The sequence below is a fragment of the Thiohalobacter sp. COW1 genome (assembly GCF_016629505.1).
Classification (GTDB): Bacteria; Pseudomonadota; Gammaproteobacteria; order Thiohalobacterales; family Thiohalobacteraceae; genus Thiohalobacter; species Thiohalobacter thiocyanaticus_A.
On the sequence record NZ_AP024239.1, the window covers coordinates 859,572 to 1,090,257 of the forward strand.

Annotated in this window: 203 protein-coding genes, 2 tRNA genes, 1 other RNA gene and 2 pseudogenes (2 of these 208 only partly in view); 66 read left to right on the plus strand and 142 right to left on the minus strand. The window is 63.8% G+C overall.

The window, feature by feature from the left end; translation table 11 throughout:
- The 3 genes in view from COW1_RS04020 to COW1_RS04030 are tightly spaced (at most 6 nt apart) and all read left to right on the plus strand, a layout consistent with a single transcriptional unit that may run on beyond the window.
- Window positions 1–1,951: the 3' portion of a 3-hydroxyacyl-CoA dehydrogenase NAD-binding domain-containing protein gene (locus tag COW1_RS04020; RefSeq protein WP_201345504.1), read on the plus strand. It extends 80 nt beyond the left edge of the window; only the last 1,951 of its 2,031 coding nucleotides appear in the window; its start codon lies off the left edge, out of view; its stop codon occupies window positions 1,949–1,951.
- 5 nt (window positions 1,952–1,956) lie between these two features.
- On the plus strand, window positions 1,957–3,774 hold the full coding sequence (locus COW1_RS04025; protein ID WP_201345505.1) for a long-chain fatty acid--CoA ligase: 1,818 nt from the start codon (window positions 1,957–1,959) through the stop codon (window positions 3,772–3,774).
- A 6-nt stretch (window positions 3,775–3,780) separates the two neighbouring features.
- Window positions 3,781–4,164, plus strand: coding sequence for an acyl-CoA thioesterase (locus COW1_RS04030; protein ID WP_201345506.1), 384 nt, complete (start codon window positions 3,781–3,783; stop codon window positions 4,162–4,164).
- A gap of 142 nt (window positions 4,165–4,306) precedes the next feature.
- Here COW1_RS04030 and COW1_RS04035 read toward each other — a convergent pair whose 3' ends face one another.
- From COW1_RS04035 to COW1_RS04135, 21 genes are all read right to left on the minus strand, one after another.
- Complete coding sequence (locus tag COW1_RS04035) at window positions 4,307–4,666, minus strand: PilZ domain-containing protein (RefSeq protein ID WP_096366353.1); 360 nt, start codon at window positions 4,664–4,666, stop codon at window positions 4,307–4,309.
- 139 nt (window positions 4,667–4,805) lie between these two features.
- Window positions 4,806–5,609, minus strand: a complete 804-nt coding sequence (locus COW1_RS04040; RefSeq protein ID WP_096366352.1) for a TatD family hydrolase — start codon at window positions 5,607–5,609, stop codon at window positions 4,806–4,808.
- A gap of 312 nt (window positions 5,610–5,921) precedes the next feature.
- The gene (locus tag COW1_RS04045) at window positions 5,922–6,266 is read right to left on the minus strand and encodes a PilZ domain-containing protein (RefSeq protein WP_096366351.1); all 345 of its coding nucleotides are present in this window, start codon (window positions 6,264–6,266) and stop codon (window positions 5,922–5,924) included.
- The gene (locus COW1_RS04050) at window positions 6,263–7,258 is read right to left on the minus strand and encodes a DNA polymerase III subunit delta' (protein ID WP_201345507.1); all 996 of its coding nucleotides are present in this window, start codon (window positions 7,256–7,258) and stop codon (window positions 6,263–6,265) included. The genes COW1_RS04045 and COW1_RS04050 overlap by 4 nt, the downstream gene beginning before the upstream one ends.
- 99 nt (window positions 7,259–7,357) lie before the next feature.
- A complete protein-coding gene (gene tmk / locus COW1_RS04055) occupies window positions 7,358–7,984 on the minus strand; it encodes a dTMP kinase (RefSeq protein ID WP_201345508.1) in 627 nt (208 codons plus the stop codon).
- Entirely contained in the window at window positions 7,981–8,580 is a 600-nt protein-coding gene (locus COW1_RS04060) for a pseudouridine synthase (RefSeq protein ID WP_201345509.1), read from the minus strand. Before COW1_RS04060 ends, tmk begins: the two co-directional genes overlap by 4 nt.
- Window positions 8,581–8,889: 309 nt before the next feature.
- Complete coding sequence (locus COW1_RS04065; protein ID WP_096366347.1) at window positions 8,890–9,198, minus strand: cytochrome c5 family protein; 309 nt, start codon at window positions 9,196–9,198, stop codon at window positions 8,890–8,892.
- Between the two features lie 160 nt (window positions 9,199–9,358).
- The gene (locus COW1_RS04070) at window positions 9,359–9,583 is read right to left on the minus strand and encodes a hypothetical protein (protein ID WP_201345510.1); all 225 of its coding nucleotides are present in this window, start codon (window positions 9,581–9,583) and stop codon (window positions 9,359–9,361) included.
- A 96-nt stretch (window positions 9,584–9,679) separates the two neighbouring features.
- On the minus strand, window positions 9,680–10,987 hold the full coding sequence (locus tag COW1_RS04075) for a citrate synthase (protein WP_201345511.1): 1,308 nt from the start codon (window positions 10,985–10,987) through the stop codon (window positions 9,680–9,682).
- A 17-nt stretch (window positions 10,988–11,004) separates the two neighbouring features.
- The gene (locus tag COW1_RS04080) at window positions 11,005–11,763 is read right to left on the minus strand and encodes a hypothetical protein (protein WP_201345512.1); all 759 of its coding nucleotides are present in this window, start codon (window positions 11,761–11,763) and stop codon (window positions 11,005–11,007) included.
- A 32-nt stretch (window positions 11,764–11,795) separates the two neighbouring features.
- Window positions 11,796–12,833 carry an endolytic transglycosylase MltG gene (mltG, locus tag COW1_RS04085; protein ID WP_242466489.1) on the minus strand — a complete coding sequence of 346 codons (1,038 nt, stop codon included), beginning with the start codon at window positions 12,831–12,833 and terminating at the stop codon, window positions 11,796–11,798.
- Window positions 12,834–12,838: 5 nt separating this feature from the next.
- On the minus strand, window positions 12,839–13,666 hold the full coding sequence (pabC, locus tag COW1_RS04090; protein WP_096366343.1) for an aminodeoxychorismate lyase: 828 nt from the start codon (window positions 13,664–13,666) through the stop codon (window positions 12,839–12,841).
- Window positions 13,663–15,039 (minus strand): aminodeoxychorismate synthase component I, encoded by a 1,377-nt coding sequence (locus COW1_RS04095; RefSeq protein ID WP_096366342.1) that lies wholly within the window; start codon window positions 15,037–15,039, stop codon window positions 13,663–13,665. The genes pabC and COW1_RS04095 overlap by 4 nt, the downstream gene beginning before the upstream one ends.
- Window positions 15,040–15,064: 25 nt before the next feature.
- Window positions 15,065–16,309 (minus strand): beta-ketoacyl-ACP synthase II, encoded by a 1,245-nt coding sequence (fabF, locus tag COW1_RS04100; protein WP_096366341.1) that lies wholly within the window; start codon window positions 16,307–16,309, stop codon window positions 15,065–15,067.
- A 152-nt stretch (window positions 16,310–16,461) separates the two neighbouring features.
- A complete protein-coding gene (gene acpP, locus COW1_RS04105) occupies window positions 16,462–16,698 on the minus strand; it encodes an acyl carrier protein (protein ID WP_096366340.1) in 237 nt (78 codons plus the stop codon).
- Between the two features lie 181 nt (window positions 16,699–16,879).
- Window positions 16,880–17,623, minus strand: coding sequence for a 3-oxoacyl-ACP reductase FabG (gene fabG / locus COW1_RS04110; RefSeq protein ID WP_201345513.1), 744 nt, complete (start codon window positions 17,621–17,623; stop codon window positions 16,880–16,882).
- A 165-nt stretch (window positions 17,624–17,788) separates the two neighbouring features.
- Complete coding sequence (fabD, locus tag COW1_RS04115; protein WP_201345514.1) at window positions 17,789–18,733, minus strand: ACP S-malonyltransferase; 945 nt, start codon at window positions 18,731–18,733, stop codon at window positions 17,789–17,791.
- Between the two features lie 172 nt (window positions 18,734–18,905).
- Window positions 18,906–19,874, minus strand: a complete 969-nt coding sequence (locus tag COW1_RS04120) for a beta-ketoacyl-ACP synthase III (protein WP_096366337.1) — start codon at window positions 19,872–19,874, stop codon at window positions 18,906–18,908.
- On the minus strand, window positions 19,871–20,902 hold the full coding sequence (gene plsX / locus COW1_RS04125) for a phosphate acyltransferase PlsX (protein ID WP_096366336.1): 1,032 nt from the start codon (window positions 20,900–20,902) through the stop codon (window positions 19,871–19,873). Before plsX ends, COW1_RS04120 begins: the two co-directional genes overlap by 4 nt.
- A gap of 101 nt (window positions 20,903–21,003) precedes the next feature.
- The gene (gene rpmF, locus COW1_RS04130) at window positions 21,004–21,183 is read right to left on the minus strand and encodes a 50S ribosomal protein L32 (RefSeq protein WP_096366335.1); all 180 of its coding nucleotides are present in this window, start codon (window positions 21,181–21,183) and stop codon (window positions 21,004–21,006) included.
- A 23-nt stretch (window positions 21,184–21,206) separates the two neighbouring features.
- Window positions 21,207–21,728, minus strand: a complete 522-nt coding sequence (locus COW1_RS04135) for a DUF177 domain-containing protein (RefSeq protein ID WP_096366334.1) — start codon at window positions 21,726–21,728, stop codon at window positions 21,207–21,209.
- A gap of 181 nt (window positions 21,729–21,909) precedes the next feature.
- Between COW1_RS04135 and COW1_RS04140 the strand changes: the two genes are divergently transcribed.
- The 5 genes from COW1_RS04140 to COW1_RS04160 all read left to right on the plus strand — a co-directional run bounded on the left by COW1_RS04140 (window position 21,910) and on the right by COW1_RS04160 (window position 28,036).
- The gene (locus COW1_RS04140; protein ID WP_201345515.1) at window positions 21,910–23,328 is read left to right on the plus strand and encodes an acetyl-CoA carboxylase biotin carboxylase subunit; all 1,419 of its coding nucleotides are present in this window, start codon (window positions 21,910–21,912) and stop codon (window positions 23,326–23,328) included.
- 285 nt (window positions 23,329–23,613) lie between these two features.
- The gene (locus tag COW1_RS04145; protein WP_201345516.1) at window positions 23,614–25,047 is read left to right on the plus strand and encodes a cytochrome B6; all 1,434 of its coding nucleotides are present in this window, start codon (window positions 23,614–23,616) and stop codon (window positions 25,045–25,047) included.
- Between the two features lie 301 nt (window positions 25,048–25,348).
- The gene (gene oadA / locus COW1_RS04150; protein ID WP_201345517.1) at window positions 25,349–27,169 is read left to right on the plus strand and encodes a sodium-extruding oxaloacetate decarboxylase subunit alpha; all 1,821 of its coding nucleotides are present in this window, start codon (window positions 25,349–25,351) and stop codon (window positions 27,167–27,169) included.
- Complete coding sequence (locus COW1_RS04155; protein WP_201345518.1) at window positions 27,169–27,768, plus strand: nucleoside triphosphate pyrophosphatase; 600 nt, start codon at window positions 27,169–27,171, stop codon at window positions 27,766–27,768. The genes oadA and COW1_RS04155 overlap by 1 nt, the downstream gene beginning before the upstream one ends.
- A 124-nt stretch (window positions 27,769–27,892) precedes the next feature.
- Complete coding sequence (locus COW1_RS04160; RefSeq protein WP_096366330.1) at window positions 27,893–28,036, plus strand: DUF3096 domain-containing protein; 144 nt, start codon at window positions 27,893–27,895, stop codon at window positions 28,034–28,036.
- A 313-nt stretch (window positions 28,037–28,349) separates the two neighbouring features.
- Here the strand turns inward: COW1_RS04160 and COW1_RS04165 are convergent, their stop codons facing one another.
- From COW1_RS04165 to rluC, 3 genes are all read right to left on the minus strand, one after another.
- On the minus strand, window positions 28,350–29,363 hold the full coding sequence (locus tag COW1_RS04165) for a S49 family peptidase (protein ID WP_096366329.1): 1,014 nt from the start codon (window positions 29,361–29,363) through the stop codon (window positions 28,350–28,352).
- A 10-nt stretch (window positions 29,364–29,373) separates the two neighbouring features.
- Entirely contained in the window at window positions 29,374–30,075 is a 702-nt protein-coding gene (locus COW1_RS04170; protein WP_096366328.1) for an HAD-IA family hydrolase, read from the minus strand.
- Between the two features lie 117 nt (window positions 30,076–30,192).
- Entirely contained in the window at window positions 30,193–31,173 is a 981-nt protein-coding gene (rluC, locus tag COW1_RS04175; RefSeq protein WP_096366327.1) for a 23S rRNA pseudouridine(955/2504/2580) synthase RluC, read from the minus strand.
- Window positions 31,174–31,671: 498 nt separating this feature from the next.
- Between rluC and rne the strand changes: the two genes are divergently transcribed.
- Window positions 31,672–34,245 (plus strand): ribonuclease E, encoded by a 2,574-nt coding sequence (rne, locus tag COW1_RS04180; protein WP_201345519.1) that lies wholly within the window; start codon window positions 31,672–31,674, stop codon window positions 34,243–34,245.
- Between the two features lie 223 nt (window positions 34,246–34,468).
- On the opposite strand, the gene COW1_RS04185 is transcribed toward rne, so the two are convergent.
- On the minus strand, window positions 34,469–34,960 hold the full coding sequence (locus COW1_RS04185) for a low molecular weight protein-tyrosine-phosphatase (protein ID WP_201345520.1): 492 nt from the start codon (window positions 34,958–34,960) through the stop codon (window positions 34,469–34,471).
- Window positions 34,961–35,087: 127 nt separating this feature from the next.
- On the opposite strand from COW1_RS04185, the gene COW1_RS04190 reads away from it, so the two are divergent.
- Window positions 35,088–35,375, plus strand: coding sequence for a hypothetical protein (locus COW1_RS04190; RefSeq protein ID WP_201345521.1), 288 nt, complete (start codon window positions 35,088–35,090; stop codon window positions 35,373–35,375).
- A gap of 164 nt (window positions 35,376–35,539) precedes the next feature.
- Here the strand turns inward: COW1_RS04190 and COW1_RS04195 are convergent, their stop codons facing one another.
- From COW1_RS04195 to COW1_RS04260, 14 genes are all read right to left on the minus strand, one after another.
- Window positions 35,540–35,977 carry a secondary thiamine-phosphate synthase enzyme YjbQ gene (locus COW1_RS04195; RefSeq protein ID WP_201345522.1) on the minus strand — a complete coding sequence of 146 codons (438 nt, stop codon included), beginning with the start codon at window positions 35,975–35,977 and terminating at the stop codon, window positions 35,540–35,542.
- Window positions 35,978–36,004: 27 nt separating this feature from the next.
- Window positions 36,005–36,967 carry a sensor domain-containing diguanylate cyclase gene (locus COW1_RS04200; RefSeq protein ID WP_242466490.1) on the minus strand — a complete coding sequence of 321 codons (963 nt, stop codon included), beginning with the start codon at window positions 36,965–36,967 and terminating at the stop codon, window positions 36,005–36,007.
- Window positions 36,968–37,025: 58 nt separating this feature from the next.
- Window positions 37,026–37,418 carry a hypothetical protein gene (locus tag COW1_RS04205; RefSeq protein WP_201345524.1) on the minus strand — a complete coding sequence of 131 codons (393 nt, stop codon included), beginning with the start codon at window positions 37,416–37,418 and terminating at the stop codon, window positions 37,026–37,028.
- A 307-nt stretch (window positions 37,419–37,725) separates the two neighbouring features.
- Window positions 37,726–38,454, minus strand: a complete 729-nt coding sequence (locus COW1_RS04210; RefSeq protein WP_201345525.1) for a hypothetical protein — start codon at window positions 38,452–38,454, stop codon at window positions 37,726–37,728.
- A 473-nt stretch (window positions 38,455–38,927) separates the two neighbouring features.
- The gene (locus COW1_RS04215) at window positions 38,928–39,764 is read right to left on the minus strand and encodes a TerB family tellurite resistance protein (RefSeq protein WP_201345526.1); all 837 of its coding nucleotides are present in this window, start codon (window positions 39,762–39,764) and stop codon (window positions 38,928–38,930) included.
- A gap of 9 nt (window positions 39,765–39,773) precedes the next feature.
- Window positions 39,774–40,247 (minus strand): hypothetical protein, encoded by a 474-nt coding sequence (locus COW1_RS04220; RefSeq protein ID WP_201345527.1) that lies wholly within the window; start codon window positions 40,245–40,247, stop codon window positions 39,774–39,776.
- 127 nt (window positions 40,248–40,374) lie between these two features.
- Window positions 40,375–40,773, minus strand: a complete 399-nt coding sequence (locus COW1_RS04225; RefSeq protein WP_242466491.1) for a DUF2442 domain-containing protein — start codon at window positions 40,771–40,773, stop codon at window positions 40,375–40,377.
- Window positions 40,774–40,810: 37 nt separating this feature from the next.
- The gene (kdsB, locus tag COW1_RS04230) at window positions 40,811–41,572 is read right to left on the minus strand and encodes a 3-deoxy-manno-octulosonate cytidylyltransferase (protein WP_201345528.1); all 762 of its coding nucleotides are present in this window, start codon (window positions 41,570–41,572) and stop codon (window positions 40,811–40,813) included.
- A complete protein-coding gene (locus COW1_RS04235; protein WP_201345529.1) occupies window positions 41,569–41,769 on the minus strand; it encodes a Trm112 family protein in 201 nt (66 codons plus the stop codon). Before COW1_RS04235 ends, kdsB begins: the two co-directional genes overlap by 4 nt.
- 108 nt (window positions 41,770–41,877) lie before the next feature.
- Window positions 41,878–42,921, minus strand: a complete 1,044-nt coding sequence (gene lpxK / locus COW1_RS04240) for a tetraacyldisaccharide 4'-kinase (protein WP_201345530.1) — start codon at window positions 42,919–42,921, stop codon at window positions 41,878–41,880.
- Entirely contained in the window at window positions 42,918–44,672 is a 1,755-nt protein-coding gene (gene msbA, locus COW1_RS04245; RefSeq protein ID WP_201345531.1) for a lipid A export permease/ATP-binding protein MsbA, read from the minus strand. Before msbA ends, lpxK begins: the two co-directional genes overlap by 4 nt.
- Complete coding sequence (locus tag COW1_RS04250) at window positions 44,672–45,094, minus strand: biopolymer transporter ExbD (RefSeq protein ID WP_096366314.1); 423 nt, start codon at window positions 45,092–45,094, stop codon at window positions 44,672–44,674. Before COW1_RS04250 ends, msbA begins: the two co-directional genes overlap by 1 nt.
- On the minus strand, window positions 45,091–45,726 hold the full coding sequence (locus tag COW1_RS04255) for a MotA/TolQ/ExbB proton channel family protein (protein ID WP_172844281.1): 636 nt from the start codon (window positions 45,724–45,726) through the stop codon (window positions 45,091–45,093). The genes COW1_RS04250 and COW1_RS04255 overlap by 4 nt, the downstream gene beginning before the upstream one ends.
- Before the next feature lie 172 nt (window positions 45,727–45,898).
- Window positions 45,899–48,232, minus strand: coding sequence for a DNA internalization-related competence protein ComEC/Rec2 (locus COW1_RS04260; protein WP_201345532.1), 2,334 nt, complete (start codon window positions 48,230–48,232; stop codon window positions 45,899–45,901).
- A 70-nt stretch (window positions 48,233–48,302) separates the two neighbouring features.
- Between COW1_RS04260 and COW1_RS04265 the strand changes: the two genes are divergently transcribed.
- Window positions 48,303–48,827, plus strand: coding sequence for a DUF2062 domain-containing protein (locus tag COW1_RS04265; RefSeq protein ID WP_096366312.1), 525 nt, complete (start codon window positions 48,303–48,305; stop codon window positions 48,825–48,827).
- 75 nt (window positions 48,828–48,902) lie between these two features.
- On the opposite strand, the gene lolD is transcribed toward COW1_RS04265, so the two are convergent.
- The 3 genes from lolD to COW1_RS04280 form a co-directional block, all read right to left on the minus strand.
- Window positions 48,903–49,598: a lipoprotein-releasing ABC transporter ATP-binding protein LolD gene (gene lolD, locus COW1_RS04270; protein ID WP_201345533.1), complete on the minus strand. Its 696-nt coding sequence runs from the start codon at window positions 49,596–49,598 to the stop codon at window positions 48,903–48,905.
- Window positions 49,591–50,838 carry a lipoprotein-releasing ABC transporter permease subunit gene (locus COW1_RS04275; RefSeq protein ID WP_201345534.1) on the minus strand — a complete coding sequence of 416 codons (1,248 nt, stop codon included), beginning with the start codon at window positions 50,836–50,838 and terminating at the stop codon, window positions 49,591–49,593. The genes lolD and COW1_RS04275 overlap by 8 nt, the downstream gene beginning before the upstream one ends.
- 90 nt (window positions 50,839–50,928) lie before the next feature.
- Window positions 50,929–51,801, minus strand: coding sequence for an OmpA family protein (locus tag COW1_RS04280; protein WP_201345535.1), 873 nt, complete (start codon window positions 51,799–51,801; stop codon window positions 50,929–50,931).
- A gap of 127 nt (window positions 51,802–51,928) precedes the next feature.
- Between COW1_RS04280 and COW1_RS04285 the strand changes: the two genes are divergently transcribed.
- The 3 genes from COW1_RS04285 (at window position 51,929) to COW1_RS04295 (ending at window position 54,166) form a co-directional block, all read left to right on the plus strand.
- Entirely contained in the window at window positions 51,929–52,213 is a 285-nt protein-coding gene (locus COW1_RS04285; RefSeq protein ID WP_096366308.1) for a hypothetical protein, read from the plus strand.
- Between the two features lie 64 nt (window positions 52,214–52,277).
- Window positions 52,278–53,285 carry an agmatine/peptidylarginine deiminase gene (locus COW1_RS04290; protein ID WP_369801195.1) on the plus strand — a complete coding sequence of 336 codons (1,008 nt, stop codon included), beginning with the start codon at window positions 52,278–52,280 and terminating at the stop codon, window positions 53,283–53,285.
- Complete coding sequence (locus tag COW1_RS04295; RefSeq protein ID WP_096366306.1) at window positions 53,282–54,166, plus strand: carbon-nitrogen hydrolase; 885 nt, start codon at window positions 53,282–53,284, stop codon at window positions 54,164–54,166. Before COW1_RS04290 ends, COW1_RS04295 begins: the two co-directional genes overlap by 4 nt.
- 275 nt (window positions 54,167–54,441) lie before the next feature.
- Here the strand turns inward: COW1_RS04295 and bioA are convergent, their stop codons facing one another.
- On the minus strand, window positions 54,442–55,758 hold the full coding sequence (gene bioA, locus COW1_RS04300) for an adenosylmethionine--8-amino-7-oxononanoate transaminase (protein ID WP_201345536.1): 1,317 nt from the start codon (window positions 55,756–55,758) through the stop codon (window positions 54,442–54,444).
- A 200-nt stretch (window positions 55,759–55,958) separates the two neighbouring features.
- Here bioA and COW1_RS04305 point away from each other — a divergent pair, with 200 nt between their 5' ends.
- The 3 genes from COW1_RS04305 (at window position 55,959) to COW1_RS04310 (ending at window position 58,004) form a co-directional block, all read left to right on the plus strand.
- Window positions 55,959–57,080 (plus strand): 3-deoxy-7-phosphoheptulonate synthase, encoded by a 1,122-nt coding sequence (locus COW1_RS04305; protein WP_201345537.1) that lies wholly within the window; start codon window positions 55,959–55,961, stop codon window positions 57,078–57,080.
- 44 nt (window positions 57,081–57,124) lie between these two features.
- On the plus strand, window positions 57,125–57,256 hold the full coding sequence (locus COW1_RS17115) for a hypothetical protein (RefSeq protein ID WP_255405007.1): 132 nt from the start codon (window positions 57,125–57,127) through the stop codon (window positions 57,254–57,256).
- 82 nt (window positions 57,257–57,338) lie between these two features.
- Window positions 57,339–58,004: a rhodanese-like domain-containing protein gene (locus COW1_RS04310; RefSeq protein ID WP_096366303.1), complete on the plus strand. Its 666-nt coding sequence runs from the start codon at window positions 57,339–57,341 to the stop codon at window positions 58,002–58,004.
- A gap of 138 nt (window positions 58,005–58,142) precedes the next feature.
- Here COW1_RS04310 and COW1_RS04315 read toward each other — a convergent pair whose 3' ends face one another.
- From COW1_RS04315 to COW1_RS04330, 4 genes are all read right to left on the minus strand, one after another.
- Entirely contained in the window at window positions 58,143–59,486 is a 1,344-nt protein-coding gene (locus COW1_RS04315) for a sigma-54-dependent Fis family transcriptional regulator (protein ID WP_201345538.1), read from the minus strand.
- 139 nt (window positions 59,487–59,625) lie between these two features.
- Window positions 59,626–60,897 carry an NAD(P)/FAD-dependent oxidoreductase gene (locus tag COW1_RS04320; protein ID WP_201345539.1) on the minus strand — a complete coding sequence of 424 codons (1,272 nt, stop codon included), beginning with the start codon at window positions 60,895–60,897 and terminating at the stop codon, window positions 59,626–59,628.
- 179 nt (window positions 60,898–61,076) lie between these two features.
- Window positions 61,077–63,365, minus strand: coding sequence for an RND family transporter (locus tag COW1_RS04325; protein ID WP_201345540.1), 2,289 nt, complete (start codon window positions 63,363–63,365; stop codon window positions 61,077–61,079).
- Window positions 63,366–63,404: 39 nt separating this feature from the next.
- Entirely contained in the window at window positions 63,405–64,022 is a 618-nt protein-coding gene (locus tag COW1_RS04330) for a TetR/AcrR family transcriptional regulator (protein ID WP_172844280.1), read from the minus strand.
- Between the two features lie 184 nt (window positions 64,023–64,206).
- Between COW1_RS04330 and COW1_RS04335 the strand changes: the two genes are divergently transcribed.
- From COW1_RS04335 to COW1_RS04345, 3 genes are all read left to right on the plus strand, one after another.
- Window positions 64,207–64,638, plus strand: coding sequence for a hypothetical protein (locus tag COW1_RS04335; protein WP_201345541.1), 432 nt, complete (start codon window positions 64,207–64,209; stop codon window positions 64,636–64,638).
- Window positions 64,639–64,822: 184 nt separating this feature from the next.
- A complete protein-coding gene (locus COW1_RS04340; protein WP_197703029.1) occupies window positions 64,823–65,314 on the plus strand; it encodes a DsrE/DsrF/DrsH-like family protein in 492 nt (163 codons plus the stop codon).
- 150 nt (window positions 65,315–65,464) lie between these two features.
- Entirely contained in the window at window positions 65,465–66,070 is a 606-nt protein-coding gene (locus COW1_RS04345; protein WP_201345542.1) for a DUF4202 domain-containing protein, read from the plus strand.
- Between the two features lie 12 nt (window positions 66,071–66,082).
- Here the strand turns inward: COW1_RS04345 and COW1_RS04350 are convergent, their stop codons facing one another.
- The 10 genes from COW1_RS04350 to COW1_RS04395 form a co-directional block, all read right to left on the minus strand.
- Entirely contained in the window at window positions 66,083–66,439 is a 357-nt protein-coding gene (locus COW1_RS04350) for a hypothetical protein (protein ID WP_157745551.1), read from the minus strand.
- Between the two features lie 47 nt (window positions 66,440–66,486).
- Window positions 66,487–66,753 (minus strand): hypothetical protein, encoded by a 267-nt coding sequence (locus COW1_RS04355; RefSeq protein ID WP_096366294.1) that lies wholly within the window; start codon window positions 66,751–66,753, stop codon window positions 66,487–66,489.
- Window positions 66,754–66,796: 43 nt separating this feature from the next.
- Complete coding sequence (gene tsaB, locus COW1_RS04360) at window positions 66,797–67,492, minus strand: tRNA (adenosine(37)-N6)-threonylcarbamoyltransferase complex dimerization subunit type 1 TsaB (protein WP_201345543.1); 696 nt, start codon at window positions 67,490–67,492, stop codon at window positions 66,797–66,799.
- Entirely contained in the window at window positions 67,489–69,438 is a 1,950-nt protein-coding gene (locus tag COW1_RS04365; protein WP_242466492.1) for an ATP-dependent DNA helicase, read from the minus strand. The genes tsaB and COW1_RS04365 overlap by 4 nt, the downstream gene beginning before the upstream one ends.
- A 173-nt stretch (window positions 69,439–69,611) precedes the next feature.
- On the minus strand, window positions 69,612–70,148 hold the full coding sequence (locus COW1_RS04370; protein WP_201345544.1) for a hypothetical protein: 537 nt from the start codon (window positions 70,146–70,148) through the stop codon (window positions 69,612–69,614).
- A 182-nt stretch (window positions 70,149–70,330) separates the two neighbouring features.
- Window positions 70,331–70,867 carry a M48 family metallopeptidase gene (locus COW1_RS04375; RefSeq protein ID WP_201345545.1) on the minus strand — a complete coding sequence of 179 codons (537 nt, stop codon included), beginning with the start codon at window positions 70,865–70,867 and terminating at the stop codon, window positions 70,331–70,333.
- Complete coding sequence (gene mrcB, locus COW1_RS04380; RefSeq protein ID WP_201345546.1) at window positions 70,864–73,197, minus strand: penicillin-binding protein 1B; 2,334 nt, start codon at window positions 73,195–73,197, stop codon at window positions 70,864–70,866. Before mrcB ends, COW1_RS04375 begins: the two co-directional genes overlap by 4 nt.
- Before the next feature lie 81 nt (window positions 73,198–73,278).
- Window positions 73,279–74,841 carry a hypothetical protein gene (locus tag COW1_RS04385; protein ID WP_201345547.1) on the minus strand — a complete coding sequence of 521 codons (1,563 nt, stop codon included), beginning with the start codon at window positions 74,839–74,841 and terminating at the stop codon, window positions 73,279–73,281.
- Window positions 74,842–74,863: 22 nt separating this feature from the next.
- Window positions 74,864–76,582, minus strand: a complete 1,719-nt coding sequence (locus COW1_RS04390; protein ID WP_096366288.1) for a VWA domain-containing protein — start codon at window positions 76,580–76,582, stop codon at window positions 74,864–74,866.
- 193 nt (window positions 76,583–76,775) lie between these two features.
- Entirely contained in the window at window positions 76,776–77,432 is a 657-nt protein-coding gene (locus COW1_RS04395; RefSeq protein WP_201345548.1) for a thiopurine S-methyltransferase, read from the minus strand.
- A gap of 159 nt (window positions 77,433–77,591) precedes the next feature.
- On the opposite strand from COW1_RS04395, the gene COW1_RS04400 reads away from it, so the two are divergent.
- The 3 genes and pseudogenes from COW1_RS04400 to glcF all read left to right on the plus strand — a co-directional run.
- Window positions 77,592–79,073 carry an FAD-linked oxidase C-terminal domain-containing protein gene (locus COW1_RS04400; protein ID WP_096366286.1) on the plus strand — a complete coding sequence of 494 codons (1,482 nt, stop codon included), beginning with the start codon at window positions 77,592–77,594 and terminating at the stop codon, window positions 79,071–79,073.
- A complete protein-coding gene (gene glcE / locus COW1_RS04405; protein ID WP_096366285.1) occupies window positions 79,073–80,131 on the plus strand; it encodes a glycolate oxidase subunit GlcE in 1,059 nt (352 codons plus the stop codon). The genes COW1_RS04400 and glcE overlap by 1 nt, the downstream gene beginning before the upstream one ends.
- Window positions 80,131–80,877: pseudogene (gene glcF / locus COW1_RS04410) on the plus strand (glycolate oxidase subunit GlcF); the annotation flags it as partial. The gene glcE and the pseudogene glcF, both read left to right, overlap by 1 nt.
- Before the next feature lie 11 nt (window positions 80,878–80,888).
- On the opposite strand, the gene COW1_RS04415 reads toward glcF, so the two are convergent.
- The gene (locus COW1_RS04415) at window positions 80,889–82,148 is read right to left on the minus strand and encodes an IS256 family transposase (protein WP_201345550.1); all 1,260 of its coding nucleotides are present in this window, start codon (window positions 82,146–82,148) and stop codon (window positions 80,889–80,891) included.
- On the opposite strand from COW1_RS04415, the gene COW1_RS04420 reads away from it, so the two are divergent.
- The gene (locus COW1_RS04420) at window positions 82,147–82,752 is read left to right on the plus strand and encodes a heterodisulfide reductase-related iron-sulfur binding cluster (RefSeq protein WP_201345551.1); all 606 of its coding nucleotides are present in this window, start codon (window positions 82,147–82,149) and stop codon (window positions 82,750–82,752) included. The genes COW1_RS04415 and COW1_RS04420 overlap by 2 nt on opposite strands.
- Window positions 82,753–82,884: 132 nt before the next feature.
- Here the strand turns inward: COW1_RS04420 and COW1_RS04425 are convergent, their stop codons facing one another.
- The 7 genes from COW1_RS04425 to COW1_RS04455 form a co-directional block, all read right to left on the minus strand.
- Window positions 82,885–86,256, minus strand: coding sequence for a hypothetical protein (locus COW1_RS04425; protein ID WP_201345552.1), 3,372 nt, complete (start codon window positions 86,254–86,256; stop codon window positions 82,885–82,887).
- Window positions 86,198–86,833, minus strand: a complete 636-nt coding sequence (locus COW1_RS04430) for a carboxypeptidase-like regulatory domain-containing protein (RefSeq protein ID WP_201345553.1) — start codon at window positions 86,831–86,833, stop codon at window positions 86,198–86,200. Before COW1_RS04430 ends, COW1_RS04425 begins: the two co-directional genes overlap by 59 nt.
- Before the next feature lie 29 nt (window positions 86,834–86,862).
- On the minus strand, window positions 86,863–87,381 hold the full coding sequence (locus tag COW1_RS04435; RefSeq protein WP_201345554.1) for a hypothetical protein: 519 nt from the start codon (window positions 87,379–87,381) through the stop codon (window positions 86,863–86,865).
- Between the two features lie 323 nt (window positions 87,382–87,704).
- Complete coding sequence (locus COW1_RS04440; protein ID WP_201345555.1) at window positions 87,705–88,340, minus strand: hypothetical protein; 636 nt, start codon at window positions 88,338–88,340, stop codon at window positions 87,705–87,707.
- Window positions 88,341–88,350: 10 nt separating this feature from the next.
- Window positions 88,351–88,593: a hypothetical protein gene (locus COW1_RS04445; protein WP_201345556.1), complete on the minus strand. Its 243-nt coding sequence runs from the start codon at window positions 88,591–88,593 to the stop codon at window positions 88,351–88,353.
- Window positions 88,594–88,772: 179 nt separating this feature from the next.
- The gene (locus tag COW1_RS04450; RefSeq protein ID WP_201345557.1) at window positions 88,773–90,245 is read right to left on the minus strand and encodes a hypothetical protein; all 1,473 of its coding nucleotides are present in this window, start codon (window positions 90,243–90,245) and stop codon (window positions 88,773–88,775) included.
- Between the two features lie 50 nt (window positions 90,246–90,295).
- The gene (locus tag COW1_RS04455) at window positions 90,296–91,306 is read right to left on the minus strand and encodes a hypothetical protein (RefSeq protein WP_201345558.1); all 1,011 of its coding nucleotides are present in this window, start codon (window positions 91,304–91,306) and stop codon (window positions 90,296–90,298) included.
- 774 nt (window positions 91,307–92,080) lie between these two features.
- On the opposite strand from COW1_RS04455, the gene COW1_RS04460 reads away from it, so the two are divergent.
- The 3 genes from COW1_RS04460 (at window position 92,081) to COW1_RS04470 (ending at window position 94,349) form a co-directional block, all read left to right on the plus strand.
- Window positions 92,081–93,430 carry an FAD-dependent oxidoreductase gene (locus COW1_RS04460; protein ID WP_201345559.1) on the plus strand — a complete coding sequence of 450 codons (1,350 nt, stop codon included), beginning with the start codon at window positions 92,081–92,083 and terminating at the stop codon, window positions 93,428–93,430.
- Window positions 93,417–93,980 (plus strand): murein L,D-transpeptidase family protein, encoded by a 564-nt coding sequence (locus tag COW1_RS04465; RefSeq protein ID WP_201345560.1) that lies wholly within the window; start codon window positions 93,417–93,419, stop codon window positions 93,978–93,980. The genes COW1_RS04460 and COW1_RS04465 overlap by 14 nt, the downstream gene beginning before the upstream one ends.
- A gap of 87 nt (window positions 93,981–94,067) precedes the next feature.
- Entirely contained in the window at window positions 94,068–94,349 is a 282-nt protein-coding gene (locus COW1_RS04470) for an Lpp/OprI family alanine-zipper lipoprotein (RefSeq protein WP_201345561.1), read from the plus strand.
- A 39-nt stretch (window positions 94,350–94,388) separates the two neighbouring features.
- On the opposite strand, the gene COW1_RS04475 is transcribed toward COW1_RS04470, so the two are convergent.
- From COW1_RS04475 to smc, 6 genes are all read right to left on the minus strand, one after another.
- Window positions 94,389–95,306, minus strand: coding sequence for a L,D-transpeptidase family protein (locus COW1_RS04475; RefSeq protein ID WP_201345562.1), 918 nt, complete (start codon window positions 95,304–95,306; stop codon window positions 94,389–94,391).
- 44 nt (window positions 95,307–95,350) lie between these two features.
- Window positions 95,351–95,683 (minus strand): PilZ domain-containing protein, encoded by a 333-nt coding sequence (locus COW1_RS04480; RefSeq protein WP_096366279.1) that lies wholly within the window; start codon window positions 95,681–95,683, stop codon window positions 95,351–95,353.
- A 22-nt stretch (window positions 95,684–95,705) separates the two neighbouring features.
- On the minus strand, window positions 95,706–98,060 hold the full coding sequence (locus tag COW1_RS04485) for a DUF1631 family protein (RefSeq protein WP_201345563.1): 2,355 nt from the start codon (window positions 98,058–98,060) through the stop codon (window positions 95,706–95,708).
- 224 nt (window positions 98,061–98,284) lie between these two features.
- Window positions 98,285–100,318: an NAD-dependent DNA ligase LigA gene (ligA, locus tag COW1_RS04490; RefSeq protein ID WP_201345564.1), complete on the minus strand. Its 2,034-nt coding sequence runs from the start codon at window positions 100,316–100,318 to the stop codon at window positions 98,285–98,287.
- Window positions 100,315–101,070 (minus strand): cell division protein ZipA, encoded by a 756-nt coding sequence (zipA, locus tag COW1_RS04495; RefSeq protein WP_201345565.1) that lies wholly within the window; start codon window positions 101,068–101,070, stop codon window positions 100,315–100,317. The genes ligA and zipA overlap by 4 nt, the downstream gene beginning before the upstream one ends.
- An 18-nt stretch (window positions 101,071–101,088) precedes the next feature.
- Complete coding sequence (gene smc / locus COW1_RS04500; protein ID WP_201345566.1) at window positions 101,089–104,595, minus strand: chromosome segregation protein SMC; 3,507 nt, start codon at window positions 104,593–104,595, stop codon at window positions 101,089–101,091.
- Between the two features lie 232 nt (window positions 104,596–104,827).
- Here smc and queF point away from each other — a divergent pair, with 232 nt between their 5' ends.
- Genes queF through cysZ form a run of 3 tightly spaced genes read left to right on the plus strand, consistent with a single transcriptional unit; the run spans window position 104,828 to window position 107,244 of the window.
- Window positions 104,828–105,217 carry a preQ(1) synthase gene (gene queF, locus COW1_RS04505; RefSeq protein WP_096366274.1) on the plus strand — a complete coding sequence of 130 codons (390 nt, stop codon included), beginning with the start codon at window positions 104,828–104,830 and terminating at the stop codon, window positions 105,215–105,217.
- 4 nt (window positions 105,218–105,221) lie between these two features.
- On the plus strand, window positions 105,222–106,487 hold the full coding sequence (locus COW1_RS04510; protein WP_096366273.1) for an FGGY-family carbohydrate kinase: 1,266 nt from the start codon (window positions 105,222–105,224) through the stop codon (window positions 106,485–106,487).
- A 13-nt stretch (window positions 106,488–106,500) separates the two neighbouring features.
- A complete protein-coding gene (cysZ, locus tag COW1_RS04515) occupies window positions 106,501–107,244 on the plus strand; it encodes a sulfate transporter CysZ (RefSeq protein WP_096366272.1) in 744 nt (247 codons plus the stop codon).
- Between the two features lie 85 nt (window positions 107,245–107,329).
- Here cysZ and COW1_RS04520 read toward each other — a convergent pair whose 3' ends face one another.
- Both COW1_RS04520 and COW1_RS04525 read right to left on the minus strand, forming a co-directional pair.
- The gene (locus COW1_RS04520) at window positions 107,330–108,499 is read right to left on the minus strand and encodes a pyridoxal phosphate-dependent aminotransferase (protein WP_370590899.1); all 1,170 of its coding nucleotides are present in this window, start codon (window positions 108,497–108,499) and stop codon (window positions 107,330–107,332) included.
- Complete coding sequence (locus tag COW1_RS04525; protein ID WP_096366270.1) at window positions 108,496–109,290, minus strand: HAD-IA family hydrolase; 795 nt, start codon at window positions 109,288–109,290, stop codon at window positions 108,496–108,498. Before COW1_RS04525 ends, COW1_RS04520 begins: the two co-directional genes overlap by 4 nt.
- Before the next feature lie 217 nt (window positions 109,291–109,507).
- Between COW1_RS04525 and dksA the strand changes: the two genes are divergently transcribed.
- Entirely contained in the window at window positions 109,508–110,209 is a 702-nt protein-coding gene (dksA, locus tag COW1_RS04530; RefSeq protein ID WP_096366269.1) for an RNA polymerase-binding protein DksA, read from the plus strand.
- A 115-nt stretch (window positions 110,210–110,324) separates the two neighbouring features.
- Window positions 110,325–111,233, plus strand: a complete 909-nt coding sequence (gene gluQRS, locus COW1_RS04535) for a tRNA glutamyl-Q(34) synthetase GluQRS (protein WP_096366268.1) — start codon at window positions 110,325–110,327, stop codon at window positions 111,231–111,233.
- A 28-nt stretch (window positions 111,234–111,261) separates the two neighbouring features.
- On the opposite strand, the gene COW1_RS04540 is transcribed toward gluQRS, so the two are convergent.
- Complete coding sequence (locus tag COW1_RS04540) at window positions 111,262–111,735, minus strand: DsrE family protein (protein WP_096366267.1); 474 nt, start codon at window positions 111,733–111,735, stop codon at window positions 111,262–111,264.
- Between the two features lie 254 nt (window positions 111,736–111,989).
- Here COW1_RS04540 and acs point away from each other — a divergent pair, with 254 nt between their 5' ends.
- From acs to COW1_RS04555, 3 genes are all read left to right on the plus strand, one after another.
- On the plus strand, window positions 111,990–113,927 hold the full coding sequence (acs, locus tag COW1_RS04545) for an acetate--CoA ligase (RefSeq protein WP_096366266.1): 1,938 nt from the start codon (window positions 111,990–111,992) through the stop codon (window positions 113,925–113,927).
- A 33-nt stretch (window positions 113,928–113,960) separates the two neighbouring features.
- Window positions 113,961–114,746, plus strand: coding sequence for a response regulator (locus tag COW1_RS04550; RefSeq protein ID WP_096366265.1), 786 nt, complete (start codon window positions 113,961–113,963; stop codon window positions 114,744–114,746).
- A 406-nt stretch (window positions 114,747–115,152) separates the two neighbouring features.
- Window positions 115,153–116,520: a WD40 repeat domain-containing protein gene (locus tag COW1_RS04555; RefSeq protein ID WP_201345568.1), complete on the plus strand. Its 1,368-nt coding sequence runs from the start codon at window positions 115,153–115,155 to the stop codon at window positions 116,518–116,520.
- 72 nt (window positions 116,521–116,592) lie between these two features.
- On the opposite strand, the gene COW1_RS04560 is transcribed toward COW1_RS04555, so the two are convergent.
- The 8 genes from COW1_RS04560 to rimP all read right to left on the minus strand — a co-directional run bounded on the left by COW1_RS04560 (window position 116,593) and on the right by rimP (window position 126,077).
- Window positions 116,593–117,219: a hypothetical protein gene (locus COW1_RS04560; protein ID WP_201345569.1), complete on the minus strand. Its 627-nt coding sequence runs from the start codon at window positions 117,217–117,219 to the stop codon at window positions 116,593–116,595.
- Between the two features lie 176 nt (window positions 117,220–117,395).
- Window positions 117,396–119,483, minus strand: coding sequence for a polyribonucleotide nucleotidyltransferase (gene pnp, locus COW1_RS04565; protein ID WP_201345570.1), 2,088 nt, complete (start codon window positions 119,481–119,483; stop codon window positions 117,396–117,398).
- A gap of 58 nt (window positions 119,484–119,541) precedes the next feature.
- Entirely contained in the window at window positions 119,542–119,814 is a 273-nt protein-coding gene (rpsO, locus tag COW1_RS04570) for a 30S ribosomal protein S15 (RefSeq protein WP_096366261.1), read from the minus strand.
- Window positions 119,815–119,928: 114 nt separating this feature from the next.
- The gene (gene truB / locus COW1_RS04575; protein ID WP_096366260.1) at window positions 119,929–120,846 is read right to left on the minus strand and encodes a tRNA pseudouridine(55) synthase TruB; all 918 of its coding nucleotides are present in this window, start codon (window positions 120,844–120,846) and stop codon (window positions 119,929–119,931) included.
- A 163-nt stretch (window positions 120,847–121,009) separates the two neighbouring features.
- Window positions 121,010–121,381 carry a 30S ribosome-binding factor RbfA gene (rbfA, locus tag COW1_RS04580; protein ID WP_201345571.1) on the minus strand — a complete coding sequence of 124 codons (372 nt, stop codon included), beginning with the start codon at window positions 121,379–121,381 and terminating at the stop codon, window positions 121,010–121,012.
- Between the two features lie 37 nt (window positions 121,382–121,418).
- Complete coding sequence (gene infB / locus COW1_RS04585) at window positions 121,419–123,956, minus strand: translation initiation factor IF-2 (protein ID WP_201345572.1); 2,538 nt, start codon at window positions 123,954–123,956, stop codon at window positions 121,419–121,421.
- A 112-nt stretch (window positions 123,957–124,068) separates the two neighbouring features.
- The gene (gene nusA, locus COW1_RS04590; protein ID WP_201345573.1) at window positions 124,069–125,574 is read right to left on the minus strand and encodes a transcription termination factor NusA; all 1,506 of its coding nucleotides are present in this window, start codon (window positions 125,572–125,574) and stop codon (window positions 124,069–124,071) included.
- Window positions 125,575–125,612: 38 nt separating this feature from the next.
- The gene (rimP, locus tag COW1_RS04595; protein WP_201345574.1) at window positions 125,613–126,077 is read right to left on the minus strand and encodes a ribosome maturation factor RimP; all 465 of its coding nucleotides are present in this window, start codon (window positions 126,075–126,077) and stop codon (window positions 125,613–125,615) included.
- 611 nt (window positions 126,078–126,688) lie between these two features.
- Between rimP and COW1_RS04600 the strand changes: the two genes are divergently transcribed.
- Entirely contained in the window at window positions 126,689–127,276 is a 588-nt protein-coding gene (locus COW1_RS04600; RefSeq protein WP_096366255.1) for an AP2 domain-containing protein, read from the plus strand.
- A 164-nt stretch (window positions 127,277–127,440) separates the two neighbouring features.
- Here COW1_RS04600 and COW1_RS04605 read toward each other — a convergent pair whose 3' ends face one another.
- Window positions 127,441–130,539, minus strand: coding sequence for an efflux RND transporter permease subunit (locus COW1_RS04605; protein ID WP_201345575.1), 3,099 nt, complete (start codon window positions 130,537–130,539; stop codon window positions 127,441–127,443).
- Complete coding sequence (locus COW1_RS04610) at window positions 130,536–131,633, minus strand: efflux RND transporter periplasmic adaptor subunit (RefSeq protein WP_201345576.1); 1,098 nt, start codon at window positions 131,631–131,633, stop codon at window positions 130,536–130,538. The genes COW1_RS04605 and COW1_RS04610 overlap by 4 nt, the downstream gene beginning before the upstream one ends.
- Before the next feature lie 144 nt (window positions 131,634–131,777).
- On the opposite strand from COW1_RS04610, the gene COW1_RS04615 reads away from it, so the two are divergent.
- A complete protein-coding gene (locus tag COW1_RS04615) occupies window positions 131,778–132,410 on the plus strand; it encodes a TetR/AcrR family transcriptional regulator (RefSeq protein ID WP_096366252.1) in 633 nt (210 codons plus the stop codon).
- Between the two features lie 115 nt (window positions 132,411–132,525).
- The gene (locus COW1_RS04620) at window positions 132,526–134,490 is read left to right on the plus strand and encodes an SLC13 family permease (RefSeq protein WP_096367554.1); all 1,965 of its coding nucleotides are present in this window, start codon (window positions 132,526–132,528) and stop codon (window positions 134,488–134,490) included.
- 127 nt (window positions 134,491–134,617) lie between these two features.
- On the opposite strand, the gene COW1_RS04625 is transcribed toward COW1_RS04620, so the two are convergent.
- The 3 genes from COW1_RS04625 to COW1_RS04635 are packed head-to-tail and all read right to left on the minus strand — an operon-like array spanning window position 134,618 to window position 136,133.
- Window positions 134,618–134,917 carry a tetratricopeptide repeat protein gene (locus tag COW1_RS04625; protein WP_096366251.1) on the minus strand — a complete coding sequence of 100 codons (300 nt, stop codon included), beginning with the start codon at window positions 134,915–134,917 and terminating at the stop codon, window positions 134,618–134,620.
- A gap of 11 nt (window positions 134,918–134,928) precedes the next feature.
- Window positions 134,929–135,372: a nuclear transport factor 2 family protein gene (locus COW1_RS04630; protein WP_096366250.1), complete on the minus strand. Its 444-nt coding sequence runs from the start codon at window positions 135,370–135,372 to the stop codon at window positions 134,929–134,931.
- A 2-nt stretch (window positions 135,373–135,374) separates the two neighbouring features.
- Complete coding sequence (locus COW1_RS04635; RefSeq protein WP_096366249.1) at window positions 135,375–136,133, minus strand: SDR family oxidoreductase; 759 nt, start codon at window positions 136,131–136,133, stop codon at window positions 135,375–135,377.
- An 83-nt stretch (window positions 136,134–136,216) separates the two neighbouring features.
- On the opposite strand from COW1_RS04635, the gene COW1_RS04640 reads away from it, so the two are divergent.
- The 7 genes from COW1_RS04640 to COW1_RS04670 all read left to right on the plus strand — a co-directional run bounded on the left by COW1_RS04640 (window position 136,217) and on the right by COW1_RS04670 (window position 142,993).
- Complete coding sequence (locus tag COW1_RS04640; protein ID WP_096366248.1) at window positions 136,217–137,122, plus strand: MerR family transcriptional regulator; 906 nt, start codon at window positions 136,217–136,219, stop codon at window positions 137,120–137,122.
- Window positions 137,123–137,294: 172 nt separating this feature from the next.
- A complete protein-coding gene (locus tag COW1_RS04645) occupies window positions 137,295–138,587 on the plus strand; it encodes an NAD(P)/FAD-dependent oxidoreductase (protein ID WP_201345577.1) in 1,293 nt (430 codons plus the stop codon).
- 1 nt (window position 138,588) lies between these two features.
- Entirely contained in the window at window positions 138,589–139,359 is a 771-nt protein-coding gene (locus tag COW1_RS04650; protein ID WP_201345578.1) for a DUF1365 domain-containing protein, read from the plus strand.
- The gene (locus tag COW1_RS04655) at window positions 139,356–140,582 is read left to right on the plus strand and encodes a cyclopropane-fatty-acyl-phospholipid synthase family protein (protein WP_201345579.1); all 1,227 of its coding nucleotides are present in this window, start codon (window positions 139,356–139,358) and stop codon (window positions 140,580–140,582) included. The genes COW1_RS04650 and COW1_RS04655 overlap by 4 nt, the downstream gene beginning before the upstream one ends.
- Window positions 140,573–141,949 (plus strand): MFS transporter, encoded by a 1,377-nt coding sequence (locus COW1_RS04660; protein WP_242466494.1) that lies wholly within the window; start codon window positions 140,573–140,575, stop codon window positions 141,947–141,949. Before COW1_RS04655 ends, COW1_RS04660 begins: the two co-directional genes overlap by 10 nt.
- Window positions 141,888–142,442, plus strand: coding sequence for a DUF3833 domain-containing protein (locus tag COW1_RS04665; RefSeq protein ID WP_201345580.1), 555 nt, complete (start codon window positions 141,888–141,890; stop codon window positions 142,440–142,442). The genes COW1_RS04660 and COW1_RS04665 overlap by 62 nt, the downstream gene beginning before the upstream one ends.
- On the plus strand, window positions 142,439–142,993 hold the full coding sequence (locus COW1_RS04670) for a chalcone isomerase family protein (protein WP_157745542.1): 555 nt from the start codon (window positions 142,439–142,441) through the stop codon (window positions 142,991–142,993). The genes COW1_RS04665 and COW1_RS04670 overlap by 4 nt, the downstream gene beginning before the upstream one ends.
- A gap of 203 nt (window positions 142,994–143,196) precedes the next feature.
- Here the strand turns inward: COW1_RS04670 and COW1_RS04675 are convergent, their stop codons facing one another.
- From COW1_RS04675 to COW1_RS04685, 3 genes are all read right to left on the minus strand, one after another.
- Entirely contained in the window at window positions 143,197–146,943 is a 3,747-nt protein-coding gene (locus COW1_RS04675; RefSeq protein ID WP_201345581.1) for a translocation/assembly module TamB domain-containing protein, read from the minus strand.
- A 2-nt stretch (window positions 146,944–146,945) separates the two neighbouring features.
- Window positions 146,946–148,679: an autotransporter assembly complex family protein gene (locus tag COW1_RS04680; protein WP_172844279.1), complete on the minus strand. Its 1,734-nt coding sequence runs from the start codon at window positions 148,677–148,679 to the stop codon at window positions 146,946–146,948.
- A gap of 94 nt (window positions 148,680–148,773) precedes the next feature.
- Window positions 148,774–149,415: an adenylate kinase gene (locus COW1_RS04685; protein WP_201345582.1), complete on the minus strand. Its 642-nt coding sequence runs from the start codon at window positions 149,413–149,415 to the stop codon at window positions 148,774–148,776.
- A gap of 175 nt (window positions 149,416–149,590) precedes the next feature.
- Here COW1_RS04685 and COW1_RS04690 point away from each other — a divergent pair, with 175 nt between their 5' ends.
- The 3 genes from COW1_RS04690 (at window position 149,591) to COW1_RS04700 (ending at window position 154,213) form a co-directional block, all read left to right on the plus strand.
- Window positions 149,591–150,262 (plus strand): TVP38/TMEM64 family protein, encoded by a 672-nt coding sequence (locus COW1_RS04690; protein WP_096366239.1) that lies wholly within the window; start codon window positions 149,591–149,593, stop codon window positions 150,260–150,262.
- Window positions 150,263–150,380: 118 nt separating this feature from the next.
- Window positions 150,381–153,104: a cation-transporting P-type ATPase gene (locus tag COW1_RS04695; RefSeq protein WP_201345583.1), complete on the plus strand. Its 2,724-nt coding sequence runs from the start codon at window positions 150,381–150,383 to the stop codon at window positions 153,102–153,104.
- Window positions 153,101–154,213, plus strand: a complete 1,113-nt coding sequence (locus tag COW1_RS04700) for an acetate/propionate family kinase (RefSeq protein WP_201345584.1) — start codon at window positions 153,101–153,103, stop codon at window positions 154,211–154,213. The genes COW1_RS04695 and COW1_RS04700 overlap by 4 nt, the downstream gene beginning before the upstream one ends.
- 229 nt (window positions 154,214–154,442) lie before the next feature.
- Here COW1_RS04700 and COW1_RS04705 read toward each other — a convergent pair whose 3' ends face one another.
- Window positions 154,443–156,833: a phosphoketolase gene (locus tag COW1_RS04705; RefSeq protein ID WP_201345585.1), complete on the minus strand. Its 2,391-nt coding sequence runs from the start codon at window positions 156,831–156,833 to the stop codon at window positions 154,443–154,445.
- Between the two features lie 183 nt (window positions 156,834–157,016).
- On the opposite strand from COW1_RS04705, the gene COW1_RS04710 reads away from it, so the two are divergent.
- The gene (locus COW1_RS04710; protein WP_157745536.1) at window positions 157,017–157,667 is read left to right on the plus strand and encodes a phospholipid-binding protein MlaC; all 651 of its coding nucleotides are present in this window, start codon (window positions 157,017–157,019) and stop codon (window positions 157,665–157,667) included.
- Between the two features lie 17 nt (window positions 157,668–157,684).
- Entirely contained in the window at window positions 157,685–158,005 is a 321-nt protein-coding gene (locus COW1_RS04715; RefSeq protein WP_096366234.1) for a hypothetical protein, read from the plus strand.
- Window positions 158,006–158,063: 58 nt separating this feature from the next.
- Here the strand turns inward: COW1_RS04715 and COW1_RS04720 are convergent.
- From COW1_RS04720 to rlmE, 24 genes are all read right to left on the minus strand, one after another.
- A tRNA-Met gene (locus COW1_RS04720) sits at window positions 158,064–158,140 on the minus strand.
- 54 nt (window positions 158,141–158,194) lie between these two features.
- A complete protein-coding gene (locus COW1_RS04725; protein ID WP_096366233.1) occupies window positions 158,195–158,527 on the minus strand; it encodes a DUF2818 family protein in 333 nt (110 codons plus the stop codon).
- A 69-nt stretch (window positions 158,528–158,596) separates the two neighbouring features.
- Window positions 158,597–160,036 carry an NADH-quinone oxidoreductase subunit NuoN gene (nuoN, locus tag COW1_RS04730; protein WP_096366232.1) on the minus strand — a complete coding sequence of 480 codons (1,440 nt, stop codon included), beginning with the start codon at window positions 160,034–160,036 and terminating at the stop codon, window positions 158,597–158,599.
- Window positions 160,037–160,129: 93 nt separating this feature from the next.
- Window positions 160,130–161,644, minus strand: coding sequence for an NADH-quinone oxidoreductase subunit M (locus tag COW1_RS04735; RefSeq protein ID WP_201345586.1), 1,515 nt, complete (start codon window positions 161,642–161,644; stop codon window positions 160,130–160,132).
- Window positions 161,645–161,683: 39 nt separating this feature from the next.
- Entirely contained in the window at window positions 161,684–163,672 is a 1,989-nt protein-coding gene (nuoL, locus tag COW1_RS04740) for an NADH-quinone oxidoreductase subunit L (protein ID WP_201345587.1), read from the minus strand.
- A 3-nt stretch (window positions 163,673–163,675) separates the two neighbouring features.
- Window positions 163,676–163,981, minus strand: a complete 306-nt coding sequence (gene nuoK / locus COW1_RS04745) for an NADH-quinone oxidoreductase subunit NuoK (RefSeq protein ID WP_096366229.1) — start codon at window positions 163,979–163,981, stop codon at window positions 163,676–163,678.
- Between the two features lie 189 nt (window positions 163,982–164,170).
- Window positions 164,171–164,776: an NADH-quinone oxidoreductase subunit J gene (locus COW1_RS04750; RefSeq protein ID WP_096366228.1), complete on the minus strand. Its 606-nt coding sequence runs from the start codon at window positions 164,774–164,776 to the stop codon at window positions 164,171–164,173.
- Between the two features lie 63 nt (window positions 164,777–164,839).
- Window positions 164,840–165,328 (minus strand): NADH-quinone oxidoreductase subunit NuoI, encoded by a 489-nt coding sequence (nuoI, locus tag COW1_RS04755; protein WP_201345588.1) that lies wholly within the window; start codon window positions 165,326–165,328, stop codon window positions 164,840–164,842.
- An 18-nt stretch (window positions 165,329–165,346) separates the two neighbouring features.
- Window positions 165,347–166,357 (minus strand): NADH-quinone oxidoreductase subunit NuoH, encoded by a 1,011-nt coding sequence (gene nuoH, locus COW1_RS04760; RefSeq protein ID WP_096366226.1) that lies wholly within the window; start codon window positions 166,355–166,357, stop codon window positions 165,347–165,349.
- Between the two features lie 7 nt (window positions 166,358–166,364).
- Window positions 166,365–168,761, minus strand: coding sequence for an NADH-quinone oxidoreductase subunit NuoG (gene nuoG, locus COW1_RS04765; protein WP_201345589.1), 2,397 nt, complete (start codon window positions 168,759–168,761; stop codon window positions 166,365–166,367).
- Window positions 168,758–170,050 carry an NADH-quinone oxidoreductase subunit NuoF gene (gene nuoF, locus COW1_RS04770; RefSeq protein ID WP_201345590.1) on the minus strand — a complete coding sequence of 431 codons (1,293 nt, stop codon included), beginning with the start codon at window positions 170,048–170,050 and terminating at the stop codon, window positions 168,758–168,760. Before nuoF ends, nuoG begins: the two co-directional genes overlap by 4 nt.
- Before the next feature lie 106 nt (window positions 170,051–170,156).
- The gene (gene nuoE, locus COW1_RS04775; RefSeq protein ID WP_096366223.1) at window positions 170,157–170,663 is read right to left on the minus strand and encodes an NADH-quinone oxidoreductase subunit NuoE; all 507 of its coding nucleotides are present in this window, start codon (window positions 170,661–170,663) and stop codon (window positions 170,157–170,159) included.
- A 132-nt stretch (window positions 170,664–170,795) separates the two neighbouring features.
- Window positions 170,796–172,049, minus strand: coding sequence for an NADH-quinone oxidoreductase subunit D (locus COW1_RS04780; RefSeq protein ID WP_201345591.1), 1,254 nt, complete (start codon window positions 172,047–172,049; stop codon window positions 170,796–170,798).
- Window positions 172,042–172,287, minus strand: a complete 246-nt coding sequence (locus tag COW1_RS04785; RefSeq protein WP_201345592.1) for a hypothetical protein — start codon at window positions 172,285–172,287, stop codon at window positions 172,042–172,044. The genes COW1_RS04780 and COW1_RS04785 overlap by 8 nt, the downstream gene beginning before the upstream one ends.
- Window positions 172,284–173,030 (minus strand): NADH-quinone oxidoreductase subunit C, encoded by a 747-nt coding sequence (locus tag COW1_RS04790; RefSeq protein WP_201345593.1) that lies wholly within the window; start codon window positions 173,028–173,030, stop codon window positions 172,284–172,286. Before COW1_RS04790 ends, COW1_RS04785 begins: the two co-directional genes overlap by 4 nt.
- 25 nt (window positions 173,031–173,055) lie before the next feature.
- Entirely contained in the window at window positions 173,056–173,532 is a 477-nt protein-coding gene (locus COW1_RS04795; RefSeq protein ID WP_096366220.1) for an NADH-quinone oxidoreductase subunit B family protein, read from the minus strand.
- A gap of 40 nt (window positions 173,533–173,572) precedes the next feature.
- A complete protein-coding gene (locus COW1_RS04800) occupies window positions 173,573–173,929 on the minus strand; it encodes an NADH-quinone oxidoreductase subunit A (protein WP_096366219.1) in 357 nt (118 codons plus the stop codon).
- A gap of 365 nt (window positions 173,930–174,294) precedes the next feature.
- Window positions 174,295–174,379, minus strand: a tRNA-Leu gene (locus COW1_RS04805).
- Window positions 174,380–174,411: 32 nt separating this feature from the next.
- Window positions 174,412–174,825: a preprotein translocase subunit SecG gene (gene secG / locus COW1_RS04810; RefSeq protein ID WP_096366218.1), complete on the minus strand. Its 414-nt coding sequence runs from the start codon at window positions 174,823–174,825 to the stop codon at window positions 174,412–174,414.
- Window positions 174,826–174,835: 10 nt separating this feature from the next.
- The gene (gene tpiA, locus COW1_RS04815; RefSeq protein WP_201345594.1) at window positions 174,836–175,594 is read right to left on the minus strand and encodes a triose-phosphate isomerase; all 759 of its coding nucleotides are present in this window, start codon (window positions 175,592–175,594) and stop codon (window positions 174,836–174,838) included.
- A 136-nt stretch (window positions 175,595–175,730) separates the two neighbouring features.
- Complete coding sequence (gene glmM, locus COW1_RS04820) at window positions 175,731–177,083, minus strand: phosphoglucosamine mutase (RefSeq protein WP_096366216.1); 1,353 nt, start codon at window positions 177,081–177,083, stop codon at window positions 175,731–175,733.
- A 13-nt stretch (window positions 177,084–177,096) separates the two neighbouring features.
- Window positions 177,097–177,927: a dihydropteroate synthase gene (gene folP, locus COW1_RS04825; RefSeq protein ID WP_201345595.1), complete on the minus strand. Its 831-nt coding sequence runs from the start codon at window positions 177,925–177,927 to the stop codon at window positions 177,097–177,099.
- Between the two features lie 203 nt (window positions 177,928–178,130).
- Entirely contained in the window at window positions 178,131–180,053 is a 1,923-nt protein-coding gene (ftsH, locus tag COW1_RS04830; protein ID WP_096366214.1) for an ATP-dependent zinc metalloprotease FtsH, read from the minus strand.
- A gap of 102 nt (window positions 180,054–180,155) precedes the next feature.
- The gene (gene rlmE, locus COW1_RS04835) at window positions 180,156–180,776 is read right to left on the minus strand and encodes a 23S rRNA (uridine(2552)-2'-O)-methyltransferase RlmE (protein WP_096366213.1); all 621 of its coding nucleotides are present in this window, start codon (window positions 180,774–180,776) and stop codon (window positions 180,156–180,158) included.
- Window positions 180,777–180,928: 152 nt separating this feature from the next.
- Here rlmE and COW1_RS04840 point away from each other — a divergent pair, with 152 nt between their 5' ends.
- The gene (locus COW1_RS04840; RefSeq protein ID WP_096366212.1) at window positions 180,929–181,225 is read left to right on the plus strand and encodes a YhbY family RNA-binding protein; all 297 of its coding nucleotides are present in this window, start codon (window positions 180,929–180,931) and stop codon (window positions 181,223–181,225) included.
- Between the two features lie 4 nt (window positions 181,226–181,229).
- On the opposite strand, the gene COW1_RS04845 is transcribed toward COW1_RS04840, so the two are convergent.
- The 9 genes from COW1_RS04845 to hrcA form a co-directional block, all read right to left on the minus strand.
- The gene (locus tag COW1_RS04845; RefSeq protein ID WP_197702932.1) at window positions 181,230–181,697 is read right to left on the minus strand and encodes a DUF4149 domain-containing protein; all 468 of its coding nucleotides are present in this window, start codon (window positions 181,695–181,697) and stop codon (window positions 181,230–181,232) included.
- Window positions 181,698–181,722: 25 nt separating this feature from the next.
- Window positions 181,723–182,199 carry a transcription elongation factor GreA gene (greA, locus tag COW1_RS04850; protein ID WP_096366210.1) on the minus strand — a complete coding sequence of 159 codons (477 nt, stop codon included), beginning with the start codon at window positions 182,197–182,199 and terminating at the stop codon, window positions 181,723–181,725.
- Window positions 182,196–185,423 (minus strand): carbamoyl-phosphate synthase large subunit, encoded by a 3,228-nt coding sequence (carB, locus tag COW1_RS04855; protein ID WP_201345596.1) that lies wholly within the window; start codon window positions 185,421–185,423, stop codon window positions 182,196–182,198. Before carB ends, greA begins: the two co-directional genes overlap by 4 nt.
- Window positions 185,424–185,613: 190 nt before the next feature.
- Window positions 185,614–186,756, minus strand: a complete 1,143-nt coding sequence (carA, locus tag COW1_RS04860; protein WP_096366208.1) for a glutamine-hydrolyzing carbamoyl-phosphate synthase small subunit — start codon at window positions 186,754–186,756, stop codon at window positions 185,614–185,616.
- Between the two features lie 309 nt (window positions 186,757–187,065).
- Window positions 187,066–187,875, minus strand: coding sequence for a 4-hydroxy-tetrahydrodipicolinate reductase (gene dapB / locus COW1_RS04865; protein WP_201345597.1), 810 nt, complete (start codon window positions 187,873–187,875; stop codon window positions 187,066–187,068).
- A 162-nt stretch (window positions 187,876–188,037) separates the two neighbouring features.
- Window positions 188,038–189,189, minus strand: coding sequence for a molecular chaperone DnaJ (gene dnaJ / locus COW1_RS04870; RefSeq protein ID WP_096366206.1), 1,152 nt, complete (start codon window positions 189,187–189,189; stop codon window positions 188,038–188,040).
- 257 nt (window positions 189,190–189,446) lie between these two features.
- Window positions 189,447–191,384 carry a molecular chaperone DnaK gene (dnaK, locus tag COW1_RS04875; RefSeq protein ID WP_096366205.1) on the minus strand — a complete coding sequence of 646 codons (1,938 nt, stop codon included), beginning with the start codon at window positions 191,382–191,384 and terminating at the stop codon, window positions 189,447–189,449.
- An 89-nt stretch (window positions 191,385–191,473) separates the two neighbouring features.
- Complete coding sequence (gene grpE / locus COW1_RS04880) at window positions 191,474–192,076, minus strand: nucleotide exchange factor GrpE (RefSeq protein ID WP_096366204.1); 603 nt, start codon at window positions 192,074–192,076, stop codon at window positions 191,474–191,476.
- Between the two features lie 190 nt (window positions 192,077–192,266).
- Window positions 192,267–193,325: a heat-inducible transcriptional repressor HrcA gene (hrcA, locus tag COW1_RS04885; RefSeq protein WP_096366203.1), complete on the minus strand. Its 1,059-nt coding sequence runs from the start codon at window positions 193,323–193,325 to the stop codon at window positions 192,267–192,269.
- A gap of 207 nt (window positions 193,326–193,532) precedes the next feature.
- Here hrcA and COW1_RS04890 point away from each other — a divergent pair, with 207 nt between their 5' ends.
- Entirely contained in the window at window positions 193,533–194,408 is an 876-nt protein-coding gene (locus tag COW1_RS04890; RefSeq protein WP_096366202.1) for an NAD(+) kinase, read from the plus strand.
- A gap of 142 nt (window positions 194,409–194,550) precedes the next feature.
- On the plus strand, window positions 194,551–196,269 hold the full coding sequence (gene recN, locus COW1_RS04895; RefSeq protein WP_201345598.1) for a DNA repair protein RecN: 1,719 nt from the start codon (window positions 194,551–194,553) through the stop codon (window positions 196,267–196,269).
- A 108-nt stretch (window positions 196,270–196,377) separates the two neighbouring features.
- Here the strand turns inward: recN and fur are convergent, their stop codons facing one another.
- The gene (fur, locus tag COW1_RS04900) at window positions 196,378–196,794 is read right to left on the minus strand and encodes a ferric iron uptake transcriptional regulator (RefSeq protein ID WP_096366201.1); all 417 of its coding nucleotides are present in this window, start codon (window positions 196,792–196,794) and stop codon (window positions 196,378–196,380) included.
- 124 nt (window positions 196,795–196,918) lie between these two features.
- Here fur and COW1_RS04905 point away from each other — a divergent pair, with 124 nt between their 5' ends.
- Window positions 196,919–197,356 (plus strand): outer membrane protein assembly factor BamE, encoded by a 438-nt coding sequence (locus tag COW1_RS04905; RefSeq protein ID WP_157745530.1) that lies wholly within the window; start codon window positions 196,919–196,921, stop codon window positions 197,354–197,356.
- Window positions 197,357–197,619: 263 nt separating this feature from the next.
- Here COW1_RS04905 and COW1_RS04910 read toward each other — a convergent pair whose 3' ends face one another.
- The 3 genes from COW1_RS04910 to COW1_RS04920 are packed head-to-tail and all read right to left on the minus strand — an operon-like array spanning window position 197,620 to window position 199,780.
- Window positions 197,620–197,949, minus strand: coding sequence for an RnfH family protein (locus tag COW1_RS04910; RefSeq protein ID WP_096366199.1), 330 nt, complete (start codon window positions 197,947–197,949; stop codon window positions 197,620–197,622).
- Complete coding sequence (locus COW1_RS04915) at window positions 197,936–198,379, minus strand: type II toxin-antitoxin system RatA family toxin (RefSeq protein ID WP_096366198.1); 444 nt, start codon at window positions 198,377–198,379, stop codon at window positions 197,936–197,938. Before COW1_RS04915 ends, COW1_RS04910 begins: the two co-directional genes overlap by 14 nt.
- A 24-nt stretch (window positions 198,380–198,403) precedes the next feature.
- A complete protein-coding gene (locus COW1_RS04920) occupies window positions 198,404–199,780 on the minus strand; it encodes a sodium-dependent transporter (RefSeq protein WP_201345599.1) in 1,377 nt (458 codons plus the stop codon).
- Window positions 199,781–199,898: 118 nt separating this feature from the next.
- Here COW1_RS04920 and smpB point away from each other — a divergent pair, with 118 nt between their 5' ends.
- The 3 genes from smpB to COW1_RS04935 all read left to right on the plus strand — a co-directional run bounded on the left by smpB (window position 199,899) and on the right by COW1_RS04935 (window position 201,402).
- Window positions 199,899–200,387 (plus strand): SsrA-binding protein SmpB, encoded by a 489-nt coding sequence (gene smpB, locus COW1_RS04925; RefSeq protein WP_201345600.1) that lies wholly within the window; start codon window positions 199,899–199,901, stop codon window positions 200,385–200,387.
- Between the two features lie 103 nt (window positions 200,388–200,490).
- Window positions 200,491–200,882, plus strand: a transfer-messenger RNA (tmRNA) gene (ssrA, locus tag COW1_RS04930).
- 358 nt (window positions 200,883–201,240) lie between these two features.
- Window positions 201,241–201,402, plus strand: coding sequence for a hypothetical protein (locus tag COW1_RS04935; protein ID WP_201345601.1), 162 nt, complete (start codon window positions 201,241–201,243; stop codon window positions 201,400–201,402).
- Window positions 201,403–201,505: 103 nt separating this feature from the next.
- Here the strand turns inward: COW1_RS04935 and COW1_RS04940 are convergent, their stop codons facing one another.
- The 9 genes and pseudogenes from COW1_RS04940 to COW1_RS16975 all read right to left on the minus strand — a co-directional run.
- The gene (locus COW1_RS04940; protein WP_201345602.1) at window positions 201,506–202,030 is read right to left on the minus strand and encodes a peptidylprolyl isomerase; all 525 of its coding nucleotides are present in this window, start codon (window positions 202,028–202,030) and stop codon (window positions 201,506–201,508) included.
- A 27-nt stretch (window positions 202,031–202,057) separates the two neighbouring features.
- Complete coding sequence (locus COW1_RS04945; RefSeq protein WP_370590885.1) at window positions 202,058–202,450, minus strand: hypothetical protein; 393 nt, start codon at window positions 202,448–202,450, stop codon at window positions 202,058–202,060.
- 144 nt (window positions 202,451–202,594) lie between these two features.
- The gene (aprA, locus tag COW1_RS04950) at window positions 202,595–204,463 is read right to left on the minus strand and encodes an adenylyl-sulfate reductase subunit alpha (RefSeq protein WP_096366183.1); all 1,869 of its coding nucleotides are present in this window, start codon (window positions 204,461–204,463) and stop codon (window positions 202,595–202,597) included.
- Window positions 204,463–204,945, minus strand: coding sequence for an adenylyl-sulfate reductase subunit beta (aprB, locus tag COW1_RS04955; protein ID WP_096366182.1), 483 nt, complete (start codon window positions 204,943–204,945; stop codon window positions 204,463–204,465). The genes aprA and aprB overlap by 1 nt, the downstream gene beginning before the upstream one ends.
- Before the next feature lie 27 nt (window positions 204,946–204,972).
- On the minus strand, window positions 204,973–205,761 hold the full coding sequence (locus COW1_RS04960; protein ID WP_096366181.1) for an adenylyl-sulfate reductase: 789 nt from the start codon (window positions 205,759–205,761) through the stop codon (window positions 204,973–204,975).
- Window positions 205,762–206,319: 558 nt separating this feature from the next.
- Complete coding sequence (gene sbcB, locus COW1_RS04965; protein WP_096366180.1) at window positions 206,320–207,777, minus strand: exodeoxyribonuclease I; 1,458 nt, start codon at window positions 207,775–207,777, stop codon at window positions 206,320–206,322.
- Between the two features lie 307 nt (window positions 207,778–208,084).
- Window positions 208,085–210,577: a choice-of-anchor F family protein gene (locus tag COW1_RS04970; protein ID WP_201345604.1), complete on the minus strand. Its 2,493-nt coding sequence runs from the start codon at window positions 210,575–210,577 to the stop codon at window positions 208,085–208,087.
- A 231-nt stretch (window positions 210,578–210,808) separates the two neighbouring features.
- Window positions 210,809–211,471 (minus strand): hypothetical protein, encoded by a 663-nt coding sequence (locus tag COW1_RS04975; protein WP_201345605.1) that lies wholly within the window; start codon window positions 211,469–211,471, stop codon window positions 210,809–210,811.
- A 309-nt stretch (window positions 211,472–211,780) separates the two neighbouring features.
- Window positions 211,781–211,984 (minus strand): annotated as a pseudogene (locus COW1_RS16975) (exonuclease domain-containing protein); the annotation flags it as partial.
- Window positions 211,985–212,155: 171 nt separating this feature from the next.
- On the opposite strand from COW1_RS16975, the gene COW1_RS04985 reads away from it, so the two are divergent.
- Window positions 212,156–213,808, plus strand: coding sequence for a diguanylate cyclase (locus COW1_RS04985; protein ID WP_201345607.1), 1,653 nt, complete (start codon window positions 212,156–212,158; stop codon window positions 213,806–213,808).
- Window positions 213,809–214,027: 219 nt separating this feature from the next.
- Here the strand turns inward: COW1_RS04985 and COW1_RS04990 are convergent, their stop codons facing one another.
- A complete protein-coding gene (locus tag COW1_RS04990) occupies window positions 214,028–216,313 on the minus strand; it encodes a hypothetical protein (RefSeq protein WP_201345608.1) in 2,286 nt (761 codons plus the stop codon).
- 368 nt (window positions 216,314–216,681) lie between these two features.
- Here COW1_RS04990 and COW1_RS04995 point away from each other — a divergent pair, with 368 nt between their 5' ends.
- A complete protein-coding gene (locus tag COW1_RS04995) occupies window positions 216,682–218,889 on the plus strand; it encodes a choice-of-anchor O protein (protein ID WP_201345609.1) in 2,208 nt (735 codons plus the stop codon).
- An 88-nt stretch (window positions 218,890–218,977) separates the two neighbouring features.
- Here the strand turns inward: COW1_RS04995 and COW1_RS05000 are convergent, their stop codons facing one another.
- The gene (locus COW1_RS05000) at window positions 218,978–221,218 is read right to left on the minus strand and encodes an NADP-dependent isocitrate dehydrogenase (protein ID WP_370590886.1); all 2,241 of its coding nucleotides are present in this window, start codon (window positions 221,216–221,218) and stop codon (window positions 218,978–218,980) included.
- Window positions 221,219–221,439: 221 nt separating this feature from the next.
- Here COW1_RS05000 and COW1_RS05005 point away from each other — a divergent pair, with 221 nt between their 5' ends.
- The 6 genes from COW1_RS05005 (at window position 221,440) to COW1_RS05030 (ending at window position 226,105) form a co-directional block, all read left to right on the plus strand.
- Window positions 221,440–222,405, plus strand: a complete 966-nt coding sequence (locus COW1_RS05005) for a calcium/sodium antiporter (RefSeq protein ID WP_201345611.1) — start codon at window positions 221,440–221,442, stop codon at window positions 222,403–222,405.
- Window positions 222,406–222,627: 222 nt separating this feature from the next.
- Window positions 222,628–223,647, plus strand: a complete 1,020-nt coding sequence (locus COW1_RS05010; RefSeq protein WP_201345612.1) for a sodium:calcium antiporter — start codon at window positions 222,628–222,630, stop codon at window positions 223,645–223,647.
- A 134-nt stretch (window positions 223,648–223,781) separates the two neighbouring features.
- Window positions 223,782–223,985, plus strand: a complete 204-nt coding sequence (locus COW1_RS05015) for a DUF2892 domain-containing protein (RefSeq protein WP_096366175.1) — start codon at window positions 223,782–223,784, stop codon at window positions 223,983–223,985.
- 69 nt (window positions 223,986–224,054) lie between these two features.
- A complete protein-coding gene (locus COW1_RS05020) occupies window positions 224,055–224,552 on the plus strand; it encodes a DUF2202 domain-containing protein (RefSeq protein WP_201345613.1) in 498 nt (165 codons plus the stop codon).
- An 87-nt stretch (window positions 224,553–224,639) separates the two neighbouring features.
- The gene (locus tag COW1_RS05025) at window positions 224,640–225,293 is read left to right on the plus strand and encodes a peroxiredoxin (protein WP_096366173.1); all 654 of its coding nucleotides are present in this window, start codon (window positions 224,640–224,642) and stop codon (window positions 225,291–225,293) included.
- A gap of 77 nt (window positions 225,294–225,370) precedes the next feature.
- A complete protein-coding gene (locus COW1_RS05030) occupies window positions 225,371–226,105 on the plus strand; it encodes a ZIP family metal transporter (RefSeq protein WP_096366172.1) in 735 nt (244 codons plus the stop codon).
- 176 nt (window positions 226,106–226,281) lie between these two features.
- On the opposite strand, the gene COW1_RS05035 is transcribed toward COW1_RS05030, so the two are convergent.
- Window positions 226,282–226,851, minus strand: coding sequence for a MarR family winged helix-turn-helix transcriptional regulator (locus COW1_RS05035; protein ID WP_231971480.1), 570 nt, complete (start codon window positions 226,849–226,851; stop codon window positions 226,282–226,284).
- A 137-nt stretch (window positions 226,852–226,988) separates the two neighbouring features.
- Here COW1_RS05035 and COW1_RS05040 point away from each other — a divergent pair, with 137 nt between their 5' ends.
- Window positions 226,989–227,471: a cytochrome P460 family protein gene (locus COW1_RS05040; RefSeq protein ID WP_201345614.1), complete on the plus strand. Its 483-nt coding sequence runs from the start codon at window positions 226,989–226,991 to the stop codon at window positions 227,469–227,471.
- 51 nt (window positions 227,472–227,522) lie between these two features.
- Here the strand turns inward: COW1_RS05040 and COW1_RS05045 are convergent, their stop codons facing one another.
- Window positions 227,523–229,109 (minus strand): inorganic phosphate transporter, encoded by a 1,587-nt coding sequence (locus COW1_RS05045; RefSeq protein ID WP_242466495.1) that lies wholly within the window; start codon window positions 229,107–229,109, stop codon window positions 227,523–227,525.
- A gap of 84 nt (window positions 229,110–229,193) precedes the next feature.
- Window positions 229,194–230,686, minus strand: the final stretch of a protein-coding gene (locus COW1_RS05050) for an EAL domain-containing protein (protein WP_201345615.1). Its footprint extends 1,744 nt past the window's final position; the window shows 1,493 of its 3,237 coding nt (coding positions 1,745–3,237); its start codon lies off the right edge, out of view; its stop codon occupies window positions 229,194–229,196.

Sequence of the window (230,686 nt, forward strand, 5' to 3'; positions counted from 1 at the left end):
CAATGTACTCACTGAACAGGTGCTGGAGGAATTCAATCAGGCCCTGGAGCAGCTGGAACAGTCGCCGCCCGCCGGTCTGGTCATCCGCTCGGCCAAACCCAACGGCTTCATCGCCGGCGCCGATGTGCGCGCCTTCACCGATCTGGAATCCCGCGACCAGGCGCTGGAACTGATCCGCCGCGGCCAGGCCGCCTGCGACCGGCTGGAGGCCCTGCCCTGCCCCACGCTGGCATTGATGCGCGGTTTCTGCCTGGGCGGCGGGCTGGAGCTGGCGCTGGCCTGCCGTTACCGCATCGCGGTGGATGTGCCCAACACCCGGCTCGGTCTGCCCGAGGTGCGCCTCGGCATCCATCCCGGCTTCGGCGGCAGTGTGCGTTCCATCGCCGCCATCGGCGCCCCGGCCGCACTGGACCTGATGCTGACCGGGCGCGGTGTTTCCGCCCGTCAGGCCCGGCGGCTGGGGCTGGTGCAGCATGCCGTGCCCGAACGCCATGCCGAGACCGCCGCGCGCACCCTGCTGCAGGAGGCCCGCGCCCTGCCCCGCCTGGCCTGGTGGAAGCGCGCCGCCAATCACCGACTGACGCGCCCGCTGCTGGCGGCCTTCATGCGGCGCAAGGTGGCGGCGAAGGCCCGGCCCGAGCATTACCCGGCCCCCTATGCCCTGCTCGATCTGTGCGTGAAGCACGGCGACGACCGCCGGAGCATGTTCGCCGCCGAGGCCGAATCGGTCGCCGACCTGATCCGGGGCGACACGGCGCAGAACCTGGTGCGGGTCTTCTTCCTGCAGGAACGGCTCAAGGGACTGGCCAAGGGGAATAAATCGGATCCCACCCACGTGCATGTCATCGGCGCCGGGGTGATGGGCGGCGACATCGCCGCCTGGTGCGCCCTGCAGGGCTGGCGCGTGACCCTGCAGGACCAGTCCCCCGCGCGCATCGCCCCGGCCATCGGCCGCGCCGGGAAACTGTTCCGCAAGCGCCTGAAGATACAGCGCGAGATCACCGCCGCCCTGGACCGGTTGATCCCTGACCATCGGGGGCAGCATGTCGAGCATGCCGATGTGGTGATCGAGGCCATCTTCGAGGACCGCGAGGCCAAGCAGCAGCTCTATCAGGCGATCGAGCCGCGGATGAAGTCGGATGCGCTGCTCGCCACCAATACCTCCAGCATCCCGTTGGAGGAACTGGCGTCAGTGATGGCGCGGCCGCAGCGGCTGGTTGGTCTGCACTTCTTCAACCCGGTGGCGCGCATGCAGCTGGTCGAGGTGGTGCGCGGCGAGAAGACCGCGCCGGAGGTGATCGACCGCGCCCTGGCCTTCACCCGCGCCATCGACCGCCTGCCGCTGCCGGTGGCAAGCAAACCGGGCTTCCTGGTCAACCGCATCCTCATGCCCTATCTGCTGGAGGCGGTGGAACTGGTGGAGGAAGGCGTGCCGCCGGCGCGCATCGATGCCGCCGCCGAGGCCTTCGGCATGCCCATGGGACCCATCACCCTGGCCGACACGGTGGGCCTGGATATCTGCCTGCACGTGGCGCGCATTCTGGGCGAGGCCTTCGGCCTGGCCATGCCGGCGCGGCTGGAGCAACTGGTCGCGGACGGCCATCTGGGGAAGAAGTCGGGCCGCGGCTTCTACCGTTATCACAAGGGCAAACAGATCAAGACCCGGGACAGCGGCAGTGCTGCACCAACGGATATCGAATCGCGTCTGGTGCTGCGGCTGCTCAACGAGGCCGCCGCCTGTCTGCGCGAGGGTGTGGTCGAGGACGGCGATCTGCTCGATGCCGGCATGATCTTCGGCACCGGCTTCGCCCCCTTCCGCGGCGGCCCCATGCACTATGCCGACGATCGGAGCGCCGGGGCCATTCTGGTAGAGTTGCACGATCTGGAGGCCCGCCACGGCGGGCGCTTCGCCCCCGATCCCTGGTGGGAGCAGCGACAGGAGACGGATTGACTCAGATGAAAGAACGCGATGTCATCACGCCGGAGGAAGCCGGTACCCTGGCCGGCCTGTTCCGGGAGCGGGTGCGGCGTTCCGGCGACGCCGAGGCCTACCGCTACCATGACCCCGACAGCGGCAGCTGGAAAAGCCTGAGCTGGAACGCCATGGCGCGACGGATTGCGCGCTGGCAGGCGGCCCTGCGTCGCGAGGGCCTGGAGCCCGGCGACCGCGTCGCCCTGATGCTGCGCAACGCCCCCGAGTGGGTGCAGTTCGATATCGCCGCCTCGGGGCTGGGGCTGGTGATGGTGCCCCTCTATACCCAGGACCGGGCCGAGAACATCGCCTATATCCTGCAGAACGCCGGGGTGAAGCTGCTGCTGATCGGCGACGACGAGCACTGGGATCTGCTCAAGCCGGTGCGCGGTGAGCTGGGCTTTCTGCTGCGTATCCTCAGCGTGCGGCGCTGCCGCGACCCGGGCCATGAACCGCGGCTGCGGTGCCTGGAGGACTGGCTCGGACCGGAAACCGATGCCGACCCGGCCGAGGCGGTGCAGGTCGCGCCGCTCGATCCCGATACGCTTGCCACCATCGTCTACACCTCGGGTACCACCGGCCGGCCCAAGGGCGTGATGCTCAGCCATGTCAACATCCTGTGGAACGCCCATGCCTCGCAGCGCATGGCAGCGGTCTACCCCGACGATCTGTTCCTGTCCTTCCTGCCGCTGTCGCATACCTTCGAACGCACCGTGGGTTATTATTTGAGCATGATGTGCGGCGCGGCGGTGGCCTACAACCGCTCCATTCCCGAACTGGCCGAGGACCTGCTGGCGATCCGGCCCACGGTGCTGATCTCGGTGCCGCGCATCTTCGAGCGCGTGTACAACAGGATCCAGGCCCAGCTGGAGGAGAAGTCGCCGGTCGCGCGGGCGCTGTTCAACAGCGCGGTCACGGTGGGCTGGCGCCGGTTCGAATACCGCCAGGGCCGGACCGGCTGGTCCCCCGCCCTGCTGGCCTGGCCGCTGCTCGATGCGCTGGTGGCGCGCAAGGTGATGCAGAAACTGGGCGGGCGCATGCGCCTTGCCATCAGCGGCGGCGCGGCCCTGCCGCCGCGGGTCTCACGGCTGTTCGTCGGGCTGGGGCTGAATCTGCTGCAGGGCTACGGGTTGACCGAGACCAGCCCGGTGCTGTGTGCCAGCACCCTGGAGGACAACGTGCCCGACAGCGCCGGCCTGCCGCTGCCCGATGTCGAGGTGCGGCTGGGTGCAGGCGACGAACTGCTGGTGCGCAGTCCCGGCGTGATGTTGGGCTACTGGGACAACCCGGAGGCGACCGCGGCCATGATCGATGACGACGGCTGGCTGCACACCGGCGACAAGGTGCGCATGGACGCGCGCGACCGGGTCTGGATTACCGGCCGCTGCAAGGAGATCATCGTCCTGTCCAACGGCGAGAAGGTGCCGCCCGGGGACATGGAGATGGCCATCTCCATGGATCCGTTGTTCGATCAGGTCATGGTCCTGGGCGATGGCCATCCCTTCCTGACGGCGCTGATCGTGGTCAACCCGGATCAGGCTCAGCTGGAACTCAAACGCCTGAACGTGGACCCGGATACGCCCGGCGTGCTGAATACCGAGCCGTTCAAATCCCTCGCCGAGGCCCGCGTCAGGGAACAGATCAAGACCTTCCCCGGTTATGCCCAGATCCATGGCATCACCTGCTACCGGGAGGCCTGGACCATCGAGTCCGGCCTGCTGACACCGACGCTGAAGCTGCGCCGCGACAAGGTGGCGGCAGAGGCGGCCGGGGACATCGACCGCATGTACGCAGGACATTGAGCTTGTATGAACGATTCTGATGCCGATGACCGCCAGCCAGCCCTGCGGCTGGTGGCCTCTCCCCAGGACACCAATGCCGCCGGCGACATCTTCGGCGGCTGGATCATGGCCCAGGTGGACGTGGCCGGCAGCATCGCGGCCTACCGCCGGGCCGGCGGCCGCGTGGCCACGGTGGCGGTGGACTCGCTGCAGTTCCATCAGCCGGTGCTGGTCGGCGATCTGGTCAGCTGTTATGCCGAGGTGATGAAGGTGGGTACCACTTCCATTACGGTGCACGTGGAGGTGGTCGTGGAACGGGATTCCCGGGCAGGCATTGCCCGGCTGAAAGTCACCGAGGCCAATCTGGTCTATGTGGCGCTGGACGATGATGGGAAGCCGCGGCCGGTGTGAGCCTGGTTGCAGTTCATCCCGTCATCCCCGCGCAGGCGGGGATCCAGGCACCTCGGCGGTTATGGATTCCCGCCTGCGCGGGAATGACGGTGAGCGGCGCGCGTTATCAGCGGGCTTGACCTCTGCCCCGGTCTGCCATTTCTCAGGCCGCGTCGGTCGCCGTCAGCGGGCGATCCTGCCGCTGCGCCGTCTGCTGGTAGTAGAGGATCTCCTCGATCACGGCGCAGCTGATACCGTCACCGGTGTCGAAGCGGATGGCCACGCCCAGTTCGTCCCAACGGGCTACCTCGCCGCCGGCCTGGCGCGAGATCCGGCACCAACCGGTATCGATGCCGAAATTGAGCTGTACCAGCGAGCCGGTGGCGGGATAGTTGCCGCCCTCGATCTCCACGAACATGCTGCAGCCGCCGAGGTCGCGGATATGGCCGCGGCAGCAGCCGTGCAGATGCCGGATTTCCACGTCGATGCAGGTTGCGGTACGGTCGTGACTGCGTCGTTCCATTTCCGCCCTCTCTTGGTGTTGTTCTGCGTTCAGGGCGTCCGTGCAAGCAGGTACCCGCGCTCATGCGCAGGCGGTAAAGGCGTTAGCGGAAACGGCGGGGGAAACTTTAACAGGATGTGAGCCGCGGGAAGCTGTGGGATCAGGCGGTGATCCGGTACGACTCCCGGGTGGAGGGAAACAGCCGGAAGAAGTTCTCGGTGGAGGCCGCGATCAGTTCCTCGACCGGTTCACCGCGCGTCTCGGCCAGGGATTCGGCCACGAAGCGCACATAGGCCGGCTCGTTGGGCTTGCCGCGCTTGGGCACCGGGGCCAGGTAGGGGGAATCGGTCTCGATCAGGATGCGGTCGGACGGCACCTTGCGCGCCACCTCGCGCAGGGCCTCGGCGTTGCGGAAGGTGACGATGCCGGAAAAGGAGATGTAGAAGCCCAGGTCGAGGGCGGCACGGGCCATTTCCCAGGTTTCGGTGAAGCAGTGCAGGATGCCGCCGGGCTCCTCGGCATGGCCTTCGCGCAGCAGGGCGAGGGTGTCCTCGCGGGCATCCCGGGTGTGCACGATCAGCGGCTTGTGGCAGGCACGCGCGGCCTCGATGTGGGTGGCGAAGCGGCTGCGCTGGATCTCCTGTTCGGCCGTCTCCTTTACATAGTAATAGTCCAGGCCGGTCTCGCCGATGGCAACCACGCGCGGGTCGTCGGTATGGGCCAGGATAGCCTCCACGGTCGGCTCCTGCGGCACCTCGTCGGTCGGGTGCACGCCGACCGAGACGCTCACGTCCGGCTCGGGCTCGATCAGCTCGCGCATGGCCGGATAGGCCTCGAGACTGATGGAGATGCACAGGAAGCGCCCGACCTGATGGGCGCGGGCCTCGTCCAGGGCCTGGTGCAGGCCCCCGGGATAGCGGCTCAGGTCGAGGCGGTCGAGATGGCAGTGGGAGTCGATCAGCATGGTTCCAGTATCCGTCCGGCGGTATGTGACTGGGCGTGTAGTCTACGGATTTTGGGGGTGGTTGCTAAGTCCGAGATGCGGCAAAACCGCAATCGTAGTGAGGGTGCAGGATGGAGGCCGAAAACTGGCTGTCATTGCGAGGAACGAAGTGTCGCGGCACAAGCGAGCTTGTGAGCGCAGAACGCCCGCAGGGCGGCCCCGAAGGGGTGAGCACAGCGAATAATCTCCACCCGGCTAATCCCGCCGTATGAGATTGCCACGCTACGCTCGCAATGACGGGGATTCGGTCGGCCCGTTGCTGCTTGGCTCGGGCTACATGGTGTGGGTCGGGCGTTCGGCCTTGAGCGCGCCGGCGAGATAGGTCTCGATCTTGTTGCGGCAGCTGCCGCCGTCCTGGTCGCTGAACTGCACGCCGATGCCGGCCGCCCGGCTGCCCTGGGCGCCCTTGGGGGTGATCCAGATGATGCGTCCCGCCACCGGCAGCTTTTCGCCCTCGTCCATCAGGGTGAGCAGCATGAACACCTCGTCGCCGAGCTGGTAGCTTTTGTTGGTGGGGATGAACAGGCCGCCGTTCCTGACGAACGGCATGTAGGCTGCGTACAGCGCGCCCTTGTCCTTGATGCTCAGTGAAAGTATGCCTTGCCGTCCGGGTTTCATGCGTGTTTGCGTCTCCTGCGGGGTCTGCCCGCTGCCGTCCAGGCGATCAGCAGGTCCTCGAACAGCGACTGCCGGTTGACCGGGGTCGCCGTCATCTGCAGGGCCTGCCAGACCTGCTCCAGTAGATTGTGCAGGGTGACCGGGTCCATATCCTCGGCCATATCCTGCATGGGTTCAAGCAGGTCGAGATTGCGTATCGCGTGCTCGCCCTGCTGCAGGCGTATCAGATCCATCAGCCACTGACTCATCCATTCCAGCGGTGCGTTGTTGTCGGCACCGGACCAGTCGGCGGCCACCGCGACCGCATCCTCGCGGCCGTCGATCAGCGCCTGCCACTGATCGAACCAGGCCTGGCGCCGGGCCAGATGCTCGCCCTCGGTCAGGGCCAGCGCGGTCAGCGGGGCGCCGTTGGCCAGGGCCAGCAGCAGATCCGCATCATGGTCGCCGACGCGGGTTGCCAGCCAGCCGCGGGCCCCGGCCGCCGGAGGCGCAGCCAGCCGCAGTCCCTGACAGCGACTGCGGATGGTGGCCAGCAGCCGCGAGGGCTGATCCGTGATCAGCACCAGTACCGTGTTATCGGTCGGTTCCTCCAGGGTCTTGAGCAGGCTGTTGGCCGCGGACCTGTTGAGCCGGTGAGCACCCTCGATGCGTGCCACCTTGAAGCCGCCCTGGTGGCTTTTCAGCCCGAGCCGGGCGCAGAGCTCACGCACCGGGTCGATCTGGATCTGGGTCTTGCCCGGCTCCGGGACGAGGATCAGGTTGTCCGGATGCGTGCCGGCCTCGAACTGCTGGCAGGCGCTGCAGTGACCGCAGGCGCTCCCGTCGGCGGCCGGTTGCTGGCACAGCAGGCTGGCGGCGAAGGCCTCGGCCAGATCCTGCTTGCCGACTCCCGCCGGCCCGTGGAACAGGTAGGCGTGGGCCAGCCGGTTGGCCTGGCGTTGGGCCTGCAGTTGTTGCCACGCGGACAGATTCCAGGGGTATATTTCTTTCATTAATAAAGTGTTAAAGATAAATTGTGAAGTATTTTATACAATACGCTCAGCGGCGATTGCCTGTTCCCGTCATTCCGGCGCAGACCGGAATCCATTGCCTCAGTCAGCATCCAGCAACCGTTCCAGCGCCAGACGAATCCCGGCCTGAACGGTTTCCAGATCCTGTCCGGCGTCGATGACCGCAAAGCGTTCCGGCTCGGCTCGGGCCCGGTTCAGATAACCTTGGCGGATACGCTCGAAGAATTCCAGATTTTCCTGCTCAAACCGGTCCGGATCGCTGCGGTTACCGGCGCGTTCCATGCCAATCTCTACAGGAACGTCCAGCAGCAGGGTCAGATCGGGGCGCAACCCGCCCTGCACCAGCTGTTCCAGTTCGGCGATCCGTTCCAGTGAGAGTCCGCGGCCGTAGCCCTGATAGGCGTAGGTGGCGTCGGTAAAGCGGTCGCACAGGACCCAGTCGCCACGTTCCAGCGCCGGGCGGATCACCTTGTCCAGATGCTCGGCGCGGGCAGCGAACATCAGCAGCAACTCGCAGTCCGGATGCATGCCCTGGTGGGCGGGATCCAGCAACAGGCCGCGCACGGCCTCGGCCAGCGGTGTTCCACCGGGTTCGCGGGTGCTGACCAATACTTTATTCTTTGCATTAATTAAAGATTCTATATATCTGATATTGGTTGTTTTACCGACTCCCTCCCCGCCTTCCAATGTGATGAATCGACCCTTCATGACCGGCCTCGTTGTGCGGTTCCGGATGCGGCACGTGCCCGCCTGCCAGCCGTTCCGGTCGTGGGCTTGCCGACGCAGCGGTACTGGCCGGGCGCCAGTTCACCCAGGGTCCAGCGGCCGATGCGATAGCGGATCAGGCGCAGGGTGGGATGGCCGATATGGGCGGTCATGCGTCGCACCTGGCGATTGCGCCCCTCCTCGATCAGCAGGCGCAGCCAGCAGGTCGGAATCGACTTGCGCTGGCGGATGGGTGGGTCGCGGTCCCAGACCGCGGGGGAATCGATGCGTTCGACCCGGGCGGGCCGGGTCGGGCCGTCCTTGAGTTCCACGCCCTGGCGCAACTGTTCCAGCGCGGCTTCCTCCGGTATGCCTTCGACCTGCACCCAATAGCCCTTGGCCTTGCCGAACTTGGGATGGGAAAGCTGGTGCTGCAGCCGACCCTCGTCGGTCAGCAGCAGCAGGCCCTCGCTGTCGTAGTCGAGTCGACCGGCCGGGTAGACGCCCTTGACGGGGATGTAGTCCTGCAGGCTGGATTTCCCGCCCTCGCGGCGGAACTGGGACAGGACCCGGAAGGGCTTGTTGAACAGGACGATCATGCGCCTATTGTATGGAATCCGTGGGCGGGTTGCAGCGTGAAAAAATCTCAACGCAGAGGCGCAAAGCCGCAGAGAACGCAGAGTTCTGTAGGTTGGGTTAGGCGCGATGCGCCGTAACCCAACGAATACGGCCTGGATGTCGGGTTACGCCCTTCGGGCTAACCCGACCTGCGACGTAGATGGCGTCTTGCAAATATTGCTATATCTTTGCGTCCGCTGTGCCTCCGTGCCTCTGCGTTGAAAGGGGGTTAAAAAATACAAAACCGGGCACGAGGCCCGGTTCCGGATCCGTAAGACTGTGGATCGGTCTTACTGGGACTGCTCGATGATGTACTCCACAGCCGCTTGCATTTCGGCGTCGCTGCAGTCCATGCAGGTGCCCATGGGCGGCATGGCATTCAGGCCTTCCTTTGCGTGCTTCATCAGGGTGTCCATGCCCTGCTCGATGCGCGGGGCCCAGGCGGCGGCGTCGCCGACCTTGGGGGCACCGGCGGCACCGGTGCTGTGGCAGGCAAAGCACTTGCTGTCATAGATTTCCTTGCCGCCGCGCTCGGCCAGCGCCAGTCCGCTGCTTGCTGCCATTGCGCCCGCCAGGGCTGTGATGATCAGCTTCTTCATTTCGGTATTCTCCTGTAGTTTGGGGTCAAGACACCGGATGCGAATCCGTCAAATATACTCCGAATAGGCCGGGTTTCAAAGATAACTTATTGATACAACGATTTTATCCATGGATGAAATTAATTTCTGCCCGAGTTCCAGTGAGCCTAGCAGGGCCAGGTTAAACAGAACCTGAACGGCGCCCGTCGGTTGCCGTCGCGGGACGGCTGAAGATCTCGGCCAGCCAGAACAGGTAGCTGTAGAACAGGGCCGTTACCGCCAGGTTCAGGGGAGTGGCGCCGGCCATGCCGCCGAGGGCCTGGTACAGGGCCAGCCCGGCGAAGGCCAGCAGCCCGGCCAGGATGTTGAGGTGCAGAAAGGGCCGCAGCCAGCGACGCAGGTTCATGCGGAGATCTCCGGTAGTCTCTGAGTGTGAGCCAGAGATTAGCCCCGCCTACCGTCCTGTCACCTTGATTCGCATCAAGTTCCCCGCCCGGTCGATTCAATCCCCGCGTTGGTCGATGGGGGTGTAATCGCGCCGGGAATGCCCCACATAGAGTTGGCGCGGCCGGCCGATGCGCTGTTCCGGATCGTCCATCATCTCCATCCATTGGGCGATCCAGCCCACGGTGCGTGACATCACGAACATCACGGTGAACATGCTGAGCGGGATGCCCAGGGCGCGCAGGATGATGCCGGAATAGAAATCGACATTGGGATAGAGGTTGCGTTCCTTGAAGTAATCGTCCTCCAGCGCGATCCGCTCCAGTTCCAGGGCGATCTCGAACAGCGGCTGGTCGCGGGTCGAGCCCAGCTCATTCAGCAGGTCATGGCAGGACTGGCGGATGATCTTGGCGCGAGGGTCATACTGCTTGTAGATGCGGTGGCCGAAGCCCATCAGCCGGAAGCTGTCGGATTTGTCCTTGGCCCGGGCCACCAGTTCGGGGACCTGCTTCACCGACTCGATCGACTCCAGCATCTGCACCACCGCCTCGTTGGCGCCGCCATGGGCCGGTCCCCACAGCGAGGCGATGCCGGCGGCCACACTTGCGAAGGGGTTGGCGCCGGAACTGCTGGCCAGGCGCACGGTGGAGGCACTGGCGTTCTGCTCGTGATCGGCGTGCAGGATCATCATCAGGTCCAGCGCACGCGAGGCCACGGGATTGACCTCGTAGGGCTCGGAGGGCACGGCGAACATCATGCGCAGGAAGTTGTCGACATAGCCCAGGCTGTTGTCCGGATAGATGATCGGCTGGCCGACCGAGTGTTTGTAGCTGGCCGCGGCCAGGGTGGGCATCTTGGCGATCATCCGATGCGCGGAGATTTCGCGGTGGTAGGGGTCGGTCACGTCGGTGGAGTCGTGATAGAAGGCCGACAGCGCCCCAACCACTCCGACCATGATGGCCATGGGATGGGCGTCGTAGCGGAAACCGTCATAGAAGCGCAGCAGGCCCTCGTTGACCATGCTGTGGCGGTTGATGATCTCACGGAATTTATTCATCTCGGCCGGCTGCGGCAGCTCGCCGTAGAGCAGCAAGTAGCAGACCTCAAGGTAATCGCTGTGTTCGGCCAGCTGCTCGATGGGATAGCCGCGGTACAACAGGGTACCCTCGTCGCCGTCGATGTAGGTGATGCTGCTGCGGCAGCTGGCCGTGGCGGCATAGCCGGGGTCATAGGTGAACATGCCCAGGCCTTCGTGCAGGCCCTGGAGGCTGAAAACCTGTGCACCGTGGGTGCCCTTGCTCACCGGCAGCTCGACGGACTTTCCGGTGCGGTTATCGGTAATGGTAACGGTGTGTTCATCGCTCATGGTTTATCCCCTGGCGCTCATTGCAGTGAGTCGAGTTCGCGCTGCAGTTCCCGAATGCGCGCATTGCAGTCCTGTTCGATGGCATCGATCTGTTTGAGGATTTCCGTCTCGCGCGCCTGTCGTTCGCTCGCCTCGGCTTCGAGCTGCGCGATTTCCTCCTCCCGGGCGCGGCGCAACCGCTCCTGCTCCTCGCGCCAGGCCCGTTCCTGGCAATCCACCCAGGGGATATAAGGACACTTCTTGCAGTCGCGCTCGTCGTAGGGGTCGGGATCGAGGCAGGCACGCCCGCAGGTCATCAGCAGCCTGCCGTTGTCGTTGTTGTAGTAGTAGATGGGACCATCACCGTCCTTCACGCATTGCAGTTCGACCAGGTTCTCGCAGTAGCTGGGCGCGCTGCAGTGCTCCTGGCCGTAGCGCGATTCGAGGAAGGAACGGATCAGCGGGTGCAGTTCGGGGCGGACAGCGGGCTGTGCCGATTCACCCCTGGATTCCGCGGCCGGCGCCGTGTCCGTCTGCGCGGGTGCCGCATCCCGTGCCGCCGCGGCATCGGGGTCGGCGTGACGGCGGCCGGATTCGCGCTCGGCATCCAGGCGCGCCTTCTGTTGCGGCGTGATGACGTAGGGGTCGAGTGCCTCCTGCTCAATGCCGTTCGTTTCGTCGACCGGGGCCGCTTCGGTTGCCGCCTCACCTCCGGTTGCAGCGGATTCGGCGCGCAGCACGCCGGCGGGAGTCGCCAGGCACAACATCAGGCACAACTTGATCAGTATGGTCTGCATGCTCTCAATCAACTCTGAAGCTCGGGCGGCGCTCAGGGACGGTTCAGCTGATAGCGGCGTACCGCCCGGTTGTGTTCTTGCAACGTGGCGGAAAAGACATGACTGCCATCGCCGCGGGAAACAAAATACAAGGCCTCGCCTGCGGCCGGGTGCATCACGGCCGTGACCGCCTCGGCACTGGGCAGGGCGATGGGTGTGGGCGGCAGCCCCCCGCGGGTATAGGTATTGTACGGGGTGTCGGTGCGCAGATCACGGCGCCGGATGTTGCCGTCGAAGGCATCGCCCATGCCGTAGATCACCGTGGGGTCGGTCTGCAGCCGCATGCCCCGCTCCAGCCGTCGGACGAAAACGCCGGCGATGCGGGCCCGTTCCTCGGGGATACCGGTTTCCTTTTCCACGATCGAGGCCAGAATCAATGCCTCGTAGGGCGAATCCAGCGGCAGGTCCGGACGACGGCGCTCCCAATTCTGCTCCAGGTGCCGCTCCATGGCCTGGAGGGCGCGGCGCAGGACTACAATATCACGGGTACCGCGCGGGAAATGGTAGGTGTCGGGCAGAAACCAGCCCTCGGGGTGCTGTCCGGGCCGCTCCAGGCGCTGCATCAGTTCGGCATCATCAACGCCATCCAGGGTGTGGTCGAGAAACGGCTGCTCGGCCAGGTGGGCACGCAGCTGCTGGATGGTCCAGCCCGCGATCAGGGTAACCGGATACTGCACCACCCGCCCGCTGGTGAGTATCTGCAGCAGCTGGCCCGGTGTGGCCCCGGCGGGGATATGGAACTCCCCGGCCTGGATGCGCCCGGCCTCGCCGCTGATCCGTCCCAGCAGGGCGAGATAACGCGGATGCGCCAGCAGGCCCTCCTCGTGCAGCTGCCAGGCCAGGCCGGACAGGCTCTGGCCCGGCCTGACCTCCAGGTTCCGGCCCTCGCTGTCCAGTGCCAGCGGCGTGCGCAGGAACCGCTGGTAGTCCAGATACAGCCAGCCGATTGCCCCGGCGACGGCGATCGCGAGCGTCAGCAGCATCAGCACCAGCGGCCGATGGAGAACGGATTTTCCCGCGTTGACAGCCATGCGTGTTATGCAGATTCCGGATTCATCAGCGACAGCAGGCGCCGGGTTACGGGGCCGGTTTCATAACGCTGCCCGGCAAGCCGGGCGACCGGGCGCATTCCCATCAGGCTGTTGCACAGGAACAGTTCATCCGCGCCGGTCACGTCATTCTCGTCCATACAGCTTTCCATTACTTCGATGCCTGCCGCGCGCGCGCTTGCCATCAGATGCTCGCGCATCACGCCCGCCACGCCGCAGTTGTCCAGCCGTGGGGTGTGGAGCACGCCGTTGCGTACCAGGAACAGATTGCTGGCAACACCCTCGATGACGTGACCGTCCTGGTCACGCAACAGGCCCTCGTTGATCTCCGGGTCCTGCCACTCGGCGCGGGCGAGGACCTGGTCCAGCCGGTTGAGATGCTTGATGCCGGCGAGCCGCGGCTGGCTGGCCAGCCGGTGCCGGCACCAGATTATACGCAGGCCGGCGGGACTGTGCCTTTCCAGCCCCGCCGGCCAGGCCGAGCGCAGCAGGACACGCTGCGCTCGGATGTCGTCCGGGCGGGCATAGCCGCGCAGCGAACAACCGCAGGTGTACAGCAGTTTCAGCACCGCCCGCGGCTGGTCGGCGGCGGCCGTCTGCAGCTCCCGCTCGAGTTGTTCCCGGGGCGGTTCGGGCAGTCCCAGACGCTGGCAGCCGCGCATGAGCCGTGCCCGGTGGCGTTCCCAGTGCATGATGCGGCCATCGATGACGGCCAGGGTTTCGAACAGGCCGTCGCCGAACTGCAGTCCGCGGTCATGTACATCGATCCGCGTCTGCGCCTCGCCGTTGATCCAGGCCGACTCGATTCCGCTCATGCCGCGTCCTCGGGCGTGTTTTCCAGCGCCAGCACCAGGCCGCGGGCCTTGGCGCGGGTTTCCTCCAGTTCCTGCTGTGGCCTGGAATCCGAGACGATGCCGGCGCCGGCGCGCCAATACAGCCTGCGGTCCCGCTGCTCGATGGTACGGATGAGGATGTTCAGGTCCATGTCGCCATTGCGGTTCAGATAACCCATGGCGCCGGTATAGGCGCCGCGCCCCCCGGCCTCGAGTTCGGCGATGATCTGCATGCAGCGCACCTTGGGACAGCCGGTGATGGTGCCGCCGGGATAGACCGCCCGGATCACCTCGCCCGGCGTGATCTCCGGGCGCAGCTCGCCCTGGATGTTGGAGACGATATGATGCACATGGGCATAGGACTCCAGCTGCATCAACTCGTCGACCTCGATGCTGCCGGGCCGGCAGACCCGCCCCAGGTCATTGCGTTCCAGATCGATGAGCATGATGTGCTCGGCACGTTCCTTGGGGTGGCCGAGCAACTCGTCCGACAGTTCACGGTCCTGCTCCCCCTGTCCGCGCGGCCGGGTGCCGGCGATGGGCCGCGTGCTCACCCGGCGGCCGCGCACCTCCACCAGACGTTCCGGCGAGGAGCTGATCACGGCGTAGTCGGGGAATACCGCCAGGCCGTTGAAGGGGCCGGGATTGCGGTCGCGCAGACGTCGGTAGAGTGCGGCGGGGGTGACCGGCTGGCCGAGCTCCGCGGTCCACAGACGCGACAGGTTGACCTGGAATACATCGCCGTCACGAATGTAGCCGAGAGTGCGTTCCACCGCATCGAGATAATGCTGCGGGGCCTCCTCGGTCTGTCCCGACAGCGTCAGCGGCACGGCGGCCGGCGGCGGGCGGGCGGCGGCCTGTTCGATATCCTCGCGCATCACCCGTACCAGGCCGGGATCGGATTCGCTTACCAGCTGGAGGCTGCCGTCGCGCCGGTCGGCGATCACCGCCGCCGGGCAGCGCACGGCGGTGGCGATGAAGGGCATGTGCGGCGCTCGGCTGAGTTGCAGTACCGGCTCGACCTCCTGGGCCAGTTCGTAGCCCAGCAACAGGAACCAGCCGCCGTTGAAGGGCAGACCGGCCGTGTCGTCGCGGCCGCCCGCTTCCCGCCACCAGGCATCCAGTGCCGGGAGAAAGCCGCTGGCGGATTCGGCGGCCGGGCCCTGCAATTGCCCCGGGGCCTGCAGCGTCAGGGTCTCGCCCGGAAAGGCGAACAGGATGTCATAGCGCCCCTGCGTGCCGCTGAGGGCGCTTTCCAGCAGGAAGGGATAACGCTCGGGAAAGGCCTCGTGCAGCGCCAGCAGGTCGAAGCCGGCGGGCAGCGTGGCGGAAGAAAGCGATTGCGCAACCGTCATGGCGTCCGGCCCGCGGACCCGACTCTCAGTCGGTGAAGCGGCGCATCACGATGGTGCCGTTGGTTCCGCCGAATCCGAAGGAATTGGACAGGGCGATATCGATCTGCATCGCGCGCGCGGTGTTGGGTACATAGTCGAGATCGCACTCCGGATCCGGCGTGCTGTAGTTGATGGTGGGCGGTGCGATCTGGTCGCGCAGCGACAGCGCGGTGAACACCGCTTCAACACCCCCGGCCGCGCCCAGCAGGTGCCCGGTCATGGACTTGGTGGAGCTGACGGCCAGTCGGTGGGCATGCTCGCCGAAGGTGGTCTTGATGGCGTCGGTCTCGGCCTTGTCGCCGGCCGGGGTGGAGGTGCCGTGGGCGTTGATGTAGTCGATGGCGGCGGGCTCGATGCCGGCATCCTTGAGCGCGGCGCGCATGCAGCGTACGGCACCCTCCCCGCCCTCGGCGGGTTGGGTCATGTGATGGGCGTCGCCGCTCATGCCGTAGCCGATCAGCTCGGCGTAGATCTTCGCCCCGCGGCTGCGGGCATGCTCGAGCTCCTCCAGTACCAGCACCCCGGCGCCGTCGCCCAGTACGAAGCCGTCGCGGTCCTTGTCCCAGGGGCGGCTGGCCGTGGCCGGATCGTCATTGCGGGTGGACAGGGCGCGGGCGGCGGCAAACCCGCCCAGCCCCAGCGGGGTGCTCGCCATCTCGGCACCGCCGGCGACCATCACATCGGCCTCGCCGTACTGGATATAGCGCGCAGCCTGGCCGATGTTGTGGGTGCCGGTGGTGCAGGCGGTGACCATGGCGATGTTGGGGCCGCGGAAGCCGTGCAGGATGGACAGGTTGCCCGAAATCATGTTGATGATGCTGCTGGGTACGAAAAAGGGCGAGATCTTGCGCGGACCGCTCTCCAGCAGCAGGGCGTGATTCTTCTCGATGGTGCACAGGCCGCCGATGCCCGAGCCGATGGCCACGCCGAAGCGGCCCTCCTCGTCGGAGGCACCGTCCAGACCGGCGTCGCGGATCGCCTGGATGCCTGCCGCCATGCCGTAATGGATGAAGGGATCCATCTTGCGGGCTTCCTTGGACGGCAGGTAGTCCGTGATCTCGAAGCCCTCGACCGTTCCGCCGAAGCGCACCGAGAAGGCCGAGGTGTCGAAGCTGGTGATGGGGCGGATACCGCCCTGCCCTGCCTTGATGCTGGCCCAGGCCTCATCCACGGACAGGCCGACGGGTGCGATGGCACCCAGGCCGGTGATGACTACGCGACGACGTGACAAGATAGCGCCTCTTGGAGATGGGATCGGTCTACCCCGATGGTCCTTCGGCCGGATTCAGCCTCCGGGTATTCCCTGCGGGGTTTCGGGATTCGCAAATACTAAAAGGCCGCAGCCACCAGGGTGGCAGCGGCGCTGAATTGCAGCCTGAGCGCTCAGCCCAGGTTGGCGTTGATGTAGTCGATCGCCTGCTGCACGGTGGTGATCTTCTCGGCTTCCTCGTCGGGGATTTCGCATTCGAATTCCTCTTCCAGGGCCATCACCAGTTCGACGGTATCCAGGGAATCTGCGCCCAGATCGTCTACGAAGGAAGCACCCGTGGTGACTTCATCTTCCTTCACACCCAGCTGTTCGACAACAATCTTCTTAACCCGTTCTTCAATATTGCTCATGTGAATCTTTCCTCCGAGACTTCAGGCAGCAAACTGCGGGCGGTATTGTAGTGAAAAGCCTGGGGCTAATCCAGCGGAAATCCCGTCTGAACAGCCCGCGGACCCTCGCCGCAGCGCCCTGCCGGTTCAAGATACAACTTTCCAGATAACAGCGTAATACAAAAACTTTCTATAAAAACGGTCAGGCCATGTACATGCCGCCGTTGACATGCAGTGTCTCGCCCGTGATGTAGCCGGCTTCGTCGGAGGCGAGAAATGCGACGGCATTGGCAATGTCTTCCACCGCGCCGAGCCGGGCCAGCGGGATGTTGCTCAGCAGTGCCTGGCGCTGGTCCTCGGGCAGGGCCCGGGTCATGTCGGTGTCGATGAAGCCGGGCGCCACCGTATTGACGGTGATGCCGCGTGAACCGACCTCGCGGGCCAGGGACTTGGCAAAACCGATCATGCCGGCCTTGGCCGCGGCATAGTTGGCCTGGCCCGGGTTGCCGCTCACACCGACCACCGAGGCGATGTTGATGATCCGGCCCTGCCGGGCCTTCATCATGCCGCGCAGGCAGGCCCGGGACAGGCGGAAGACGGAATTGAGATTGGCGTCGATGACCGCATCCCACTCCTCCGGCTTCATGCGCATGAGCAGGTTGTCGCGGGTGATGCCGGCGTTGTTGACCAGAATGGTGGGGGTGCCGAACTCGTCTCCGATGGACTTGACCAGGGCATCCACGCCGCCGGCGTCGGTGACGTCCAGCACCCGGCCGGCGCCCTCGATGTTCTCTGCGGAGAAGGTCTGGCTGATGGCATCGGCGCCGCCCTCGCTGGTGGCGGTGCCGATCACGGTGGCGCCGCGCCGGCCCAGGGTCAGGGCGATGGCCTGGCCGATGCCGCGGCTGGCGCCGGTGACCAGGGCGATGTGTTTGTCCAGACTCATGTCAAATCACCTTGTTCCTGCATTGCATTCAAAAGCTGTGATGACCACCCCAAGCCGTAGGTCGGGTTAGCGCAGCGTAACCCGACACTCACGGCGGATACGTCGGGTTACGCCCTTCGGGCTAACCCGACCTACAACAGGATTGCATGCTTGCGTGGCCATACCTCAGATCTGTTCCAGCGCCGCTTCCAGGCTGGTCGGATCGTACACCGGCAGCGCCGTCATTTCCTTCGCGATGCGCTTGTTCAGTCCGGCCAGTACCTTGCCGGGCCCGCATTCGATCAGCCGGGTCACGCCTTCGGCCTGCATGTGCAGGACGGTCTCGACCCAGCGTACCGGGTTGTGCAGCTGGCGCGCGAGCAGTTCGCGGATCTCATTGACATCGCTGTGGGCGTGCACATCGACGTTATGGATGACGTCGATGCTGGGCGGGCGCAGGTCGGTGCGGGCCAGTTCGGCGGACAGGGCCTCGGCCGCCGGCTGCATCAGGCTGCAGTGCGAGGGCACGCTGACCGGCAGCGGCACGGCGCGCCTGGCCCCGGCCGCCTTGGCCTGGGTCACGGCCCGCTCGACGGCGGCCGCGCCACCGGCAATGACCACCTGGCCGGGGGCGTTGAAATTGACCGGTTCGACCACCTCACCCTCGGCGGCCTGCCGGCAGACCTCGCGCACGGCATCGTCATCCAGGCCGAGGATGGCCGCCATGGCGCCCGCTCCGGCCGGCACGGCCTCCTGCATGAACCGGGCACGGCTCTCGACCAGTTTCACCGCGGCGGCAAATTCCAGCACCCCGGCGCACACCAGGGCGCTGTATTCGCCCAGGCTGTGGCCGGCGAGCATGGCCGGGCGCTTGTCGGTGGCCTGCGCCAGCACCCGCCACACCGCCACCCCGGCGGCGAGCATGGCCGGCTGGGTCCGGTCGGTCTGGTTGAGCTGCTCCGCCGGGCCGTCCTGGCTGAGCTGCCACAGGTCATAGCCGAGCACATCGGAGGCCTCGGCGAAGGTCTCTCCCACCACGGGATGGGTGGCGGCCAGTTCGGCCAGCATGCCCACGCTCTGCGAGCCCTGGCCGGGGAAGACGTAGGCCAGTGTGTAATCGAAGTCAGTCATGCGTTATCCATTTACTTCAATGCCTGGTGTCTGTCGGGTTACGCCCTTCGGGCCAACCCGACCTACAAGCTGTAGGTTGGGTCAGGCGCGATAGCCCGTAACCCAACGAATACGGCCGGAGTGTCGTCGGGTTACGTTCTTACGGGCTGACCCGACCTACGTGGTTCACAATTCAAAATTTCAGCAGCGCCGAACCCCAGGTGAAGCCGCCGCCGAAGGCCTCCATCAGCAGCGTTTCGCCGCGCTGGATGCGGCCGTCGCGCACGGCCACGTCCAGCGCCATCGGCACCGAGGCGGCCGAGGTGTTGCCGTGCTGGTCGACCGTCACCACCACGCGTTCCGGCGGCATGTTCAGTTTGCGCGCGGTGGCGTTGATGATGCGGATGTTGGCCTGGTGCGGGATCAGCCAGTCGACGTCGGCCTGGGTCATCCGATTCGCTTCCAGCGTCTCGTCGACGATGCGACCGAGGGTGTTCACGGCCATGCGGAACACCTCGTTGCCCTTCATATGGATGTAGGCCTCGCCCTTTGCCACGGCATCGAAGTGGGTGGAGACGCCCACGTTGACCGTCAGCAGGCTCTCATAGTTGCCGTCGGCGTGCAGATGCGTGGACAGGATCCCCGGCGCTTCGCTCGCCTCGAGGATCACCGCCCCGGCGCCGTCGCCGAACAGCACGCAGGTGCTGCGGTCGGTCCAGTCGATGATGCGTGACAGCGTCTCGGCACCGATCACCAGGGCGCATTTCGCCGCCCCGGTGCGGATGAACTTGTCGGCCACGCCCAGGGCGTAGACGAAGCCGGTGCAAACGGCCTGGACGTCGAAGGCCGCGCAGCCGTGGATGTCCAGGCGCTGCTGCACCAGGCAGGCGGTGCTGGGAAAGACCCGGTCCGGCGTGGTGGTGGCGACGATGATGAGATCGATGTCGTCGGTGCTGCGTCCGGCGGCTTCCAGTGCCCGGCGGGCGGCCTGCTCGGCCAGATCGCAGGTGGTCTGGTTGTCGGCGGCGATGTGACGCTTCTCGATGCCGGTGCGTTCCCGGATCCACTGGTCGTTGGTCTCGACCATCTGCTCCAGGTCGTGATTGGTCAGCACCTTCTCGGGCAGATAGCTGCCGGTGCCTGTGATGCGTGCGTAGGTCACACCGCCTGCCTTTCAGTCAATTGGGCTTCCAGTTGATGGTCGATGCGGTCGGGGACCGCCTTGTCGACCTCCTTGACCGCCACCTCGATGGCGTGGGCAAAGGCCTGGGCATCGGCGCTGCCATGGCTCTTGATCACAATGCCGCGCAGGCCCAGCAGGCTGGCGCCGTTGTAGTTGCGCGGATCGACCCGGCGCCGGAAGGCGCGCAGCACCGGCAGCGCGACCAGCCCGGCCAGCCGGGTCAGCGGATTGCGTTTGAACTCCTCGCGCATGAACTGGGCGATCATCTTCGCCACGCCCTCGCTGGTCTTGAGCGCCACATTGCCGATGAAGCCGTCGCAGACCACTACATCCACATCGCCGGTATAGACGGCATCGCCCTCGACGAAGCCGATGTAGTTGAGCGAGCTGTCATGCAGCAGGCGCGCGGCTTCCTTGACCTGGTCGTTGCCCTTGATCTCCTCCTCGCCGATATTGAGCAGGCCGACGCGCGGCGCCTCGATGCCCTCCACGGCATGGGCGAGCACCGAACCCATGACGGCGAACTGGAACAGGTGTTCGGCGGTGCAGTCGACATTGGCGCCCAGGTCCAGCATCAGGGTGCGGCCCTGGATCGAGGGAATGGCAGTGAGGATGGCGGGCCGGTCGATGCCCGGCAGGGTCTTGAGCAGGTAACGCGCCGTGGCCATGAGCGCGCCGGTGTTGCCGGCGCTGACCGCGGCCTGGGCGGTGCCGTCCTTGACCAGGTTGATGGCCACGCGCATGGACGAATCCTTCTTGAAACGCAGCGCCCGCGAGGGCAACTCGTCCATGCCCACCACCTCGCTGGCGTGGTGGAGGCGCAGCCGGCCGGATTCCAGCAACTGGCGATGGGCCTGGAGATGGGTCTCGAGGACGGTCTGATCGCCGACCAGGATGAGTTCCAGCGCGGGACTGGACGACAGCGCCTGGACTGCTGCAGGCACCACGGCCCCGGGGCCGATGTCGCCTCCCATGGCATCCAGCGAGATGACTACCCTATCCGTCACGCGTGTCGTTGTCCGTTGCTGGGTCCCGGCCCGGGTGCAGAAACGCGCGCGGCGCGCGAGCCGACCGGCTGCCGCGCGCCGCGGGGTCGGGCCGATCGGTTTCAGTCGAGGTCGCGATCGATGACCTTGCGGCCGCGATAGTAGCCGTCGGGGCTGATGTGATGACGCAGATGCGTCTCGCCCGTGGTCGGCTCGATCGACAGGGCCTTGCCCTTCAGGGCGTCATGGGAACGGCGCATGCCGCGCTTGGAGGGGGTCTTGCGATTCTGTTGGACAGCCATGGTGTCGCTCCTGCAATAAGTGCCTAGTGTTTCTTCAAATCCGTCAATGCGGCGAAGGGGTTGTCGCCATGTTCCGTGTCAGCGATCTCCCGCTCCGCGGAATCCTGATCAGTCGCCTGCGTCCGGCATTCCGATTCCGCATGCTTGGGAAAATCGGCCACCGCCAGCAGCAGTTCATCCTCGATGAGTTCGGTCAGGGCCAGCCTGTCTTCCGTCGCCAGCAGGGGCTCGAAGCCCTCGGGCAGACGCTCGATCATGGCCTCCGATTCGACCAGGCCGAGCCTGATCTCCTGCTCCACCGGAAAGTCCATCCGCCCCAGGCAGCGCTGACAGGTCAGGTGCAACTCACCCGTGATACGCCCCTTGATGCCCTCGACACCGGCATCGAAGCGGCCGAAGTGCAATTCCACCCTGATCTCGCCGTCGCTGTCATGCAACTGATCGGCCAGCCGCGCGAAACGCGCTACGGGCAGCGTCCCTTCGAGAATACGACCCTGGCGAATCAGGGCCGCCGGGTCGATCCAGTCCGGCAGGCGCGGTTGCATAAGCGGCGCATCATAATGGCTCCAAGCGCCTGTGTCAAAACAAAAAAGGCGAACTGAAACACGGTTTCGCAGCGGCCTCTGGCATTGACAGCCCCGGGGCTTTTCCGTAGAAGTCGCTGACACAGTGCCCGGCCGATGCCGGGTTCAGCTCCACTCACAGGACAGACCCCGCGAAATCAACGTGATAAAAAAGGTACTCATCGCCAACCGGGGAGAGATCGCGGTGCGCATCGTGCGCGCCTGCCGGGAACTGGGCATCCGCTCGGCCGCCATCTTCACCGACGCCGACCGCCATGCCCTGCATGTAAAGAAGGCCGACGAGGCCTACAACATCGGCCCCGACTCCGTGGCCGGCTATCTGAACGCCCACCGGATCGTGAACCTTGCCCACGCCAGCGGCTGCGACGCCCTGCATCCCGGTTACGGCTTCCTGTCGGAAAACGCCGAACTGGCCGAGATCTGCGCCCGGCGCGGCATCCGCTTCATCGGCCCGGACGCCGGCGTGATCCGGCGCATGGGCGACAAGACCGAGGCGCGGCGCAGCATGCAGGCCGCCGGGGTGCCGGTGGTCCCCGGCAGCGAGGGCAATCTGGACAGTCTGGAGGCCGCCCTGGAACTGGCCGGCGAGATCGGTTACCCGGTGATGCTCAAGGCCACCTCCGGCGGCGGCGGCCGCGGCATCCGCCGCTGCGACAGCCCCGAAGCCCTCAGGCGCAACTACGACCGGGTGCTGTCCGAGGCGCAGAAGGCCTTCGGCAGCGCCGACGTGTTTCTGGAGAAGTGCGTGGTGAATCCGCGCCACATCGAGGTGCAGATCCTGGCCGACGGCCAGGGCAACGTCATCCACCTGTTCGAGCGCGACTGCTCCATCCAGCGCCGGCACCAGAAACTGATCGAGATCGCCCCTTCGCCCCAACTCACCCCGTCCCAGCGCGAGCGCATCGGCGAGTATGCCGTGAAGGCGGCCCGCGCGGTGGGCTACCAGAACGCCGGCACGGTGGAATTCCTGATGGAGGGCGAGGACAACTTCTACTTCATGGAAATGAACACCCGGCTGCAGGTCGAACACACGGTAACCGAGGAGATCACCGGGGTGGACATCGTGCAGGAGCAGATCCGCGTTGCCGCCGGTCTGCCGCTGCGCTATGGCCAGGCCGATATCCAGCGCCGCGGCTATGCCATGGAATTCCGTATCAACGCCGAGGACCCGCAGAACGACTTCCTGCCCAGCTTCGGCCGCATCACCCGTTACTTCGCCCCGGGCGGCCCGGGGGTGCGTACGGATGCCGCCATCTACACCGGCTACCACATCCCGCCCTATTACGATTCCATGTGCGCCAAGCTGACAGTCTGGGCCAGGGACTGGGAGGGGCTGCTGAACCGGGCCGAACGCGCGCTGCACGACATCGGGGTCTACGGGGTCAAGACCACCATCCCCTATTTCCTCGAGATCCTGCGCACCCCCGAATTCCGCGCCGGACGCTTCGACACCGGCTTCGTCGAGGCCCACCCCGAACTGACCCGCTACAGCGTCCACCGTCCCACCCGCGAAATGGCGGCCGTGATCGCCGCGGCCGTGGCCGCGCACGCCGGTTTCTGAATTCAGGCAACGTCACTGCAACGAGTTGGCGGCCTGCTGCCAAGCCAGGGAATCCGACCAGGCGGTATCCTGCCGCCGCGCCTGTGGCCACTGTCCTGTAACAGAAGTGATACAGCATCCGTCCTGGTTGCTGAAACCCGAAGGCATCTGTCCGGTTTCTCCCTCCTGAGCTTGCACCTCCCCCTCCACTATCTATTCTTACCCATGCAGTTTTATTCCGCTGGAACGGATTAAGATGCGGGGAACCATTGGCGGTTCCATCCAACCATCAAAGGGAGGTGCATCATGAGACTGGAGCGATTCATGGGTCGGTTCGGCTACGCTGCGGCGCTGGCGAGCCTGACCCTCGCCCCGGCATGGGCCGGGTATGAACCACATGAGAAAATGGGGCTTGCCGAGGGCGTGGACCCGATCGCCGAGACCTATATGCCGGTCGTTCCCGACAAAGGTTTCGAGGCGATGATGAAAGCCGACGTCGACGCGCGCCCGAAGTATGAAGAGCGGCATAACAAGCTTCTGGAGCGCCGTTATGATTTGAGCGACCGTCCCTCCGATGTGATGATGTCGGGCGGGCGCAAGCCGGTCCAGGAGGGGGCGCGGGTCAAGCTCCCCGAGGGGGTGAGTTGGGAGGATCTCGCCGCCATGTCGCCGGCGGAGATCCGCGAGAAGGGGCTGTTCCCCAAGGGTTTCCTGCCTTTGCCGCATTCCAAGCACGAAACCGGCGGCATGGTGTTTCCCGATGCCCAGATCGAACGCATCCGCGAACTGGAAGATCGCAACCTGGAGCGCTTCGACACCCGCTTCGATCTGCCCGATCATCTCACCCCCGAGTTCCCGCCGCCGATCTTTCTCACCACGCGGCCGGAATTGGGTGATGTGTCGCAGGGCAAGCTGCTGTCCATCGACAACTATTACGAGATCATGCACGGTATCCTCACTCCGGTGCAGATGGAAGGCCTGCGGCTGCTGCTGACCCCCTTTCCCCAGCAGCAGTTCAACCAGACCGAGGACCGCAAGGTCAAGCGTCCCAGTCTGGGCGTGTCCTGCCTGGACTGCCATGCCAACGGCCACACCAATGCCACCTTTCACCTGAATCCGGATACCCGCCCGCAGACCGCCCGCTTCCGCATCGACACCGTCAGTCTGCGCGGCATGTTCAACCAGCAGATCCATGGATCGAAACGCTCCCTGCGTTCGATAGAGGACTTCACCGAATTCGAGCAGCGCACCGCCTATTTTGACGGCGATCATGTGATCGGGGCCAAGAAGGGCGTGAATCTGCCCGATCGCAGCAGCCAGGTGGCGTTGATGGCGCAGATGCAGAACCTGTTCGACTTCCCGCCGGCTCCGAAGCTCGACGTCTTCGGGCGACTGGATAAGTCCAAGGCGACGGATCTCGAGATCAAGGGCGAACAGTTGTTCCATGGCAAGGCGCGCTGTGTGGAATGCCACCAACCGCCCTTCTATCTCGACAACAAAATGCATGACCTGAAGGTCGAGCGCTTTTATGACGCGAAGCTGATCAATGGTCAGTGGATCACTGCCGAAGGGCCGATCAAGAGCTTCACCCTGCGCGGCATCAAGGATTCCCCCCCTTATCTGCATGACGGGAGACTGATGACCCTGGAGGATACGGTGGAATTCTTCAATCTGGTCACGGGTGTGCAGCTCACCGGTGATGAGAAGAAGGCGCTCACCGCCTTCCTGCGGACTTTGTGAACCACCGCGTGAACTGGCGATGGCAGGGGCCAGATACCTCTGCCATCGCCCGCATCCCTGCGTCCCTGCCTACAACCGCTCCGATTCCGGATATCCCGGGCGTCGGGGGCTGAACCAGCGCCTCGAGCATTCGGCGGTGGAGAAGCCGTAGCCGTTTCAGTAAGATTCCGGGAAACAAATATCACAGACGACCGTCCGCTCGGACGACCGGCCCGGGAACAGGCATGCCCCGGGTTCCGGGAAACAGCCCTGCGGGCGCTTGCACCCATTCCCCGGCACGAGCAACAGGACCACGCAGAATATGCCCAGGACCCACATCACCGAACTCGTGCTGCGCGACGGCCACCAGTCGCTGATCGCCACGCGCATGCGTACCGCGGACATGCTGCCCATCTGCCCACAGCTGGATGCGGCCGGCTACTGGTCGCTGGAGGTCTGGGGCGGAGCCACCTTCGATGCCTGTCTGCGCTATCTCAAGGAGGATCCCTGGGCGCGCCTGCGCCAGCTGCGCGAGGCCCTGCCCAAGGCGCGGTTGCAGATGCTGCTGCGCGGGCAGAACCTGCTCGGCTACCGCCACTATTCGGACGACGTGGTCACGGCCTTCGTCGAGCGCGCCGCCGCGGGCGGCATCGACGTGTTCCGCATCTTCGACGCACTCAACGACACCCGCAACCTGGAAACCGCCATCCGCGCGGTGAAGGCCACCGGCAAACATGCCCAGGGAACGATCTCCTACACCACCAGCCCGGTGCACGGCATCGAGACCTTCACGGCGATGGCGCGCGAGCTCGAACAGCTGGGCTGCGACAGCATCGCCATCAAGGACATGGCCGGCCTGCTCACCCCGATGGTCGCCGGCGAACTGGTGCGCCGTCTCGAACAGGCCGTGGATATCCCGCTGCACCTGCACATGCACGCCACTGCCGGCGTGGCCGAGATGTGCCAACTCAAGGCGGTGGAGAACGGCTGCGAGCACATCGACACCGCCATCTCCGCGTTCGCCGGCGGGGCCAGCCATCCGCCCACCGAGAGCATGGTTGCCGCGTTCGCCGGCACCGAGTACGACACCGGGCTGGATCTCAACGCCCTGCAGGAAATCGGCTTCTATTTTCGTGAGGTGAGAAAGAAGTACCACCAGTTCGAGAGCGATTTCACCGGTCTGGACACCCGGGTGCAGATCTACCAGGTGCCGGGCGGCATGATCTCCAACCTCTACAGCCAGCTGCGCGAACAGGGCGAACTGGGGCGGATGAACGAGGTCCTTGCCGAGATCCCGCGGGTGCGCGAGGACCTGGGCTACCCGCCGCTGGTCACCCCGACTTCGCAGATCGTGGGCACCCAGGCGGTGATGAACGTGCTCACCGGCGCGCGCTACAAGAGCATCACCAACGAGGTGAAGCTGTATCTGCAGGGGCGCTACGGCCGCGCGCCCGGCGAGGTAAACGCCATGCTGCGTCAGCAGGCCATCGGCAATGAGGACGTGATCGATGTGCGTCCGGCCGACCTGCTGACTCCCGAGATGGACAACCTGCGCGGGGAGATCGGCGAACTGGCGCAGTCGGAAGAGGACGTCCTGACCTATGCCATGTTCCCCGAGATCGGCCGTGAGTTCCTGGAGCATCGCAACAACGGAACCCTTGTCCCCGAACCGCTGGAGCCGCCCCCGGGCAACGGTGATATGGGCCGGCCAACCGAATTCAACGTCACCCTGCACGGCGAGACCTACCATATCCGGGTGACCGGCGCCGGCCACAAGAGCCAGGAGAAGCGCCCCTTCTATCTCAGCGTGGACGGCGTGCCCGAGGAGATCCTGCTGGAATCGCTGGAGGAACTGGAATACGACGAGGGCGGTGCCCCGCGGCCGAAACAGCCCAGGGGCAGCAACCGGCCCCGCGCCACCCAGCCCGGCCATGTCACCACTTCCATGCCGGGCACCGTGATCGACGTGCTGGTCGAGGTCGGTGCCGCCGTCAATGCCGGCGATCCGCTGCTGGTGGCCGAGGCCATGAAGATGGAAACCGAGATCCAGGCCCCCATCGCCGGTAAGGTGAGTGTTATCCACATCGCCAAGGGCGACCGCGTCAATCCCGATGAAACCCTGCTGGAAATCGAGCCTGCCTGATGTCGAACCCTGCATCCCCTGAACACACGCTGGTGCTCGGCTCCAGCTCGCCGTTTCGCCGCGAACTGCTGGCCAGGCTGGGCCTGCCCTTCGAGTGTCACAGCCCGGACATCGATGAATCCGCCCGCCCCGGCGAGTCGCCGCGCGACCTGGTCGCCCGGCTGTCCGAGGCCAAGGCCCGCGCCGTGGCCGCAGTCTGGCCGCAGGCGCTGATCATCGGCTCGGACCAGGTCGCCGTGGTCGACGAGGAAATCCTCGGCAAGCCGGGCAGCCATGAACGCGCCCGCGAACAGCTGTCGCGTCTGTCCGGCCGCGAGGTGACCTTTCTTACCGGGCTGTGTCTGTATAACAGTGAATCGGACCGCGTTCAGCTCGACGTCGTGCCCTACTCCGTCGAATTCCGCGATCTCAGCGCTGAACAGATCGAGCGTTATCTGGAACAGGAGCAGCCCTACAACTGCGCCGGCAGTTTTCGTTCCGAGGCGCTTGGCGTCACCCTGTTCCGGCGCATGCAGGGCGATGATCCCAATGCCCTGGTCGGGCTGCCGTTGATCCGGCTGGTGGATATGCTGGCGGAGGAAGGAGTGGGGTTGCCTTGATAAAGATATCCGTCATTGCGAGCGAAGCGTGGCAATGACGGGGTTAATCTGTAACGCAGGTCGGGTTAGGCCTTTCAGATTGCCCCGGCCTGCTTCACCGAATATTCGAGCCAAGGAGGTACGCATGACCCTGCATATCGAACTCGCGCCGCTCATCGCCCTGGTGGCGGGCATCCTGATTCTGGTCCAGCCGCGCCTGCTGAACATAGTCGTGGCGATCTATCTGATCGCGGTCGGCGTGCTCGGCCTGCTGGGGCATCCGCTCTGAAACGCAACCCGACCTGCGTTACTGCAGTGGTTTCTGGATTACTCGCTGCGCTCGCCCTTCGGGCCGCCCTCCGGGCGTTCAACGCGCTGCGCGCTTTTGTCCGGCCTGCGCCGGGATGACGAAAGGGAAATTCCCAGCCTTCGGCGCCTTTGCGGTTTGATGCTTCGGCCAGCCGCAAATATTGTTGCGTCATCCCCGCGCAGGCGGGAATCCAGTGTTCGGCGATTTCGCCTGACACCGGGTTCCCGCCTGCGCGGGAACGACGTGGAGGGTCTGGGTAAGCGCGGTTCGGGGATGGGTCGGGACGGCGTTGCTATTCCAGCCGTGCCCCGTCCAGCCCGAGTGTGGTGCCCAGGGACTGGCCGAGGGAGGCGCCGATCTGGCGGGCGAAGCGCTCGAAGAAGTCCGGGCGCGGGGTGTAGTCGATGATCTCCTCGGCGCCGATCACGTCGCGCGCCACCTGGCCGGCGCTGCCGAAGCCGTCGGCCAGTCCGAGTTCGACGCCGCGGGCGCCGGTCCAGATCAGGCCGGAGAAGATGGCCGGATCATTCACCAGGCGATCACCGCGGCCTTTCCTGACGGTATCGATGAACTGCTGATGGACCTCGTCGAGCAGGGCCTCGACGTGCTCGACGTCCGCCTCGCGCGCGGGCAGGAAGGGATCGAGGAAGGCCTTGTTCTCGCCGGCGGTGAGCAGGCGGCGTTCGATGCCCAGCTTGTCGATGGCATCGACGAAGCCGAAGCTGTCCATGCGCACGCCGATGGAGCCGATGATGCTGGATTCGTTGACGAAGATCTTGTCGGTGGCGGCGGCGACGTAATAGCCGCCGGAGGCGCAGATGTCGCTCACCACGGCATAGATGGGCTTGTCCGGGTACTGCTCGCGCAGCCGGGCGATCTCGTTGTTGATGTAGGCCGCCTGCACCGGGCTGCCGCCGGGGCTGTTGATGCGCAGGATCACGCCGGCCGACTTCCTGGCCTCGAAGGCCCGGCGCAGCCCCCGGGCCAGGGTGTCGGCATTGGCCGGGCTGCCGGCGGCGATCACGCCGCTCAGATCCACCAGGGCTGTGTGCTGGTGCTGGGTGACGCTGGTGGCATCCCACTGATCGGTGCGGGCCAGGAACAGCAGGCCGAACAGATAGACGAAGATCAGGATCTTGAACAGGATGCCCCAGCGTCGGGCGCGGCGCTGCTCGGTGAGCGAGGCGAAGGCCAGACGGTTGAGCAGGTCGCGCTCCCAGTTCGCATCCGGGCCGCGCTCCCGCGACGGCTGATTCCGTTCAGACTTATCGCCGCCCGGCGGTTCCACCCAGTTGTCGTCGCTCATCTGCCCTGTCCTATGCCGTCTGGTTGGCGGTCAGGGGCGGCGGTTGCTGCCGCAGTTCGGCCAGCCAGTCGTTGATATCGGTGAACTGTTCCAGGCACACCACCGGGGCATGGCGCTGCAGCCGTTCCCATTCATGTACCCCGTACGATACCGCAACCGGATGGGCTTTGGCATTGCGGGCCATGGCCAGGTCGTACTCGGTGTCGCCGATCATGGCGGTCTGTACGCTGGTGGCCCCGAGTTCCTGCATGATTTCATGCAGCATCTGCGGATGCGGTTTGGAGCGGGTCTCGTCGGCACAGCGGGTGGTGTGAAAAACCGTGTCCAGGCCGGTCATGGCCAGGGACCGGTCCAGCCCGGCGCGGCCCTTGCCGGTGGCCACCGCCAGCAGGAAGCCCTCCTCCTTGAGCAGCTGCAGGGTCTCGACCACGCCCGGGAACAGGGTGCTGGTCTCGAGCTGGCCCAGCCAGTGCTGGCGATAGCGGTCGGACAGCGCCTCCACCAGGGTCTCGCCATCATCGGGGTAGAGGCGGGTCACGGCCTCCTTCAGGCCCAGACCGATGATGTCGCGGATTTCCTCCGGACGGCGTTCCGGCAGCGCGAGGTCGGCGGCGGCAGCCTGCATGCAGCTGACGATCTGGGCCTCGGAATCCATCAGGGTCCCATCCCAGTCGAATACCAGGAGCTTCAGCTCATTAAGACAATTATCCATGATTCCCTGTGCTTGCGATGTTTTTATAAAGCAGATTATTAATTATGAAAATGCGGATCAGATATCTGATTCCTTCCCGGGGCGCGCATTCTACCCGGATCGCATGACAAATGCGCGTCAGGCTGTCCCGCGGTTCCCGTCGGGGCTCTGTTCAATGGGGTCGCTGTGCAGCCTTTCCAATACCCCGCGCAGGTCAGCGTCCAGCGGCGCACTGACCTGAACCCGCTCGCCCGTGGCCGGGTGGTCGAAGGCGATGAAGTGGGCGTGCAGGAACAGCCGGTTCAGGCCGCGCGCCTTCAGTACCCGGTTGAAGTCCGGATCTCCGTACTTGTCGTCGCCGGCCAGGGGATGGCCGAGGTGGGCGGCATGCACCCGGATCTGATGGGTGCGGCCGGTGTGCAGTACCGCCTCGACCAGGCTGGCGCCGGGCCAGGCCTCCACCAGAGTGAAATCGGTGCGTGCCGGCTTGCCGTCCTCCGCGACCTGGACCATGCGCTCGCCGCCGCGCAGCTGGTTGCGGCGCAGCGGCGCCTCCACCCGCTGGCGTCCTGCCGCCAGCCGCCCCCGGAGCAGGGCGAAGTAGCGCTTGTCCATGCGGTTCTCGCGCAGCTGTTCGTGCAGGGCCCGCAGAGCGCTGCGGCGCTTGGCCAGGATCAGGCAGCCGGAGGTCTCGCGGTCCAGCCGGTGCACCAGTTCCAGGAACTTCGCCTCCGGCCGGCTGCCGCGCAGGGCCTCGATCACGCCGAAGCTCAGACCGCTGCCGCCGTGCACCGCCATGCCGGCGGGCTTGTCCACGACCAGCAGGCGATCATCCTCATAGAGGATGCGGTCGGTCAGCAGCCGGCCGGGGGCGGGTCCGGGACCGGGCTTCTCCGCCGCCGTGCTCACGGGCGGAATCCGGACCCGGTCTCCCGCCGCCAGCCGGTAATCCGCGCGGATCCGGCCTTTGTTGACCCGGACCTCGCCCTTGCGCAGCAGCCGGTAGATGCGACTCTTCGGTACGCCTTTCAGTATGCGCAGCAGATAGTTATCGATGCGCTGACCGGCCTCCTCGGGGCCGATTTCCCGCACCTGAACCTGTGATTTGCCGGTATTCATGGGCGGCTATCATAGCAGCCGCGGGCACCCGTGCAGAATGGAAATATTTACGCTAACCAATTGATTTGAGGGGAAGCCGTTGATATAGTTGGGAGGTCGATTTGCCCGGTTGGCCGGCGACATCACGTCACGGCGGACCGGATTTGCAGGCGACTGCGCAGCACGCGCCGACAAGTTGTCAACAGCAAACAGGTCGCACGCATGCCGCAACGCCACCCCGGGCGATACAGCCCCTGCGGTCAAGTCTGGCCGCCCGCCGTTGTATCTCCCGGTCGTTGATACGAGCAATACGGTTTTATTTCACAATGAATTTGATTGTTCCCTGTTTCATGTCAAGCACGACCGGCCTCACGGACCGGACCCGGGCAGCACTGCTGGTGCTGCTGGGCCTGACTCCCTGGCTGCAGCCGCTGCTGGACCGCACCTGGACGGCGGCACCTGTGCGCCGCGCCGCGCGGTCGGACCTGAAACGGGTCGAGCAACGGCGAGAACAGACCTATGAAAAGAATGCTAGTCAATGCAACTCAGCCCGAAGAGTTGCGCGTGGCCATGGTCGATGGCCAGAAACTCTACGATCTCGACATCGAGGTCCCCTCCCGCGAGCAGAAAAAATCCAATATCTACAAGGGTAAGATCACCCGTGTAGAGCCCAGTCTGGAAGCGGCCTTCGTCGATTACGGCGCCGACCGCCACGGCTTTCTGCCGCTCAAGGAAATCGCCCGCAGCTACTTCTCCGAACAAGCCCTGTCCGGCGACGGCCGCCCCAGCATCAAGGATGCGGTCAGGGAAGGTCAGGAGCTGGTGGTGCAGGTGGAGAAGGAGGAGCGCGGCCAGAAGGGTGCGGCGCTGACCACCTTCATCAGCCTGGCCGGGCGCTACCTGGTACTGATGCCGAACAACCCGCGCGCCGGGGGCGTGTCGCGCCGCATCGAGGGCGACGACCGCAGCCAGGTGCGCGACATCATGTCCGAGCTGAACATCCCCGACGGCATGGGCCTGATCGTGCGCACCGCCGGCGTGGGCCGCTCCACCGAGGAGTTGCAGTGGGACCTGGACTACCTGCTCCAGCTCTGGAGTGCGATCGAGGGCGCCGCCAACGAGGGCCAGGCCCCGTTCCTGATCTATCAGGAGAGCAACGTCATCATCCGGGCCCTGCGCGACTACCTGCGCTCGGACATCGGCGAGATCATGATCGACGACGCCCAGGTGTTTCAGCGGGCGCGCGAGTTCATGGAACTCGTCATGCCGCACAACCTGCACAAGCTCAAGCGCTACGACGATCCGGTGCCGCTGTTCTCGCGCTACCAGATCGAGAGCCAGATCGAGTCGGCCTTCCAGCGTGACGTCACCCTGCCCTCGGGCGGCTCCATCGTCATCGACCACACCGAGGCGCTGCTGTCCATCGACATCAACTCGGCGCGCGCCACCAAGGGCAGCGACATCGAGGAGACCGCGCTCAACACCAACCTGGAGGCGGCCGACGAGGTCGCCCGCCAGCTGCGCATCCGCGACCTGGGCGGGCTGATCGTCATCGACTTCATCGACATGTCCGCGGCCAAGCATCAGCGCGAGGTGGAGAACCGCCTCAAGGAAGCGCTGAAGATGGACCGCGCCCGGGTCCAGGTCGGACGCATCTCGCGCTTCGGCCTGCTGGAGATGTCGCGCCAGCGCCTGCGGCCCTCGCTGGGCGAGTCCAGCCAGATCGTCTGCCCGCGCTGCAACGGCCACGGCACGGTGCGCGGGGTGGAATCCCTGGCCCTGTCGGTGCTGCGCATCGTCGAGGAAAACGCCATGAAGGAGAAGACCGCGCGCGTGGTGGCGCTGGTGCCGGTCGAGGTGGCGACCTTCCTGCTCAACGAGAAGCGCAAGTCGCTGTACGAGATCGAGCAGCGCTACAAGGTCAACGTCATGCTCATCCCCACCCCGTCGCTGGAGACGCCGAACTACGAGGTCCGACGCGTGCGCACCGACGAGGTCAAGGGCGAGCAGGCCGTGTCCAGCTTCGAATTGATCCCGGAAGAAAGCCTGGAAGTTGCCGAGACCGGCGGCGAGACCGTGACCCGCCGGGCGGAAGAGCCGGCCGTGAAGATGCTGGTGCCCTCCTCCCCGGTGCCGCCGCCCGCTGCTGAGGCCCCGGCCCGCCCGGCGGCCGGCGGTGGTCAGCCCGGTCTGCTCAAGCGGTTGTGGTCGAACCTGTTCGGCACCCCGGAACCCGCCGAGGAGACCGAGGCGCAGGAGAAACCGCGCAAGGGCGCCGGTGACGGCGGCAAGGGACGTCAGGACAGCCGCGGCGGCCGCAACGGCGGCGGTCGCAGCCGAAGCGCCGGCGGCCGCAGTGGCGGTGGGCGTAACAAGCCCAAACGCCAGCCGCAGGAAGCCGGCGGCGAGAAGCCGGCCCAGGACAAGAGCAAGGGCAAGCCCAGGAGCGAAGAACCGCGGGCCGAAGCCAAGCCGGAAGCGAAGCCCGAAGCCAAAAGCGAGGCCAAACCCCAGGCCGAGGGCGGTGCCGAGTCGGGCCAGGCCCGGGAGTCCCGCGGCAGTCGTGGCGGCCGGCGCGGCCGGCGCGGCGGCAGCGGTCGACGCCGTTCGAGCAGCAACCGCCAGCGTGGTGAGAGCGGCCAGCAGCAGGCCCAGGGCGACGGCCAGTCCGAGGACAAGGACAACCGCGCATCAGCCCCGGCTGCTGGCGGCAAGGGCGGCGACGATCAGTCCAGGCAGGATGCCGGCGGCCAGAATCAGGGTCAGGGCGGCGGCGGTCAGGTCGTGGAGATGAAGTCATCCCAGGAGCGGCCGCCGGCGGAAAAGGCCGACAAGCCCGCCCGGGGTGAAGGCTCCGGCAGTGACACCGCAGCCCCGCCCGTCGCCCAGGACAAGCCCGCCCCGAAGCCGGAACAGCCTGCTGCAGCGAAGGCGGAACAACCGGTCCCGAAACCGGAACAGCCCGCAGCCAAGCCGGAGCAGCAGTCCGCGCCCAAGCCGGAGCAGCCGGCCCAGGCTCCGAAGGCCGACAGGCCCGCGGGCGATGCCCCGGCGTCGAACGACCCGGCCAAGGTGGTGGGCAACAAGGAATAGCAGTTGCAGAGTCGTAGGATGGGTGGAGCGAAGCGCAACCCATCATCGCCCGGTATGACACGATGATGGGTTACGGCGCCACGCGCCTTCACCCATCCTACAGCTTGTGCTCGATGCGGATGTGTTCGAGTACTGTAGGTCGGATTAGCGAAGCGTAACCCACAGGCCTGGCACGGCTCATATCGGGTTACGCCCTGACGGGCTAACCCGACCTACCTGATTGCTAGAGCTTGTGCTCGATGCGGATGTGTTCGAGCAGCCCCTGCGAGGCCGCCTCGATCAGGTCCAGCACCCGCTCGAAGCCCTGCCTGCCGCCATAGTAGGGATCCGGCACATCCGTGTCCTGCAGTTCCCGGGCAAATTCCAGAAACAGCTTCAGGCGCTGTTCGTAATCCGGCAGCACCAGTTCCTGCAGATCGGCATAGTTGCTGCGATCCATGGCCAGCACATAGTCGAATTCGATGAAGTCCTCGACCTGCACCTTGCGCGCACGCTGCGCGGACAGGTCATAACCGCGTTTGCTGGCGGCCTCCTGGGCGCGTGTATCCGGCGGTTCACCCACATGATAGGCATGGGTCCCGGCGGAATGGATCTCGATCCGGTGCCCCAGACCGGCCTCCTCGACCACCTTCTCGAATACGCCCTGCGCCGTGGGCGAGCGGCAGATGTTGCCCATGCACACGAACAACACCCGCACCTTGTTCTGATCACTCATACCTGTCGTCTCATTCCGTTACTGCTGTAAATCCAGATTCGCATATTCTAAAACAATAACTTACCCTCGGGAAGGCAGGCCGCACCGGGCAGTTGCATCGGCGGAAAGAATGGCTGAATATCCGGGAATGAACAGTGAATCCGAGCACGAATCGAACGACGACCTGCAGCGCCTGCGCAACGCCATTGGCCAGGTGGTGCAGGTGCAGGACCGCGCCTGCCGCATCATGGAAGTGCTGGAGGATGAAGCCTGTGTCGTGGTCGAATGCCTGGGCATGGACAAGACCATCCAGGCCAACCAGTTCGGCGACGCCACCCGCCGCGTCGCCCAGACCCGCACCATCCCCCTCTACGACCGCGAGCGCAACCCGAACCCGGACATCGAGTTGCTGTTCGAGGCGCTGCAGGAGAAGTAAGACACCCCGCCTACCCCGTCATTGCGTCCTTATATCCTTGTCATTGCGAGGAACGAAGTGACGCGGCAATCTCCAAACAGCTGAGTCTGCCGTGTGAGATTGCCACGCTCCGTTTATGCCCTCTGGGTACTCGCAATGACGGTAGAATTTTACCTGATGTCGCCTCACTCCCCCACCACCTGCACCGCCACCGTCCGCTCCCGCGGTCCATCCAGCTCTACCAGCAGCACAGACTGATACTGCCCCAGCACCAGCCGCCCCTCACTCACCGGCACCACCTCCGAACTGCCCAGCAGCATCGCCACCAGATGCGAATGCGCATTCTCCGGCTCGTCCGGCGGACAGTCCCGCAGCTGGATATCGTTATGCAGGTATTCATCCCCCGGCGGGACCAGGCGGGTGAAGAAGGCCTTCACATCCTCCAGCAGCCGCGCCTCGTTCTCGTTGATGGTCAGGGCGGTGGTGGTGTGCCGGGAGGTGACGGTGACAAAGCCGTTGCCGATGCCGCTGTCGGCCAGGCAGTCGCGGATCTGCGGTGTGACATCGTGCAGGGAGATTCCGGCGGAGGTGGACAGCTGCAGTTGGAAGTATTTGCTATGCAAACTTCACATCCGGTCGCGTTGATCGTTTCATTTGGCGCCGTCAATTACACCAAGCCTGGCGGCGGCCTCATCGCCGGGCGGAGCGCTGCATTCGACCCGGTTACGCCCGCGCTGTTTGGCAAGATAGAGCATCCTGTCCGCCGCCTCCAGAATCATCGACGGATCCGTGTCGGCCGCCGGCACCAGGGTGCTGACGCCCGCACTGATCGTCACAATGCCGTTCTCGACCGGGATCTGCTTGTCCTCAACGGCCTGCCGGCAGCGTTCCGCGATCGCCCGGGCCGCGTGCGCATCGGTATCGGGCAATAACAGCACGAACTCCTCACCGCCGTAACGGGCCAGCAGGTCCGTGGAGCGTGACGATACCCCCTCCAGAAGGCTTGCGACGGTCTTCAGGCAGTCATCGCCCGTGACATGACCGTGGCAGTCGTTGTATGCCTTGAAATGGTCGATATCCAGGACGATCAGCGACAGGGGCTCCTGATGCCGCTGCGCGCGGGCCCACTCCGCTGCCATGGTCTGATCGTACATCCGCCGGTTGGCGACGCCGGTCAGCGCATCATTGAACGAAAGCGACTCCAGCTGCTTGTTCAGCCTGACCAGCACGTCTTCCATCCGTTTGCGCTCGGAAATGTCGAAGATGAAGCCGACCAGGGCGGTGGTGACGCCGTTCTCGCGGATGACATGCACCACGTCGCGCACCCACACATAGCCGCCGTCGGCCGTCAGGGCGCGGTAATCGGCCTCATGATCGATGCCATGCTCGGACTGGGAGACGCACAGGTTCGCGGTCTCCTCGCGGTCTTCCGGATGAATCCGATCGATCCAGTCCTGCGCGGTGGCCCAGCTGTCCTGAGTCCAGCCCAGCAACTTCTCGATCTGGGGCCCGATGTACTCGAACTCCTTGGTCTGCCAGTTGATCTTCCAGGGGATGGCCTTGGTCGACTCCAATAAGGTCTTGTACAGGCTGTCAGGATCATTTCCGTTCATGGTCATCAAAATATCTTTTTTCAGGAATTCCGGGATATGAAGGGCGCTGCCCCATTATTCACTTAGATCGCGGGATTATGCCCGATTGAATAAACTTGCGATAGTTTGTGCAGTGCTTCTCGCGACCAGTCTGCGTGGTATATGAATTGTATTCCTCGTCCGCCCGCGTCCAATCGGTGCATGCTCTTTCCAGCTTCACCCCTGTAGCGCTCCGTTTTCTTTCTTCCTGCGTCTGGCGTTGATGACGAAGCTTGCGCTGGTGCCATTCTTGTGCTGCACCCTTCATTTCGTCATTGAGTGAAGACATTGCCTGCGCCGTTTGATATTCAACCCACTTCAGCTCGATCCAGTCCGATGCCAGGTTGCCAATGACTACTGCTATCAGAATGATCACAAATAGCAAAAGATAATTGACGCTACCGCCCTCCCTTCTAATCTGCTTCGGCACCATCTGTTTCCTGTTGTGTAAATATACAGACCTTGAAGAGGGGTTGGGTTTTAATGGGTGTTCACCATCTTCAGCATAAAATATGTATTACCCGTTAACAACGGGGTGAGGTCTTGCAATCAAGCATTCGCGTGTTGCAATACAAGACCTGACCCTGCTACGTGAAAAGGGTACTGATCCCATTATTTACCCCATTATTTCGCATTATTTATGGCTATAGGGTTAACGTATCGTATCGACCAGAACACCGGCAGTTAACGCAACATTCAGCTGCCATCGGATTTAGTTCGATGCATCTTGTATGATCGTTTTAGAAATTGTTGAGAAGAATGTACTCTATCTCTGTATTTGTTGCATTAATTACTTTCAAGCGAAGCCCTTTAAATCCAATTATGTTTGACTCATTTAAATCATATTGAACATCTTGGCTAAAAGCCGGCCTGATGGTGTCGTTTGAAAATTCTCTATATATAAATTTTAAATTATTACCGACCCTTCCATTATAAATGAGCTCTTGTATGAAATTATCTTGGTACTGCACAGCTTTCTCACCCTTATTTAAATATTGAAAATCTTGCTTTAATGGGAAGCTTGCCATTGAGTTTACTAAAATATAACTACCATCGTTGCGTGAGCATATATCCCCAACAAAGGTCCGGCCTTGACAGTTCCAGTTTGTAGTGCCATCTGCAAGAGTTACCTGGTAATTTACAGGCCCATAGCAATCAGCATTGCTATTGTCCTTATAATATATTCCCCTCTTAAAATAAGAGCCAGGCATAACTGTTAATGCGCAGGTCATAATGGATGATTCATTTTCTTCTTTATTAAATTGAATTGGCTGTGTCACTTGCAGAGCAGGGCCTGTAGTTTTTGTGCCTTTGGCAACAAGGCGATCACCCAAGCCTTTTATGACCGAGACACCTTTCTCTGGGTAATTTACTTTCTGACTATGTGTATAGTTCCCCATTTTGATTGGGCTTGATGCGCAACCGCCTAAAATTGATACAATTGCAATTAAAGCTAATAATCTTATCATGTCACTTCCTAAGTCTTTTGAAAGGGAATATGCAACGTTTAAGGAGTTAGTTCCCATTTCTGTATGAAAAGGGTGCCGACCCCTTTATTAAAGGCCATCCATCAGAGTTTAGAATAAAAGGGTACTGACCCCTTTATTTTTTTATTTTTGTAGTTACGCTACTGCTACTAACGCTACTAACGGGGTCAGGTCTTACTAACGGGGTCAGGTCTTGCAATCAAGCATTCGCGTGTTGCAATGCAAGACCTGACCCCGCCACGTTTGATTTCAGAAGAATTCATCGCGGCATATTATCTGGAAATGAGTATTGACCCGAATGGCGCTTACTTAAGCTTCTTTGGATGCCCATGTTTCCGACGGATTCCGGGGACAGTATACTCAATCCATACACTCTCATGATGGCCAGGGATGGCCTATGGCTATAAATAAATATACTGTCCCCGGATTCCCGGATTCTATGTACCCGTTAATATTTAATGATCCGGACGTGCTCGATGGAATTTTTTGGTGCCAAGCTTTTCGAGGATTGATTTTATCCTCGATTTAAATTTTAGTTTATTAACTTCCTTGAAGACTCGCTCAATACGCTCAATCGCCATATCCTCCCTTTCATCAAGCCTCCCATCTGCCTCGATCACTTCCCTGAGAAGATGCAAAATTTCTTTTGACATATCATCGTAACTGCAATCAGGATTTTCCTTCTTGTATTCCGCCAGACTGCTCGCGAGCTCTGCTATAGAAAATTCAGATATATTGGATTCAATGAATAAAAGCCCCTCATTGACAAACTCTTCGTTATACCCCCAATCATTAATAAAACTGTTAGTTATCGATATTTTCTCTGACTCGTCAATTTCACCATCAATGATTGCCACTCTCAGGGCCAAAGGCGCGATAAGGTCAAATAAGGCAAGCGCCAGAACGTCCATCGGTGTATTAATGAATTGAGGAATGACTGTGACGCGACTGCTGGTATTGTTCTTTACATACCGACTGATTCCCACCCAGGCGCCGCCTGTAAACAATCCCGCCGCAACAACCCATCCGATGGGAGTCGCCGCCGCTCCAACCCCTAAAGCAGAAAGAAACCAGCTTGGTGCAAAAAAAGTTGATGCCACGGCTGATGATTGCGCAATGGCTGCACCTGTAGATGCCGCACCAAGTGCATCCCAGATTTCTATCACCTTGTTCTTTACCCTGAGTGACGCGTAAGCGTTCTCACCGATAGAAAGCCTTGCCTTGAATTTTAGCGGTTCATCAATGATTGTATCTATACCATGGAACCATTGATTATTATCTTTTTGCTCCACGACGATTCCCTACGCACGCAGAGGAGTGAATTTGCCATTAATCTCCGAGATTTTTCTTGCTAATGCCTTGTCCTTCAAATCCTCCATCAATCCGCCAAACAGGCCGAACGCCATTAAAATCGGTGCCACTAAAGGCCCCAGCACAACACCGAGAAGCGGAATTGACGAGACCAGAAAGCCCGCAATAGCGCCAAATACCATGCCGAATGATGTGTTCGGAAATTCGTCCAATATCCTGCATACATAGTCTATGATTTTTCTTCCTATCTTAACGATGTACTCGCCAGCCTTTATCGTGGCGCTTGAAAATGCATAGAGCAACGATTTTGCATCTGCCGATATATCCAGGTTATCGATTTGTTTCTTAATATCAGTATCTGCTTTTCTAAATGTCGACATTGATTCAATATATTCACGGTCGATTTCGTCAGAATCTACTTTGTATGTCTCACCCGTTTCCTGATTTACTCCCACTGCTATCATCCCTTCCCCTCCTTTACTTCTTCTTTGGTATAAGTCATCAATTTAATTCATGCACTGATTTGATTACGCTTCATCAAGCCTGCGATATCCGGGATATCTGGGGTCAGAGTATATTTCTCGATTCGATTCATGTTTGGCCAAAGTTTTGTTTATGCTCTACTGGCTTCAATCCTGAAATCAGTGTCTCTGGCGCAATATCCTGCTCATGCGGCCAAGTGACCGCCCCTAGCACGATGCCGACTCTGGAAAAATACTCCTTATCCCTGAGTTCTCTGAACACTCCATGATCCAGATACGGCTTGAGGTCGAATATGTCCTTGCGACCGTCCTCCAACTCGACATAAATCTGGTAGTCGTCCAGTGGGCGTACTTTTGTGACATCCCAATGCATGATTACCTCACAATGGATCGATCTTGTAAGGCATCTCTCCTGTCGGAGATACTGGATCCCCGCCTGCGCGGGGATGACGGCGTTTTTGGTGTTGCAGCCAATAATCGCGACCGCGTGTAAAGGGGTTTCACTCACTCCAACTCGGTTTTCGCCACTGATTCAACGCCGGCGTTCACTCCGCTGCCAGCAGTCCCGCTACCCGTTCCAGATCAGCCTGCGTATCCACCCCATGCCCCGGCGTCTCCGGCGCATCAGCGACATGGATACGTACACCGTGCCACAGCGCCCGCAGCTGTTCCAGCATCTCGCTGTTCTCGATGGGCGCGGGTTCCAGCTGGCGGTAGTGCTGCAGGAAGCCGGCGCGGTAGGAGTACATGCCGATGTGGCGCAGGTGGGGCACGCCCTCGGGCAGGGTCCTGCTGCCGGTGGCGAACTCGTCGCGGTCCCAGGGGATGGGGGCGCGGCTGAAGTACAGGGCGTAGCCGCGGCGGTCGCGCACCACTTTCACGATATGGGGGTCGAAGAAGTCCTCGGCGCAGTCGATGGGGGCGCACAGGGTGGCGATGTCGGCGCCGGTGTGGGCCTCGAGATCGTCGGCGACGGTGCGGATCAGGATGGGGGGCATGAGCGGTTCGTCGCCCTGGAGATTGACGACGATGGTGTCGGCGGGCCAGTCGCGGACCTCGGCGACTTCGGCGATGCGGTCGGTGCCGGAAGGATGGTCGGCGGCGGTCATGGCGACGCCGGCGCCGAAGGCTTCGGCGGCTTCGCGGATGCGGTCGTCGTCGGTGGCGACGATGACCTCCCCTGCCCCGCTTTCGCAGGCGCGGCGGTAGACGTGTTCGAGCATGGGGCGCCCGGCGATCTCCAGCAGCGGCTTGCCCGGAAGGCGGCTGGAGGCGTAGCGCGCCGGGATGACGACCTTGAAGCTCATGCCGTCTTGGGGCCTTCGGGGACCTCTTCTTCCGGGCCGAGTTCGCGGGCCTCGTCGGCAAGCAGGACCGGGATGTCGTCGCGGATGGGATAGGCCAGGCGGTCTCCGCGGCAGATGAGTTCCTGTTCGGCCTTGAGGTAGACCAGGGGGGCCTTGCACAGGGGGCAGACGAGGATGTCGAGGAGTTTTTTGTCCATGGGTGTGTCCGGGGGTGGTTATTGCGTGGGGATAGTGTAACGCATTCAGGGGGTTCGTCTAAGGCGTTCTGATGGTTGTATAGAGCGCGGTTGTGTTGCCTCTCAACGTCATCCCGGCGTAGGCCGGGATCCAGATACCGCTGTGGTCACTGGATCCCCGCCTTCGCGGGGATGACGGGACTGAGGGAGCAGACGCTGCAGGCGGGTTTCCAGGCGCGGGTCGAGTTCGGCCTGGATGGGCAGGTACCAGAGGTTGTCCCGGGCCAGGCGTTCGCATTTGACGGCGTCCTTTTCGGTCATGACGACGGGGGTGTGGGCGTCGGCGAAGTCGAAGTCGGTCTCGCTGTAGGCGTGATGATCGCGGAAGCTGCGTTGTTTGCGGCAGTTCAGGCCCTGGCGTTCCAGCAGGCGGTAGAAGCGCTCGGGGTGGCCGATGCCGGCGACTGCATCTACTTGCCGGCCGCGGAGTTGGTCGGGATCGAGACGCTGCTCGTGGTCGTGCACATTGATCAGTTGCCCTGCGACATAGTGCATGCCGAACTCGCCGCGGCCGGGGGTGCCGTGGCAGACGATCAGATTCACTTCCTGCAGCCGCGAGCGGGGTTCGCGCAGCGGGCCGGCGGGCAGGCACAGGCCGTTGCCGTAGCGGCGGTCGCCGTCGACCACGGCGATCTCGATGTCGCGGGCCAGGGCATAGTGTTGCAGACCGTCGTCGCTGATCAGGATGTCGCAGTCGCTGTGCTGCAGCAGCGCGCGGGCGGCGGCGACGCGGTCCGGGCCGACGGCCATGGGACAGCCGGTGCGCCGGGCCAGCAGCACGGGTTCGTCACCGACCGTGCGCGGGTCGCTGTCGGGGCGCACCTGCTGCGGCCAGTGGCGGGCCCTGCCGCCGTAGCCGCGGGCGATGATGCCGGGCCGGTAGCCCTGCTCACGCAGCCGGGCGGCGAGCCAGGCGATCAGCGGGGTCTTGCCGGTGCCGCCGGCGGTGATATTGCCGACCACGATTACCGGCACGCCCATCCGGTGTACGCGCCGCAGGCCCAGGCGGTAGGCCTGGCGGCGCAGCCATACCGCCGCGCAGTACAGCAGCGCCAGCGGGGTCAGCGCCAGCGCCAGGGGATGGCCTTCGTACCAGAGGCGGTTCCAGATCATGCGGGGGGAATGCCGCGGTCACTGAACTGCAGCCGGTACAGGCTGGCGTAGTGCCCCTCGCGCGCCAGCAGTTCCGCGTGGCGGCCGGCCTCCACCACCCGCCCCTGGTCCAGCACCAGGATGCAGTCGGCCCGCTCCACCGTGGACAGGCGATGGGCGATGACCAGGGTGGTGCGGCCCTGCATCAGCCGTTCCAGCGCGGCCTGGATGGCGCGTTCGGATTCACTGTCCAGGGCCGAGGTGGCCTCGTCCAGGATCAGGATCGGCGCGTCCTTGAGCAGGGCGCGGGCGATGGCGATGCGCTGGCGCTGGCCGCCGGAGAGCAGCAGGCCGTGTTCGCCCACCGGGGTGTCCAGGCCCTGCGGCAGTTCGCGGATGAAGTCCATGGCGCTGGCCAGTTCGGCGGCGCGTTCAATGGCCGCGCGCGGCGCGTCCTGGCACTGGCCGTAGGCGATGTTGCGGGCGACGGTGTCGTTGAACAGCACCACCTCCTGGCCGACCAGGGCGATCTGGCGGCGCAGGTCGGCCAGGCGGTAGTCGTGCAGGTCCACGCCGTCGAGGCGGATGCGGCCGGACTCGGGTTCGTAGAAGCGCGGGATCAGATTGGCGAGCGTTGATTTGCCGCTGCCCGAGCGGCCGACCACGGCCACGGTCTGGCCGGGTTCGATGGTGAAGCTCACGCCGTCCAGCACCGGCGGCTGGTCGGCATCGTAGCGAAAGCGCACGTCCTCGAATGCCAGCCGCCCCTGCGCCCGGCGGCAGGCATGGGTGCCGGTGTCCGCCTCGGGTTCGGCATCGAGCAGGCCGAACAGGCTGGAGGCGGCGGCGATGCCGCGCTGCAGGCTGGCGTTGACGCTGGCCAGGCGCTTGAGCGGCGGCATCAGCAGCATCATGGCGGTGATGAAGGAGACGAAGTCGCCGGCGCTGATCGTACCCGCGGCCGGGTGCCGGGTGGCCAGCCAGATCACCAGGGCGAAGGTGATCGCGCCCAGCAGTTGCACCAGCTGCACGCTGAGCGTGCTGGTGGCGATCATCTTCATCTGCAGGGAGCGGTTCTTCCTGTTCACGGCATCGAAGGCGGCGATTTCCGTGGCCTCGCCGCCGAAGGCCTTGACCACCCGCTGGCCGGCCACGGCCTCCTCGGCCAGGTGGGTGACATCGCCCATGGAGTTCTGGATGCGGCGGTTCACCTCACGCAGGCGGCGGCTGACGCTGCGGATGAGCACGGCCATCACCGGGCCGATGATGACGAACAGCAGCGCCAGCCAGCCGTTGATGAGAAACATCCAGCCGAGCAGAAACAGCACGGTGAAGCTGTCGCGGATGAGGATGGTGACGGCGTTGGTGCTGGCCTGGGCGACCTGCTCGACGTGATAGATCAGCCGCGCGACCAGATCGCCGGTGGTGCTGCGGTCGTAGAAGGCCACGGGCAGGCGCACCAGCTTGCGGAACAGCTCGCCGCGCAAGGTCTCGATCACCCGGCGGCCGATCCAGTTCATGCCATAGTTGGCGGCGAAGCCGGTCAGACCGCGGAACACGAACAGCAGGATCAGCAGCAGCGGCACCAGCCGTATCATGTCCGGATCGCGGGCAACGAAGCCCTCGTCCAGCATGGGCTTCATCAGGGCGGCGAACATGGCGTCGGTGGAGCCGTAGACCGCCATCACCAGACTGGCGAGCAGGAACGGCTTCCAGTAGGGCCGGACATAGGCCAGCAGCCGCCGGTAGTCGGCCCAGGCCGAAGCCGCCATCACTGCCCGGCGTCGGTCTGCACGGTGGCCAGCGACACCTGCCTGATCTCGAGCTGGCGGGCGATGTCCATGAGCGTCACGGCGTACTGCAGGGCGCTGTCGCTGTCGGCGCGGATGATCATGGGCAGATCGCGCTTGTCGCCGAGCAGTTCCTCGATGGCGCGCTTGATGGTCTCGGGCTTGTTGTTCACCACCTGCTGATCGTTGATGTAGATATCGCCGCTGCCCTTGATGGTGACCTCCAGCCGCTCGGGCGGGGCCTCGGCCGCCTCGGTGCTGGCCTCGGGCAGATCCACCTTGAGCTGGGCCTCGCGCTCGAAGGTGGTCGAGATCATGAAGAAGATCAGCAGCAGGAAGACGACGTCGATCAGCGGCGTGAGATTGACATCGGGCTCGGCCCGCTCGCGGGTGCGCAGCTTCATGCCGCTTCCCCGCCTTCGATGTCGGCCTCGCGCTCGCCCTGCATCACCTCGACCAGCTTCATGGATTCCTCCTCCATGCGCACCACCAGCATGTCGACCTTGCCGCGGAAGTAGCGATAGAACATCAGGCTGGGGATGGCCACGGTCAGGCCGGCGGCGGTGGTGATCAACGCCTCGGAGATGCCGCCGGCGAGCACGCCGGGATCGCCCACACCCTGGGTGGTGATGACCGAGAACACCTTGATCATGCCGATCACGGTGCCGAGCAGGCCCAGCAGCGGGGTGATGGCGGCGATGGTGCCCAGGCTGTTGAGGTAGCGCTCCAGTTCCAGGGCGGCGTGGCGGCCGGTGTCCTGGATTGCCTCCAGCATGACGTCGCGGTCATGGTGGCGGTTGACCAGCCCGGCGGCCAGCACCCGGCCCATGGGTGAGCCGGTGCGCAGGGAATGGATATGGACATTGTCCAGCTGCTGGTCGCGGATCCAGGTCCAGACCTGGGCGACCAGATGCCGCGGTACCACCCGGCGCATGCGCAGCATCCACAGACGTTCGCCGATGATCGCCAGGGCGATGACCGAACAGGCGATGATGGGCAGCATCAGCCAGCCGCCGGCTTTGACCAGTTCCAGCACGTGGCATCCCTCGCAAGGTTTCCGTAAACCCGTCGTATGATACGGGTTCGGGCCTGCTCATGCATCACTCTTGCCCCCTCCCCCCGGCCCCCTCCCGCTGAGGGGAGAAGGAAACCAATGCTGTCTCGCTCGGCCGTCTCCGAGACCTCCCCTTTTCCCTGGTGGGAGAGGGTCAGGGTGAGGGGGCTGGAGCACAACCCGGATCCGGCCGATGCCACAGGCGACGGGCGCGTTCGCGGTAACCCGGCGGCGCCGGTACCTCGCCCGCCGCGTCCAGATGCAGCTGCAGCGCGCCGCTGCAGCCGCTGATCGGCTGGCGTGCGCCCACTGCCGCATAGCGCGCGGTGACGTCGGGATGCGGAAAGCCGTACCGATTGCCGCGCCCGGCCGGATGGATCACCAGACCCGGCGCCACGCTCCGGACCAGAGCCGGCGTCGACGAGGTGCGGCTGCCGTGGTGCGGACTCACCAGCACCTCGGCCCGCAGGCTGGCAGCGTGCCGGCGCAGCAGCGCATATTCCGCTCCGGCCTCGATATCGCCCGGCAGCAGTAGTCGGGCGCCGGCCGCCGACTCGACCAGCAGCACGCAGGAGGCATCGTTGCGGTCGCTGCCGGCGTCGGCCGGATGCAGCAGGCGGAAGTCCACGCCATCCCAGTTCCAGGCCTGGCCGTCGCGGCAGGGCCTGGCCCGCGGGGCCGGCGCGGGCGGATCGCTGTAGAGTATCCGCACCGGATCGAAGGCGGCGATCAGCGCGGGCGCACCGCCGCTGTGATCGTTGTCGCCATGACTGACGATGAGGGCGTCGACATCCGTACGCCCCACCGTGCGCAGGAAGGGCGCGACCACGGCGGCACCGGTGTCCAGTCCGGAGGTGAAGCGGGGGCCGGTGTCGTAGACCAGCGTGTGGCTGCGGGTACGCACCACGACGGCCAGGCCCTGACCCACGTCCAGCACGTCCACCCAGGCCGTGCCCAGCGGCGGCCGCGGGGTCGGATACAGCAGCAGCGGCAGGAACAACAGCAGCAATGCCCACCGGTGCCGGGGCTGCCCGCGCCAGAGCAGCAGACCGAGAATGCCGGCCAGGGCGGCGACCACTGCCCACATTGGCCGGGCCAGATGCAGGTCGGCCAGCGGCAGGGCCGCCAGCCGGACCAGCAGCCATTCCAGGCCGCTGTAGGCCAGCCCGGCCAGATCCCACAGGGCCTCGCCCAGCCCGGGCGCCAGCGCGAACAACGCGACACCGAGCAGGGTCAGGGGCACCACCAGCAGACTGACCCAGGGAATGGCGATCAGGTTGGCCAGCGGGGAGAGCCAGGCGACGGTATGGAAGTTGAGGACGGTCAGCGGCATCAGCCCGAGACTGAGCAGCAGCTGGGCCTGGACCAGGCGCCGGAAACGCCCTGCGGGAGTGGCGGCCGGCCCGGCCTGGCGCAGGCACAGATGGAACAGCACCAGCAGCAGCACCGCCCCGAACGACAGCCAGAACCCGCTGCCCAGCACCGCCAGCGGGTCGTGCAGCAGCACCAGGATCAGGGCCAGCCCGAGGGTATTCAGCGGATGCAGCTGACGCTGCAGCCAGAGGGCGGCACAGACCAGCCAGACCATGATCAGCGCCCGCTGGGTGGGGATGGAGAAACCGGCCAGGGCGGCATAGCCCAGGGCCCCGCTCATGGCCGCCAGGGTTGCGGCCCGGGGCGCGGCCAGCCGCCTCACCAGCGCCGGACTGGCCGCCCAGAGCAGCCGGACCAGGCCGAAGCAGAGCCCGGCGACCAGCCCCACGTGCAGCCCCGAAATGGCCATCAGGTGACTGGTGCCGGTCAGCCGGTACAGTTCCCACTGCGCATCCGTCAGCCCGTGGCGGGCGCCCAGCGCCAGCGCCAGGACCACCGCCCCGCCCGGACGCGACCGCATCCGTTCCTCCAGGGCCGCGTGGACACCCTGACGCCAGGCCACCGGCCGGTACCAGGCCGGTCCGCCCAGGCGTTCGCCGGCCTGATCCCGCACATAGCCGGTGGCGCCGATGCGCTGGCGGAACAGCCAGGCCTCGTAATCGAAGCCGCCGGGGTTGCGGAAACTCCAGGGGGCCTTCAGCCGCACCCGCAGTCGCCAGCGTTCCCCCACCCGCGGCAGTTGCTGCGGGTCGTACCAGCTCAAGCGCAGGCGCCGCGGGAACGCTATAGGGAGAGGCGCGTCTTCGCGTCCCTCGACGCGGAAGGGAAACCGCAGCACCCGCGGCCCGCGGGCCGGGATGTCATCGATCGTGCCGACCAGGATGATATCTTCGCCTTCGAGCGCCGGCGGCAGCTGGGACTGCAGTTGCACCGCTGCCTGCCACCAGAAGCCGGCCAGGCCGGCCAGGACGGCGGCCAGCTGGAACCGGCGTCGCACCAGGCTGAACAGCAGGAGTGCGCCGAGCGCCCAGCCCCACACCGGGTCGGGCAGACGGCTGAAGCACAGGGGCAGGCACAGGGTGCCGCCGAGAAAGGCGATGGCGTAGCGATACATGTTCGTCCCTGAACACGTTGCAAGGAATTATTGATGCGGCCGGCCTCCCTGCCGGTCGGGTGCAGAGGACATGCCCAGACACCTGATAAGAAAATATCTGCCGGACGCGGTCAAGCTGCGCGATCATCCGCAGCTGCGCCGCTTCGGCCACCGGCTGCATGACCCGAACCTGTGGCACCTGAACCGGCGCTCGATCTCGGGCGGCGTGGCGCTGGGCCTGTTCTGCGCCCTGCTGCCGATCCCCGGCCAGCTGCTGCTCGGTCCCCTGCTGGCGATCTGGCTGCGGGTCAATCTGCCGGCAACGGTGGTGCTGATCTTCACCACCAATCCGCTGACCATGCCGCCGGTATTCTATTCCACCTATCGGCTGGGTACCTGGCTGCTGGGCGAGCCGCCGGTGAAACTGGATTTCACCCTGACCTGGGACGCCCTGCACACCCTGGGCAGTGTGTGGCAACCGCTGCTGCTCGGCAGCCTGATCGCCGGCGTGCTGGCGGCGGCCCTGGGCTATGTCTGCGTGCGCTTGTTGTGGCGCCTGTATGTCATTCGCCGCTATCGGCGCAAAAAGATGCCGGTGCCGAGGGAACTCTCGTAGGATGGGTGAAGGCGCGGTGCGCCGCAACCCATCGTTTCACCGCGTCATGATGGGTTGCGCTGCGCTCCACCCATCCTACTCTCCCTCGTAACTGATCTTCCCGTCGACCAGTTCCACCACCCGGTCCATGCGCGCGGCCAGCGACGGGTCATGAGTGACGATCACGAAGCTGATGTCGAATTCCTGGTTCAGTTCCAGCATCAGGCTGTAGACCTCCTCGGCGGTGGCCCGGTCCAGGTTCCCGGTCGGCTCGTCGGCCAGCACGCAGCGCGGCCGCGTGACCAGCGCCCGGGCCAGCGCCGCGCGCTGACGCTCGCCGCCGGACAGTTCGCCCGGCTTGTGCCGCAGCCGCCCGCCCAGCCCGACCTGGGTCAGCAGCCGGGCGGCCTGGTCGCGCGCACTGTGTACCGGCTCGCCGCGGATCAACAGCGGCATGGCGACATTCTCCAGCGCACTGAACTCCGGCAGCAGATGATGGAACTGGTAGACGAAACCCAGCGCCCGGTTGCGCAGCAGGCCGCGGTCGCGGTCGCTCAGCGTGTTGATCAGCCGGCCGTCGACCCGGATCTCGCCGGCGCTGGGGATATCCAGTCCGCCGAGCAGATGCAGCAGCGTGCTCTTGCCACTGCCCGAGGCGCCGACCACCGCCAGGCGTTCCCCCGGCGCCACCGTGAGATCCACCCCGCGCAGCACTTCCACCCGGTACTGCCCCTGGATGAAGGTATTGCCCAGATTGCGGCACTCGACCACCGGCATGCCTGCGTCATTCATAGCGCAATGCCTCCGCCGGCTGGGTGCGCGAGGCCCGCCAGGCCGGATACAGGGTGGCGAGCAGGCTCAGCACGAAGGCCACTGAACTGATGCGCCAGACGTCGTTCCAGTTCAGATCCGAGGGCAGGTTGCTGATGTAGTAGACATCGGCCGGCAGGAACTCGACCTGGAACAGGCGCTCGATGGCCGGCACCAGGGTCTCCACGTTCAATGCCAGGGCGATGCCGCCGGCCATGCCCAGCAGGGTGCCGAAGATGCCGATGACCAGTCCCTGAATGGTGAACACCGCCATCACCGAGGCCGGGGTCGCGCCCAGGGTGCGCAGGATGGCGATGTCGGCCTGCTTGTCCGTGACCACCATCACCAGGGTGGAGACGATATTGAACGCCGCCACCGCGACGATCAGGGCCAGGATCACGAACATGACCCGCTTCTCGGTCTGGATGGCGCGGAAGAAGTTGTAATGTTCGCGGGTCCAGTCGGACAGCCGGTAGCGTACCGGCAGTTCCTGGCTCAACTCGGCGACCACCCGCTTGACCTCGAACAGGTCGCGCAGCTGCAGCCGAAGCCCGCTGGCCTGGCCGTCGAGTCGGAACAGCCTCGCCGCATCCTGCATATGCACCAGGGCCACGCCGCGGTCGTATTCGTACATGCCCACCTCGAACAGGCCGACCACGGTGAAACGGCGCAGCCGCGGCAGCGCCCCGGCGACGGTGACGGTGGCCTGCGGACTGATGACGGTGACACGATCGCCCACCTGCACCCCCAGGCTGTAGGCCAGCTCGCTGCCCAGCACGATGCCGTACTCGCCGGCCCGCAGATCCCCGAGCCGGCCCAGCTTCATGTGTTCGCCCACGTCCGAGACCGCCCCCTCCCGGTCCGGGAGGATGCCGCGCAGCATGGCCCCGCTGACCCGCTCGTTCAACGCCAGCATGGCCTCGCCGCGAACAAAGGGCGCGGCGCCGATCACCTCGGGATGCTGCGTCACCTGACGCGCAATGCCTTCCCAGTCGTCGATGCCGCCGCCGGCGGTGCTGATGGTGGCGTGCGAGGCCATGCCCAGGATGCGGGTGCGCAATTCGTTCTCGAAGCCGTTCATCACCGACAGCACCGTGATCAGCGCGGTTACGCCCAGCGCGATGCCGAGGATGGAAACCAGCGAGATGAAGGAGATGAAGTGGTTGCGACGCTTGGCGCGGGTATAGCGCAGCCCGATGAAGATTTCGTAGGGGCGAAACATGCGCGGATTAAACCACACTTCCGTGTGATTGCGAATCGCGCGGGTGTTCAGGGCAGCGGACGGTCCCGCAGTTGCCGGCTCGGCGTGGGGTTATTTCTCCACCAGCCAGACCGTGGCGCGGCGGTTGCCGGCCGGATTACCGGGATCGGGCTGCCAGCGCTCGCCGTAGCCGCGCACCTCGATGCGGCTGGCGGGAATGCCGCGCCGGGTGAGGTAGTCGCGCACCGCGCGGGCACGCGCCAGGGAGATCCTCTCGTTGGCCATGGCCGTGCCGCTGCGGTCGCTGTGTCCGGCGACCACCACACGCGTGATGCCGCGGCCGGCCTTGTAACGCTGCACCGCCGGTTCCAGCGCGCGTCGGGCCAGATAGCCCAGGCGGGTCGAATTGCTGTCGAAGGTCACGCTGTATTCGCCGCTCGGCATGAAATCGAGTTGCATGATGCCGGCCAGGCAGCGCTGGAACGCCGGCAGGGCCTGGCGCAACCGCACCGCCGAGACCGTCACCGCCAGGGGTTCGGCCGCGGCCTGGACAGGCTGCCAGTCCAGCCGCGTGAAGTGCCCCTGCTCCAGTTCGTGCAGCAGGGTGCGCACCGTGGCACCGCGCAGATCCAGCGGCTGCATGGTGCCGGCGACCGGCACCCGACCGATATCACGGCCCTGGGCATGGTGCTGCCAGGGGGCGGGGATCGAGCGGATGGTGACGGCGGTATAGTCGGTGATCGCCATCGGCACCTGCACCTGGAAGCGCAGCGGCTCGGCCCAGCGCTGGACGAAGCGGACCGAGCCGAAGCCCGGCACCTCATGGCTCAGTGCGCAGGCGCGTCCGTCAGCCTGCACCCGCCAGTCTGCGGTCTCGAAATCCGCCTGATAGTGTTGGGCAGGGATCTGCGCCGGGGCGGCCGGTATGCCCAGCCCCAGTCCCAGGGCGATAAACCAGCAATGGCGAATCCGGGAACGGCTCATGCCAGCTATGTCGGCACCAGCGGGCGGGACTTTACCGCCGCCCGCGGACCGGCATGCTGCCTGATTCGCATTCCACAGGGGCCGTGATATAGTTGCCGCCAAGCCTGCTTTGCAAGGAGATTCAACCATGTACCGGTTTTCGCCCCTGTTCGCCATCCTGGCCCTGACGCTGCTGGCCCTGCCCGCCCGGGCCGAGGTCCTGCTGATCAAGGCCGTCGAAGAGAGCGCCTCGGTGCAGACCCCGTCCCGGAGCAGTTCGATGGACAGCGTGCGCAGCCGGTTCGGGGCGCCGCGCGAGGCGCATGCCGCCATCGGCGAGCCGCCCATCACCCGCTGGGACTATCCGGATTTCACTGTCTATTTCGAGCACGACCGCGTCATCCACGCGGTGGTGCACCGCGACCAGCCCTGACCTCACCCTGCCCCGCATGACCCGTCCCTACCTCCCGCCCGAATGGGCCCCGCAGGATGCGGTCATGCTGACCTGGCCGCATTATCACGGCGACTGGGCCGCCCACATCGACCAGGTCGACGCCCTGTTCGCGCGTCTGGCCTGCGAGATCGCGCAGCGCGAGACCGCGCTGATCGCCTGCCATGACGACGACCACCGCGCCCACGTCGCCGATCTGCTGATGCACTCCTGCGCCGACCTCAACCGGGTCGAGCTCTATGTGGCCGCCTCCAACGACAGCTGGGCCCGTGACCACGGACCGATCACGGTGCAGCGTTCCGGCCGGCCGGTACTGCTGGACTTCAACTTCAACGGCTGGGGCGGCAAGTACCCCGCCGAACTCGACAACCGCATCACCGCCCGCCTGGCCGAGGCCGGGGCCTTCGGCGCCACCCCGCGGGAACCGGTCGATCTGGTGCTCGAGGGCGGCAGCATCGAGGTCGACGGCGCCGGCAGCCTGCTGACGACGGTGTCCTGTCTGCTCAGCCCCGGACGCAATCCCGGACTGGACCGCTTCGAACTCGAACAGCGGCTGCGCGGGCACCTGGGTGTGGAGCGCATCCTGTGGCTGGAACACGGCGTACTGGAGGGCGACGACACCGACGGCCACATCGACACCCTCGCCCGCTTCTGCGACGAACACACCATCGCCCATGTGCAGTGCGAGGACCCGGCCGATCATCATTACGTGCCGCTGCAGGAGATGCAGCGCGAACTCGAGGCCCTCAGGCGGCCGGATGGCAAACCCTACACGCTCATTCCCCTGCCCCTGCCGGCGCCGATCCGGGACGACGAAGGCCGGCGCCTGCCCGCGACCTATGCCAATTTCCTGATTCTCAACCAGGCCGTGCTGGTGCCGGTGTACGGTGATCCGCAGGACGCGCTGGCATGCGAGCGTCTGGCCGCCGCCTTCCCCGACCGCGAGCTGGTCGCATTGGACTGCCGTCCCTTGATCCGCCAGTACGGCAGCCTGCATTGTGTCACCATGCAACTGCCGCGCGGGGTGCTGGGCGACGTGAAGGAACCGGTATGACACGGACCCTGACAGTGGGATTGGTGCAGCGCGGCTGCGGCGAAGACACCGCTGCCAACCTGGAAACCATGCTCGCGGGGGTACGCGAGGCCGCCGGGCGCGGGGCCAGGTTGGTGCTGCTGCAGGAATTGCACAACAGCCGCTACTTCTGCGTCACCGAGGAGACGCGCCACTTCGACCTGGCCGAACCCATTCCCGGCCCGAGCAGCGATCGGCTTGGCGCTGTGGCCGCCGAGCTCGGCGTGGTGATCGTCGCCTCCCTGTTCGAGCGCCGCGCCGCCGGCCTGTACCACAACACCGCGGTGGTGCTGGACGCCGACGGCCGGCTGGCGGGACGCTATCGCAAGATGCACATCCCGGACGATCCCGGCTATTACGAAAAGTTCTACTTCACCCCGGGCGATCTCGGCTTCACCCCCATCGACACCGCCGTCGGCCGGCTGGGGGTGCTGGTGTGCTGGGACCAGTGGTATCCCGAGGCCGCGCGCCTGATGGCCCTGGCCGGCGCCGAACTGCTGCTCTACCCCACCGCCATCGGCTGGGACCCGGACGACACCCCCGAGGAGCAACAGCGCCAGCGCGAGGCCTGGGAGACGGTCCAGCGCGCCCACGCCGTGGCCAACAATCTTCCGGTGCTGGCCTGCAACCGGGTCGGCTTCGAGCCCGACCCCTCCGGCCAGACCGCCGGCAGCCGGTTCTGGGGCGGCAGCTTCGTCGCCGGCCCCCAGGGCGAGATCCTGGCCCGCGCCGGCGGGGAGACCGAGACCCTGGTCGTCGACATCGACCTGGCCCGCAGCGAGCAGGTGCGCCGGCTCTGGCCCTATCTGCGCGATCGGCGCATCGATGCCTATGGAGATATGGTGAAGCGGTATCGGGATTGAGTTGGCGATGTTGACTGGGGTGTGGCGCTGGCAACGCGGAGGGCGCTAAGGCGCGGAGGCGCTAAGGAATATCAAGGCTAAAGACGCTTACATAAGGAAAAATATGACCCGTCATTGCGAGCGCAGCGTGGCAATCTCATGCGGCAATAGCAACCGATTGGAGATTGCCACGTCACTTCGTTCCTCGCAATGACGGTCCTTGCTTTTCCCCATCAGACTCTGCGCCTCCGTGTTTCCGCGTCCTCTGCGTTACACACCGCCTGGGCCTGAACTACTCAGCAACACTCCCGCACCACCTCGCACATCGCCCCGGTCAGGGTCGCCAGTTCGTCATCACTGATGATGTAGGGCGGCATCACATACACCAGGTTGCGGAAGGGGCGCACCCAGACCCCGCGCTGGACGAAGGCCTCGGGCAGCGTGTGCATGTCCACCGGATGGATCAGCTCCACCACCCCGATCGCGCCCAGCACCCGCACGTCGCGCACCTGTTCCAGTTCCCGGCAGGGGGAGAGACCGGTTTCCAGCGCGGACTCGATGCGGGCGATATTCGTCTTCCAATCCGATTCCAGCAGCAACTCCAGCGAGGCCTGCGCCACGCTGCAGGCCAGCGGGTTGGCCATGAAGGTGGGCCCGTGCATGAATACGCCGGGGTCGTGATTGCTGATGCCCTCGGCCACCCGCGCGTTGCACAGGGTCGCGGCCAGGGTCATGTAGCCGCCGGTCAGGGCCTTGCCCAGGCACAGGATATCGGGCACCACATCGGCGTGGTGCATGGCGAACAACTCGCCGGTACGGCCGAAACCGGTGGCGATCTCGTCGAAGATCAGCAGCACGTCGTGGGCATCGCACAGGGCGCGCGCCCGGCGCAGGAATTCGGGACAGTAGAAGCGCATGCCGCCCGCCCCCTGCACGACGGGTTCGAGGATCACCGCCGCGATCTCGTGGCCGGCGTGCTCCAGATGCTGTTTCAATTCCACGATCTGGGACTCGCGCCACTCCTCGTCATTGCGGCAGTCCGGCATGCGGGCGAACAGATGCTGCGGCAGCACACCGGTGAACAGATGGTGCATGCCGCCGACCGGATCGCACACCGACATGGCGCCGAAGGTATCGCCGTGATAACCGGCACGGATGGTCAGCAGCTTGTTGCGCTGGTTATGCCCCTGCGCGAACCAGTACTGCAGCGCCATCTTGATGGCGACCTCCACCGACACCGAGCCGGAATCGGCGAAGAAGACATGCTGCAGCGGCTCCGGGGTGATGTCGAGCAGGGTGGCACCCAGACGCGCCGCGGGCCGGTGGGTCAGGCCGCCGAACATGACGTGCGCCATGGCGTCGAGCTGGTCGCGGACGGCGGCGTTGAGTACCGGATGATTGTAGCCGTGGATGGCTGACCACCAGCTGGCCATGCCGTCGATCAGCTCGCGGCCGTCCTCGAGCCGGATGCGGGTGCCACTGGCAGAGGCCACCGGATAGGCGGTGATCGGCTGCGTCAGCGAACTGTAGGGGTGCCAGAGGTGCTCGCGGTCGAAGCGCCGCCAGTCCTGTTCAAATGCGGCGCTGGCCGGGCCGGGATAATGGATGCTCATGGTATCGCTGGCCTGGAATCGGTATTTGTCGTTAGTATACAGGCCATAAGAGTGACAACAATCCCGGCGGCATTGTAGGTTGGGTTAGCCCGAAGGGCGTAACCCAACATCCAGACCGCATGCGTTGGGTTACGGCGCTGTCGCGCCTAACCCAACCTACAATGTCCGTGAATCCCAATAATCTCACAGGACTTCGTCTCATGATCCTCATCCTCGAACCCAACACCGATCCCGATTCCGATGCCTACCGGCAGCTGATGAACTTCCTCGAGCAGCTGCCCAACATCCAGACCCGCACGCACCGGGTGGTGGGCGCCGAGCAAACGCTGACCGAGATCTATCTCATCGGCAATACCAGCGCCCTGGCGGTCGACGAGATGTCCACCCTGCCGACGGTGGAACGGGTGGTGCGCATCTCTGAGGAGTATCGTATCATCGGTCGCCATCACGACAACGAGCGTTCGCTGGAATTCACCTACAAGGGCGTGACCTTCAGCCAGCACGAGCTGCATGTCTTCGCCGGACTGTGCGCCGTCGATACGCCGAAGCACGTCGAGATGATGATGCAGGCGCTGCAGGAGCACGGCCAGGTCTGCACCCGCATGGGCGCCTACAAGCCGCGCACCAGTCCCTACGCCTTCCAGGGCCACGGCAAGAGCTGTCTGCCCTATGTGTTCGAACTGGCCGGCAAGTACGGCATCCGTGTCATCGCCATGGAGGTCACCCATGAAAACCATGTCCGCGAGATCCACGAGGCCCTGGATCAGACCGGGCACCCGACCGGCGTGATGCTGCAGATCGGCACCCGCAACACCCAGAACTTCGAACTGCTCAAAGCGGTCGGTCGCCAGTCCGAGATGCCGGTACTGCTCAAGCGCGGCTTCGGCATCACCCTGGAGGAATCGCTCAACGCGGCCGAGTATCTTGCCAGCGAGGGCAACAGCCGGATCGTGTTCGGCCTGCGCGGCATGAAGACCAACATGGGCGATCCGCACCGCAACTTTGTCGACTTCGCCCACGTGCCGGTGGTCAAACGTCTCAGCCGCCTGCCTGTGTGCATCGATCCCTCCCATTCCGTCGGCAGCCGCGACCGCGCGCCCGACCGGCTGCTCGATGCCATGCACGTCACCGCCCAGGGCGTGATCGCCGGGGCCAACATGGTGCTGGTGGATTTCCACCCGGTGCCGGAAAAGGCCCTGGTCGACGGCCCCCAGGCGCTGCGCCTGGATGAGTTGGCACTCTTCCTGCAAGACGTTCAGATAGCCCGCGAGGCTTATTTGAACCGAGTGGCACTGATGCGGGAGCATACGGCCGAACCCTGACCGTCCCGCCTCGGAATGAATGCCACCATGGAGGAGAGTCTGAGATGCCTTACTGGAGCATTATCCTGCTGGCGCTGATCACGGCCCACCCTGCCCTGGCGGCAGAGGACGCCGATGGCGATGACGGCAACGGCGGAACCGAGGAACCCGTCATTCCCGAAGATCCCGATTGCTGACGCGGTCAACCGTATCCATCCGTGCACCGGCAGGTGCGCAATCGAACCACCAACGCATAACACACCAGAGAGGAGAGACGCGATGAATCGCATCCGTACCACTGTATCGAGCATCCTGCTGGGCCTGTGCCTGAGCGCACCGGCCCTGGCCGCCGATGACGAGCTTGCCGTCAAGATCACGCCCGATCTTCCCAGCGTGACCGTGACCCATCAGGGCAAGAAGGTCACCATCATGCGCAATCAGAACGAGAAGAACACGGTCGATCCGGCCTTTTCCAAGACCTCGCGCAAGTGCCCGCCCTTCTGCATTCAGCCGATGCAACTGGCGCCGGGCGTAGAGACCATCGCCGAGACCGAGATGCTGGACTATCTGCAGCGCAAGGAGAACGGCGACGACAGCATCCTGGTCATCGATTCACGCACGCCGGACTGGATCGAGCGCGGCACCATCCCCGGCTCGGTCAATATCCCCTGGACCCAGCTCAATGCCAGCCGCTCCGATCCCTTCACCATCGAGGATATCCTGGAAAACCAGTTCGGCGCGCGCAAGCAGGAAGGCCTGTGGGACTTCAGCAATGTGAAGACGCTGGTGATGTTCTGCAACGGCATGTGGTGCGGCCAGTCCCCGAACAACATCCAGTCCCTGCTCAAGTTCGGCTACCCGGCGCACAAGATCAAGTGGTATCGCGGCGGCATGCAGAACTGGGAGATCCTGGGTCTGACCACCGTCGGGGGCAAGGCCAAGTAACCCCGGCGTTGCCGGAGTTCCTCACGGAGCGGCCAGTGGCCGCTCTTTTTATTTTTTGCGCCCGCACCTGTCGGTGTCTGACAGCGGCTGCCGGATGACGGCAGAGGCTGACAGGATGTCAGCGTCGGCCACTGCCGATCAGGGTGCTGGATGGCTGATATCGAGCTTGAGCTTGCTGATGTAGCGATACAGGGTGCGTTCGCTCACGCCCAGCAGCCCGGCGGCCCGGGCGCGGTGGCCGTTGGCTCGATCCAGGGCCGACATCACGTCCTGCGCGCTGAGCCGGCCACTGCGCCGCGAGAGCAGCGTGTCGGTACGGTGTGAGGGCACCTGGGTGTCGATGGGCGTCTGGGTATCCTCGAACACGATGTGCTCGGGCCGGATCATGTCGTCGGCGGCCAGGATGGCGGCCCGCTCGATGATATTGCGCAGTTCGCGCACATTGCCCGGATAATCATGATCCAGCAGTGCCTCGATCACCTCTGCGGACAACGGCAGGTGACGGTCCGCCCCTTCCATGCCGGCGAGGAAGTGCTCGGCCAGCTGCGGGATGTCGTCCTTGCGTTCACGCAGGGTCGGGACATAGACCGGGAAGGCGGACAGACGATAATACAGATCCTGGCGGAACTCGCCGGCAGCGACCATGCGCTGAAGATCGCGGTTGGTGGCGGTGATGATGCGCACGTCCACATCGATGTAGTCGGTACCCCCGATACGCCGGATCTGCCCGCTTTCCAGTACCCGCAGAAGTTTGGTCTGCAGGGGCAGCGGCAGTTCGCCCACCTCGTCGGTGAACAGGGTACCGCCGTTGGCGGCCTCGAACAGCCCCTTCTTGCGCTGGGCCGCGCCGGTGAAGGCGCCCTTCTCGTATCCGAACAACTCACTCTCGATCAGGCTCTCGCCCAGCGCCCCGCAATCCACCACGATGAAGGCGCCGTTGGCGCGACGGGAATAATGGTGGATGTACTTGGCCACCTCCTCCTTGCCCACCCCGCTTTCGCCCAGCAGCAGCGCCGTGGTCTGGGTGGGGGCGACCCGCTGCAGCAGACTGGTCATGCGCAGCAGCGGCCTTGAACGGCCGACCAGCAGGGTATCGGTGGTCGCATCCGGTGCCGCAACCGGGAAAATGGTTTCGCCGATATAGCGCACCCGGCCGTCGTCATCCAGCAGGGGGCTGGCATGCAGCTGGACGTATTCCTCGCGTCCGTTGCCATCATAGTGGATGTGCATGACCTGGGTTGCCTGGCGCCGATTGAAGACTTCCTCCAGCGGGCAGTGCTCGCCATGGTGGCTGCAGGGCTCATCGGAATGGTGTGAGACCTGGTGACACTTGCGACCGACTATCTGGTCGGACTCGACACCGTAGCGCTCGCGGTAGCTTCGATTGGCCGCGACGATATTGAAATCGCCATCGATGACCACGAAGGGGTTCGGCATGATATCGATGATCTGCTCACAGCTGGGACGGATTCGGTTTGACATGGGGCTTCCCGTATCAAGTCAGAATTGTTCATGACAGTGTCGTCCAATGACAGCAAAAGTCACGTTCGGATACAATCCTCCGAACATGACATGTTATGACACTCAGGCCGCGAAGGCGGCCATGAGTGCGTCTTCCTTCCTATTTGAGCTTGGCGATGCCTATCGCCTTCAGCACGTACTTCTCGTACACCGGCTCGGTCGAGCCGCGCTTCATCTTGGACAGAAAGTATTTTTCGAAGGCGACCTTGGCGTAGTGCACCCATTTGCCCTTCTTCATCCAGGAGACGTTGCGAGGCGGGATCTGCGGCATGGCCACGAAGGCCACGCCGGTATCGCCCATGTCGGCCAGGCAGATGGCGTTCCAGGTCGCCTCCCGGTCCACGGGCTTGCTCTCCAGGTCATTCTTTATGTTGTGGGCCACGGCCGTGACCATGGACTCGATCATGTAGCCGGTCTTGGGTGTGCCGGTCGGCACCGGCGTGGCTTCCACCGGTGGGATGGCGATGCATACGCCCACGGAATAGATGTTGTGCCATTTGGGGTTGCGCTGGTACTCGTCGACCTTGATGAAGCCGCGCGGGTTGACCAGTTCCTCGCCCAGGGCGGCAACGGCATCCACGCCCTTGAAGGCCGGAAGCATCATGGAATAGTTAAACGGCAGTTCGTGCTGCTTGATCACCTCGCCATCGGCATTGTGTTCGGAGACGTACATCTTTCCGGCTTCGATCCGGTCGACCTTGGCGTTGGTGATCCAGTTGATATGACGCTGGCGCAGCTCGGATTCCATCATGCCCTTGGAATCGCCCACCCCGCCCAGGCCGAGATGGCCGATGTAGGGCTCTGAGGTCACGAAGGTCATGGGGACCTTGTCGCGTAGTTTACGGTTGCGCAGATCCGCGTCCATGATGAAGGCGAATTCATAGGCCGGCCCGAAACAGGAAGCGCCCTGCACCGCGCCGACCACGATCGGCCCCGGTTCATGCACGAATTTCTGCCAGCCGCCATAGGCCTTCTCCGCGTGCCCGACGGTGCAGACCGACTCGGTAAAGCCATCCGGCCCCAATCCCTCGATCTCGTCGAAGGCCAGTTTGGGACCGGTGGCGATCACCAGGTAGTCGTAGTCGATGGCCTGGCCGTCGGTCAGGACCAGCTTGTTGTCGTCCGGCTTGATCTCGCTGACCGCGACCGGGATGAAATCGATACCCTTGTTCTCCAGCCTGGGCTTGATGTCGAAGCTGATGTCGGCACGGCTGCGCCAGCCCACGGCCACCCAGGGATTGGAGGGTACGAAATGAAAATCCGGCGTGGCGTTGATGACGGTCACCCTGTGGTCGCTGCCCAGGGCTTCCTTGATCTCGTAGGCGGCGGGCATGCCGCCGGTGCTGGCGCCGATGATGACAATATGTGCCATTACTGTTCTCCTGCAATGTGAATGCATTCTGACAGACAGGATAGAGCAGAATCTATGCCAGGGAAGCGGAACTGCCTGTCAGGCGTGTCATGACGCTGCAAAGCTTGATTTGAATCAAGATTGGGTCGGTATTGCCGGTGGAAGACAGGGGATGACCCGCAGGCAGGGACCGGGCCGGATCAGTAATTGCGCCGTCGATCCAGCGCCATCAGCAGCGGCGGCAGCAGCAGGAAATCGGCCAGCAGTGCCAGCAGGATGGTCATGGCACTGAGCATACCCATCCCGGCGTTGACCTCGAAGGCGGACTGCGCCAGCACCAGAAAGCCGGCCGCCAGTATCAGCGTGGTCATCCACAGCGCCGTACCGACCGTGTGGAAGGCATAGCGCACGGCGTGCTCGCTGGACAGGTGCTGTTCGCGCCGCGCCCGCAGATACTTGCTCAGAAAATGCACCGTATCGTCCACCACGATGCCCAGCGTCATGCCGGTGACCACCGACAGCGCCAGCCCCACCTGCCCGACCAGCAGCCCCCACAGGCCGAAGGCCATGGCCGCCGGGACCAGGTTGGGGATCAGGCTGATCAGGCCGATGCGCAGCGAACGCAGCGCCAGGATCAGGATCATAGAGATCAGCACCAGGGCCAGCGTGGTGCCGCCCAGCATGCTCTGGATATTGCGCTTGCCGATATGCGCGAACATCACCGTGGGACTGGCCCCCTCCGTTACCTGTTCCGGGGCGTGCTCCTGCAGCCAGGCCTGGGCCCGCGCCTCGAGCGCCAGCAGATCGTTGGACGACATTGACTCCACGGTCACGGTCAGCCGCGTGGACGACTTGTCGACGTTGATCTGGTTGTTCAGATCCAGTCCGTAGGGCAGTGACATCTCGTAGAGCAGCAGATACTGGGCCGCCAGCTCGCGCTCCCGTGGCAGACGGTACCAATCCGGATCGTCGCCATGCAGGTTCATATTCAAGCGCTTCATGATTTCGGTATAGGTATTGACGTGCATCACCTGCGGTTGCTGCCGGTACCAGTCGGCGAAGGCCTCGACCCGACTCAGGAAACCCGGATCGGCGATGCCGCCCGGCTCGCCCGCCGGCAGCGAATACTCGATGGTGTACATGCCGGTGAGATGCTCGACAGCGAAATCGGTGTGGGCGCGGAACTCGATGGACGGATCGAAATACTTGACGAATTCGTCATTGAGTTCATTTCTGGGAATGAAGGCGATCAGCAGCAGGATCAGAGCGCTCATGCCCCACAGCAGCGGGCGCTTGCGGCGGATACAGAACTCGGCCAGCCGGTCCATCGCCACGCGCCGGGTCTCAGGCTGCGGACGTACCCGCAGCGGCAGCACCAGCATCAGTGCGGGCAGCAGGAAGATCGAGGCCACAAAGGCCGCGCCCATGCCCATGGCAACGATGTTGCCCAGATCCCGGAACGGCGGCGCATCCGAGAAATTCATGCTGAGAAAGCCGATCGCGGTGGTCAGACTGGTCAGGAAGATAGGCTGGATGTTGATGCGCAGACTCTCCAGCATGGCCTGACGGCGGGCGTGACCCAGTCGCATGTTGTGCAGGAAATTGACCAGCACGTGCACGCAGTTCGCCAGGGCCAGGGTCATGATGATCTGCGGCGCAAAGGCCGATGGCGGCGACAGGGTGATGCCAAGCCAGCCGGCCAGTCCCATGGCGGTGAGGATCGACAGGCCGATAGCGACGAAGGTGGCAAGGCTGGCGGTAAGTGAACGCAGCAACAGCAGCAGGATCACGAAGATCAACGCGAACATGGCCGGCACCAGGGTCGCCATATCGTGCCGCGTCTCCTCGGAGAAGGCGTTGTTCATCATCACCATGCCGGTGGTGTAGACCTCGATGCCGGGGTAGCGCGCCTGGAAGCGCTCGACCAGGTCCCGGGCGTGCGCGACCGCCTCGGGGGTTTCCTCGGTCAGGTTTTCGCCCGGCAGCTGCAGCACCACGTTCACGCCGGTAACCTCGGCATCGGGGGCGATCAGACGGTTGACCAGCAGCGGTTCACTCAGGGCGACTCGGCGGATGCGCTCGATCTCTGCCGGGTCCAGATCGGCGGCGTTGCTGACCAGGTTTTCCACCACCAGATCGTCGGCCTCGGCGTAGGTGTGCTGGAAATTGCTGATGGAGTCGACCCGCAGTGAATAGGGGATCTGCCAGGCCTGCTCGGTCAGCCACTCGACCGCGGCCAGGGTGTCGCGGGTGAATACCTCACTGTCTTCGGGCGCCAGCACGAACAGGATGTTGTCGTTCTGGGTGTAGGTGTCCTGCAGCCGCTCGAAGGCGAGCAGCTGGGGATTTTCCTTGCTGAAGAAGATCTGATAGTCGTTGGTGAAGTGCAGTTTCCCCGCACCTGCACCGGCCAGCAGCGTCAGCACAAGCAGCAGCGGGATCAGCAGCCAGCGCAGACGCAGGATCCGTTCGGCCAGTCGGGTAATCATCCGGTTATTATTCTCGTTGGTGTGGTATCGGCGGCGGTCTCAGGCGCGCAGCGACTCCAGATAGCTGATCAGGCCGGCGCCGCAGTGATTGAGCGGTTCCTTGCTCTGCGCATTCTTGGCGATGCCGATGCAGCCGGTCAAGGCGGCCACAATGAAGGTGGCGACCTGTTCGCAGTCCACGTCGGCCCGGATCCGGCCCCGGGCGCGGCCGCGCTCCAGCGCCCGTGCCAACCAGGCACGCCAGTCCTGGTACACCGCGTCGATGCGCCGGCGGAAGCCCTCGTCCAGCGGCGACATCTCCTGGGCCAGGTTGTTGAGCGGACAGCCCAGGGTGGTGATCTGATCCCCGGCCAGGCGATCCATGTGCCTGATGGTATGAATGATGCTGCTCAGTGGATCCTCGGCCTGCTCCAGCGGCTTGCGCCAGATGTCGCTGATGATCCCGCGGATCACATCCTCGACCACCGCGTAGCCCAGGGCCTGCTTGTTGGGGAAATGATGATACAGCGCACCCTTGGTCAGCCCGGTGGCCTTGAGCACGTCATCCAGACGCGTGCCCTGGTAGCCGTGACGGTAGACCTCCTGATAGGCGGATTCCAGGATGCGCCGGCGGGTGGCGTCCGGATTGCGGGTGCGGTGGCGTTCTTCGGTTGACATAAGTCTGACCATGATACGGGGCGCGATCTCTGGCGTCCCCTCTTTTGTCCCATCGTTTTCAATGCCTGCAAGAACAGTAGCTTATAAATACATACTCATTTACTTGACTTTTCCTCAGGTGAGGGTCTATTTTACATACCAACTGGTTTGTTTTCCAGGCCCATACCGGCGAAGGAGGCCTTTGATGACCGGCACACCCATCCAGACCCGCCCCGCCCGGGACATGGCCCGGCCCTTGCCGGAAGGCAGTTTTACCGTTTTCCTCCGGGGCAGACCCATCACCGCGACCCTGACACCCCGTGCCCGCCGGGCGGCTGAGGCGCTCGGCGCCGCGATGGTGGTGGAGATGGAGTTGTTTTTCAGCTGTCTGCTGCGCAAGCGTCTACGCTTTCACCAGGCGGATACCGCACCGGAGTCGGTACTGGAACCGGTCGAGCTTTATCCCGGCCTCAGCCTGCTGTTCCGCCCCATCGTCGCCGAAGTCTGCAATATCGATACCGTGGAAGGCGAGCCGCCGGTCAGGACCATGCCGGCGAAGCGAGCCGATGCCTTTATCCCGAAATGGGTGAGCATCGATCACCGTTCCGGTGATTGGGTGGGTGAATTCGGCTATTGAAGCCGGCGCGTGCCGTCCCGCGCACAAGACAACATGACGGCAATAAAGGGACCCTGTACATGACCGATCGAGGAGACCTCACATGACTGAACCGAATGCACAGATGGACCAGTGGCTGAACCAGAAGCTCGACGAACTGTTGCCGCAGAAGCTCCAGGCCATCGAACAGAGCAAGACCCCGAGCATGGCGATCATCGCCACCAAGGGCACCCTGGACTGGGCCTATCCGCCCTTCATCCTGGCCTCCACGGCCGCGGCCCTGGGCTGGGACACCCACATCTTCTTCACCTTCTACGGCCTGTTGCTGTTGAAGAAGGAGATCCCCTCCGAGGTCAGCCCGCTGGGCAACCCGGCCATGCCGATGAAGATGCCCTTCGGTCCCAAGTGGTTCCAGAACATCACCTGGCCGATGCCCAACCTGATCATGGCCGGCATCCCGGGCTTCGAGAAGGTCGCCACCTCCCTGATGAAGAAGACCTTCAAGAACAAGGGCGTGGCCACGGTCGAGGAACTGCGCGAATTGTGCATCGAGGCCGAGGTGAAGATGTCCGCCTGCCAGATGACGGTGGACGTGTTCGGCTTCGATTCCAGCGAGTTCATCGACGGCCTGGATTATGTCGGCGCGACCTACTTCATGCCGGTGGCGCGCGAGTCCGACGTCTGCCTGTTCATCTGATTCCGTCGCTCACTCCCTTAATACAACAACCCGCGCATCTGCGCGGGTTTTTTTATGGGGTGAGGAGTGAGGAGCGAGGAAGAAGTCCGGCTGGCTGGAAACGCAGGGCCTGGGGTAAACTCTGCGGGTATCACAACAAGGAATTCCTGCATGTCAGATACCGCTAAATTCGACCGCGCCGTCGAACTGATCGACGCCGCCAATCGCGAAGACCCCAACCAGGAAACCGTCGACGGTGAAAGCTGGCCCAAGGAACTGCTCTACGGTCATCGCATGAGCGACATGATCGAGCGTTTCGACCCGCAGGCCGACGCCGCCGCCAAACTGGCCGTGCGCGCGCAGCATATCCAGCGCTGGAAATCGCCTCGCAGCGATTACCCGATGGACCGCAAGGGCTACCATCAGTGGCGCACCGCCCTCTATGATTTCCATGCCGAAACCGTCGGCGCCCTGCTGGAACAGGCCGGCTACGACGAGGCCTTCGTCGACCGCGTCAAGCAGGCCGTGGGCAAGAAGGCGCTCAAGCGCAACCCGGACACCCAGATGGTGGAGGACATCGCCGCCCTCGTCTTCATCGAACACTACATGGAAGAGTTCGCCGGCAAGCACCCTGAATACGATGAGGAGAAGTGGATCACCATCATCCAGCGCACCTGGCGCAAGATGTCGCCGCGGGCACAGGAATTCGCCCTGACCGGCGGCATCCAGCTGCCTGAGGCGCTGGTGCCGCTGATTCAGAAGGCGGTAGCGGCATAACCGCGAAACCGGCTATTCGCAGGGCGGAATCCGGGCGTCGGGCAGCGTCTCGACCGACTTGAAGCCCTGTGCCTCGGCGGCATCAAGATCCGTCGCGTCGATGGTGTAGACATTGATCCGGCCGGTCGCCGCCCCGCACATGGCGGGGTAGGCCCTGCCGTCCCGAGCCTTCTGTCCGCAGATCACCTCCACCCCGGCATTGACCAGCTCACGCCGCATATTCTCGACAGTTATTCCGCCGTCCTCACACTGCACCGAGCCATCATATTTATACACACTGAGCAATTGCGCCTGCCGGGTATGGGTACAGCCGGCAACGACAGTACAGGTCATCAGTGAGAACAGGGCAATAAGCTGTAGTGGTTTCATGGCGACTCCTCGAATGACTCCTTCATGCAGGTGGCGATGACAGCGACTCAACCCTTGCGGATCATCTCCTCGATCTCGGCAACTGTGGTCTTCCACTCCCCGGTCTCGTTGCCCCCCTGCGCCATCAGTTCCATCAGTCGGTAGGCGAGCCGGCGGGTCTCGGGCGTCATGTCCTTCAGCTTGTTCAGCAGGTAGAGATACTGACCGTTCTCGGCGGACAGTGTCTTGAGCAGGGCAAACAACAGCAGTGAAGCGCCGCCATGGGTGTTGTCACTGACGATCTGTCGGGTTTCCTCCAGGACGGTTAGATCCATGACTGTTCCTTGAATCATTAAAATCTCAACGCAAAGGCGTTTATTACTTCGATTCCAGCTTCGCGGTCTGCACCACCTGGTCGCGCAGGTAGACCGGCACCGCCTGCCCGGCGCTGACGCTCCGGCCCTGCCGGTACAGTTGCAGGGCCAGGGGAATCATGTCGGCGGCGTGCGGCAGGGCCTCGGGTTCGTACTGGACGATGCGCCCGGTGCAGTGGTTGTTCAGGGCGTCACCGTAGGCCTTCCAGCCGCTGCCGCGGGCCTGCCATTCGCCTCTGCCGGGACAGGTCACGCGGTCCGGCGGGCACACGGCCTCCTCCACGACCGGCTGCATGACGCCGTCGCGGTCGCGGCTAAAAGCGGCCCAGTAGACCTCGTGCATGCGGGCGTCGATGGCGGCGAGCACCGCGTCGTTGTCGGCGCCCTGTGCCAGGGTGGCAAGGGTCGAGACCGGGATGACGGGCAATCCGGCGGCAAAGGCCAGGCCCTGGGTAATGCCGGCGGCGATGCGCAGGCCGGTGAAGCTGCCGGGACCGCGGCCGAAGGCAATGGCGTCGAGCTGCTGCAGTTTCAGACCGGCCTCGCTCAGCAGCACCTCGATCATCGGCAGCAGGTTGCGCGCATGGCCGCGCGGGTCCACCAGGCAGCGCGAGGTGATATCTCCCTGCACATACAGGGCGGCACTGCAGGCCTCGGTGGCCGTATCCAGGGCCAGGATGCGATCGACGGCGGCGGTCATGCGCGGGCCTGCTCTCCCTTGTCGGTCATGCCTGCAGCGAAGAAGGCCTCGACCTCACGCAGCTCGCGCGTGAGCGGCATGGGCGGCAGGCTGCGGCGGAACACCCGGCCGTAGGGCTTGTTGAGCAGGCGCGGGTCGCACAGCACCAGTACGCCGCGGTCGGCGGCGTCGCGGATCAAGCGGCCCACACCCTGCTTGAGGGTGATGACCGCGGCCGGTACCTGAAACTCCATGAAGGGATTGCCGCCGGCCTCGCGCAGCCGATCGATGCGGGCCTGCACCACCGGATCGCCGGGAGCGGCGAAGGGCAGCTTGTCGATCAGCACCAGTGACAGGGCCTCGCCGCGCACGTCCACTCCTTCCCAGAAGCTGCTGGTGCCGAGCAGCACTGCGTTGCCGAGCTCGCGGAAGCGGCGCAGCAGTTCGCGCTTGGGCATCTGGCCCTGCACCAGTACCGGGTACTCGGATTCCTGCAGCCGGTCGGCCGCCGCCTGCAGGGCGCGATGGCTGGTGAACAACAGGAAGGCGCGGCCGCCGCTGGCCTCGATCAGGTGCTCGGCGTGATCCATCACGGCGCCGGTGTAGCTGGGACTGTTGGGTTCGGGCAGCGCCGGCGGCACATACAGCAGGCTGTTGGACTGAAAATCGAACGGGCTTTCAAGCTGCAGGGTGTGCGGCTCATGCAGGCCCAGCTGGCCGGTGAAATGATGAAAGTCCTGTCCCACGGCCAGGGTCGCGGAAGTGAAGACCCAGGTCGCCGGCAGCCGCGCCAGTTGCTGCTGAAAGATGCCGGCCACGTTCAATGGCGTGAGATGGATGGCGAAGCTGCGGGTATAGGTTTCCAGCCATTGGACGTACTCGCCGTCAGCCTCAGCGCAGACGCGGGCCAGCTTGTGGGCAAGCTGCTCGGCCCGGTGCCAGCAGCCTTCCAGGCCCTTGCCGCGCGGCGCGGCGGTCTCCAGCCAGGTACGCAGCTGCTCCAGCACCGACCTGAGATCCGCCAGCGCGGACTCCACCTCCGGCTTGTGGCGGATATCCTTCCAGGGCAGGCGGCGGTTGCCCTGACCGAAGGCCAGACGCAGGTCGGCGGCGGCCTTGTCCAGCGCATCGGCACTGTCGGGCAGGTTCTGCATGTCGCCTGCCTCGCGCAGGTGCTCGGCCTTTGCATCGCGGGCCAGCTGCTGCAGCTGACGGCTGCCCAGGCTCAGCCCGAAGAACTGCGCAGCGGTCTCGGGGAGTTGATGCGCCTCGTCGATCACCACTACCTCGGCGCCGGGCAGCAGTTCGCCGAAGCCTTCCTCCTTGAGCGCCATGTCGGCACTGAGCAGATGATGGTTGACCACCACCACCTCGGCCTCCTGGGCGCGGCGCCGGGCCTTGAGTACGAAGCAGTCACGGTAGGACGGACAGTCGCTGCCCAGGCAGTTGTCGGCCGTGGAGGTTACGCGCGGCCAGACCGGCGCATCCTCGGGGACATCGCTCAACTCGCTGACATCACCGGTACGGGTGCGGCCGGACCAGTCGTTGATGGCCTGCACCTCGGCCGCCTGGCGGCGGCGGGCGAAGCGCCCTTCCTCCAGGGTGAGTTGCAGTCGGTGCAGACACAGGTAATTCGATCGGCCCTTGAGCAGGGCGAGCTTCGGCTGCACGCCCAGCGCCTCGCACACCCGCGGCAGGTCGCTGTGGAACAGCTGATCCTGCAGATGGCGGGTGCCGGTCGAGAGAATGGCGCGCTTGCCGCTGTGCAGCACCGGCACCAGGTAGGCGTAGGTCTTGCCGGTGCCGGTGCCGGCCTCGACCACCAGCTGCTCGCGGGCGTCGATGGCCTGCTCCACGGCTGCCGCCATGCGCAGCTGCGGTTCGCGCACATTGAAGCCGCTGACCAGTTCGGCGAAGGGGCCGGTACTGCCGAGGAGTTCGGAGGCTGTCGAGTCGAGTTCGGTCACGATAGGATATGGTTCTGGTGAGTCAACAAGTAGGTCGGATTAGCCCGCAGGGCGTAATCCGACTCGTACCGGGCTGTGTCGGGTTACGCTACGCTAACCCGACCTACGGGCCTGCGCCGGAATGACGGTGATCCGATTAATTCCACCCTGTGTCTTCTGCGTTGATGCCGCCCTCAGCCCTCGTCATTCTCGAGGACGCCCTCCTCCCGGGTCCAGACCAGGCGGCCGATGGCCTTGAAACGGGCGATGGACAAGGGACCGCGCTTGCTGCGTTTGCTGGCGGCGGCCGCGTCGATGGTCTCGATGATGACATCGCGGTCGGCCTCGTAGATCTCGGTAGGCTCGTAGCTGTCGTCCATCAGTACCAGCACCACGCTGTCCCAGTCCCTGTCCAGCTTGAGCTGGCCAAGGCGGTGGCCGGACTTGCTCTCATCGAAGATGGTGCGGCACTTGATCTGGATGCGGCGGCCCTGGCGCGCACCGCGGCCGACGGCATCAAAGCCGGCCTGGCGGTCCTCGGCCAGTTCCAGATCGAGCAATCGGGCGGCGTCGTTCTCAGCGATCTCGGCGCTGATGCCGGGCAACGGCTTACCGGTGGCGCGCCAGTAGTCGGCGGCCAGTCGCCGGGCCTGGGAGATCAGCTTGTCGACGGCGTAGGGGTTCTCGTCCTCGGCCGGCCTGTCGTTAGGGTTTGATTCCGGTTCGGCCATGATGCCCGGTCGCTCCAGTTGAACCGGGCTGTGCCGCGTTCTGCCCGGTAGACGCTTCCTCCTCCCCTCGACGGGGAGGCCGCAGGGGGCGAGCAGGCAGTCCCAGTCAAACTCACCCTCCCTCACCCCTCCCATCGAGGGAGAGCAGAAGAATGTGGGCATTCTACAACGTTGACAGCCGGTTAGCGAAAGGCTTCTGCCCGGCGTTCGGCCTCCACCGCGCCGGGTTCGTCCCCCAGCTGGCGTCGGGCCCGGGCGATCAGGCGCCAGTTGCGCGTCTGCAGCAGGCGATCGCCGCCGGCGAGGCTGTTCGATTTGGCCGCCAGTTGTTCGGCCTGGCGGAACTGGCCCTGCTGCAGCCGGACCTCGGCCAGACGGTTCCACAGCACCGGATTGCGCGGCTCGATGCGCAGACCGCGTTCCAGTGACACGGCCGCCGCCGACCAGTCACGCTCGCGGCTGGCCGCCTCGGCCTGACCGAGCAGGCTGGCCACGGCCGGGCTGCCGGCCGGCGGGGCGGCGCGCTCCAACGGTATTACCTCCACGGTCGTGGGGGCCTGATCCACGCTGCGGGGTGAGCTTGGCACAGCGCCGCCGATATCCGATTCCGCCGGACTGCCGGCGTCGATCACCGGGGCACGCTCGCCCGGCGGCGCGGTGGCGCAGGCCGCGAGCAGCAGAGCGCTCAGCGGCAGAAAACGCAGCAGGATTTGTGTCAATCGAACCATTGCCTGAACCAGTTGCCGGGGCCGGAGTTGTCGCCATGGGCGCAGGGCGCCAGGGTTTCGGGCGCGGTGCCCTCGATGAAGGGCCATTGTACCCGATCCTCGCAGCCACGGTCGGCCCGCAGTCCGCTGGCCGGGTCGATTTCGACCAGACTCACCCCGGCCGCCGGGGTGTAGATCGAGGGCAACACCCCGCTGCGCGCCATGATCTCGCTCCACAGCTGCAGCGCGCCCTGGCTGCCGGTCAGCCCCATGCTGCGGTTGTCGTCGCGCCCGACCCAGACCACCATCAGGCGGTCGTCGTCGTAGCCGGCGAACCAGCTGTCGCGCAAATCGTCGGTAGTGCCGGTCTTGCCCGCCAGGCCCGTGTCCGCGCCGAAGCGCGCGCCCAGGGCCTTCGCGGTCCCGCGCCTGGCCACCTCGCGCAGGGCGTACTGCACCAATGATACGGCGGCCGGATCGGCCACCCGCTGTACCTCCAGCGGATAGCGCTGCAGCGGCAGGCCCTCGGCATCGACCACTTCGCGGATCGCCTGCAGCGGCGAGCGGAAACCATTGGCCGCCAGGCCCTGATACAGCTGGGTGACTTCCAGCGGGGTCAGTTCCAGCGCACCCAGCAGCAGCGAGGGCAGCGGCCGGATGTCGTCCGGATAGCCCATCCGCCGCAGGGTCTGGATGATCGGTTCCAGCCCGATGTCCAGCCCCATCCGGGCGGTGGGTACGTTCAGTGATTCCACCAGGGCATCGATCAGCAGCACCTCGCCGCGGAACTGCTTGTCGTAGTTGCGCGGCTGCCAGGCATCGCCCACCGGCATGTCCAGGGTGAGGGGGGCATCCTGCAACCGGCTGGCCAGGCTGTAGGCGCGTGAATCCAGCGCGCTCAGGTAGACGAAGGGCTTGATCAGGGACCCCACCTGGCGCCGTGCCTCCAGTGCCCGGTTGAAGCCGGCGGCGTGCGGATCGCGGTCGCCGAGCAGGGCCAGCACCTCGCCGTTCTGGTAGCGGGTCACGATCACTGCGGTCTGCAGGGCCCCGGACTCGATCCGGTAGCCGCGTTCCAGCTGCCCCAAGCGGGCTTCGGCCTGGGCCTCGACCGTACGTTGCAGCAGCGGATCCAGGGTGGTGAAGATGCGCAGCCCCTCGGAACGCAGATCCTCCTCGCGGTAGTCACGCTGCAGCTGGCGGCGCACCAGTTCCAGGAAGGCGGGATGGGCGTTGCTGGCGAGCCGGCGCTTCTCCACCACGCCGAGCGGCCGGGCCTTGAGCCGGGCGGCCTCGGCGGGTTCGAGCCGGCCCTGCTCGGCCAGCAGATCCAGCACCAGGTTGCGGCGCTCGCGCGCCCGCGCGGGATGGCGGCGCGGGTCGTAATAGGACGGCCCCTTGACCATTCCCACCAGCAACGCCATCTGCTCCGGGGCCAGCGCCTCCAGCGCGCGACCGAAATAGAAGCGACTGGCCAGGCCGAAGCCGTGAATGCTGCGCGCCCCGTCCTGGCCCAGATAGACCTCGTTGAGATAGGCCTCGAGGATTTCGTCCTTGCCGTAATGCAGTTCCAGCAGCAGCGCCATCAGGGCCTCGTTGCCCTTGCGCACCAGGGTCCGTTCCCGGGTGAGGAAGAAGTTCTTCACCAGCTGCTGGGTCAGGGTGCTGCCGCCCTGCACCACCCCGCCGGCGCGGATATTGGCGAACAGGGCGCGGGCGATGCCGCGCAGCGAGATGCCGCTGTGCTCATGGAAACCGCGGTCCTCGGTCACGATCAGGGCGGTGGTGAGGAACTCCGGCACCGCCTCCAGACCGACCAGGATACGGTCCTCGCCGTGGGTGGGATAGATGCTCGCGATCTGCTCGGGTTCCAGGCGGACGATCGGCACCGCCCGGCCGCCGGCCAGTTCATTGATGGCACTGATGCGCCCGCCGTCGAAATCGATGCGCAGGCGCCGCGCCGGCTCTTCGGCATCCCAGAACCGGAAGCGCTGGGTATGCAGGTGAAACCGGTCGCGGTCGCGCGAGAACTCGCCCGGATGACGCAGGGCCGGCACCTGTTGGTAACCCACGCGTTCCAACGCGGCGGCGAACCGCGCCGGGCTCAGTTCCAGACCGGCATACAGTTCCAGCGGCTGGGCATAGACACGCGCCGGCAGCGCCCAGCGCTGGCCCTCGAACTTGGCCCGGATGGTTGCATCCAGATAGACGCCATACCCCGCCGCCGCCACCAGCACGACCAGCAGAAGCCGGAACCAGGGAAAACTGCGCTGCGGGCGCTTCTTGCGGGATCGGGATGCGGAACCTTTGCGGGAGGCTGTTTTCTTGCGGCGGCTGGCCATGCCTGATATCCGTCTTGCAACAGCGGGCAAGGGTACGTCAGGCGCAATCCGATTGCCAGATTGACACGCCGGGGCTGAGACTCAGTTCTGTTTCCGACCCGACAGCAGGGCATCGATGTCCTCATCGCTCAGCGTCGCGTCCCCGTCGCTGTCGAGATCGATGTCCTTCAGGGTATTGATACCGGCGTGGTCATCATCCGCGTCGGATGCGCCGGTGTCGCCTGCCGCATCGCTCTGCGTACCCTGCCCCGGCACCCGTTCCGGCGGCGGTTCGTCGGCTGTGGACGCGGTGGCTTCCAGCAGGGCGTCGATATCCTCGACCGCTGCCGTTTCGGGCTCTGCCTGCGGTTCAGCAGCGGTTGCGGGCGCGGCATCCATGTCATTCAATCTCTCATCCGCGTCAACGGTCTCGATCCCGTCCCCGGCCGCCATCGCTGCGATATCGGGATCTGCGTGCGTCTGCACCTGCGTGTCATCGACGGGTTCGGGATCGGGGCTCGGCTCGCTTGCCGTTGCTGCGGCCTCCGACTCTGCATTCAGCACGTCTTCTTCCTGCGCCGCTTCGACACCGGCCCCGGGCTGCGACTCGCGCTCGGCGTCGGCGGTCGTATCCTGCACCCCCAGAAAGTCATCCAGCTGCGACTGCAGCGACTGGATCTGGTCACGCAGCATGCTGTTCTCGTCCTCGAGCACCATGACGCAGGTGCCCAGTTCCTGGTTCGAGCGCTGGATCTTTTCCATGGCGTCGCGCAACTCCACCGAGGTTTCCTTTTCGCCGACGGACTGTTTGAGCATGGTCTGCAGCCGGCTGATGGTCTGCTGCTGGCTGCCGACCAGATTACGCAGCATGTCGGAATCCGGACTGGACTGATAACCGCCCGCCTCCGTTCCCGATGCTGTCGACTTGCCCATCACTTCGAGCGAACGTTCGAGTTCGAGACTGCTGGCCTCGGCGTCCTGGAGCCTGGCGATGATCTCGCGCATCTCCTCGGACTCGCCCATTTCCTGCTCCAGCAGCTGGCGCAGTTCGCGCATCACGTCCTGCTGGTTGCCGACCACGGTGCGCAGGTGCGACAGCTGGCTTTCCAACTGCTGTTCGCGTGCCAGTGCGTCGCTGTCGGCATCCGGTTCGCTGACGGGCTCCGTTTCCGCCGTCCCGACTGCGGCCGGGGTGAAGGTCGCCAGCAGGCTATGCATCTGCTCCACGATATGCCGGCGCCGCGCCTGCGGATCCTGGCGCATGTCCTGGGTATCCAGTTCCAGTTGCAGGAACTGGTGGCGCGCAGCCAGCATCTGGCGCACCTGCGCCTGCTCGTCAGCGGAATCGGACTCGGGGTCGGCTGCGCTGCCGGACTCCGGCGCTGCATCCGAGCCCAGCATGACGCTGGAGGCATCCAACTCCTCACGCAGGAAATCGGAAAAGCTCCGGCTCTGGTCAACGGCGGCGGCGTGTGTGGACGCTGCATCTGCAACCGGTGGCTCGGACGCGGTGGCCGGTTCGCCGCGCTGCTGCAGCGAGGCAGTGAGGTGGGCAATGGTGCGGTTGTTCCGGCGGTTGCGCACATACAGCCAGCCGGCCACGACGGAGACCAGCAGCAGGACCTCCAGGATGGCGAGCATGCCGTATATGTGCAGTTGTATCATGGCATCGGCCTGTTGCGATCAGTCAGTCCTTTGCAGGACCCTCGTCCTGTTCGTCCGCGTCTGTGTCTGACTCGGTATCCGCCTCGCCGCGGGCGGCGGCCTTGCGGCGACGGCGTCTGCGCCACCAGATGAAACCGCCGATCGCCGCGCCAATGATGACATTGGCCAGGACGAACAGACCCAGAATCAGGCCCAGGCCGGGCCCGGTCTGTGTCTCCGCCTTGTCTTCCGCTTCGGGTGCCGGATCGATGATCTCCTCCTGCAGGGCCGGCGGGATTCCGGCCTCCGGCTCCGGTTCCGGTTCCGGCTCGGCCTGAGATTCAGGTTCAGGCTCGGGTTCGGGCTCGGCGGCAGGCTCGGGCTCTGCCTCGACGGCGGGCTCGGATTCGGGCTCGACTGCGGCTTCCGGTTCAGGCGTCGACGACGTTGCCCCTTCCGGCAACGGCGGCACCTCCACGAACAGGGATTTCTCCCGCGTGAACGTCTGGCCGCTGGCAATCAGCCGGATGCGATGCGAGCCCGGCCGGGTGAATTCGAAGTCCTGCAGGAAACGGCCCGGATCGGCTGCTGCATCGGCAGCGAGCGACAGGTGCCGCGACTCCCCTTCGGGCGGAATGATCTCCATCCGGAAGGTGGTGTGATCGAGGATCTCGGCCGCCGTGATCGGCTCGCCGCCCTGCTCCAGCCAGGCCCGGGCCTGCATCTGTTCACCGATGGCGGGCTCAGTGACATCGAGCCGGCCTTCCAGACGCATGTCGGTCACCACGTAGGCGCGGTTGTCGGCGCCGTCGGAGACCAGCCGCCAGGTACCGGCCGGCGGCTGGTCGATGGTGATCATGTCGAAGCCGTCGGATTCATGCCAGCGCACGGCCGGGCCTGCGACCTCGGGCCGGATGACACGCGCATCGGGCATGATCAACTTGATCTCGGAGCCCGGCGTGTGCTTCGAGGCCACCACGGTGACCTCCTCGATGGCGTCGTCGACCAGGAATTCGCCGCCCTCGATCGGCAGCATGTCGGGTTTCTTCGCACTCTCGAACAGGGTACTGAAGACGCGGTGCAGTTCGCGGTCATTCGAGGCCAGGCGTGAAATGCCGTCAGTGCCGCTGGCGATGGTACGCAGCAGGGGCATGTCCGAGGCCTCGGTGAAGGCCAGGGTGTAGACCTCGATGCCGGCTGCGCGCAATTCGCCGATCATGTCCTCTTCGATGGCACGGGTGAGCGCCTGGTCCTGGTCGAAGTCGCCCGTGTCCATCCTGCCGTCGGACATCAGCAGCAGCAGGCGCCGCCGATCCTCGCCGTCCGCCGCGTCCAGCATCCGGCGGCCGGTTTCCAGTGCGGCATGCAGGTTGGTATAGGCGCCGAGGGCGGAGACCTTGTCGACGGCCGCGAACAGCTGCCGGTGATTGGCCTCGGTGGCCGGTGTGAGGTGGGCGACCGGGTAGCCCTTGTCGCTGAAGCTGATCACCCCCACCCGGTCGTCATCGCCCAGCAGGGAGATGAACATGCGCGCGGCGGGAACCCGCATGCGCCGGGGATCGGTCTCCTTCATGCTGCCGGAACTGTCGATGATCAACACTGCATCGACGCCGGCGCTCGACCCGGCGGCCACGAAATCGCTGTCGGCGGCCGAGGCCGTCATCGCCAGCAGCCACAGACCAGCCGCCAGCAGCAGGGCGCCGGCGCGGCGGCGGAACGGGGACGGGGCAGCGGCCGGACGGCCGCTCAGGCTGCGCTCCATAATCTCGATCCTTTCTCTATCCCTGACGTAACACCATGTTTTACAGACTATTCGACCCTTTCCAGCAGCGGCCGGATCCAGCCGGCCGTCGCTGCGGACGGGACTAATGCCTATAACGGCCGTTAGCTGTCAGAACTTAGCAGAAAGGCAATACAACGGGCTGTTTTCGTGAGAAAAGCGCAGAGGCCGGCTGTCAGGCGAGGGGCGCCAGCCGATAGACGCGCTCCTCCAACCGGGTCAGACCGCGTTCGCGGAAGCGGGCGTTTTCGGCCAGCACATCCAGCACGTCCAGCGGACTGATCCGGTGGCTGGCCGCGTAGAGTTGTTCGACCTCCCCGGCACTGACGGCGAAGGGCGGTCCGTCCATTTCGTCCTGATCATAGTCCAGTGTGACCAGCAGCACGGGACAGGCCGGGGCCAGCCGTTGCAGCTGGCGGGCATAGCCCGGACGCATGGCCGGCGGCAGGGCAATGAGTGAAGCACGGTCGAACACGGCATCCAGCGGGCCGAGTTCCTCCGGCATCAGATCGAAATAGTCGCCTTCCATGAGGGTGATCTCACCGGCCTGCCACAGGCGGAAGCCGTCCGTGTCACGGACCTGCGGCGTCAGGTCGTTCTCGTCGAAGAAGGCGCGCACGGCCCGTTCGCTGATCTCGACCCCGGTCACCCGGTGGCCCTGAGCGGCCAGCCACAGCAGGTCCAGCGTCTTGCCGGCCAGCGGCACGAACACATGACTGTCCGGCGCCAGGCCGAGTTGCGGCCAGAAACGCTGCAGGTGCGTGTTGATCTCGTCCTGATGAAAACCGATCTGGTTGTTGTCCCAGCGCTCGAGCCAGAATTGAGGGTCCATGTGACGTCCTGTGTCCGCTCAGTGAAATGATGATGCATTGTCCGGCGCCGCGCATGCCGGGGCAAGCCTGCGGCCCGGCAATAACCCGGACCGCCGAAGGTTAATCTCCCGGATATAAATGTTAAAGTTGCATGTATCCCGACCGGATCAGCAGAGCCGATGTCCACAGCCGCCAGCACAGTTGAACGTCCTTCCCGCGCCCGCATCATCGCCGATCTGCAGGCGCTGCTGGGCGATGCCGGTCTGCTGCACCTGCCCGAGGACCTGCATCCCTACGAGTGCGACGGCCTGTCCGCCTACCGGCAACTGCCGCTGGCAGTGGCGCTGCCGGAGACGGTGGAGCAGGTCCGGGCCGTGCTCGGCTATGCCAGCAGACATGCCATCCCGGTGGTGGCGCGCGGTGCCGGCACCGGCCTGTCGGGCGGTGCCCTGCCCCACACCGAGGGGATCCTGCTCAGCCTGGCGAAATTCAACCGCATCCTCGACATCGACCCGCGCAACCGCACCGCGCGGGTCCAGCCCGGGGTGCGCAACCTGGCCATTTCCGAGGCGGCGAAACCCTATGGTCTCTACTATGCGCCCGATCCCTCCTCCCAGATCGCCTGCAGCATCGGCGGCAATGTGGCGGAGAATTCCGGCGGCGTGCACTGCCTCAAGTACGGCCTGACCGTGCACAACCTGGTCGAACTGGAAATACTCACCATCGACGGCGAGCGGCTGCGCATCGGCAATGCCGCACCCGATGCGCCCGGTTACGACCTGCTGGCGCTGATGACCGGCTCGGAGGGCATGCTCGGGGTCATCACCGAGGTCACCGTCAAGCTGCTGCCGATTCCCGAACGCGCCCAGGTCATCCTGGCCGCCTTCGACGACGTCGCCCGGGCCGGCCATGCGGTCGGCGCGATCATTGCCGCCGGCATCATTCCGGCCGGACTGGAGATGATGGACCGGCTGGCCATCCGCGCCGCCGAGGACTTCGTGCATGCCGGCTATCCCGAGGTCGAGGCCATCCTGCTGTGCGAACTGGACGGCACCAACGAGGAGGTCTCCGAACATATCAGCCAGGTGCGCCGGCTGTTGCAGACGCATGGTGCGGTGGAAGTACGTACCGCCACCGACGAGGCCGAGCGCGCCCGCTTCTGGCAGGGGCGCAAGGCCGCCTTCCCGGCCGTGGGCCGGATCTCGCCGGACTACTACTGCATGGATGGCACCATCCCGCGCAGCCGCCTGGCCGAGGTGCTCACCCGCATCGGCGAATTGTCACGTGAGTACGACCTCGCCGTGGCCAACGTCTTTCACGCCGGCGACGGCAACCTGCATCCGCTCATCCTCTACGATGCCAACAACCCGGGCGAGCTCGAACGCACCGAAGAATTCGGCGGCCGCATCCTGGAGTTGTGCGTCGAGGTCGGCGGCACCATCACCGGCGAGCATGGCGTGGGCATGGAGAAGATCGACCAGATGTGCGTCCAGTTCCGGCCGCTGGAGCTGGCGCAGTTCCACGCCATCAAAGCGGCCTTCGATCCGGCCGGCCTGCTCAATCCCGGCAAGGCCGTGCCCACCCTGCACCGCTGCGCCGAGTTCGGCGCCATGCATGTGCATCAGGGCCAGCTGCCGCACCCGGAACTGGAGCGCTTCTGATGTGCGACATGACGGTCGAACTGGCAGAGCGGGTGCGGACTGCCGCCGACAGCGGCATGCCACTCCACCTCCATGGCGGCAACACCAAGGCCTTTCTCGGCCATCCGGTCAGGGGCGAAGCCCTGTCGCTGCACGATCACAGCGGTGTCCTGCACTACGAGCCGAGCGAACTGGTCATCACCGCCCGCGCCGGCACGCCGTTGCGCGAGATCGAGGACCTGCTCGCCGCCGAGGGCCAGATGCTGGCCTTCGAGCCGCCGCATTACGGTGACACCGCCACGCTGGGCGGCACCCTGGCCGCCGGCCTGTCCGGCCCGCGCCGGCCCTGGGCCGGGGCGGCGCGTGATTTCATGCTGGGCTGCCGGCTGCTCAATGGCCGCGGCGAGGACCTGCACTTTGGCGGCGAGGTGATGAAGAACGTCGCCGGTTACGATCTCTCGCGGCTGCAGGTCGGCGCCCACGGCACCCTGGGCGTGATCCTCGAAGCCAGCCTCAAGGTGCTGCCGCGGCCCGAGACGGAACAGACCCTGGTGCAGGAACGCAGCGAGGCCGAGGCCATCGAACTGATGAACGACTGGGGCGGCGATCCCCTGCCCCTGTCGGGCGCCTGCTACGACGGCGATCATCTGTACCTGCGTCTGAGCGGCGCCGAGACCGCGGTGAAGGCGGCGAGCCGGAAGCTCGGCGGCGAGGCGCATCCCGATCCCGACCGCTTCTGGCGCCGACTGCGCGAGCAGGAACTGAGCTTCTTCCGCCATCAGGCACCACTGTGGCGCTGCGCGGTGGCACCGGCGAGTCCGCCGCTGGGCCTGGACGCGGCCCAACTGATCGACTGGGGCGGCGGTCTGCGCTGGCTGGCCAGCCGCCAGCCGGCCGAGCGCATCCGCCGTCAGGCAGCCGAGGCCGGCGGCCACGCCACCCTGTATCGTCACGGTGATGAGGCGACAGCGCGCTTTCATCCGCTGCCACCGCCCATGCTGGCCCTGCACCAACGCATCAAGCGTTCGCTGGACCCGCAGGGCATTCTCAATCCCGGCCGCATGTACCCGGAACTCTGATGCAGACGCGCCTGCCCGAAACCCTGCTCGCCACCGCCGCCGGCCAGGAGGCCGATCGCATCCTGCGCAGCTGTGTGCACTGCGGCTTCTGCACCGCCACCTGCCCGACCTATCAGTTGCTGGGCGACGAACTGGACAGTCCGCGCGGCCGCATCTATCTCATCAAGCAGATGCTGGAGGGCAACGAGCCCGGCAGCCATACCCGCCTGCACCTGGACCGCTGCCTGACCTGCCGCGCCTGCGAGACTACCTGCCCCTCGGGGGTGAACTATCACCGCCTGCTCGACATCGGTCGCGAGGAGCTGGACCGGCGGCTGCCGCGGCCTGCCGCTGAGCGGCTGCTGCAACGCGCCCTGCGCCTGGTTCTGCCTTATCCCAGACGCTTCCGCCCCCTGCTCGGACTCGGCCGGGGCTTCGCCCGGCTGCTGCCGTCCGGACTGCGGCACAAGCTGCCGCCGGCACAGGCCGTGCCCGCCTGGCCGACCGTCACCCATTCGCGCCGCATGCTGGCCCTGGCCGGCTGCGTGCAGTCGGTCGCGACCCCGGCCACCAATGCGGTCACCGCCCGGGTGCTGGACCGGCTCGGCATTCAGCTCATCGAAGCACCGGCGGCGGGCTGCTGCGGCGCCATGAGCCATCACTTCGCCGCCGCCGACGAGGCACGCGCCATGATGCGGCGCAACATCGATGCCTGGTGGGCGGACATCGAACAGGGCGCCGAGGCGAGAGCTATAGTCAATTCTGGTGTACGGCGTGATCAGGCGGCGCTCCTGCTGTCGTCGATGTCGCTGTCCACTTCGACTCCATCTCTGAACTTCACACCCTCGATGACCTTCGCCAGGTAGTTGAACCCACGGATTCTGCGCCAACGCCTCTCTGCGCTCATCCCCAGCTTGTAGATCATCGCCAGCATCGTATTTCGGCTCACGCAGCCCTTGGTCCGGTCCGTCCGGTGGCGAATGGTGGCAAAGGTCGATTCAATCGGGTTCGTCGTCCGGATGTGCACCCAGTGCTCGGCCGGAAAATCGTAGAAGGCCAGCAAGGTCTCCCGATCCTTCTCAAGGCAAGCGACCGCCTTCGGGTACTTGGCTTGGTACGTCTGCACAAAGTGGTCGAAGGCCTTGTGCGCCGACTCCCGGTCCTCGGCCATCCAGATCTCCTGCAGCGCCTGCTTCACCTTGGGCTGTACACCCTTGGGCAGGTAGTTCAGCACGTTCGCCGTCTTGTGCACCCAGCAGCGCTGAGGGCGGGTCTCGGGATACACCTCATCGAGCGCCGCCCAGAAGCCCAGGGCGCCGTCTCCCACGGCCAGCTTCGGTGGCACTTCGAGACCGCGCTTCTTCATCTCCAGCAGCACCTCCCGCCAGCTCTGGGCCGACTCCCGGACGCCATCCTCGATGGCCAGAAAGTGCTTCTCGCCCCGCTCGTTGACGCCGATGACCACCAGCACACAGAGCTTCTGGCGCTCGGCCCTTAGCCCGCAGTAGATGCCGTCGGCCCACAGATACACCCAGCGGTCCCGGCCCAGATCCTGCCTGCGCCAGGCGGCGTATTCCGCCTCCCACTCGCGCTTCAGCCGGCTGATCACCGGCGCCGACAGCCCGCGCGCCTCTGCGCCGACCAAAACCTCCAGCGCCGCCTGCATCTGCCCCGTGGCCACCCCCTTCAGGTACAGCCACGGCAGCGCCGCCTCCACACGCCGGGCCTTCCTCACGTACGGCGGCACCAGCGCGGAGCGGAACACAACGGCCTCTTCACCCCGGCTGCGGACCTTCGGCACCTTCACCGACACCGGTCCCACGCCGGTCAGAATCTCACGCTCCGGCAGATACCCGTTGCGGACCACCGCCCGCCGGCCCTGGTCATCCACTGCTCCCTCGTACTGCGCCAGCAGCTCGGCCAGCTCCGCCTCGATGGCCTGCTGGATCAACTGCCGTGCACCGGTCCTCAACAGCTCCGTCAGCGGATCCTCGATCGCCTCTGGCGCACGAAACCCGACTACGCTATCTTTCCCCATGGTGGCGTACCTCCTCTGCTGTTCATCAGTTGGGCAAAACCGATTTCAGCAGGGTACGCCGCCTTCTTCAATCTCCGCTCATACACCAGATTCGGTTATAGCTCCCGAGGCGATCCTGGTCACCGCCAGCGGCTGCGGGGTCTTCGTCAAGGAATACGGCAAGCTGCTGGCCGACGATCCGGCCTATGCCGAGAAAGCGGTCCGGGTCAGTGAACTGGCAAAGGATCCGGCCGAGGTGTTGCAACAGGAGGATATCGGGGCATTGGACATTGACGGCGGCGGCCGCCGGGTGGCCTATCATCCGCCCTGCACCCTGCAGCATGGCCAGCAGCTGCCGGAGATCGTCGAGGGCATCCTCGCCCGGCTGGGCTATCAGCTCACGCCGGTGGCGGACAGGCACCTGTGCTGCGGCTCGGCCGGCACCTACTCCATCACACAGCCCGACCTGGCCGAACAGCTGCGCGACAACAAGCTGGCCGCGCTGAATGCCGGGCGGCCCGAGCTCATCGCCACCGCCAACGTCGGCTGCCAGCTGCATCTGCAGACCGGATGCGAGCAGCCGGTAAGGCACTGGATCGAGCTGCTTAATCCCAAGATACTTTAAGCAATATGCAGGAAATCAGATATACAGTCCTTGGAATCCTGTCACTGTAATCTTGATTGAATGAGCCCAATCCTGCAAAGCAATAATCTTCAGCGCAGCACAGTCCAATTTGATCCGTGTTATTAACAGGCCCTAGTAAACACTTACAGGATCAAACGACAATTCATCTGTCGCACCTACTGCGAATTGTATCAAATCCCCACCAGTAAGGTAATTCAAACGCCTGTTGCTTTCCAGCGAGGTATTCACAGGAGAATAAGTATTGTTATTGTAGAGAAAAGAAAGCAGCAAATGCCCGCTGCGATCGACTGCTGCGCCAATCGGACGAGTCACTTCATAAGCAAGACTATCCCAAAATCGAATGTTTGAGCTGTTAACCCCAGTGGAGTCGTCCACCTCGAAAGCATCTGATCTACATCTCTGAATATTCTCACCGAAAGAGATCGTCGGATATACTTCGCCAGCCGTTGTATATCCATGATTATTCTTCTCTGTTGGTATGTGTTTATCGCCATGCTTTATAATCGTATCTTCTATGTAGTCGACATTGCTATATGAGTAATAGCTATGTTGCTCTGTGCTCAACGTGTCTCCGGACCCCTCTCCCTCAATAGTCTCGATTGTGTCTCGAGATATAACCACGCCTGCCCTGAGGTCCGCATAAGAAATGAACCACATTTCGTGACGAAGCTCATGCTCGTTTTGTGTAGAATGGGCAAAATCTCGCTCCGGAGGTGGATCAGGCTCATCGTTGTAGGACTCCCCGGCGTACTCTGCATCGAAGTTAAATGAATACGCCCGCGCATTCTTATATTTATAATGAAGCTCATTGCCCTGCAGAGACAATACGATTTCATCGTCCCGCGTAACCGTATGAGTGTATTTCTCATCCTCCTCTTTGCGTTTTCCACGGGAGCGCCCATCCGGATAATATAGATAGTTTATTTTTGTATAGGATCTACTGATTTCTTCATTTGTCCAATACCCTTCCACAAAGGCATAAAGAAGCAGTTCCTGATTGTCAAGATAGTCAACTGCAACAACATATTTTCTGGCGGGACTTTGAATCTCATCTATATGATGATATTTAACCTCCTTTGTATAGCCACAGCGTTTGAATCCACCACCGCAGGTGGATGGCATCTCTACTTCTCCGCTGCAAGAGACTCTCCAGCTTTCCTCATGCTCCTGTATCGGTTTCTCCAGGTTGCCCAGATTCTGACGCTGCGCACTTCCGCCTGAAAGGGTTATTTTCAATCTCGTCAAATCATCGCTGTTATACCCACGTATCGTCTGCGCCTCGGTTCCATCTCCGTTGAAGAACCACGGTACATCGGGAAGGTAGCCGTCAATACCAGGGAACATCCCCATAACCTGCCAGCCATTAGGTGCGGTATCCGGGTCGTATAAAGCATCCGATATATCCTGGACATTCGGCTTTCGGTAAACCACATCCGTCGCCCCATCCGAGCAGATGGCAATCAGCCACTCGCTGCCGTCGTCTTCGCGCATCAGGGCGGCGCCCAACACGCGATTCGGCGCAATCGCATACAAGACACCATTTTGATAGATTTCCGTATCGAACACGGAAGAGGAATTGTTTCCAGGCGGGAAATACCGACTCGGCGTTCCATACCAGGTCAGCACACGAGTGGGCTTGCCATCGACATACCAGCCCTTCCAATCGATATTACCGTCGGCCTCGTACTCACCCGCCGGCATCCGCCACTCACCGTCTTCCTTGTGGAGCAAGCGCAGTGTGGTTAAACCGTCTGCCGCCTCCGGTGAAGGGAAAAATATAAAGCCTGGTGAGGTCACTTCACTCATCCCGACCGCGATGGCATCGGCTTCGTTGCCAAGCCGGCCTCGATACACCAGCCGCAGTTCGATTTCTGCCGCACTATCGGGGATCGCGGGGTCAAAGGTGAAAGTATAGGTATTGGCGCTGGTCGCGCCAGGCGCCACATCGTCGCCCGCCGCTAGATTGACGGATGCTTCGGCCGTTCCGAAGCCCCAGTCCTGGCCCTCCCGATAGCGGTAGGTTGCAATCAGCTGACTGTCACCGTTGTCACTGAATACCGTGTCTTCCGTGGAAACATTGCGAAAACGGACACTGACGTCGGACCCGGAAAAATTCTCGACCTGCACCTCCAGCCTTCCGCGGAAGAAGTAATTCAGGAATCCCGCACCATATGCCACCGCGCGCGGAATCAGCAGATCAGCCATTTCATCGTACGCGGTCTCGCCCAGCGTATAGCGAATTTCCTCCGCCACCGGGTCTTCCCATGTGGAAACATCCCAGAGACCGCGGGATGACAGGGCGACATGATAATCCGGTACATGCATATGATCGGGTACAGTCCCTCGCAGAATATCGGTCTCCGCACCGACCGGCAGGCAGGGGTCCGTCATACTCAGACGTTCGCGCTCATACAGTTCTGGATCGCCCACAGGATGCACGTAAGCGGTATTACCCAGATTGGTCCCAGCGCTGAAAAAGCCGCGATTGCTGTAATCGGCCAGCCCCAGTCCGGCCATGACGTCCCCGCCGGGCTCGGTGCTGAAAATGTCACTGTAGCGCGTGAACCGGGGAATGGGATAATCACCATAGTCGATCGCCGGCGGTGTCCGACTGTTACCATTGACGCATGTCAGCCCCTGCCCCAGCACACGCGCATTGGTGTACTTCTCATACACCGTCTCACCATGGCCGTAGTCGGTGTTGTGCAAATCGTTGCGGGTGTGCTGGGGCTGGGCCATGTCCTGGATCAGGTGCAGGACATCGCCCAGGGCGCGGAAGGTGGTTGCCCAGTAGGCCTTGCGCACAGATTCATCGGCGTCGGTGCCCCCGGGGCCGATGGCGGTGCTGCCGTAGCGGTCCTGACCGGTCAGCGCCCGCCATTGCGCCTCGCGGGCGTCGAGGATGGTGAAGTGATTGCGGCGATCGATGTCGACGACGTTGGGCATATCGAAGGTGTCGACGCTGCCGGTGGCCCAGTCGGTGGCCGGGGTGAAGTCCTTCCATAGGATCCTGAGGCCCCGGTCGTTGACCGGGTCGTAGAAATGGCGCAGTACGCGGAAGATCTGGCCGTCGGGGTCGTCCTGGGGGTTTTCACCAAACGGCCATGGGACATCGTCTTCGCGGATGGCACCGCGTAGGAACCAACCTGAGATTGAAATCGGGTCAACCTCTTCTGGAAAACGGCGTTTGCTTTGCTCAAAATCATTTATTTCCCGTTCTCTTATTAGACCACTTTTTGTATCATAATATACGAGTCCAAATGTATTGATATCTTGAATACCGAAATCTTTTGCTAGAGTTATATCATACCCAATAAATGAGCGCTTATAAGACGCATATGTTAATCGGCCATGGGTAGCCAATTCATAGCCTCTCGCTGCCAAGGGGTGAACTATTACTAATAATATGACTAGTTTTTTAATTTTATTGATCAATTTTCTTCTCTCGTTCTCTGTATTTTTCCCATGCTTGCTCTGATCCAAGCTCTAATCGTTCGATATCTCGCAAACGATACAGAGCCATTCTTTTCTCTTCTGGCGTTTTTGCGATATCGGATGCTTCGTCATATAAAGCCTTATAAAGAGGGAGAAGTTTAACCTCTACCTTTTTCTTATGGCTGCAACTTACAGCGATCAACGAAAGATATTTTAGTCTTTCGACAGTCGAACCAACGAATGGAATCATCATCTTTTTGTCTTTCGGATGTCGATCTGCCATTCGGTATCCGTCTGCATAAGCAGTCACATACACCTCGCGATCAAACATAAACAACTGCTGAAACATTGGGGGATGATCGGATCTCCACCGCTCTATCCGATAGCGCCCCTCAGAATCTGTTGTCGTCGTTTCCACGTGATAGCATATGGTCGAGGAATCCGCGATCTGATTGAGCTGCGCAGTCCAACGGGCTACGACGATTGCACCTTCTATTGGTTTCCCTGTTTCCTCATCAACGACCATACCTTCAACAGGCCCACCCGATGCTGCGCAGGACAGCAAAGGCCAAAGAAGCGCTAATACGGAAATTGCACGCCATATATTTCTAACAAGAAAGCTCATACTCTTTGCCTATTAATTCGTGATCAAAATCACGCCTGCCGTATCCGGCTGTTTCCATTGACGCATGTCAGCGCCTGCCCCAGCACACGCGCATTGGTGTACTTCTCATACACCGTCTCGCCATGGCCGTAGTCGGTGTTGTGCAGATCGTTGCGGGTATGCTGGGGCTGGGCCATGTCCTGGATCAGGTGCAGGACATCGCCCAGGGCGCGGAAGGTGGTTGCCCAGTAGGCCTTGCGCACAGATTCATCGGCGTCGGTGCCCCCGGGGCCGATGGCGGTGCTGCCGTAGCGGTCCTGACCGGTCAGCGCCCGCCATTGCGCCTCGCGGGCGTCGAGGATGGTGAAGTGGTTGCGGCGGTCGATGTCGACGACGTTGGGCATATCGAAGGTGTCGACACTGCCAGTGGCCCAGTCCGTGGCCGGGGTGAACTCCTTCCAGAGGACTCTCAGGCCCCGGTCATTGACCGGGTCGTAGAAATGGCGCAGGACGCGGAAGATCTGGCCGTCGGGATCGTCCTGAGGGTTGGCGCCGATAGGCCAGGGCATGTCGTCTTCGCGGATGGCGCCGCGGAGGAGCCAGCCTTGAACTGCCAAGTATTCTTTACCCTCATTAGGCATATTTTCCCTTTCAAAATCGTGTTGTTGCCGCGCACGAACCAGAGAGCCAGAAACATCATAGTAATCTGCTCCAAAGGGATTGAGGTCACTTTTATTGATGCCGATCACATTAAATAGAGCCCCGTCATGAGCAACGACCGAGCGTTCGTACGATTTTTTAGATAAAGCTCCATGCGTCTCCAGTTCATACGCAAGAGCTGAATCATGAATCCAAATAACTATGATAAAAGACAGATAGAATAGAGGTCTTGTCATTCATTTTTCCTTCTAATCTGCATATTTTCTAGCGCCTTATCACTGCCAACACTCAAGCTCTCCACCCCAAATAGAAGTGTCTCGACAATATCATTACCTTCCCGTGAGGATGCTAATTCGCGCGCCTCATCGTACAGAGATTGTTTAAACAAGAGCAGATTCATCTTGCTATCTACAGCCTCACCACAATGAGTGGCGTTGCTAAGTTTTTTCAAATACGACAAGCGCTTGATACCTCCAACGCCATGCGGAACCATCGTTACCCTATCTTTTTTTAATCTATTGGGCATGCGATACCCTTTTGCATAGACCGTTACATGTACCTCGCGATCAAACATAAACAACTGCTGCAACATAGGGGGATGACTGGACCTCCACCGCTCGATCAGATAGCGCCCCTCAGAGTCTGTCGTCGTTGTCTCAACGTGGTAGCACATGGTCGAGGAGTCGGCGATCTGGTTGAGTTGCGCGGTCCACCGCGCCACGACAATCGCACCCTCTATCGGTTTCCCAGTCTCAGCAACGACGACCACTCCTTCCACAGGCCCACCCGATGCAGCACAGGACAGCAGTGGCCAAAGAAGCGCGAACATGACCATTGCACGCCACATATTTCCATCAACTACACTCATACTCTATGCCTTATATTTCCAGTTGAAAGCCACCATAATCGATTGCTGACGGCATGCGATCACCGGCATTGACGCATGTAAGCGCCTGCCTCAGCACCCGCGCATTGGTGTACTTCTCATACACCCTCTCGCCATGGCCGTAGTCGGTGTTGTGCAAATCGTTGCGGGTGTGCTGGGGCTGGGCCATGTCCTGGATCAGGTGCAGGACATCGCCCAGGGCGCGGAAGGTGGTTGCCCAGTAGGCCTTGCGCACTGATTCATCAACGTCGGTGCCCCCGGGGCCGATGGCGGTGTTGCCGTAGCGATCCTGTCCGGTCAGAGCACGCCACTGCGCCTCGCGGGCGCCCCGGATGGTGAAGTGGCTGTGCCGGAAAAGATTGCACCCTGTTTCAATCGTTAATGCATGGCAAACATGTTTTATTGTTTCCTGGCCTACATTTCACCGATCCGCCAGACACCATCTGCGCCACGAACAAAAAACACAGAGAATCCGACATCTTTTCCTCCTTCACTTCGCAATACGATATATTGGGCGATATTTTCTCCGATAGCACCTCCGTGAAGCACCCCAAGTTGATCGATGATATTGGCCAGTTTGTCCTGTGATGAATGAAATGTCGAACTGTACTTGTTTCGCATGGTCGAGGTTATATGAGTCATTGCGCCTTCTATTGCTCCGACTCTAAGCCGATCAAGCATACGAGAATAGACAGCACGCAGTTTCGCATCGATATCCGAAACTGGACGCACAACAATCATATTTTCAATGTCGTATCTTTCACCGTTCGCGTAATGGAATGTAGCTACCGATTGATATACACCGGGATTTATATAGGTGTGACGGATTTCATCCACATCGTCGGTCAGGACGGCATCCATGGCTCCATCAGCATTGGCATCAAATTCTATCGAATCGATTTGAACAGTCGTATCATTGGTAATGGAAAACACTACTTCCTGAGGCGCAATGCCGCATGCTGGCGTAGTGCTGACGCGTAGCTGGGACGGGCCTGAACTGTAAACGTAAACTGATTTCTCGGCCCCCACATTATCCACTATTCTGGCTGTAGCACGTAGCTCATTCGTTCCATCATCAAGTGAAACACCATTAGCATAGAAGGAATTATTAATTGTGCATGCAGATACACCATTTATGGTGATTGCGGTGTCGGATGGGCCAGTGTAGGTTCCGGATACCAAGACACTATCTGCATCAATCGTGCTTCCCGATGCAGGGCTCGTTATATTCACGCTCAAAAAATCGCCAACTGCTACACCGGCCTGCCCGCTCTTATTTCCGGCTGCATCCGTCACTATAACGGCAATCACTTCTCCACTGACGCCACCAATGCTTGCAGAAAACCCACCTTCTTCATCTGCCTGTGTTACCACCCTTTCACCGGTTTCATAGTTCACCAGACTGATTTCCGCATGGCCTTCTACCGCATTATTGTCACCAGTAACGGTAACTTCACCTTCTCCATCTTCCAGGACTGTAATTTTGGAAACATCCGCATTTTCTGGTGCTCCGTTGTCAACAATGGGGGCTAATTCAATTTCACCAAAAACAGCACGCGTTAATATGAGAACATCTGCAACATTGAGAACGCCATCTGCGCCAGTGAGTGGTCCGACATCCGCCACCAGTCGTTCAGTAGGCGTAGGATCTATGTCGCCCAGAATGATTCTCTGAAGAACCACTATATCTCTACCATTGATCTCTCCGTCTGGGTTATCACGCGGCGCCAGGTCCCCAGCAATCAACTCGCCGGCCTGAGGAGTGTCCATATGAAGAACATTGAAACCGGCCACAATAATGACTGCAAGTCTCAGCCTATAAGCATATTGGTATATTTTAGAACCACGAAAAAATAAAGATCTGAATGGGGTTACGGTCACAGTCATTTTGCGTTTCCAGTCCACATCTAGGCATCTGCACCCATAAATAGCCCGGGTTATAGCTTGACTTCCATTGTCGGCGTCAGTTCTGGCATCAGACTTCCATCGATGTCATAGAACTCTCCACCAATAAATTGTATTGCATCCTGCCAATTCGATTCAGTAATTGGCGTTTTTGTATTGGTTCTATCCCACATGACGCTGATCTCAAGACTGCTTAGCAAGCTACGCCCATTAATAATCCCGGATGCACTGTCGTTTACATTGAAACCGTGAGGATTGATGATTATTGCTTTGATTAAAGTCGTTCCATCCCCCTGGTTTATATGAATGGAACTCAGCTGGATATTGGGGTCAGGACTTGTTGCAACCACTCGTGGAGACTTACCATCAAAGCTATTGATCGTGAATCTTTCTGTGACATAGCTAAAGGTGAAACTCGCACCGCCTATCAGAGTGCTTGGAGTCCCAGAAACACTTACTTGCAACTGCGGCTGTGGCTCGAGGCTATTCAGTGGCGCTGGAAAAGTATTCCATTCTTGATTCATCGGATTGGGTGTTCCCGTGCCTGACAGAATCTCGATCGGGATATTACTCAAGTCGCCGTCATTGTATATGGTCTCAGGATTAGCGGGATTAAGTTCTGGCGAACTGACGCTTAGGCTGGCGGTTCCGATAGCAAGTGGTGGAAGTGATCCGTTCTCTGGGTCGACAAGATCAATGACTGCCATCCAGACACCCTGATGCGGGCGAACGTATTGATCCCAAGTAAAGAAAGGAGAGCCGGAACGGAAACTGTAGGCACTTGTCGGATCGCTGTAGAGGCGGAATAAATTACGCAGCTTGACCGGGTAGGTGTTGCCAGAGGTATCGGTGATCGTTACGTTGATCGCGCTTTTATCTAATATCGAAACCATCGCGTTGCTGCGGGTGCCTCCCAAAGAAATTACGACTGTATCGCCTGAACGAGCGTAATTCGATAGGGGTTGCATACTGGCACAACCGTTAAGGAAGGATATCAGAAGTAACCATATCCAAGCATATGGAACACTAACACTGGTATTCATACCGGATTCCCCATCCACTTTCCGTTAACGCATAATGAGCCACTAGGAAGACTAATGGTCTCCGGCGCCACTGCAAGAAATCTGATGCGTTGTAGATATAAGCCGACTGCGTCGCTTGATCCTTTACTACAGGGAGGGCAATAAACAGAATAATGGCAGGCTAATTGGTAAGAAAATAGCCGGTTAGCCGTAGCTTGGCGGACAGGCCACTGAATACACATCCATGTAGACATACGTTTGGCTCCATTTTTATTATTTCGTAATAGCGCGGACCGTTTTTTTCATCGGCGCTACATTATTTTGTTATGTTAATTTCTAGCAACTTTAATATTGAATGTCAATACATGTTATATGACTCCATTAAGCTCAATAATGATATAAATTTATTCATAGAATATTAATATTCATTGAAATTTCAGTATCCGAGCGATGTAAGCATAGTAGAATTGGCCGATTAATATAGGGCATCAGTCTGACTTATTGAAGAAAATTATTATCAATTAAGGCACCCCAGAAATGGGAAACAACGCAGGCCAAAGCAATCTGTACTTAACATCCAAAATTCGAAAATATAGTGGAGAAATATCCTGGTTACGCCGGAGATAGTTCGGTAGGGATCATTCGCTGTGAAACCTGGTGGCAGGATAGCGTTGCTCCGAATTGACCGCATCCGGTCATATCCATTCTTCTGTTAAGCACAGCGTGTATGATGCACGGTAAAATTCCGCTACCATTGGCGGTCGAAGCATTTCTTGACCACAGGATTTTCCCGGCATGCCTACCACCCAGTACGACTTGCTCATCATCGGCGCCGGCATCTCCGGCACCGCGCTGCTGTACCTGGCGGCCCGCTACAGCGATATCGAGCGCATCGGCATCCTGGAGAAGTACGCCGCCCCGGCGCAGGTCAACACCCTGTCCAGCAACAACAGCCAGACCCTGCACTGCGGCGACATCGAGACCAACTACAGCCTGGACAAGGCGCTCAAGGTGCAGCAGGCCGCGCGCAAGCTGGCCAACTACTGCCTGCGCCAGCCGGACCGCGAGCATCTGATCTTCAAGTATCCCAAGATGGTGCTGGGCGTCGGCGAGACCGAGTGTGCGGCGCTGCGCAAGCGCTTCGACAGCCTCAGCCCGCACTATCCCGCGCTGCGGCTGCTGGAGAAGCAGGACATCGCCCGCATCGAACCGGCGGTGGCCACCGGGGCCGACGGGCACCTGCGTCCGGAACCGCTGCTGGCGCTGGGCTCGACCGATGAATACACGGCGGTGGATTTCGGCGCCGTATCGCGTTCCTTCCTGCGCCAGGCCCAGGCCGTGCCCGGCAAGCAGGTGGATGTGCATTACAACGAGCCGGTCACGCAGATCGTCATCGAAGACAACGGCCTGCGGGTGGACAGCGGCCAGGCCTGCTACCGCACCCGCGCGCTGGTGGTCTGTGCCGGCGGCCACAGCCTCAAGCTGGCCCAGGACCTGGGCTATGGGCTGGAGTATTCCTGCCTGCCGGTGGCCGGCAGCTATTACTTCACCCCCCAGATCCTCAACGGCAAGGTCTATACCGTGCAGAACGACAAGCTGCCCTTTGCCGCCATCCACGGCGATCCCGACGTCATGGTGCCGGGCAAGACCCGCTTCGGCCCCACCGCGCTGATCCTGCCCATCCTGGAGCGCTACAACTACCGCACCCTGCCGGATTTCCTGCGGGTGCTGCGCTTCGACCGCCGGGTGGCGCAGGTGCTGTGGGATCTGCTCAAGGTGCGCGATATCCGCCACTACATGGCCAAGAACCTGCTGTTCGAGGTGCCGGTGCTGCGCAAGGGGCTGTTCCTGCGCGACGTGCGCAAGATCGTCCCGGCTCTGCGCTATGGCGATCTCAGCTTTGCCCGCCGTTTCGGCGGCATCCGCCCGCAGCTGATCGACAAGCCCAACGCGAAGCTGTTGATGGGCGAGGCCAAGATCGACACCGGCCGGGGCGCGATCTTCAACATGACGCCCTCGCCCGGCGGCACCTCCTGCCTGGACAATGCCGAGAAGGACCTGCGCAGCCTGGCGGACTTTCTGGGGGCGGCGATCGACGACGCGGCCCTGGCCGCCGAACTGGATGCCCCGGGTGAGCCGGCTTAGGCGCTGCTGCGCGGGGCTGCTCTGCCTGCTGCTGTCCGGCCCGGCCGCGGCCGAAGCGCCGGAGCGGCCGCCGGTCTGGCTGCGGGTGGATACCGGCCGGCTGGAACTCCACGTGATGCGCAACGGTGAGCGGCTGCGCACCTATGACAATATCGCCATCGGCCGTTACGGCACCACCAGGGCCAAGCGCGGCGGCGACGGCATGACCCCGCTGGGCGAGTTCCGCATCGTACGCATCGCCCCGCGCACCGACTTCCACCGCTTCTACGGCCTGGATTATCCCAACCTCGCCCATGCCCGCGCCGGGCTGCAGGCGGGCCGCATCACGGCGACGCAGTTCGAGCGCATCCGCCAGGCCCTGCACCGGGGCATCGAGCCGCCGCAGCATACGGCCCTGGGCGGTTACATCGGTATTCACGGGCTGGGGGATGGCGACCCTGCGGTGCATGCCGATTTCAACTGGACCGAGGGCTGCATCGCCCTGACCAACGAGCAGGTGGATGATCTGGCTCAATGGATCGACAAAGGCGTGAGGGTGGTCATTGAATAGCCACGGGGCTTGGATATACTGCGATGTGAGACCCGTTCACCAAAGAAGGTTTCTTTCACCCACCCCTCGTCACAGGGAGACGCGACAATGAAACAGACAACACGAACCGGCGCCATCCTGCTCCTCGGCGCCTTCGCCCTCGGCGGCTGCGCCAGCACCGGCGAAATCGATCAGCTGCGTTCCGATATCGAACGGGCGCAGAGTACCGCGGACGCCGCCGCCGCCGAGGCCGCCGCGGCCCGGAGCGATGCGGCCGCCGCCCGCACCCTGGCCGAAGAGGCCCAGGACGACGCGGCCGCCGCCAAGGCCAGGGCCGAGGAGACCGACGCCAAGATCGACCGCATGTTCAAGAAGTCCATGTACAAGTAAGACGAACCGCCGCCCTGCCGACCTGCGCAGGGCGGCGCCTCATTCCGGGAGCGAGACCGCGACCGGATAGCCGCTCGGATTCTCCACCGCCTGTTTGATCCGCCTGCCGCTCAGGCGCACCGGCGGGCGCCCCTCAGTCGCCGCTTCGATGGCATCCAGGGCGATGGACAGCAGCTGATCACGCCCGGGCCGATCCTCCTCCAGCGGGGGATGCACCTCCAGGTACAGGGTTCCCAGCAGCCACCCCGCCTTCACCGTCTGGTTGACGATTCGCACCGGCGTGCCGACCGGCACCTGCTCGTACAGGACGGCAACATCCTCCGGGTACATGCGGATACAGCCGTGCGTGACCCGCATACCGATGCCCCAGGGCTTGTTGGTGCCGTGGATGAGATAGCCCGGCACGCTCAGGCGCAGCGCATGCTGGCCGAGCGGGTTGTCGGGCCCCGCCGGCACCACCTCCGGCAGGGGCTCGCCGCGGGCCGCGGCCTCCTCGCGGATCGAAGCGGGCGGATACCAGGCCGGATCGGTCTGTTTGCGGATGATCTTCCAGCTGCCCAGCGGGGTGTTCCAGTCCATGCGCCCGACGCTGACCGGCCAGGTCCGCACTACCCGCCTTTCACCGCCGGCTGCCGGTGGATAATAGTAAAGGCGCATTTCGGGCACATTCAGTACCAGCCCTTCGCGCTCGCCGGCCGGCAGGATGAAACGGGTCGGCAGGGTAACCGCAGTGCCGTCTCCCGGCAGCCAGCGCTCCACGCCGGGATTGGCCAGCAGGATCTCGTCATGGCCGAGTTGATGTCGGCGGGCGATATCCAGGAGGGTATCCTCATGGACAGCCTCGATCACCTGGACCCGCCCGACCAGATCCACGTCCCGGGGCGGCAGGGGGAAATCCTGAGCGTGCCCCAACAGCGGCGACAGCAGGAACAGGGAAAACAGCAGGAAGCCTTTCATATCCGACAGCATAGCGCGAACATGCCTGCGCACGCGCATGCATTTCAGAGTTCGTCCAGATAGCGTTCCAGACTGGCGCTGTGGCCGGGCTCGATATCGATGATCCGCAGTCCGGCCCACCAGGCGCCCGGTTGTTCCGAGGCCTGGCACCAGAGGGATTCCACCCCGAGGCGCAGGGGTTCCCCGCTCCGGGCGGCAGCGCCGAGTTCCAGTTCGCACTGGTAGACGGCATTGGCCGGCAGCGGCTGCTCGCAGAAGATCATCATGCCGCTGGTCGAGAGGTTCAGCAGGGTGCCGAGTTCCTGGCCGGTATTCAGGTCACGGACCCGGACCCCGGCGGGAACGGCCTTGCGGGCATGTTGGCGTTTCTCTTCCATTAACGGCTCCGTCAGCCAGATTTCATCGATTGGTCGGGTTCTTATCGGCGATCCAGGACAGGACCGTATCCATGACCCGGTCGACGAAGGCCCGGGTGTCCTGCTGCACGATCCGGGCGGTGTCCGCGGCCAACCGCCGCGCCAACTGGTCGCGCGAATACTCGGCGGCCTTCACCCCCATGGGATCGACGAACAGGTAGCGTTTGCTGAGCTTGCTGTACCAGGCCAGACGCAGTCGCCGCGGCCGGCTGTCCGGTTCGATGAACTGGAACCAGGTGCCGTAATCGATCTGCTCCAGGTGCTCGGCATGGGTCTGTTCCAGGGCCGAGAGCCGGGTTTCGGGCGAGTCCGTCCCGGCCTGCTCGGGCAGGGTGAGATCCAGCACCTCCAGCCGGACCGGCGTGGTTGCGGGAGCGGCCTGGGGATCGCAGGCCGCCTCCTGCCAGGCCTGGATGCGTTTCATCAGTTCCGGCGTATCCTTGCGCCCGTATTCGCTCAGTTCACCCAGCGAGTCGCGGATCGCCGTCTGCATTCGCGGCAGCCGTGCCCGACGGCGTTCGCACTCGGCCTCGGATTCGGGAGGTTCGATACTGTCGACGATATCCTGCAGCACCCGGGTGGCCAGCTTCCAGGCCGGGTTGGCCTCGCCGTCATGCTCGCGCAGGAGGATGAACATCAGCTTCTCCGCCCAGACCTGGGTCAGATGAACGGCGGCCTCCTCGGGCAGATGGCGTTCGGCGACGATGCGGGCGATCTCGGCGTGCGCGCGCCGCCGTGCCTGCCCCAGCCGCTCCTGGCCGTTGGCCGCCTCCACGGCGCGGCTCTCGATGATCCCGGTCTTGTGTTCGAGTTCCTCGATGTGCGAACCAAGCCCCTGCTCCAGGTCCTGGAACAGCTGTGGGTCCTGCGCGTAGTCCTGCATGATCCGCTCCACGGTTTCGCGCAGGCAGGGAAAGATACCGCGCTGCAGATCATCTTCGACCACCCAGTGGGCGCCGGCATCGACCATCCGGTCCAGCAGCCGCCGCGCCGGATGCTCGTTGCGCATGAAGAAAGCCTTGTCCAGCAGTCCGATCTTGAGATAAGGCGTGTGCAGCCGACTGAGCAGCGCCTTGACCGCATTGGGTAGACGCTCCTCGGCCAGCATGCGCTCGAACAGCAGTCCGACCAGGTCGATGATGTCGGCGTCCTCGGGATCCAGCGCCGCCTGGTCCACTGCGCTTTCGATCTGGCGCCGCTCGGTGTCGATGACCGTCTGCAGATGGCCGAGCAGATCGGCATCCACTTCCAGGTTGGTGATCAGCTGGTCCAGATCCTGGGCCGCGCCACCCCCCTCGGCATAGGTCTCCTGGATGCTCTGGGCCGACTGCACGATGCGGCGGCGGCTGGATTCGCGCTGTTCCGGCGGCAGCTGCCGGCTGTCCGGTTCTGCCTCGCCGCGATGCGAGGCCACGCCACGGCGCAGATCGGTGAGCAGATCCAGTTCCTCATCGGAAAGCATCGCATTGCCCGTGCCGCCGCCGGACCCGCCGTGACCGGCCGACCCGCGGCTGGCAGGTGGGTGCATGCTCTCCTCGCCGGCGGCACCCGCCGGGGCGTCCACCACCGAGAAACCGCTGTCGGCGCCGCGGCCACCCTGCGCCTCGCTGGCTGCGGGCGGCGCTGTCGGCCGCGCCTGTCGGGCATCATGATGCTTGCGGATCTCGTAGCGCAGGTTGGGCAGGATGCCGGCGCCGACCAGCCGCCGGTTGTATTCCTCGTAATAGGCCTGCAGTTCGCGGATGACATGGCGGTCATAGAGTGCGAACAGGATCAGCAGGACGGGTTTTTCCATCTCGATATCCTGCAGCGCGTCGGCAAAGGCCTGGGCCAGCTGCACCGGTCCGCCGGGCTGGACCGGCTCCGCCACCCGGTCACCGCCATTGACGACGGCCAGGCGCTGGTCGAGGCCGTAGAGGGCATCGGCATAGGCGGCATTGGCCTTGGCGACGAGGTTCCTGACCGGCAGTTCGTATTCGATGGCCTGCTTGTCCACCAGTGCCAGCTGCTGCATCTTCAGGCCGGCCAGGCCGCTGCCGCCGGTGGCCGGCAACCGTCCCTGGATGAAATTCTCGAAGCCGGCATCGACCGCCTGCAGGTAGCGCTCGGCGAGCCGGTCCTGGTTACGCTTGACCAGGTTCATGGTGTCGAAATACTGCAGCTGCTTCTGGTTGTCACCGGCCTTGTCGGCGGCTTCCAGCAATGCGATTTCCGCCTGCTCGAGCAGGGCGTGGATGAGCGGCGCGAGATGCGAGCGGGTCATGCGCCGGCAGCTTTCCATCAGCTTGCCGAACTTGCCGCCGAGCGGAGTGGTGCGCCCCTGTGCTGTACTTGTCATTATTCGTCCGGTTCCATTCATGCGTGGCGGGCATCCCGGCCCTGATCGTCATCCTACATATTATGCGCCCCCGGCCCTGGCGGGCCAATGGCAGGATCATCCGGGGGGTGCAACGGGTTCCGGGCCCGGGCAGAGGCCGGAGGCTGCCAGCGGCCGGGGAGCGATCCGCACGGCACGAACCGCCGCTGCCCCTTCGCGTGCGGAGATGCGCAGGCGCGGTGTGCTCACCTGCCCTGTTCCAGTTCCTCCAGCCGTTTCAGGAAGGCGGCCTCAGCCAGCACCTCGACCCCCAACTGCTCGGCCTTCGTGAGTTTGGAGCCCGCCTCGCTGCCGGCGACGACATAGTCGGTTTTCTTCGACACGCTGCCGGTCACCTTCGCGCCCAGCGCCTCCAGCCGCTCCTTCGCCTGGTCACGGGTCATGGACTCGAGCGCGCCGGTCAACACCCAGGTCTGCCCCTTGATCGGCAGTTCTGCCCGGCGCTTGATCTTCTGCGCCGGCGGTTCGATCCCGTGGCGGCGCAGTTTGTCGATCACCTGGCGGTTATGCTTCTGGTTGAAGAAGGTGGCGATCTCGCGCGCCACCACCGGGCCGACATCCGGCACCTCCTGCAGTGCCGCTTCGTCGGCCTCCATCAAGCCATCCAGACTGCCGAAGTGCGCGGCCAGGCCCTTGGCGGTGGCTTCTCCGACCTCTGGGATACCCAGTGCATGGATGAAGCGCGGCAACGAGACCGTCTTGCTCCTGTCCAGGGCCTGGATCAGGTTCTGCGCCGACTTCTCGGCCATGCGATCCAGGCCGGCGAGCTGCGCCTGTGTAAGCGCATACAGATCGGCGGCATCCTGCACCAGGTCGCGCTCGACCAGCTGCTCGATCAGTTTGTCGCCCAGGCCGTCGATGTCCATGGCGCGGCGCGAGGCGAAGTGGATCAGTCCGGCCTTGCGCTGGGCCGGGCAATGCAGTCCGCCACTGCAGCGCAGGGCGGCGGCGCCCTCGTCGCGCACCACATCGGAGTGACACACAGGGCATCGCTTCGGCAGGCTGATGCGCTTCGCACCCCTGGGGCGTCTGGCCTTGACCACGGCAACCACCTGCGGAATCACGTCACCGGCGCGACGCACCACCACGGTATCGCCCAGGCGGATATCCTTGCGCTCGATCTCGTCCGGGTTGTGCAGGGTGGCGTTGGTGACCGTCACCCCGCCGACGAATACCGGCTCCAGCCGCGCCACCGGCGTCAGTACGCCGGTGCGCCCGACCTGCCATTCCACCTCGCGCAGCACAGTGTTGACCTCCTGGGCCGGGAACTTGCGGGCAATGGCCCAGCGCGGGGCGCGGGAAACGAAACCGAGCCGTTCCTGCAGGTCGCGGCGATCGACCTTGAACACGACGCCGTCGATATCGAAGTCCAGGGATTCGCGCCGGCGCTCCATATCCTGATAGTACTCGTGACAGCCATCCAGCCCCTTGACCCGGCGGATCTCGGGATAGATGCGCTGACCCCAGGCCTTCAGCTGCTCCAGCACATCGATGTGGCGGTCGGGCAGTTCGGCACCCTCGACCCGTCCGGCGCCATAGCAGAAGAATTCCAGCGGCCGCTTCGCCGTGACCTTCGGATCGAGCTGGCGCAGGCTGCCGGCCGCGGCATTGCGGGGGTTGACGAAGGTCTTGCCGCCTTCCCGTTCCGCCGCTTCGTTGAGCCGCCTGAAGCCGGCGTGGGTCATGTAGACCTCGCCCCGTACCTCCAGGCGTTCCGGATAATCCCTGCCGACCAGCTTCAGGGGGATGGAGGCGATGGTGCGCACGTTGGCGGTGATGTCCTCGCCGGTGGCGCCGTCGCCGCGGGTCGCGCCGCGCACCAGACGGCCCTTTTCGTACAGCAGGCTCACGGCCAGCCCGTCCAGCTTGGGCTCGGCGGCGTATTCGATCGCCTCCTCGGTTTTCAGGCGCTCATGGATGCGGCGATCGAAGTCCTCGAGTTCCTGGTCGGAGAAGGCGTTGTCCAACGACAGCATGGGCAGTTCGTGGCGCACCGTGCCGAAGGCGGCCACCGGTTCGGCGCCGACCCGCTGGGTGGGCGAATCCGCGGTGACCAGTTCGGGGTGTTCGGACTCCAGTTCCTGCAGTTCGCGCAGGAGAGCGTCGTATTCGGCGTCAGAGATCTCGGGGGCGTCGAGGGCATAGTAGAGATAGTTGTGGTGACGAATCTGCTCGCGCAGCCGCTCGACCCGTTCCCGCAGCTTGTTCGAGGCGCTCATCGGCCGGCGTGCTTGAGTTTCTGCCGGCGCTCGAACTCGGCCACCTCCTCGCGCAGGTTGTCGATGCGCTGGCGACTCAGGGGACTGCGGGTCTCGTCGCGCAACTCGCCGCCGAGGATGTCGGCAAGCCTGTGCGCAGTGTCGTCCAGGTCGTCAAAGGCCTTGAGCGAATCGATGGGGGCCGGCAGCTGCAGGAACAGGCTCAGGCCCGGGGTGGTGAAGTGCCCCAGCGCGGCGGGATCGAAGGTGCCGGGCTCGGTGAGATTGGCGATGCTGAACACCGGTCGGCGGAAGCTGCCGGGCGCCATGCGGTGATAGATCTGCATGTCGCCGTACTCCAGCCCCAGTTCGGTGAAGGCGCGGTCCATGTCGTTGCCGCTGAAGGGCTCGCCGCGCGGGGCAATGAGATAGAAGACGATGATCTTCTCCACCGCGTCGGGCGGGTGCGCCGGTGCCGCCGGGCCGCCCTGACGTTCTTCCTTGATGGCCGCGCTCAGTTCCTCCAGTTCCTGGTCGATCGCATCCGGCCAGGCCCGGGGTTCCGACTCCGCCGGGGGCGGCTCGACCTGGCTGAAGGTTTCGGATTCCAGCGCGGAATCGCCGCCGATATCGAAATCACCGGGTTCCGGCTGGGTGTCGGGTTCGACCCGGGGCTCGACCCGCGGCGGCCAGGCGGGGCGACGCGACCAGAGGTAGACGCCTCCGATCACCAGCACTCCCACCCCCAGCAGTATCCAGCGCAAGGATTCCATGCACTACCCCTTCCGGACTCACATGGCCGCCATCTGCGCGGCCTCGTCGATGTCGACCGCCACCAGGCGCGAGACGCCCGGCTCGTTCATGGTCACGCCAATCAGCTGGTTCGACAACTCCATGGTGATCTTGTTGTGGGTGATGAAGATGAACTGCACCCGCTCGGCCATCTCCCGCACCATGTCGCAGAAGCGCCCGACATTGGCGTCGTCCAGCGGCGCATCCACCTCGTCGAGCATGCAGAAGGGCGAGGGGTTGAGTTCGAAGATGGCGAACACCAGCGCCACGGCGGTCAGCGCCTTCTCGCCGCCGGAGAGCAGGTGGATGGTGCTGTTGCGCTTGCCCGGCGGCCGGGCCATGACCGCCACACCGGTATCCAGCAGATCCTCGCCGGTCAATTCCAGGTAGGCGTGACCGCCGCCGAACAGGCGCGGGAACATGGCCTGCAGTCCGGTGTTGACCTTGTCGAAGGTCTCCTTGAACCGGGTGCGGGTCTCGCGGTCGATCTTGCGAATGGCATTCTCCAGCGTCTCCAGCGCATCGGTCAGATCCTTGTGCTGGGCATCCAGATACTCCTTGCGCTTGGACTGCTCCTCGAATTCCTCGATTGCCGCCAGGTTGATCGGCCCCAGCCGCTGGATGCGGGTCTCGAGCTTCTCCAGCTCGTCTGACCAGGCTTCGATGCTGGCCTGCTCCGACAACTCCTGCCTGAGGGTTTCCAGCTCGTAGCCGGTCTCGTTCAGTTGCTCCAGCAGGGTCTGGCTGCGGGTCTTGAGTTCCTGCCAGGCCATGCGCTGCTGGCCCAGTTCCTCGCGCAGGCGCTGGCTGTCCTGTTCCTTGCGCTGGCGGTTCTGCTCCCGGCTGCGCAGGTTGTGCTCGATCTCCTCCACGGAGCGGCGGGCGGCCTGCAGTTCCTTCTCCACCTCGCTGCGCTGCGCCAGCAGCCGTTCCAGTTCCTGCTCCTGCTCGCGCAGCGGCGCCTCGCCGGCGGCGATGGCCTGCTGCAGTTCCTCGGTGCGCTGGCGCAGGTGGGTCTGCTGGCCCTGCATGCGTTCCAGGTTCTCGCGGGTGCTCTTGAGCGCGGTGCGCATGGACTCGACCTGGATCGCCAGGCCATGGGCCTCGTCACGGTCGGTCTGGGCCTGCTGGCGCGCCGTCTGCAGGGCTTGGCGGTAACGCTCGCGGTCGGCCTCGCGCTGCTCGCGTTCGCGCGCCAGGGTATCCATCTGCGCCATGGCCTCGTGCAGGCGGCTGCGGGCCGAGCCGTGGGTGTCGGTGTCGTTCTGCTGCTGGCCGCGGATCTCGCCGGCTTCCTTGTCCAGGGCTTCGCGCCGATTGTGGATCTGTTCCTGGCGCGAGCGCTTGGAACTCAACTGGGCGCGCAGATCGCTGTGGGCGCGGTGCGCCTGGTTGACCCCGGTCTGCAGTTCGTCGCGCTGCTGTTCCAGGCCGTGCAGTTCGTCGCGGGCCTGCTGCAGAGCGGTCTGCTTGTGCTCTATTTCCTCAACCAGAGTCTCAAGAGTCTTTGACAGCTCATTGATTTCCTTTTCTCTTTCCAGGACACCCGCCTGGGCATCCTGATCCCGGCTCAGGCGCAGCCAGCGCGCGCCCAGCCAGATGCCGTCACGGGTGATGACCGACTGATCCGGACCAAGCTGCGAGCGCAGCGCCAGGGCCTCGGGGAGACTGTCCACGGCCTGCACCCCATCGAACAGGCCATCCAGGGCCCAGGGCGCACTGACCCTGGCCACCAGGGCCCGGTCACCGGCGGGCGCGGAGCCGGTGTTCACCGAGGTGTCGAACAGCGTCAGGGAACCTTCGCCCAATTCCTCCAGCGCCTGGGCCGGTCGGGCAAGGTCGTCCACGCACACGGCCTCCAGATAAGCCCCCAGCACCGTCTCGACCGCGCGCTCCCAGCCGGGCTCGACCTGCAGCTGCTCGGCCAGGCGTGGCGCCTCATGCAGGCCGCGCGACTCCAGCCAGGCCGCGACCGCACCGCCCTCCTTGCCCAGGGCCGCCTTCTGCAGCGCCTCCAGCGACACCAGCCGGCCGCGGGTCTCCTGCTGACGGCTGTGCAGGGATTCCAACTCCTGCTGACGACCTTGAAGTTGTTCTCTTAGCTCGTTGATTCGGCTGCGCGCTGAATCGAGTTCCGCTTGTTTCGTTTCGACCGCCCCGGCATGCTCCGCCTCTTGGCTCGAAATAGCATCAATTTCATGCTGTAACTGACTGTCATCAAGACGGTTTTTCTCTTCCTCAATCCGGGAAAGGCGCTGTTCGTACTGGGTCAGTTGGCGCTCCAGCTGATCGATGCGGGCGCGCTCCACCTGGGCCGTCTGCTGCGGCTCGGCGGCACGCTGGTTGAAGTCTTCCCACTCGGTCTGCCACTGCTGCATCGCCTGCTCGGCCTGCTGCAGTGCCTCGCGCGATGTCTCCGCCCTGGCCTGAAGCTGTTCCAGTACCGGCTGCTTTTCGGTGAGTTCGGCGTCCAACTCCTCCAGGCGCCTGCTGTCGACGCTGATGTGGGCCTCGACCTCGTTCCAGGCCTGCTCGGCCTTCTTCAGTTCCTCCTGCTGGCGCTGGCGGCTTTCCTTGCTGTGCTGGATGGCCTGTTCCAGCCGGGCGATCTCGGCACCCAGGCCATAATAGCGGCCCTGCACCTCGTTGAAGGTCTCGTTGGCCTCGACCAGGGCTTCACGCGATTTCTCGATCTCGGCCTCGATGTGACGCTGCTCGGCGACCACGCCTTCCAGGGCCGTCTCCTGCTCCTTGATGGCGCGCTCCTTGTCGGCGAATTCATGATGCAGGGCCGAGTACTTCAGCGTCAGCAGTTCCGCCCGCAGCCGGCGTTCCTGCTGCTTGAGCTCCTTGTAGCGTTCGGCGGTGCGCGCCTGGCGCTGCAGCTTATCCAGATATTTCTCAATTTCCTCACGCAAGTCATTGAGTCTATCCAGGTTTTCATGCGTATGCCGGATCCGGTTCTCGGTCTCGCGGCGGCGCTCCTTGTACTTGGAGATACCGGCGGCCTCTTCCAGGAAGATACGCAGTTCCTCCGGCTTGGCCTCGATCAGGCGCGAGATCATACCCTGTTCGATGATGGAGTAGCTGCGCGGCCCCAGGCCGGTGCCGAGGAAGATATCGGTGATGTCGCGACGCCGGCAGCGGGTGCCGTTGAGATAGTAGTTGGACTGGCCGTCGCGCGAGACCTGACGCTTGATCGAGATCTCGTTGTAGTGCGCGTACTGGCCGGTGACCTTGCCCTCGCTGTTGTCGAAGATCAGTTCGACGCTGGCATGCCCCACCGGCTTGCGGGCGTTGGAGCCGTTGAAGATGACATCCGCCATGGAGTCGCCGCGCAAATGCTTGGCCGAGGATTCGCCCATGACCCAGCGCACGGCGTCGATGGTGTTGGATTTGCCGCAGCCGTTGGGGCCGACGATGCCGACCAGGTTGGTCGGGATATGGATGGTGGTGGGGTCGACGAAGGACTTGAAACCGGCCAGTTTTATTTTGGTCAGACGCATCGGGGCAAGATACAGGATTCAGGATTCTGGATACAAGCTGACCCGGCACGGTCCGGGACTCCTTCCCGACGGTGGCGGCATCAGCACGGAATGGCGGGCAAACAGTCTGGAGCCCCGCCGCGCAAGTGCGGTATCCTACCACAATCGTCGGGGCCGGAACCGTGCACCGTCGAGCCCTGATCACCCCGGAGCCAGGCTCCGGCCACAGCAACCCGATTCCGTACCCCGACCCATGCCGTCCCAGCCCAGCAAAGACCTCGAAACCTTCGATAACCCACAGCCCGAACGCGACTACACCATCCGCATCCGGGTGCCCGAGTTCACCTGTCTGTGCCCCAAGACCGGCCAGCCGGACTTCGCCACCCTGGACCTGGAATACGTGCCCGAGCACAAATGCGTCGAGCTGAAATCACTCAAGCTCTATGTCTGGTCCTTCCGTGACGAGGGCGCCTTCCACGAGGCGGTGACCAATCGCATCCTCGACGATCTGGTGGCGGCCATCCAGCCGCGCTTCATGCGACTCACCGCCGAGTTCAACGTGCGCGGCGGCATCTATACCACCGTGGTGGCCGAATACCGCGCCGAGTACTGGCAGCCCGCCCCGCCCGTCAGCCTGCCCTGATCCGATGCCCCATGCCCTGGGCATCGACTTCGGCACCTCAGGTGTGCGCGCCTGCGCAATCGATTCTGATGGCAGCATCCTGGCCGAGGCGCGGACCGGCCTGCCCGCGCCGCAGCGCGCCGGCACGGCTGTGTCACAGGATCCCGGCCAGTGGTGGCAGGCCCTGGAGCGGGTACTCGATGAACTCGCGGCCCGCAGCGCCCTCGCGCGGGTCGAGCGGGTCGCCGTGGACGGCACCGCCGCCACCCTGCTGCTGTGCGCCCCCGACGGCACACCACTGACCCCGGCCCTGATGTACAACGATGCCCGTGCGGCCGACCCGCTGGCACACATCGCCGCCGCCGCACCGCCCGAGGCTCCGGTGCACAGCGCCAGTTCGAGCCTGGCCAAGCTGCTGTGGCTGCGTGAGCGGTATCCAGTGCAGGGAGCACGCGCCCTGCACCAGGCCGAGTGGATTGCAGGGCGGCTGAGCGGGCGTTTCGATCAGGGCGACGAGAACAACGCGCTGAAACTGGGCTACGATCCGGTGCGGCGGCGCTGGCCGGAATGGCTGCAGCGGCTGGGGTTGGACGCCGGGCTGCTGCCGGCGATCCAGCCCGCCGGGACGCCGCTGAGGCCGCTGCTGCCGGACCTGGCCCGACGCTGGGGATTTCCGACGGCGGCGACCATATGCGCCGGCACCACCGACAGCACGGCCGCCGTGATCGCCACCGGCGCCAGCCGTCCCGGCCAGGCAGTGACAGTGCTGGGCTCGACCCTTGTGCTCAAGGTGCTGTCCCCGCAGCCGGTATTCGCCCCGGACTATGGCATCTACAGCCACCGGCTGGGTCAACTCTGGCTGGCGGGCGGCGCGTCCAATGCCGGCGGCGCAGTGCTGCGGCAGCACTTCAGCGAAGCCGATCTGGCTGCATTGACCCCGCGCCTGCGACCCGATCGCCCCACCTGTCTCGAATACTATCCTCTCCCCGCCCCCGGCGAGCGTTTCCCCTGGAACGATCCCGGACGCATGCCCAAGCTGCATCCGCGGCCGACGTCGGATCTGAAATTCTTCCAGGGCATACTGGAAGGGCTGGCGCGCATCGAACGCAGCGGCTATCGGCGACTGCGCGACCTGGGCGCCCCCTGGCCGACGCAGGTGCTGAGCAGTGGCGGCGGGGCGGGCAATGCACCCTGGCGGGCCATCCGGGCGCGACTGCTGCAATGTCAGGTGAGCCTGGCCCCGCAGCAGGAGGCCGCCTACGGCAGTGCCCGGCTGGCACAGGGACTGTAAACGGAGCGACACCATGACCGACTTCCCCCGCGGCTTCGCCTTCATGCTCGAAGGCCTGCGCCTGATCCAGCGTCCGCGCCTGCGCCGCTTCGTGCTGGTGCCGCTGCTGGTCAATCTGCTGCTGTTCGCCGGACTGCTCTACGCGGCCTATGGCTGGTTTCAGCAGTTGATGGCAATGGTGACGGGCTGGCTGCCGGCCTGGCTGGACTGGCTGCAGTACCTGCTGTGGCCGCTGCTGGCCATCAGCGCCCTGTTGATCATCTTCTACAGCTTCACCCTGGTGGCCAACCTGATCGCCGCCCCCTTCAACGGCCTGCTGGCCGAGGCGGTGGAGAAGCACCTGACCGATCAGCCCCTGCCCGGTGGCGAGAGTTGGAAACAGTTGCTGAAGGAACTGCCGGCCACCCTGCTGGCGGAGGTGCAGAAGCTGCTGTATTTCGTGCTCTGGGCCATCCCGGTGGGGCTGACCTTCCTGATCCCCGGGCTCAACCTGTTCGCGCCCTTTCTGTGGGCCCTGTTCAGCGCCTGGATGCTGGCCCTGGAATACCTGGATCCGCCGCTCGGCAACCATGGCCTGCTGTTCAAGGCGCAGCGGGCGCGCGCCCGCGAGCGGCGACTGCTGACCCTCGGCTTCGGCACCGGGGCGATGCTGATGACCATGATCCCGGTGCTGAACTTCATCGCCATGCCGGCGGCGGTGGCGGGGGCGACGGCGTTGTGGGTGAAGGGGATGAAAGATCTGGATCAGGCGGAGTAGGATGGGTGGAGCGCAGCGCAACCCATCATCGCAGGGCCGGGCCAGGGACCATGATGGGTTGCGGCGCGAAGCGCCTCCACCCATCCTACGCCTGTCCGCAGAGAAACCGCCGCAGCCGCTCAACCCCCTCCTCCAGCGCCTCCAGCGAGGTGGTGTAGGCGAAGCGCACATGCTCACCGGCGCGGTGATCGCCGAAGTCGATCCCGGGCGTGAGGGCCACGCCGGCCTCCTCCAGCAGCCGCTGCGAGAATTCGAAGCTGTTCCCGGTCAATGCCCTGCAGTTGGCATAGAGATAGAAGGCACCTTCGGGGGTGACTGGAATATCGAAACCCAGTTCACGCAGCGCGGGCAGCAGGAAATCGCGCCGTTGTCGGAAGGTCTCCCGGCGCTGTTCCAGGATTGCCCGCGTCTCGGGTGAGAAGGCGGCGAGTGCGGCGTGCTGGGAGAGGGTCCCGGCCGCCAGAAACAGATTCTGCGCCAGTACGTCCAGGTCGGCGGCATAATCGGCCGGGACGACCAGCCAGCCCAGGCGCCAGCCGGTCATGCCGAAGAATTTGGAGAAACTGTTGATGACGAAGATGTCCTCGCCGAACGCGAGCGCGGTGATGTCCTCGGCGTCATAGGTCAGGCCCTGGTAGATCTCGTCCACGATCAGGGCCGCGCCGCGGTTCCGGCACAGTTCGGCCAGTTCCGCCAGGGCGGCACGCGACAGCAGCGTACCGGAAGGATTGGCCGGCGTGGCGACCAGCAGTGCGGCCGTGTCGGCGCGCCAATGTGCCGCAGCCAGTTCCGGGGTGAGCTGATAGCCATCGGCCGCCCCCACCGGCACCGCCCGCACCACGCCCTCGACCAGCCGCACCAGGTTGCGGTTGCAGGGATAACCGGGGTCGGAGAGCATCACGCCCATGCCCGGATCGACCAGCGCCGCCAATGCCAGTTGCAGCGCACCCGAGGCACCCGGCGTGATCAGGATGCGGTTCGGATCGACGTCGACGCCGTAGCGCTCGCGATAATACCCGCTCACTGCCTGCCGCAGCGTGGCCAGCCCGCGGGCGGGCGTATAGTGCACCCGTCCGCCCTCCAGGGCCTGACGCCCGGCTGCGACAATCGGCTGCGGCGTGGCGAAATCCGGCTCACCGATCTCCAGATGCACGATATTCCGACCGCTCGCCTCCAGTTCACGCGCTCGCTCCAGCAGGCGCATGACATGAAACGGGCGGATGTCCCCCAGGCGTGCGGCCCGCGGCGGCATCAGGGGGCCTCGGCGCGTCCCGGCGCAGCGCTCCGGCAGGCGCGGTGCAGTCGCCGCAGCAGGGCGACATCGACACAGTCGGCCTCGCCCGCCTCGCCTGCCAGCAGCCGGAACGGCTGACCGGGTTCGCCCAGCTGATCCACCACCAGGGCGGCGCCGCTGAAATCCTGCCCCCGGGTGTAATGGCTGACCGTGATCAGGGTGGGGATGTCGGCCGCCAGTGCCGAAATCAGGCCGTTGTGCGAGTCCTCCAGGGCCAGACAGGCCTGCGGGCTCAGTTGCATGGCCTCGAGGGTATAGTGATAGATATCCGGGGCGGGCTTCTTGCTGGGAACGATGCCACCCGCCGCGATCAACTCGAACCAGTCCTCCGCATCCGGTGCGAGACTCGCCTTGAGCAGAGCGATGACGTTATCCGGTGTGGTCGTGGTGGCGATGGCCAGCCGCAGTCCGGCGGCGCGGGCCTCCTCCAGCAGCCGCCGCACCCCGGGGCGCAGCGGCACCCCGCCCCCGGCAACACGTTCGGTATAGATGCGGGTCTTGGCCTTGTGCAGATCGGCGATCCAGGCATCCAGGTCGGCGGGCGGACTGAAGGCAGGCCGGTATTTCTCCAGGAAGAAACGGATACGCTCGCGCCCGCCGGTCACGCCCAGCAGATCACCATAGGTGGCCTGATCCCAGTGCCAGTCCAGTCCGGCCGCGGCGAACGCGGCGTTGAAGGCCTCACGGTGGACCTCCTCGGTCTCGGCCAGGGTTCCGTCCACATCAAACAGCAATGCCTGTAATTCCGTCATCGAATGGGCTTCTCCAGGATATGAAGGCGGCCAAGCTTACCCGAGCCGGGGCCGGTTTTCATCGTCACGGCCCTGCAGGCGGGAAAATCGCCCGTCTGCGGGCTTGACTCGGGCTCCCTGTATCCCGAAACTTACCCGCTTGTAGTTTTTCGCCGTGACGGTCCGTCGGCGTTGAACCGGGACAATCCGCAGTCACCGATCCATGTAGGAGAGCTGGATGGCTACCAAGAAAAAGGCCACCGCCAAGAAGAAGGCGGTTGCAAAGAAGGCAGCGAAAACCGCAGTCAAGAAAAAGGCCGCGCCCGCCAAGAAGGCCGCGGTGAAGAAAAAAGCAGCGGTCAAGAAAGCTGCCGCCGGGAAAACGGCTGCCAAAAAGAGCGCAGGCAAGAAGACGACGGCAAAGAAAGCCACGGTGAAGAAAAAGGCCGCGGTGAAGAAGGCTGCGGCGAAAAAACCGGCAGCCAGAAAGGCGCCCGCGGCAGACAAGGTCGGCGGCAAGGGTACCACGCTGATCGAAGAGATCGCGCCCTACCAGGAAGCGGCCGGCGAGGAGTACATGAACGAGGACCAGAAGTCGCACTTCCGCGACCTGCTCTGGGCCTGGAAACGTGAACTGATGGAAGAGGTCGACCGGACCGTGCATCACATGCAGGACGAGGCGGCCAACTTCCCCGACCCCAACGACCGTGCGACCCAGGAATCCGAGTTCAGTCTCGAGCTGCGCACCCGCGACCGCGAGCGCAAACTGATCAAGAAGATCGACGAGGCGCTGGACAAGCTGGATCATGACGAGTACGGCTACTGCGAATCCTGCGGCATCGAGATCGGCATCCGCCGACTGGAGGCCCGTCCCACTGCGACGCTGTGCATCGACTGCAAGACCCTCGACGAGATCCGCGAGAAGCACATGGGCAAATAGGTCCGCAGGCGCGTATGCTGGTTCCGGAATCGTCCCTGTTCCGTCCGGACAGGGACGGACCGGAGCGGCCCGGCGTCAGTTCCCTCCCTTCGCATGGGTTGGATAGAATCCCCCCATGAACCACATCCCCTATCGCGGCCGCTTCGCACCCTCTCCCACCGGGCCGCTGCATATCGGCTCCCTGATCGCCGCCATGGCGAGTTATCTGGATGCCCGCAGCCGGAGCGGACACTGGCTGGTGCGCATGGAGGACCTGGATCCGCCGCGCGAGATGCCGGGGGCGGCCGACAGCATCCTGCACACCCTTGACCGGTTCGGTTTCGAATGGGACGGGCCGGTCTGGTATCAGAGCCGGCGCAGCGAGGTCTATCAGGCGGAACTCGAGCGGCTGCTCGCCGGCGGGCAGGCCTTTCACTGCGGCTGCAGCCGACAGGACATCCTGCAGGACGCCCGTTTCGGTGCCGAGGGGCCGATCTATCCGGGAACCTGCCGCGAGGGCCTGCCGTCAGGCAAAAGGCCGCGGGCGGTGAGGCTGCGGGTTGCGGATGCGGAAATCGGCCTGCAGGACCGGCTGCAGGGGCGCATCTGCCAGAACCTCGGCCGGGAGTTGGGTGACTTCGTCATCCGCCGTGCCGATGGCCTGTTTGCCTACCAGCTCGCCGTGGTCATCGACGACGCCGACCAGGGCATTACCGATGTGGTGCGCGGCAGTGACCTGCTGGGCTCGACGCCGCGCCAGTGCTGGCTGCAGACCCAACTCGGCCTGCCGCGGCCCAACTACATGCACGTTCCCGTCGCGGTCAATGCCGCGGGTGACAAGCTGAGCAAACAGACCCATGCGCCGGGACTGGAGGACGCCGATCCCGTGGAAATGCTGTGGCGGGCCGCCGCCTTTCTGGAACTCAGCCCGCCTGAGCGGCTGCGGGCAGCGTCGCTGAGCAGTTTCTGGGACTGGGCCCTGAATCACTGGCAGGTGGACAGGCTCAGGGGAATCCTGACAAAGCCGGCGCCGGATCAGATCTGATCCGGGCGTCGGACCGGCAGCCCACCGCTCAGGGTTTGATATAGGTAAAACCCTGTTGCTGCAGATGTGATACCTCGGCCACGCCGCTGGGCACGATATCCTCTTCGTTGACGTAATGCAGATCGGCGGCAATATCCACGTTGCGTCCGCGCACGGTGTTGTTGCAGACGTTGAATTTCACCCCCTGGCCGCGCAACCCATCGATACGCGCTGCCATCTTCTGATCGGCGTTGCCGATTCTGAACTTTTCCAGCCGTTCGCCGGCTTCGGGGGTCAGCAGCAGACTCAGGCCATTGCCGTGCATCACGACACGCACATCCAGATTTTCAGCGCCAACCGCATTGATGTGGTTCTGGATATTGCGCATGGCAGCTGTCTGCAGCTTTGGATCATCATAATTGATGTGATAGACCACCTTCTGCTTTTCATAGTCCCCGGCCAGGCCTGCTGTGGAAAGCATCCCCAACAGGCCGGCCAGCACGGCGGCAATGATGTGTTTCATGATCTCGTTCCTCCTGACGCGGTGTAGATGAATCTGTTTTCGATGTTGCCGGCACTCCCTCACTAGAGATCCGGCAGCCGGTTTTTATTCCGGCTGCGTGTTCGCGTTGTCGTGCAGCCTCACCGCCATGACTCCACATGTACGGCCGCTCTGGGCTAGAATGGTGGCCTGCCCGTCGCGCGCGGGACTGGAAGCGGCCGCCGCGCCCTGATCAAGCGGCCGGCGCAGGCAACCCATCGGCACCAGGAGGCTCTATGTCGGATATCAAGGTCCATCCCGTTCCGGACGACTTCGCGGCCAACGCCCTGATCGACACGGCGCAGTACGACAGCATGTACCGCCGTTCGATCGAGGATCCCGAGGGCTTCTGGTCCGAACAGGCCGAACAGTTCCTGACCTGGTTCAAGCCCTGGGACAAGGTGTTGGAATGGGACTATCACCAGGCGCATATCCGCTGGTTCGAGGGCGGCAGGCTCAATGCCTGCTACAACTGCCTTGACCGCCACCTGGACAGCCGCGGCAACCAGACCGCCCTGATCTGGGAAGGCGACGATCCCGCCATGGACAAGACGCTGAGCTATCGCGAACTCCACACAGCCGTGTGCAGGTTCGCCAATGCGCTCAAATCGCGGGGAGTGAAAAAGGGCGACCGTGTCTGCATCTACATGCCCATGATCCCCGAGGCCTGCATCGCCATGCTCGCCTGTGCGCGCATCGGGGCGGTGCATTCGGTGGTCTTCGGCGGCTTCTCGCCGGAATCGCTCAAGGACCGCATTCTGGATTCGGACTGCCGGGTCGTTGTGACCGCCGACGAGGGTGTGCGCGGCGGGCGCCACGTGCCGCTCAAGGCCAACGCCGACAAGGCGCTCAACGCATGCCCCGATGTGCACACGGTATTCACCGTCAAGCGTACCGGCGGCAATGTGGACTGGCATCCGGAACGTGACGTCTGGTACCACGAGGAAGTGGCCGAGGCCTCCGCCGACTGTCCGGCCGAGGAAATGGATGCCGAGGATCCGCTGTTCATCCTCTATACCTCGGGTTCCACCGGCAAGCCCAAGGGCGTGCTTCATACCACCGGCGGCTACCTGCTCTATTGCGCCATCACCCACAAGTACACCTTCGATTACCATGACGGCGATATCTACTGGTGCACCGCCGATGTGGGGTGGATCACGGGCCATTCCTACATCGTCTACGGTCCGCTGGCCAATGGCGCCATCAGCCTCGTATTCGAAGGTGTTCCCACCTGGCCGGATGCCTCGCGTTTCTGGCAGGTGGTGGACAAGCACCGGGTCAACACCTTCTATACCGCGCCAACCGCCATCCGCGCCCTGATGCGCGAGGGCGAGGCGCCGGTGCAGGCAACTGAGCGCAGTTCGCTCAAGCTGCTCGGGACCGTGGGCGAACCCATCAACCCGGAGGCCTGGGAATGGTATTACAACGTGGTGGGCGACGGCCGCTGCCCGATCGTGGATACCTGGTGGCAGACCGAGACCGGCGGCCACATGATCACCTCCCTGCCCGGTGCCATCCCGATGAAACCCGGCTCGGCCACCCGCCCCTTCTTCGGCGTCGTGCCGGGTATCGTCGACAACGAGGGTAAACTGCTCGAAGGCGAATGTGAGGGCAGCCTGGTCATCACCCGCCCCTGGCCCGGCCAGATGCGCACCGTCTACGGTGACCACCAGCGCTTCATCGACACCTATTTCAAGGCCTTTCCGGGCTACTACTTCTCCGGCGACGGTGCCCGCCGCGACGCCGACGGCGACTACTGGATCACCGGCCGGGTGGACGATGTGCTCAATGTCTCTGGCCACCGGCTGGGCACAGCCGAGGTGGAAAGCGCACTGGTGCTGCACAAGGCGGTAGCCGAGGCCGCGGTGGTCGGTTATCCCCACGATGTCAAGGGTCAGGGCATCTACGCCTATGTCACCCTGGTCAAGGATATCGAGCCCAGTGACGAACTGCGTCAGGAACTGGTGGACCTGGTCCGCGAGGAAATCGGCCCCATCGCCAAGCCTGATGTCATTCAATGGGCGCCGGCCCTGCCCAAGACCCGTTCGGGCAAGATCATGCGCCGCATCCTGCGCAAGATCGCCGCCAATGAACTGGACACGCTGGGGGATACCTCCACCCTGGCCGATCCGGGCGTGGTCGACGAGTTGACCGCAAACCGCGCCAATCAGTAGCTGACAGATCAACCACCCGGAAAGGGCCGCTGCATGGATATTACCCAGCTGTATGTACTGCTGGTCGAGCCATCCACCACCCAGCAACGCATCGTTCGCGACTGGCTTCAGGATTTCGGTATCGAACACCTGAGTTGCGCAGGCACGGCCGGCGAGGCGCTTACCCAGATCCAGGCAAAACGCCCCGATCTCGTCGTCAGCGCCATGCATCTGGCCGACCGGACCGGCACCGAACTGCTGCAGGAGATGCGTGGACTGTCCGCTGCGGAAGAGATCGGCTTCATCCTCATCTCCAGCGAGACCGGGTTTCGCTACCTGGAACCGCTGCGCCAGGCCGGTGTGACCGCCATCCTGCCCAAGCCCTTCGACCAGGAACAGCTCAAGCGCGCACTCTACTCCACCCTGGACTACCTGGAGCCTGGCACACTGCAACTGGGACACTACAGTGCCGAGGAGCTCAATCTCCTCCTGGTCGACGACATGCAGACCGGCCGGCGCTTCATGCGGCACATTCTTGAGCGGCTCGGCATCGAAAAAATCGACGAGGCCGCCAACGGCCGCGAGGCACGCGAACTCATCGACCACAATTTCTACGACCTGATCATCAGCGACTATTACATGCCCGAGATGGACGGCCAGGCACTGGTCGATTACATCCGCAACCAGAGCAGCCAGCCGGGCGTGCCGGTACTCATGGTCAGTTCACGCACCGATGAAAGCCGTATCGCCGCACTGCAGCAGAGCGGCGTATCGGCCGTATTCGACAAGCCCTTCGATGTCGAGACGCTGCGCCGTATGATCGAGACCGTGCTGGCCTGATCCCCGTCCGGGGCCTGCCCGACGAAATTTTGATGCCTGTCCGGACTGACCTCCAGGCTCAGCTGCAGCCGCCCCCGCTCGCCCTCTCCCACCATCCCTGCCCTGCCCGTGGTCCTGCCCGGATCGGAACGGCTGCAGGGTGGAAAAAACATAACACTCTGTTTATTAGAAATTAATCCTAACTCTGCGGCGCCTGCAACAGGGGCGTTGCAGCGCCCTGCCTGTCCTGTGTTCAAGTCGTCAGGAGAAATGCCGCTACCTGAACTAGAATCAGATGTCAAGGATTTGGCGCTCAAATCGCCCCGGCCGGGACAACCTGAAGGAAGTGTCAGTGCCGAGCACAACAACAACCGGAACTCAACGCACACGGGACCCACGGGCCCCTCGACCAGAGCGAGCTTTTATTATGAATGGCCTGAAATCTCTCTTTATTGTCAGCTTCGCCTTCGTCAGCCATCTCAGCCTCAATCAGGCCCATGCCGGCGCCGAGGACATTTATGCCGTACAGTTCTCCGCCGATGGCAGGCATCTGGTGACGGGTGGCTCCGGCGGCAACAGCCTCGAATATGACGAGAATTTCAGTGGCGGCATCAAGCTGTGGGATGTAAGCAGCGGCAAGCTGGTCAAGGCCTTCGGTCAGCAGGCGGATATACAGACCATCTTCGGTGAGCAGCACGGCCGGGTCGGCAAACGCCGCTGGAACATCCACAGCTTCAAGGACATCGTCGTCTCCGGCAACTATCCGGACGGCAAGGTGGTACTGCTGCCGAGCTCGCTGGGCCGGATCCAGGATCGCACCGACGTACAGCTGCCGGATCTGATCGGCGGTTATTTCAATCTTGACAGCAGGCAGCCGGCCCGCATCCCCTTGAGTGCCAAGCGTCAGGCCAGCGGCTGCGATGCGGAAAACGCCTATGAATTCGTCGGCCCCGTCGCCGCCTCTGACAACGGCCGTTATGCCGCCGTCGTCGTCAACACCTGTAAGTCCGAAAACGACCGTCCGGTGCCCATCGCCCAGTACGATTCCACCCTGCATATCGTCGACCTGCAGGACATGAGCATCAAACGCACAGTGGAAAAGCTGGACTCGGGGATCTACGCCATCGGCGTGGCGAATCACGGCGAGCGTGTCGCCTACGTGGGTCGCGACCAGTTCGCCGTACTCGACCTGAAAGATCAGGACAAGCGCGTCATCGAGGAATATCCCGATGCGGTGTATCAGGTACCACGCCAGTTCAGCACCCTTTACTTCAATGAAGAGGCCACCCGTCTGGTGTCCCTGCACTTCATCTATGACATCGAAACCGGTAACGAGAAAGAGCTGGCCTGGAGTGAGAATTCGGCCGTCAACAAGGGCCGCACTTCCTCTGTCAGTGTCTCACCCGATCTCAACTATTTCGTGCTGGTCAAGCCCAAGCGCTCCTTCATCACTTTCGACGAGAAGGGTCTGCCGCGCTCCTACGGCAAGGCCGACAAGGTCTTCGTGGTGGACGTCCAGACCGGCGAAGAGCGGGAACTGCAGGTAACCGACGCCCGCACCGAGGGCAAGCGCTGCGCCACCGATGTCTCGCCTGACAGCCGCCGCGTCGCCGTGGCCTGTGCCGGCGGTCTGATCAAGGTCTTCGACGCCAGTTCCGGAAACCTGGTGTGGGAACAGCGCAACGTAGGCTACAAGCGCCATGATCTGGACAAGAACCTGATCAAGGTACAGCATGATGCGCCGGCCCGGCCGCTGTATTCATACATCCAGACGATGCACACCCGGATGAACTGATCCCGGCGGTTCGCGGGGAACCGAAAATGCGGCTGATCGCTCAGCCGCATTTATTATTGCTGCGTTTTCGCCCTACCAGGCATAGGCACTGGATACCACCACCAGCCCCATTAAATACACAATCCAGGGCCACCGGTAGAACCGAACCCGCATGAACCAATCCAGAATCTTCATCCCCAGATAAATGAATACCATATATATCGGAATGACCTGAACCGATGTCAGGTGGAATAATTCGCCCGGAAGATAGTAGGCGTAGTATTCGCCCAGAAGCAGGAGAAACAGAAGATTGCCGCAGACTTCGTAGAACAGGGGGGCGTCAAGGCCTATCACGATCGCATAGATGCGGTCTCTGTTGAATTGCTTCGGCAAGCGTTTTGCCAGCACCTGCCGAAAAAAATACAGATGCACACCATAGACAGGCCAGATGATGAATGCCAGCAGGGAGATGTCGCCGTCATACAGGGGGAGGATCCGGTATTCCCACAGTTTGCGGCCAACCAGGGCTTCATAACCGGAATTAACCAGAATTTCGCAAGTTACCGCAACAAGAAACACGGTAGCGGCATACAAGCCGACTTCCAGTGCATCGATACGAAAGGGGCCGCGCATCAAGCGCCGGTTCAGCACCCAGGAGAACCCGAGAAAGATCAGGGCGCACAGGATACCGATCAGGAATACATGGGTATCAGTCTGCATTTTTGTTACCCCGGTTCACACAGAAAAAGGGGACCTGAAGGCCCCCTTTCCTGAGACAGCGATCGCCTTACCGACGTCATTCAGACAAAGCGCGTCAACTCCGATATTTCGAATACACCGTTGGGAGATAGCCGCGGCGCTGTCATGCGCTGCGCAATGACGCAGTCCCGCTTATATTACTCGTTGACGGCCTTCATGCTCAGGCGGATGCGGCCCTGCTTGTCCACTTCCAGCACCTTGACCCTGACCACGTCGCCCTCACTCAGCTTGTCGCTGACGTTCTGCACGCGCTCCTCGCAGATCTGGGAGATGTGCACCAGGCCGTCCTTGCCGGGCAGGATGGTCACGAATGCGCCGAAGTCCATCAGCTTGACCACCTTGCCCTCGTAGATCTTGCCCACCTCGACGTCGGCGGTCAGCTGTTCGATGCGCTTGCGCGCTTCCTCACCGGCGGTGGCATCGATGGAGGCGATCTTCACGTTGCCATTGTCGTCGATGTCGACGCTGGTGCCGGTCTCCTCGGTGATGGCGCGGATGGTGGCACCGCCCTTGCCGATCACGTCGCGGATCTTGTCCGGGTTGATCTTCATGGTGATGTAGCGCGGCGCGAACTTGGACATGTCCTCGCGCGGCGCGGAGATGACCTTGTTCATCTCGCCCAGGATGTGCAGCCGGCCCTGATGGGCCTGTTCCAGCGCCACCTCCATGATCTCGCGTGTGATGCCGTCGATCTTGATGTCCATCTGCAGCGCGGTCACGCCATCGCTGGTGCCGGCCACCTTGAAGTCCATGTCGCCGAGATGATCCTCGTCGCCCATGATGTCGGTCAGCACGGCATAGTTGTCACCTTCCTTGATCAGGCCCATGGCCACACCCGCCACCGGCGCCTTGATCGGCACCCCGGCGTCCATCATCGCCAGGCTGCTGCCGCACACGCTGGCCATGGAACTGGAGCCGTTGGATTCGGTGATCTCGGAGACCACGCGGATGCTGTAGGGGAAGCCTTCCTGGGGCGGCATCACCGCGGCCACGCCGCGCTTGGCCAGCCGGCCGTGGCCGATCTCGCGGCGCTTGGGCGAGCCCACGCGGCCGGTCTCGCCCACGCAGTAAGGCGGAAAATTGTAATGCAGCATGAAGTGCTCACGGCGCTCGCCCTGAATGGCGTCGATGATCTGGGCGTCGCGAGCCGTGCCCAGGGTGGTGACCACCAGGGCCTGGGTCTCGCCGCGGGTGAACAGGGCCGAGCCGTGAACGCGGGGCAGCACGCCGGTGCGGATGGTGATCGGGCGTACAGTCTTGGTGTCGCGGCCGTCGATGCGCTTCTCACCCGCCAGGATGCGATCACGTACGATGCGTTTTTCCAGCTTCTCGATGGCGGACTGCACGGCGGCCTCATCGAAGGCCGGATCGGCACCCTCGCCGCACAGCTTCTGGACGATCTCCTCGCGCACGGCATCCAGACGGCCGTAGCGATCCATTTTCTCGGCGATCTGGTAGGCCTCGGTCAGCGCCTCCCTGCCGGCGGCGGCCACGGCATCGGCCACGTCGGTATCGGTAGCGGCCGCGGTCAGTTCCCAGACCGGCTTGCCGGCCTCGGCCTTCAGCTCATTGATGGCGTTGATGGCCGCCTGGAACTGTTCGTGGCCGTACATGACCGCCCCGAGCATGGTCTCCTCGGACAACTCCCTGGCTTCGGACTCGACCATCAGCACGGCATTGGCCGTGCCGGCCACCACCAGGTCGAGTTGGGACTCTTCCAGCTGGCTATGGGTCGGGTTGAGTACGTAGTTGCCGTCGATGTAGCCGACCCGGGCGGCACCGATGGGGCCGTTGAAGGGCAGACCGGAGATGCTGAGCGCGGCGGAGGTGCCGATCAGGGAAGGTATATCCGGGTCGACTTCGGGATTCAGGGAGAGAACAGTGGCGACGACCTGGACTTCGTTGGTGAAATCTTTGGGAAAGAGCGGACGGATCGGGCGGTCAATGAGGCGGGATACCAGGGTCTCGTTCTCGCTCGGCCTGCCCTCGCGCCGGAAGAAACCGCCCGGGATCTTGCCCGCCGAATAGGTACGTTCCTGGTAGTCCACCGTCAGCGGGAAGAAGTCGCGCCCTTCCATCGCCTTCTTGTTGCCGACCACGGTGACCAGCACCACGGTCTCGTCCATGTTGACCATCACGGCCCCGGTGGCCTGGCGGGCGATCTCGCCGGTCTCCAGGGTTACGTTGTGCTCACCGAACTGAAAGCTCTTTTTGACTAAACTCACGGGCAGATCCTGTTTTGGCGGTTGTTCGCTGGTATCGCGCTGTTGTTCCAGTGGACGGTCAGCGACGCAGACCCAGACGACTGATCAGGTCCTGGTAACGCTTGGTGTCCTTGCGCTTGAGGTAATCCAGCAGCTTGCGGCGCTGATTGACCATGCGCAGCAGACCGCGGCGGGAATGGTGATCCTGCTTGTGAGCGGAGAAGTGGTCCTGCAGGTGGGTGATGCGCGCGGACAGCAGCGCAACCTGCACCTCGGGCGAACCGGTATCTTCCGGCGCCTGCTGGAAATCCTTGACGATTTCGCTCTTCTGTTCAGCCGACAGTGATGACATCTGTTTACTCTCTCCCAAAAATACGGATGTATCGAAGCCGCGTATTGTAACTTCCCCCCAGAGGGGCCACAAGTTCCAATCGCGGCAGAAACTTAGCCCACTCCGGAGGGCAGTTCAGCGGGCACCCATCAAGCGGCGGGGGGCGACCCGGCCGTCATCCAGGATCTGGCCCATGCCGAGGAAGCGGTCGCCATTCTGGTACATGCGCACCCATCCGCTGGTGGGGGCATGCGGCACCTGCACCGGCTGGCCCTGACGCACATAGTAGGCGGCATCGTCATTGAGCCGGACATCCGGCCACTGGGCCAGGGCGCTCTCGATCGGTAGCAGGAGCGCGTCCAGATCCTCGAAACCATCTTCAGACAGTTCCTTAAGCTTTTCCAAAGTCACCATTTTTTCGCTGTCATACGGCCCCACGCCCAGGCGCCTCAGGGCGGCGACGTGGGCGCCGCAGCCGAGCGCCTCACCGATATCCTCGGCCAGGGTGCGCACATAGGTGCCCTTGGTGCAGTGGACATCGAGGTCGAAGAAGGGCAGATCCATCGATTCGAGGATCAGCTTGTGAATGGTCACATGCCGGGGTTCACGTTCGACCTCCACCCCCTGACGGGCCAGCTTGTACAGCCGCTGCCCCTGGTGCTTGACGGCCGAGTACATGGGCGGAATCTGGACGATCTCGCCGCGGAAGCCGGCCAGCACTGACTCAAGGCGGGCAGCGTCGATGCCCTCGACCGGCCGGGTCTCGGTCACCTCGCCCTCGGCATCGCCGGTGGCGGTCTTCTCGCCCAGCTTGCAGCGCACCTGATAGTGCTTGTCGGCATCCAGCAGAAAGCCTGAGGCCTTGGTCGCCTCGCCCAGACAGATGGGCAGCAGGCCGCTGGCAAGCGGATCCAGGCTGCCGGTATGCCCGGCCTTGCGGGCCTTGAACAGTCGTTTGACGCTCTGCAACGCCTCGTTGGATGTGATACCGGTGGGCTTGTCCAGCAACAGGATGCCGTTGACGTTTCTGCCCTTGGGACGATGACGCGCCATCGTTGTCTCTACCTCGGCTGTGAATGATTCATGAAACTTGATCGTAGGTCGGGTTAGCGCAGCGTAACCCGACATTTCTGCGGCCAACGTCGGATTACGCCCTGCGGGCTGATCCGACCTACGCTACTTTGGTGGATTACGTGGCGATTTCCCACAGGCCCTGCTAGTCCCGGTGCCGGGCCTTGTCCTCGGTCACGGCCTGCTCGATCAGCGCATCCAGGCGGCTGCCGCGTTCGATGGACTCGTCATAGACGAAATGCAGTTCGGGAACGGTGCGGGTCAGCATGCGCCGGCCCAGTTCCCGACGCAGGAAACCGGCGGCCCGTCGCAGCACCTCCAGCGACTGACGCTGCACCTCGGCATCACCCAGTACCGTTATGTAGACCTTGGCATGGCTGAAATCGCGCGACACATGGACTGCCGAGACGGTGGTGATACCCAGGCGCGGATCCTTGATCTCCTCGCGCACGAGCATGGCCAGTTCTCGCTGGATCTGTTCGCCGACACGGCGGGTTCGTGGATAGTCTTTGGGCATAGGCGTACAACGGGCACCGGCGGCGGCCGCGGACGGATCAGACCGTGCGGCTCACCTCGGTACGCTCGAAGACCTCGATCTGGTCGCCGGGCTTGACATCATTGTAGTCCTTCACGCCGATGCCGCACTCGGTGCCGGCCCGCACCTCGCTGACATCGTCCTTGTGGCGGCGCAGGGACTCCAGCTCGCCCTCGTAGACGACCACGTTGTCGCGCAGCACGCGGATGGGCGCGCTGCGCCGGACCACACCCTCGACCACCATGGAACCGGCGATGGCACCGAACTTGGAGGAACGGAACACGTCCTTGACCTCGGCCAGGCCGATGATCTCCTCGCGGATCTCGGGCGAAAGCAGTCCGCTGATGGCCTTCTTGACCTCGTCGATAGCGTCGTAGATGACACTGTAATAGTGCAGGTCGACGCCCTGCTCCTCGACCAGCCTGCGGGCGGCGGCATCGGCACGGACATTGAAGCCGATCATGATGGCGCCGGAGGCGGCGGCCAGGTTGACGTCGGACTCGTTGATGCCGCCGACGCCCCCGGAGACCACCTTGACCCGGACCTCGTCGTTGGACAGTTTGGTCAAGGCATCGCGTAGCGCCTCCAGGCTGCCCTGAACGTCGGCCTTGAGCACCAGGTTGACGTCGCTGACCTCGCCCTCGCTCATCTGATTGAAGACCTCGTCCAGACGCGCCTGCTTCTGGCGGGCCAGGCGGGTGTCGCGGGACTTGTCCTGGCGGAAGCTGGCCACTTCGCGCGCCTTGCGCTCGTCCTTGACCACCATGACATCATCGCCGGCGTTGGGGGTGCCGGACAAACCCAGCACCAGCGCCGGAATGGTCGGACCGGCCTCTTCGATCTGCTCACCCTTCTCGTCGAACATGGCACGCACGCGGCCATACTCACTGCCGCTCAGGATCACGTCGCCCTTGTGCAGAATGCCGTTGCGCACCAGCACGGTGGCGACCGGACCGCGCCCGCGGTCAAGGCTGGATTCGATGATCACGCCATTGGCCGGGCAGTCGATGACCGCCTTGAGTTCCATCACTTCGGCCTGCAGCAGCACCGCCTCGAGCAGCTGGTCTACGCCCTCGCCGGTATGGGCCGAGACGTTGACGAACTGGGTGTCACCGCCCCAGTCCTCGGGGATGACCTCGTGCTGGGCAAGTTCGTTCTTGACCCGGTCCGGATCGGCCTCGGGCTTGTCGATCTTGTTCACCGCCACCACCAGCGGCACGCCGGCGGCCCTGGCGTGCTGGATCGCCTCTTCGGTCTGCGGCATGACGCCGTCATCGGCCGCCACCACCAGGATGACGATGTCGGTGATCTGGGCACCACGCGCGCGCATGGCGGTAAAGGCCGCATGGCCCGGTGTATCCAGGAAGGAGATGCTGCCCTTGTCGGTGTCGACGTGATAGGCACCGATGTGCTGGGTGATCCCGCCGGCCTCGCCCGCGGCCACCTTGGTACGGCGGATGTAGTCGAGCAGCGAGGTCTTGCCGTGATCGACGTGGCCCATGATGGTCACGACCGGGGCGCGGGAAACCCGTTCGCCCTCGACCTCGGTCTGGACCAGTTCCTCCTCGATCTCGTTCTCACTGAGCAGCTTGGGCTTGTGGCCCATCTCCTCGACGATGAGCTGCGCGGTTTCCTGGTCCAGCACTTCGTTGATGGTCGCCATCACGCCCATCTTCATCAGCACCTTGATCAGCTCGGCGGCCTTGACCGACATCTTCTGCGCCAGTTCCGCGACCGTGATGCTCTCGGGGATGCCGACCTCGCGCACGATCGGCGCGGTCGGCTTCTCGAAGCCGTGCTTGTCGGAACTGCTGAGCGAAACCGACCTCTGGCGCGATTTCTTGCGCCGCTTGCCGCTCTTGTCGGCGGAGACGTGCAATTCCTCGCGGCCGTACTTGCGGCTCTGCTTGCGGTCTTCATCCGTGGCCGCCTCGGCATGGCGCTTGTGCTTGGGCTGCTTCTTGCCCTTGCCCTTGTCGGCTTCCGGCGCGGCGCCCGGCTTGGCCTCGGCGGCCTGCTGGCGCGCCTGCTCCTCGACGATGCGTTGAGCCTCGGCCTCGCGCGCGGCCGCTTCCTCGGCCTGCTTGCGTTCGGCCTCCTCACGGGCCTGGCGCTCGGCTTCCTCCTTCGCCTTGCGTTCTTCCTCGGCCTTGCGTGCGGCGGCCTCCTCGGCCTCCTGACGGGCGCGTTCCTCGGCCTCGGCCTGGAGCCGCTTCTCCTCTTCCTCCAGGATGTCGCTGCGCTTGACGTAGGTGCGTTTCTTGCGCACCTCGACCGTGACCGTCTTGGTCGTGGTCGTGCGACCCTGGGCCGAGGGCACCTTCAGTTCACTGTGCGTCTTGCGCTTGAGCGTGATCTTTTTCGGCCCGGACTCTTCCTGCTTGCCCAGCTTGCCGTGGCTCTTGCGCAGATAGGCCAACAATTCCATCTTCTCGTCATCGGAGATGGTGTCGTCCGCGCCACCCACACTGATCCCGGCATTGCCGAGTTGGGTGAGCAGGCGGTCGACCGGAATCCCGACGACTTCAGCGAATTGTTTGACTGTGACTTCCGACATAATTTCTCTCTTCTCCCGAACGGTCATGGCGCCATGACCGGCTCCCTCACCCCACCCTCTCCCTGAGGGAGAGGGGGACAGAGAGCGCGCTGCGCGCGGTTCTATTGCCTGGTTAACCCTGCTGCTCTTCCGCGAACCAGGGTGCGCGCGCGGCCATGATCAGGGCGCCGGCGCGATCTTCGTCCATTTCCTCTGCGATTTCCTGCAACTCGTCGACGGCCAGCTCGGCCAGGTCCTCCTGGGTGCATACACCCTTGGCCGCCAGCTTGTAGGCCAGGTCCTGGTCCATGCCCTCCAACTCGAGCAGATCCTGGGCCGGCTCGGTGTCCGGCATCTGCTCCTCGCTCTGGATCGCCTTGGTCAGGAGCACGTCACGGGCACGCCCGCGCAGTTCCTCGACGATATCCTCGTCGAACTCCTCGACCTGAACCAGCTCCGAGGCCGGCACATAGGCGATCTCGTCGATGCTGGAAAAGCCCTCCTGCACCAGGATGGCGGCGATCTCCTCGTCGACGTCCAGCTGCTCCATGAACATCTGCTGCAGCTGCTGAGCCTCCTGCTCGCTCTTCTGCTCGGCGTCTTCCACCGTCATCACGTTGAGCTCCCAGCCGGAGAGCTGGCTGGCCAGGCGCACGTTCTGGCCGCCGCGGCCGATGGCCTGCGAGAGTTGCTCCTCCGCCACCGCGATGTCCATGCTGTGGGTATCCTCATCGACCACGATGGAGACCACCTCGGCCGGCGACATGGCGTTGATGACGAACTGGGCCGGGTTCTCGTCCCAGAGAATGATGTCGACGCGCTCTCCGGCCAGTTCATTGGACACGGCCTGCACGCGCGAGCCGCGCATGCCCACACAGGCGCCGACCGGATCGATGCGCGGATCCAGCGAACGCACGGCGATCTTGGCGCGCAGGCCGGGATCGCGTGCCGCGCCCAGGATTTCGATCAGTTCCTGGCCGATCTCCGGCACCTCGATGGTGAACAGTTCGATCAGAAACTGCGGCGCGACGCGGCTGACGAACAGCTGCGGGCCGCGCGGCTCGGAACGCACGTCGACCAGGAAACCGCGCAGGCGGTCACCCGGGCGAACCGACTCGCGCGGGATCATCCACTCGCGCGGGATGAAGGCCTCCACGCCCTCGCCCAGATCCAGGTGGACATTGCCACGCTCGACCCGCTTGACGGTGCCGTTGACCAACGTGCCCTTCTTGTCCTCGTAGGCCTCCACCACCTGCGCCCGCTCGGCCTCGCGCACCTTCTGCACGATGACCTGCTTGGCGGTCTGGGCGGCGATGCGGCCGAATTCCTCGGACTCGATCGGCTCTTCTATATAGTCGCCCACCTCGATGCCCGGCTGCAGCTGCTGCGCGCGGGTGTAGAGCACCTGGTAGTCGGGGGATTCGAAATTCTCATCCTCGTCGTCGACGACCAGCCAGCGGCGGAAGGTCTCGTAGTCCCCCGTCCTGCGGTCGATTGCCACGCGCGCATCGATGCCGCCGCCGTGACGCTTCTTCGTGGCGGACGCCAGCGCCGCTTCGATGGCCTGGAAGATGATTTCTTTATCGACGCCCTTCTCGTTCGAGACGGCGTCGACCACCATTAAAATGTCTTTGCTCATGACTGCCTGTCTCCGACTGGCTACCCGAGTCGAAAAAATTACCCCTGAAATTCAGGGACCAATCGTGCCTGCTCGATCTGATCCAGCGGCAGGCACACTTCATTGCCCTCGTCGTCGACGATGACGACATCCTCCTGCCGCAGTCCCTGCAGCAGGCCGGTGAACTTGCGCTGCCCGCCCACCGGCAGACGCGTACGCAGCTTTACCCTGTTGCCCCGGAAGCGCTCAAAGTCCGCGGCCTGGAACAGCGGCCGGTCAAGCCCCGGGGAGGAAATCTCCAGGCTGTACTGGCCCGGCACCGGATCCTCCACGTCGAGGATGCCGCTGACCTGATGACTCACCGCGGTGCAGTCGTCCAGCGTAATGCCGGCCTCACTGTCTATATATATACGCAGCACGCTGTGTTTGCCGCTGGGGTGATACTCGATCCCCACCAGCTCGTAACCCAGTGCGCGCACCGCAGGTTCCAGCAGTTCCCGCAGCTTGAACGGATCATTGCGCATCTTTTCGCCGTGGTCGCCTTGCCCTGTCCGCACCGTTCAACCGGCACGCCGCTGTCGCAAACAAAAAATGGGCCTACGGCCCACTCCAGGTGCCGGCCTGTTCCTGAATACAAGATAGCAGGCGCGGATATGAAAAGACCCCGAGAACGGGGCCACCTTTCACCTCAATCCCGGCTGCCAGGCTCGACAACCAACGCGGATTATAAAAGTCTCTGCAATGACTTGCAAGACAACAGCTTAGGATAATCATCCCGGCCCGGGCGTCGGGCACGACCCCAGCCGGTGCGGTTTATACCAATACAATCATGGCGTTATGGATCCTGACGGCCGCCCCGGGCGGGGGCGTCGTGGATACACCGTCCCCACGCCCGGCGACACGGCGGCGACATGTCCGGTCACAGCGGCCGCGTCGACGGCACATCCCTCCACCCATGCATGCGACACGCATGACATGAGCGCAAGTTACATCATTACCCATATCCTGTTATAATTGAGCGCTTTCACTCTAACAACAATAAATTGATCCCGATGCGGGTGCGCACGGGGCACAGGGATGGAGACAGAAAGAATATTTTGCAGTTGTCAAATCAATTCAAGAGGCCGACAAATCCATGCCTTCAATCAATACCGTCATCAAGCAACTCGGAGACACCTACCTCACCATCGCCGACTACCACAACTCCAAGGGTGTCTGGGTACGCATCGTCAAGAATGGTGAGCTGCTCGAACCGGCGTTCTTTTCCCTGGCCCAGTATGGCTCGTTCGACAAGGCCAAAAAGGCCGCCATCCGCTACCGCAACCAGCTGGTGCGCAAGTACAACGTGATTCCGCGCAAGCTGCGCGCGGCCGGGCCCTATGCCAACTATCGCGAAACCGATCCGCGCAACTTCACCGGCGTTGTGGGTGTAGGTCTGCAGCTGCACGAGAAGGACGGTTACTACCATGCGACCTGGAAGGCCCAGTGGTACCGCAAGGACACCGGCCTCAAGACCCGCAGCCTGTCGATCGCCAAGCACGGTTACAAGACAGCCTTCCGCACCCTGGTCAGGAAGCGGTTCGAGGAAACCGGCCAGGACGTCAAGCGCCTGCCGAGCGCCCCCGATCGCAAGGCGATGGCGGCGCACCTGAAGGAGCGCCTGGGTCCGAAATGGCGCAGTCTGATCAGCCCCAAATGGGACCAGTGGTGGGACGGGCGTTGAGCGCGTTCTGACATCCCGTGATAAAAAACGGCCCGTCATTCGACGGGCCGTTTTTTTGTGGAGCGGTTTTGGCTGTTTTCAAGCGTAGGATGGGTGGAGGCGCCTGCGCCGCAACCCATCAATTTCAACCGCACTGCGATGGGTTGCGCGTCGCTCCACCCATCCTACGATTCCTGCGGCTGCTCATCCGGCAACGTCTCGGCGGCCTCCTTTTTCGCCGCGGCCTGGTGGTCGCGCGCCAGCAGCAGGTAGACCGCCGGCACCACGTACAGGGTGAACAGGGTGCCGATGCCCAGGCCGGTGGCGATCACCAGGCCGATGTGCAGGCGGCTGACCGCACCGGGACCGGTGGCGAACAGCAGCGGCAGCATGGCCATGACCATGGCCAGGGTGGTCATGATGATGGGCCGCAGGCGGATGGCGGCGGCCTGCTCCACCGCCGCGCGCCGCGACAGCTTGTCGCGGATCTGCAGCTGGTTGGCAAATTCCACGATCAGGATGCCGTTCTTGGCGATCAGGCCGATCAGGGTAATCAGACCCACCTGGGTGTAGATGTTCACCGTCGCCCCGCCCACACCCAGGGTCATGAAGATCAGGGCGCCGGCAATGGACATGGGCACCGACACCAGGATGATCACCGGATCACGCCAGCTCTCGAACTGGGCGGCCAACACCAGGTAGATCACCAGGATGGACATGAAGAAGGTCAGGATCAGCGCGCTGCCCTGCTGGGTGAACTGGCGCGACATGCCGGTGTAGTCCCAGCCGAAGTTGCGCGGGAATTCCTCGGCGGCGATGGTCTCGAGACGGTTCAGCGCATCGCCCAGGGTCACGCCGCCGGCCATCACGCCCTGCACGGTCACGGCATTGAGCTGCTGGTGCTGGGTGCGCTGACTGGGCTCGACCTGCTCGCTCAGGCTGGCAAAGGAGGCCAGCGGCACCATGTCGCCGGAGGCCGTGGGTATGTAGTACTGCTTTAGGTCCTCCGGCTCGAGGCGGAACTCGCGCGCCACCTGGGGGATGACCTTGTAGCTGCGCCCCTCCAGATTGAAGCGATTGACATAGCCGCCGCCGAGCATGGAGCCGAGATTGGCGGCGATGTCCTGCATGCGGATGCCCAGGTCCGCCGCCCGGTCGCGGTCGATGACCAGGTTGACGCGTGGCCGGCTGAACTCCACCGTCTTCTGCAGGAAGATGAAATCGCCCGATTGCATGGCCCGGCCGATCAGCGTATCGGCCACCTGGTCCAGCTGCTCGTAGCCGGCATCGGTGGTGATGACGAACTGCACCGGCAGGCCGCCGCCCGAGCCGGGCAGGCTGGGCCGCGGGAAGACCGCGGTCTGGAACCCGGCGATGCCCGCCAGCTTGCCCTGCACCTCCGGCTGGACCTGCATCTGCGAGCGCTCGCGCCGGGTCGGGGGTTCCATCTTGAAGCCGCCGAACACGGTGCTGGCGTCGCGCCCGAAGCCGAGGATCAGGAAGCTCTCGTGATACTCCGGAACGGACTCGAAGGCCTCCAGGATCTGGCGGGTGTAGATCTCGTTGTACTCCAGCGTGGCGGTCTGGGGGGCACGGGCCTGGAAGAACAGGATGCTCTGGTCCTCGGTGGGCGCCAGTTCGTTGGGCGTGGTGACGAACATGAAATAGATGCTCGCCAGGATCACGCCGGCGAAGGTCAGCACCACCGGCAGATAACTCAGGGCACCGTGCAGGCTGCGCTGGTAGCTGTCGGCCAGCCAGTTAAAGAAGCGCTCCACGCGCTGTTCGAAGCGCCCGGACTGGCCGTGGGGCTTGAGCACACGCGAGGAGACCATGGGCGAGAGCGTCAACGCGACCACGCCGGAAATGAGCACCGCCCCGGCCAGGGCGAAGGCGAACTCGGTGAACAGGGTGCCCACCAGTCCGCCCATGAAGCCGATCGGTGCGTACACCGCCACCAGGGTGGTGGTCATGGCGATGATGGGCAGGGCCAGCTCGCGCGCCCCCTTGAGTGCGGCTTCGATCCGACCCGACCCCTCCTCGATGTGGCGGTGCACGTTCTCCACCACGATGATGGCATCGTCGACCACCAGGCCGATGGCCAGCACCAGCGCCAGCAGGGTCAGCAGGTTCACCGAAAAGCCCAGCATCAGCATGATGATGCCGGCGCCGATCAGCGACAGTGGCACGGCGATGGCCGGGACGATGGCCGCCCGGATCGAGCCCAGGGTCAGGTAGATGACCACCAGTACGATCAGCACCGCCTCGCCGATGGTCTTGAACACCTCGTTGATGGAATCCTCGATGAAGACACTGGCATCGTAGGGGATGTGGGCCTGCAGGCCCTCGGGCATCTGACTGCGGATCTCCGGCATGACATCACGCACCAGGCGGGCCACATCCAGCGGGTTGGCCCCGGGCGCCTGTTCGATGCCGATGAAGATGGCCGGCTTGCCCTTGTACCAGTTGGTCGAATCGTAGTCCTCGGCACCCAGTTCGGGGACGGCGATGTCGCCCAGCCGCACCAGGCTGCCGTCCTCGGAACGCACCACCAGATCGCGGAAGTCCTGCGCCCGGCTGATGTCGGTGTTGGCGCCCAGATCGATGGCCACATAGGCGCCCTTGGACTGACCGACCGCCGCCAGGTAGTTGTTCTCGCGCAGCACCTCGGCGACCGTCCGGGCCGAAACCCCGAGCGCGGCCATGCGCTGCGGATCCAGCCAGATGCGCATGGCGAATATCTTGTTGCCGAGCAGTTCCGCCTTGGCCACGCCCGGCAGCGCCTGCAGCTTGGGCTGCACAACCCGCAGCAGATAGTCGGTGATCTGCGAGGGTGACATCTCTTCGCTGTAGTAGGCCATGTACATCAGCGCGGTGGTGTCGCCGGTGGTGGAATCGATCACCGGGTCCTCGGCCTCGGCCGGGAGCACATTGCGCTGGCTGGCCACCTTGGCCTGGATCTCGGCCACAGCGGCGTTGGCGTCGTAGTTCAGCTCCATGTGGGCCTCGATCACCGAACTCCCCTGGGTACTGCGGGCGAACAGATAGTCAATGCCGTTGGCCTCGGCAATGGCCTGCTGCAGCGGGGTGGTGATGAAGCCCTTGACCAGTTCGGAACTCGCGCCGGGATAGGTGGTGGTCACGGTGACCACGGTGTTCTCGGTCTCGGGATACTGGCGTACCTCGAGCAGCCCGAGTGAGCGCAGGCCGATGACCAGGATCAGCAGGCTGACCACGCTGGCCAGCACCGGACGATGGACGAAGATATCGGTGAAGCGCTTCATTTACCGAACTCACCGGTCATTTCGGCCGAATTGTCGATGGTCACGGCCTGGCCGTTGCGCAGTTTGACCTGGCCGGCGCTGACCACCCGGTCACCGGCTTCCAGACCGCGGGTGATGCTGATGCGGCCGTCGCGCACCTCGCCGGTCTGCACCTGGCGGGTCTGGACGGTCAGGCTGCCGTCCTCCTGTTCCTGGATCAGAAACACGCTGCTGCCGTAGGGGTTGTAGACCACGGCCTGGCGCGGCAGGGTCAGCACCTCCTCGATCTCGGGCAGCCAGACCTCAACCTCGGCGAACATGCCGGGACGCAGGCGCTGATCGGGATTGGGCAGGGTGGCGCGCACCCGGATCTGGCGCGAACCCTGATCGATGCGCGACTCGAGCGCGCTGAGTGTGCCCTCGAAGGTCGCATCGGGATAGGCCTGCACCGCGAGGGTCACGGTCTGACCGGGTTCGAGATCGTCCAGGTAGCGTTCCGGCAGACTGAAATCGGCGTAGACCGGATCCAGCGCCTGCAGACTCACCACCGGATCTCCGGGGGTGAGGTACTGGCCCGGGTCGATCCGGCGGATACCCAGGCGGCCGGCAAAGGGCGCGCGCAGGGTCATCTTGTCCAGCCGCGCCCGCTGGGCGGCAACCGCGGCGGTGGCCTCGTCCAGGCTGGCGCGGGCCGCGTCCAGGTCGGACTGGGAGACGCTGTTCTCGCGCCGCAGTCGCTGGTTGCGCTCGAACTGCAGTTGCGCCAGTTTGCGCTGTGCCACCAGCCCCTCGAGCACAGCGCGGTCCACGCTGGCATCGAGTTGCAGCAGGACCTGGTCGGCCACGGCCGCCTGGCCCGAATCGAACCCCAGCGACTCCACCACGCCGGCAAGCTCCAGGGTCAGGTCGATGCCCTGGGATGCCGTCAGGCTGCCCACGGCCTGCAACTTCGGCTGCCAGCGCTGACGCTCGACCTCGGCGGCGGCCACGGTCGCCGGCGGCGGCGGCTGGGTCGCCTGCTCGATCATTTTCTGCATCTGCAGGTATTTCCAGCCGAAGATGCCGCCGAACAGGACGGCCAGCAACAGCAGGACGATGATCAGTCGCTTGATCACGGCATCACCTCATTTCCATTACAGGGCGCGGCGGCCGGGGCGGCCACGCATGAACGCGTATTCTGGACGACTTGGACTGGACGGTCCAGTCCAAATCTGTAAAAATTCCTGCCAACTTCATTGCCCACTCGATTGTGTCTCCCGATGTCCCGTACCCCTGCCCTCCAGTGCTCTCCACCGGCCGCCACCGAAAAGCAGCTGGCCATCATCCAGGCGGCCACGCAGATATTCCTGGAACAGGGCTACGACCAGGCCAGCATGGAACGCATCGCCCGCGCGGCAGGGGTATCGAAGCAGACCATCTACAACCAGTTCGGCAACAAGGAGGCCCTGTTCCGGGCCATCATCACCCAGCGCTGCAGTGAACTGCTGGACACACTGCTGTCCTCCTCACCCGACGAGGACGGCATCGAGCGGATCCTGACCCGATTCGCCACCCTCCTGCTCGACAGCCTGCTGGAACCCTCGGCCCTGGCCCTGCACCGGCTGATCGTGGCCGAGAGCCGGCGCCTGCCGCGGGTCGGCCGGCTCTATTACGAATCCGGCCCCGAACGCGGCAACCGGCGGCTGGCCGAATACCTGCAGACCCTGTGCGAGCGCGGAATGCTCGACATCGAGGACCCTGACCTGGCCGCCCAGCAGTTCACCGGCGCCCTGCTCGGCTCGCTGCGCACCCGCGCCCTGGTCCTTGAGGAAGCGATCCCGCAGGCCGAGATCGATCGGGTGGTGCGGCACACGGTGCAGTGCTTTCTGGCCCTGCACCGGCCCTGCCGCTGATCCCGAACAGGCGCCACATCTGTCATTCCACGTTCCGGCTGGTAGAATTACGCACCTTTGCGCAGGCTCCACCCCGGTCGCCGGCGCCTAACCAGCCCAATCCCAAGGTGTGAACGTGAGTGAAAGCCTCAGTCTGAACAAGAAACAGATCATCGCCGCTGTCCTGTTCCTGGCGGCGGGTGTCTATATCGCCGGCGCGGTGCCCTCGGTGGAAATCGCCTGGGTCTGCGCCTTCCTGCTGCTGACCATCTTTCTGTTCGCCTTCGAAGTGGTCGGTGTGGACGTGGCCGCCGTCTGCGTCATGGTACTGCTGGGTCTGAGTTCACTGTTCGCCCCCCTGATGGGTCTGGAGCAGGGCCTGGTCGACCCGAATAAGCTGTTCACCGGCTTTGCCAGTAATGCGGTCATCTCCATCATCGCGGTCATGATCATCGGGGCAGGCCTGGACCGCACCGGCATCATGACCCAGGTGGCCGGCTTCATCCTGCGCGTCGGCGGTTCCACCGAGGCCCGCGTGATCCCGCTGATCTCGGGCACGGTCGGGATCATTTCCAGCTTCATGCAGAATGTGGGCGCGGCCGCTCTGTTCCTGCCGGTGGTCTCACGCATCTCGGCCCGCACCGGCCTGCCCATGTCGCGTCTGCTCATGCCCATGGGCTTCTGCGCCATCCTCGGCGGCACCATGACCATGGTCGGCTCCAGTCCGGTGATCCTGCTCAACGACCTGCTGCTCACCTCCAACAAGGGCCTGCCGCCGGACCAGCAGATGGAGACCTTCGGGCTGTTCGCCATCACCCCCATCGGCATCGCCCTGGTCACCACCGGCGTGCTCTATTTCATCCTGGCCGGACGCTTCGTGCTGCCCTCGGACAGCGCTGCCGGCGAGGAAGGTCGCAGTCGCGGCGAGGACACCAAGCGCTATTTCCAGGAAGTCTACGGCGTGGGCTACGACATCGTGGAGGCAGAGGTGCCCGCCAACTGCCCGCTGGTGGGACACGACCTGGACCAGATGGAACACGACTACCGGGTAAGGGTGATCGCCCTCGACAAGGGCGACGGCATTCGCGTCGGCGCCGCCGGCGTGGACCGCAGCCTGGGCATCGAACCCGGCACCCGGTTGGCCCTGCTCGGCACGCGCGAGGCGCTGGACAGTTTTGCCGGCAAGCATCAACTGCGGGTGCGGGCGGATCTGGACCGTTTCAGCGAGGTGCTGGTGCCGACCAAGGCGGGTATCGCCGAGATCGTCATTCCGCCCGGCTCCAAACTGATCGGTCAATCTGCCCGGGAGCTGTGGCTGCGCAAGACCTACGGCCTGTCACTGCTGGCCATCCACCGCGGCGGCAAGACCCTGAGCCGCGAAGGCGAAGGCGTACGCGACATTGCGTTTGAGTCCGGCGACACCCTGGTGGTACACACCACCTGGGCGGATCTGGCGCGACTGGAGCGGGATCGCAACTTCGTTATCGTCACCACCGAGTATCCGCACGAGGAGGAACGTCCGCACAAGGTGCCGCACGCCCTGCTGTTCTTTGCCATCACGCTGGGACTGGTCCTGTTCACCGACCTGCGGCTGTCGGTGGCGCTGTTGACCGGGGCCATGGGTATGGTGCTCTCCGGCGTGCTGTCGATCGACGAGGCCTACCGCGCGGTGAGCTGGAAGACGGTGTTCCTGCTCGCTTCGCTGATCCCGCTGGGGCTGGCAGTGGAGACCAGCGGCACCGCCCGCTACATCGCCGAGGAGGTGGTGGCCCGGGTCGGCGAGGCCGCGCCCTGGATCATCCAGGCCGCCATCGCCGTGCTGGCGACCTTCTTCACCCTGGTGATGTCCAACGTCGGCGCCACCGTGCTGCTGGTGCCGCTGGCGGTCAATATCGCCGTCCAGGTCGGCGCCGATCCGGCCATCTACGCCCTGACCGTGGCCATCGCCACCTCCAACTCCTTCCTCATCCCCACCCACCAGGTCAATGCCCTGATCATGGGGCCGGGCGGCTACCGGGTGCCGGACTTCATGCGCGCCGGCGGCATCATGACGGTGCTGTTCCTGGTGGTGTCGCTGACCATGCTGAATGTGGTCTTCTGACAGATGTGATATCAACGCAGAGGGCGCAGAGACACAGAGGCGCAAAGGACTATAAATCATAAAACCTCTGCGACTTTGCGTTCTCCGCGCTTGAGTCGCACCATCTGCACATACCCGCCAAACCGGCTCAGAATTCGATCCGCCGAATGTAATCGGGCGTGTCGCACAGGCGCCGGGCCTGCTGGAAATCCGTCTCCGACATGTCGCGCGCGACGATGTTGCGCAGGATGTTCGCCTCGGCATCACCCTGAGCGCAGGCCTGGCTGAGCCAGAAGTAGGACTTGGCTTCGTTGATCGCCACGCCCCGACCCTCGGCGTAGCTCAGGCCCAGCGCATACTGGGCATCCACATCGCCCGTCCTCGCCCGCTCGAACAGGCGGCGGGCGTCGTCGGGATCGTTGCGCAGCAGTGACATGCGTTCCAGCATCGTGATGCCTCTCAGGTGGTTGCGCTCAACCGGCGCTGCAGCAGGGCCAGCAGCCCACGCAGCACGGGTATGTGGCGATAGATGGCAGCCGGATCCCAGTAATCGTGATGGGCCGCCACGCGTCCGGCAGCGTCGAAACGGACGCGGGACATGCCCTCGACCTCGAGCGGCCGTCCGCCGGCCAGGCGGCGGGCGGAAAAGCGGAACCGCCACAGGATACAGGCCCAGTCGTCCCGGCAGGCCCAATGCAGGACCTCGAAGCGGGGGTTATCCAGCTGTGCGAACATGTGCCGGTAGATCGCGCGGATCGCCGGTGTGCCACGCACGTCGTTGAAGGGATCCCGGAAGTGGGCGTCCGGGGCGTAGAACTCGTCCACACGCTCCAGATCGGCCGGGGCAAGCTCCGCATAGAACTCAGCCAGGGCAGCAGTCAGGTGCTCGATGTCCTGTGCCATGTCTACACCAGCCTGCGCGTCAGCGCGAAGAACAGACGATACGGCAGCATCCGCAGCAGGCCCAGCATCAAGGCCAGACGCCGCGGAAACCGGATCTCGAAGCCCGGGTCGTCGAGATGTTCAAGGATGGCTGCCGCGGCGGTGGCCGGTTCCAGCAGCTGTGGCATGGTGAATTCGTTCTTTTCAGTCAGACGCGTTCTGACGAAACCGTGATTGATGACGCCGAGATGGATTCCCGCCCGGGCCAGTTCCGGGTGCAGCGATTCGGCCAGATTGATCAGGGCCGCCTTGGTCGGGCCGTAGGCCGCGGCATGCGGCAGTCCCGCATAGCCCGACAGGCTGGCATTGATCAGGATGCGGCCACCGCCGCTGGCGCGCATCATCGGTACCACGGCGGCCAGGCAGTTGACCGCGCCGAGGTAATTGATACGGGTGATGCGCTCGAACACGGCAGGGTCGAGCTGATCCATGCCGGCGGGTTCGTAGTCGCCCACATTGTAGATGACCAGGTCGGGTACGCCGACCTGGTGCGCGATGTCCTGCGCGGCCGCAGCGACGGCATCAGCCTCGACCACGTCCACCGGCAGCACCCGGACATCCCCGCCCCGCTCCGACAGCGTGTCCCGCACCGCCTCCAGGCGCTCGCGCCGCCGCGCCGAGATCACCAGCCGCTCGCAGCGGGCCAGCAGCCCCGGCGCCAGTTCCGCCCCAATGCCGGAACTGGCGCCCAGCAGCCAGATTGTCGAACAGGTGTTGGCCATGCCGGTCGCTCCTTGGCACTGCGCAAAACTGGTGTATAATTATCGTACAAGTATTGTACAAGTCAACCGGCACGGGACACGGCATGGAAACCCAAGCGCACTACTACCCAATCCGCAATGTGGCCGAGATCACCGGCGTCAACCCCGTCACCCTGCGCGCCTGGGAGCGCCGTTACGGCCTGTTGCAACCGCACCGTACCGACAGCGGACATCGCCTCTACAGCGACGATGACATCCGTCTCATCCAGCAGGTGACGACACTGCTGAACGAGGGTCAGTCCATCAGCCAGGTGGTACGCAGCCTCAAACAGGGCGCTCCCGAAGCGGCCGGCATACGCGAGGACAACGCCGACATCTGGGAGACGCACCGCGCCCGGATGCTTGAGGCGATCGGCCGCTTTGACGAACGCACCCTGGAACAGGCGTACCAGGAAATCCTCGGCCTCTACCCCATCGATACCGTCAATACCCTGCTCATCCGCCCACTGTTGCAGCATCTGGGCAACTGCTGGAAGCAATCGGATACCGGCATTGCCCAGGAACATTTCTTCACCGCCTACCTGCGCAAGAAGCTAGGCGCCCGGCTGCATCACAGCAACCTGCAGAGCCATGGTCCGCGACTGATCCTGTGCAGTCCCTCGGGTGAGCACCATGAGCTGGGTATGCTGCTGTTCGCGGTCACCGCGGTCAGTCACGGCCTGCGGCTGGTCATGCTGGGACCGGACATGCCGCTGTCGGAACTGACCGCGGTGGCCGACGCGACCGCAGCAGAAGGCGTGATCCTGTCCATGTCCACACGCCCGTCGAAGAAGGTCGTCGAGCAGGAACTCCCGGCCCTGATCGGGGCATTGGACATTCCCCTGTTCATCGGCGGTCAGTATGCGGTCACCCATGCCCGTGAACTGGCCGCTGCCGGCGCGGTGCCGGTCGGCACCGATGCCCTGCCGGCACTGCGCAGCATCCGCGCCGGGCTCCACTCCGGCACCTGAGCGTCTCCGCCAGGAAAATCACCACATAAACAACAAGCAGAAGGCTGAATACCGATTGTGTTGAAAACGTGACATTTCCCCGCCCCTGAATCCGTTGCATCCCGGCAATATCTGTACAATACTTGTACAAAGACTTCGTATTCAGTCAAATATTTGTACAGGTGCAAGTGCAATGAAGGATCGGATTGCGGTGATCGGCGCCGGTGTGGCGGGTCTGAGCACAGCCTGGCTGCTGCGGGAGCGCTACGATGTCACCCTGGTGGAGCGCAATGCCTACATCGGTGGCCACACCCATACCGTGGAGGTGGACAGCAAGGCGGGCAGCGTGCCCGTGGACACCGGTTTCATTGTCTACAATGAGCCGAACTACCCCCTCCTGACCCGGCTGTTCGACTGGCTGGGGGTGGACACCCAGCCCACGGACATGTCCTTCTCGGCGTCCATCGACGCCGGCAGCATCGAATACGCCGGCAGCAGTCTGCAGACGCTGTTCGCCCGCCCCGGCAGCCTGACCGATCCGCGCCATCTGCGCATGCTGCGCGAGATCCTCGACTTCAACCGCCGGGCCACCCGCCAGCTGCAGCAGCCCTCGTCCCTGACCCTGGGCGGTTTCCTGGAGCGGCACGGCTACAGCCGAGAACTGCGTGACCACTATCTGCTGCCGATGGCGGCGGCGATCTGGTCCTGCCCGGTGGAGGCCATGCTGGCCTATCCCATGCACAGCTTCGGTCGTTTCTTCGCCAATCACGGCCTGCTCAGCCTGCGCAACCGGCCGCAGTGGCGCACGGTGAGCGGCGGCAGTTATCTCTACGTCAAGGCCATGCTGCGGGATCTCGGGCAACGGGCCGTGCGGGACTGCCCGGTGGAACAGATCCGGCGCGGCGATGACGGGCGCTGGTCCCTGCACACCGCCGACGGCGAACTCGGCAACTTCGATCAGGTCGTGCTGGCCTGTCACGCCGACGAGGCCTGGGCCATGCTCTCCCCCGGGTTGCGCGCCGCGCGTGCGCCGCTGGCCGGCTTCCGCTATCAGGAGAACCAGGCGGTGCTGCACAGCGACAGTCGCCTGATGCCGCGGCTGCGCCGGGTCTGGTCGGCCTGGAACTACCGCTCCGAAGTTGACACCTCCGGCAGCCGCGCAGTCTGCGTGACCTACTGGATGAACCGGCTGCAGCGACTCGACAACCCGCAGCCGTATTTCGTCACCCTCAACCCGCTGCAGGAGCCGGCGCCGGAAACCGTGCATGCCCGCATGGTCTATCACCATCCGGTATATGACAGCGAGGCCCTGCGCCGGCAGCCGCAACTGCAATCGCTGCAGGGCCGTGACGGCCTGTGGCTGTGCGGCTCCTACTTCGGCTACGGCTTTCATGAGGACGCCCTGCGCTCGGCGGTGGAGGTCGCCGACCGGCTGGATGTGCAGCCGCCCTGGGTGACCGGGCTCGATCGTCGAGGCGCGGCCTGACATGGCGACCGCGGCGGGGTGCATCTATGCGGGCGAGGTCATGCACCGACGTTGTTTTCCCGCGGCCTACCGGTTCCGCTACCGGGTGTTCAGTCTCTACATCGACATCGATCGCATCGACGCGGCGGCCGCGCACTGTTGGCTGTTCTCGCACAATCGCTTCAATCTGTTCAGTTTCCACGACCGCGATCACGGTCCGCGCGATGGCAGCAGCCTGCGCGCCTGGGCCGAACGCCTGCTGGACGCTGCCGGTCTGCCGTCTGCCGGCACCCGCATCCACCTGCTGTGCTTCCCCCGGCTGCTGGGCTATGGCTTCAATCCGCTCAGCCTGTGGTATGTCGAAGCCGCCGACGGCGGACTGATCGCCATCCTGTGCGAGGTGCACAACACCTTCGGCGAGTCCCATACCTACATCCTGCATGCACAGGGAGCGCAGCTCGCCTGGCCGGTCACGGGCGAGCACGACAAGCGGTTTCATGTCTCGCCCTTCATCGACATGCAGGCGCGCTACCACTTCCGGCTGTCGCGCCCGGACGCGCGTCTGCAGTACGTCATCCGGGAATATCAGCAGGGCCGGCTGCTGCTGGCCGCGGTGCAGACCGGCCGACGCCGCCCGCTCAGCGACCGCACCTGGCTGGCACTCGCCCTGCGCATGCCGCTGATGACCTTCAAGATCATGGCCATGATCCACTGGCAGGCCCTGAAGCTGTGGCTGCGACGGGTGCCCTTCCATCCCAAACCCTCACCGCCCCGCAAGGAGTTCAGTTCATGACCACAGAAAAGGTGCTGCGTCTCGAACCGCAGCTGCAACAGCTTCCCGTCGCATTGCGGCTGCTGCTGCCCCTGCTGCGCGCCATCCGCATCGGTTCCCTGCGTCTGGAACTGGCCGACGGCCGCCGGTTCGATTTCATCGGTGAGCAGGAAGGACCGGCTGGCGTGATGCGACTGCAGCATCCCGCGCGTTTCAGCCTGCGGCTGATCGCCAATGCCGGCATGGGCCTGGCACAGGCCTATCTGCGCGGCGACTGGTCCAGCACCCGGCTGGCGGACACCCTGCAGGTCCTGGCGCTCAATGAACGCCACATGCGCGCGGCCTTCCCGGGGCGCCAGGCGCTGGCGGGGCTGGACCGGCTGCAGCACCGGCTGCGCGCCAACACCCGGCGCGGCAGCCGCCGCAACATCCGCCGGCACTACGACCTGGGCAACGACTTCTACCGGCTCTGGCTCGACCCCGGCATGACCTACTCCGGTGCCCGCTTCGCCCGGCCCGACGAGGCGCTGGAGGCGGCCCAGACGCGCAAGTACGCCGAGTTGCTGGACTCGCTGCACGCCGCACCCGGCGATCACATCCTCGAGATCGGCTGTGGCTGGGGCGGCTTTGCCGAGTACGCCGCCCGCCGCGGCCACCGCGTCACCGGCATCACCCTGTCGCCGGCCCAGTATGAGTATGCCCGCGCGCGCATCGCGGCCGCCGGTCTGGACACGCGCGTCGAACTGCGGCTGCAGGACTACCGGGATGTACGCGGCCGCTTCGATCATGTGGTTTCGATCGAGATGTTCGAGGCCGTCGGCACCGAGTACTGGCCGGATTTCTTCACTTCAGTGTTCAACTGCCTGCGCCCCGGCGGCCGTGCGGCCCTGCAGGTCATCACCATCGACCCGGCCGTCTTCGCGCGCTATGCGCGGCGCGCCGACTTCATCCAGAAATACATCTTCCCCGGCGGCATGCTGCCCTCGGTACCGGTGTTCGCCGCCCACGCCGCCCGCGCCGGGTTCCAGATCAGCCGCTGCGAGTTCCGGGGCGAGGACTATGCCCGCACCCTGCGCCACTGGGACCACCGCTTCATGCTCAACCGCAACCGGGTCCGGGAACAGGGCTTCGACGATCGGTTCGTCCGCCTCTGGCACTACTACCTGGCCTATTGCGAGGCCGGCTTCATGACCGGACGCATCGATCTGATGCAGACCACCCTGATCCGGCCGCCGTGCCCCTGACCCTGCCACACTGGCAGCGCACCCTGCTGGCCTACGGCGTGACTGGGCTGCCGCTGGCCGCGCTCGGGCTGCCGCTGTACGTGTTCCTGCCCGCATTCTACGCCGGCCTGCCGGAGGTGGGACTGGCGGCGGCGGGCATTGCCATCCTGCTGGCGCGCTCGCTGGATGTGTTCACCGATCCATTGATCGGCTACTGGTGCGACCGCAGTTCCCAGGGTTCGCGCCTGCTGCGGCCGCTGATGCTGGCCGGCACCCTGCTGCTGCTGTTCGGCATCAGCCGTCTGTTCATGCCGCCGGCCGATGTCGGCGGCGCCTACCTGTTCCTGTGGAGCCTGGTCAGTTACACCGGCTGGACCCTGATCACCGTGCCCTACCTGGCCTGGGGGGCCGAGCTGACCCAGGCCTATCATGCGCGCACCAGCGTGACCGTCGCGCGCGAGGCCTTCACCATCCTCGGCACGATGCTGATGATCGCCCTGCCCCTGCTGACCGGACACACGGATCAGCTGGCCCGGTTGATGCAGAACGCGGCCTGGCTGCTGTACCTCCTGCTGCCGACGGCGGTGCTGGTCACGCTGGCGGGCACACCGGCACCGGGACCGCGACGGGCCACCGCGCCCGGTTATCTGCGGGCACTGATGGAGGATCCCCTGCTGCGGCGGCTGTCGCTGGCCTTCTTCAGCAACAGCATGGCCAACGCCATCCCCGCCTCGCTGATCATTCTGTATGTGGAAACGGTGCTGCAGGCCGGGGCTTCGCTGCCGCTGTTTCTCGGCGCCTACTTCTTCAGCGGCCTGGTCGCCCTGCCCCTGTGGCAGGCGCTGGCGCGCCGCCTGGGCAAGGCCCGCACCTGGGCCCTGTCCATGCTGCTGGCCAGTCTCGCCTTCCTCGGCGTGCTCGTGCTGGGGCCGGGGGACGTCGCCGCCTTCACCCTCATCTGCCTGCTCACCGGCGCCAGCCTGGGCATCGACATGGCGCTGCCGGCCTCGATCCAGGCCGATGTCGCCGAACAGCAGCGGCTGGTGTCCGGTCAGCACCGCACCGGCACCCTCTTCGGTCTGTGGAGCCTGCTCACCAAGCTGGCGCTGGCGGTGGCCGTGGGCATCGCCTTCCCCCTGCTGTCGCTGTCCGGATTCGAATCGGGACAGCCCACGACAACGGTGCAGGCGCTGTGGCTGACGCTGCTCTATGCCCTGTTGCCGGTGATCATCAAGCTCTACGCCACCTGGCTGGTGTGGCGGCTGCCGTTGACCGAGACCAATTTGCTCACCCTGCGCGACAGCGCCCGTTCCCGGGAGGAGACCGATGACAAGATTGCCCGTACTGATTCTGATCGCCTGCAGCCTGCTGCTGAGCGCCGGCTGTAGTCACATGCAGGCGCAGGACTACCAGGGTCAGCAGCCGCCGCTGGTGCTGGAGGAATACTTCCGGGGCGAACTGCAGGCCTGGGGCATGTTCCAGAACCGGCGCGGTGAAGTGAAGCGCCGCTTCCGCGTCGACATCGACGGCCGTATGGAAGGCGACGAACTGGTGCTGCAGGAGGACTTCGTCTATGCCGACGGCGAGCGCCAGCAACGCATCTGGCGCATTCACCGGCTGGATGAACACCATTACGAGGGCCGGGCCGACGACGTGGTCGGGGTCGCCCGCGGGGCCCAGTACGGCAATGCGCTGAACTGGGAATACAAACTGCGGCTGGAAGTGGGCGGGAAACACTATGTCGTGCACTTCGACGACTGGATGTTCCTGCAGGACGAGCGGGTGATGATCAACCGGGCCACCATGCGCAAATGGGGTATCCGGCTGGGCGAGGTCACCCTGGTGTTCGTGAAGACCGATCCCGGGACGACCGCACCATGAAAACTGTCGCCATGTTATATCTGTGTCGTCTCCGGACCTGGCTGGCCGGTCTGCTGCTGGCCCTGGCGACACCGGCGCAGGCGGAGGCGCCATTGCCGGTCGCGGTCGAGGTCGGGGAGGATCGCCTGTCACTGATCCGGCAGGATACCATCCGTTATGCCGGCCTGTTCCGGGTCTACAGTCTCGGTGTCTACGCCCCCGCGCCACAGCCGCTGCCGCAGCTGCTGGCCGCCGATGCCAGCACCTGCATCGAGGCCCGCTACCATCGCGACCTGGAGCGGGAAATCCTGATCGAGGCGGCACACCATATCCTGGAACGGCAGCACCCGACGCCTCGACTGCAGGCGTTCAGTGACGGACTGGCGCGGTTGCACGCGGCCTATGTCGATATCCGGGCCGGCGACCGCTACCGTCTGTGCCGCCTCCGGGACAGCGGCCTGACACTCGACCACAACGGCCGGCAGGTGCTGTTCCAGCCCGACCCGGAACTGGCCCGACTGTATCTGGGCATCTGGTTGGGGCCGGGCGGGATTCTGGACGACAATGGCTGATATCCAGCCGGGGGGCAGCGGTCACTGCTGAAACTGATGCTATAAACGCAGAGGGCGCAGAGGCGCTGAGACGCTGAGCATTATGAAATGGAATGAAGCCCAACCTACGTCTGCCGGAAATGCTGGCTTATCCCGGCCTACCCTTTATTTTATGACCTTTGCGTCTCCGCGCCCTCTGCGTTGCTCTCTCCTAACGTCAAGGATCAGCGTTCGATGTTGAACAGCAGGTCCACCCCGGACTCCACCCCGAGCTCGCTTTCCAGGGACCAGCGCCGGCTGAGTTCATAGCGCAGGTTCAGCGTGCTCAGGTGCTCGAACAGGCCCACGCTGTAGTTCACGTACAATCGCGGCGAGAGATACTTGCCCAGCACCAGCGAGGTGTCCTCCGCCGTCCCCCCGCTGCCGCCGCCGCTGACGCTGACCTCGTCCAGCCCCAGGGTCTCGCCGATCTGCCCGGCCAGGGCGTTACCGCCCTTCACCCCCATGGCGGTGGCGGCCCGCATCAACAGCTGACCCTCGGCGCCGCTCGCCCCGGCCATGGGCCGGCCCAGCATCAGATAGGACAGGACATCGCCCTCGGCCATGGCCGGACGCGAAAACAGTTCCAGCTGCGGATCCTGCAGGAAGCCTCCGAGCCGCAGGCCGGCGGTGACCTCGTCGATCTGGCGCACGGCGGTGGCGTCCAGCGCCGGATTGTCCACCGGTCCCCCGCTGTAGATGACCCGGCCCTGGGTGATGTCGAGCGTCTGGCCGTAGGCCGCATAACTGCCGTCGACCACCTGCAGTTCACCCCGGGCGCGGGTCAGCTGGCCCGGCTCGTCGATCAACTCGATCCGGCCAGCGAGGCGGCCGGTCAGGCCGTAGCCCTCGAACATGACCGCCTCACCCAGACTCAGCGTCACCCGCGTATGTACCGACCAGCGCGGCGTCTGCTGTGCCTCGTCTGTGACCACAACCACGTCGCGCGACGGTCCGACCGCGCCGCTGAAATCACGCGGTGCCAGCCGCGCCTCGGGGATGTGGACACGGCCAGCAAGATCGATTCGCGGCGGCTGCACCTTCAGTTCCAGATCAGGTGAGACCGGCAACCGCGCCTCCGGAATATCCAGCACCAGGAAGTCCTCGCCCTGAACGTCAAGCTGCAACCGCCAGTCCGGCAACCGGGTCAGATCCAGAGTGCCGTCGAGCCCGATGCGGCCCGCGCCGGAACGCGCCCCGCCCCGCAATCGCAGCTGTCCGTCGGCAGCCGAGGCCAACTCCACCGCGATGTCCTCGACATGGATGCCGGCCGCCGGGACCCACAGGGCGGCCTCCTGCAGCCGCGCGCCGAGTCGCAGTTCCGGGGCGGCCAGGCTCCCCGTGATCCGGCTGTCGATGTCCAGCCACCCCTGGACCCGGGTCACGGCGGGGACGAACAGTTCGATGACCTCGAGCCGGCGGATGTCGCCGCGCAGACTGCCGGTGACGGTCTGCGTCGCCGGCGCCACCCCCGGGCGGAAGCCCGGCAGGCTCAGCTGCGCGTTCAACTCATCCTGTTCCAGCAGACCGAGGCGGGCCCGGGCCTGCAGTCCGGCGGTATCGAGCTGCCAGTCCAGTTCACCCGCACCGTGCGGCAACCGCTCCCGGGCCTCGCCCGCGTCCCAGGCCACCGTACCCTCGGGCAGGCTGATCCGACCCTCGCTGCGCAGGCCGTCGCCGCTGCGGCGGGCCGTGGCCCGGGCCGACAGGGCCGAATCGAACTCCACCCCCACCGGCAGCCAGGGCTGCAGCCGGTTCAGCGGCAGGCGCTCCAGGCGCAGGTCCGCCTGCCAGTCGGCATAGGCGCGGGCAGCATTGCCTTCCAGGCACAGTTCGGCCGAGTCCTGCTGCCAGCAGGCGGTCTCGAGTCGGGCGGTTTCCGGCCCCAGCCTCAGGGCCAGTTCATTCTGCAGGGTCCAGGCGCCGGTCTCGGGCAGGTTCCAGTCGAACCGGGTGATGCGCCCGCTCCAGTCCGGCTCGCGCCAGCCGCCGGCAAGCGCGAGCTGCAGCCCGTGCGAGGGGCCGTCGGCCGTGAGCTGCAACCGATGGTCGGCCAGGCTGCCGGTGAGTTCACCGGTAACGCCGGCCAGCTCGCGCGCCTGCCATTGCCAGCCGCTGCCGTTCAGGCTCAGCTGCAGCGGCGCCTCCGGACTGCCCAGGCCGGCATCGAAACCGAGGTCGGCCTGCTCGATTTCCAGATCGGCCCAGTCGATCGATTTCAGCCGCAGTTCGCCGACCAGCCGGCTCCGGGGCCAGGCGCCGTGCAGCCGGCCCTGCCCCTGCAGCGTGCCATGCACATGCGGCAGCGTATCCGCCAGTTCCGGGAAATCCAGCGCCCACAGCAGCCCGTCAGCCTGGCCCGGGCCGCCGTTCAGGGTCAGCCGGTTCGCGCCGGTGCGCAGCGCCAGCGCGTCAAAGCGCCAGCCGTCGGGATCGAGCCGGAAACCGCCCGCGCCCGCGATGGGCAGTCCACGCAGCCGCCCGTCCAGCTGCTGCAGCTGCACAGCGGCCGTGACGGTCCCGGACTGGACGGCGCCCCGGGTCTGCAGGCCCGCCGCGAGCTGCCCCGGCCAGTCCGGCCACTGCCGACCGGGATCAATCTCCCGCACGTCCAGGTCCAGTTCCCAGTCCAGGCCGTCGCGCCAGCCGAACCGGCCGGCGCCTTCCACCACGCCGGCCAGCAGTTCGGCCCTGAACTGCTCCAGCCGCAAGCCCGCGACATCGCCGCGGCCGTGCAGTTCGAGCTGCATCTGCGGCAGGTCTGTCCCGGTCAGCGCCGACTGTGCATCCAGCACGAAGTCCCGGATGCCGCCCTCCCAGACCAGCCGACCGTCGGCGGCGCTGAACGCGGGGGCTGCCGGCGGCCAGTGCAGGGCCGGCCAGACCAGCGCCAACCGGCCGGAGCCGCTGTCCAGCGCCCAGTCGCCAGTGACCTGCAGCCGGCTTGCGGCCAGTTGCAGTTCGCTCGCCTCCAGACGGAACCGGTTCCAGGCCTCCTGACTCAGCCGTGCCTGCAGGGTCAGCGGCTCGCCCTGCAGTTGCGGATGGTCCGTGTTCAGGCTGGCCTGGAGCCGGGCCGTAGCGAGATCACCGCTCGCCTGCAGCGACAGTTCCAGTGACTGCGGCGGCAGACCGGCGGCGAAACGCTCCAGCCGGGTCAGCGGCAGCGACAGTTCCAGCGACCATTGCAATGCCTGCAGCGGTTGATCCAGCTGCAGTGACAACTGCGCCGCGGCCGGCTGTTGCAGTTGATGCTCGAGCGTCAGCGTTTCCAGATTGCCGCGCAGTGTGCCGGTCCCGGCATAGACCGGCAGGTCCGGCCGTCGCAGCATCCAGTCGAAGGCAAGCCGGCTCGACGCGTCAGGGGCCAGGGCGATGCTGCCGTTGAGCTGCGCCGTCACGCCGGCCAGCGCCAGTTCCAGCTGCTGCAACTCCAGGCTGCGGCCGCTCGCCTCCAGGGCAAGCTGCAGTCGCTCGATCTGCCGGGCGCCGCCGTCGGGAGGGAGGAATTCGATATCCTCCAGCCGCACATCCCGCAGCACGAGGCGCAGCGGCAGCCGGATGTCGGGCAGGCCGGGCTGCGCCGGCGCCGAGGGTTCCGCATCGCCGGAGGCCGCCGGTGCCAGCTGCAGTCCCTGCAGGTGCAGGCGTTCCACCCACAGGGTCGGCTCGGCCAGGGCCCTGGGCGACCAGTCGAGTTCGAGCTGCTGCAGGCGATAGTCCCCGGCCGCGCCGCTGAAATGCAGCCCGCGGATTTCGAGTGGTCCGGCCAGCCGGCCTTCGGCGCTTTCCCAGCTCAACTCGCCCGGCACCAGCCGGGCCGTCAGCGCCAGACCGGTGCGCAGGCCGCTGCCGGTGAGCAGCAGCCACAGCAGCATAAGCAGCAGTAGCAGCAGCACAATGCCCACTGACCCGCCGAGGCGTTTCAGCACCGTCACAGGTCCGGCCCCAGGGTGATGTGCAGACGCAGCGGGTTGTCCGGACGGCTGACCGCCGAAGCGATGTCGACGCGCAGCAGGCCCACGGGTGATTCCCAGCGCACGCCGATGCCGGCGCCGGTTTCCAGTTCATCACCGAAATCGTCGAAGGCGTTGCCGGTATCGACGAACACCGCGGCACGCCACTTGCCCTTGATTCTGTGCTCGTATTCCAGGCTGCCGATCAGCAGGTGCCGGCCGCCGACCACTTCTCCGCTGGCATCGGTCGGACCCAGCTTCTGATAATCGAAACCGCGCACGCTGCGGTCGCCGCCGGCGAAGAAACGTACCGAGGCCGGCAGCACATCGAAGTCCGACATCCAGGTGGTGCCGAGCTGGCCGCGGGTGAGAATGCGTCCGCGTGAACCGAGGGGAAGGATGTACTTGGCGCCGACGACGAGTTGCAGGAAGCGGGTCTCGGAGATGATTTCCGGGGTCGCCCCGCGCAGTTCCAGCTGTGCCCGCCAACCATGCCGGGTGATCAGGGGATCGTCGGCCTTGATGTAGGTCCAGGCCACGCCGGGCATCAGCAACCGGGTACTGCCCTTCTGATCGCCCAGGCGGAAATCCTCATCCAGGAAGGTCAGCGACAGATTCTCGCGCAGTCGTCCCCGGACCCGGCTCAGATTCGCCGCCAGGGTGCGGGAGTCACTCTCGATCGTTGCGCTGTCCTCCTGCTGGACCGCGGCGGCGAAGCTCAGACGGTCGGTGCGTGGATTGCGCACCGGAATACCGTATTCGACATGCGCCCCCTGACGGATCTCGGAGGCCCGCAGTTCGCTGGACAGGGTGTGGCCGCGGCTGTTGATGCGTCGCACCTCCCAGCCCAGCTTGCCACGCACGCCTGTATCGGTACCGAAACCGATGCCCGCGGTATAACGGTGGCGCTTGCGCGGCTCCAGGCGGACTTCGATCGGAATGGCGTAATCCTGCGCGGCCTCGCGCTGATCGACTACACTGACCGATTCGAAGTAGTCACTGTCGAGCAGGGCACGCTGCAACTCGAGCAGCTTGCGGTCCGAATAGGGCTCACCCGGAGCAAAGCTGAGATACCGGCGCAACAGGGTTTCGCGCAGCCCGGCCGCCTCGAAGCTGATCTCACCGAAGCGATAGCGCCGGCCGGTGTCCAGCTGCAGCAGCACCGTCGCGCTGCCGGCGGCCGGATCGATGCGCAACTCGTGACGGGTATAGGCGGCGTCCAGATAACCCAGTTCCAGTGCCTTGCCGAGCAGGGATTTCTTCAAGGCCTCGTAGCGGGCATGCACGGCCACCTCGCCCAGGCCGAGCAGCGGGTCATCGATCAGCGCCTGCAGATCCTGTGCTTCGCGGCCCGGCCCCTGCAGTTCCAGCGCCAGTTCACGCACCCGGACCGGTTCGCCCGGATCGATGCCGAAGCTGGCCTGCCAGCCCGCCTCGGTACGCCGCAAACGGGACTCGATCCGCGGACGGTAATAACCGAAGGGTTCCAGCGCGGTCCGGATCTCCCGTTCGGCCAGGTTGAAATAGCGCCGCACCCGCACCTCGGAGGGTGCCTCGCGGTCCTTCAGTGTGGTCAGCGACAGCAGTGCCAGGACGTTGGCGCGCAGGCTGTCCTGTTCCAGGCCCTCGATACGTATATCGATTTCCGCGGCCGGCAGCAGTTGCGGACACAGCATCAGGAGCAGGAGGATGAAAAACCGGCGCACGGACATGGGCCGGATTATACTGGATGCGGTATCGCGGGCACCTCGGGAAACAAAAACCCCCGCATCAGGGCGGGGGTTTTGAGACAGCCGGAAGCGGGAATCAGCCGGCGAGCCTGGCCTTGATGGTCTTGACCACCTCATCGCTGGAAGTGGCGTTCACATCCAGCAGCAGGCCTTCGTTGCGGTAGAACTCGACCAGCGGGGCGGTCTTCTCGTTGTAGACGTCGAGGCGGTTGGAAATGGCCTCCTCGGTCTCGTCGTCACGCTGCACTACGCTGCCACCGCACTTGTCGCACACGCCTTCGACCTTGGGCGGCGCGCTCTTGACGTTGTAGATGGCACCGCAGCCGGTGCAGGTGCGGCGGGTGGTCAGACGATCGAGGATGACCTCGCGCGGCACTTCCAGATTGACGGCCATGTCCAGCTTGATCCCCAGCTTGTCCATCAGCGCCTTGAGCTGCTCGGCCTGGGGAATGGTGCGCGGGAAGCCATCGAGCAGAAAGCCGTTGGCGCAGTCCGGTTCCTGCAGGCGCTGTTCCATGATACCCATGATGAGTTCATCCGGGACCAGGTCGCCCGCCTTCATGTAGGCCTCGGCCTGCTTGCCCAACTCGGTGCCCTCCTTCACGGCGGCGCGCAGGATGTCGCCAGTGGAGATCTGCACCGAACCGTCGATGGCGGTCAGCATCTTGGCGACCGTGCCCTTGCCCGCACCGGGCGCGCCCAAAAGAATCAGCTTCACGGAATTCCTCCTTCAACCTGTCGAATCGTTTCCCCGGGCAGGCGCCCGGCGTGGGCGGCAATTGTGCGCGACTCGCCCGGCAGGTTCAATCCATGAGCAATTCTTTAGCAGGCATAGAAGATATTGATGGCCCGGGCCTGTATACTGAGCCGCCCGAATTCGCCTGCGAGGCCGCATGCCGCTACGCCATTCCCATCGCTGGCTGATCCTGGGCCTGGTGCTGCTGGCACTGGTCCTGGCCTGGCGCCTGACACCGCTGTCGGAGTGGGCCGATCCGCAGCGCCTGCTCGGTACGCTGGAGGCGGTGCGCAACTTCGGCTACGGGCCGCTGGTGGTGATCGTGCTGTTCGTGATCGGCGGTCTGCTGATCATGCCGATTACGGCCCTGATCGTGGCGACCATACTGACCTACGGCGCCCTGGCCGGCTTTGTCTATGCCCTGCTGGGCGTGATCGCCAACGCCGCATCCGGCTACGCCGTCGGTGCCCACCTGGGCCGGCGCGGCATCCGCCAGTTGGCCGGGGACCGCATCAACCGGGTCAGCGCCCGACTCGGGGAGCGCGGTATCCTGACCGTGTTTCTGCTGCGGGTGGTCCCGGTCGCCCCCTTCAGCATCATCAACCTGGTGGCCGGCGCCTCCCATGTCACTTTCAGGGACTATCTGCTCGGCACGCTGCTCGGCATGACGCCGGGCATGCTGGCGATCGCCCTGCTGATCGATCGCATCCTGGCCATTATCCGCAATCCCACGCCGCGCACCCTGGTCGTGTTCGTCGCAGTGGTGGCCATACTCGCCGTGGCGGCGCTGCTGCTGTCGCGCTGGGCGCATCGGCACCGCAAGCCCTGACTCCGCCCGGCGTCGAGCTCCGTCCGGGGCGCGGAAGCCGACGGTTCACCGCCCGTATTATATTGGTTAGACTGCATGCGGAATGACTCCATTCCGTCAGCAGGGAACCTATCCACGCATGGCCGAGCCCGCCTCCCCCACCACCGACTGGCATGCCCGCGAGCCGCAGGCCGCCTTCGAACATTTCCGCTCTGACCCCGCCGGTCTGGACGCGCAGACGGCGCAGACACGACTGGAGGAATACGGCCGCAACGAGCTGCGCCCGCCCGAGAAGCAGAGCCGGGTGCAACGCTTTCTGCTGCAGTTCCACAATCTGCTGATCTATGTGCTGCTGGCGGCGGCCCTGGTCACCCTGCTGCTGCAGCACTGGGTGGACAGCGGCGTGATCCTGGGGGTGGTGCTCATCAACGCCCTGATCGGCCACATCCAGGAAGGCAAGGCGGAAAAGGCCCTGGATGCCATCCGGCGCATGCTGTCGCAGCAGGCCATGGTCAAACGCGGCAATGCCTTCATCACCCTGCCCGCCACCGAGGTCGTGCCCGGCGACATCATCAGCCTGCAGTCCGGCGACAAGGTCCCGGCCGATGTACGCCTGTTCAAGGTCAAGGACCTGCGCATCGACGAGGCGATCCTCACCGGCGAATCGGAGGCGGTGGAAAAGAACACCGGGGCGGTGGCGGAGACAGCGGTGCTGGGCGACCGCAGCTGCATGGCCTATTCCGGCACCCTGGTCACCTACGGCCACGGTCAGGGCCTGGTGGTCGCCACCGGCGAGCGGACCGAGATCGGCCGCATCAGCGGCATGCTGGGACAGGTCGAATCGCTGACCACGCCCCTGCTGCGGCAGATGGCGCAGTTCGCGCGCTGGCTGACCGGCGCCATCCTGGTGCTGGCCACGGCCACCTTCGTCTACGGCGTCGGCTTCCAGGCCTATTCCGCCGCCGACATGTTCCTGGCCGCGGTCGGCCTGGCCGTGGCCGCCATCCCGGAGGGCCTGCCGGCCATCATGACCATCACCCTGGCCATCGGCGTGCAGCGCATGGCCCGGCGCAATGCCATCATCCGCCGGCTGCCGGCGGTCGAGACCCTGGGCTCGGTCACGGTGATCTGCTCCGACAAGACCGGAACGCTCACCCACAACGAGATGATGGTCCAGGAGATCGTCTGCGACAACAAACGCTTCGAGGTCAGCGGCTCGGGTTACGACCCGCACGGCGGCTTCAGTCTGGACGAGGCGACGGTCGACCCCGACGCCGAGGCCGAGCTCAGGGAACTCATGCGGGCCGGCATCCTGTGCAACGACAGCAGCCTGACCCGGGACGAACAGGGCTGGCACATTCACGGCGATCCCACCGATGGCGCCCTGCTCACCCTCGGCCGCAAGGGCGGGCTGGATCCGGCGTATCAGCATGAACAGTGGCCGCGCACCGACGTGATCCCGTTTGAATCCATGCGCAAGTTCATGGCGACCCTGCACCACGACCACGCCGGCCACGCCTTCATCTATCTCAAGGGCGCGCCGGAGCGGGTGCTGGAGATGTGCACCTGCCAGCGGGTCCGGGGTGAGGACATCCCGCTGGACCACGACGAGTGGGCCCGCCGCACGCACGCCATGGCCGCACGCGGCCAGCGGCTGCTGGCACTGGCGTACCGCGGCGCCGCGCCCGAGCAGCGCGAGTTGCGCTTCGAGGACGTCGACGGCGGCCTCACCCTGCTCGGGGTGGTCGGCCTGATCGACCCGCCGCGCGAGGACGCCATCCGCGCCATCCGGACCTGCCGCAGCGCGGGCATCAGGGTGAAGATGATCACCGGCGATCATGCCGTCACGGCGAAGAGCATCGGCGAACAGATGGGGATCGGCGACGACATCCAGGCGATCAGCGGCGCGGACCTGGATCAGTACGACGACGCCCAGCTGCAGCGGACAGCGATTGAAGCCAGCGTGTTCGCGCGCACCAGCCCGGAGCACAAGCTGCGCCTGGTCTCCACGCTGCAGGCCGACGGTGCGGTGGTGGCCATGACCGGCGACGGTGTGAACGACGCCCCGGCCCTGAAACGGGCCGACGTCGGTATCGCCATGGGCATGAAGGGCACCGAGGTCTCCAAGGAGGCCTCCGAGATGGTCCTGGCCGACGACAATTTCGCCTCCATCGCCCATGCCGTGGAGGAAGGCCGCACCGTCTACGACAACCTGAAGAAATCCATCCTGTTCATTCTGCCCACCAACGGCGGCCAGGCCCTGGCCATCATCGCCGCCATCCTGGGCGGCTACATGCTGCCGATCACGCCGGTACAGATCCTGTGGGTGAATATGGTCACGGCCGTGACGCTGGCCCTGGCCCTGGCCTTCGAGCCGGCGGAGAAGGACGTCATGCAGCGGCCGCCGCGGGATGCGCGCGAGCCGCTGCTCACAGGCTTTCTCATCTGGCGCATCCTGCTGGTGTCGGTGATCCTGGTCAGCGGCAGCTTCGGCCTGTTCATCCTGGAACGCAATGCCGGCGTGCCGATCGACACCGCCCGCACCATCGCGGTCAACACCCTGGTCAGCTTCGAGATCTTCTATCTGTTCTGCGCCCGCTATCTGCTGGCGCCTTCGCTCAACTGGGAGGGGCTGACCGGCAATCGCTATGTGCTGATCGCCGTGGGCGTGCTGATCCTGCTGCAACTGGCCTTCACCTATCTGCCCCCGATGCAGTACCTCTTCGGCACCGCCCCCATCGATCCGGGCACCTGGGGTCGGATCCTGCTCATTGCACTGAGCGTGGTGGTGATCGTGGAACTGGAGAAATGGATCATCCGCCGCTACCTGAGCCGCCGGCAGCGGCGCACGCCAGCAGCATGAGTCGGATACTGGCCTTCAATGCCGGCAGTTCCTCGCTGCGCAGCGCCCTGTACCGGATCGAGGCCGGAACCGCGCACTGCCTGTGGCAGGATCACCGGGAGCAGCCGCCCGAGCAGCTGGGGCAACAGCTGGACAGCCTGCTGGCGGCAATCCCCCTGCCGGTGGACGCCGCGGTCCACCGGGTGGTGCACGGCGGCCCGCAGCTGTGGCAGCCGGCCCGCATCTCGGCCCGGGTCGAACAGGCCATCGAACAGGCCGGCGAACTGGCGCCGCTGCACAATCCGCACGCCCTGGACCTGCTGCGCCGGGTGCGTGCGCAGCTCGAGCCGGAACTGCCGCACATCGCCTGCTTCGACACCGGCTTCTATCACGACCTGCCGGCCGTGGCCGCGACCTACCCGCTGCCGCATGGGATCAGCGCGGAGCAGGGGCTGCGCCGTTACGGCTTTCACGGACTCGCGCACCAGTCCATGCTGGCCGGACTGTCCGCCTGCCACAGCGAGGCATCCATGCCGCGACGGGTCATTTCGCTGCAGCTCGGCGGCGGCTGTTCCGTCACCGCTTCGCTGGACGGCCGGGCACTCGATACCTCCATGGGCTTCACCCCGCTGGAGGGCCTGATGATGCGCACACGCTGCGGCGATATCGACCCCGGTCTGCTGTTCCATCTCAAGCGCAGTCTGGGCCTGTCGGACGCCGGCCTGGAATCCCTGCTCAATCACGACAGCGGCCTGCTCGGCGTCTCGGGCCGCAGCGGCGATATGAAGACCCTGCTGGAGGCGGACGACGCCCGATCCCGTCTGGCAGTGGAACTGTTCTGCTATCGCGCCCGCAAGTACCTCGCCGCCTACACCGGCGTGCTGGGCGGCGTGGATGCCGTCCTGTTCGGCGGCGGCGTGGGCGAGAACGCCGCGCCGGTGCGCGCCGGCATCCTGGATGGACTGGAGTATCTGGACATCCGGCTGGGTCCGGACCTCAATTCAGCCGCACAGGGTGAACGCCGGCGCATCAGCGCCGACGACAGCCGGGTAGAAGTGTGGGTCATGCCCGTCGACGAGGGTGCGTTGATGGCGCGACAGGCGGCGGAGTTGCTGGACCAGGGAATATGAACCGCGAATGAACACAAATACACGAAGAAAACTCTGATTATTACCCTTTCCGTCATTCCCGCGCAGGCGGGCATGACGAATCAATCAGAGGTTCCTTGCATCAATGAAAGCAGCACGCAGGTCGGGTTAGCGTAGCGCAACCTGACAACCCGCAGCATGTTGGGTTACGCCCTGCGGGCTAACCCAACCTACAAGACTTGCATCCTGCAATCTGTCTCTTGCATCCCCGTCAATACGGCCACTCCCACTCCAGCACCTCGGGCAGGTCCTGGCCGTAACGCCGGATGTATTCCCGGTGCTCGATCAGCTTGTCGCGGATCACCTGCCTGGCATGGGCGGCCAGATAGCCCAGCCGCGGCACCCGGTCGATCACGTCACTGGCCAGGTGAAACCGGTCGATGTCGTTGCGCACCGCCATGTCGAAGGGCGTGGTAGTGGTGCCCTCCTCCTTGTAGCCGCGCACGTGCAGGTTGGCGTGATTGGTGCGGCGGTAGGTCAGCCGGTGGATCAGCCAGGGATAGCCGTGATAGGCGAAGATGACCGGCTTGTCGGTGGTGAACAGGGTGTCGAATTCCCGGTCGTTCAGGCCGTGGGGATGCTCGGTGTGATGCTGCAGCGTCATCAGGTCCACCACGTTGATCACGCGGATCTTCAGGTCCGGCACCAGCTCGCGCAGATAGGCCACCGCCGCCAGGGTCTCCAGCGTGGGCACATCGCCGGCGCAGGCCATGACCACGTCCGGTTCGGCGCCCTGATCGTTGCTGGCCCACTGCCAGATACCCACGCCGGCGCTGCAGTGCTTGATGGCGGCGTCCATGTCCAGCCACTGCGGCTGTGGCTGTTTGCCGGCGACGATCACGTTGATGAAATTGCGTGAACGCAGGCACGTGTCGGTGACATGGAGCAGCGTGTTGGCATCCGGCGGCAGGTACACGCGGATGACATCGGCCTTCTTGTTGACCACATGGTCGATGAAGCCCGGGTCCTGGTGCGAGAAACCGTTGTGGTCCTGGCGCCAGACATGGGAGGTGAGCAGATAATTCAGTGAGGCGATGGGGCGGCGCCAGGGGATCTCGCTGCCGGCAACCTTGAGCCACTTGGCGTGCTGGTTGAACATGGAATCGACAATGTGGATGAAGGCCTCGTAGCAGGAGAACAGACCGTGGCGGCCGGTGAGCAGATAGCCTTCCAGCCAGCCCTGGCAGGTATGCTCGCTCAGGATCTCCATCACCCGCCCGTCGGGCGCGAGATGCTCGTCCTCCGGCAGGCGCGGCTCCATCCAGGTGCGGGCGGTTTCCTCGAACAGGGCATCCAGCCGGTTGGAACTGGTCTCGTCGGGGCCGAAGACGCGGAAGTTGGCGCGCTTGCGGTTGGCGCGCATCACGTCCCGCAGCAGCTGTCCCATCACCCGGGTGGCCTCGGCCCGGGTCCGGCCGGGTTCCTCCACCATCACGGCATAATCCCGGTAATCCGGCAGGCTCAGGTCCCGCAGCAGGCTGCCGCCGTTGGCATGGGGGTTGGCCCCCATGCGCCGCTCGCCGGCCGGCGCCAGTGCGGCCAGTTCCGGCAGCAGTTCGCCCTGCTCCGTGAACAGTTCCCGCGGCCGGTAGCTCAGCATCCAGTCCTCGAGCAGCTGCAGGCGTTCCGGATGCCGGTCCAGACCGGTGATAGGCACCTGGTGGGCACGCCAGAAATCCTCGACCTTCCTGCCCTCGACCTCCTTCGGCCCGGTCCAGCCCTTGGGACTGCGCAGAATGATCAGGGGCCAGTATGGGCGCCTCCGCTCGCCGTCGGCGCGGGCCTGCTGGCGGATCTGCCGGATCCGCTCCACGGCCGCGTCCATGGCGGCGGCCATGGACTGATGCATCGGCTCCGGCTCGCAGCCCTCGACAAACAAAGGCTCGTAGCCATAGCCGGTGAACAGGCTGGCAAGCTCGTCGCGTTCCATGCGGGCGAACAGGCTGGGATTGGCGATCTTGTAGCCGTTCAGGTGCAGCACCGGCAGCACGGCGCCGTCGCGGGCGGGATTGAGGAACTTGGTTGAATGCCAGGCCGCGGCCAGCGGGCCGGTTTCAGCCTCGCCGTCGCCCACCACGCAGCAGGCGATGAGCTCCGGGTTGTCGAACACCGCGCCGAAGGCGTGGGACAGGGAATAGCCCAGCTCGCCGCCTTCGTGGATCGAGCCGGGTATCTCGGGCGCGACATGACTGGGAATGCCGCCCGGAAAGGAGAACTGGCGGAACAGCTTGCGCATGCCGTCGGCATCCGGAGTGACATTGGGATAGAACTCGCTGTAGCTGCCCTCCAGCCAGGTGTTGGCCACCAGCGCCGGGCCGCCGTGACCCGGTCCTGTGATGAAGATCATGTCCAGATCATCGCGCTGGATGACTCGGTTGCAGTGCAGATAGATGAAATTCAACCCGGGTGTCGTCCCCCAGTGGCCGAGCAGGCGCGGCTTGACGTCCTTCAGTTCCAGGCTGCGGGCCAGCAGGGGGTTGTCGAGCAGATAGATCTGGCCGACCGACAGATAATTCGCCGCCCGCCAGTAGGCATCCAGACGGCCCAGTTCCACGCCCGCCAGCGGGCGGGTTTCAATAGTTGCGTACGCGGGGATGGACATGTCGGCTCCTGTCAGGGCCCGTTGGCACTGCCGCGGGGATGGATGCGGCAGGACTACCAGAAAGATAACCGCTGTCCGGGTGATTGCAAGCGTCCCGCCGGACGCTCGCGGGCGCTATCCAGTCCGGCCCGGGACAGGTACACTGGCCACGCAGTATTGGAATCACGAGGGGATGAAACATCCATGACAGGGCTTGCTGCCGCCATGAAATATCCGGGTACTCTCATCATACTGCTCGCTGGTCTGCTGCTGTACCAGGCACCGGCGGGTGCCGCCGAGGCCGAACTCCGGAACGAGCAGGATCCGCGCGAACTGGTAATCCGCGTATCCAACAGGATGGTCGATGCCCTGCGCGAGCAGCGCGAGGCCATTCGCCAGGACGACGCCATCGCCTATCGGCTGGCCGACCAGATCGTGGTGCCCCATATCGATTTCGAGCGCATCGCACGCTGGGTGCTGGGCAAGCACTGGCGCAGCGCCAGCGAAGCGCAGCGGGCGGCCTTCATGGAAGGTTTCAGGCAGCACCTGATGCGCACCTACGTCAGTTCCATGATCACCTATACCGACGAGATTCTCGCGCACGCCGACGAGGTCAGCTACCCTCCCCTGCGCAATCCGAACGGCAGCGATCAGGTGACGGTACGCAGTCGCATTTCCCTGCCCAAGGGAGGCACTGCCCAGGTCGACTACACCATGGTCAAAACCGCAGCGAGCTGGAAAATCGCGGACCTGGCCATCGACGGCATCAGCCTGGCACTCACCTATCGCAAGGAATTTTCGGCCCAAATCAGCCGCAACGGGCTGGACGCCCTGATCGCGGATCTGAAGCAATAGACAGGGAGAGGACACACATGCCCGCTCACCCCGCCATACTTATCTGGGAAGGCAAGGAGACAATTCGGGAAACGCTGGGATTGATCGACCAGCGGACCCCGCTGGAACTGCAGTTGCCGCCCGATACGCACTTCGCCCTGTGCAGTCACCTGGCACCCGCGGGAAGCCGGGCGGAATCGCTTGACCTGGACGGCGGCCACGAACTGGTGGAGCGGGCTGCACAAGTCGGCGTCCTGGCGGCGCTCGCCGAACTCATCGAGCCGTTGCGAGAGGCCGACGCCACGGTGCATATCGTCAGCCCGAGCCCTGCGATTCAGATCGATTTTCCCGAGGACTGAACAGACGGCTGCCGGCCGCAGCTGTGCGGCGGAACCAGAACGGGCAAGAAAGGGAAAGTGGTAGCGGGGGCAGGATTTGAACCTGCGACCTTCGGGTTATGAGCCCGACGAGCTGCCAGACTGCTCCACCCCGCAACAGAGACAACGCATTCTAATGACAAGGCCGATGCTTTGCAAGCCCGCCGCAGATTATCGCCGCCTGCGCCTGGCCTTTTCCAGATGCGCCTTCAGGTCATAGCGGTAGATGAAACCCGGCAGCGCGAACACCATGAACAGGCACAGGGTCACCACGTAGAATTCCCAGTCCTGGACGTGGATACCCCCGGTGCTCTTCTGTTCCAGTCCCAGGGCGATGCCCCCGGCAACAAAATACAGCACCAGCCACTCCATTAAACAGAACCAGGCCGGCTTGGTCTGGGGTCCTGCGGGCAGCAGGAAGAATCGGCGTTCTGTCAGCCAGGGGAGATTTGCCGCCAGGAAGGCGACCAGGATGAGCAGCCAGGAGAAATGAATATCAGACATGCGGGTTCCGGCAGGCTATTTGCGCTGTGGGAGATTGTACCGGAAACCGGCGGCCCGCGGCAGACCCTGTCAGCCCGCCATTGCGGCCATGCAGGCACCCATCAGAGCACCGGGAAACAACCCCAGCAGGAGTATGGCCAGACCATTGACGCTGATGGCCACATGCATGTCGGTCCCGTATTGCAGCGGCTGGGTATCCACCGGCTCATCGAAATACATCAGCTTGACCACCCGCAGGTAGTAGAAGGCACCGATGATGGAGAAGAACACCGCGGCCAACGCCAGCCACAGCAGGTCGACACCAACCACCGCCTGAATCACGGCCAGCTTGGCGTAGAAACCCACGGTCGGCGGCACACCCGCCATGGAGAACATCACCAGCAGCATCAGAAAGGCATGCCAGGGGCTGCGGGTATTCAGGCCCTTGAAGTCCTCCAGGGCGTCGGCCTCGAAACCGCTGCGGCTGAGCAGGATGATCATCCCGAAGGCCGCCGCTGCCATGATGGCGTAGGTGATGGCGTAGAACAGCGCCGAGGCATAGCCCTCCACCGTACCGGAGAGAATGCCCAGCAGCAGAAAGCCCACATGCGAGATGGTCGAATAGGCCAGCATGCGTTTGAGATTGGCCTGGGCGATGGCAATGATATTGCCCACGGCCAGGGACAGCACCGCCAGGATGGCCAGCATCCCGCTCCAGTCGGCCTGCACCCCGCCCAGGGACTCGGCCAGCAGGCGCATCGCCATGGCGAAGGCGGCGATCTTGGGTGCACTGCCGATAAAGAGAGTCACACAGGTTGGCGCTCCATGGTAGACATCCGGAATCCACATATGGAACGGCACGGCTCCCAGCTTGAAGGCCAGACCCAGGACGACGAACGACAGGGCGAAGATCAGCGCCAGGTCCAGTTCCGCCATGGCACGGATATTGGAGGCCACCTCGGCGATGTTCAGACTGCCGGTGATGCCATAGAGCAGCGACATGCCGTAAAGCAGCATGCCGGATGCCAGCGCGCCGAGAACGAAATACTTCATCGCCGCCTCGGAGGCGACGCCGGAATCGCGGTGCAGGGCCACCATGGCATAGAGTGACAGCGAGAGCAGTTCCAGGCCCAGATACAGAGTCAGATAACTGTGGGCGGAAATCATGATCATCATGCCCAGTACGCCAAACAGGCCGAGCACGTAATACTCGCCCTTGAACAGGTCGCGTTGGCGCAGATAATCCTTGGAATAAAGGAATACCGCGAATACCACGATCATCACAAAGGCCTTGGCCAGCGACGCCATCGGATCAGCCACGTAGGTGCCGAACATGGCCGTACGCGATTCGCCGTCCGCCAGCGCAATCACCAGCGCCAGGGCGCCGAACAGGGTCAGCTGCGACAGGCCATAGGTGATAACCCGGTTGCGCTCATGGATGAACAGGTCCAGCACCAGCACGATGCAGGCCATGCTGAGCACGAAAATCTCCGGCAGCAGCAGTTGAAAATCCATTGGTTCTATTGGCATACCCTGTTCCAGTCAGAATGGCCGCATGACATCGGCATCATCGTTACACAATATACTTTGCGTGCTTGTTCGCGTTTGCGGTTGAAGCGTTTATTACAGCTTCGACACCATCACATGCGCCAGCAGGTTCTCCAGCGTGGCATGCATCAAATCCACCAGCGGCGCCGGCCACAGGCCCAACAGGAGCACGGCCGCGGCCAGCACCCCGAGGATGAAAAATTCACGCCGGTTCACGTCCTGCAGCTCGGCGACCCGCTTGTTACCCACCTCGCCGAACACCACCCGCTTGACCAGCCACAGACTGTAGGCCGCGCCCAGGATCAGGGTGGTGGCCGCCAGGAAGGCGTACCAGAAATTCGCCTTGAAGCTCGCCAGGATCACCATGAACTCCCCGATGAAGCCGGAGGTGCCCGGCAGACCGGAGTTGGCCATGGCGAACAGCACCATGAAACCGCCGAAGATCGGCATGGTATTCACCACCCCGCCGTAGTCGGCAATCTCGCGCGAGTGCATACGGTCATAGAGCACGCCCACGCACAGAAACAGCGCCCCGGAAATAAAGCCGTGCGATATCATCTGCACCATGCCGCCTTCCAGTCCCAGCAACGCGCCCTGTACCGTGCCGGTGTTCTCGAGAATGCCAAAGATCAGGAAGAAGCCCAGGGTGGCGAAGCCCATGTGGGCGATGGAGGAATAGGCGATTAGCTTCTTCATGTCCTGCTGCACGATGGCGACAAAGCCGATATAGACCACCGCGATCAGCGACAGACCGATGATGAGCCAGTCCAGTTGCTGGCTGGCATCAGGCGTGATCGGCAGACTGAAGCGCAGGAAACCGTAGCCGCCGATCTTGAGCATGATGGCCGCCAGGATCACCGAACCGCCGGTGGGCGCCTCGACGTGCGCATCCGGCAGCCAGGTATGCACCGGCCACATCGGCACCTTGACCGCGAAGGCCAGCAGAAAGGCGATGAAGATCAGGATCTGCTCGGTTATACCCAGCGGCAGCAGGTGGAAATCCAGAATACCGAAGCTGCCGGACTGGATGTACATGTAGATCAGGGCGACCAGCATGAATACCGAGCCGAAGAAGGTATAGAGGAAGAACTTGATGGTGGCATAGACCCGGCGCGGCCCGCCCCAGATACCGATAATGAGGAACATCGGGATCAGCATGCCTTCCCAGAACACATAGAACAGCACCGCATCGAGAGCCGCGAACACACCGATCATCAGGCCTTCCATGATCAGGAAGGCGGCCATGTACTGGGCCACGCGCTTCTGGATGACCTCCCAGCCGGCCAGCACCACCAGTACGGTGGTGAAGGTGGTGAGGATGATCAGGGGGACCGAGATCCCGTCCACGCCCAGGTGATAATTGACGTTGAAGGCCGGGATCCAGGGCCTGAGCTCTTCGAACTGCATCGCCGCCGTACCGGTCTCGAAACCGGTGAACAGGGGGATGCTGAGCAGGAAGGTCAGCAGTGATGCGACCAGCGCCAGGCTCCGCGCACCCCAGGGTTCCCGGTCGCCGGCCGCGAGCACGGCAATGCCGCCCAGGATGGGCACCCAGATCAACAGGCTCAGTAATGGCAGTTCTGACAACATTCAGGTTTCCTTGATTCTTCTTCTGCCGGCGGCCGGCACTCAGCGCATGAATACCGTCCAGCTGATCAGGGCCAGCAGGCCCAGGATCATGGCGAAGGCATAGTGGTACAGGTAACCGGTCTGCACATGGCGCGTGAAGGCGGCAACCCAGCCCACCACGCGGGCACTGCCGTTGACGATCAGGCCGTCGATGATGATGCGGTCACCCAGGTGCCACAGGGCATGGCCGATGCCGCGTGTCCCGCCCGCGAACACGGTCTGGTTGAAATCGTCGGCATAGTATTTGTTGACCAGCAGCCGGTGGAGCCAGGAAAAATTGCGCTGCGCGCGGTCGGCGAGCCCGGGATTGATCATATAGATGTACCAGGCCGTCAGCACCCCGGCCAGCGCCAGGTAGAAGGCCGGATTGGCGAACGCATGCAGCGCGAAAGCGACGGTGCCGTGGAAATGTTCGCCCAGTTGCGCGAGGCCATCATGCGCGGGCGCCACATGGATCACCCCGTCGAAATAGCTCCCGAACAGAATCGGTTCCATCCAGTAGCCGGCAAAGATGGAGGGAATAGCCAGCAGCACCAGCGGCAGGGTCACCACCCAGGGTGTCTCGTGCAGGTGCTCGCGGGTATGCGAGTCCATCCGCGGCTTGCCGTGAAACACCAGGAAATACATGCGGAAGCTGTACAGGGCGGTGACGAATACCCCGGCCAGCACGGCAACATAGGCAAAATCAGAGCCGGGGATCTGGGACAGGTGAACCGCCTCGATGATGCTGTCCTTGGAAAAATAGCCCGAGAAGAACGGCGTGCCGATCAGCGCCAGCGAACCGATCAGCGAGGTCAGCCAGGTAATGGGCATGTACCTGCGCAGCCCCCCCATATTGCGCATGTCCTGGTCGTGGTGCATGGCGATGATGACCGACCCCGCCCCCAGGAACAGCAGCGCCTTGAAGAAGGCGTGGGTCATGAGATGGAAGATGCCGGCGGCATAGGCCGAGGCGCCGAGCGCGACCGTCATGTAGCCGAGCTGCGACAGGGTGGAATAGGCGACCACCCGCTTGATGTCGTTCTGCACCAGGCCCAGAAAGCCCATGAACAGAGCGGTAATGGCGCCGATCACCAGCACGAAGCTCAATGCCGCCTCGGACAGTTCGAACAGGGGCGACATGCGCGCCACCATGAAGATGCCGGCCGTGACCATGGTGGCGGCATGGATCAGGGCCGAAATGGGTGTCGGACCTTCCATGGAATCGGGCAGCCACACGTGCAGCGGCACCTGGGCCGACTTGCCCATGGCACCGATGAACAGCAGGATGCAGATCACCGACATCAGTGACCAGGCATGGCCGTCGAAGATCTCGATATTGACGTCGGCCAGCGCCGGCGCAGCGGCGAATACATCCCAGTAATCCAGACTGTTGAAATACATCAGGATGGCGGCGATACCCAGCAGGAAACCGAAATCGCCCACGCGGTTTACCAGGAACGCCTTGAGGTTGGCGAAGATGGCGCTCGGCCGGTTCGACCAGAAGCCGATCAGCAGATAGGAGACCAGCCCGACCGCCTCCCAGCCGAAGAACAGCTGCAGGAAATTGTTGGACATCACCAGCATCAGCATGGCGAAGGTGAACAGGGCGATATAGCTGAAGAAACGCTGGTAGCTGTTGCGCCCCGCCAGGCTTTCCCTGGGCCAGTTGTGGGCGTCGTCGGCCATGTAGCCGATGGTGTAGATGTGCACCATCAGCGAGACGAAGGTGACGACATTGATCATCAGCACGGTCAGGTTGTCGACCAGAAAGCCGATCTCGAAGCGGATGCCGTCGGAAACCATCCAGGTATAGACGCTGTCGTTGAAGGCAGCGGCACCGTCGATGACATGATGCTTGAGCACGACCAGCGACAGCAGGAAGGCGATGCCCACACCGCCGATGGTCACACTGTGGGCGCCGGCACGGCCCAACCGGCCGCCGAACAGCCCGGCCAGGATGGCCCCGATGAGCGGTGCGAGCGGTATGGCGAGATAAACGAGTTCCATGCCCTACCCCTTCATGCTGTCGAGGTCATCGACATTGATGGTCTGACGATTGCGGAACAGCACCACCAGGATGGCCAGCCCGATTGCCGCCTCCGCAGCCGCCACGGTGAGAATGAAGAATACGAACACCTGCCCTGCCGTGTCGCCGAGGAAATACGAGAAGGCAACGAAGTTCATGTTCACCGCCAGCAGCATCAACTCGATGGCCATGAGCAGGATGATGACGTTTTTGCGGTTGAGGAAGATCCCCGCCACGCTCAGGCTGAACAGGATCGCCCCCAGAACCAGATAGTCAGATAATTCAATCATTTTTCGTATTCAGACCATTAAACCGCTAAGGCGCGCCAAGGCGCTCGAAGTCATTGTTTGCTGCATAACTTTTTGATGCCGTCTTGCATATGCTGATCATTCAAATTCAGCTGACAGCCATCTCCGGAGCCCCCGCCTCAAACAGGGCCAGGTCCATCCGTACACGCCGCATCTGCGTCTGCAAGCCAATCAATCCCTGGATTCCGATTTCATCTTCACCACCCGCACCCGGTCCTCGCGCCGGACCTTGATCTGATCGGCAGGATTGAGGTACTTGGTATCCGGCCGCCGACGCAGGGTCAGCGCGATGGCGGCGACGATTGCGACCAACAGGATCACCGCGGCGATTTCGAACGGATACACATAATCGGTATAGAGCACGCTGCCCAGTTCGCGGGTATTGCTGTAATCGGCACCATGGCGCGACGGCGCCGGCATGCGCTCGTCGCTGAAGTAGTGGGAGCCGACGACGAGCAGCATCTCGACCAGCATCAGGATCGCCACCGGCAACGCCACCGGCAGATAGCGGGCGAAGCCTTCCTTGAGCGGTGCGACATTGATATCCAGCATCATGACCACGAACAGGAACAGCACCATCACCGCGCCGACATAGACCAGCACCAGGGTGATGGCGAGGAACTCCGCCTCCAGCAGCAGCCACAGGCCCGCGGTGGTGAAGAAGGCCAGCACCAGGTGCAGCGCGGCATGCACCGGGTTGCGCACCGTGATCACGCGTACCGCCGCGAACACCAGGATCGCGGCGAATACATAAAAGATGAACTTCTCGAATGTCATAGTGGGTTTATTGCCTTATTGTTACCTTCGCGCGCCTTATTCGCCTTCGCGTTTCAACGCCTGTCACCGATACAACGCGTCCGCCGTCCGATCGGCGGCAATCTGGTCCTCGTACTTGTCGCCGATGGCCAGCAGCTTTTCCTTGGTCATGATCTGCTCGCCGCGGTTCTCGAAGTGGTATTCGAAAATGCGCGTCTCGACGATGGAATCCACCGGGCAGGACTCTTCGCAGAAACCGCAGAAGATGCACTTGAACAGATCAATGTCGTAGCGGGTGGTGCGCCGGGTACCGTCCTCGCGCGGCGCGGCCTCGATGGTGATGGCCAGCGCCGGACAGACCGCCTCGCACAGTTTGCAGGCGATGCAGCGCTCCTCGCCGTTGGGATAGCGGCGCAGGGCATGCAGGCCGCGGAAGCGCGGCGACTGCGGAGTCTTCTCCTCCGGGTACTGGACCGTGATCTTGCGCGCGAACAGATAGCGCCCGGTCAGTCGCAGGCCCATCAGGAGTTCCCACAGGAACAGACTCTTGACGTACTGTTTCAGGGCTTGCATATCAGGTCACCATTCATATCAATCGAACCAGGGCCCGACGCCGGCGACGATCGCCGCCCCCTCCACCAGCAACCAGATGATGGTGATGGGAATGAACACCTTCCAGCCCAGCCGCATGATCTGGTCGTAGCGGTAGCGGGGAAAGGTGGCGCGGAACCACAGGAAGAAGAACAGGAACACGGCCGTCTTGGCCAGGAACCAGATGATGCTCGGTTCGCCGATGACCGGCAGCGGCTGGAACGGCGACAGCCAGCCGCCCATGAACAGCAGCGCGGCCAGCGCCGAGATCAGGATCATGTTGGCGTACTCGGCCAGGAAGAACACCGCGAAGGCCATGCCGGAGTACTCGACGTGGAAGCCGGCCACGATCTCGGACTCGCCCTCGGCCACGTCGAAGGGCGCGCGGTTGGTCTCGGCCACGCCGGAGATGAAATAGATCAGAAACAGCGGCAGCAGCGGCAGCCAGAACCAGTGCAGGATGCTGCCGCTCTGGGCCAGCACGATGTCGTTGAGATTGAGGCTGCCGCCGGCCATCAGTACCCCGACCAGGGCAAAACCCATGGCGATTTCGTAGGCCACGATCTGGGCCGCCGAGCGCATGGCACCGAGGAAGGCGTATTTGGAGTTGGAGGCCCAACCGGCGATGATCACGCCGTAGACTCCTACCGAGGTCAGCGCCAGTACGTACAGCAGGCCGGCATCGATATCGGCCAGCACCATGCCGTTGTCGAAGGGAATGACCGCCCAGGCCGCCAGCGCCGGTCCGATGGACAGAATGGGCGCGATCACGAACAGGAAGCGGTTGGCATGGGTGGGGAGAATGATCTCCTTGAACAACAGTTTCACCGCATCGGCAATCGGCTGCAGCCAGCCGCCGGGACCGACCCGGTTGGGGCCGATGCGGACCTGGATCGCACCGATGATCTTGCGTTCGGCGAAGGTCAGATAGGCCACGCACAGCATCAGCGGCGTGACGATGCCGCCGATGAGGAACAGGATCCAGCTGACTTCCTTGATTGCTTCCATCATTAACCGATCACACCCAGTTCAGTTTAACGCCGCCGAAATTCGCCCCCAGCTCGCGCGTAGCCGGACAGCCGGCCGGAATCCAGGCTGCACCCTCGGGCACCTGCTCATCCAGCACCAGCTGCAGTACGGCCTGCGCCTCGCCCTGCTCCACCCTGACCTGGGTGGCGGAGCCGAGATTCAGCCTCGCGGCCTGCGCAGGGTTGAGTCGCAGTTGGGCGTCGCCACCGTCGGTCGCCGCCTGCAGCGCGGGCGCCCGCCGCACAATGCCGTCGACGGCATAGATGGGCACATCGCCGATGCGCTGCAGGCCGTCCGGCGCTGGTGCCAGCACCATCTCGCCCGGCACCCGCTCGTTGCGCGGCCGGCGGTCTGCCGCCTGGCTGCGCAATTCGTCGCGCACTTCCTCGGAAGACATGTAGTCGAAGTCCTTCAACCCCAGCAGATTGCCCAGTACCCGCACGACCTTCCAGCCCGGCCGGGCCTGACCGCGCGGCGCCACAGCACCGGCGAAGCTCTGCCAGCGCCCTTCCACGTTGACGTAGGTACCCGAGGTCTCGCTGTAGGGGCTGATCGGCAGGAGCACCCGTGCGCATTCGCGCAGGCTGTCGGAGACATAGGCCGTGAAGGCAACCACTGTCTCGGCCTGAGCGAACGCCCCGCGGGCCTGCTGCGCATCGGCAAAATCGAACTCCGGCTCGCAGCCGTACAGCACATAGGCCGAGCGCGGCGTCTCCAGCATGCCCCGCGCATCGAGACCGGTGCTGTCACGGTCACTGCCGGCCGGACCGCGGTGCGGCAGCACCCCGGCGAGCCAGCCTCCGGCGCCGTTGCCGCCGTCCGAGAGCAGGCTCAGGGTCGCGCCGCTCAGTTCACAGATGAAGCCCGCCAGCGCCCGCAGGGCATTGGCCGAAGGATGTGCAGCGGCAGTCGAGCCCAGCATGACGGTGGCCGGCCGAGCCTCACTCAGGCGTTCGGCGATGCGCTGATGGACTTCGGCCGGGCTGGCCTGGGCGATCACGCCATGCAGTTCGGACGGGGCCGCCTCCTGTTTGAGGGTCAGCAGGGCAGCGGCCACACCGGCCAGGTCATCGACCATCGCATGCGGGGCATGGATCAGTTTTTCCACCAGATCGAAATTGAAATCATAATCGACCGGATTGATGGCCATAATGCCGGCGCCATTGAGACAGGCCTTGCGCAGGCGATGGCCGAGAATCGGCTGCTCCTTGCGGACATTGGAACCGACCAACAGCACCGCCTGCTGTTGCTCCAACTCCTCGATGCGCTGGCCCAGCCAGGGGAACAGGGGCAGGCGATCCTGGTCGCTGAAATCGCTCTGGCGCAGGCGGTGATCGATATTACTGCACTCGAGCTGTTCACCCAGGCGGTTGAGCAGATACATCTCTTCCACTGTGGCCGTCGGCGAAACCAGCATCCCGAGCTGCGCGGCGCGTTCGCCGCTGTAGACCCGCAGCATATCGGCGACTGCCTGCAGGGCGGTCTCCCAGTCGGTCTCCTGCCATTCGCCGTCGCGCCTGATCATGGGCCGTTCCAGGCGCTCCGGACTGTTCAGGCCCGCGTAGCCGAAGCGGTCACGATCAGACAGCCAGACCTCGTTTATCTCCTCGTTCTCACGCGGCACCACGCGGAGCACATCGCCGCGGCGGGCATGCAGATAGAGATTGGAACCGACGCAGTCGTGGGGTGCCACACTGGCGTGCTGGGTAAGTTCCCAGGCCCGGGCGCGGAAACGGAACGGCTTGGAGGTCAGCGCCCCCACCGGGCAGACGTCGATGACATTGCCCGACATCTCGGAACTGACACCCTGCCCCACATAGGCGCGGATGGCCATGTTCTCGCCGCGGCCCACGCCGCCGAGTTCCTTGAAGCCGCCGATGACATCCAGGAAACGCACACAGCGGGTGCAGTGGATGCAGCGGGTCATATCGGTGGCGATCAGTGAGCCCAGATCCTCATCCTTGACCACGCGCTTCTTCTCGGTGAAGCGCGACACGCTGCGGCCGTAGCCCAGGGCGACGTCCTGCAGTTCGCACTCTCCGCCCTGATCGCAGATCGGGCAGTCCAGCGGATGATTGATCAGCAGGAACTCCATCACCGACTTCTGCGCCTCGCGGGCGTAGTCGGAGTCGGTCCAGATCTTCATGCCGTCGGCAACCGGGGTGGCACAGGCCGGCAGCGGCTTGGGCGCCTTCTCCACCTGCACCAGGCACATGCGGCAGTTGGCGGCGATGGGCAGCTTCTTGTGGTAGCAGAAGCGCGGCACGGTGATGCCGTGTTCATCGGTGATCTCGATGATCATCTGGCCCTTGCGCGCCGGATAGGTCTCACCGTTGATCTCGACGTTGATGGCGTCCTCGGGCGGTATCTCGGGCTTCGCGCTCATGCCGCCTCTCCCGCGGTGTCGGTGACCATGGAGCGCTTGTGTTCAATCATGTAGGCGAACTCATGGCGGAAATGCTTGAGAAAACTCTGCACCGGCCAGGCCGCGGCGTCGCCGAAGGCACAGATGGTGCGGCCCTCGATCTGGCCGGCAGCGGCGTCCAGAAGTTCCAGGTCCTCCGGCCGGCCCTTGCCCGCGTAGATCCGCTGAATCACCCGGTGCATCCAGCCGGTGCCTTCGCGGCAGGGCGTGCACTGGCCGCAGGACTCGGCATAGTAGAAGCGCGAGATACGCAGCAGCGCCTTGACCATGCAGGTGGAGTCATCCATCACGATCATGCCGCCCGAGCCCAGGGCCGAGCCGTGCTGGGCCAGCGAGTCGTAATCCATGGTGCACTGGGTGATGATCTCCGCCGGCAGCACCGGCATGGAGGAGCCGCCCGGGATCACCGCCTTGAGTGCGTGCCCGGTGCGCACGCCGCCGGCCATTTCCAGCAGATCGTTGAAGGGGATGCCCAACGGCACCTCGTAGTTGCCGGGTCTGTTCACATGGCCGGAGACGCTGAACAGCTTCTCGCCACCGTTGTTGGGCTTGCCCAGGTTCAGGAACCACTCCGCGCCGTTGCGCACGATGGCCGGCACCGAGGCCAGGCTCTCGGTGTTGTTGATGGTGGTCGGCCGGCCGTAGAGGCCGAAGTTGGCCGGGAACGGCGGCTTGAAGCGCGGCTGGCCCTTCTTGCCCTCCAGGGATTCCAGCAGTGCGGTCTCCTCGCCGCAGATATAGGCACCGGCGCCGATATGGGAATAGAGATCGAAGTCGAAGTCCGAACCGAGAATGCCCCGGCCGAGATAACCCGCCTCATAGGCTTCCTTCAATGCGGCCTCGAAGCGCTCGTAGGGTTCGTGATGGAACTCGCCGCGCATGTAGTTGTAGCCCACACTGGCGCCGATGCAGTAGCCGGCGATCGCCATGCCCTCGATCAGGGAATGCGGGTTGTAGCGCAGGATATCGCGATCCTTGCAGGTGCCGGGCTCGGATTCGTCCGAATTGCAGACGATGTATTTCTGCACCGGGGCATTGCGGGGCATGAAGCTCCACTTCACCCCGGTGGGGAAGCCGGCGCCGCCGCGTCCGCGCAGGGCGGATTGCTTGATCTGCTCGATCACGTCCTCGGGCGGGGTCTTCTCGCGGAGGATCTTCTGCAGCGCCTCGTAACCCCCGACCCTGAGATAGTTCTCCAGCGTCCAGGGCTCGTCGAATTGCAGCGTCGTGAAACAAACCTGGTTGACCATAATCAGATCTCTATCCCCGCGAAAAACACGGATCTGCCATATGCAGTCATGCTTTTCTGCATTTCTGGTGCCTGTCCGTGCTTTCCGTGTATTCCGTGGCCATTCATCATTCGAGTTCATCCAGAATCCGGTCGATCTTCTCGACCGTCAGATTCTCGTGATAATGCCCGTTCACCGCCATCATCGGGCCCCCGGCGCAGGCCGCCAGGCATTCCTCTTCCAGCTTCAGGTAGATACGCCCGTCCGGGGTGGACTCACCGCGCCGGATGCCAAGCTTCTGCTCCACATGGGCGATCAGGTCATCGGCGCCGCACAGCATGCAGGAGATGTTGGCGCAGATGGCCACCGTGTTGCGGCCCACCTCACGGGTCTCGATCATGGAATAGAAGCTGGCCACTTCGTAGACCGACACCGGCGCCATGTCCAGATAGGCCGCCACTGCGTCCATGTGTTCGGGCCGGATCCAGCCCTCGCGCGCCTGTACCGCATGCAGCGCAGAGAGCACCGCGGAGCGCTTCTGGTCCGGCGGGTATTTCGCCAGCCAGTGGTCGATCTCCGCCCTGATCTCTGGGGGGATTTCGTATTCCGCTTTGTTGGTTTCAGTCACAGTCATAAAAGCATCTGTAGCATTGTAGGTCGGGTTAGCCCGATAGGGCGTAACCCGACGTTTCCGCCGTGGTTGTCGGATTACGCTGCGCTAATCCGACCTACAAGGCTGCGTCTCTGCGTTGAACATATCTCTGTCTCACCGGTCAATTTCACCGAACACGATGTCCTGGGTGCCGATGATGGCCACCACGTCGGCCAGCATGTGCCCGCGGGCCATTTCATCCAATCCGGCCAGGTGCGCGAAACCGGGGGCACGGATCTTGACCCGGAACGGCTTGTTGGCACCGTCGGAGATCATATAGACGCCGAACTCGCCCTTGGGATGTTCGATGGCGGCATAGGCCTCGCCCGCCGGCACGCAGAACCCTTCCGTAAACAGCTTGAAGTGATGAATCAGGGCCTCCATGTCCGCCTTCATCTCCTCGCGGTGCGGCGGGATGATCTTGTAGTCGTCGATGATCACCGGACCGGGATTCTCGCGCAGCCATCGGATGCACTGGCGGATGATGTGATTGGACTGGCGCATCTCCTCGATGCGCACCAGGTAGCGGTCATAGGAGTCGCCGCGCACACCCACCGGGATATCGAAATCCATCCGGTCATAGACTTCATAGGGCTGCTTCTTGCGCAGATCCCACTCGATGCCGGAGCCGCGCAGCATCGGACCGGTGAAGCCCAGTTGCAGAGCACGCTCGGGCGAGACTACGCCGATGCCGACCGTACGCTGCTTCCAGATACGGTTGTCGGTAAGCAGGGTCTCGTACTCATCCACGCACTTCGGGAAACGCTCGGTGAAATCCTCGAGGAAGTCCAGCAGCGAGCCCTGGCGGGTCTCGTTCATCTTCCTGACTTCGGCCTCACTGTGCCACTTGGAGACCTGGTACTGCGGCATGCGATCCGGCAGGTCGCGGTACACCCCGCCCGGACGGTAGTAGGTCGCATGCATGCGCGCGCCGGAGACCGCCTCGTAGCAGTCCATCAGGTCCTCGCGCTCGCGGAAGGCATAGAGGAACATGGTCATGGCGCCGATATCCAGCGCGTGCGCCCCGATCCACAACAGGTGGTTGAGGATGCGGGTGACCTCGTCGAACATCACCCGGATATACTGGGCCCGTTCCGGCGCCTCGATGCCGAGCAGCTTTTCGATGGCCAGCACGTAACCATGCTCGTTGCACATCATGGACACGTAATCGAGCCGGTCCATGTAGCCGATGCTCTGGTTGTAGGGCTTGCTCTCGGCCAGCTTCTCGGTGGCGCGATGCAGCAGTCCGATGTGCGGATCGGCCCGTTCGATGACCTCACCGTCCATCTCCAGCACCAGCCGCAGCACGCCGTGCGCGGCCGGGTGCTGGGGACCGAAGTTCAAGGTGTAGTTGCGTATCTCAGGCATGGTTTTCGTCAACCGCCAAGACGCCAAGGGCGCCAAGAAATTCGTCTAACCGCCAAGACGCCAAGGGCGCCAGAAAAAATCCATAAAGAATAAATCCTACAAATCCGGAGCATACTGTCACGCGCCTTGCTACCGCAGAAACAACATTTACATATGTTGTTTCTTGGCGCACCTGGCGCCTTGGCGGTGCGCAATACATGGCGTCCTTGGCGTCTTGGCGGTTTAGCATCTGATTCATGCCTGCTCCGCATCCTGAGGCGGCTCCGCCTCTTCCTCACCGCGCCGCCGCACCTCGGAGCGGATCACCTTCGGCACCAGCACCCGCGGTTCGATGCTGACCGGCTCGTAGACCACCCGCTGCTTCTCGGCGTCGTAGCGCACCTCGACGTTGCCGCTGAGCGGGAAATCCTTGCGGAAGGGATGACCGATGAAGCCGTAGTCGGTGAGGATCCGGCGCAGGTCCGGGTGGCCCTCGAAAATGATGCCGTACAGATCGAAGGCCTCGCGCTCGAACCAGTTGGCGCTGCTCCAGATGTCGATCACGGACGGGATCACCGGCAGGCCGTCGTCGGGAGCGAAGCAGCGCACTCGCAGGCGCTGATTCTTGCTCACCGACAGCAGTTGGTAGACGGCGGCGAAGCGCCGCCCCCCCGAATCCTCGACGGTATCGACCGACAGTTCCTGGTGCAGGAAGGCCAGCCGTCCGGCGGTGGAGGCATCGACGCCACGGCTGAAGCCGTGGCCGCTTGCCTCGCGGGTCTCCCACTCGGCATCGCCATAGCCGAGATAGTCCACGCCGCAGACGTCGATCAGCTGCTCAAACCGCAAGTCCGCCTCGTCGCGCAGCGCGGCGCAGACCTCGAGCAGATCTCCGGGGGCGACCTCCAGCGTCAATTCATCCAGATCGAGGATGGATGACTCCAGCCGATCGCCGAAGCGTTCGTCGATCTGCTGTTTCAATGTCTCGATGCGTCCGGCCATGCCATGCACTCGTCATGGATCGCGCTCAGCGCGCGATCGTGTTGGTCCGCTTGATCTTGTTCTGCAGCTGAATGATGCCGTAGAGCAACGCCTCGGCCGTGGGCGGACAGCCCGGCACATAGATGTCCACCGGCACGATGCGGTCGCAGCCACGGGTGACGGAATAGGAATAGTGGTAATAGCCGCCGCCATTGGCGCAGGAGCCCATGGAGATCACCCAGCGCGGCTCCGACATCTGGTCGTAGACCTTGCGCAGGGCCGGGGCCATCTTGTTGACCAGGGTGCCGGCCACGATCATCACGTCCGACTGGCGCGGACTGGGCCGGAACACCACGCCGAAACGGTCCAGGTCGTAGCGCGAGGCACCGGCCTGCATCATCTCCACCGCGCAGCAGGCCAGACCGAAGGTCATGGGCCAGAGCGAGCCGGTACGGGCCCAGTTGATGAGCGCGTCCGCCGTGGTGGTGACCACGCCCTGCTTGAGAATGCCTTCGATGCTCATGATTGCACCCGCCTCATCGAATCAAGCCACCCATAACCGCCTATTCCCACTCCAGCGCCCCCTTCTTCCATTCATAAATGAAGCCGATGACCAGGATGCCGAGAAACACCGCCATGGCGAGGAAACCGAACAGGCCGATGTCCTCAAGTACGATGGCCCAGGGAAACAGGAAGGCGATTTCCAGGTCGAAGATGATGAACAGGATGGCAACCAGGTAGTAGCGCACGTCGAACTTCATGCGTGAGTCCTCGAAGGCCTCGAAGCCACACTCGTAGGGGGAATTCTTCTCGCTGTCAGGCTTGTGGGGACCGAGCAGGAAACCGACCGCGATGGCGATGGCACCGATCACGACACCGATACCGATAAAGACGAGTATCGGTAGATAGTTTTCCAGCATCGCCTGCCTCCGACTGTCTCAACTTTTTGCTTGCCGACGCGATTGTCTGTTGTTGTTACCGCAGTAGCACCGACCCGGGAGGCCAGCGCCATGCATGCGCCGTTACAAAAGAATGGCTAGGCAGTCTAGGCAGATTACCCAGGAGTGTCAAGCAAGGAAAACGCCGAAAATATTTTCAATATTAACCAGTTATACCAAAAAATTAATTTTGGCTGGCATAAGTCGGGGCGGTTTGTAATAAATCCCGTCAGTTGGCAGCAGGTTTTGTCACAAGGATATGTCAGCGCTGCTCCGCCATGTACGGCCCGCAACGCAGCAGGCCCCGCATAAACGGGGCCTGTCACGATTCATCAACATGGATTATATGGTGCCGAAGGCCGGACTCGAACCGGCACGGCTTGCGCCACTACCCCCTCAAGATAGCGTGTCTACCAATTCCACCACTTCGGCAATGATTGCTGCGCCGTCCGCAAACGGCATTGTTACTGCGGCAGATCGTCGGCCGTCTGCTCTCCCTGCGCGGGCATGTCCATGGCCGGGACATCGGCCGGCGCGCTTTCCTGCGGCTGCGACTGTTCCATCGGGGGCAGATCCTCAGGGGCTGCCTCCCCGGCGGCAGGGACGGGGCTGACCTGCTCTGCCACGCTGGAAGGTTCGCGCTCGCCCATCACGAAACCCGTGGACAGGGCGAGGCTGTTGAGGAAGAACAGGGTCGCCAGCACGGCGGTGATCCGGGTCAGAAAGGACGCCGAGCCCTGGGAACCGAATACCGTTGAGGAGGCCCCGCTGCCGAAGGCCGCGCCGGCATCGGCGCCCTTGCCATGCTGGAGCAGGATCAGTACGACCAGCCCAATGGCAATCAACACCTGGACAATAATAAGAATGGTATACATCAATATTCCTGAATCAAATCTTATCCGGCGCGGTGCAGATGCCGAGGAATTCCCCGGCCTGCAGGGAAGCGCCGCCGATCAGGCCGCCGTCGATGTCTGCCATGGCGAACAGTTCGGCGGCATTGGCGGCCTTCACGCTGCCGCCATAGAGAATCCGGATCTTGTCAGCCACACCGGCATCCAGTCCGGCCAGCTTGGCGCGGATGAAGGCGTGCACCTCCTGGGCCTGTTCCGGGCTGGCGGTCTTGCCGGTGCCGATGGCCCAGACCGGCTCGTAGGCGATGACGGCCTCGCCCAGGGCGGCGATACCCTCGAGTTCGATGACGGCATCCAGCTGGCGTCCGACCACGGCTTCGGTGGTGCCGGCCTCGCGCTCCTCCAGCAGTTCGCCCACGCACAAAATCGGGGTGAGGCCGAACCGGCGGGCGGCGGCGAACTTGCGGGCGGTGAACTCATCGCTCTCGCCATAGATACTGCGGCGCTCGGAGTGGCCCACGATGGCATAGCTGCAGCCGACGTCGCGCAGCATCGGGCCGGCCACCTCGCCGGTGAAGGCGCCGGACTCCTCGTCGCTGATGTCCTGGGAGCCGACGGCCACCGGGGTGTCGGACAGCATCTGCACAACCTGCGGAATGTAGACGAACGGCGGGCAGACGGCGACCTCGGCGGTCCTGACCTCGCCCAGACCGGCCTTGATGCCCTCGACCAGCGTGGTGATGCTGTCGAGGTTGCCGTTCATCTTCCAGTTCCCTGCCACCAGCGGTTGCCGCATGCCGTGCCTCCGATACCTTTACCTGACAAAACGGGGCGCTAGCTTAGCGACAGACCGGGAGAAAATCAATTAAAAACGCGGGCTACGGACCTGCCATCGCGGCGGAATCAGCGGGTTTCGCGGCCCTGGCCGAGACTCAACTCGCCCGGGCCTTGCCCAGGACATCGGCAACCACCTCGGCCAGGACCCGGGCCTCGTGCGCCACCAGTTCGGGGTCCTCGCCCTCGACCATCACGCGGATGACCGGTTCGGTGCCAGAGGGCCGCAGCAGCACCCGGCCGCGTTCGGCCAGACGGGCCTCGGCCGCCCGCACCGCGGACTGTACCGCTTCCGAATGATCGGGATTGGCCTTGTGACTGATGGGCACATTGATCATGTGCTGCGGGTACTTGGTCAGGTCCGCGCGCAGTTCGGCCAGGGCGCGGCCGCTGCGCACCATTTCGTAGAGCACCTGCAGGGCCGAGACGATACCGTCGCCGGTGCTGGTACGGTCCAGGCAGATGATGTGGCCGGAAGACTCGCCGCCCAGCACCCAGCCCTGCTGCTGCAGCAGTTCCAGTACATAGCGGTCGCCGACACGGGCGCGCTGCAGCGGGATGCCGATGGCCTGCAGGGCGTGTTCCATGCCGAGATTGGTCATCAGGGTGCCGACCACGCCGCCATTGAGATTGCCGGCCTCGTGGCGTGACCGGGCGATGATGTAGAGCAGTTCATCGCCGTCGAGCTCCGTGCCGGTATGGTCGACCATGATCACCCGGTCGCCGTCGCCGTCGAAGGCGATGCCCAGGTCCGCCCCCTCCTCCCGCACGGTGCGGATCAGCTGCTCGGGCCGGGTGGAACCGCAGTCACGGTTGATGTTCAGGCCGTCCGGTGTATCGCCGATGGCGATGACGTCCGCACCCAGTTCGTCGAACACCGCCGGCGCGACATGGTAGGTGGCGCCGTTGGCGCAGTCGACCACCAGCCTGAGCCCGCGCAGGCTCATGCTCATGGGCACAGTGCTCTTGCAGAACTCGATGTAGCGACCGGAGGCGTCGCTGACCCGCTCGGCCTTGCCCAGCCGGTCGGAACTGACCGTGGCCATGGGCTTGTCCAGCTGGGCCTCGATCTCCAGTTCGATGGCGTCCGGCAGCTTGGTGCCCTCGGCGGAGAAGAATTTCACCCCATTGTCGTAGTAGGCATTGTGCGAGGCGCTGATGACGATGCCCGCACAGCAGTGCAGGGTGCGGGTGAGATAGGCGATGGCCGGGGTGGGCATGGGCCCGAGCAGGCGGATGTCCATGCCGGCCGCCGACAGGCCCGCCTCCAGGGCGGACTCGAACATGTAGCCGGAGATACGCGTATCCTTGCCGATCAGCACGCTGTCGCAGCCGTCGCGGCCCAGCACCCGGCCCACGGCCCAGCCCAGCTTGAGCATGAACTCGGCGGTGATCGGCGCCTCGCCGACCCGCCCCCGGATTCCGTCGGTACCAAAATACTTGCGTGACATCCCCTGCTCCTTGTTATTCGGCCTGCTCGACGGCGGCGCACATCGCCAGCGCCTGCACCGTGGGCGCCACATCGTGCACCCGCACGATGCGCGCCCCCTGCATCACGGCGATCACGGCCAGCGCCACGCTGGGCTGCAGGCGCTGCTCCACCGGCAGGTCGAGCAGCTTGCCGATCATAGACTTGCGCGACAGCCCGACCAGTACCGGTACCCCTGAATCGACCAGGTCGGGCAGGTGCTTTAGCAGACTGAGATTATGCGCCAGCGATTTGCCGAAACCGAAGCCCGGATCGACCAGCAGCCGCGCGCGGGCCATGCCCGCGGCCTCCGCGGCCGCAACACGTTGGCGCAGAAATCCGGCCACGTCCGTGACCACGTTCTCATAGCGGGGATCTGCCTGCATGGTGCGTGGCTCACCCTGCATATGCATCAGGCACACCGCCGCCCCGCCCTCGGCGGCCGCTTCCAGGGCGCCCGGGGCCTGCAGGGCACAGACATCGTTGATGATGTCCGCCCCGGCGGCCACCGCGGCCCGCATCACCTCCGGCTTGCTGGTATCGACCGACAGCAGGGCATCGACCTGTCCGTGCAGGGCCTCGATGACCGGGATCACCCGCGTCAGTTCATCCTCGATGCTGACCGGATCGGCCCCCGGGCGGGTGGATTCGCCGCCGATGTCGATGATGTCCGCGCCCTCGGCGACCATCTCCCGGGCCCGGGCCACGGCCTGTCCGGCGGCCAGAAACGCGCCGCCGTCGGAGAAGGAATCGGGCGTGACGTTCAGAACCCCCATCACCCGCGGCCGGCTCAGGTCCAGCCGGCGGTTTCCGCACTCAAGCTGCATGAAAGTTTACCAATAATTTATTCAACGCAAAGACGCAGGGACGCAGAGGGCGCAAAGTTATAAAAAATATAATTCTACATGAATTCATTGCACTCTCTGCGACTTCGCACCCGAAGGGCATAAACGCCTCTGCGTTGAAAAGATTTATGCAGTTAAAATGAAACGCCCCGCCAAAGCGGGGCGTGATGCGGGTGGCAGGGGCCTCAGTGCTGGCCGGCGGGATCGCCGATCGGGCCGCCGCTGTCCTTGCGGCCCTTCTCCGGCTCGTCGCCGGTGGCCGTACCCGTACCCGCTGAGGGCGGCGGGTTGTCCGACCATTCACGCGGCGGACGCACCTCGCGCCGTGCCATCAGATCGTCGATCTGGTTGGCGTCGATGGTCTCGTACTTGATCAGCGCCTGGGCCATGGCATGGAGGATGTCCATGTTCTCGGTCAGGATGGACTCGGCCCGCTTGTAGTTGTTGTCGATGATGGAACGGATCTCCATGTCGATGGCATGCGCCGTGTCATCGGAGATGTTCTTGTGCTGGGTGACCGAATGGCCCAGAAAGACCTCGTTCTCCTCCTCGCCATAGGACAGCGGTCCCAGCCGATCGGACAGACCCCAGCGGGTGACCATGTTGCGCGCCAGCTCGGTCGCACGCTGGATGTCATTGGAGGCGCCGGTGGTAACCTTGTCGGCGCCGAAGATGAGAAACTCGGCCAGGCGGCCGCCGAACAGGCTGGAGATCTGGCTCTCCAGGCGCTGCTTGGTAAAGCTGTGGCGGTCATCCTCGGGCAGGAACAGGGTCACGCCCAGGGCGCGTCCGCGCGGGATGATCGAGACCTTGTGCACCGGGTCGTGCTCCGGCACCAGACGGCCGACGATGGCGTGGCCGGCCTCGTGATAGGCGGTCAGGCGCTTCTCCTCCTCGCTCATCACCATGGAGCGGCGTTCGGCGCCCATCATGATCTTGTCCTTGGCCTTCTCGAAGTCCTCCATGTCCACCACGCGCTTGTTGGCGCGGGCGGCGAACAGCGAGGCCTCGTTGACCAGGTTGGCCAGATCGGCGCCGGAGAAACCCGGGGTGCCGCGGGCGATGATCATGGGCTCGACGTCGTCGGCCGCGGGCACCTTGCGCATGTGCACCTGCAGGATCTGGGCGCGGCCGCGCACATCGGGCAGCGGCACCACCACCTGGCGGTCGAAGCGGCCGGGGCGCAGCAGCGCCGGGTCGAGCACGTCGGGCCGGTTGGTGGCGGCGATGACGATCACGCCCTCGTTGCCCTCGAAGCCGTCCATTTCCACCAGCAGCTGGTTGAGCGTCTGCTCGCGCTCGTCGTGGCCGCCGCCCAGACCGGCGCCGCGGTGACGGCCCACGGCATCGATCTCATCGATGAAGATGATGCAGGGGGCGTGCTTCTTGGCCTGCTCGAACATGTCGCGCACGCGCGAGGCGCCCACGCCGACGAACATCTCGACGAAGTCGGAACCGGAGATGGTGAAGAACGGCACCTTGGCCTCGCCGGCGATGGCCTTGGCCAGCAGCGTCTTGCCGGTGCCCGGCGAGCCGACCATCAGCACGCCCTTGGGAATCTTGCCGCCGAGCTTCTGGAACTTGCCCGGGTCGCGCAGGAACTCGACCAGCTCCTCAACCTCTTCCTTGGCCTCCTCCACGCCGGCGACATCGCTGAAGGTGACCTTGATCTGATCCTCGCCCAGCATGCGCGCCCGGCTCTTGCCGAAGGACATGGCCCCGCGGCCGCCCGCACCGCCCTGCATCTGGCGCATGAAGAAGATCCACACCGCGATCAGCAGCAGCATGGGGAACCAGGAAATGAAGATCTGGGTCAGCACGCCCTGCTGCTCCGGAGGCTTGGCCTCGACGGTGACGTTGTTGGCCAGCAGGTCGTCGATCAGCTTGGGATCATCGGGGGCGTAGGTGGTGAAGCTCTCGCCGCTGGCGAGCTTGCCCTTGACGGTATGGTTCTGGATGACCACGTTCTGGACCTGGCCGGATTTCACCTGGGCGATGAATTCAGAATAGCCGATGCTGTTGGTCTGCTGGGTCGGCGGGCCGAAATTGTTGAACACCGCCATCAGGACCACGGCGATGACGACCCACAGCAGAAGATTCTTGGCCATGTCGTTCAATGCGGATTACCTCGATTCAAGTCAGCTGGGCCCGCGCAAAACCCCGGCAGCCACCCGGGTTAATCGGGCCATAAAACAATGAGTTCGACCTTACTACAGTTTCCGGCCTGCGGCCAGCAGATAGACCTCGCGCGAACGCGGCCGTGAAGCCTTCGGCTTGCGCACGATCACCTTGCTGTATCGACCCCGCAATCCGCGCACAAGTTCATCGAACCCTTCGCCCTGGAACACCTTGGCCAGGAAGGTGCCGCCTTCGCGCAGCGTCTGCTCGGCGAAATCGACTGCCAGTTCAACCAGATACATTGCACGGGGCTGATCCACGGCCTCCATCCCGGAGATATTGGGGGCGATGTCCGACATTACAAGGTCCACCGGCGTGTTTCCGACCAGTTCCAGAAACCGCGCATACACCTCGTCATCGCGAAAATCGCCCTGCAGAAAATCCACGCCGGCGATGGGTTCGACGGGCAGGAGGTCCATGGCCACGACCCGGCCCGTTTTCCCCACTTTCTGCACGGCATACTGCGACCAGGCCCCGGGCGCCGCCCCCAGGTCCACCACCGTCATACCCGGCTTGAACAGACGGTACTTCTCGTCCAGTTCCTGCAGTTTGTAGACGGCGCGCGAGCGCCAGCCCTCGCGCTGGGCGCGCAGCACGTATTCATCGTCGAAATGTTCCTTCAGCCAGCGGCGGCTGCTCTTGGTGCGGGACATGACTACAGGTTCCAGGCACAGGGTTCATGGACCGGGGTATCGACAGCAAAGCCCTCGAAATTGGCGGATGCCGCATGCATCCATGTTCATCCGTATGCGTCCGCGGCTATAATGCCGCCCCAGACATAGAATCCGACACAGGCAGACAGTCCATGCATCTCACCCAGTCCCAGCTGCGCCATCTGCGCGGCCTCGGCCACAAGCTCAAGCCCGTGGTCACCGTCGCCGGCAGGGGGCTGACCGAAAGCGTGATCGAGGAGATCGATTCCTCGGTCGCGCACCACGAGCTGATGAAGATCAAGCTCAATGTCGGCGATCGCGAACTGCGCGACCAGTTGCTGGAGGAACTGTGCCAGCGGCTGAAACTGCGGCTGGTTCAGCGGGTCGGCAACACCGCGCTGGTGTTCCGCCGCAATCCCCAGCGCCCGCGGGTGGAACTGGGGAAGTAATCCCCTATCCGCGCCGTATGCCGAACACAACCAGCCCCAGCCCCAGCAGCGACTGGATCAGATAGAGAAAGGACGACAGTCCGTGCAGACGGCCAAAGCGTGCCGCCGCCTCGCTGCCCGCCACCAGACCGCCGGCCTTGAGCTCCTGCATCAGCGGACTGATGGCGAAGGCATTGACCAGAATCAGCGCCAGCATCAACACCAGGGTTAGCGCCCGCCAGTCCAGTCCCGGGCGCGCCTGCATCCGGTTCGATATCAGCAGCAGCGCACCCGCCGCCAGCCCGAACCAGTTCAGCGCCCGGAACATCTCTCCCGCCAGCTGCCCGGCCAGGCGGGTGTCATCGAGTTGATGAAACAGGAGCGGCACGGCCAGGTAGCCGATCATCCACAGGCCGCCGACCCACAGGGTCAGGATGATGCGTTCGGCGATGGCGATCTTGGCCTGCATGGGAGCGGAGGGATTGGCTGTCACGCGCAGCAGCGGGCCGCACTAGATCTCAGACATACCGCACTTCGAGGATCTCGTAGTTGCGCTCGCCGCCGGGGGTGGAGACGGTGACCACATCGCCTTCCTGCTTGCCGATCAGTGCCCGGGCGATGGGCGAATTGACCGACAGCAGACCGGACTTGATGTCGGCCTCGTCCTCGCCGACGATCCGGTAGGAGAATTCCTCGCCGCTGTCCTCGTCGGCCAGGTCCACGGTGGTACCGAAGATCACCTTGCCGGTATTTTCCATGCTGGTGACATCGATCACCTGGGCGTGGCTGAGCTTGCCCTCGATCTCCTTGATCCGGCCCTCGATGAAACTCTGCTGCTCGCGCGCGGCGTGATACTCGGCGTTCTCCTTGAGGTCACCGTGCGAACGCGCCTCGGCGATGGCCTCGATCACCCGGGGGCGCTCCACGTTCTTGAGTTGCTTGAGTTCCTCACGCAGCTTCTCGGCACCGCGTTTGGTCAGTGGCACCTTGCTCATTCGATCATCCCCAGTTCCCTGTGCAGATCCTGCAGCCGGTTGACCTCGGCATTGTCGATGGCGTCCAACGCCATGACGATGGCCTCGGCATGGGCCATGGTCGTGCTGACATGCACCTTATGATGCAACGCCGTGCGGCGGATGGTAAAGGAGTCGGCGATGGCCTGCTTGCCCTCGGTGGTGTTGACCACGTAGCTGATCTGGTCATTCTTGATCATGTCCACGATGTGCGGCCGGCCCTCGATCACCTTGTTGACGATCTCGCAGTTGATGCCGGCGGCGGTGATCTCGCGGGCCGTACCGCGGGTGGCCACCAGGGAGAAGCCCTTGTCGGCGAAGCCCCTGGCGAGCGCCACCACGTCGGGCTTGTCGGTATCGCGCACACTGATGAAGATCTTGCCGCTGCGCGGCAGCACCACGCCGGCGCCGAGCTGGGCCCGGCCGAAGGCCGCGCCGAAGGTGCGGCCCACACCCATGACCTCGCCGGTGGACTTCATCTCCGGGCCGAGGATCGGATCCACGCCCGGGAACTTGATGAAGGGGAACACCGCCTCCTTGACCGAGAAATAGGTCGGCACGGTCTCCACCAGCGCGTCCTGATCGGCCAGCGAGCGGCCGGCCATGCAGCGGGCGGCGATCTTGGCCAGCGGCCTGCCGGTGACCTTGGAGACATAGGGCACGGTGCGCGAGGCGCGCGGATTGACCTCGATGATGTAGATCTCCTCGCCCTTGATGGCGAACTGGGTGTTCATCAGGCCGATCACCTTCAGCTCGCGCGCCATGGCTGCGACCTGTTCGCGCATGCGCTCCTGGGCTTCCAGGCTCAGGGTATAGGGCGGCAGCGAACAGGCGGAGTCGCCCGAGTGCACGCCGGCCTGCTCGATGTGTTCCATGATGCCGCCGATGAGCACATCCTTGCCGTCGCAGATGGCGTCCACGTCCACCTCCACGGCATCGTCCAGGAAGCGGTCCAGCAGCACGGGGGAGTCGTTGGAGACCTTGACCGCGTCGTTCATATAGCGGGCCAGGTCCTCCTCCTGATAGACGATCTCCATGGCCCGGCCGCCCAGTACGTAGGACGGGCGCACCACCAGCGGATAGCCGATCTCGGCAGCCAGCCGGAGCGCCTCTTCCTCGGTGCGCGCGGTGCGGTTGGGCGGCTGCTTGAGGCCGAGCCGGTTGATCATGTCCTGGAAGCGCTCACGGTCCTCGGCCAGATCGATGGAATCCGGCGAGGTGCCGATGATGGGCGCGCCGGCTGCTTCCAGGTCGCGCGCCAGCTTGAGCGGCGTCTGGCCGCCGTACTGCACGATCACGCCCTCGGGCTGCTCCTTCTCGATGATCTCCAGCACGTCCTCCAGGGTCAGCGGCTCGAAGTACAGCCGGTCAGAGGTGTCGTAGTCGGTGGAGACCGTCTCCGGGTTGCAGTTGACCATGATGGTCTCGTAGCCGTCCTCGCGCATGGCGAAGGCGGCGTGCACGCAGCAGTAGTCGAACTCGATGCCCTGGCCGATGCGGTTGGGGCCGCCGCCCAGCACCATGATCTTCTTCCTGTCCGTCGGCTCGGCCTCGCACTCCTCCTCGTAGGTGGAGTACATGTAGGCGGTGCCGGTGGCGAACTCGGCGGCGCAGGTATCCACCCGCTTGAACGCCGGGCGCAGACCGTGCTGGTGGCGCAGTTCGCGCACCGCGGATTCCTTCACCCGGGCCAGATGCGCCAGCCGGCTGTCGGCGAAGCCCTTGCGCTTGAGCCGCCACAGGGTATCGCGGTCGAGGCCGTCGATGCCCTTGTCCTGCACCATCGCTTCCAGCTGAATGATCTCCTCGATCTGCTCCAGGAACCAGGGATCGATGGCGGTGTATTCATGCACCTCGTCCAGCGACATGCCGAAGCGGAAGGCGTCGCCCAGGTACAGGATGCGTTCCGGACCGGGCTGCTTGAGTTCGCTGCGCAGCCTGTCCTTGGTGTCCTCGTGCGCCAGATCGAGTTTCTCGCTCAGGCCGTCGATGCCGGTCTCCAGGCCGCGCAACGCCTTCTGGAACGACTCCTGGAAGTTGCGCCCGATGGCCATGACCTCGCCCACCGACTTCATCTGGGTGGTGAGATAGGCCTGGGCCTGGGGAAACTTCTCGAAGGTGAAGCGCGGGATCTTGGTCACCACATAGTCGATGGACGGCTCGAACGAGGCCGGGGTCGCGCCGCCGGTGATCTCGTTCTGCAGTTCGTCCAGGGTGTAGCCCACGGCCAGCTTGGCGGCGACCTTGGCGATGGGGAAGCCGGTCGCCTTGGAGGCCAGCGCCGAGGAGCGCGACACGCGCGGATTCATCTCGATGATGATCATGCGGCCGTTGTCGGGATTGATGGCGAACTGCACATTGGAGCCGCCGGTCTCCACCCCGATCTCGCGCAGCACCGCCAGGGAGGCGTCGCGCATGATCTGGTATTCCTTGTCGGTGAGCGTCTGCGCCGGGGCGACGGTGATGGAGTCGCCGGTATGGATGCCCATGGGATCCAGATTCTCGATTGAGCAGACGATGATGCAGTTGTCCTTCCTGTCCCGCACCACCTCCATCTCGTATTCCTTCCAGCCGAGCGCGGATTCCTCGATCAGCAGCTCGTTGGTCGGGGACAGATCCAGGCCGCGCTCGCAGATCTCAATGAACTCTTCCTTGTTGTAGGCGATGCCGCCGCCGCTGCCGCCCAGGGTGAAGGAGGGCCGGATGATGGTCGGGAAGCCGATCTTCTCCTGCACCTGCATGGCCTCTTCCATGCTGTGGGCCATCTCCGAGGTCGGGAAGTCCAGGCCGATTCTGCGCATGGCCTGACGGAAGCGGTCGCGGTCCTCGGCCTTGTCGATGGCGTCCTTGCTGGCGCCGATCATCTCCACGCCGTACTTCTCCAGGATGCCTTCGCGGTCCAGGTCCAGGGCGCAGTTGAGCGCCGTCTGCCCGCCCATGGTGGGCAGCAGGGCGTCCGGACGCTCCTTTTCGATGATCTTCTCCACCGTGCGCCAGTCCACCGCCTCGATGTAGGTGGCACCGGACATCTCCGGGTCGGTCATGATGGTGGCCGGATTGGAATTGACCAGGATGACCCGGTAGCCCTCCTCGCGCAGGGCCTTGCAGGCCTGGGCCCCGGAGTAGTCGAACTCGCAGGCCTGGCCGATCACGATGGGGCCGGCGCCGAGGATGAGAATGCTTTCTATGTCGGTACGTTTGGGCATAGTTCAAATCAACCGCCAAGGCGCCAAGTACGCCAAGGACATATAGGGTTAAAAATCGTGTTCGTCAGCCGGCGCAGCGTCATTCCCGCGCAGGCGGGAATCCATATACCGCCGCGGTTACTGGATCCCCGCCTGCGCGGGGATGACGGCGTCTTTGGTGCAATAGCCAATATTCCTGACCGTTGTGTAATCACTTGGCGCCTTGGCGGTTCGATTCAATCAGTTCAATGAAATGATCGAACAGTGGAGCAACGTCGTGCGGGCCGGGACTGGCCTCCGGGTGGCCCTGGAAACTGAACGCCGGCTTGTCGGTGCGCTGGATGCCCTGCAGGCTGCCGTCGAACAGGGAGCGATGGGTCGCCTTGAGATTGTCCGGCAGGGTCTGGTCGTCGACCGCGAAGCCGTGGTTCTGGCTGCTGATCATGACCGTACCGGCCTCGAGATCCTGCACCGGATGATTGGCGCCGTGGTGGCCGAACTTCATCTTGGTCGTCTTCGCCCCGCTGGCCAGGGCCAGCAGCTGGTGGCCGAGGCAGATGCCGAACAGCGGCACATCGGCGTCGAGCAGCTCGCGGATGGCGCCGATGGCATAGTCGCAGGGCTCGGGATCACCGGGGCCGTTGGACAGGAACACGCCGTCGGGCTTGAGCGCCATCACCTCGGCGGCCGGGGTCTGCGCCGGCACCACCGTCAGGCGGCAGCCGCGGTCGGCCAGCATGCGCAGGATGTTGCGCTTGACGCCGAAATCATAGGCCACCACATGATGCGGCAGATCCGCGGCCGGGGCCGGCAGACCGTCCTCCAGGCTCCAGGTGCCCTGGGCCCATTCGTAGCGCTCGGCAGTGGTGACCTCGCGCGCCAGGTCCATCCCCTTCAGCCCCGGGAAGCCCTTCGCCGCCTCCAGGGCGGCGGCCTCGTCGGGCTGGTCACCGGCGATGATGCAGCCGTTCTGGGCGCCCTTCTCGCGCAGGATGCGGGTCAGTCGCCGGGTGTCGATGTCGGCGATGCCGACCACGCCGCTCTCACGCAGATAATCGCCCAGTGAGCGCTGCGCACGCCAGTTGCTGTAGCGGGTCGGCAGGTCGCGCACCACCAGCCCGGCGCTCTGGATGCGCGCCGATTCCTCGTCCTCGTCATTGATCCCGGTGTTGCCGATGTGGGGATAGGTCAGCGTGACGATCTGGCGGGAATAGGAAGGGTCGGTCAGGATTTCCTGATAGCCGGTCATGGCGGTGTTGAAGACCACCTCGCCCACGGTCTGGCCGTCGGCGCCAATGGATTCGCCCCGGAAGACACTGCCGTCTTCGAGAACCAGTATGGCGGGTTTCCTCAAGGAAGCCTCCGTTCCTGTGGCGTGGATATGGAAAGCGGGAGCACTCCCCGAGCCTCCCGCTGGCAATCATTTCGTGTTGCAGTCACCGGACCAGAACAGCCGGCTGGAATTGAGACCACATTTTAGCCGATGCCCTCTCAACTGTCTAATCGAGTGGGGTTATTTCCCGCCCCGGTGTGGTGTGCGGACAGTGGCGGGATGCACGCAGAGGACGCAGAGGCACAGAGGCGCAAAGATCTTGAAAAAAAATATAACAACTCTGCGCCTTAGCGTCTCTGCGTCCTCTGCGTTCCCATCACTGAACGGAACTCAGTCCTTCAATCCCAGCACGTCCTGCATGTCGTACAGCCCGGCCGGGCGGTCGGCCAGCCAGGCCGCGGCGCGCACCGCACCGCTGGCGAAGGTCATGCGGCTGGAGGCCTTGTGGGTGATCTCCACCCGTTCGCCTTCGCCCGCGAACATGACAGTGTGCTCGCCGACGATGTCGCCGGCGCGGATGGTCTCGAAGCCGATGGTGCGGCGGTCGCGCTCGCCGGTGCGGCCCTCGCGGCCGTAGACGGCGCATTCCTTCAGATCCCGCCCCAATGCTTCGGCCACCACCTCCCCCATGCGCAGGGCGGTGCCGGAGGGGGCGTCGATCTTGTGTCGGTGATGGGCCTCGATGACCTCGATGTCGACCGTATCGCCCAGCACCCGGGCGGCCAGGTCCAGCAGCTTGAGACAGAGATTCACCCCGACGCTCATGTTGGGGGCGAAGACAACGGGGATGTCCCGGGCGGCCCCGGCCAGTTCGGATTTCTGATCATCGCTCAGGCCGGTGGTGCCGATGACGATGGCCCGGCCGGCCGCGCGGCAGGCACGGACATTGGCCAGGGTCGCCTCGGGAATGGTGAAGTCGATCAGGACATCGAAGCGCTCCGCCTGCGCGACCAGGTCGTCGGTCACGTTCACCCCGAGTTCACCGACGCCGGCCAGCACGCCGGCATCCGAGCCCAGGCTGGCGTGGCCGGGCGCCTCCAGGGCGACCGTGGGCTGCGTGCCTTCGGTGTTGTGGGCGGACTCGATCAGGTGCCGGCCCATGCGGCCGGCGGCGCCGGCGATTGCGATTCTTGTTGTCATTTAACCACCTGGATCCTTCCGTCAGTTGCGATGCCCAGACCCGAAGGGTGGGGTACCCATGATGAAACCCGAAGGGTTTCTATGGGTCAGGCGAAGCAATCTCGCGACGCTACCGCCGCGGTTGATTTCAGAGATTGCTTCGCATGCGCTCGCAATGACAACTTACAGTTTGATGCCCTCGAAGAACTTCTTCACCCCGTCCAGCCAGGAGTGCGACTGCGGGTTGTGGTGGCTGTCGCCCTTCTCGTCCATGGTGGACTCGAAATCGCGCAGCATCTGCTTCTGCTTTTCGTTGAGATTGACCGGTGTCTCCACCATAACCCGGCACATCAGATCGCCCACGGGACCGCCGCGTACCGGCTTCACGCCCTTGCCGCGCAGCCGGAACAGCTTGCCGGACTGAGTCTCGGTCGGGATCTTGAGCTTGACCTTGCCTTCCAGGGTCGGCACCTCGAGTTCACCGCCCAGCGCCGCGGTGACGAACGGGATCGGCACCTCGCAGAACAGGTGGTTGTCGTCACGGGTGAAGATGGGATGTTCCTTGACCCGGATCTGGACATACAGATCGCCGGGCGGCCCCCCGTTCTCCCCGGCCTCGCCCTCGCCGGCCAGGCGGATGCGGTCGCCGGTGTCGACACCGGGCGGCACCTTCACCGACAGGGTCTTGTTCTCCTGCACCCGGCCGTGGCCCTGGCAGGCGGTGCAGGGGTCGCTGACGATGGAGCCGCTGCCGTGACAGCGCGGGCAGGTCTGCTGCACCGAGAAGAAGCCCTGCTGCATGCGCACCTGGCCGACGCCGCCGCAGGTGGTGCAGGTCTCGGGCTTGCTGCCCGGCTTGGCCCCGTTGCCGCCGCACACCGTGCAGCCGACCATGGCCGGCACCCGGATCTTGACCGTGGTGCCGGCGACGGCCTCCTCCAGGGTCAGATCCAGGTTGTAGCGCAGGTCGGCGCCGCGGTAGACCCGCTGGCCGCCGGGGCCGCGACCGGCGCCGCCGCCGAAGATGTCGCCGAACACGTCGCCGAAGATATCGGAGAAGGAGGCACCGCCGCCGCCGAAGCCGCCGCCCGCACCGCCGCCCATGTTGGGATCGACGCCGGCGTGGCCGAACTGGTCATAGGCGGCACGCTTGCGTGCATCGCTCAGAACCTCGTAGGCCTCCTTGACCTCCTTGAAGCGATTCAGCGCCTCCTCGTCGTCGGGATTGCGATCGGGATGAAACTTCTGGGCCATGCGCCGATAGGCCTTCTTGATATCGGCCTCGCTGGCGTTCTTCTGCACACCCAGAATTTCGTAGAAATCTTTTTTTGCCATTATTCAGAGACTCGAAGTTTGGAGTCCGGGAACAGAAAATCCCTGTCACCCCGACGCAGGCCGGGTTCCAGTAATCGCTGCAGCACCTGGATTCCGGCCTGCGCCGGAATGACGGCCGGAAAGTCGTGGCTGTCACTCATAATGCAAAACCCGAATATTTCAGCATCCCCTCTCGGGGAAACAAACACAAACGGGACCGGTGAGCCGACACAACCAAGGTCTCGACTCTCCAGTCCCATTACCCCTTAACCCGGGGATTACTTGTTGTCTTCCTTGACCTCTTCGAACTCGGCGTCGACCACATCGTCGCCGGACTCAGCGCCGCCCTGGGCCTGCTCGCCCGCGGCCTCGGCGCCGGCCGCGCCGGCCTGACCGCCCTGCTCCTGGTAGACACGCTGAGCGAGTTTACCAGAGACCTCGGCCAGTGCGGCGGTCTTCTGCTCGATGGCCTCCTTGTCGTCGCCGTTCATGACCTCCTCGACCGCCTTGATCGCGTTCTCGACCTCGGTCTTCTCCTCGTCCGTGACCTTGTCGCCGAGATCCTTCAGCGACTTGCGGGTCGCATGGATCATGTTGTCGGCCTGGTTGCGGGCATCGACCATCTCGTGGAACCTGCGGTCCTCTTCCTTGTGCGCCTCGGCGTCCTTGACCATGCGGTCGATCTCGTCGTCGTTGAGACCGCTGGAGGCCTTGATGACGATGTTCTGTTCCTTACCGGTGCCCTTGTCCTTGGCCGAGACGTTGAGGATGCCGTTGGCGTCGATGTCGAAGGCGACCTCGATCTGCGGCACGCCGCGCGGCGCCGGCGGGATGTCGCTCAGGTCGAAGCGGCCCAGCGACTTGTTGTCGGCGGCGCGGTCACGCTCGCCCTGCAGCACGTGCACGGTCACCGCGGTCTGGTTGTCGTCGGCGGTGGAGAACACCTGCGTGGCCTTGGTCGGGATGGTGGTGTTGCGCTCGATCAGCTTGGTCATCACGCCGCCCAGGGTCTCGATGCCCAGCGACAGCGGGGTGACGTCGAGCAGCAGCACGTCCTTGACCTCGCCGCCCAGCACGCCGCCCTGGATGGCCGCGCCCACGGCCACGGCCTCGTCCGGGTTGACGTCCTTGCGCGGCTCCTTGCCGAAGAAGTCCTTCACCGCCTCCTGCACCTTGGGCATGCGGGTCATGCCGCCGACCAGGATGACGTCATTGATATCGCCGACCGACTCGCCGGCATCCTGCAGTGCCTTCCTGCACGGCTCGATGGTGCGGGCGATCAGATCCTCGACCAGCGACTCGAACTTGGCCCGGGTCACCTTGACGTTGAGGTGCTTGGGTCCCGAGGCATCCGCCGTGATGTACGGCAGGTTGATGTCGGTCTGCTGGCTGGAAGACAGTTCGATCTTGGCCTTCTCGGCGGCCTCCTTGAGACGCTGCATGGCCAACGCGTCGCCGCGCAGGTCGATGCCGCTGTCCTTCTTGAACTGCTCGGCCAGGTAGTCGATCAGGCGCTTGTCGAAGTCCTCGCCGCCGAGGAAGGTGTCGCCGTTGGTGGACAGCACCTCGAACTGGTGCTCGCCATCGACGTCGGCGATCTCGATGATGGAGATATCGAAGGTGCCGCCGCCCAGGTCGTAGACCGCGATCTTGCGATCGCCCTGGGCCTTGTCCATGCCATAGGCCAGCGCGGCCGCGGTCGGCTCGTTGATGATGCGCTTGACCTCCAGACCGGCGATCTTGCCGGCGTCCTTGGTGGCCTGGCGCTGGGAATCATTGAAATAGGCCGGCACGGTGATGACTGCCTCGGTCACGGCTTCGCCCAGGTAGTCCTCGGCGGTCTTCTTCATCTTCTGCAGCACGCGCGCGGAAACCTCGGGCGGGGCCATCTTCTTGCCCTTGACCTCGACCCAGGCGTCGCCGTTGTCGGCCTTCATGATCTTGTAGGGGACCAGATCGATGTCCTTCTGGACCTCGTCGTCCTGGAAGCGGCGGCCGATCAGGCGCTTGATGGCGAACAGGGTATTGGTCGGGTTGGTCACCGCCTGGCGTTTGGCCGCCTGGCCGACCAGGACCTCGCCGTCCTCGGCATAGGCGACAATGGACGGCGTGGTGCGGTCACCCTCGCTGTTCTCGATGACGCGGGCCTTGCCGCCCTCCATCACCGCCACGCAGGAGTTGGTGGTGCCCAGATCGATTCCGATGATTTTTCCCATAGCTGTTCTCCAAATGGATCTTGTCTGTGTTCCCTGATTGCTCAGTTATCCGATGTATGCCCCACTAGATGTGGGCGATTCCCGTCGTTTCAAGCACGTTCATCGATTTGCGGCGAATCCTGGGCCGGGGCCCGCGACACCATCACCATGGCCGGGCGGATCAGCCGGTCGTTGAGGGTGTAGCCCTTCTGGATGACGGTGACCACGGTGTTGGGCTCGACATCGCTGCGTTCCTGCATCGACATGGCCTCGTGGTATTCGGGATTGAACTTCTGGCCCTGGGGATCGATCTGCTGGATCCCGAACCGGGCCATGCTGTCGGCCAGCATCTTCAGGGTGAGCTCGGAACCCTCCCTCAGCTTGACCGGGTCGACCTCGTTGCCCTCGCCGGCGGCGGCTATACCCATCTCCAGGCTGTCCCTGACCGGCAGCAGGTCGTTGGCGAATTTCTCCAGGGCGAACTTGTGGGCATTGGCCACGTCGCGCTCGGCGCGCTTGCGCAGGTTGTCCAGTTCGGCCTGCAGGCGGATGCACTGATTCCAGTGTTCGTCGGCCTTGTTGCGGGCATCCTCGAGCAGGGCCTGCATCTCCTCGGGCCGGGCCCCGGCGTCGCCCGGCGCCGCGGCCGCAGGTGCCTCCTCGTCGCCTGCGTCCGCATTGGCCTCGGTCGTCACCTTCTCCTGGTCGGACATAAATAATCTCCGTAATTCAGATTGTTAAATAATATTCGTGAAATTCTACATTAAATTAGGATGCCGACGACAGCCACGCCGTCTGCCGAAACTGCGGGCCCCTCAGCGCAGCCCTTCTATGCCCCTCGGGTACTCACACAAGGGAGGGGCAAAATGCCTCGCTGCGCGGGCTTTGCGTCCTATTTGGGGATCAGTTCCTGGAATTCAAGGCCGCGCCCAGGAGACGGGCGGTGGCGTCGACGATGGGGATGATGCGGTCGTAGGCCATGCGGGTGGGCCCGATCACGCCCAGCACCCCGATGACCTCGCCCTCGACCGAATAGGGGGCGGTCACCAGGCTGCACTCGTCCAGCACCTGGTAACCGGACTCCTCACCGATGAACAGCTGCACCCCGTTGGCGCAGATGCACTTATCCAGCAGGTGCAGGATGTCACGTTTGCGGTTGAAGGCCTCGAACAACTCGCGCAGCTTCTCCACGTCGGACAGCTCGCGGAACTGCATCAGGTTGGTCTGGCCGGCCAGGACATAGTCCTCCTCGTCGCTGTCCTCGCCGGAGAACACCTTTTCGGCCACCGAGACCACCGACATCATCAGGTCGTTCATGTCCTGGCGCGCCTGCTGCATCTCGTCGATCAGGTGGGTGCGCACTGCGTGGATGTCCTTGCCGGCGAAGTGGGCATTGAGGAAATTGGAAATGGTCTCCAGTTCCGAGGCGCTGAAGGTGCGCTCGGTCTGGATGATGCGGTTCTGGACCTCCTTCTCGTTGATCACCAGGATCACCAGGATCCGGTTCTGCGACAGCGGCAGGAAGTCGATCCGCCGCAGCGCGACGTGCTCGCGCCGCGGCAGGGTCACCACCCCGGCCATCCGGGTGATGTCCGAGAGCAGGTTGGAGGCGGTCTCGATCAGGCGCCCGGAATCGGTCTCCTCGGCCCACAGTTCCTGGCGCAGCTGCTCGACCTGCACCGAGTCCAGCGGCTGGATGTTGAGCAGGCTGTCGACGAACAGGCGGTAGCCCTGCACCGTCGGGATGCGGCCGGCCGAGGTATGCGGTGCGGCAACGAAGCCCATCTCCTCCAGGTCGGACATGACGTTGCGCACCGTGGCCGGACTCAGGTCCAGACGCGAGTCCCGCGCCAGGGTACGCGAGCCGACCGGCTCACCCTCACGGATATAACGGTCGATCAGCACCCGCAGCAGGTGCTGGGCGCGTTCGTTCATCAACTCGGTGGGAGGCTGCCTGCTCATGTGTGGTCAGGGGGTGGCTAGGGTTGGATTCGATCTTAGCACTCAATGAAAAGGAGTGCTAAGTCCTTGACAGGCTAGCAACCCGCTGCGCCCGGGTCAAGCCGGGACAATGGCGAAAATTTCAACATGATTAGGATGTTGGCGCCGGCGAGCATTGCCGCTGGCGGGGTGCTCGTGCTACTGTCGCCAGCATTCAAGGGGGAAGCAATGCACAACGAATTTTCCCGGATCGGCCTGATCAGCAAAACCGGCGACCCGCGGGTGCGCGACACCCTGCACCGGCTCATCACCTACCTGCGCGGACGCGGGCTGGAGATCCTGCTGGAGGCCGACATGCGCGAACGCATCGACACCGGCGACCTGCCGCTGCTGGAGCGCCCGGCCCTGGCCGGCGCCTGCGACCTGGCCATCGTGGTCGGGGGCGACGGCACCATGCTCAACGCCGCCCGCGACCTGGCCCCGGCCGGCGTGGCCCTGATCGGCATCAACCTGGGACGGCTGGGCTTCATGACCGACATCCTGCCCGAGGACATGACGGATGATCTGGACCGGATCCTCAGCGGCCAGTACCGCGAGGAATCCCGCACCCTGCTGCATGCCCGCGTCCTGCGCGGGGACCAGGTGGTTAACGCAAGCGATGCACTGAACGACGTGGTGGTGCACAAGTGGGATATCGCCCGCATGATCGAACTGGAGGTGCACATCGACGGCAACCTGCTCAGCACCCAGCGCGCCGATGGTCTGATCGTGTGCACCCCCACCGGATCGACCGCCTATGCCCTGTCCGGCGGCGGGCCCATCCTGCACCCGCGGCTGGATGCCTTCGGTCTGGTGCCCATCTGTCCGCACAGCCTGAACAACCGCCCCATTGTCATCGACGATGCCGCCATCATCGATATCGGTCTGCACGGGGACGATACCCAGGCCCAGGTCACCTGCGACGGCCAGGTCAATTTCACCCTGATGCCAGGCGATCGGGTACGGGTATGCCGACACGAACACCAGCTGCGCCTGATCCATACGCCGGGCTATGATTATTTCGGCATCCTGCAGCGCAAGTTCGGCTGGGGCGTGCATTCGTGAGTGTTTGCAATCACCCAGTGAAAGAATCACGTCATTGCGAGGAACAAAGTGACGAAGCAATCTCCAGACGTTACAGCCGACGTAAAGGGATTGCCGCGCTGCGCTCGCAATGACGAACGCTGAGCACTCTTCTGTGACGCCTATGCTGACCCACATCCACATCCGCGACTTTGTCATCGTCGACGAACTGGAACTCGATTTCCGTGCCGGCATGACCGTGCTGACCGGCGAGACCGGTGCGGGCAAGTCCATCCTGATCGACGCCCTGGGCCTGGCACTGGGCGACCGTGCCGACACCGGCGTCATCCGCCACGGCTGCGACCGGGCCGAGGTGGCGGTGCTGTTCGACCTCGGCGCCCTGCCTGCACTCCAGCAGACGCTGGAGGAAATGGATCTCGCCGCCGGCGGCGAATGCCAGCTGCGCCGGGTGATTCTGCGCGAGGGCCGCTCGCGCGCCTATATCAACGGCAGCCCGGTGCCGGTACAGCAACTCAGGGCCATCGGCGACCGTCTGGTCGATATCCACGGCCAGCACGAACACCAGTCGCTCATGCAGCGCGACACCCAGCGCAGGCTGCTGGACAGCTACGCCGGCCACACCGACGCCATCAGTCGGCTGGCCGCGGCCTACCGCCAGTGGCGCGAGCGCAGACAGGCCCTGGATGAACTGCAGGACGCCGCCCGTCAGCGCGACGATCGGCTGGACCTGCTGCGCTTCCACCTCGATGAGCTCGAACGCCTGGCGCCCGCCCCCGGCGAGTGGGAGGCGATCGAGGCCGAGCACCGGCGCCTGGCGCATGCCGGCGAACTGATCGAACGCTGCAACCAGACCCTGGGCTGGCTCTATGACGACGAACTCAGCGCCGACGGCCTGCTCAGCCAGGGCGTGGATGCGCTGGAACGCTTCGAGACCGTCGATGACCGGCTGAAAGGCGTACTGGAACTGCTGGGCACGGCTCAGGTCCAGACACGCGAGGCGGCCGACGAACTGCGCCGCTTCCTGGACCGGCTGGAGCTGGACCCGGAGCGGCTGCAGTATCTGGAGAGCCGCATCGCCGCCCTGCAGCAGCTGGCACGCAAGCACCGGATCGAGCCGGCGGCGCTGCCACAGCTGCTGGAGGATACCCGCACCGAACTGGCCCGCCTGGAACAGGCCGACCAGAACCGCGACGCCATGGCACAGGAAATCACCGCACTGGAGCAGGCCTGGCGCGAGCAGGCCCTGGGGGTGCGCAGGCAGCGGCGCAAGGCGGCCGCCGATCTGGGCCGGGCCATTACCGAGGGGATGCAGGAACTGGGCATGCCGGGTGGGCGCTTCGAGGTGCAGGTCGAAGCGCTCGAGGACGAGCAGCCGACCCGACATGGCCTGGACCGGATCGAGTTCCGGGTCAGCGCCAACCCGGGCCAGCCGCCGCAAGCCCTGGCCAGGGTCGCTTCAGGCGGCGAACTCTCCCGCATCAGCCTCGCCATCCAGGTGGTGGCCAAGGATGCCGCCACGACCCCCACGCTGGTATTCGATGAGGTCGACAGCGGCATCGGCGGCGCCATTGCAGAGGTGGTGGGCCGCCAGCTGCGCGGCCTGGGCGAACGCAGCCAGGTGCTGTGCGTGACCCATCTGCCGCAGGTCGCCGCCCAGGCCCACCAGCACTACCAGGTGCACAAGCTCACCGGCGACGACAGCACCCGCACCCGCATCCGTGCGCTCAGCGACACCGAGCGCAGCGACGAGATCGCCCGCATGCTGGGGGGGATGGAGATCACCGATTCCACCCGCCGGCACGCCGAGGAGATGATCGCGCGGGCGCAGCAGGGAGAAGCGAAGAAAAAGAAGGGAAAGAAGAAAACGGCGCAGCGGAAATAACAATCCTCGTCATTGCGAGGCGCGAAGCGCCGTGGCAATCTCGTTCGGGCTACCGCCACCGTTAGGAGATTGCTTCGCGTTGCTCGCAATGACGAGGGAGCAAGGAGTTTAGCCCTCCTTGCGGCACTTCTCGCACACCCCGTAGATGTACAGGCTGTGGTCGGTCATTTCGTAACCGGCCTTCTCGGCGATCTTGTGCTGGCGTTCCTCGATGACCTCGTCGACGAACTCGTCCACCCGGCCGCATTTGACGCACAGGATATGGTCATGATGCTCGCCCTGGGACAACTCGAACACCGAATGCCCGCCCTCGAAGTGATGGCGCGTGACCAGGCCGGCGGTCTCGAACTGGGTCAGAACCCGGTAGACCGTGGCCAGGCCGATATCCTCTCCGGCCTCCAGCAGGGCCTTGTAGACATCCTCGGCACTGAGGTGACGCTGCTCGTTCTGTTCCAGAATTTCCAGGATCTTCATCCTGGGCAGGGTGACCTTCAAACCGACTTTGCGCAGATCCTGTGATTCCACCTGGCTGTCCTCATGCCGTGTCCGTGAATCGCCGCCACAATTGGGTTATCATGCCGCGCACAACGCCCAGACGTGACCGGTATTTTTGATACTTATGCGAAAGCTTCTCATTTCTTCAACCGTTTTGACAAGCCTGCTGATCAGTGGCTGCGCCGGCGTCGAGCGCCTGCCGTTCGTGCACCGCGTCGACGTCCAGCAGGGCAACGTGGTCGAACAGTACGACCTGAACCGGCTGGAGCCGGGCATGGACAAGCGCCAGGTCCAGCTGATCCTGGGCACGCCGATGGTCGACGACACCTTCCACGCCGACCGCTGGGATTATGTCTACTGGATGCAGCCGGGTCGGGGTGAACGCGAGAGCTACCACGTGAGCCTGCGGTTCGAGAACGACCGGTTGAGCGAGATCACCGGCGACCTGCGGCCGGATCCCGATGCCCCCGGCGCCGAACCGCCGCAGAGCACCACGGTCACGGTACCGCCGCAGCAGCGCAAGCCGCGCGGGCTGCTGTCGCGCCTGTGGCAGTGGATCACCTTCAGCCAGGACGACGAACTGCCGCGCTAGCAAAACAGGCGAAGTCCTGATGGCGCCTGCTCAAGGGTATAACACCGTCATCCCGGCGCAGGCCGGGACCCGGAAACCGCCGCGGCCCATGGATTCCCGCCTGCGCGGGAATGACGGTGGATAGGTCGCAGGCTGGAATGAGGACCGCCAGGCCCGTTTCCGGCAGCCACCGGGATTGCCTGGAACGCTGCGCTTAGCCCGGTCTGCGAACTTCCATCCCACCTCCCCTGGCGGGAGAAGGCCAGGGTCAGGGGATATGAAAATCACCCTTCCTTGTCCAGATCCCCGCCGCCCTTCTTCATCTTCTTGCCCGCCGCCGCGCGCTGTTTGCGCACCTCCTTGGGATCGGCGATCAGCGATCGGTAGATCTCCACCCGGTCGCCCTCGCGCAGTTCGGTGTCCGGCTTGTTGAGCTTGCCGAAAATACCCAGCTGCTGCTGTTCCAGGTCGATCTCGGGGAACTGTTCCAGGATGCCGGACTGCTCGATGGCCTGGCGCAGCGTGGTCCCGCGCGCCACCTCCAGCGGCAGAATCACCTGCTGGTCCGGGCGGGCATAGGCCACCTCCACCTGGATGCGGTCAGCGCTTTCCATAGACCTGCCGTGCGCGTTCATGGAAGGCATCCACCAGGGTATTGGCGATCTGGTTGAACACCGGCCCCACCATCATCGACAGCATCCGGTTGGCGAACTCGAACTCCAGGTCCAGCGACACCTTGCAGGCGGTCTCACCCATGGGGTCGAACTGCCAGAACCCCTCCAGACGCTTGAACGGGCCCTCCACCAGCCGCATCTCGATGCACTTGTCCTGCTGGTGGCGGTTATGGGTGGTGAAGGCCTTGTGGAGGCCGCCTTTGCTGATCTCGACCCGGGCCTTGAGCTGGTCCTCGTCCGGACGCTCCAGCACCCGCGAGGCGCTGCACCAGGGCAGGAAATCGGCATAGGTGTCGATATCGCTGACCAGGGCGAACATCTCGGCCGGGGTATAGGGCACCAGGGCACTGCGTTGAATGGAGGTTGTCATGCGAACGGCTGAATCTGCTTGTGCTCAGGGTGTAAGGATACCTGTTTTGTTCAGCAGAATCAGTCCGATCGCCACCGGTGTGACATAGCGCACCAGCACCCGCCACAGGGTATAGCCCATGCCGTTGGCCAGACCCAGTTCGCCGCGGCTGGACTCGCGGGTCATGATCCAGGCCGCGAACACCGAGATCAGCAGCCCGCCCAATGGCAGCATCACATTGGAGGTCACCCAGTCGAACAGATCCAGGAAGCCCTTGCCGAAGAAGGTGAAGCGCGCATCGCCCGACCACAGGTTGAGTGACAGCAGCGCCAGGATGCCGCACAGCCAGGCCATCAGTCCGGTCAGCGCCGCGGCCTTGACCCGCTGCATGCCGCGGTTCTCCACCAGCCAGGCCACCACCGGCTCGACCAGGGAGATGGCCGAGGTCCAGGCCGCGAACACCAGCAGCACGAAGAACAGGAAACCGACCAGCGCTCCGCCCGGCATCTGGCCAAAGGCGATGGGCAGGGTCTGGAAGATCAGCCCCGGCCCGGCCGAGGGCGCGAGTCCGTACTCGAACACCAGCGGGAAGATGGCCAGCCCGGCCAGGATCGCCACCAGGGTGTCCATCAGGGCAATGATGGCCGCCGTGCGCGGGATGGAGGCTGTGTGCGAGAGGTAGGAGCCGTAGATCATGATCGCGCCCATGCCCAGGCTGAGGCTGAAGAAGGCCTGGCCCATGGCGTTCAGTACCACGCCGCTGGTGATCTTGCTGAAATCGGGCGTGAACAGGTAGTTCACCGCCTGCTCGAACTGGCCGGTGTTCATGGCATAGCCGACCATCACCACCAGCAGCACGAACAGCGCCGGCATCAGGTAGCGCACCGCCTGCTCCAGGCCGCTTTTCACCCCGCGCGAGACCACGATGGTGGTCATCACCATGAAGATGGTATGCCAGGCCAGCAGCCGCTCGGGATCGCTGATGAATTCTTCGAAGATGGCCGCCACACCCTCCGCGGTCGCCCCGTTGAACACGCCGCTGACGGAGCGCAGCGCATAGGCCAGAGTCCAGCCGGCGATCACGCTGTAGAAGGACAGGATCAGGAAACCCGCCGCCATGCCCAGCCAGCCCACGTACTGCCAGGCCGGGCTGCGCCCCTCTTCCCGGGCCAGGGTACGCATGGTGTTGATCGGGCTCTGGCGGCCGCGCCGGCCCAGCATGATTTCGGCCATCATCACCGGCAGGCCGATGGCGGCCACGCAGACCAGATAGAGGATCACGAAGGCACCGCCGCCGCTCTCGCCGGTCACGTAGGGGAAGCGCCAGATGTTGCCCAGTCCCACTGCCGAACCGGTCGCGGCCAGAATGAAGGCCAGGCGCGATGACCACTCTCCGTGGATCGACGTACGGCGTGCAGGCATGGACTTCCCCCTTGGATGTATTGTTTCCGGCAATTGTCCGGAAAAACGGCCGCTTACACAATAGACCGGGCTATGATTCTCATGGCCGGCGCCCGCGCCTGCCCGTATAATGCGCGTCATGGCCAAGAGTAAATCCAACAAAACAGGCAGCGGCAGCAGCACCATCGCCCTGAACAAGAAGGCGCGCCACGACTATCACATCGAGGAGCGCTTCGAGGCCGGCCTGGCCCTGGAGGGCTGGGAGGTGAAGAGCCTGCGTGCCGGCAAGGTGCAGCTGACCGAGAGCTATGTCATCGTCAAGGACGGCGAGGCCTTTCTCTTCGGCTGCCTGATCACCCCGCTGCTGACCGCCTCCACCCACATCCATCCGGATCCCACCCGCACCCGCAAGCTGCTGCTGCACCGCGAGGAACTGGACAAGCTGATCGGCGCCGTGGAGCGCAAGGGCTACGCCCTGATACCGCTGGCCATGTACTGGAAGCGCGGCCGGGCCAAGCTGGAGATCGGCCTGGCCAAGGGCAAGAAGGCCCACGACAAGCGCGCCGCCATCAAGGAGCGCGACTGGGCCCGGGAGAAGCAGCGGATCATGAAATCCGGTGCCAGGTAAGGGAACTTTCCCGGCAAACCCCTGTCTTATGTTCTGAATGCGGCAGATCCGGCCTTGAAAAACCCGCTGATTGGCCGCATATTAGGGAAGACACACCGAAATCGGGGGCGACCTGGTTTCGACGTGGGTTACAAAACCTGAGGTGCATGCCGAGGATACAGATTCCCTCGTAAATCCATCTGTACAATCATAGTTGCCAACGACGACAACTACGCACTCGCCGCTTAAAAACCGGTAGAATGCCGTCTGACTGGAGCCGTGCCTGTGCGTCCAGAGTCCTTTATACCTTCGGGTAGACGGGACATTCAGGCGTCGATTCTCACAGGATCGCGATGAAGCTCGTCCGGGGCAGATTCGTTAAACTCCAACCGGAATCGCTGTTGGTCTTCCCTGCCCGTCGGGTAGCCGGCAGTTAAATACAAAGGCGCGGATAAGCATGTAGAGCCGATGGCGGAGGACCTGCGGACGCGAGTTCGATTCTCGCCGCCTCCACCATTAACGTGAAACGCCACCCCCTGCGGGTGGCGTTTTGCGTTAACGACGCGGGAATCAAAGTACGAGCGGAGCGAGTTCGACAAGACACCGGAAGGTGTCGCAGAACGCCGGCGTGCCGGACGCGCCGGCGGCCCCTTGCGGGTGAGGCCGCAGGCCGAATATTCTCGCCGCCTCCACCAAACACAAAGGGCCACCCGAAAGGGTGGCCCTTTTGCTTTCGCTGAATATCAGTGGGCTGGAATTGCCGGCAGGATACGCACTGTAGACATTGGCAAATGATGCATGCTGCGGTAGAATTGGGAGTTTGAGATAAGTGGTTTATTCAACTGCCGTTTCTACTGCCCAGAGGAGATGAATTATGAGCGACGCACCCAAGACCCGACCCAAGGTTCCCGAAGGCAAGTCCCGTTTTCTGATCACCCGTCAGAAAGAGCCGAATGAAAAGGGTTACGTGGGCTACGACACCATCTGGGAATCGTTCCAGAAAGAGCAGGCATACCAGACCCCGAAGCGCCCCTGAAACGAAGCGCCGCGCGCCCCCTTACGGGCGCGCGGCCACTCGTTCTTTCACTTCCTCAATCTCTACCGTCCCCCGGCAACCGATCAGGCAGCCATAGACGACTTCAGATCGGCACCTGCTTGCCGGCCCCGGCCAGATCCGGCCCCTTTTCCACCTTGCCGCCGAACTCGATCTCTTCCTCAGTCGCGTCGCGGACTGTCAGGACCTCGAGCTTGAAAATCACCTGCCGACCACACAGGGGATTGTTGCCGTCGATGGTAATGTAATCGCCGGCGATACGCGTCACCAGGAAGCTCTTGGTCTGCCCCCTGTCATTCTCCATCAGGATGGCCGTACCGACCTCGCGGTACTCCTCAGGGACGTTATTGATGTTTTCGGTAATGACCAGGGATTCATCTCTGGGGCCGTAGAGCTGATTGCAGTCGATCGGCACCTCGATCGTGTCGCCTGCCGCCCTGCCTTCCAGCTTCTGCATGACGGCCGGGGCCAGTACCTCATTGACGCCCTGCACGTAGCCCAGAGGGTACTCGATTTCGGTTAAAACACTGTCGGTCTTGACGTCGATGACCTTGTATTTAAGTTCGACGTATTTACCGTCCGTGATGATGTCCTTGCTGATCTCGGTCATGATGGTCTCGATAAAGCTGGTAACATTCTAGAAGATGGAGGCACCGAAAATTCTGACTTCGCCGTCCTCGTAGCCGAGCACCATACGCCCCAGCCACTCACCTTCCTTCTTGGTGCTTCTGACACGGTACAGACATGTGACATGCTCGCCGCGGCGGATAAAGCCCAGGAAGTCATAATTCGGATCCAGGCTGCGCGTCAGTGCACTCTTGACAAACTGCTTGCCCACCTCGACTTCGTTCAGGCCGAACAGCAGGTTGTAGGAAAACTTCTTGATGAATTTACCGTACTGTCCCTTGTTCGAATACTCGATCAGTTCTTCCCACATGGGATGAGCGATCGCCTGCAGTTCCTCATCGGTATGGTCCAGGATATTTTTGAAGTCCTGTCCTTCTGTGGATGCTTCAGTCGTCATATTCATCTGTCCACCGAGTCAATAGATCGTTGTCGCCGTAATAACGAAAAAAGATCAACAGCTGTTGATCTTTTCAGGTCCGGCCGGAAAACCGAGGGATCTCTACCGTTCGTAGAGATCCCTCGCATTACATCCCTGTCGTATGTGTGACTACTCGTCCTCACCCACCAGGTGATAACAAGGCGCCTTCTCCATGGTGTATTCCCCGGTCTTCGGGTCGCGACGGGAAACGGTCAACACGTGCCAGTTCTCGTCATCCACCTTGAGTGCGTCGCCGCGGTAGTAGTAGCCGGGCCAGCGGGTTTCCTTACGGAACAGGGTATGCTGCATGACGGCCTCGGAGGTGAGAAGACGATGCTTCAGCTCCCATGCACGCAGCAGTTCATGGACATCCTCTGCAGCGATCTTCTCAAGATCCTCTTCCAGAATCTTGAGCTTCTTGAGGCCGATGTGCAGCAGCTTCTCGTTGGTCATGTAGTTGACCGTTACGCCGCCGGCATACTCATCCATCAGCTTCTGCAGGCGATCCAGGCCCTGACGCGGATTGATGTAGTTGGGATTGACCGTACCCGCGGTGATCTCGTTGCGGTAGATACGGTAATGCTCCATCGGCTTGTAGATCTCTTTCCTGCGATCTTCGATCTGCTTCTCGGACACGACGATACCTTCAGCCTTACCGTCGTCGATGTACCTGCAGGCAGCCTTGGCGGCCAGACGGCCTTCGGTGAAGGAACCCGAGGAGAACGCGTGCGGAGTACCGCCGACGGCGTCACCGGCACCGAACAAACCTTCGACCGTGGTCATGCGGTTATAGCCCCAGAAGTACTCCTCCGGAGAGATATCTTCCGGACCTGAGCACCAGGCGCCGCAACCGGTGGCGTGCGAACCCATGACATAGGGCTCGGAGGTCGTCAGTTCCGGGTTCTCGTTCTTCGGATCCACGTCGGTGGCCGCCCAGAGCACTGCCTGACCGACGGTCATACCCAGGAAGTTGTGCCAGCCGATTTCTTCCAGATGCGGGTCCTGGAAGGCTTCCATGGTCACCATGTGAATCGGACCACGACCGGCGTTGACCTCGCTGATCAGCGCATGGTTACGCAGGCAGGTCGGGATCGGGCGGTGGGTCCGGTGAGACGCTTCCGGATCCAGATATTCCTTGCCGACCATCTCCTGCAGCTGCGGCCACCACTTGGATTCGTACTCTTCACCCAGGCAGTTCTGGGTGTAGGTCTTGAGGTGCAGGAAGTAGGCACCCACCGGACCGTAACCGTCCTTGAAGCGAGCCAGTACGATGCGGTTCTCCATCTGGGTCATCTTGGCGCCGGCGCCGATCAGCAGGCCGTAGGCCGAACCCGAGGACCAGGGGGCGTACCAGACACGGCCGGCACCCTCACCGACTGAACGCGGCTTGTAGATGTTGGAGGCGCCACCGGCGGCGACGATAACGGTCTTGGACTTGAACACGTGGTAGTTACCGGTGCGGACGTTGAATCCGACAGCACCAGCGACACGGTTGTCCTTGGACTCGTCCATCAGCAGATGGGTGACGCAGATACGGTTGAACACCTTGTCGGCCGACTTCTTCGCGGCTTCCGCGACGATCGGCTTATAGGACTCACCGTGAATCATGATCTGCCAACGGCCTTCACGCTGATAGGCACCGGTCTTGGGATCGCGCATCAGGGGCAGACCCCACTCTTCGAACTGGTGCACGGCGGAGTCCACGTGACGCGCCATGTCGAACAGCAGATCCTCACGCACCATGCCCATCAGGTCGATGCGCGCATAGCGGACGTGATCTTCCGGGTTGTTCTCCCCGAAACGGGTTCCCATGTAGCAGTTGATGGCGTACAGCCCCTGCGCTACAGCACCGGAACGATCGATGTTCGCCTTCTCGGCGATGACGATCTTCTTGTTCTGTCCCCAGTACCTGGCTTCCCATGCAGCACCGGTACCACCGAGGCCTGCGCCGCAGACCAGGATATCGATATTGTCTTCAACGATTGTTTCGTAAGCCATCAGTAGTACACCCCTGCTTTCATTTTCAGGCCATTTGACTTGAGGGTGTGTATATCACCATCGTCGAGCCGTATGTATTTGGGTTCGTTGAACAGCAGCTGGCTGTCGCGCTGCTCCTGTGTAGGCGCCGACACATCGGCAAGCTGAGGGATACAGGTTCCCCAGGGCTTGGTCGTGATGGGCGCCAGCAGATCGATGTCTTTCTGGCCGTTGCGGAACTTGATGCGCCAGGCGATAACGCCCTTCTCCTCGTCACGCTTCACTCGGACCGAGTGACCCAGCGGGGCGAAGTCTGCATAGCCCCGAACGTCGATTGCCTGATGCGGGCAGGCCTTGACGCAGGAGTAGCACTCCCAGCACATATTGGGTTCGATGTTGTAGGCGCGACGGGTGACCTTGTCGATGTGCATGATGTCTGACGGGCAGATATCGACACAATGACCACAACCGTCACAACGAGTCATATATACAAAAGTTGGCATGAAATACTCCTTACTTTTGAAAATTAATTAGTAGTGACGAGGGGGTTCGCGGTTGATACCGAGCCCCATATTGGGCGGGTTGCTGCCCATGTATTCCGGGATATCAGGATACCGTTTCTGGACGGCGGGATCCGACAGATCATAGTCATCAGGCAGATTCTCACGCGAACCGTCCGCCTTGATGCACTTCTTCTGGTAAGCCGCAGCAGGCTTGAAGAACATGTGCGCGAACTTGGACCAGTAGACGCTGCCGAACAGTACCGTGGCGCTGGCGATGAACAGCACGAAGAACAGCGTATTCACTGCGCCGCCGCCCATGGTGAAGGACCAGAGCAGTGCGAAGGTCGAGGTGGCGAGCAGGCCGACAATGAAGATGTCGCCGCGACCGTTGAAGTTGTACCACTTCACGCCTTCAGAGAAGAGATCGACACGGATGGCGAACCAGAACCAGTAACCGCCGACGGCGAGAGACAGCGCGCCCAGGTGCCACAGCAGCGGCCAGATGCCGGCCTCGGCCGACGTTGCATAGCCGAAGATCAGGACGGCGGTGCTGACGACAAAGACGATGAAACCCCACATGGTGAGCAGGTGCGAGGCACGACGACGGGGATTCTTGAACTCCGACGAGGTCAGGACTTCGCTGGCGACAGTCTGCATCGCGAGCGAGGCCTTCTCGCCTCCGCTCAGGGTGCGCTTGGCACTTTTCTCTGCCTGCTTGGCATTCTCGAAGAAGTACTGGGCACTCTTCTTGTGCATCATGTCAAGAATGGTGCCGACGGCAACCAGAATGACCATCAGGATGACGTACCCCTGCATGATGGAAGGAGAAATAAATGCCGAAACTTGCGCAAGTTCGGCGAAGGGGTTGTTCGCGATCATGGACTCGAGTCTCCTCAGCTTATGTTTCTGTGGCCCGGAGTGTGAATGGATTTAAACGCCATTACAACAAGTTAAGATTTCTGGGACCATAAGTATTTCTGATTACAGGCCCAGCTGTATGTTGTCATCTGCAGGCATTGACGGCCTCGGCCATGCCGATTCCGTAACCCGATGTGATCCGAAAAACGCTGCAGCGACGCTGCGCACGTGCCGTGGAACCATCGCGGCGGTCAGAGAGCGCCCCAAATGATAACTGTTTTCATTTCCTGGTCGGCTGCTCTGCCTGCCGCCGCCTGGCATTCCAGGCAGAAAAGTCCGGATCCGCAAAGTGTAGTCCGCCCCACCTGTATCAGCGAAGGAATCCACACTAAGCCGCGCATTTTAACAGCGACCACGCCGGATGACTATGGGTAAAATCGATCAAAAATAGCATATTAAATTTACTTTGCCCTCCCATGAATTACGATTATGGGAAGTCGGCGCGAACCGCCGGCCTCAGACCCGGCCCTGGACGAAGCGTTCGAGTTCCCGACCGAAGGCCGCCACCTCGTCGAGCAGCGCCTGCTTGCCGGCATCATCTGTCAGTTCGGCGCGCAGCTGATCCAGTTCCTCGCGAAAGCCGCTGAAACTCAGATGCCCCGCCTCGCCCTCCAGCAGACGGGCACGGCAATGCGCCAGCCAACGGTCCTGGTCCTCGGGCCCGAGTGTTTCGGGATAATTGCGGGCACGATAGCGAAACAGCATCTCGCCCAGACGTTCATCGCTGAAGTTCCAGCCCTGACCATCAAGCTGATCGGGTGGCGTCTGGTGGACCCGCTCCATCAGGGCCTTGTCCTTGTCGTCGAAGAAGCCGCCGGCATAGATCATCAGATCGGGATCACTGACAGGCTCGAACTCGCGCGGTTCGAAGATCTTCGCCAGCTTCTTCTGTACCTCCTTACGCGCGTCCAGCAGCCGCTGGCGGTTCCGGCGGCAGGCCATGAGGTCGATGTTGAGCCGTGCCGCGGCCTCGCCGGTCAGGGTCGAGGTGGGTGCGATCACCGGGCACTTGTTCACCAGCAGCTGCTTGAGCGCGGGCCGCTCCACCCCCTCGGGCAGATCCTCGCTGGCGGTATACAGGCGCTCGGTCAGCGTCTTCACTCCATGATCGAGCAGCAGCGAGGGATCCTGCGACAGATCGAATACGATGATGCTGTTCTTGTTCACCGGGTGAGCGGCGACGGGTACCACCATGCGGGTATTGCCGTGGTCGCTGCCGTACATGCCCGAGGTGTGCAGGATAGGTGTCATCTCCTTGAGATCGATGTACTTGAGTACTGCCTGCTTGCGCCGCAGCTGATAGAGAAAGTCATACAGCTTCGGCTGTTTGTTCCGGATCAGCTGCGCCATGGCCAGGGTGGCATGAACATCGGCCAGGGCATCGTGCGCCTGTTCATGGGCGATGCCGTTGGCGACCGTGAGTTCCTCCAGCTTGTAGCTGGGGCGGGCGGCATCCTCGCGTTGCGGCCAGACGATGCCCTCCGGTCGCAGGTCATGACAGGCACGCACCACGTCGATCAGATCCCAGCGCGAGTTGCCGTTCTGCCACTCGCGGCCATAGGGATCGTAGAGGTTCCGGTAGAGGGTATTGCGGGTGACCTCGTCATCGAAGCGCATGGAGTTGTAACCCACGCCGCAGGTGCCGGGCTGCGCGAGTTCGGCCAGGATGCGGGCGATGAACTCCGCCTCGGGCAGGCCCTGCTCCAGTGCCTGCTGCGGGGTGATGCCGGTGATGAGCGAGGAGATCGGGTGCGGCAGGCTGTCCGGTGCCGGCCGGGCGAGAATATTGAGCGGTTCGCCGATGATGTTCAGTTCTTCGTCGGTGCGGATGCCGGCGAACTGCACCGGGCGGTCGCGCCTGGGATCCAGACCGAAGGTTTCGTAATCGTGCCAGTAAAGCGTGTTCTGGGTCATGAAATTGCCTTGAAAAGCCGATGTCCCGGTACGCAGCGGACGGGGTGTTCGTCGGATTGTCATGGGTGCAGGATTATCCATGAAAATCCATGGCAATTACAGACGTGCCGGGGCGCGTCCTGCGCGATACGCTGCAGGCTTGGTAAAGCACTGCAAAACAGCGGCGGACAAGGCGAATCAGACACGTCATCGCCGACCCAAAAGAAACCGGGTGGAGCATAGCGCCCCACCCGGCCCGTGATGATTACTCGAATTGAAACCGGTCAGTCCGGCCACCGGAGCGGCGGCCGGGATGACCGGCCGCGTTTCACCGGGTCCGGAACCGGCGCCAGCCGGCGACGCCCAGCATTGCCGCCAGTATCAGCGGCAGAGTCGGATCGAACCGGCCGTTGACGGCGAGGGTGCAACCGCCACCGCCATTACCGGATGATGATTCATCCTCGGTGATATCCTCCGGGTCGTCCACACGCACGGTGATCAGCGCGGCATTGGAGGTTTTGCCATTGACAGTCACTGTATAGGTGAACCGGTCCAATCCAACGAATCCCGTAGCCGGCGTATAGACTAACTCGTTGTTCTGGACAACCACGCTGCCGGCCAGAGGCTCATCGAGAACCTTCACGTCCGGGGTACCGGTCGGCAGGGTGTCATTGGCCAGCACATCAATGGTTACCGACGTGTCCTTGAAGGTAACCGCCGAGTCATTGGCCGCGACCGGGGCTTCCGGGTCGGGGAATGCGTTCACCCGGACGGCTACCGTTGCCTCGTTGGAGACTACATTGCTTATCGCGCCCCCTCCGCTATCCGTACCGCTGACGGTCACCGTGTACTTGAAGGTAGCAAGCCCGGTGAAGCCCACTGCAGGCGTGAAGTCAATGGTCGGGAATGCACCGCTGGTATTGACCACGGCCGTACCCACGGCAGCATCAGGCGACACTGTAATCTGAACACTGTCAACAGTCACATCACCGCTGTCTTTGATGAGCTCGCCATTGAACACATCATTGGCAAGCACGTCGATGTTCAGGGGAATGGAAGCCGGATCGAAATTGGCATCAGTGGGATCATTTTCGTACATAGTCTCCAGATCATTCAGAGCAGCCGGTTCATCCGTGATCAGGTAACTCAACAGACTCTCAAAGTTGTTTTCTCCAGCATTGTCGATCCAGGCGGGTTCAGCGGTACCCAACTGCCCGGCAAGGCCGGCGGCGTCCACCGAAACACCTGTCACCCGCAGGGTGATGTTGTCGAACTTCGGCTCACCGGCTTCGTCCAGAATGCCGTCGCTGATATAGATGTAGACATCCATATTCTGAGTCGCGAAGTCATCACCGAGGATACTGTCGTAACGGACGGTGTCTCCCTCGGTAGGCTCGAGCCCGAGCAGTTTGCTGGCCCAGCCGGTCAGCTGCGCATCGGGTACGGTTTCGAAGGGGCCGGTCAGTCCGTCAGCACTTCCCGCCAGACCATAGCGCCAATCCGCACCGTCCCACCAGGCTTCAACGGCATCCGATTCAGCTTCCGGGTCGCCGTCATCGTATCGGGCAATAACGTACGGAGCCAGAGAATCAGACAATACGTAACCAAATACACCTTGAGGAATACCACTGCCCACAGCCTGGGTATCAACCATACTGAAATGGTTCAACGTGATCGCGCCATAGGAACCGGAGCCATCAAGCTTCGCATCAGTACCACTGAAGATGAACGGCGTTTTTTCCGGATCACCGCTGGTGGCCTGAGGTGGGAACAAACCGCCAGCCTCATCATCGAAAAAGCCGGGGTCAAAACGCTCACGTGACCCGTCATCGAACAGTTTTGGTGAGTAGGTGGCATATCGGGTAGGGTCCCAGACCTCGATGTCCGGCGCACCGGTTTCACCTTCAAAGAATTCCCTGGGCACGAGATTCCTGAGCTCGAAGGCGATGCCATCCTCGGCGAAATTGAAGCGCTCGAATGCGCTGCCAACACCGTGGCCCACCTCAACATTCACGCCAACCCAGCGCTCATCGGAGTTATTGATGACCTTCTGGATAACGCGGTAGATACGGCCGATGCCATACTCCTCACGAAAGGCCTCCAACGCCTCACCACCATCGTCCTCGGGATCCTTAACGCCCTTGTAGCGGATATCCTTCATGCCAACGTCGAACACCAGATCCACCGGAACATCCGCCTTCCGGATCTCCAGGAAATAGCGCTTGGAGCTGCTTGGCGGATCACTACACAACTTCGGGACAATGGTACCCGGGAAATCAGCGGACTCCCGCTCGCCGGATGCCATGATGCAGTTGTTGGTCGGGAAATCCAGATCGTCCGTGACTACCTGGATACCAGGGGGGCGGCCGCTGCCGTCATCGAGTTCGAAGTAAACCGCTGCGGGACTGTTTATCCAGAGGGTATCCTCGATATCCGCTGCGTCCGGGTCGGCCTGGAAGGCGGTCTCCGCCGCCTCTTTGGCGGCCTGACTGGTGTAGATATGGGTACGGGGGGAAGCACCGGTATAGCCGTCGATGCCGGGCAGGACCGTCAACCGGTTCACCTCATTCCAACCCGTCATCTGCGGCACCGAAACATCGGTGTAGGTTGACGGGGTTGGTTCCTGGGAAACCGCCGCACCGGCGATCAGCCCCGCACAGAGTGCGCCTCCGGCAACAACACTCCATCTGGACATTCCTGCCATGTAACGCTTTACATTAATTTTCCGCCCGCAATTCATTGATTCCTCCGGATTGAAATAAGTTGGCAGAGAGAGGCTGAAATCAGCTTCCATCACATCTAGCTGGATTTCAATGGTCAATATAAAGGTCGTACAAGAACCACAGCCACCCGGTTCCGACTATCCGGCCCAGGATTAAACCTCATGAAGGCAAGATAGATCCCTGTTGCACGACTCACACTTACGTAAATCAATAGATGCACCGATCCCGGACACCATGCAGTGGACAAGGCGGATGGACTCCGCCCTCCTGCCCCGGGCGAGCGGAATGACAGCCTTTCGTCAAGAAAATCAGCGGTCTGCCTTCAGCACTCAGTTCTGTACCTGCTGGGTACTGGCCAGTTGCTCCACCGTCGGCGGCAACATCCGGTACATGGTGCGAAAGCGCTCCACCCGGTCGCCATCACCATGCAGCCCGGCCACGAAACTGGGACGGATGGACTGGTAGAGCACGCGCACCCGGGCGGTGTAGGGACCGACACTGTCCGCCAGCGGGATTCGGTAATGAACTGCGTCGGCGCCGCTGCCGCCAGCGGCGTCCTCGAGGTTGAAGTCGCTGTCGGACACTCCGCCGAGAATGATTTCCGTCCCCGCTGCGGCCTCGCTGCGGCGAAAGCCGCGCGGCGGCAGCCGGTTGTCCTTGAGCAGGCGGTCGGCATACAGCACCCTTGGGTCGTCGATACCAGCACTATCGGGAACCAGGTCCAGCGGGCTGAGGACGGTCGCGCCCACCGCCTCGCCCAGCACCACCTCGCCCACGGCGAAGCGCACGGTCTCGTTGGCAGCATAATTGAATTGCCCAGCGTCATCGGTCACCCCGGCACCAGAGGGGCTGGTGAAACCAAGTCCCGAGACGGCCGAATCGATGAAGGTGCCGACGTGCAGGTCGGCATCGGGCGACGTCCCTCCGCTGGAGGCGTCATCGCCGCCGCCTCCACCGCACGCAGCCAACTGGAGCAGGAGAAGAACAAACATCCCGGCAGAACCGATCCGACGGGTGTGTGAATACATTTTCGTGTTACCTGCAAATCCTTATCAGAAAACGATGATGCATCCCGCCTGCTTCACTTGTCCGGAATCATCCCCGATATGAGGATTGTAAGGATTCCCAGACCGAAAAAGGTTGCGATATATCAATTCCCCTTCCGATCAGGAAGGCAAAAAAGCCGAAACATTGTCCTGCGCAGCTGCACTCAAGCTGCTTTCCATAGGCCAGCATCTATCCTTGAAACAGCTTCGAGCCAGAAAACTCAATCGATCGTTCGTGACAAGATTGAGAAATACCTGCTGCGGGGTGATGCCGGTGATGAGCGAGGAGATCGGGTGCGGCAGGCTGTCCGGTGCCGGCCGGGCGAGAATATTGAGCGGTTCGCCGATGATGTTCAGTTCTTCGTCGGTGCGGATGCCGGCGAACTGCACCGGGCGGTCGCGCCTGGGATCCAGACCGAAGGTTTCGTAGTCGTGCCAGTAGAGGGTGTTCTGAGTCATGAAACTGCCTTGATGAAAGCCGGGGCGACCTTAGCACGGCGCCGGATCGGGGAACCAGTCTGTGCGGACAGACGTATCCGGCCCATTATCCACAAAAGCAGTGTGCATTGCAGGCCGCATTCTGGCCTGCCGCCGGCACAGCGGTTAGGATGGATAAACACCATGAATAACATGATGACAAGATTCACCACAGCATGCGTGTCGCTGTGCCTGCTGACGGCCGCATCCCATGCTGTTGCTCCAGCCGCCGAATCCCAGACCCCTCCCCCACTGACCGAAACCGTCGAGGTCACGCCGCCCTGGGTGGTGCCCCTGCAGTTCGCACTGGGACTGCTGCTGGCCGCAATCTTCCTGGCCGTATATCTGCGTACCCTGCGCAGCGAACGCACCCTGCTCGCGGCCCGGCTCAGGACCCGCACCCGGGAACTGGAGGAACGCGGCCGACAGTACCAGGCCCTGTTCGACAATGCCGCCGTATCGGTCATGGTCCATGATCCGGACAGCATGGAAGTCCTGCAGGCCAGTGAAAAGGCCCTGGCCAGCTACGGCGTGGACAGTGTCGAGGCGCTGAACCATGCGGCCTTCGTGAGCCGCGCCATCTGGTCGGAACCGCCCTATTCGCTGCAGGAGGCCAGGGAACTGTTCCAGCGCACACGCGAGGCAGGGCCGCAGCGCTTCGAATGGCGTACCCGGCGCCTCGACGGCAGCGAGATCTGGGAAGACGTCTTTCTGCGGCTGGTGCCGGTGGGCGGCCGCGAGCGGATTGTCTCCACCGCGGTCGATATCACGGCCCGCAAACGGGCCGAGGCGAAGCTGGTGCGGCAATTGGAAATGGAGGGACAGGTACGCGAAATCTCGCTCCGGCTGCTCAACTGCGGCGTGGGAGGCACCGGTGACGGTATTACCAACGCCATCACCCGGCTGGGCGAGAATATGGCAGCCAGCCGCTGCAGCCTGCTGGATTACAGTGACGAGACCGGCGGCTTCAATCTGTTTCTGCAGTGGTGCGCCCCCGGCACTGGGCCACTGGAGGCCGACTTCCATATCCCGGCCGTGGTGGTCGCGCCCTATCAGACCCGGCTCATTCGCGGCGAGGCCGTGATCGTCAGCCGCGACCGGGCCGGCAGGGACAGCATCGAATACTCGCTGCTGGAGGCCGGCGGCGCGCAATCGGTGCTGTGCCTGCCCATACTGCGAGACGGTACGCTGGAAGGCATACTGATCCTGTCCTTCCCCGAACCGCGGCCGAGCCTGCGACCCGCCGAGATCAGACCGCTGCAGGTGAGCGCGGATCTCATCGGCGCAGCGCTGGCGCGCAAGCGCCTGGCCGGGGAACTGGAGCATCAGGCCAGTCACGACGTACTGACCGGCCTGAACAACCGGCGCAAGTTCGAGGAACTGCTGCTCCAGGAGATCGAGCGCACCAACCGTTACCAGCGGCCCTTTGCCGTGATCATGTTCGATATCGATCACTTCAAGCGCATCAACGACCGCCACGGCCATGATGTCGGCGACGCCGTGCTGAGCGAACTGGCCGCCATCGTCAGGGAGCAGGTCCGGGACACCGACATCCCGGCACGCTGGGGCGGTGAGGAGTTCATCGTCCTGTTGCCCGAAACCGGGATCGAGGGCGCGGGCCGGGCCGCAGAGGGACTGCGACGACGCATCGCCGGAACACTGTTCACCGGCGCCGGCCGCGTCACCATCAGCCTCGGGGTCACCCAGTACCAGCCCGGCGACAGCCTCGACAGCCTGGTCAAGCGCGCCGACGAGGCGCTGTACAGGGCCAAGGGGGAAGGGCGGAATCGCGTGGTAGTGACTTAGCTGTCATCGCGAGCACCCAAAGGGCATAAACGCAGCGTGGCAATCCCACACCACAGTATCAGCCGGCAGGAGATTGCCGCGTCACTTCGTTCCTCGCAATGACGGGCGTGCTTGCGCAGGTAACTGTCATCCCCCCCTTGGCCCTTACTGAATGAGAACGCAGGTTAGACGACACTCAGGGTTGTCGGAAGAGATTGCCGCCCGACGTGCACCGCACACTCAAGGCAGTTGCTGTTCCATGTCCGCCAGCGCCTCCACCGGGGGCGGCCGCATTCTGTACATCGTGCGGAAGCGCTCCACCCGGTCGCCGTCACCGTGCAGACCCGCCACGAAGCTGGGGCGGATGGACTGGTAGAGCACGCGCACCTGTGCGGTATAGGGGCCCGTGGTGGTGCCCAGCGGGATACGGTAATGGACTGTGTCGGCACCGCTGCCGCCCGCGGCGTCCTCGAGGTTGAAGTCGCTGTCGGATATCCCGCCGAGAATGATTTCCGTGCCCGCCGCGGCCTCGCTGCGACGGAAGCCCCGCGGCGGCAGCCGGTTGTCCTTGAGCAGGCGGTCGGCATACAGCAGTACATGATTGACATGGCCGTTGGTGTCGCCCAGCACGGCTTCGTATACCGCCACCTGCGCCGGGTCGGTGATGACATCGCGGTGCGGTTCGAAGCAGCCGGCATTGCTGAATCCCGCCGGCTTGATCACCGCCTGGCACTCCGCTCCGGTGGCCTCGGCATCGATGGCCAGACGCCCGTCGGCTCCGGGCCGCCCGGACTCGAAGATGACATCGCCGTTGCCATCCTCCACCGTCACATGCAGCCACATCCGGCGGCTGGGATAGGCCGTCGGGAGCTTGTGGCCGCTGAGGTTGACCAGCTCCACGTCCAGCACCAGCGTCCCGGCCACATCCTCCATCCGGGCAATGGTGGCACTGAGGCTTTCCTGCTGCAGGAAGGCGCGGGTCGCGGCGATCTTGTCCTCGAACCCCGCCACGCTGGTGCTGCCCTCGATGCCCAGCACCTCGCGGAAGGCCAGGAGCATTTCCAGCATGTGGGTGTTGCCGCCGAAAAAGCGGTGGCGGTAGTAGGGGCTGCGTTCGTCTAGGTTGGTCGGCCGCGTGGCGATGGCGGTCTCGTAGTTGTCCGGCGGCGGCATGTGGCAGTCCTGGCACTCGCGCCGGCTGGCGGCATCGCGGCGGAACACGCTGTTTTCCCATTCCTGATAGGGCGACTGCTCCAGGAATTCGCGTGCCGGTTCCGCCGGTGCGCCGGTCTCGACATCCATCACCGGTGTACGCACGGTATGGCAGGTGGCGCAGTGGCCGGAGTCGGTCATCTGGTGTCCATACTGCGGTGTGTAATTGACCTGGTTCTGCATCGGCGCCTGGCGCACATTGTCGAAGGGGCCGTAGATGATGCGGCTGTCGCCGATCTGGTAGTTGCCGCTGAAGGCATCCGCGCCCACCACGGGTTGCCCCTGCGTATCCACTGCGGTCGCCCTGACCTGGTGGCACAGGGTGCAACTGACCCCTTCCCGGGCATGCGGGTCGGACCGGGCCTGGGAAAGGCGATACAACCCGTCCGGGTCCAGCCCGGTATCGGTCTTGCGCGCATGGCTGCGGCCCATGGGCGTATGGCAGGTCAGGCAGCGATCCTCGATCAGGCCGGCAAAGGCCGGGAATTCGTGTTCGGCCTCCTCCTGCAACACCGCTTGGAAATAGGGGTCGTCGAAGCTGTGCGCCATCATGCTGTGGCGCCAGTCGGTAAAGGGACTAATATCCTCGCCCTGGGGATCCCCGGCGGGCAGGCGCAACGGTGCCTCGCCGGCACGGGCCTCGTGGCACTGGGCACAACGCTGCGCTCCGGTGAAGACGCCGGCGGTACCCCAGTTCGGGTTGAAGGCGGAGTCATGCGCCATCAGTGTGGTCAGGCTGGCGCTCAGGTGGACCCCGGCCGTGGCGGGGTCGACGTAGCTCAGCCCTTCCGCCGCGGCCGCGGCCTGCAGTGCCTGCGCGAAGGCAACCGGATCTTCGAGTTGCGCCAGTTCCAGTTCTTCCACTCCCAGTTCATCGCATAACCGCCCGGCCAGAGGCGCATGCACCTGGATACCGTTGTCGGGATTGGCGTCACTGTCCGCCGTCTGCAGGAAACTGGCTATTGCCAGGACCCGTGGGTCGTTGATGCCACCACTGTCGGGAACCAGGTCCAGCGGGTTGAGCACGGCCGCGCCCCTCGCCTCGCCCAGCACCACCTCACCCACGGCAAAACGCACGGTCTCGCCGGCCGCATAACTGAATTGTCCATCATCATCGGTCAGCCCGTTGCCGGAGGGACTGATGAAACCAAGCCCCGAGACGGCCGAATCGATGAAGGTGCCGAGGTGCAGATCGGCATCAGGTGTCATCCCGCCGCTGGAGGCGTCATCGCCGCCACCACCGCACGCAGTCAACTGGAGCAGGAGAAGAACAAGCAGCCCGGCAGTGCCGATCCGACTGGTGTGCGAATACATTATCGTGCTACCTGCAAATCCCTATCAGAAAACCAATGATGCATCCCGCCTGTTTCACTTATGCGGAATCACCCTCGATATGAGCATTGTAAAGATTTCCAGACCGAAAAAGGTTGTGATATATCAATTTTCCCTGTGGATCAGAAATGTCAAAAAGCCGAAACATCTTCCTGCATGACTGGCCTCGAACCGTTTCCCATAGACCAGCATCTATCCTTAGAAGCAGCTTCGATAAAGCAAACTCATTCAGTCGTTCAAAACCAAATTGAAAAACAGATTCAAGAATTGATATAGCGCAGTTACAGTCGCTGAAATTCTGTTATATCTGTTTGCGCACATCACTACACCAACGCTAGGAGCGTTTCAGCATGGCACACAGAAAAACCACCCTGACCCTGGCCGTCAGCGCAGTGCTGGCCACCACGGCCGCTTATGCCCTGACCCAGCTGGCCGTCGAAGATCCGATCACCATTTCCAGCGCCGAACCCGCCGGTCCGGGTGCCGCGCTGGGCACCGGCGCCAACAAGTCGAAGCTGTTCCGCCACCGCAACGGCATGCTGGTCGCCGTCTACGGCGATTACGTCAGCCCGCCGGGTGGGGTCCTGGAGGCCGACTTCCAGGTCTACGACCTCAAGGCCCAGGACGAGCGCCCGCCCCGCGACCTGTTCGTGCGCACCTGCGACAGCCTCGCCAACTCCTGTCTGGAGGACGCGCACTGGACCGCCCCGGTCAACATCTCCCAGTCCGCCACCCAGACCAGCATCAGTACCAACTGGCGCGGCAACGGCCCTGAAGCCTTCTATGGCGATGCGGAGAAGCCCAACGGCTTCATCAACCCCAATGGGGTGACCGTAGTCAGCTGGGTCAGCCACTACTGCCCCGGCGGTGACCAGCGCGCCCGGCTCTACATCGAGCGCGACAGTCGCATCATCCCCTTCACCTGCACCTGGGTCGCTCATTCCGAAGACTATGGCCAGACCTGGCAGCCCGCCGTCCAGCTCAGTACGGGTGAGCGCGCTGCCAAGCAGGACGTGAACCGCGGCACCACGGCCTTCTGGGCCGTCACCTGGCAGGAGGATCCCACCGGCCTCGAGCTCGGTGAGGCGGAAGGCCCCGGTGACGGCGCCTCCGGCGCCAATGTCAGCGGCGGCACCGACATCTGGTACAGCTGGACCACGGTCACCGGCGGCACGACCCTCGGGGCCTGGAACGCCCCGGTGCGGGTCACGGACAACCACGACGGCACCAGCTTCGGCACCGAGGGCAGCCTGCCCATCGTCTTTGATGGCGCCAACACGCCCGTGGACGACGGCCTGATCGAGAAAGGCCAGGCCGGTGCCTCGCGCTCCAATCTGGGCTCGGTCGGCAGCGCGGTGATCATGGGCTGGGAGGAGACCAAGGGCTCTCAGGGCCTGGATGAAGGCAAGTTCATCCGCTACCTGACCTTCCCCGCCACCACGCCGCCGACGGGCGAGGCGGGCTGCATCCTGAGCGATCCCACCAAGAACGCCCGGCGGGTACGCTTCGTCACCCAGAGCCCGACGGATGCGGGCGCGGGCGGCATGCAGATCGGCATCTTCTGGAAGGAAGGCATTAACACCCAGGGCGGTCCGTCGGACATCATGTTCCGCCGCGGCATCGACGGTATTGCTCCGGCCAACATGCAGCCGGCTGTATCTCCCGGCTGCGCGGTGTCCGACTACGCCACCACCCAGACCCTGTTCGACAACGGGCATGTCCGGGCGGAGAACATTTCCAGCCAGACCAAGGATGTCGCCGCCGGCAGCCACGACAATCTGCTGGATGACACCGAAGACCAGTTCACCGAGAACGCCCTGGCCCATCGCGGCCTGCTGCGCGGCAACAGTCTCTGGCTGGGCTACAATTATACGGAGAACCTAGCGCTGCTGACCTATCTCAACATGGACAACTACAACTTCTGGATCCGCAAGTTCAGTTGGGACAGCACGGCAGGTGCCGGGACCTGGTCGGCCCCGCAGCAGATCAGTCAGATCACCGACACCGAGGTCATCGCGCGCGAGCCGCGCCTGGTCGGCACTCCGCCGGATGGAGACAGCTGCGCCACCGAAGCGACCGAGTGCCGCAACAGCGATGTCTTCTATGTCGCCTGGGGCTCACAGACCAACGTCTCGCCGTGGGCACCCGAGGAGCCGGAGGAACTGGGCCTGTCCATCACCCGTACCACGGATGGCGGCGCCACCTTCGAGCCGGTGACACAACTGTCCGTGGCGCAGGGCCTGTTCGGCGGGCCGCTGGTGGACGAGGAGACCGAAAGCGCCTTCGAGTCCCAGCTGCAGGTGCGGCCAGACGGCAACAAGCTGTATGGGGTCTGGAACCAGATCGTGAGCGATACCGAGACTCTGGCCAAGTTCACCACGGCCGTACCGACAGAGGTCGATAATGCAGAGCCGGCCCCCGCGCCTTCCAGCGGCGGCGGTGGTGGCGGCTGCACCCTGGCCGGGACCGGAACCGGGTTCGACCCGCTGCTGCCCGGCGTGGCCCTGGCGGGACTGGTCTGGCTCGGACTGCGCCGTCGCGCTGCACACTCCGGCTGACACGGCAGTTCCGGCAAACAAAAAGGCGCCACCTCAGGGTGGCGCCTTTTTCATGGTCGATGGCTTTCCGGCCGGAGCCCAGACCCCGTCAACTCCCGCTCAGGCCGTCGATCACGGCATTGAGGGTGGCACTCGGCCGCATCACCTGCGCAGTCCTTTCCCGGTCCGGATGGTAGTAACCTCCCAGATCCGCCGGCGTTCCCTGCACTGCGTTCAGCTCATCGAGAATCGTCTGCTCGGCTTCCTGCAGCCGCTGCGCCACCGGCGAAAAGATTTTCTTCAGTCCTGCATCCTCGTCCTGCGCTGCCAGCGCCCGGGCCCAGTACAGGGTCAGGTAATAATGACTGGCCCGGGTGTCCGGTTCGCCGACCTTGCGCGAGGGCGACTTGTTGTTGTTGAGGTAATCGCTGTTGGCCTGATGCAGGGCCCGGGCGATCACACCGGCGCGGGCGTTGTCCTGCTTGCGGCCGTACTCCTCCAGCGCCACCGCCAGGGCCAGGAACTCGCCCAGCGAATCCCAGCGCAGGTGATTCTGCTCGAGCAGTTGCTGCACGTGCTTGGGCGCAGAGCCGCCGGCGCCGGTCTCGTACAGGCCGCCGCCGGCCAGCAGCGGCACGATGGAAAGCATCTTGGCGCTGGTGCCCAACTCCAGGATGGGGAAAAGGTCGGTGAGATAGTCGCGCAGCACGTTGCCGGTGACCGAGATGGTGTCCTCGCCGCGCCGCATCCGCTCCAGGGTGTAGCGGGTGGCCTCGGCCGGCGTCATGATGCGGATCTCCAGCCCGTCGGTGTCGTGCTCCTGAAGATACGCCTCGACCCTGGCGATCAGGTTGGCGTCGTGGGCGCGCTCCGGGTCCAGCCAGAACACCGCCGGTTGCCCGGTGAGCCGGGCGCGGGTCACGGCCAGCTTGACCCAGTCGCGGATGGGCAGGTCCTTCGTCTGGCACATGCGCCAGATGTCGCCGGCCTCGACCGCATGCTCGAGCAGCACCCTGCCCTGCGTATCGATCACACGCACCGTGCCGGCGGCCGGGATCTCGAAGGTCTTGTCATGCGAGCCGTACTCCTCGGCCTTCTGCGCCATCAGGCCCACATTGCTGACACTGCCCATGGTGGCGGGATCGAAGGCGCCGTGCTGTTTGCAGAAGTCGATGGTGGCCTGGTAGACGCCGGCATAGTTGCGGTCCGGGATCATGGCCAGGGTGTCATGCTGACCGTCGTCCGGTCCCCACATCTTCCCGCCGGCGCGGATGGCCGCGGGCATGGAGGCATCGATGATGACGTCGCTGGGCACATGCAGGTTGGTGATGCCGCGACTGGAATCGACCATGGCCAGCTCGGGCCGGCTTTCATACACCTCCTGGATGTCGTCCTCGACGGCCTGGCGCTGGTCTTCAGGCAGTTCCTGCAGTCGGGTATACAGGTCCGCCATGCCGTAGCGTGGATCGACGCCGAGCTGTTTGAAGGTGTCGGCGTGCTTATTGAAGACTTCCCTGAAATAAACGCTCACAGCGTGACCGAAGATGATGGGATCGGAAACCTTCATCATGGTGGCCTTGAGATGCAGCGACAGCAGCACGCCGTCCCGTTTCGCCTGTTCGGTAGCCTGTTCGAAGAACTCACGCAGGGTGCCACAGTTCATGACCGAGGCGTCGATGACCTCGCCCGCGCCCACTGCGACCTTCTCCTTCAGCAGCTGCGTGCCGCCGTCTTCTGCCACCAGTTCGATCTTCACCCCGCCGGCGGTGTCGATGACCGCGGACTGTTCGCTGCCGTGGAAATCCCCACTCTCCATCGAGGCCACGCGGGTCTTCGAGTCCGCGGACCATTCGCCCATGCGGTGCGGATGGCGGCGCGCATATTCCTTCACCGCCCCGGCCACACGCCGGTCCGAGTTGCCCTCGCGCAGCACCGGATTGACCGCGCTGCCCAGCACCTTCGCGTAACGGGCCTTGATCTGCTCCTCCTCCGCCGTGGCCGGCTCGTGGGGATAGTCCGGCAGCTCAAAGCCCTGCGCCTGCAGTTCGCGGATGGCGGCATTGAGCTGGGGGATGGAGGCACTGATGTTGGGCAGCTTGATGATGCTGGCTTCCGGCGTCTTTGCCAGTTCGCCCAGTTCGGCCAGGGCATCGGGACGGCGCTGGGTCTCGGTCAGCCGCTCGGGGAAGGCGGCGATGATGCGTCCGGCCAGCGAAATATCGCGGGTCTCGACCCGGATGCCGGCCGCCGATGTGAAGGCCTGCACCATGGGCAGGAAGGAATGGGTCGCCAGGGCCGGGGCTTCGTCGGTCTCGGTGTAGATGATGCTGGGATCGGACATTGAGGGCATTCCTGATTACGGGTGAATGGTGGGGCGGACCCGGTGCAGCGCGCATTATATTTCAGCCTCGGTGGGTGCACTAGCCCGGATGGAGTTGTCGCCGAGACGGCAGCTGTTATGATGCAGCCTGGACTGCAGACACCGTCATTCCCGCGCAGGCGGGAATCCATTAGCCGCCGTGGTTGCTGGATCCCCGCCTACGCGGGGATGACGCCCTTGAGTGACCCTGTATGACTACCCCCCTGCTCGCCGTCATCGCCGGTTTCGCCCTGCTGATCTGGAGCGCCGATCGCTTCGTCGCCGGCGCCGCGGCCCTGGCCCGGCACTTCGGCATGCCGGCGCTGCTGATCGGCATGGTGGTGGTCGGCTTCGGCACCTCGGCTCCGGAGATGGTCGTCTCGGGCCTGGCCGCGGCCCAGGGCAATCCGGGCATCGCGCTCGGCAATGCCTACGGTTCCAACATCACCAACATCGCGCTGATCCTCGGCATCACCGCCCTGCTCAGTCCCATCGCCGTACATTCGCAGGTGCTGCGCAAGGAGCTGCCGCTGCTCGCCGCCGTGACCGCCCTGGCCGCCTGGCAGCTTCATGACGGCAGCGTAAGCCGGACGGACGCCCTGGGCCTGCTGGCGGTGTTCGTCCTCATCATGGGCTGGAGCATCCGCCAGGGGCTGCGCGGGCGCAGCGACGCGCTGGGTGCTGAAATGGATCAGGAACTGGCCGCCCATCCCATGCCCCTGTCACGGGCGTTGCTGTGGCTGGGCCTCGGCCTGCTGGTGCTGATCGCCAGTTCCCGCCTGCTGGTCTGGGGCGCAGTGACCATCGCCCAGCAGCTCGGCGTGAGCGATCTCGTCATCGGCCTGACGGTAGTCGCCATCGGCACCTCGCTGCCGGAGCTGGCCTCCTCCATCATCGCGGCGCGCAAGGGCGAGCATGACCTGGCACTGGGCAACATCATCGGCTCCAACCTGTTCAACACCCTGGCCGTGGTCGGCATCGCCGGCGCCATCGCCCCGCTGGCGGCCGGACCGGAGGTGTTTTCCCGCGACATGCTCGTGATGGGTGCCCTGACGCTGTCGTTGTTCGTGTTCGGCTACGGTTTCCGGGGGCCGGGCCGGATCAACCGCTTCGAAGGCGGCGTCCTGCTGGCCTGTTATATTGGGTATACCGGCTGGCTGGCGTATGGTCTGCTGTAGCGCCAATGATGGGTTGCGCTTCGCTCCACCCATCCTACCGAATCAGGATTGTAGGATGGGTGAAGGCGCATGGCGCCGCAACCCATCGGGTCAGTCGCGCGACGAGTCAAAGATTGGGTTGCGCTTCGCTCCATCCATCCTACGGGAGCCCGGCAGGTCGGGGCAGCCCGCAGGGCGCAACCCGACCTGCATCGCTTCAGGCCGGATAAACCCGGGACACCGATGTTCGAATCCCTGACCATCAGCATCATTGCCTTCAGCGCCGCCGCCCTGGTCATCGTCACCGCCGGCAGCCGGCTGGCGCGGGTAGCCGACGAGCTGGCCGACCGCACCGGTCTCGGCGAGGCCCTGTTCGGCATCTTCCTGCTCGCGGGCGTGACCTCGCTGCCTGACTTCGCCGCCACCCTGAGCGCGGCGCTGGACGCCCGGCCCGACCTGGCCATGAGCAATGTCATGGGCAGCATGGCGGTGAATCTGGTGTTTCTCGGCATTGCGGACGTGGTCTACCGCAAGGCCAACCTGGAACACGCGGCCGCCTCCCCCACCACCCTGATGCTGGCGGCACTGCTGATCGTGCTGCTGACCCTGCCGCTGCTCGCGATCGCCACGCCACCGGTGGCCCTGGGCGGTGTGCATCCGGTCACCCCCATTATCGTGGCCGCCTACCTGTTCGGCCTGCATCTGGTCATGCGGTCAGAGGAACGTCCCATGTGGTTCCCGCGGCACACCCGCCAGACCGTGCCGGACAAACCGGTACATCACCGCCGCGGCGGACTGAGCCTGGCCTGGCTCAGCTTCATCGTCCTGGCCGCGGTGACCGGCCTGGCCGGCTGGGTCCTGATGGAGGCCGCCAAGGTCATCAGCGATCAGTCCGGGTTGTCCGAAACCCTGGTCGGCGGCCTGTTCACCGCGGTGGCCACCTCCACGCCCGAACTGGTCACCACCATCGCGGCCATCCGGGCCGGCGCGCTCACGCTGGCGGTAAGCAACATCTTCGGTACCAACTGCTTCAACATGCTGGTCGTGGCCGCCGCCGACGCGGGCTACCCCGGCGGGCCCATCTATCACGACATGGCGCCGGTGCAGATGACCTGGGGCCTGGTCAGCATCCTGATGACCGGCATTCTGCTGCTGGGGCTGGTGCGGCGCGAGACCTATGGCATCGGCCGGATCGGCTTCGAGAGTGCGCTGATCCTGACCATTTACGCAGCTGCGCTGGCGATCATCATCGCGGGTGGCTGAACACCCCCGGAACAAGCGGCATCTGCACCAGCCGGCACTGCCCCCTCCTGACAAGCCTCGGATATGGACTATATCTCGGCCTACCGGATCGGCATGGCGGATCCGGATGGCTGTCTTAAGCAGGGAGAAACAGGATGTCAATCGACCGTATCGTGCTTGCCTTCGCCGGTGCAATGGTGCTGCTCAGCCTTGTCCTGGCCCAGTTGCACAGTCCGTACTGGCTGTGGCTGACCGCCTTCGTGGGCGCCAATCTGCTGCAGTCGGCCTTCACCGGCTTCTGTCCGCTGGCGCGCATCGTCAGGGCCCTGGGCGCGAAACCCGGGCAGGCCTTCCAGTAATTCGTCTCGGCAGGCGTTCAGCTGACGCAGGTCAGCGCATCTGCGGGCTGCATCGCCTATCCTGTATTCATGGATATCCTGACCGAAGCCGAAATCCGCACCCTCCACGAGGCACTCGACGATGAGTATCGCGCCTGGGCGACCTACGACCAGGTGATCCGGGATTTCGGCGAGGTCAGGCCGTTCAGCAACATTCGCGAGGCCGAGGCGCGTCACATCGAGGCCGTACGCTCCCTGTTCCTGGACCATGGCCTGCCGGTGCCCGCCAATCCCTGGCCGGGCCGGGTGGAACGCTACGCCAGCCTGCAGGAGGCCTGTGCCGCGGGCGTGGCCGCCGAGATCGCCAATGGCGAAATGTACGAGCGCCTGCTGCAGACCACCCACCGCGAGGACATACTTGCGGTGCTGCGCAATCTGCAGGCGGCCTCGCAGCAGCGTCATCTGCCGGCCTTCCGCCGCTGCGCAGCAACCGGCAACGGCCAGGGACATAGCCGGAACAGAAGCCACGGCCGCAGCGGATGTCGACGAGGCGACAGCAATAGGTATCGCCTATCAGGTAAATTGTAACAATCGATTTAACAGAAGTTCACGGCCGCTCTATAGTAGCAACCGTGTTCAACGAATCATGCAGTAATTCAGACAAGGAGACCCCTCATGAGCAATGACACCGAAACCCAGTCCTACGGCATGCCCCACATAAACGAACCGGCCCCGGACTTCGAGGCCAAGACCACCCACGGCGTGAAGAAGCTGTCCGATTACAAGGGCAAGTGGCTGGTGCTGTTCTCGCACCCGGCCGACTTCACCCCGGTCTGCACCACCGAGTTCATGGCCTTTGCCCAGGCCTACCCGGAGTTCCAGAAGCTCAACTGCGACCTGCTCGGCCTGTCCATCGACAGCTACTACTCGCACGTGGCCTGGGTGCGCAATATCAAGGAGAAGTTCGGAGTCGAGATCCCGTTCCCGATCATCGAGGACCTGAGCATGAAGGTGGCGAAGGCCTACGGCATGATCCACCCGGGGGCGGCCGACACCTCCGCGGTGCGGGCGACCTTCATCATCGACGACAAGGGCATCCTGCGCGCCATGGTCTACTACCCGATGACCAACGGTCGTTCGATTCCGGAGTTCGTGCGCCTGGTCTCGGCCCTGCAGACCTCGGACCAGAACAAGGTCGCCACGCCGGAAGGCTGGCAGCCGGGCGATAAGGTCATCGTGCCGCCGCCCGGAACCGCGGATGATGCCGAGAAGCGCATGAACGAAGGCTACGAATGCACCGACTGGTACTTCTGCAAGAAGGCGATCTGATCCGCCACAACCAAGCCGCCCCGATCCGGGGCGGCTTTTTGATTTGCCGCCGCAGCCCGGCACGATAAAGGCCAGTGATGGAAAACAGCTTCTGGACTGCCCTGATCGCAAGCAGCCTTGCCGCCCTGGTGACGAGCCTGGGCATCTATACCATCCGGCGCTTCACCGCCTGGGGACATCGCAACACCACCTACTTCATGTGCTTCGCGGCGGGGGTGCTGGTATCAGCTTCCTTTCTGCACATCATCCCGAAGTCCTTCTCAATGAATCCTCAGGCACCCTTCTGGCTGCTGGCCGGGTTCCTGGGACTGCACCTGTTCAATCGATTCGTCACTGCCTTCGTCTGCGAACGCGATCCCGAGCGGAAGGACTATGCCATCGGCCTGATCCCCATGCTCGGCATCGGTTTGCACTCCCTCATTGACGGCTTTATCTACTCCATCACCTTCACTGTCAGCATCCTCACGGGCTACCTGGCGACCCTGGGGATGGTGCTGCACGAATTTCCGGAAGGCATCATCACCTATCTGCTACTCGTACGCGGCGGCATCGCCGAGCGCAGGGCCGTGCTCCTGGCGTTCCTGGCGGCTGCGGCAACCACGCCGCTGGGCATGCTGGTCTCCTATCCCTTCATCAGCGCGATTGACCGGGATATGCTGGGCGCCCTGCTGTCGCTGTCCGCCGGCGCCCTGGTCTATGTCGGCGCCACCCACCTGCTGCCCCGGGCGGAACAGGAGCACAGGCGATACAGCCTGGTTGCCCTGGCCGGCGGTGTGTTCGTCGCAATGATCATCGTCGCGTCAAAAGCCTGAACGGGCGCCCTGGCGGAAACGGTTGCGACGCATATGGAAACCGTAGCGTTCTATTACCGGCAACTCGCCAGTCAGGAGGCAATCGCGCCCTGACTTAAACCAAACAGCCTCCGCGAAACCCGGGGCGGTTCATCACTCCTGTACGGACATGCGTCTGTCGCGCTGACCGCCCCGGTCTAGCTTTCCTGTCCACCCGCCTGCGACCACTCACGACACAACCGCCCGGTCTGCTCTTCGGCAAGGGGCTCACCGGTCAGGCCGCAGCTGGCATTCTCCGGGCTGCCCTGGAAATGCACACACTGACGACAGATACCGAAGGCCCGCTGGCCATTGAGGCGCTGCAGTTCTGCCAGCAGCGACCGCAGCCCGATCTCGAGCGCCTCGCCTCCGGCATCGGCCGCGGCCAGTGCCGCATCCAGCCGCTGCGCCCAGCTGCGCTCGAGCACCGCCCTGCCCGCCCGGGTCAGTTCCAGGTGGATGCGTCGGCCGTGTTTCGGGTCCGGCCGCTTGACCAGCAGGCCCTTGCGCTCCAGTACCGCCAGGGACTGGGACACGGTGCCGCGGGTAATACCGAAGTATTCGGCGATGGCAATGGGCAGATCGCTGTAGCGGTTGGCCTGGGCCAGGTAGCCGAGCACCTGCACATGGATGGGCAGCAGGCCGTGACGGGCGGCGTCCTCACGCACGGATTGATGGATCAATGCACCCAGGCGTTCGAGCAGTAAGGCAGAGAGGTTCATACTCATAATGTATCGCCTCAAAGCATTTATTGACAAGCAGGCGCGTCGGGTCAATACTTCATTTTGTATCGACTCGATTCATATAATCTGTATTAAATTAATACTATAGTTAATTGTTTATTATATATAAAGGAGGGATTATCATGATCCGTACTGCACTCTCACTCGCCATCCTGGCCGGAATCAGTTCAGCCCCCATCCTCGCGGACGACAATGGCGTGCCCTATCCCGAGGACTACCGCGACTGGCACCACGTCAAGAGCATGGTGATCGAGGAAGGTCATGACCTGTACGAGGCCTTCGGCGGCATCCATCATCTGTACGCCAACGATGCGGCACTGGAGGGCTATCAGGCAGGCAGCTTCCCGGACGGCGCGGTCATCGTGTTCGATCTGCTCGAGGCCGAGCACGGGGGGAATGCGGTCACCGAGGGATCACGCAAGGTGCTGGGGGTGATGCACAAGGACAGCGAACGCTATGCCGAAACCGGCGGCTGGGGCTTCGAGGGCTTCGCCGAGGGCGACCGTGGGCGACGTGCGGTGGGAAAGGAGGCCGACACGGCCTGCTTCCAGTGCCACACCTCGCAGCGCGATCATGATTATGTGTTCAGCCGGCTGCGGAAGTGAGCCCTTTGCCGGACTGAAGCATCGGGGCGGCCCGGACGAATCTGTCGCGGGCTAGAGCCCCGGATCCCACCAGGTGGTGATCCGGAAGAGCAGTGCGGCCAGCACCGCGGTGGCCGGCACGGTGATGACCCAGGCGGCGACGATGCGCAGCACCATGGAGCGCTTCACCAGTTCGCTCTTGTAGGCCTTCTTCATCGCCTTGCGTTCCTTCTTGGCAAAGACCAGTGCGTCCGGATCATTGGCCTTGGCGCGGCGCTTCATCTCCGCCAGCATCACCCGCTTCTCGGCCACCGGGGCCATCTCAAAGGCCTTCATATAGGCTTCGACCGCGTCCAGGTCGCTGCCCTTGTGGCCGGCATGGATGATCTTCTCCATCTTGGCGTAGTTGGTCTTGAGGTACTCGCGCAGGAAGCCCACGCCGAACAGGGCACCGATGGTGACATGGGTAGTGGAGACCGGCATACCGAGTTGGGCGGCCAGGATCACGGTCAGGGTGGCGGACAGCGCAATGGCGAAGGCACGCATGCGGTCCAGTTCGGTGATCTCCTTGCCCACGGTCCGGATCAGTTTGGATCCGTACAGCGCCAGCCCCGCCGCCAGGCCAAGCGCGCCCAGCACCAGAATCCACAGCGGCGCCGGCGCCTTGCCCGCCACCTCGCCGGTGCGAATGGTCTCGTAGATGGCCGCCAGCGGGCCGATGGCGTTGGCCACGTCGTTCGCCCCATGGGCAAAACTCAGCAGCGCGGCGGCGAACACCAGCGGCCAGGTGAACAGCTGGTTGACCGCCTTCTTGTCATTGCTGCCGGCCGCGGCCGCCCGGCGCAGCGGCGTGCGAATCAGGGCAAATACCACAGCGGCCACCACCAGGCCAACACCCACGGCCTGGCCGATGGGCAGACGCAGGATCGCGCCGAGGCCCTTGATCAGCATGAAGGTGGTGAAGGCCCAGGCCATCAGGGCCACCAGCCAGGGCATGATGCGTCCCGCGGCCTGACTCATGTCACGCCGGTAGGTGATGCTGCGCTTGATGAAATACAGGATGGCCACGGCGATCACGCCGCCCAGCAGCGGCGAAATCACCCAGCTGGCCACGATCTTGCCGATGGTGACCCAGTTGACCAGGCCCCAGCCGCCGGCCGCTACGCCGGCGCCCATGACCGCACCGATGATGGAATGAGTGGTGGAGACCGGCGCGCCCAGGGCGGTGGCCAGGTTCAGCCACAGGGCCGCGCCCAGCAGCGCGGCCAGCATCAGCCAGGCGAAATCGGACACCTGGGGGATCTGGGCCGGATCGATGATGCCGCCCTTGATGGTACTGACCACCTCGCCGCCGGCGATGATCGCGCCCAAGGCCTCGAACACAGCCGCGATCACAATCGCCCAGCCCATGCTCACGGCCTTCGAACCCACCGCCGGGCCCATGTTGTTGGCCACGTCGTTGGCGCCGATGTTCATGGCCATGTAGGCGCCGACGATGGCCGAGGCGACCAGCAGCAGCAGGCCGGTGCCGCTCAGCGTGGGCAGATGCCCGGCGTGCCAGATGCCGAAGGCGAACACGCCGATCATGAAGACCAGGCCGGCGGTCAGCCGGAAGTATTCAGGACTGCGTATGGCAGCGACTTTGGTATTTGCTTTCAAACGCCTGCTCCCAGGAACGGTCGGGACACAGGCGCATATTACAGAATTATGACAGTGAAGACACGGGGAGGGTGTGGCGCCGGGCTAATCCATCCGTGCGGCAGCAACGATGAAGCGAGACTCGAACTCGCTGGCAGCCATGGGACGGCCGAACAGATAGCCCTGGTAGGCATCGCAGCCGTAGCGCTCCAGGTACACCTTCTGCTCGGCGGTCTCCACACCCTCGGCGATGACGTGCAGGTTGAGCGAGTGCCCCATGGCGATGATGGCGCGCACGATGGCCAGATCGTTGGCCGAATGCGCCAGGTCGCGAACGAAGGAGGTGTCGATCTTGAGCTGGTCCAGGGGCAGGCGCTTGAGATAGGACAACGATGAGTAGCCGGTACCGAAATCATCCATGGAAAAGCCCAGACCGAGCCGGCGCAGGCCGTCGATCTTGTCGATCACGCCGGCGATGTCGTCCAGGACCACGGACTCGGTGAGCTCCAGCTTCAGTCCGCGCGGATCCGCGCCGCTGCGCTCGATGATCTCCTGCAGCCGGCGGATGAAGTCATGCTGGTGGAACTGCCGCGCGCTGATATTCACCGCCAGGCTGAAATCCCGCTCCTGGCACTGCAGCTGCCAGGCTCGCAGCTGCAGACAGGCGGTTTCCAGCACCCAGTAGCCGAGCGGCACGATCAGCCCGGTATCCTCGGCCAGTGGAATGAACTCGGCCGGGGAGACCCGCTTGCCCGGTTCCGGGATCCAGCGCAGCAGCACCTCGGCGCCCAGCAGCCCACCCTCGCGGTCGATCTGCGGCTGGTAGTACAACTCGAACTCACGCTGTTCCAGCGCCCGGGACAGCGCCGTCTCCATGCTGGCGCGCTGCTCGACCTTGTGCTGCATGTCGGGATTGAAGAAGCGGATGGCATTGCGCCCGGCCGACTTGCCCTCATAGAGGGCGACGTCGGCCTGCTTGAGCAGTTCCTCCTGGCTCGACTCCCGCCCCTGGAACAGGGTCACGCCCAGGCTGGCGGTGAGCCGGTAGTCACTGATTCCGGCCAGGCTGTAGGGCTGGATCAGGCTTTCATGGATCTTGGACGCGACCTCGCTGACATAGCCCGCGGCCTGATCACGGTCCTCGGCCAGCGCTTCCAGCAGCACCACGAATTCATCGCCGCCCAGCCGCGCCACGGTATCGGAGTCCCGTACCTGGCGCCGGATGCGTCGACCGACCTCGATCAGCAGTTCGTCACCGGCATGGTGCCCCTGAGTGTCGTTGAGCAGCTTGAAGTGATCCAGGTCGAGGATCAGAACCGCCCCGTGCTGTCGGCTGCGTTCGCTGGTGGCCCGGGCGTGTTCGAGCCGGTCGAGGAACAGGCGTCGGTTGGCGAGCTGGGTCAGCGGATCATAGAAAGCCAGCTGATGGATGCGCTGCTCGGCCGCCTTGCGGTCCGAAATGTCGGTGAACGAACCGATGTAGTGGGTCACCTCACCGGCCGTGTCATGCACCACGCTGATGGTCAGCCATCCCGGATAGATCTCGCCGTCCTTCTTGCGGTTCCAGACCTCGCCCTGCCAGTAGCCCTGACGGAGGA

Bases quoted from the DNA above. Each gene is read 5' to 3' on its own strand.
- lpxK (WP_201345530.1), bottom strand. From the start codon at position 42,921: ATGATCTGGAACCGCCTCTGGTACGAAGGCCATCCCCTGGCGCTGGCG.
- nuoI (WP_201345588.1), bottom strand. From the start codon at position 165,328: ATGCAAGCCCTGAAACAGTACGTCAAGAGTCTGTTCCTGTGGGAACTC.
- COW1_RS04340 (WP_197703029.1), top strand. From the start codon at position 64,823: ATGGCGATCATCGCCACCAAGGGCACCCTGGACTGGGCCTATCCGCCC.
- smpB (WP_201345600.1), top strand. From the start codon at position 199,899: ATGGCCAAGAGTAAATCCAACAAAACAGGCAGCGGCAGCAGCACCATC.
- COW1_RS04035 (WP_096366353.1), bottom strand. From the start codon at position 4,666: ATGGAACGACGCAGTCACGACCGTACCGCAACCTGCATCGACGTGGAA.
- rne (WP_201345519.1), top strand. From the start codon at position 31,672: ATGAAAAGAATGCTAGTCAATGCAACTCAGCCCGAAGAGTTGCGCGTG.
- bioA (WP_201345536.1), bottom strand. From the start codon at position 55,758: ATGAGCATCCATTATCCCGGCCCGGCCAGCGCCGCATTTGAACAGGAC.
- COW1_RS04785 (WP_201345592.1), bottom strand. From the start codon at position 172,287: ATGAATCAGATGCTAAACCGCCAAGACGCCAAGGACGCCATGTATTGC.
- COW1_RS04390 (WP_096366288.1), bottom strand. From the start codon at position 76,582: ATGGAGCGCAGCCTGAGCGGCCGTCCGGCCGCTGCCCCGTCCCCGTTC.
- tmk (WP_201345508.1), bottom strand. From the start codon at position 7,984: ATGAAGGGTCGATTCATCACATTGGAAGGCGGGGAGGGAGTCGGTAAA.
- COW1_RS04440 (WP_201345555.1), bottom strand. From the start codon at position 88,340: ATGAGTGTAGTTGATGGAAATATGTGGCGTGCAATGGTCATGTTCGCG.
- rluC (WP_096366327.1), bottom strand. From the start codon at position 31,173: ATGAATACCGGCAAATCACAGGTTCAGGTGCGGGAAATCGGCCCCGAG.
- COW1_RS04450 (WP_201345557.1), bottom strand. From the start codon at position 90,245: ATGACTGTGACCGTAACCCCATTCAGATCTTTATTTTTTCGTGGTTCT.
- COW1_RS04070 (WP_201345510.1), bottom strand. From the start codon at position 9,583: ATGAACCTGCGTCGCTGGCTGCGGCCCTTTCTGCACCTCAACATCCTG.
- COW1_RS04435 (WP_201345554.1), bottom strand. From the start codon at position 87,381: ATGCCCTGGCCTATCGGCGCCAACCCTCAGGACGATCCCGACGGCCAG.
- COW1_RS04285 (WP_096366308.1), top strand. From the start codon at position 51,929: ATGTACCGGTTTTCGCCCCTGTTCGCCATCCTGGCCCTGACGCTGCTG.
- COW1_RS04525 (WP_096366270.1), bottom strand. From the start codon at position 109,290: ATGACGGAATTACAGGCATTGCTGTTTGATGTGGACGGAACCCTGGCC.
- COW1_RS04645 (WP_201345577.1), top strand. From the start codon at position 137,295: ATGAAGGATCGGATTGCGGTGATCGGCGCCGGTGTGGCGGGTCTGAGC.
- COW1_RS04075 (WP_201345511.1), bottom strand. From the start codon at position 10,987: ATGAGCGATGAACACACCGTTACCATTACCGATAACCGCACCGGAAAG.
- glmM (WP_096366216.1), bottom strand. From the start codon at position 177,083: ATGTCACGCAAGTATTTTGGTACCGACGGAATCCGGGGGCGGGTCGGC.
- COW1_RS04165 (WP_096366329.1), bottom strand. From the start codon at position 29,363: ATGAGCGACGACAACTGGGTGGAACCGCCGGGCGGCGATAAGTCTGAA.
- COW1_RS04695 (WP_201345583.1), top strand. From the start codon at position 150,381: ATGGCCGAGCCCGCCTCCCCCACCACCGACTGGCATGCCCGCGAGCCG.
- COW1_RS04170 (WP_096366328.1), bottom strand. From the start codon at position 30,075: ATGGATAATTGTCTTAATGAGCTGAAGCTCCTGGTATTCGACTGGGAT.
- kdsB (WP_201345528.1), bottom strand. From the start codon at position 41,572: ATGAGCTTCAAGGTCGTCATCCCGGCGCGCTACGCCTCCAGCCGCCTT.
- rpsO (WP_096366261.1), bottom strand. From the start codon at position 119,814: ATGTCATCACTGTCGGCTGAACAGAAGAGCGAAATCGTCAAGGATTTC.
- COW1_RS04795 (WP_096366220.1), bottom strand. From the start codon at position 173,532: ATGAGCATCGAAGGCATTCTCAAGCAGGGCGTGGTCACCACCACGGCG.
- COW1_RS04640 (WP_096366248.1), top strand. From the start codon at position 136,217: ATGGAAACCCAAGCGCACTACTACCCAATCCGCAATGTGGCCGAGATC.
- COW1_RS04030 (WP_201345506.1), top strand. From the start codon at position 3,781: ATGAACGATTCTGATGCCGATGACCGCCAGCCAGCCCTGCGGCTGGTG.
- COW1_RS04715 (WP_096366234.1), top strand. From the start codon at position 157,685: ATGCCCGCTCACCCCGCCATACTTATCTGGGAAGGCAAGGAGACAATT.
- truB (WP_096366260.1), bottom strand. From the start codon at position 120,846: ATGGCGCGTCATCGTCCCAAGGGCAGAAACGTCAACGGCATCCTGTTG.
- nuoF (WP_201345590.1), bottom strand. From the start codon at position 170,050: ATGGTCAACCAGGTTTGTTTCACGACGCTGCAATTCGACGAGCCCTGG.
- nuoL (WP_201345587.1), bottom strand. From the start codon at position 163,672: ATGGAACTCGTTTATCTCGCCATACCGCTCGCACCGCTCATCGGGGCC.
- COW1_RS04330 (WP_172844280.1), bottom strand. From the start codon at position 64,022: ATGTCAACCGAAGAACGCCACCGCACCCGCAATCCGGACGCCACCCGC.
- COW1_RS04040 (WP_096366352.1), bottom strand. From the start codon at position 5,609: ATGCTGATCGACTCCCACTGCCATCTCGACCGCCTCGACCTGAGCCGC.
- infB (WP_201345572.1), bottom strand. From the start codon at position 123,956: ATGTCGGAAGTCACAGTCAAACAATTCGCTGAAGTCGTCGGGATTCCG.
- COW1_RS04635 (WP_096366249.1), bottom strand. From the start codon at position 136,133: ATGGCCAACACCTGTTCGACAATCTGGCTGCTGGGCGCCAGTTCCGGC.
- smc (WP_201345566.1), bottom strand. From the start codon at position 104,595: ATGCGTCTGACCAAAATAAAACTGGCCGGTTTCAAGTCCTTCGTCGAC.
- COW1_RS04470 (WP_201345561.1), top strand. From the start codon at position 94,068: ATGAAACAGACAACACGAACCGGCGCCATCCTGCTCCTCGGCGCCTTC.
- COW1_RS04275 (WP_201345534.1), bottom strand. From the start codon at position 50,838: ATGTTTCGCCCCTACGAAATCTTCATCGGGCTGCGCTATACCCGCGCC.
- dksA (WP_096366269.1), top strand. From the start codon at position 109,508: ATGGCTACCAAGAAAAAGGCCACCGCCAAGAAGAAGGCGGTTGCAAAG.
- COW1_RS04945 (WP_370590885.1), bottom strand. From the start codon at position 202,450: ATGAATATGACGACTGAAGCATCCACAGAAGGACAGGACTTCAAAAAT.
- COW1_RS04370 (WP_201345544.1), bottom strand. From the start codon at position 70,148: ATGGCCGAACCGGAATCAAACCCTAACGACAGGCCGGCCGAGGACGAG.
- COW1_RS04060 (WP_201345509.1), bottom strand. From the start codon at position 8,580: ATGATCGTCCTGTTCAACAAGCCCTTCCGGGTCCTGTCCCAGTTCCGC.
- COW1_RS04320 (WP_201345539.1), bottom strand. From the start codon at position 60,897: ATGGCACATATTGTCATCATCGGCGCCAGCACCGGCGGCATGCCCGCC.
- COW1_RS04385 (WP_201345547.1), bottom strand. From the start codon at position 74,841: ATGATACAACTGCACATATACGGCATGCTCGCCATCCTGGAGGTCCTG.
- COW1_RS04345 (WP_201345542.1), top strand. From the start codon at position 65,465: ATGTCAGATACCGCTAAATTCGACCGCGCCGTCGAACTGATCGACGCC.
- tpiA (WP_201345594.1), bottom strand. From the start codon at position 175,594: ATGCGGCAACCGCTGGTGGCAGGGAACTGGAAGATGAACGGCAACCTC.
- dnaJ (WP_096366206.1), bottom strand. From the start codon at position 189,189: ATGGCAAAAAAAGATTTCTACGAAATTCTGGGTGTGCAGAAGAACGCC.
- COW1_RS04315 (WP_201345538.1), bottom strand. From the start codon at position 59,486: ATGTCAAACCGAATCCGTCCCAGCTGTGAGCAGATCATCGATATCATG.
- aprB (WP_096366182.1), bottom strand. From the start codon at position 204,945: ATGCCAACTTTTGTATATATGACTCGTTGTGACGGTTGTGGTCATTGT.
- dapB (WP_201345597.1), bottom strand. From the start codon at position 187,875: ATGACAACAAGAATCGCAATCGCCGGCGCCGCCGGCCGCATGGGCCGG.
- COW1_RS04985 (WP_201345607.1), top strand. From the start codon at position 212,156: ATGATGACAAGATTCACCACAGCATGCGTGTCGCTGTGCCTGCTGACG.
- COW1_RS17115 (WP_255405007.1), top strand. From the start codon at position 57,125: ATGCCTTACTGGAGCATTATCCTGCTGGCGCTGATCACGGCCCACCCT.
- COW1_RS04205 (WP_201345524.1), bottom strand. From the start codon at position 37,418: ATGGTGCCGAAGCAGATTAGAAGGGAGGGCGGTAGCGTCAATTATCTT.
- COW1_RS04940 (WP_201345602.1), bottom strand. From the start codon at position 202,030: ATGACCGAGATCAGCAAGGACATCATCACGGACGGTAAATACGTCGAA.
- ftsH (WP_096366214.1), bottom strand. From the start codon at position 180,053: ATGGCCAAGAATCTTCTGCTGTGGGTCGTCATCGCCGTGGTCCTGATG.
- COW1_RS04560 (WP_201345569.1), bottom strand. From the start codon at position 117,219: ATGCAGACTGATACCCATGTATTCCTGATCGGTATCCTGTGCGCCCTG.
- COW1_RS04135 (WP_096366334.1), bottom strand. From the start codon at position 21,728: ATGCAACCGCGCCTGCCGGACTGGATCGACCCGGCGGCCCTGATTCGC.
- COW1_RS04990 (WP_201345608.1), bottom strand. From the start codon at position 216,313: ATGTATTCGCACACCAGTCGGATCGGCACTGCCGGGCTGCTTGTTCTT.
- COW1_RS04780 (WP_201345591.1), bottom strand. From the start codon at position 172,049: ATGCCTGAGATACGCAACTACACCTTGAACTTCGGTCCCCAGCACCCG.
- COW1_RS04395 (WP_201345548.1), bottom strand. From the start codon at position 77,432: ATGGACCCTCAATTCTGGCTCGAGCGCTGGGACAACAACCAGATCGGT.
- COW1_RS04540 (WP_096366267.1), bottom strand. From the start codon at position 111,735: ATGAAACACATCATTGCCGCCGTGCTGGCCGGCCTGTTGGGGATGCTT.
- nuoH (WP_096366226.1), bottom strand. From the start codon at position 166,357: ATGATGGAAGCAATCAAGGAAGTCAGCTGGATCCTGTTCCTCATCGGC.
- COW1_RS04655 (WP_201345579.1), top strand. From the start codon at position 139,356: ATGACCACAGAAAAGGTGCTGCGTCTCGAACCGCAGCTGCAACAGCTT.
- gluQRS (WP_096366268.1), top strand. From the start codon at position 110,325: ATGAACCACATCCCCTATCGCGGCCGCTTCGCACCCTCTCCCACCGGG.
- COW1_RS04840 (WP_096366212.1), top strand. From the start codon at position 180,929: ATGCATCTCACCCAGTCCCAGCTGCGCCATCTGCGCGGCCTCGGCCAC.
- COW1_RS04460 (WP_201345559.1), top strand. From the start codon at position 92,081: ATGCCTACCACCCAGTACGACTTGCTCATCATCGGCGCCGGCATCTCC.
- COW1_RS04080 (WP_201345512.1), bottom strand. From the start codon at position 11,763: ATGCAGACCATACTGATCAAGTTGTGCCTGATGTTGTGCCTGGCGACT.
- recN (WP_201345598.1), top strand. From the start codon at position 194,551: ATGCTGACCCACATCCACATCCGCGACTTTGTCATCGTCGACGAACTG.
- COW1_RS05020 (WP_201345613.1), top strand. From the start codon at position 224,055: ATGGATATCCTGACCGAAGCCGAAATCCGCACCCTCCACGAGGCACTC.
- COW1_RS04310 (WP_096366303.1), top strand. From the start codon at position 57,339: ATGAATCGCATCCGTACCACTGTATCGAGCATCCTGCTGGGCCTGTGC.
- COW1_RS04710 (WP_157745536.1), top strand. From the start codon at position 157,017: ATGACAGGGCTTGCTGCCGCCATGAAATATCCGGGTACTCTCATCATA.
- nuoE (WP_096366223.1), bottom strand. From the start codon at position 170,663: ATGACTGTGACTGAAACCAACAAAGCGGAATACGAAATCCCCCCAGAG.
- COW1_RS04260 (WP_201345532.1), bottom strand. From the start codon at position 48,232: ATGTATCGCTACGCCATCGCCTTTCTCGGCGGCACCCTGTGCCTGCCC.
- COW1_RS04145 (WP_201345516.1), top strand. From the start codon at position 23,614: ATGAGACTGGAGCGATTCATGGGTCGGTTCGGCTACGCTGCGGCGCTG.
- tsaB (WP_201345543.1), bottom strand. From the start codon at position 67,492: ATGACCGCCGCCGTCGATCGCATCCTGGCCCTGGATACGGCCACCGAG.
- mrcB (WP_201345546.1), bottom strand. From the start codon at position 73,197: ATGGCCAGCCGCCGCAAGAAAACAGCCTCCCGCAAAGGTTCCGCATCC.
- COW1_RS04510 (WP_096366273.1), top strand. From the start codon at position 105,222: ATGCCCCATGCCCTGGGCATCGACTTCGGCACCTCAGGTGTGCGCGCC.
- COW1_RS04665 (WP_201345580.1), top strand. From the start codon at position 141,888: ATGACAAGATTGCCCGTACTGATTCTGATCGCCTGCAGCCTGCTGCTG.
- mltG (WP_242466489.1), bottom strand. From the start codon at position 12,833: ATGGCTGTCAACGCGGGAAAATCCGTTCTCCATCGGCCGCTGGTGCTG.
- ligA (WP_201345564.1), bottom strand. From the start codon at position 100,318: ATGAGCGCCTCGAACAAGCTGCGGGAACGGGTCGAGCGGCTGCGCGAG.
- COW1_RS04700 (WP_201345584.1), top strand. From the start codon at position 153,101: ATGAGTCGGATACTGGCCTTCAATGCCGGCAGTTCCTCGCTGCGCAGC.
- COW1_RS04630 (WP_096366250.1), bottom strand. From the start codon at position 135,372: ATGGCACAGGACATCGAGCACCTGACTGCTGCCCTGGCTGAGTTCTAT.
- dnaK (WP_096366205.1), bottom strand. From the start codon at position 191,384: ATGGGAAAAATCATCGGAATCGATCTGGGCACCACCAACTCCTGCGTG.
- COW1_RS04335 (WP_201345541.1), top strand. From the start codon at position 64,207: ATGACCGGCACACCCATCCAGACCCGCCCCGCCCGGGACATGGCCCGG.
- COW1_RS04935 (WP_201345601.1), top strand. From the start codon at position 201,241: ATGAGCGACGCACCCAAGACCCGACCCAAGGTTCCCGAAGGCAAGTCC.
- COW1_RS05030 (WP_096366172.1), top strand. From the start codon at position 225,371: ATGGAAAACAGCTTCTGGACTGCCCTGATCGCAAGCAGCCTTGCCGCC.
- COW1_RS04350 (WP_157745551.1), bottom strand. From the start codon at position 66,439: ATGAAACCACTACAGCTTATTGCCCTGTTCTCACTGATGACCTGTACT.
- COW1_RS05005 (WP_201345611.1), top strand. From the start codon at position 221,440: ATGACTACCCCCCTGCTCGCCGTCATCGCCGGTTTCGCCCTGCTGATC.
- acs (WP_096366266.1), top strand. From the start codon at position 111,990: ATGTCGGATATCAAGGTCCATCCCGTTCCGGACGACTTCGCGGCCAAC.
- fabG (WP_201345513.1), bottom strand. From the start codon at position 17,623: ATGAGTCTGGACAAACACATCGCCCTGGTCACCGGCGCCAGCCGCGGC.
- COW1_RS04615 (WP_096366252.1), top strand. From the start codon at position 131,778: ATGTCCCGTACCCCTGCCCTCCAGTGCTCTCCACCGGCCGCCACCGAA.
- COW1_RS05000 (WP_370590886.1), bottom strand. From the start codon at position 221,218: ATGCCCTCAATGTCCGATCCCAGCATCATCTACACCGAGACCGACGAA.
- COW1_RS04680 (WP_172844279.1), bottom strand. From the start codon at position 148,679: ATGTCCGTGCGCCGGTTTTTCATCCTCCTGCTCCTGATGCTGTGTCCG.
- COW1_RS04690 (WP_096366239.1), top strand. From the start codon at position 149,591: ATGCCGCTACGCCATTCCCATCGCTGGCTGATCCTGGGCCTGGTGCTG.
- COW1_RS04415 (WP_201345550.1), bottom strand. From the start codon at position 82,148: ATGGGGAAAGATAGCGTAGTCGGGTTTCGTGCGCCAGAGGCGATCGAG.
- COW1_RS04185 (WP_201345520.1), bottom strand. From the start codon at position 34,960: ATGAGTGATCAGAACAAGGTGCGGGTGTTGTTCGTGTGCATGGGCAAC.
- nuoG (WP_201345589.1), bottom strand. From the start codon at position 168,761: ATGAGCGCGAAGCCCGAGATACCGCCCGAGGACGCCATCAACGTCGAG.
- COW1_RS04190 (WP_201345521.1), top strand. From the start codon at position 35,088: ATGAACAGTGAATCCGAGCACGAATCGAACGACGACCTGCAGCGCCTG.
- COW1_RS04455 (WP_201345558.1), bottom strand. From the start codon at position 91,306: ATGAATACCAGTGTTAGTGTTCCATATGCTTGGATATGGTTACTTCTG.
- greA (WP_096366210.1), bottom strand. From the start codon at position 182,199: ATGAGCAAGGTGCCACTGACCAAACGCGGTGCCGAGAAGCTGCGTGAG.
- COW1_RS04305 (WP_201345537.1), top strand. From the start codon at position 55,959: ATGATCCTCATCCTCGAACCCAACACCGATCCCGATTCCGATGCCTAC.
- COW1_RS05015 (WP_096366175.1), top strand. From the start codon at position 223,782: ATGTCAATCGACCGTATCGTGCTTGCCTTCGCCGGTGCAATGGTGCTG.
- COW1_RS05035 (WP_231971480.1), bottom strand. From the start codon at position 226,851: ATGAGTATGAACCTCTCTGCCTTACTGCTCGAACGCCTGGGTGCATTG.
- grpE (WP_096366204.1), bottom strand. From the start codon at position 192,076: ATGTCCGACCAGGAGAAGGTGACGACCGAGGCCAATGCGGACGCAGGC.
- COW1_RS04025 (WP_201345505.1), top strand. From the start codon at position 1,957: ATGAAAGAACGCGATGTCATCACGCCGGAGGAAGCCGGTACCCTGGCC.
- COW1_RS04295 (WP_096366306.1), top strand. From the start codon at position 53,282: ATGACACGGACCCTGACAGTGGGATTGGTGCAGCGCGGCTGCGGCGAA.
- COW1_RS05010 (WP_201345612.1), top strand. From the start codon at position 222,628: ATGTTCGAATCCCTGACCATCAGCATCATTGCCTTCAGCGCCGCCGCC.
- COW1_RS04480 (WP_096366279.1), bottom strand. From the start codon at position 95,683: ATGGAAGAGAAACGCCAACATGCCCGCAAGGCCGTTCCCGCCGGGGTC.
- rbfA (WP_201345571.1), bottom strand. From the start codon at position 121,381: ATGCCCAAAGACTATCCACGAACCCGCCGTGTCGGCGAACAGATCCAG.
- COW1_RS04235 (WP_201345529.1), bottom strand. From the start codon at position 41,769: ATGGACAAAAAACTCCTCGACATCCTCGTCTGCCCCCTGTGCAAGGCC.
- cysZ (WP_096366272.1), top strand. From the start codon at position 106,501: ATGACCGACTTCCCCCGCGGCTTCGCCTTCATGCTCGAAGGCCTGCGC.
- COW1_RS04160 (WP_096366330.1), top strand. From the start codon at position 27,893: ATGACCCTGCATATCGAACTCGCGCCGCTCATCGCCCTGGTGGCGGGC.
- COW1_RS04220 (WP_201345527.1), bottom strand. From the start codon at position 40,247: ATGATAGCAGTGGGAGTAAATCAGGAAACGGGTGAGACATACAAAGTA.
- COW1_RS04095 (WP_096366342.1), bottom strand. From the start codon at position 15,039: ATGACGGTTGCGCAATCGCTTTCTTCCGCCACGCTGCCCGCCGGCTTC.
- COW1_RS04210 (WP_201345525.1), bottom strand. From the start codon at position 38,454: ATGATAAGATTATTAGCTTTAATTGCAATTGTATCAATTTTAGGCGGT.
- COW1_RS04280 (WP_201345535.1), bottom strand. From the start codon at position 51,801: ATGAGCCGTTCCCGGATTCGCCATTGCTGGTTTATCGCCCTGGGACTG.
- COW1_RS04250 (WP_096366314.1), bottom strand. From the start codon at position 45,094: ATGAAGCTGCGCACCCGCGAGCGGGCCGAGCCCGATGTCAATCTCACG.
- COW1_RS04605 (WP_201345575.1), bottom strand. From the start codon at position 130,539: ATGAAGCGCTTCACCGATATCTTCGTCCATCGTCCGGTGCTGGCCAGC.
- hrcA (WP_096366203.1), bottom strand. From the start codon at position 193,325: ATGAGCAGGCAGCCTCCCACCGAGTTGATGAACGAACGCGCCCAGCAC.
- folP (WP_201345595.1), bottom strand. From the start codon at position 177,927: ATGCAGCTTGAGTGCGGAAACCGCCGGCTGGACCTGAGCCGGCCGCGG.
- COW1_RS04890 (WP_096366202.1), top strand. From the start codon at position 193,533: ATGCACAACGAATTTTCCCGGATCGGCCTGATCAGCAAAACCGGCGAC.
- COW1_RS05040 (WP_201345614.1), top strand. From the start codon at position 226,989: ATGATCCGTACTGCACTCTCACTCGCCATCCTGGCCGGAATCAGTTCA.
- COW1_RS04725 (WP_096366233.1), bottom strand. From the start codon at position 158,527: ATGTCTGATATTCATTTCTCCTGGCTGCTCATCCTGGTCGCCTTCCTG.
- COW1_RS04915 (WP_096366198.1), bottom strand. From the start codon at position 198,379: ATGACAACCTCCATTCAACGCAGTGCCCTGGTGCCCTATACCCCGGCC.
- COW1_RS04475 (WP_201345562.1), bottom strand. From the start codon at position 95,306: ATGAAAGGCTTCCTGCTGTTTTCCCTGTTCCTGCTGTCGCCGCTGTTG.
- queF (WP_096366274.1), top strand. From the start codon at position 104,828: ATGCCGTCCCAGCCCAGCAAAGACCTCGAAACCTTCGATAACCCACAG.
- COW1_RS04995 (WP_201345609.1), top strand. From the start codon at position 216,682: ATGGCACACAGAAAAACCACCCTGACCCTGGCCGTCAGCGCAGTGCTG.
- COW1_RS04155 (WP_201345518.1), top strand. From the start codon at position 27,169: ATGTCGAACCCTGCATCCCCTGAACACACGCTGGTGCTCGGCTCCAGC.
- COW1_RS04960 (WP_096366181.1), bottom strand. From the start codon at position 205,761: ATGCAGGGGTACGTCATCCTGATGGTCATTCTGGTTGCCGTCGGCACC.
- rimP (WP_201345574.1), bottom strand. From the start codon at position 126,077: ATGCGCAATGATCCGTTCAAGCTGCGGGAACTGCTGGAACCTGCGGTG.
- COW1_RS04600 (WP_096366255.1), top strand. From the start codon at position 126,689: ATGCCTTCAATCAATACCGTCATCAAGCAACTCGGAGACACCTACCTC.
- COW1_RS04670 (WP_157745542.1), top strand. From the start codon at position 142,439: ATGAAAACTGTCGCCATGTTATATCTGTGTCGTCTCCGGACCTGGCTG.
- COW1_RS04065 (WP_096366347.1), bottom strand. From the start codon at position 9,198: ATGAAGAAGCTGATCATCACAGCCCTGGCGGGCGCAATGGCAGCAAGC.
- COW1_RS04045 (WP_096366351.1), bottom strand. From the start codon at position 6,266: ATGAAACCCGGACGGCAAGGCATACTTTCACTGAGCATCAAGGACAAG.
- msbA (WP_201345531.1), bottom strand. From the start codon at position 44,672: ATGGCGGCTTCGGCCTGGGCCGACTACCGGCGGCTGCTGGCCTATGTC.
- COW1_RS04265 (WP_096366312.1), top strand. From the start codon at position 48,303: ATGCCCAGACACCTGATAAGAAAATATCTGCCGGACGCGGTCAAGCTG.
- COW1_RS04430 (WP_201345553.1), bottom strand. From the start codon at position 86,833: ATGAGCTTTCTTGTTAGAAATATATGGCGTGCAATTTCCGTATTAGCG.
- COW1_RS04910 (WP_096366199.1), bottom strand. From the start codon at position 197,949: ATGGAAAGCGCTGACCGCATCCAGGTGGAGGTGGCCTATGCCCGCCCG.
- acpP (WP_096366340.1), bottom strand. From the start codon at position 16,698: ATGAGCAATATTGAAGAACGGGTTAAGAAGATTGTTGTCGAACAGCTG.
- COW1_RS04050 (WP_201345507.1), bottom strand. From the start codon at position 7,258: ATGAAAGAAATATACCCCTGGAATCTGTCCGCGTGGCAACAACTGCAG.
- pabC (WP_096366343.1), bottom strand. From the start codon at position 13,666: ATGAGCGGAATCGAGTCGGCCTGGATCAACGGCGAGGCGCAGACGCGG.
- COW1_RS04975 (WP_201345605.1), bottom strand. From the start codon at position 211,471: ATGTTTGTTCTTCTCCTGCTCCAGTTGGCTGCGTGCGGTGGAGGCGGC.
- lolD (WP_201345533.1), bottom strand. From the start codon at position 49,598: ATGAATGACGCAGGCATGCCGGTGGTCGAGTGCCGCAATCTGGGCAAT.
- COW1_RS04420 (WP_201345551.1), top strand. From the start codon at position 82,147: ATGGTGGCGTACCTCCTCTGCTGTTCATCAGTTGGGCAAAACCGATTT.
- COW1_RS04790 (WP_201345593.1), bottom strand. From the start codon at position 173,030: ATGGCCGGACGCATCGAGACATTGAAACAGCAGATCGACGAACGCTTC.
- oadA (WP_201345517.1), top strand. From the start codon at position 25,349: ATGCCCAGGACCCACATCACCGAACTCGTGCTGCGCGACGGCCACCAG.
- COW1_RS04800 (WP_096366219.1), bottom strand. From the start codon at position 173,929: ATGCTGGAAAACTATCTACCGATACTCGTCTTTATCGGTATCGGTGTC.
- COW1_RS04485 (WP_201345563.1), bottom strand. From the start codon at position 98,060: ATGACAAGTACAGCACAGGGGCGCACCACTCCGCTCGGCGGCAAGTTC.
- glcE (WP_096366285.1), top strand. From the start codon at position 79,073: ATGTGCGACATGACGGTCGAACTGGCAGAGCGGGTGCGGACTGCCGCC.
- COW1_RS04325 (WP_201345540.1), bottom strand. From the start codon at position 63,365: ATGATTACCCGACTGGCCGAACGGATCCTGCGTCTGCGCTGGCTGCTG.
- COW1_RS04400 (WP_096366286.1), top strand. From the start codon at position 77,592: ATGTCCACAGCCGCCAGCACAGTTGAACGTCCTTCCCGCGCCCGCATC.
- COW1_RS04625 (WP_096366251.1), bottom strand. From the start codon at position 134,917: ATGCTGGAACGCATGTCACTGCTGCGCAACGATCCCGACGACGCCCGC.
- COW1_RS04650 (WP_201345578.1), top strand. From the start codon at position 138,589: ATGGCGACCGCGGCGGGGTGCATCTATGCGGGCGAGGTCATGCACCGA.
- COW1_RS04735 (WP_201345586.1), bottom strand. From the start codon at position 161,644: ATGTTGTCAGAACTGCCATTACTGAGCCTGTTGATCTGGGTGCCCATC.
- sbcB (WP_096366180.1), bottom strand. From the start codon at position 207,777: ATGACCCAGAACACGCTTTACTGGCACGATTACGAAACCTTCGGTCTG.
- COW1_RS04200 (WP_242466490.1), bottom strand. From the start codon at position 36,967: ATGAACGGAAATGATCCTGACAGCCTGTACAAGACCTTATTGGAGTCG.
- COW1_RS05025 (WP_096366173.1), top strand. From the start codon at position 224,640: ATGAGCAATGACACCGAAACCCAGTCCTACGGCATGCCCCACATAAAC.
- zipA (WP_201345565.1), bottom strand. From the start codon at position 101,070: ATGGAATCCTTGCGCTGGATACTGCTGGGGGTGGGAGTGCTGGTGATC.
- nusA (WP_201345573.1), bottom strand. From the start codon at position 125,574: ATGAGCAAAGACATTTTAATGGTGGTCGACGCCGTCTCGAACGAGAAG.
- fabD (WP_201345514.1), bottom strand. From the start codon at position 18,733: ATGACTGACTTCGATTACACACTGGCCTACGTCTTCCCCGGCCAGGGC.
- aprA (WP_096366183.1), bottom strand. From the start codon at position 204,463: ATGGCTTACGAAACAATCGTTGAAGACAATATCGATATCCTGGTCTGC.
- rpmF (WP_096366335.1), bottom strand. From the start codon at position 21,183: ATGGCTGTCCAACAGAATCGCAAGACCCCCTCCAAGCGCGGCATGCGC.
- nuoK (WP_096366229.1), bottom strand. From the start codon at position 163,981: ATGATTGAATTATCTGACTATCTGGTTCTGGGGGCGATCCTGTTCAGC.
- COW1_RS04290 (WP_369801195.1), top strand. From the start codon at position 52,278: ATGCTGACCTGGCCGCATTATCACGGCGACTGGGCCGCCCACATCGAC.
- COW1_RS04550 (WP_096366265.1), top strand. From the start codon at position 113,961: ATGGATATTACCCAGCTGTATGTACTGCTGGTCGAGCCATCCACCACC.
- rlmE (WP_096366213.1), bottom strand. From the start codon at position 180,776: ATGTCCCGCACCAAGAGCAGCCGCCGCTGGCTGAAGGAACATTTCGAC.
- COW1_RS04555 (WP_201345568.1), top strand. From the start codon at position 115,153: ATGAATGGCCTGAAATCTCTCTTTATTGTCAGCTTCGCCTTCGTCAGC.
- carB (WP_201345596.1), bottom strand. From the start codon at position 185,423: ATGCCCAAACGTACCGACATAGAAAGCATTCTCATCCTCGGCGCCGGC.
- COW1_RS04750 (WP_096366228.1), bottom strand. From the start codon at position 164,776: ATGACATTCGAGAAGTTCATCTTTTATGTATTCGCCGCGATCCTGGTG.
- COW1_RS04920 (WP_201345599.1), bottom strand. From the start codon at position 199,780: ATGCCTGCACGCCGTACGTCGATCCACGGAGAGTGGTCATCGCGCCTG.
- COW1_RS04705 (WP_201345585.1), bottom strand. From the start codon at position 156,833: ATGTCCATCCCCGCGTACGCAACTATTGAAACCCGCCCGCTGGCGGGC.
- COW1_RS04355 (WP_096366294.1), bottom strand. From the start codon at position 66,753: ATGGATCTAACCGTCCTGGAGGAAACCCGACAGATCGTCAGTGACAAC.
- nuoN (WP_096366232.1), bottom strand. From the start codon at position 160,036: ATGCCAATAGAACCAATGGATTTTCAACTGCTGCTGCCGGAGATTTTC.